Origin of the sequence: Pseudoalteromonas rubra (genome assembly GCF_005886805.2) — a bacterium.
GTDB lineage: Bacteria > Pseudomonadota > Gammaproteobacteria > Enterobacterales > Alteromonadaceae > Pseudoalteromonas > Pseudoalteromonas rubra_D.
This window is the reverse complement of the sequence record NZ_CP045430.1, coordinates 807401-1038086: the sequence shown is the minus strand read 5'-3', so window position 1 is coordinate 1038086 and position 230686 is coordinate 807401. Positions and strand designations below refer to the sequence as shown.

The window sequence follows — 230686 nt, the reverse complement described above, 5'->3', positions numbered from 1 at the left end:
TGTCTTGTGGAAACTGAGTTAAAGCGCGAATATACGTGGAACCATAGTGGGTACCACAAAGGAGTACTTTCATAATATTATCCTTTTTCTAAGCAATTGGATGTGGCTCTTGGTTAACCGGCCGCCCTTGCAACAATTTGCGCAGCCTTGGGTTGTCTACCCGTTTAAATTGCTCACCAAAGTGAATGGGTTGCATGTTGACACCAATAGCACGCGCAACCCTGAACGGGCTGAGTGCCATATCTGGTGAGGTAACATCCACAATGGCGACTTCGACCCCAGCTGTATCCAGGCGTTGCTTAAGCTGGCCGACGTGTGTGATCACCTCATACGGCCAGTCTTCCAGCGTTTTCGCCTCGCTGATGGGTCGGCGCATAAAGTCAAAGGCCGCGAGTTTGCTTTTACTAAAATAATAGGCCGCGTGATCTTCCAGGCTTGTTACGTCACTGACTTGCTGAGGAATTGCCTGTCCAGAGCGCATTAACTGGCACAGATAAGGCATTACATGGCCTTGTTCTAGCAATGCTTTGCGCATGGCTACTTTGATATCTCCATGCGTGGCCAGGGCCACTGAGACTGCAGGGGTGCGATAGCCATCTCCCAGCGCTAAACACACGACCGTTGGTACGTGTAATCCCACATCCAGTAAGTAGCATTCGAGCTCAATGCCCAGCTCAGTTAGTTCTTCAATCATAACGCGCATTTTTCCCTGGTTTAGTGCCTCGTAACTGAGACGTTCGCAGGGCAGCTGTGCATACCAGGTGAGCATCATAGCGTCGCGTTCTATGAGTTCATAACAGGCTCTGAGTGCAGCATCATCGTTGTTTTGGCCAGCCGCGAGCCCATTTGATGACACCTGACTAAACTGCTCTTTATAAGGGCAGGCAAAGTTAAAATAGCTAACCAATGCCGGTACCCAGACAGGCTCTTTGGTTGCCAGCCAGTTGCCGCGGCACCAGTGTATTTTTTGTTTTCTGTGCCATTTGTGAAACGGGAAATTAGGCGTGCTGTATTGTTTATTGGAATACAACACTAAGGTATCCGGATCGACATAGTCACCGTTTAACTGGCTAATTGAGGCATATTTGCAATCACTCAATTTGTATCTGGCCGCCGAGTAGCGCTCCAGAGCCTCACCGACGGCACTAATATGCGCTGAAATAGTATCCAATCCTTTACCTGAGCCAACCTGACCTGAGGCTCTTGGGTCAAATTCGCCCTCCGTAAACGAGGATACCCCGGCAGATGCTGTGATCGGGAAGTCAGGTAAATGTGGCGCATGTCCCGTGAGCTGGCGGACGATCCCTGTGAGGGGATCGACCCAGCCTTCAAATAGCGATTTAAATTGCTCAACATCCTGGAGTTGATTTAGCGGGTTAGTGGCAGAATGGGTATCTCGGTGCATGGATAACGCGTGGGTATTCATATTGCTATGATCAAAACCACAAACATCACACCAGGGAATAGGGATAATGGCATGTTTTTCTGCCTGGTGCGTAACCAGGTTTTGTACCATGACACGCGATACCAGTTCGCTTTCGCTATAGCCCCAGAGGATTTTTAATGCCTCCATGGCAAGCTGTTGGCCTGTGATGGCAGACATAGGTGTAAGCATACTGCGGGCACGGCCGTCACGATTCTTTTTAAGGCTTTTTTCTAATTCATGTGCAAGCTCACCGTGTTGTTCTGTGCCCAGCTTTCTGAGTCTTAAGCAGTTCCAGCATGAGCCTGAGGTGGTGTCATCTAAATTGACCACCGGACCTATCCAGCTCTCCAGGCCGTCGAGGTGGCCATAAAGTGTTTTAATCGTGTGCTGATGCACATATTCAGAGACTTTATGCGACCAAAAGTGGGCATCTTTACTTAACGTGACAATGGCTAAATCCCAGTCATTTGATGGGCTGCCTAACTGGGGGTTATCGCAGGTGAGCTCAGAGTGGCTGATCTGCATCCAGGGGTTGCGCTGTTGCAGTGCCGCTGTAAAGACCTGTGCTCTGGGTTTACCAATGTCTTGTGGCGTGAGAAAGCGGTGGCATGTTAAATCGTCGTTGGTGATATTTTCTTTATCTAATAAATGAACATGGCCGACACCCGCAGTACCCAGCTCTTCCAGTAGCGTGACAGCCCAGGGTTCAAGGCCGATAACGAGTACCCGGCAGGGATCAAGAGAGTATACCTGGTCCTGGCTGTGTGGTTGTTGGCTTGCTTGCTGCCAGGGGCGTAAAAAGCGGGTTTGTACTAAACCGGGCGGTTGAAATTCAAGTTGTTCAGAGACTTCTTCCAACAAACCATACTGGCTGAGCAGTTGCAGCACGGCCTCAATACTTGCATCCCCATATTCAGGTAAACGGGTGCAAATTTCAGCCTGTGTCAGCTCTCCCTTAAGCAATGGCAGGATTTTTTCAACAAAGTCGGAGGTATCGCGACCGTGAATCTGGAAGTCTCCCAAATCTGAACTTAATAACACACCATTGCTGTTGGGATTAATGCTCGCAGCCGGGGTCAATCTTAGCTTTTTCATAAATTAAACATCCAATTTCTTAAGACACTCCTCGCACAAAGCGGGGAGTGTCAATAACTGCGTGCTAGCCGCCGGTGCTGCATGGTGTGCATGTTACGCATTGGTAACCCTGCACACACTGATGGGTGCACTGAACGCATTGATGAGTACACTGCAAACACTGCTGGGTACACTGAACGCATTGATGGGTACACTGCAAACACTGGTGGGTGCATTGAAGACATTGATGAGCACACTGCACACATTGTTGGGTGCACTGAGCACAATGATAAGTGCACTGAAGACACTGCTGAGCGCATTGCACACATTGAGACGCACACTGATAACACTGCGCACAGAAGTTCACCACACAGGGGTAGCAGGTATCACATTTGGTGATGTGTGCACACTGCTGGCAATGTGCCTTTTGTTCCGTTTGACACAAAGCGCAGAAATTCACAGTGCATGGGTAACAGGTGTCACACTTGGTAACCGGCTGGCACTGCTGGCAGAAGTTAACGATGCACGGATAACAGGTTTCGCACTTTCTGGTGGCACATAGCTGGCATTGCCCGTTTTGACCTGGCTGGCACATAACACAGAAAGTCACAATACATGGATAACAAGTATCACACTTAGTGACAGACTCACATTGTTGACAGAGGGTAACGGTACATGGATAGCAGTAGACGCATTGCGTGATTGGAGCGCATTGCTGACAGAAGTTAACAATACAAGGGTAGCAAGTATCACATTGAGTGACAGGTGCACATTGCTGACATTGCAGAGTCTGGCCCGGTTGATATAGTGCACAGAAATTAACAATGCAGGGATAGCAAGTGACACAGTTAGTAACTGGCTCACAGGTTACACACTTATGGGTCGTCTCACATTGTATGCAGGCTACACAGGGGGTAGGTGGGCCCAGCGGCTGATAGCTAGTACCAACAGGTGCACAGGTTGCACATAGTGTGGTAGTGCACGGGACACACAGGATTGTTGGTGCGGCACATGGAGCACAAGGTGTGCAGTAGTAACATACAGCACAGTCGGCAATGCCAGACGGGTTACAGCGTGCTTCTAGTGCTTTGACTTTTGAGGTGAGCTCAGTTACCTGTAACTGAAGTTCTTTGATAGCTTGTTCGCTCATCATACTTTCCTTAAGTTAAGTTTATTGTGTTATTGGTATCGAGTACCAAAAACAACCTAGGTTTGTTGCTTGCCGCACATGTCATAAGTGGCAAACAGCATGTCTTTAAAAGACACATTCATCACATTGCAATAGGGAACTTATTGCACTTTAAACAGGGTGTTGGCCGTTATGTGTGGAAACATGTAACGGCTTCGTTTGCTGGGGTCTTTGCCGTTTATTAAACTAAAGTCCAACGTAATATCCTGACTGTACTGCAGCATATTCTGGCCATTGGATAGTCGCTCTAACCACATAGTGGTTTTAAAACGAGGCACATTGGAGTGCGTTTGCATAAAGGGCGTGTTGGCGATATTGCCGTCGGCTTGCGTATCGACATCCAGCACTGTGGTGTCGATCACGCCTATGCCTTGCTGGTAAAGACTGTCTAAAGCAACTTGCAGCACAATGTTGGGGTTCACATTGGGGTTTTCAGGAATATCAGGACCATAAGGGACTTTAAAGCTCGCACCGCCAGCCGTGGGCAGGGCATTGGCAACAGGAATGTTGGGCGCACCTCTGAAACAATCGTGCCCTCCAATAGCCAGAATTGAATTTCCATGCGGTACAGACACTTGTTTTACAATAGTCAGGTCCGGTGCTTGCACCGGGAGCGGATCGGGGGTATCCGGCACCCAGGGTTTCTTGTTCAGGGTACCTTGCCCCTGAGGTGCAATCACCTGATGTAACCAGCTGCCATTTTCAGCATGGACGAGCTCATCTTTTTGCGGGCCATCGGCAAAAAATACCCGTTGCGAATAAAAAATGGTGTAGGCATCTTGCTCGTAATTACCCGCCCGGTTAGCCACTTTGCCCTGAATCGCGCTAAAGGTCATGACCTCGTAGTAGGGGATATTTTTTAAGATGAAGCCATTCGGGGCATTATCTTGCGGGATCGGCATAACATTAAATCCCCCGTATCGTGTGCTAACCCAGGTCCCAATTAACCCGGCCAATGGCCCGAGCTTTTCAAGGATCTCACAGTTTTGATCGCCACCACCGGCTGCAATGAGCGGCACATTAAAATCTGGCACAAAATTAGGCTGTTGCGGGTTAGTGGGCTTGTCTGTGCAGTTAAGCTGCTGAGGGATGCATGAGGCGCAGCGTAATATGGCGCCGTGGGTATTGGTTTCAGAACAGTGTTTGTTCAGATCTTCAAATGCTGATTGAAGTTGCGCGATTTCAATTTGTAATTGCGCAATGGGGTCTTGCTTACTCATGGTTTACTTTCCTTGCTGTGTAAAATTATCGGTAGATTAATTTTTCAACAGTCTTTGAGTGTATCAGCAAGGTTTCCCAAATTTTATTACATCCTATTACACAAAAATAACGTTCGGCAGGTATGCATGATCTGTGTTGCTCAGATTACATGAGGTGTTGTTTGTGAACTGGGATTTACCAACGTGTGGCACAGTGGTGCTCCGTTGCATCCGAACATACACACCCCACTGTCATCCCGGACGCTTGCGAGCCGGGATCTACTGACCAGCAATACTGTGGTTCCTTTTAGTCGCGAACCCTACCAACCCAGCCGTAACTCAGCTGTTATCCAACCCGTCAAACTGGTTAGGTATTACTGGAGATCAGTATTGTGTTATCTTACACGACAGTTGTTAACACGGAATTTTGCATCATGAACGAATCGGTGATCCACCAGACCTTATCGCAGCGCTTTGGCTTTTCAGCATTCAGACCTGGCCAGGAACAAACTATCACCCAGCTGGTTAACGGTCACTCTAGCCTTGCAATTTTCCCTACCGGTTCAGGTAAATCCTTGTGTTATCAGCTGACGGCCTTACAGCTCCCCAATTTAACCTTAGTTATTTCGCCTTTGCTGGCGCTCATGAAAGATCAGCTGGAGTTTTTACACAGCAAAAACATCAATGCGGCCAGTTTAGATTCAACATTAACTCGAGAGCAAAGTCAGTCTGTGATGCAAAATGTCAGAAATGGCAGCATTAAAGTGCTGATGATCTCGGTTGAGCGATTTAAGAACGAACGTTTCAGAGAATTCATCAAGCAAGTGCCTGTTTCTATGCTGGTAGTTGATGAAGCGCACTGTATCTCTGAATGGGGTCACAATTTCAGGCCTGATTATCTCAAATTACCCGACTATCGTAATGAGTTAAACATTCCACTGGTGCTGCTGCTCACCGCCACGGCGACCAAAAAAGTAAAGCGCGACATGGCGAACCGGTTTGATATAAAACCCGAGCATATCGTGCAAACGGGCTTTTATCGCGCCAATCTGGATCTAAGCGTGTATGCCTACCCGGAAGAGCAAAAAGTGCAGGCACTGATTGGCTATTTAAAGCAGCAAGCTGGCGCAGGCATTGTGTATGTCACGCTGCAACAACAGGCTGAGCAAGTGGCTAAGCAGTTGCAGGCGGCGGGCGTAAATGCCGCTGCCTATCATGCCGGGCTGGATGACAGCCTTCGTCAGAGTATCCAAAACGATTTCATGAACAATCACAAACAAGTGATTGTTGCCACGATTGCCTTTGGTATGGGCATAGACAAATCCGATATTCGGTTTGTGGTGCACTACGACCTGCCAAAATCGATAGAGAATTACAGTCAGGAGATAGGCCGTGCAGGGCGCGACGGGCAATTTTCTGAATGCATTACCCTTGCTAACTTAGATGGCGTTGCGACGCTTGAGAACTTTGTTTACGCCGACACCCCAGAGCAAGCCAGTATTCAGGCATTGATTGACGAAATTCAGTCGCAGCAACAGCAGGGGTTGTGGGAAATGCAGGAGCTCAGCGCCTCTAAAGTCAGCAATATCCGATTGCTGGCATTAAAAACCTTGTTGGTGCAGCTCGAACTTAAAGGCGTCATTGAGGCCAAATACGCCTTTTACGCCGACTTTAGGTTTAAGTGGTTACGCACAGAGCAAGAAGTTATCAGTATGTTTGATGCGAACCGTCAGCAATTTATTCAGCAGATAATTGCCAATACGCAATTTAAGAAAGTGTGGGGCACCGTTGATATTCAGGCCTTAGTGCAACTAGGGCACGACAGAAATCGAATTGTAGCGGCACTGGACTACCTGTATGAGCAAGGGCACATTGAGCTTGAGTCAAAACGCATGATGCAGGTTTATCAGGTTATTGATACTAAGCTGGCAGAGCCAAATCTGGCCAAAGAACTTGCCGACTACTTTTTAGATAAGGAGCAAGCCGAGGTTAAACGCATCGCTGCCATGCTGCGCTTTTTTGAGTTAACCACATGTTTAAGTTACAACTTGGCGCGCTATTTTGACGATGAAAATGCCCCTGAGCAATGCGGGCACTGCTCAGCGTGCCGAGGCCAAATTGCACAATTAGCCCTGTCTAAACAGACAGAATTTCCGTCGGACGACACATTACGAAGCGACCTAAGTGCGCTAAAACAGCACCTGGTGCAAATTGGTGTTACACCAAGCCTCGCAATACTGACTCGATTCCTAACCGGCATGACCTCGCCTTTGGCAACCTCTTCCAAATTCAGACAACGTGCCGGGTTTGGCAGCTGCGCAGACATTCGCTACCAGCAGGTTTTGAGTAAAGTAAAACAATTAGGTTTTGGGGTGTAACGGCGGATTAAAGAATTGGCGCATTTTTATCAGATAGCACCAAATTCAATGCGACACAGTGTCTGAATGAGTACCGACCTGGCAGTCAAACCTGACATGGCCGAACTTCTACTTCAAAACTAGAACTTTTTCTCAAAACGGCATCCACCTCGGTCATCCCGGACGCTTGCGAGCCGGGATCTACCAACGTGCGATGCAGTAACACCCCGTTGCAACCGAACTCACAAGCCCCAGCGTCACCCCAGACACTGCGTAATGACTCAGAATTTAGGGGTTAATGATTATGTATCTGGCGCTCACATAATCAGGAAGTGACGAGCAGCTAATGGAGCCATTTTTATCATCAATGTAAACTTCTACGCTTTTACCTGCCGCGAGTGCTGCCAAAACAATGGCGTTACCTTTGTCCGACGGCGGACAAATCCACTTGCCATTAGAGGCGCTTGTCCTGAATGCAGTGTTGCCACTACATTGATGAGGATAATCCATTACCCAGGTGACTTTGCCTTTACAGTTGATATCCGCCGCATTTGCCAATATAGGGAACAAAACAAGTAGAACTGGTAATAACGCTTTCATAGAGCTTCCTTTAGTGTTTAATATTTTCGCTAACGAAACAAAGTGCTTTGTTTAGCATTGCGACGAGCGGGCACTGGATGTGCCTTTATGTCAGCCTTTAACTGCATGCCTTAGAGCAATCTAACAAACTTCTTATTTATTATGGACAATTTTTGTTAGTTTGTGATTACAGGCGAGTACCGGGTTGGTTTCAACTGTAGGGGATCTACTAAAAGGTGGGGTGGGTGTCCGGGCAAAGTGGTTTCCGGGCAAAGTGGTTGTCGAATTGACAAACCCTACCGTCATCCTGGACGTCTGCGAGCCGGGAGCTACTAATGTGCGGCACAGCGGTTTCCCTTTGCAGTCGAACTCACAAACCCCTCCGTCATCCCAGACGCTTGTGAGCCGGGATCTACTAACGTGCGGCACAGAGGTACTCCGTTACGGCCGAACTTACAAACCACACCGTAATCCCGAACGTCTGCAAGTCGGGAGCTACTAATGTGCGGCACAGAGGTGATTCTTTGCTGTCGAACTCACAAACCCTACCGTCATCCTGGACGCCTGCAAGCCTGAATCTATTGACATACAACACAGCAGTTTCCTGAGGCACACTAATTGAGGGCGGGTGTCCAAGCAAAATACACTGGATGTATAGACAGTTCTTGGGCTATTATTCAATAATATTATTACGCCCCAATGTGTCCAAATTTCACATGGCTGCGACTTTTATAGTCGCAACATGTTGTTTACATCGAGTTTATTCCGTTGGACCATTAGGTTATGTAATACAACCCGTTATGTCAGTTTATGTTCCGACATAATGGGGTAGAATAAATTGTTAGCCCTTCCTAGGAAATTATGAGTAAACGTCCAAAATTAGGCGACATTATTGAGATTTCATTACCAAATAATGGAACAGGTTATGCTCAATATACCCATAAGAATAAACAGTATGGTTCCTTGCTACGTGTTTTCCAGATTAGTCAAAAAGTGGGAGATATCGCTGAACTGTTGTCTACAAAACATCAATTCACAACTTTCTTCCCATTGTCTGCAGCCTTAGCTCGTGGAATTGTTAGAGTCATTGGTAATTTAGCAATTAAAGATGAATATCAAGACTTTCCTACTTTTCGAGCAGGTTTCGCAAACAAGTCGGGTATTGTTGAGGTCTGGTGGCTATGGGATGGCGAAAAGGAAGTTCGAGTTGGAGAGTTATCAGCTAAACAGATGGAGTATCCTATTCGAGGTGTCAGAAATGATACCCTGTTAATTGAGCGCATTGGTAGTGGTTGGCAGGGCTAACAAGGCCGTTAAAAAAAGGACAACAAAACAGTTGGCTTGTGTTCCTTTTTCGCTTATTTTAACCAACTATTTTATTGCCTGTTAACAGGCGTTAGCTACAAATTGTGGCCTACCTAGGTCAATGAGTGAAAATTAATGAATAAATTGATTAAAATTTTAATCGTACTTTTTGTTGTATTCGTTTTAACACAACTGGATTTTGGTTGTTCTGCAAAAGTAAAGGAAGCTCACAAAGTAGTTGTTAACACTGGCTTTGATGAGACTCGTAACAAAGAGCATTTTAATCTGTTATCTTCGTTCGATAATCGTTATATTTTAAAGTCATTGGATATCACGGACGTTGCAAGGTTAGGTGCTATAGATTTTTATCCTGCATCTTTTTCAAATGGAGCGATTACATATATTTTAAAATTTGATAAAGCTACTTTTGATGTTTCAGAAATGGAAGTGTTAAAAGGTAAAATATCTCAAATTTACAACTATATAAGTCAATTTCAAATTGAGCATGTTGATATTTTAGAATCCGAATCAAAAAGTAAAGCAAAGTTTGTAAAAGAGATTTTTTCTGGCAATAGCTTAGAGTTATATGACCACACTGATGCCAGATTGAAGTCGTTGATTACTAGAGATAACTTCGAGGAGCTTTTATCTGAGCTTACCAAAAGTGTTTCTGGAGAGTTTGTTGTTAAACCAGTTTTAAAACTAGCATATTATGAAGTAGATAATCTTCCCTATCACTTTGAACTCGTCTACCAAGTGCATAGTCAAGGTTATGAAGCAAAAGAAATAAGAATATTAGTGAACCCAGAAAACAAAAAAGTAATGGGAATCTTTTTGTAGTTAACAAACGCTTTAATCAAGGGGCGCAAAACAGCAGGCTTGTGCTCCTTCGTTGCTAATTTTAGCCTGTGATTTTGTGCCGTTTACGGCAAGCGTTAGGTAATCAATGGAATTCCGCAATCAACTCATAATTGGTATTTCAATCATAATTGGCTGGGTACCATCGTTGATATTGGTTGCGTTAGCGTGTTTAGGTGTTTTTTCTGGCGCACTCAGTTTATTCGATAAAGCATTCCCTATGGCAATTGCTTTTGTGACGCTTGGCGTTATGGGCATATTAGGCTTTGTTGGCTCTACTTCAGTATGTTGGGGTTTGAAAATATCATATAGTAAAAGGTTTTGGTTTCTTTTGTGTGGCGTCGCTTCTTTATTAGTTGTTTCTTTGTGGTTATTTAATGGCCGCTACAATCAGCTTAACCCTCACGATAATGCAACGGCTTATTTGTTTTTTTATATTTTTATATGCCCTTTATTAATTGGCATTTTTCATGTTGTTTTACACATTAAAAATGTGGGCAAGGTGATCTAACAAGCCAAGTCAACAGCACGCTCTCTATATTCTAAATCTATTGCGTAATGCCAGGCCAATCAGAAAGACCAGTGCTATTGATGCGAGTGATTGGAACCCGGCTACAGCAAACACTGCATGAGGTATGTCGACAACCAGCTTGTCATTAACCAAAGTCCCATACAGTGCAGCTGATGATTCTGAGCGCGCATCTTTTGAACTCGGTATTATGGAGAACATCTGTGAGAAAGAAAATAACAGCGCATCGTATGTAATATCTTTCTTGTCAGATGAATAGGCATATATTGGTGCACATGTCAGCCAAAGTAAGACAAGTGATAGTGTAGGCCTGAATATACTCCGCCCGTAATCGCCAAGTTTTTGAAATAGAAACTCAGTGAGTAATTGGTGCCATGGGGTTTCAATCCATCTACTACATTTCATTTCTTCGACATGCAGATCTAAAGCGAGTTTATGATGCTTATTGGTCTCCGCCAGTTCTTTCAAACGTCGAATACGGTCTATGTCCTGCTTGTCGGCGGCTGCTGTTTTGCTTAGCCAGGGTAGCTTTCTGGAGAGTTTCCTGGAAAGTTTTAAGGCACTCTTGGCTTTAGAGTATTGGATTGGGGAGCCTGACCAAATTGTTTGGATTAGAGCAAAAAATATAGGTATAGCTTTCCCTTTGCTGGTTTTCTTTGCTCTAGTAGTAAAATGGCTCAAACTAAGTTGATGTGTAAGTTTGGTGTTGGTGAAGTCAGGTATGCAATTGAAGCTATTTCCATCTAGACTTACGGGACCGTCAAAAGTGGCAAACTTGAAAGAAAGGGATTTAATCTGTTCCGTTCCTTCGACATCTGAAAAATTGAATTGACCTTCTAATTTCAAGCCGTTGAAGCTAACGTCACCCTCACCAAATTTGGCAAGGGTGAAGCTAACGTCACCCTCACCAAATTTGGTATTCGAGAAGTAAACGTTACCCTCACCAAATTTGGCTCTCATGAAGCTTACGCGACCCTCACCAAATTGTGCACCTCTGAAGCTAATATCACCCTCACCAAATTTGGTACGGATGAAGCTAACGTTACTCTCACCAAATTTGGTTCCAATGAAGCTTACGCGACCCTCACCAAATTGTGTGTTGTAGAAGTTTACGCTACCCTCACCAAATCTGGCTCTCATGAAGCTTACGTCACCCTTATCAAATTTGGCTTCTACAAAGCTTACGTCACCCTTATCAAATTTGGCAAAACTGAAGTCAACGCGACCCTCACCAAATTTGGCACCACTGAAGTCAACGCGACCCTCACCAAATTGTGCACCACTGAAGTCAACCTTACCCTCACCAAATTGCGTGTTGAAGAAGCTTACGTCACCCTTATCAAATTTGGCACCACTGAAGTAAACGTTACCCTCACCAAATTTGGCTCTCATGAAGCTTACGCGACCCTCACCAAATTGTGTGTTGTAGAAGCTTACGCCACCCTTACCAAATTGTGCACCACTGAAGCTTACGCGACCCTCACCAAATTTGGCACGGATGAAGCTAACGTAACCCTTAGGGAATTTGTAACCCTCAAAAGACACTGTATCGTACTTTGCGAAGTCTGCCTTTGCAAAATCCACATCTGCAATAGGGTTCTCTTCTACCCATTTATTCCAGATCTCTTTACCCTGAAGCCAAAGGTCAATTGCGGCCTGGCCTTCTAATACGGTCTTGCTGTCATCGCGTGCCATAGTGTGTCGGTCCTTGGTGATGTTGGTCGCATAATTTACGTCCCTTTTTATCAGAGGTCAATTTGGCTCCCCTATACCTTGCTGCAACCTAATGCCATGAATAATATTGGCTATTTGAATAGCCTAGCCAGTCTGTGCCTAGTATCAGATATCAATTGTATTATGGTAATACCTACGCTGATTGGCGTGGGTTAGCCAGAATTGAATGGTTTTCTTAATGCTGGATAATCGCTCGAGTAATCAAACTAAGTTATGTGGACATCCCCCCAAAAGTTGTGACACACCCAACTTCTTGCTCATCATCATTAGTTAAACTATTTTTTGTACGTTATTTTGTACTTTTTAGGGTTCGTTATGAGTCGTATTCATCTGGACAAAGATATTCAGCCGCTTTCTGAGTTTCGAGCTGGTGTCGCATCCTACATTAAGCAAATCAATGAGACGCGTCGTCCATTGGTAATCACACAGCGCGGTAAAGGTGTTGCCGTTGTACTTGATGTGGCTGAATACGAAGCGATGCAAGAGAAAATTGAATTGCTCGAAGAAATGCTTACAGCGGAGGCCCAGTTAGCTTCAGGTCTGGGCGTTTCAAATGAGGATGCGCTTACTCAAGTGCTACGCCACAAAAAAAGCCCCTAAAAAGGGGCTTTGCTGTCCAGGTTATCTACAAACCCATACGACTCAATAAATAACCGTTATTAAAACAATCACCTAAACAATCACCCCCGGAATTTCCTTACCAAACCCAAGATCTACGCCACAAGCCTTAGCTGCGGTGTGCAGCACATCGTGCTGGTTGTAGCCTGAGCCGATGTCGCTGACTACGCCTCGGTTGATGCGGGCGCCGCCGCCGGCGATTAGATAGGCGCAGGGGTTGGCAGAGTGTTTGTCTGCATGGCCCATGTCGGTGGTTTCTAATACCACTGTGCTGTCTAAGATGCCGGCTGCTTTGAGCTTTTGGATCAAATAGGCGCTCAGGCTGCCCAGGTGGCTGCGCATTTCGGTGTAGTACGGGTAGTTTGGCTGGCCGTTACTGCCACCGTGGATAGCGTTGTGATAATGTCCCTGGAAGTTCAGCTCAGGAATACGGAACTCTGACTGGTGGTTACCAAAGGCCAGTGACACCGAGCTGGTCAGGTTACATTGCAAAGCTGCCACGGCAATGTCTGCTTGTAGCCTGGCCTGCTGGCTGAAGGTATCAAAGGTCAATGGGAACTCTGTGTCATCGGGGGCAATGCCACAGGAGGTGCCGCCAGAGAGCTCATCCAAACGTCGTTGGGTGTCTGCAATGGCATCAAGATGATCGTTCATGCGCTGTATTTCGTAGCCTGCAAGCCTGTTTTTAATCGCGTTGGCTGCCGACATATGCGCATTCATGATAGGCGTTTTACTGTTGCTGCCCTGGGCGCCGCCAAACACCATTTTATACACGGTGAAGGGGTTTTCCTGGAACGGCAAATGGTTACGGTTGTCTTTGGTTAAATGGCCCTGACCATTACTGTGAACGCCTAAGTTCAGATAGCGAAATGGCAGGTTCGGGCCCAGTGCATTACCCATAGTGACGTCGTAACTGTCACCGCCCCAGTTCTGGGCGAGCAGTACTGGCATTCGGCCATGGCCTGCATTGGAGTGGGCCATGTTGACCATAAAGTTACATTCGGTTTTGACCGGCTCATAGCCTGCCGACATCACGCCCAATTGCATGCTTTCACCACTGCCCGTGGGGTTCCAAAGCGAGGAGATAGACCCGCCCGGAATATAAATAGACACGGTTTTATTGGGCAGCCCGGCGTCCATCGCATCGGCATGTCGTGCGAAAAGTAGTCCTGATACCAGCGGTGATGTGCGGATCAGGGCGGTCGAAATACCCGACGCCATAAACATTTTTAATAAGCTGCGGCGCGATATCGCCATGTTATTTAAATGCTCTTTTTTCATGTTACTAACCTCTTAATGTTGTGACCCGCATTACTCGCTTCTGGACCAGGCTTTGCGATAACGCACCGACTTGAGTGAACCAAATTTCTCCAGCATGGCTCTCGGGCTTTCCTGCATCATGGTGTTGGTCAGTGTGTCGATTTCACACATATAACCGACCTGCTCTGTCTGAGACAGACGCTTGTCTTCTTCACTCGTCGGGTCGATTGAGTCATGACCCACACCCATTACGTAGCGGAACATCTGCTGTGGTAAGCAGCTTTGAGCAGAAGAAAGGTCGGCTATCACAGCACCTAATTGTTTAGTGCCGTTGAATGGCACAAAGTCACTGACTTGTGCGTACTTCTCTGGAGCATAGAGGGTGCCCGATGCGTCGATCACATTACCGTTATTGTCTTGATTGCGGATGTTGCCCACGGCATCAAAGTCTTCCATGCCAAAGCCCATCGGGTTGATGTACTTTTCGTGGCAACTTGAACAAGGCTGACCTTCCGTTAAGCTGTGGTACTTGAGTCGGTTGGTGGTCGTCGGGTCTTGTAACAAGTCAGACAGCTCGGCGAGCCTTTGCTCTCTGGCTTCAAAGGTACCGGCAGGCGGATCGGGCTGCTCCTGACACAACATACGACGGCGCACTCTGACCGAGCGTAAGATAGGGTGCGACTCGTCTACTTCAGCCCAGCGCGACATAAACGCACCATTGGCTAAGATGCCACCGCGCTGTGTGGTCTCTACTTTTTGTAGGTCATCACCCGATACGCCAGGAATGTTGTAGTGGCTGGCCAGTAACTGGTTGACGAACGTGAAGTTGGCTGTATATAGCGAGCCAAATTTTTCGTCCGGCTGAGTCATGATGTAGGAGAAGGTTTCGTTGATCTCCGCTTTCATGGCAGGTACCAGATTGGCAAAGCCCGGGTAGTGGTCCTGATCTTTACTGGCGACCTCTAAACTGCCTGTACCTAACCAGCTGCCTACAAAGTCACCCAACACAGGCTTGGCTTGCTCAGCAAGGCGGTTTGCATGGGCAATGATATGGGCTTCATCACGCAGCTCGTCACGTTCAGCGGCCTGCCACAGAAGCTGATCAGGTGTTGATCCGGTAAAGGTATAAGACAGGAAGGTAGCCATTTCCCATGACGTCAGTTCGAAGGCGTCGTAATCCAACTCTGAGTTATCCGGGTTCGCTTCACCCAATTCATGACGATAGATAAACTGTGGCGAAGACAGCAAGCCTTCCAGCGCTAACTGCATGCCCGCTGCAACGTCGTTATTGTTGAAAAAGCCCGTTGCGATCAGTCGATAACTGTCCGCTTCATCCTGGGTCAGCGGTCGACGGAATATCTGCGGCGCTAACTCATCAATCAAACGGTTGGCACAGTCTTCATTAATGGCTGCACAATTTAAAGCAGGCGAATAGCCATTATCAGCCACCCATTGTGCGATTTCTTCGGCAACCAGCAGGTAGTTGCTGTAGTTAGAAGGCTGCACAGCGGCATGGGTATTATTGATGAAAAAGCCGACCTGAGAATCCGGCGATAAGCCGTCTGATACTGCGAAATCAACTCCCAGTAAGTCTTCCACTGTGTTTTGATACTCGGTTTGGGTCAGGATTTTTAACTGTCTTGCACCGTATGCCACAGGCGCGACACCCACATCACAGGTTAAGGGGGCAGGCCACAGGGTTTGCAGATATGCCGCGATATCCGTGGCACATTGCTCATCACAGGCACCTGGCGCGCCATAAGGCATAGTCGCGGTGATCACATCAATCATTGCCTGTACATCACGTTCGGTATTAAGCGCAGGGAAGGAACCCAGACCGCCGCCTTCAGAACCATGACACCCGGCACAGTTGGTTTTGTACAGTTCCATGCCACGGGCAATGGGGTCGGTTTCAGTGACTGTGACTCGGGCAATATTACTCGGCTGGGAGGGCACTGAGTTGCTCAGCGCAATCACCTTGTAATCAAACTCGCCGGACTCCGGTAAACCCGACTCGTAATAACTGGCGTTAGAGGCAAGCGTTGCGGTGGTGTGCCAGCGGCCATCAAGCGATTTTAATCGCACCAGATAATTGGTTTCGTTATTGCTGTTGTCGTACCAGCTTAATTGCGCCTGAGCTTCGGCCGATAGGACACTGGCGCTCAGCTCCGAAGGTGCGGCCGGTTTAGCCGCCATATCAACAGGCTCAAAACTGTCTTGCTCGGCTGATAAAAAGGTCAGGTTAAAGTAAACCGGTACGGTCTCACCAATGCCACTCAGATTAGCAACCACTCGCAGTGCCTCAATACCGTAGTCCATATCAAAGGTTTTACTGTCGATGATCATCGGCGTAAGCGTGCTGACGTTAACATGGCCAGTTGCCAGCTTCACGACTAACACATCCAGGCTCATCTCTTGGTTTACGCCATGCAGGCTCATCTCACCGGTAACGGTTTGAACTGTCGGATTGCCCACTTCCAGCGTGCTCAATAGCGCAGGGTCAATCTGAGTATTGAAGTACGCCGTTGGCAGTAATTCGGTTTCAAACAGTAAGTCCATAACCCGGCTGTTTCTGATATCTACACCGGTAGACACACTATTCAAATCAACCGCCAGCGTGACGCGCCCGTCGGCATCAATACTGCCCGATAACGCAGGGGCTGCATTATCTTGCGACACAAACTGGTTCAGCTCTGCCACATGGTCTTTTTTGACCGACACATAACTCAGAGATGACTCAGTGCTGTCCAGTGCCCATAACCCCGTTTCTGTGACTGCATCCGGGGGCGTAGTCGGACCTGAATTGCTGCACACATCGCCATTGAGAGTGATGGCAACGTCTTCACTTAGGCCATTTTTACTGGCAACAAAACCCAGCCCAAATGACTGATTTGCATGGACCGTATGGCCCTGCGAGGTGATGGTACACCCAGTGTCGTTACAGTCGAAATTGCCGTTCCAGCCATTTTGTAGGGAGATGCCCGGGTTCCAGGTGAGTTCGAGGGACCAGATGTTAAAGCTCTGATCTGAATCATTCTCAATGACTATTTCGGTTTTAAAGCCGTTGTTCCAGTTATCTGGAATGGTAAATGAACACTGTGCCGCCTGAGCAAACTGCGCACTCGCAATTAAACTCATGCAAACGGCAAATTTGGCGATAGCTGGCGCCGTTGAGCTGGCACGAGTAAAGGTAGAGAATCGTGTTAAGTTATTAAATATCATCTTCTTTCCCTCCTATTCCTGCGCTTCAAACACTAAGTTAAAGCTCACGGGAACCGCGTAACTGATCACAGATAAATTCGCCAGTGTTCTCAGTGTTTCTATACCTGGCTCCAGGCCAAAATCTGTTGCATCCAGCACAACCGGCTTAAGGCTTTGCACCATGACTTTAGTGTGCGTAAGTCGGCGAACTGCCACGTCTGTAGTCACTTCGGCTATCACGCCTGTAAGGTTCACTGTGGCGGTGACGGTCTGTTTTTCGGTGCCACCGATAGGCATGGCGGCCAGGGCTGCATAATCAACCGCAAGCAACACTTCGGCTTCAGGGAACAAGCTGGTATCGAATAGGTGCTCCTTCATTCTGCCATCCCGGGTTTCGTTACCCGTATTGACGCTGGTCAGATCCAAAGTGAGCCTTGCTGCCCCTTGCGTAGAAATACTGCCGCTGAGGTTTTCAAAGGTGTGTGCTTCAACTACATGCTGTTTTTTGGTGGAGACAAAGTAAAGGCTGGAGCTTTGTGGGTTTAACTCAAATGGTCCGGTGATGGGTGCCACATCCGGCTCTTCGACCTGAATGCTAATGGGCTGGCTGACTGTGGTATTGACCCCGTCGTTGACCGATAGTTTGATCGTAAATGTACCTGTTTGATCGAAAACATAAGCAGGGTTTTGCTCGTTTGATGTATTACCGTTACCAAAATCCCAGTTGTACGTCAGGGCATCCCCGTCTGGATCGGAAGAGTCACTGCCATCAAAGTTCACCGTTAAAGGACGCTGGCCGCTTGTCACAGAAGCTGATGCAATGGCCGAGGGGGCGCGATTTATATTGCCGTCTACCGAACATAACCCGCCCAGTGAAGGCGTTGTTGGTGAGTCATTTTCTTGTGCCTTTTGGGCATTGAAACCAAAATTTAAACTTTGACCCGGGTTGATGGTGCCGTTGTAGTTCTCGTTCACAATCTCATACGGATTATTGCCACTGTGATTGCCATGCCAGACGCCAGTCAGTTTAGTGTTGTCGGCAAACTCCATCAGTACTTTCCAGCCTGAAATGGCCACGCTCTCTGTATTGGTGATTGTGACCTTGCCGCGAAAGCCCGAGATCCACTCTTGTTCCACTTCAAACAGACAGAGTGCTGATTCTGGCTGAGCTTCTTCAATCGAGAGCGCAATCGGTGCCGCCTGGTAGTCATTGGTGCCGTCGTTGATGGTTAATGACACCTGGTAATTACCCGGCTGCTCAAAAGTATGTTGTGGGCTCATTTCATCTGAGTTTTGGCCGTTACCAAAATCCCACAGGTAGCTCACGTTGTCCGATGCTGAGTTAGCAATTTCGCTGCTGAACTGGATAGTGGCAGGTGCCGTGGCCTGAGTGTCTGACGCGGTAATGGCAACACTGACTTCGTTATCGTCATCCTGCCCGCCGCTCTCACAAATGCCGGATAAGCTCGGTGTAACTGCGGCTTGCCCGGCACTTTTTTGCACGTTGAAGCCAAAAGTCTTGGATGAATTTGGATTAATCTTGCGATTCCAGCTGAGGTTCTCAAATTGGTAGGGGTTGCTACCGCCCAGTTGAGCGCTCCAGGCGTTATTGATGGACTCACCCTGATTAAACTCTAATCCGACTGACCAGCCATCAATAGCAACATCGGTGTTGTTATACACGGTGACTTCTGCGGTATAACCGCTTTGCCATTCGTTCTTCACTTTGAACTCGCACTGCGCAGCCAAGCCGTGTATGGAGTGCCCCAAAGCCAGTAAGCAGAAACTGGTTTTTAAAAACCGGTGCTGCCTGGTGTTGTATTTACGTTGTCTCATGAAAGTTCCCCGAAACATTGCCATTTGACATGTTAATTCCCTGCTGCTCTTCGCGGGTTAAGCGTTGACCAGAGCTAACAGGCTGCAATAGCAAGAGCAAGTTCAGGTATGAGGAGAGACCAAAAGAGGGAGGTATGACAGCTCATGCCATTGGCGTGAATACCAATATGCTACGCAATGCGCATACAAAACAACAGTATGCACATAACACCAACTTCACTTAATACGTGTTCAATTTAAAGGAGCAAATCTGACGCTAACTGTGTTAAAAATTTTTCAATTAGCCCAGCTAAACATCAAAATTCTCGCCTTGTTATCGGCAATATTTTCTCGCTTCAAAGTTGCCCACTTAATTAAGCAAATTGGTTTACGCTTCATTTATACTCATTGGCATTCAGCAACCCCGCTATCTTAGTACGCACCTTAGACCGGAAGCTTTGCGTCCCTTCCTTTCGAAAGGTTTGCTATTTTAAGCCTGTCTGAGGAAGGTAGCCCAAAATTGCAATAATCACAAAGCCCACACTGCAACTTTCACATTATTTGCACATTTCACCTGAATTAAGGCCAAAAGGCTGTTTGAATTTTGTTCTCACTCATTATGAAGTCCTTAAAATTTAATGCTTTATGCTCAATTTTTGAAATGTGCACAATGTGGCTAAATTGTGCAAGGAGATAGCGGGGGGCCCTAAATTTGATTTGATTATGGTATATTTTCTGTTTGTGATTGATGGACATCCTTTCTAAAGATCTAAGGGATGATTCTGGTATGATGCCTTTATTGGGGACGCTTCGCGAGGCGTAGGGGGGTTAGTTTTGCCTAATTACTCAGGTGATATGTGGCGAAGCTGTGCGTAAGGTGGAGCTCAGTCACTGATAAATACGCTTTCTCATTGAGGGCGCTTGTGATGATGATTAATAGGTTTTCCGGAGATATGTTTTGAATCAAAAAAGCAGACAGTTGTTACATGTGTTTGTCGTGGCATTGGGGCTGATTCTTTTAATAATATACAAAGCGACTAATAGTGAGAATGAACATGTCAGGCTTGAAGGGGATGTTTCTCAGTTGCTCCTTAGAGATGGAGATAAAGCTAAGCTACTCTCTTTTTATGACTCAACAGATGTGGGCTCACTAAATATCGGTATTGAAGGCTTTAGCCGAAGCGACGCATTATTTGAAAAAAAGAAAAGCCAATACAAAGCAAAGACGCTGAACTTTGTCTGTACGCACGATGTACTAAAGAAATACTTAGACTCCGGGGCAAAAATTATTGTTGACCTGACGGTTGGTAAAAACCTCGCCGATATAATAGTCAACTTCCATGTCACATCGGCTCGCTGTAGTAGGTTAAGGTTGTAGGTTAAATCAGCATCAGAATGTAAATAACAGACACCAGTGCAAAGATTTTTCAGCTGGTTTTGGCGCTACTACGAGTATCTGTGCAAGGAATGTGCTGGAGTTAGTGTTATTTTTTAAATGCGCGCCTTGCCCTGGCAAGTTTATCTTTATCCATTGTTGATGATACGTGCTCCCATAATTGTTCCTTGAGTGTATCAGGCACCTTTTCCAGGTTATCGGGTCGTTTTTGCGAAAAGTCCCAACCTCCAAAAAACCTAGCTGCTCCTTCTGTCTGTGCTGTACTTAGCTGGGTTGAGTTAATGATTGAGATGATGTTAGCCGTTGTGTAGTTAAACAGCATTTTCCTTGCAACATCCTCATAGGATGGATAACCTGACCAAGGTCCAGCGCCGGAGCCATACCATTCGAGTAAAGCCAGGACCTGTAGGCGTTTATCTGGTATTGCAGCTGTGAATGGAGCCATCAATCGCTGCGCATCTCTTGTGCCATAAGGGGTTAGGATCTTTGTCCAGACTGCACTGATTGATGAGGGCATTGCACCAAGCCAGCGCTGCTCATTTTTCTGGTTTTGTACTTGCTCTTTCCTTTGCGTATCAAACATCTGTCGTGGCCACGGCACGCCGCGATCATCAAACCAGGTCAGCAATTTATCTGTATCGACTACAGACGCATCACTGTTCCAGTGTGAGAAGCGTATATAGTTACCACTAATATATGATAAAGCTCCTAGCTCTTTATCACCTTTGTACAAATAAATTACGGGATTACCCACGCATAAACAGAGTCGCTCTGTTTCGGGGCGTTCAATTACCAGGCTGTTTTTCAAAGCTGATAAGTCTTCTCTTTTTTCGGATTCAAATTGCACCAGTGCGTTTATTGGATCTTTTACTACTAACCTTTCTGCCTGCTCAATGATCTGGTGCAGTTGTTTTAGGTTAACAGGTTTCTGTGTCTCACTCGCATAGGTTGCTGACATACAGCACACCAGAAAAATGGCATATAACAATCTGTATTTCATGGCAATTACTGCTTAAAAGAGATTCGTAGTGTAGAGTTATCATAATTTGTAGCTCTGTCAATCATCAGTATTCATTCGCTGCTAAACTTATCCGAGGGAATCAGAAGTATTTAAACTAATACCTTCAAACAGACTTTGAGCAGGTCTTACCGGCTAGGGTAAAACTTGAACCACAAATCGTCGGTTATTTATGCACTTTGTCATTTACCTACTATCCAGGCTCCGCTTAGGAAGCAGCATATATGTAACTGCTATCTATTCGTTTATTCCATACTTTAACTAATTTGGCTCTATTAAACTTCTCTCAAAACAACTATCTGACTTGCTTATGAAGTGGCAAAACCACTCTTGTGGCTCTACGCTTTATTGTTAGCTCTATTTTTATTCTATTTATTCAAGGTTGGCTGGGTAAGTTATTACAAGGGTTGTTTATGATGATTGAGCAGAAATTGGAAAGTGCACGACTGGAGTTGCTTGATATGGGGCTGCGGGCAAACCCACAGCTAAACTATCGTAGCAGTGGAAAAGCGATAGATATAATAGACGAAAAGTCTGAGCAAGTTTTTGAGTTGCTTGTCGAAAAAGAGAAAACAATGAGCTTTTTGCCATTACCAAAGGCTTATCAAAACAACATCAGCGACGATGATCAAAGCACTTTTTTTCAGTCTGATGAAGACACTGAGTTACCTCCGCTGGATTTGTATTTGGAGCAGCAAAAGGGGGAGGCACGATTTAGCGATAAGTATCTTCAAACCGGGCTTATGCCTGCAAAGCTTGATAAGGCACTTTTAAAATTAGAGGCGGATGCACATACAATGCTGCAAGAGCAGGGTATAGAAGTAATGTACCTGGGGCTTGGGTTTTTGCAATGGCATGAACCGTCCAATACGCGTGTGTCGCGATACGCACCTTTGATCCTGGTCCCCGTAAAGCTTACAAGGTCGTCCGCGAGGGATAGCTTTAAGCTGAAATATACGGGTGAGGAGCTGGGCTCTAACCTGACGCTGGCCGCAAAATTGAGAACCGAAATCAAACTACAATTACCTACTTACACGGTTGAAACTACTTTAGCAGACTATTATCAAGCAGTTGCGAATGCTGTCGGGAAGCAATCAAGCTGGACAGTCCACCCGGATAAAATCGGTCTGGGGCTCTTCTCGTTCGGCAAGTTTCAAATGTATATGGATTTAGATCCAAGTGGCTGGCCAGAAGGAAAAAAACCTGGACAGCTGCCGCTCATGACACGCCTTCTGAGTGAGGGGTTTAGCTCAGCAACCGATTACAACACCAGTGAATTGGCGCACCCAGAAAAGCTTCATTTGGTAATAGATGCAGACTCCAGTCAGATAGCGGCGATTTTGGCAATGAAGTCGGGTGCTGATTTTATCATTCAGGGTCCACCTGGTACTGGCAAGTCTCAAACCATTACCAACATCATTGCTGAGGCAGTTGCTTTGGGTAAAAAAGTGCTGTTTGTGGCACAGAAAATGGCGGCACTGGAGGTGGTGAAGAAGCGGCTTGATGAAACTCACCTCGGGCTTGCCGTACTCGAGCTGCACAGCCACAAAAGTACCAAGAAAGTGGTACTGGCTTCTATCTCAGAGTCACTGGCACAAGGCAAGCCCCAGATAGTAGACAGAGGGCAAGAGTTTGCTGAGCTTACAGCCGCCAAATCACTACTGGATTCTTATGCGAAAGAAGTGCGAGTGCCCATTCTCAATAGCAAAATCAATTATATCAGTGCATTGGGTAAGCTGATGCAGCTTGAGCAAGCGTCAACAGGCAAACCAATACCACTGTTGCCATTTAGCTTGTTTTCACAATGGACAGACGAAACATACCATCAAGTAATAAAAATTGTTGACGAACTGGTCCAGCAGATACAGCAAATGGGGGAGCCAGCCGCACACCCGTTTGCTATGTCTACCAGACAGGACTTTTCTCCCGCGATGCATCAGTCGTTATCCGCTGAGATGCTCGCATTGAGCGATGAAATAACAGCAGTGGTTGCTCATAGTCAAACGGTTGCAGACCACATACAGCTTGAAAGCCCCGACAGCTTGCAGGCAGTATCTCAATTGATTTCCACCGCTCATTGGTTGTCTGAGGTGCCTGAGCTTCATGGCGTACAAGTAGATAACGCTGTGTGGGTTTCGGACGAGCAACAGGTAGTACGTGGCCTGGAGAGTCTTGAGCGCGCCATGTTGCTTAAAAAGGCAGTTCAAGCAGAGTTTATTGCACTTGTGTTTGAGGCCGATTTACTGAGTATCCGTGAAGGGTTAGTTGGAAAAACGGATAAATGGTGGCGCTTTTTGTCGCCTGGTTTCAGAAAAGCGAAAACTAAGCTCTCTGGCCTGTACAAAGGTACTTTGCCGAGCAACCCAGCAAAGTGGTTAGAGTTATTAGATACGGTGTTGGAGTATAAAAGTGCGAAACGCGAGTTTGATACCTACTATACGTTTCTATCGAGTGCTTTTGGCACGCTATGGCAGGGAGAGCACTCTGACTTGGCAGAGCTCAAACGGGTTTTTGAATGGATCTGCGGCTACTATCAAAAAGTGAACAGTGGTCAGCTGCAATTGAAGCTGGCGAAAGTAATTGATGCAGGTGTAGATAAACAACTGCTACTGAATGAGTCAGAAGGGCTGAAACGATTGCATAATGAGTCGTTACACCTGTGTAATCGATTAACAGAAATCGTTGCGATAGACCCGCAAAGGTCAGAGTATGAACTTGCGACAATGAAATTTGGTTCTTTGTCTGATCTTATAGCGAGTTGGAATAAGCCAGAGCAGCTGTATGAGTTTGCACGATATAACCAGATAGTTACTGCGCTTGAGCAATATCAGGTCCAGCCTTTCGTAAAACTGGCCTTCAACTGGAAAGAGCCCCCGGAAGCCTTGTTGCACGTGTTTGAGAAAAGCTATTACCAGGGCTTGGTTGATTATGCGTATGCTAACTCCGCCTCTATCCGACAATTTGACCGGACAAAGCACGAAAAGACCATCAAAGATTTCAAAAAAGTGGACGAAGAAAGTCTGTTTTTCGCTCAGGAAAAGCTTGTCGGTCAGTTGTTTGAACAGTTACCGAATAAAAATGCAAAAGGAGAAATGGAACTGGTACTGCGGGAGCTCAGTAAGAAGACGCGCCATATTCCTTTGCGAAAATTATTAAGTGAAGCGGGCCATGTTATTCAACAGATTAAACCTATCTTTATGATGAGCCCTATGTCTATCGCAACTTACCTTAAGCAAGGTGCGCTGGAATTTGATTTGATTGTTTTTGATGAAGCCAGCCAGATCCCTGCTCCAGATGCATTGGGGGCGATGATGCGGGGGAGTCAGGTGATTGTAGTTGGCGATAGTAAGCAGATGCCACCCAATAGCTTATTTGCGAAGTCGGTGGAGTTGGAAGACGAAGAGCTTGAAAAGAGTGATACCGCTGACATTGAGAGCATACTGGCACTCATGGAATCTAAAGGTGCGCCAAGCCATATGTTGAAGTGGCATTATCGTTCACGCCACGATTCGTTAATAGCCGTTTCAAATGATCAGTTTTACAAAAATGAGTTGATCGCATTTCCGAGCCCCGGGTTTCATCGTGATGCAACCGGGCTGAAGTTCCACTATTTGCCAGAGAGCTGGTACGAAAAAGGGGGGTCAAGAACTAACCCCGGAGAAGTAAAAGCGGTGGTAGCGGCTGTGCTTAAGCACGCTCTGACCAAACCCCATTTATCGCTTGGTATTGTTGCTTTTAGTTTGTCTCAGCGCGATGCAATCATTCTGGAGCTTGAGAAAGTGCGTCGTTTACATCCAGAAACTGATGGGTTCTTTGAACGCCATGCTGGTGGTGATGAGTTTTTTGTAAAGAACCTTGAGAACGTTCAGGGTGATGAACGAGACGTCATCTTTATTAGTATTTGTTATGGAAAAACGAAGTCGGGCCAGATAAGCCAGAACTTTGGTTTGTTAAACAAGCCAGGGGGAGAGCGTAGACTCAATGTATTAATATCCAGGGCTAGGTTGTCTATGGAGGTCTTTGCGAACTTCCATGGGCAAGAGCTCAGAGTGGATAGTGGTAGCCCATTCGGGCTGCGTGCATTGCAGGCGTTTTTAGAGTTTGCTGAATTCAACAAATCAGAAACGGCTGTTGACGGCGAGCAGGAAGCAAATTTTGCTTTTGGTCGTGTACTGCAAGATGCCATTCAAAGCTTGGGTTTTGACGTTGCGGCACAAGTGGGAAATCAGGGGTATTTTATTGACTTGGCAATACGCCACCCAAGTTATCCTGAGCAATATGTTTTGGCATTTGAGTATGATGGCGCGGGTTACTATGAAGCGGTTTCTGCCAGGGACCGGGAGCGGTTGAGACAAAGCGTATTAGAAGGGTTAGGATGGAAATTTGCGCGTATCTGGTCAACCGACTGGTACAGAGATCCAAAATCGGAGCTGCACAGACTGAAAGAGGTGATTGAAGAAGCCATATTGAGTCACGATGCACACATTGCTGCACTGGAAGATGGCACTGAACAGGCAGCGGTATTGGCTGATACTTTATCTATGACTACAGAAACCGAGCCTCAAGATACAGCCCCGGTAATACAAAGAAGTGAAGTAGCAGAAGAGGCGACATTCGATGCGTGCAAAACCCCTTATAAAAAAGTGGATGTTTCTGAACTCAACATGCCCAAGGTTGATGATTTTAGTGCTATTCCATTAAGTGCAATAGAGCATGCGATTGAGCGAGTTGTAGCAAGTGAATATCCAATCTTTGCTTCTATCGTTGCAAGTCGTTTGGCTAATGCTGCTGGTTTGTCTCGTGTGGGAAGTAAAATAAAACGGATAGTGGATCAGGCCATTGATGGTTTAGCAGGCAAGGGAGCGATTCAAAAAGATGATAACACGGTACTATGGCCCAAGGGGGTGTCCACAGTAAAGTTAAGGAATTGGGATGCTACAGACGCCTCTATGAAAAAACTGGAAAACGTCTGTGATGCTGAGCTGACCAATGCACTTTTATTGACGGTACGAGATGCTCACGCTATCAATATGACAGACTCAGCATCTGCTGCGCTTGGGTTACTTGGATTTCAGCGTGCCACCGCTCAAGCCGTAGAGAGAGTGAACCGATTGGCAGCCGAGCAGTGCAGAAAAGGAATACTGACCAGTGAAAACGACAGATTAAAAATCGCGGTGAGGAACTGAGTGCACAAAAAAGGGCAAACTTAGAGTATTGAAGATATCGGAGTTTGCCCTGCACCTGCGAACATATTATAAGGCCTGATATAAAAGCCCTGTTTAAAACAAGCACGCATTTAAATTGGTCGTATCAAAAATGCAGAGCCTGAGTGCTTACAAAAGCTTCATGCAGGTGCTTGTGTGAAAATCGCCCTGAAAACCACGTTTCTTCTTTCTATCTCCATGATATTTATCACTATTCCTGACATCAAGTAACTGATTAGTGTAAAATAACCCTTCTTTTGCATAATGGATGATTTTAGTGGCCGCTGTGCCTGGCATCACAGGTGAGGCAGTATTACTGCCGCATGATAGTTTGGGTGCTCAGTTACAGGTCATCAATTATAGAAAGTCCCTTTACAGGAGTAGGTTAAAAGTAAGTGGTTAAAAATAATATACGCTGTGACAGTTATCAGGCGCAGCTGGCCCGGTGGCCAAAAGAAGGAAAAGTGATACTGGCACAACACGATGAAGAATCTGTCACTGTATATCAGGCATACAATCAATCGATTGGTCAGTATGCTGCTAAACATCAAACATTTGGTGGTGACTTTAGTTTCACCAGGATGACGTGGATAAAGCCCAACTTTCTATGGATGATGTACCGTTCGGGCTGGGGAACTAAAGTAAATCAAGAGCTCACACTGGCCGTTAAAATTCGTCGCGCGGCATTCGACAGCATACTTGCGCACTCCGTACCCTCTTCCTTTGAACAGAGTCAATACCAAACCCGGGATGAGTGGAAGTCGGCGATGACAGGATCAGATGTGCGCCTGCAATGGGACCCTGATCATGGACCATATGGTGACAAGCAAGCACGCAGGGCGATCCAGTTGGGTATCAAAGGCGAAACGGTTCAGAGTTATGCCCGTGACTGGATATTGGATATATCCGATATTTCGGAATTTGTTAATGAGCAAAGAGAAAATATAAAAAATGGCAGACTGGACTTGCTGTGTACGCCGAAAGAGTCGGTGTATATACCTGCGGATGAGTCTCTGCACAAAAAACTGGGATTAGACCTGTAGTAATTACTTGTTTTGAGTACCCAAATATCATTCTGGTTGATGAGATCAGAGATTTAAAAGGAATACCATTGTGGAATTTATTTTTGAACCCCTTGTTGGACTTGGCGCGCTGAAATTCGGGATGTCCAAGTCTGAAGTAAACGCATTGTGTGCAGGGGTGTCAGGTATTAGTGACCTGCAGTATCAAGGCGGAAAACTGGTCGCGTTTTCAATCGACCCTTCTTCTGTTGAACAGAGCCTGGTTTTTGCTGGCAATGATGTCCTTAAGCTGGATAAGTTAGAGGCAGCGCTTTTTTTTGCGGGCCAAAGCAATTGCTACGGGCAATCGCAGGGCGGATCGCTTTACTTCACTGATCTGGGGTGTGCACTTCTTCAGTTTGAATCGCCTTTTCGTACCTTCTTGTTCTTCGCTGCCGGGTATGATGCCGGTGAGCCACTAGCAGACATATCGCCAGATTCAATTAAATCTTACTACCAAGACTGCCATTGGGAAGATTAGGGGGTTTGGGTAATTGTCGCTGCAAAAAGTGATTGTAAGAACAGCTGAGTTGTCACTCACTAAACTGGTCAGAGTCAGGGTATTTAGATAAAGTTAACCCCCTCTGAATAGATACATAACGCATGGAAAGACGATGGATTATTTGAGTATTAATAAGTCAGCCTGGGATAAAAGAACCCAGGTACACGTAGCATCAGAATTTTATGATGTGGACGGATTCAAGGCCGGGCAATGTTCACTGAACCCGGTTGAACTGGCGCAAGTGGGACCTGTGAAGAGCAAGTCTTTATTGCATCTGCAATGTCACTTTGGCCAGGATACACTATCCTGGGCACGTTTGGGTGCCGATGTAACCGGGGTAGACCTATCAGCAAGTGCCATTGCGCAAGCTAACACCCTTAAAGATGCGCTTGGTTTAAAAGCGGAGTTTATCGAAAGTGATGTGATCCACTTTGGCCAAAGCAATATGCGTCAGTTTGATATCGTGTTCACTTCATACGGTGTTTTGTGTTGGTTGCCCGATTTAACTGCATGGGCAAAGACAGTGGCCGGCGCACTAAAAGTGGGTGGAGTGTTTCACCTGGTTGAGTTTCATCCCATTAATGACCTGCTGGCAGGCTATGCATATTTTCCTCATGGTGCGCCTGATATTGAAGAAGAGGGTACCTACACAGAAAACTGTGATGGCACTAAAGCCACTACCGTGACCTGGACCCACTCGGTCAGTGATGTGGTCAACGCGCTGATTGGTGCGGGTCTGAATATTGAGTCTTTTGTTGAGCACCCATATAGCCCGTATGATTGCTTTGAGGGGCTGGAGTTCGTGCCTGAGTTGGGGTATCAAAAGCTGCATCAAGGTCAGCAAGTACCGATGTTGTACTCAATTAAGGCCAGTAAAAGTCGGACGCCTGTTTAATAGTACGCTATCACCGTTACTGACTAGGTTAACTGTGGTGCTGTTTGTGTTCCCTGGCCAGCAACTCAATAAACGCTAATTTGGATGGTCTATTTATTGATATATTAATCACTTTAAAAACTAGGGGGTTGTTTAAAATAAAACTTACCAGAAAATTCATTAACTTTAGTATTGGCTTTGGTGTTGTAAAAGTGTGTTTTTTTGAATAATTGTTATTCGGAACGGTTTTTTTGCGCCCAGCTTAATTTATATATAAAAATAAAATGTGAAAGGAAATAGAGAAAATGAAAAAAATAATAGCAGTAGTGTTAATGGCTTTTTCGTCTTTTGGCTCGGTGGCTGGAGAATGGAATCAGGCAGGAAAAATCACGAAAGTGTACCCAAAGCCAACTAGAAATGGCATTTATTTTACTCATGAAAACATGGTTTCTGGTGGCTGTACGAGAGGAACAAACTTATTTTTAAGTGCAGATGAAAAATTATTTAAAGAAACATATACACTGTTGTTGTCTGCTTATGTTACGGGTAAACCAATAAAAATATATGTTGACGGGTGTCAGGCAACACATGAGTACCCGCTCATTAAAGAAGTGATTGCACAGTAAAGTACTTAGTAGCGGGCGCTAAGCGTAGAGTGTTCTCACCTGTGAGCCATTGTATGCTCAGGGCAGCTTTGAAGCTCGCTTGTCATTTGCTCCTTTTAGCGAAATACATGCCGATTGCGCTCTCTGGCCCAGCAAAGCAGTAAGGCTAAAGCCCCGCTGGCATAGGTGATATACAAAGGTGCCGACGTATTGGCATCTTCGTCATACATAAATATGTTAGACATCACTGCGGCCACCACCGCACCAATCACTAACCAGGCTGCAGCATAATACAGTTTATGCCCGGGCGCACTCATATAACCAGAAAGCACCACACAAGCCGCGGCAACGCCACCTATGACAGGCTTTTTCCACCAACCTGCGTATTCGGCCAGCATGCCAGCAAGGGTCGCTGAAGCGATAAAGGTAATGACCACGATTACAATAGACAGTAAGAGCTTAAGTATTTGTTGCATAGGTCACCTTTTCATCCTTTAAACATTATTCAGGATAGCCTACCCCCTTCTTAGCGCTAGATTTTTATGACTTTTTATCAGGATCTCTGCATCTTTTACAGAGGTTGAATTGTCGAGAAAATAGCGTGTGTCTTCAATTTTTTTAAGACTGTTCCGGTGGATCATCTCGCTTTGTGAGTGGCCCTTTAATTTGATACATATCACTTTGTATTGTTTTTCGTTCTGATTAGTCACGCCTACCTATAAAAACCAGTTTTGCGTTTAATTTATTTGTTGTCATTGCTTAATTATCACCAGATGGGGAGGCGAAAGGTGACACGGACGACCATAAGCTTAACTAAGTGGCTTTGCCATACGATATTGTTTAACTACCAAATAATTGAGGTTTTAAAATGTATAAAAAATCGATATTGCTATCTGCTTTGCTCACCGTTTCAAGTGCATGGAGTGTTATGGCAACGGAAGTATCACAGGTTAGTGGTCTTGAGTTGCATGTTGCTGCTCATTCAGAAGGTACGGAATACGGTGATTTTGATGTGAGTTTCCACAACAAGAACGGCGATATTGTTCATTCTGAAATACTGTCATGTAGCACGGCTGAGCATAATCAGTGTTCGCTAAAGTCAGAGATATAAGGACCTTGGTCAGCTGTGGTTATCGAGTCTATGAGTGGGAACATGAGTGGTTATGGCCTTCAGTCTGACGTAACTAATAATGTCCTGAAAATACAGAATAAAGCTACATCAATTGGCCTGGTTTCAGGTGAAGAAAATGAAGCTTATCGTTTTGGTGCTGATATTTATTCTTCTGAAAACAGAGAGTATTTCACAGGAACTGCTTCTCGCATTATCTGGAAAAACCAACTTGATACTGCGATATCTCAACTCCGCGGCAGCGCGATAAATGAGTGGAATAAAAAGGCTAAAGCCAAGTTTGGTGATTTCGATTGGTGGAATAAAGGATCACACAATAACCGGGTTCAATGTCAACCATATTGGGAAACGGTTGTGTATGGATTTTACTACTGTCAGGCCAATGCCTACGTAAAGTACGTGACTGCAGAGTAGTATGATTGAGCTTTAACTTGGGGTTGTATATTTTGCTTTTTAATGTTGTTTTTAGCGTTTTAAATTAACCATTTCTTAGCTATGTCGCTCACAGAGTGAATTATGCGCCCCAATCTTTACGACTTAAACCTTGAAATCTCAAAGGTTATTTAATCTTTGCAGCGTAAGCAATCACATTCTCTAACAATATCCGGCTTGGACCGTTCCATTAAAGTTTTATGATAGTAGTATGACTGGTATTGACAAGTTGGTACCTTAGTAGCACTATGCGCGCTTTTCGGTAGTACAAAGGTGTTTTCTTTTTTTGTTCTACTCGTTATTTTTTATGTCAGGTTAATAAATATTATGCTTCAGAACACTTATGTTGCTCATCTAACTCGCTTTCTTTTGCCTATTACTGCTCTAGGCGTATCAGCGAACACGGTTGCGCACGATTTACAGTCACAGATACTGAGTTTTGAAGGAAAAGGAATCCCGGAATATGTACAGGCAAGTGCCGCTGAACTCTCACAAACACGGTCTATCCATGGTGAGCAGTCCTTATTGTGGCACTGGGGGGCGTCGCCCACATTGTCGGTCAACCACACTTTTAAGCGGATGACGGATAAAGAAGCCAGTCGGGCCTATGGTCGGGGTGCAACCCAAGTGCTGTCATTCTGGATTTATAACCCCCAAGCCGTTGAAGATAGTATGGCACTGACCTTGTCGGATAAAGATGGCCAGGAGATCAGTGAGCTTAACGTCAATATGAATTTTACTGGCTGGCGCACAATTGGTGTTTCACTTAATAAGGACTTTTCTGAAGTGGTCACGTCCTCATTTGAAAAGTTGGTATTTACAGCGCCTGCTTCTGTCAACCATGATGCTGCGCCGATATATATCGACCGTATTATGGTGTCGGTCGATGACAAACGTTATCAATGGTCAGACGACCAGGTGACAACCCGCTATGTCCTGCCGGAAATAGACTTTGATTTACCTGTTCACCTGGAGATGCCAAGTGATGTTGAAGTGAAAGGTGCTGCTCAGCTGAGACAAAACCTCACCGCGCAGTTTATGGGTCGCCCGGGTAGTTTTGCGTCTTTACAACAGCGGTTTAACGCCTATCAAATCGAGAAAAGTCAGGATAATGTGATCACGGGTCGGCATATTGTTACCGGATACCAGAAAACCATTTATCAACCTAAACATCTCTTGGTGCAAGACAGAGCTGCATTCGATGAGTATCGTCAACTGGCTGATTACACAAAACTGATGTGGGATTTGGCTAAGGCTTATCACCACCCTATTTATGATGCACATAAAACGGAACTTGCAAATATGTACCGTTTGATGACGGCGCATTTAATTGACCAAGGCTATGCTGATGGCAGTAGTCTGGTGACCACCCATCACTGGGGCTATGGTGCGCGTTGGTGGTATATTTCGGCGTTGATGATGGCTGATACGTTACAATCAGACGCTTTGTTGAAGCCTACTTATCGTGCTTTGTTGTGGTTCTCCAGAGAGTTTAAGTCAAGCTTTGACATGGAGCTTAATGATGAAAGCTCCGATCTGGATTACTTTAATACGCTGTCAAATCAGCACCTGGCACTGATATTGTTAAACCCGGACGTGAAAGAACGTATTGCCTTGCTCAAAAAGTTTACTGCTTTTTTTTCAGCAGCGCTGAGTCAGACACCTTCCGGCTACCATGACGGTTTCAGGCCGGATGGCACGGCCTGGCGCCATCGCGGTCACTATCCGGGCTATGCGTTTCATGCCTTCAAACGTGCCGCTCAGGTGGCTAAAGTGCTAAAAGACACCCCATTCTCTCTGAACATAGAGGCATTAGACAGCCTTAAAGCCGTCATGGTGGCTGGCTGGCGTTATACAAACCCCTTTGTGCCGATGGCGTTGAGTGGGCGACATCCGTTTAGCAAATTGGGGATCATGCATTACCAGGGCGGATTACGTGACCTGGCCATGGCATATCCTACGCTCGATGAAGAGCTGGCGGCCATCTACTTGCAAGTGAGTCAAACGCCTGAGGCACAGAGCCAATCTGTATTTGGCCAGACCATCACACCCGCAAAATTACCAGAAGGCAGCTGGAGTTTTAATGGCGGCGCGTTTGTGGTGCATCGTCATGGCGAGCGGATGGCGATGATCAAAGGGTACAACAAAGATGTCTGGTCATCGGAAATTTACTATAAAGACAACCGCTATGGCCGTTATCAAAGCCATGGCAGCGTGCATGTTATGCCCTATGGTGACCCAGAAGCTTTTGGCTACCAGCAAGCCGGTTGGGATTGGAGTCGTAATCCGGGTACGACCACAATCCATCTTGATTATGATGCGCTGGAAAGCCCGAATAAGCACAGTTTAACTTTGCGCTCAGAGCAAGGGATCAGTGGTGCAACTTCGCTGCATGATAAATTCAGCTTGTTTACCTTCAAACATCAGGCACCTGAAAACTTAGCTAAGTTTGATGCCAGCTTTGTAGCTGAAAAACACGTGATGGCCGCTGATGACATGCTGTTTCTGGCTGGCAATGGCATCTCGAATAAAGATGGCCAAAACCGCACCGAAACCACTTTGTTTCAGTTGGCGGTCAAGGACATAAACCGCCCCGTGTGGATCAATGGGAAGCGTTACGTGGGAGAAGCGTTTTCTGTAACATTAAGCAGTGGTGACTGGTTAATTGATGAAAACGGCGTGGGTTATTTTTTACAGCAGGCAGAGTCAGTACATGTGTCTCGTACAATGCAAAGCTCGCGTCACAATAAAACCAAAGCCGCAACACAAGGGTTGTTCACAACTGCCTGGATAGATCATGGCGTTGCGCCACTGGATGCACACTACGAATATGTGATGGTGATGGACACCACGCCTGAGCAAATGCAAGTGTTGGCGAAAAAAATGGCCCGGTATCCGTATTTCAATACCCGTAAAACGGATCAAAATGGCATGTATATTCGCAATCGGGTCAACAACCTGTATGGCTACAGCAGCACTGGCGTGACCCACTTTAAGTATGGGCCGGTACGAACTGTCAGCACCACAGCGCAGCTTTTACTCCAGCTTAATGGAGATTCAGCATCGCTGAGCGTAGCATCACCTGAGCTTAAGCTGGACAAAAATGGTCCGACTCAGAGTGTACCTATTGAAGTGGTTGTGAAAGGCACCTGGACCACTGAAGATACGCATTATACCCATCACAAAGGTGACACTATAATTCATGCAACCAGCTTTTTTGGTCAACCGATGGCAGTCAGTCTGAGCAAGGTTCAGTAGCCCAACCAGAGCCAGCCTGCGATAGGCTGGCTTTTATCTGCGCCATGTGGCCACATTAAAAAGCGGCATCAAAAGCATGTGCAGGGAGTTGCAGCTAAAGATTTACACTGAATGTTCGTGGTGATGTGTAACCTTCAAATTGCAGAGATAGTTGATCAGCTATAGTGCTTCGGTCCCTTGTAAAACAGGCAGAAAACAAGTTTAATGGGTACAAAAGTGCTGTTCAGACAGAGAGTCGTGATGGAGCGGCAAAGCAAATTAGGAAATTGGCGGTTTGCTGTCTTTTGTCAGGGGAAATTTTATGAAACCAGTACTCTATTTTTCTACATTGGTATTGTGTTTGTTTTTATTTTCACTGTTTGTTAAACCAGAAACGCTTCCTGTATCTGAAGTGCATATAAGGCTCGCAGAAAAAGGGCTCATGAGAGCACGAACACCTCAACCTTCCATTGAAGCGTATATTGGTAAAATACGAGAGAAAATAACGAGTAGTAAAGTAATGGTAGTTATTTCTGCTAACTCATGGCAAGAAAAGGATGTTGAGAAATTGAAAATCAGGATATTAAATGAGTTTGATAATAAGCGGATTGAATTTAAGTTAATCTACTCTAGTTAAAAAATAGAGGTTAAGCAGCGCTTAACTATGTGACATATCTGGTGTGTTCGCGATTAATAATGCGGAAGTTAATAGCAGATAACAAGTGTCGTCAAAACGATGTCCTACTCTCTGGCTTATTTTTCGCTAGTTGCTTCGCGGTAAAGAAGTCATTCAGGCATTCGTCGTTGATGAATACGTTAGTTTTAAAGGAAAATATATGAGACATTTAATCTGTGCGGCTTTGTTTTTGGCTCCTTTTTTTAGTGGAGCAGGGGAGTTGGTAAGGAATGCGGTAATTACTGAAGTCGCTAGCTCCAGTGGTAATAAAGATGTGTTTTACGTTAAGTTAAGTGGAGGAACAGGTCCATGTGCAAACGGATCTGTTGAGTTTCCTGCCAATCAGTCACAATCCGAGCAGTCTTACAACCAAGCTTTTTCAATTGCCCTCGCAGCGGCAATGAGTGGGAAGAAGATCAGAATACACAATTATTCAAACAATGAGTGTGGCGGAGCAAACTTTATTGGTATTTTCACAAACTAGTAAATTGTAGATTACGACTTATCAGGGTTGGCGTTCGCGGCAGTTGAGCATATGAATGACTCAGTTTAAACGATATGTTGCTGTTGCGCGCCTGCTAATTCAGAGCTCCTGGTTTTGGCCTCGCAAAAATGACCGAAAAGCTCGGTAAGAAGTTGCATTCTTCTGGCACTGATGCACATAAAAACGCGTTTATTGATGTTACTTTCAAGTTTTGATGAAAACTGGGCCAAAAAAGTACATTAAAGTGGCTGTATTGATTTCAGGTGGCTGTCCTTTTTTCTCATTCATCAGTAAGACAGGAAAACTAAGTCATGGCGTACGATCTGGCTGTTGGAAAAAGTAAATATGTTAAGGACGCTCCTGTCATTGTGGCCTCGATTTGTTTCAGTGAGTATCCGTTAATATATGCTTTGCTTAAGAAGTCAGATAACTTCTTTCTGAGAAGGATGTGTGATCAGTTTAGCGATAGCTAGTTTTCTATTGTTGAGCTGCGTCAGGCCAGAACTGAATTAGGTGTACTGCTTATTAGTGACTTGTCTGATGGGGAAAGACACCTATTGCACAAGCTTTTAGCTGCAATAGGTTATGCCCTGGATAAAGGTGAAATGTTGCATGGCATATCGGACTAGACATGAGTTAATGTGCATTAAAATCGGTGGACAATTCGCCGCTTGGTATTTTCATTTGGCTCATGCGCAACATCTGGTTGATATGGTTAGCTTGTGAAAGTGTGATGAACATCAGAGGTGATATGTTTGTTGTAGATGAAGAAAACTGGTCGTGGTTATTATTCCAGAATCAAAATGACATGTATTTAACTGTTCTTTGCGGTGGTGTCGCGATGTTTAACGTTGATATTCAGCTCACTCAAACAGAAATCGCTTCTTACAAGAGTTTTGGTCGTGGGTTTATCGTAGAGTTGGCTGAAAGTGTCGCTTTCAATCCCGGAGCTTATTCTCGCAGAAAATCCAATTTCAGAAATGAGTTTGACTTGGCTACTGCCATTGAAGCCTGGCGAGAGTCAAAATAATGGAATTGATATCAATGTCATAATTCTTAATAACCGTTGATTTTTAGAATGGTGTTGTCAGTAAGTGCCCAGTTTTTTGATACCTATGGTGGATACTTAATGTGGGCGTTGTGCTTGAAGGTTAAAGGAATAGTTTATGGAAGAGTGTAATATCCCAGAAGACATAACTAACTTGGTTAATGGTCTAATAAAAGCCAATACGGCTGACTATGAAATTGTCAAGTCACGGTATTTAAAGGAAGAAGATGAGCAACATGATGACCAGCTGATAGCTTCGATCATGAGAGAATATTCAGTTTTACTAGGTCAGTTTGAAAACGAGTTAAAAGTTGAATTTGGCACGCCTAAAATAGTCGATGATTTGGCTGTTTTTGATGATGCAGAAGAAAACGAAGAAGAGGGAGGTTATCTCGCTGAGGAAGACGACGAGGGCTTTTATGTCCCCTGCTCTTTTTATTCTGTAATTTGGGAGAAAGAAGAGTACATCCTCTTTTTAGCTGTATGCCAGGAAGACAGAGAGTTTCCTATCGAGCTGATCGTTGGTGTAGAGTTTTAATGGTTCAGTAAATACAAAGGTTTTTTGGGTGAAGTAAGTAAATTCACATAGGAATTGAGGTTGTTGTGGTCAAACTGCAGGTTGTCAGAAAGCCACATTTTGCCAGTGACAACATGGTTATGCCAAGAGGTCATTTATGAGGTTCATTTTATTTTTGATGTCATTCGTGAGTTTATCCACATTAGCATGTATTCCATGCGATAAAGATTTAGCACTGAAGGTTTCCCATCAGGCAATTCCCAAATTCCAAAAAGAATTCTCGAGCAGGCTCATGATGGGTGAAGTCTCATTTGAGCTGGACGTAGACTACAGGGGAAAAATTGAGAAGATCGTCATTACGGACATTCAACCAATGGAAGTACCAAAATCGGTTGTTTTGGATATGATCGCACGCTCAAAATTCACACCTCTATTACCCAGAGATGGCTTTTCTAAGTGTGGTTTAAAAGGTTACGCATTAACAATGGAATTTATGTTGCCTCAAAAAGTAAGCTTTGAGCTGTAGCAATGAAAAATAAGCTCACAGCTGTGCTATGAATATTTTGGTGAAAATAGTAACCGGATTGTTCGTACTGGTGCTGATAGCAGCAACGACAGGATATCTACTTTATTTTCGAGGTCAACAGGTTGAAGTTGGTTTTATTCCTAACGCGTTTCAATACTGCGGAAAAGTCATAACGGGCGCAGACCCTGAGTACAGTGAAATAGTTGACTGGCTCCATTCAAATACCAGAGGTTGGATGAGAGACTGGAATACGCAAATTGCAGGTGCAACTTATCATAGCTCTGCTTTTTCAGTTACTGTATTTCCTGGTTGTGTGTCGGTAAGTTATAAAACAGACACTGGCTTTCTACGATTTATAAAACAGATAAATCATAATCTCAGTACATCATGTGACAAGCTTGAATAAAATCTAAGTTGCTCGGATCAGGTGCCAGGTTACAGAATCGCGGTATTGTTCTAGCACATTCAGAGGCAAGCTACGCGAATCACATTTGTGCTATATCAACGGCAAAGCCAATGCCTGTGATTTTTCACCCGGATACGATTGATTTTTGGAGGACACTCACCCTTGGTATGTTTTGAAAGCACAGCCACTTGTAGCTTGTGCACTTCCAAGTTGAACCTGCCGTGTCCGCGGTAATAATGATATGGTGGGTGTCTGCGATTATGTCCCTCTAGGTTTTTGAAATTCTTTGACGCCATGTCAGTGTCAATTTGCAGTGGTAATAATCACATGCCTTAAATCAGCACTACCTCCAGTTAAGTTACACGTACCTTGCCCAGCAAGACTAATGGTTTTACCTGATAATTGAGCAGCTAGAAGAATAGACAGGAAGTTTTGTCCCTCTGTAGTGGTGGCGTCAAATGTGTAGTGCCAACTTGAAGTTCCACAACCTAAATTTGCCGGAGTACCATTGACTTTAACATGGCAGATTGGCGATATATTATCCGCATGACATACGATAGAGTCGATTGTTCCTTTAAACGTGGAGCTTCCTGCAAACGCGCTTGATGATAAAAAAAATAAAGGTAAAGCTATTCTTGCTATCATTTTTTATCCCAATGAAGGTCTTCACACCAATTATAACCATATGTCAAAATACAGTGAAAAACAAACCTGTTTGGCGCCGACATGAGGGGAATCTTGACAGATTTATAAGGAATATAGATGAAACTGGAAAACGGCTCAGGACAGCCTCCCGTCCACTTGCAAAATAAAGAGCAAAAAACAGTGCAAAGCTGTTGGCAGAACAATGCGGGCGAGTACGCAAACGGCCAAGCGTTAGCGGTAAAAAAGCCGGGTACAGTTAACCAGGCAGCTCTGCCTGAGCAAGGCAGCTTTAAAGTCTTACTGGCTCAAGATACGTTTGATATCCATAATATCTCGCCTAAGGCATTGAGCAGTTTTCTCTCGGATATCACTCGCCTGTTGAGCGTTTAATGATACTTACCTGGCTTAGGGAGAGGGAGGCTTTACCGTTGCTGAGCTTCCTTCACTGAGCGCTTAAAAACCCTGTCTCAATTTCGACACATCTGTCTGTTTCACCTGTGTCACAACTGGCACACCTCTTAAATCTATCTCACAACACAAAAAATAAACAACAGGAAAAACAATGATATAAATTAGTTTTAAATCTGGCACATCCCTTGTAACACCCTCTGCAAACCAGACCCAATAACAGAAGGGAAAAGCAGATGGACATACAAAGAAATCTTACACAGCCAGTGCGCTGGAAAAAACTGGGTTATTTGCTGCCGGTTGTCGCGCTGGCTTTGGGTTACTTGGCAATGCAGGAGTTCACCGGTGATGCATCTTATTTCGTGGATCGGGAAACTGTGGTCACGGCGAAGGTGGAGCAGGGCGACTTTCAAATCAATGTTCGGGCTACCGGTGTGCTAAAGCCCGCAGAGATCCGTTGGGTGGCAGCGCAGGTATCCGGTCGGGTAGAGCAGGTGCTAGTTAAAGCGGGTGCTGAGGTCGAAGTCGGGCAATTGCTACTCAAGTTATCTAATCCGCAGTTGCAACGAGAACTTGAGCAGGCGCGTTGGGAGCAAGAAGCCGCTAAAGCTGAAAATAACGCCACCATTGTGGCGCTGGAATCTCAACTGGTCGAACTCGACAATCAGGTGGTTTCGGCAGATCTGGGTTATCAGGCAGAAAAGCTAAAACTCGACGCCGAAACCCTGTTGATTGAGCAAGGCAATGCCACTGTGTCTCAACTGGATTATCAAAAAAGTCAGCTGGCAGTAAAGCGTGAGCAACAAAAGTGGCAGGCCGCTAAGCAAAAGGCGCTCAAAATGCGCGCTGAAATTGAAGCTACCAAAGCCGCACAAACTGCCCGTTTTGGCCTGCTGGAGAATAATCTCAGGCGCATGCAGGAACAGGTTGATGCTTTGCAGGTACGTGCAGATAAAAGCGGTGTCGTACAGCAAATTTCGCTGGAGCTGGGTGAGCAGGTGAGCCTGGGCGGCAGCATCGCATTGCTGGCATCGCAACAGAATTTATACGCCGAGTTGCAAGTACCGGAAGTCAGGGTTCAGGATATTCAGATTGGCCAAAGCGTGACGCTGGATACCCGAAATAATGAAATAACCGGCATGGTCACACGCATAGACCCCGCAGTGGAAAATGGCATGGTATTGGTGGATGTTGCGTTACCCGACAGTCTGCCTGCGGATGCCCGTCCTGAGCTGACGGTAGACGCACAGGTTCAGGTCAGCCATCTGAGCAATACATTGTATGTCCGCCGTCCAACTTATGCACCCAAATCCAGCCGGATCCAGCTCTATAAACTCGATCAGGCTGGACGTTTTGCTCACAAAACGGCGGTGGCCCTGGGTCAGGTGTCTGTCAATCGGGTGCAGATCGTGTCTGGGCTAAGCGCCGGGGACGAAGTGATTATATCCGACAGCAGTGACTGGCAGGATCATGCCGAAATCAAGCTGAATTAATGCGTTTCTACTAGAAGAAACAAGCAGGCCGTTACGCCTTAACCTTGCCAACAGTGGCTGTTTGCTGCACCCTGTTGGCTCTGAAATGGAGTCATTCATGAGCGCACTCATAAGATTAGAAAATATCAGTAAAAGTTTTTATACCGATGAAATAGAAACTCAGGCATTGCACGGCATTAACCTGAGCATCACAGAGGGTGAGTATGTGGCCCTGACCGGGCAATCCGGGTGCGGTAAGTCAACCCTGTTGTCCTTGCTGGGATTGCTGGATGCACCCACACAGGGGCACTATATACTGAGCAATCAGGATGTATCCCGGTTGTCGCGCGATCAGCGGGCATCCATCCGCAGTAAGCAAATTGGCTTTGTATTTCAGTCGTTCAATCTCATTTCTGACCTCACGGTAGCAGAAAACGTCATGTTGCCTTTGAGCTATCAGTCCGGGATCCGCCGCAAGGAAATGCAGGCCAAGGCGCAGGAAGTGCTTGAGAAAGTCGAAATGAGTCATCGTACTGCGCATTTCCCATCCCAGCTATCCGGTGGTCAGCAGCAACGCGTTGCCGTTGCCAGGGCATTAGTGAATGACCCTGCCATTATTCTGGCCGATGAGCCCACAGGTAACCTGGATTCTAAAAACGCCATGGCGGTGCTGACGTTGTTCGACAAGTTGCATAGCGAAGGCGCAACCATTTGCATGGTAACCCATGACCCTGCGTCGGCATTGCGTGCGCAGCGCAGCCTGGAAATGTTTGATGGCCGCCTGGTAGGAGACACCCGTAATACACAGACTTCGCAGCCAGTGGCACACAACGCGTTGGATCTGGAGGCGTTATGATGGCCATGTTGCTGGACCTAAAATACGCACTGCGTCAGCTTTATAAGTCGCCCAAGTTTACCGTGATGACACTGGGGGTGCTGCTTGGTGGCCTGTCGATAGCCCTGTTCACGTTTTCATTTTTGTATACCACTATCTACAAAGCGCTGCCTTTGCCAGAGGGCGAGTCAGCAAAACGCCTGGTAGTTTATAACGATGGCGAATTCGATATGCCCACTGCCAACGAGTTTCAGGCCCTGAGACAAGGTGCACAGGCCTTCTCTGAATTGGGGATCTTTCGCGATCAGGACGTGCGGATGAGTAAAGGCGAAGCAGGCCGTAACTTTTTTGGTGCTGCGGTTCAGGGAGGCTTTTTTGAATTCAGCCGTATAAAACCCCTGACAGGGCGCACGCTTAATGCTCAGGACAGCCTGCCAGGCGCCCCTGCTGTGGCGGTGATCAGTGAAGAGGTCTGGGAGGATGAGTTTAACCGGGATCCGCAAATGTTGGGTCAGGCCATAGAGCTTAATGGTGTACAGACCGAAGTGGTGGGGATCATGCCCAAGGGGTATCGTTTTCCACATATTGCACGTATCTGGTTACCCCTGCCCGACAAGGTACTTGATGCGCAAGCCCCGATGAGCGAGCAGTTTAATGCGTATATTCGCCTCAAAGAAGGTGTTGAAATAGCCACGGCTGAGCGCGAAATGACGCAAATACTGCGTACCCTGCAACTGCAAAATCAGCAGAGTTATGGCATGGAGCCGGTACAAAAACAGGCGCGCATCCTCACCTTTCAGATGGCGCAAACTGGCGGAGAGGGCGCCACGGTGTTTTTCTTTCTGAGTGCGGTTTCCTGGGTAGTGCTACTGCTGGCCTGTATCAATGTGGGCAACCTGTTGCTGGCCAGAATTCTCGAAAAGCAAAAAGAGACCGCTATTCGTAACGCGCTGGGGGCAAGCTCCGGGCGCCTGATCAGCCAGTTAATGTGGGAAGGCGTGTTAATCACTCTGTTGGGGACATTTTTGAGTGTTTGCCTGGTTGGTGCACTTCTGGATTATGTTAATGTGGCGCTGCGTTCCTGGTTACCTGGGGCTGGTCTGTTTTGGTGGCAATATGGGCTTGATGGGGCAACCTTATTGATGGCGCTGGCCTATATGCTGAGTACCGTAATGCTGGCGGTCTTTTTGCCTGCCTGGCGCAGTACGCGTCAGGATATCAATGCCACGCTCAGAGATGGCACCCGAGGAGCGCAAAGTCGCAAAGCTGGTCGCTTGTCTCGTGTTCTGGTAACCACTCAGGTCTTTTTAGTGGCTTTGTTAATGTTGATAGGCTCGATATCAGCACTGATCGCCAATAAATTTGTTAATCTTGACCTGGGCGATGATTATCAGAATGTGATGAGCACGCGTTACAATACCCCAGAACACGAGTATCCCAGCCCACAACAGCGTCTTAACCTGACCTATGTACTGATGAATGAGGTGCAAAATCACAACGCAGTCACGCACGTATCGGTGGCCCAATGGTTAGGCCCAAGCAACGTCTTTTTTGCCGACAATGCCTATGGGGATGGGCAAACGGGCACTGAAATTGACACGATTTCGATGTTGGGGGATTTCCAGGCCACCGGGGTTAAGCTACTCGAAGGGCGTTTATTTAACCTCGGCGATACCATGGATAAGCGCAAGGTGGTGATCATCAGTGACTCTATGGCACAGCGTTACTGGCCGGGACAATCCGCACTGGAGCAGCACTTTACCATGGAACTGGAGGGCAAAAATCAGCAAGTGTTTGTGGTGGGTGTGGTCTCGAACCTAATGAACCCGAAATCTTTGTTTGGCAAGCTGGACTCAGCCGATGAAATTTACATCAGTGGTAGTCAGTTCGTGCAAACTCTGCAAAAGCTGTCGTATCGCATTTTGCCCGGCACCCGCAATGCTGACGAAATCTTCTATCAGGCGATGTACAAAATTGCGCCTAATCTGGAGGTTACGCAGACGGTAATGCCGGCCATTAAAAATCGCGATAAAATGCGCGAGTCGATGAAGTTTATTTCTCAATTAACCTTTGCAACCGGCGGCTTTGCATTGGTGCTCGCGGTGATTGGTATTTATGGCCTGACAGCCAATGCCGTGGCACAACGCACGCATGAAATTGGCATTCGTCGTGCCGTGGGCGCACGTGACAGTATTATTGTGGGGTTGTTTATGCGTCAGGGGGCGGTTCAGCTGGTGATTGGCCTTGGGCTGGCATTGCTGCTGTTTGCTTTGTTAGCGATGGGTTTTCAGAAGTTTACTGAGGGTTTATTCCCCGTTGGTGCCTATTATGCTTTGGCTGTGGCGGTAAGTGCTGCGCTAAGCGCTGTGGTGTTGCTGGCGGTGTATATGCCTATCAAACGGGCGATTAAGCTTGAACCGAGCGCAGCGCTGCGTTATGAATAATCCCATAAAAGTGAAGGAAGTATAAGAACTGGCATGAGCACAAAACAACATATTCTGGTCGCCGATGATGATATGAACGTCATTGCCGGTTTGTCTTTTTTGTTGCAGGACGAAGGCTATGAGGTGAGTTGTGTTACCACGGCTCAGGCCGCGCTGGAAAAAGTCAAAGTGCGGTCGTTTGACTGCGCTTTGCTGGACATGAACTTTGGCAAAGACACCACCTCAGGACAAGAAGGGCTTGCCCTGATAGCTGAACTCAGACAGCTAGACAGTCGCCTGCCGATAGTGATGATGACCGGCTGGGCGACCATTGAACTGGCGGTAGATGCGATGCGCAGTGGTGCTCAGGATTTTGTGCAAAAACCCTGGGACAACGAGCGTTTGCTGCACACCTTGCAAACCCATATCACACTTGCACAGTCACAGGGGTTAAATGAGCGGCTGAAACAGCAAAACCAGTTGCTACAGCAAGCCGCGTATCCTCAGGAGCGCAGCGAGATTGTGGCCTGTTCACGGCCGATGCAACAGTTGCTGACTCAGCTTGAACAACTGGCTCAAAGTGATATGAGCATCTTACTGACTGGCGACAACGGTACCGGTAAAAGCATGCTGGCGGCTTATGTGCACCGATGTTCGGCGCGCGCTGAACAGGCGTTTGTCACGGCCAACATGGGGGCGATAGTAGAAAGCCTATTCGAGAGTGAGATGTTCGGCCATGTCAAAGGGGCCTTTACCGATGCCAAAGCCACCAGAGCAGGCCGTTTTGAAATGGCGCGCCATGGCACCTTGTTTCTGGATGAGATTGCCAATATTCCGCTGTCTCAGCAGGCCAAGTTACTCAGCGTGCTGGAAGAGCGCAGGTTTGAGGCTGTTGGTAGTAGTCAGTCACAGGTTGCTGATGTCCGGGTTATCTCGGCCACCAATGGTGATTTGCCAGCGCAGATCCAATCGGGTGGTTTTCGTCAGGATCTTTACTATCGGTTGAATACGGTGGAACTCAGAGTACCTTCGCTCAGAGAAAGAGTGGCCGACATTGGTCCGCTGAGCGAACGCTTTTTGACCCAGTTTGCAGCAAAGTACAACAAACCTGTGCCGCAGCTGAGTGAGCAAGCCCTCACTGCGCTTTGTCAGTACGACTGGCCTGGCAATATTCGCGAGTTGCGCCATATCCTGGAGCGGGCGCTGTTTGTGTGTCGTACGGCCGAGATCACCCCGGACGATCTGGCTATCACAACCGGGGAGCCTGCGGAGGCTAATGTGGACGATCCAAGCCTGACGCTGGATGAAATCGAGCAAGCAGTACTGCGCCAGAGGCTACGTCATCACCAGGGTAATGCCAGTGAAACAGCTCGCTCTTTGGGGCTCAGCCGCAGCGGCTATTATCGTAGGTTGGCCAAGTTTGGTATGGCCGAATAGCAATGCGCAAGGTCTCTGGTTTTGCCCTGACGCACTTGCAGTGCTTGATTATCGCGATTTGTCTGCCTTGTTATCTGTTGATGGTGACAGGCTTGTATATGGCCAACTGGAATGGCTATTTGGTGGTATTTATTGCGACTGTGTTTGCTTTATTGCTGATCTGTCTGGTGGTGGCGAGCAAGGCCATGGTGGCGCATCAGCTGCATACCTTAACGAATCTGATTGAAGCCATGACAATGGGGGATTATTCGATGCGAGGACGGGTGAGCGGCGATAAAGCCATGTCTGATTTGCTCAGTCAGGTTAATCTGCTGGCAGACAGCCTCAGCCATCATAAAACCCAGGCGGTGGAATCGCGTCTGATGCTCAATAAGTTCATTAATCAGATGGATGCCATGGTACTGGTGCTGGATGAGCAAGCGCGGGTCGTTATGGCCAATCAGCCCGCCCAGACCGTGTTGCTTACTGGCATACCCAGCCCAGAGCAGCCACTCGAGCTTGCCAGCAGTGCTTTGGGCCGCCAACTGATTGCCTGTGATGGTAAAATAGTGATGCTCGACGACGGCCAGATCAGCGGTGAATACCTGGTATTACGAGAGCGCTTTATCAGCGAAGGCAAAGCACATCAGTTTTTAATTATCAGTAATGCTGAGCGCTTGCTGATGGAAAAAGAGCGCACGGCCTGGCAGGGCCTGCTGCGGGTATTGAGTCATGAAGTGAACAACACCCTGACTCCTATCAGCACCATAGCGCAGCAGCTCAGCAAGCGTTTATCACAGCCAGAAAATCAGCCATCAGCCGACAGTTTGTGTCAGGGCATAGGCATAATCAGTGAACGCGCCAGCTCTTTGAGGGTTTTTTTAGAAGGCTATACTCGTCTGACGCACTTACCTCAACCTAACAAAGTACCGGTAAAACTGGACCGGGTGATTAGTACCCTCACAACCCTTTACCCTGATATACACTGGCAGTTTGAACTGGAGCAGTCTGCTTCAGTGCTGGTTGATCAACAGCAGTTTGAACAGGTATTACTCAACCTCACCAAGAACGCGCAGGAAGCCGTCTCGCCCGGCCAGCAGGTCGAAATCACTTTGTCTTCTGCTACTTCACTGGGTCAGCTGGTTCTGACCATGGTGGATAATGGCGGTGGGATCGCAAACCCGGACAATGTCTTTGTGCCTTTTTACACGACCAAAGCACAGGGCAGCGGGATTGGTCTGGCTCTGTGTCGGCAGATCATGTTTGCACACGGCGGCAGCATTAAGCTCGACAATAACCCGGACGGTCAGGGCGTGCGAGTGCGCTTGCTATTTCCGCATTACGAAGGCTGACAGCAGGTAAATTGGCGATTGCTTTTTAGTTATCACTTCAGCTGAAATAAAAAATTAACTTTTTGGTGTCTTTTTATTCACCCTGTGGGCTTAGTCTGTGTGTTGCCAGTATTGGCACTAATCAACTTAAGGAAGAATAATGAGAACACATTTGTTACGCGCCGCTATTGGCGTATGTATGGCAAGCAGCGCATTTGCTGCACAAGCAACCATCTTTACCTGTTCAGGAGTTGTGACCAGCGTTGCTTCTCACAATGGTAATTTTGAAGTCAGATACAACAGTGAGCGCACTGGTAATCAGATGGAGCCGGTAATCATCTATAGCACGCACACTTATCTGCTTGGCCCGGTGCTGAAAGCCATTGAAGCAGGTCAGGACTCACGTACAGTCTACAACCTGGTTATTGAGAATCGCGATGGCGGCAATACCCGTTGTTATGATGGTGAGTCAGAGAACGCCTTGATCGGCATCAGCGCAAAATACTAAGCCGCTGTGCTGTATGGCTGCTGGCGCACAAGGCCAGGCAGTTTAAGGGGCGTCACCGAGATGCCCCAATATATTGTAAAGCCCACTTCTTTCAAGATCATTTCTGTCTGCTTACTCAACCTTTTTCTGTATGAAATACAGGTGCAATTCAACTGTACCTTGGATGCTTTTTAACCTTTTTGTTTACAAGTGTGAAATTAGTGTTTATATTTTTCGGTTCCCAATAAAGGAAAAACAAAGGTATACACATGTTAAAGGTTAAAAAAACACTTTCAATGACAGCGTTGTCTGTATCGCTGGGACTAGGTCTGAGTGCTGCAGTGGTTGCGCAACCAGCTAATGTGGGTGAGCACTTACTTGGTGGTATAAGTACTGAATATTATGAGCCTGAAATTGTCGGTGGTAATCCAGCTAACACCGCAGACTGGCCATTCTATACACAAATCTTAAGTTCGAATGGCACCACTGCATTTTGTGGTGGTAGTTATGTCGGTGATGGTTACGTACTGACTGCGGCGCACTGTGTGAGTGGCAGATCTGCAAGCGGACTTAATGTTAAAGTGGCGGGTTTTGTGCTTGGCGGCAATGATGGTGACCGCATTGCGGTTGCTGAAAAGTATGTTCACCCACAATATAACAGCAGCACGTTAAACCACGATATTGCACTGCTTAAGCTGGTTCGTACTCCAACTCAGGGGTCGAGCGTTACACTGGCACAGGGCAATGTTGAGCAGTATGTGCGCGTTGGTGATTTAATTTCTGTTGCAGGTCTTGGTCGTTTGAGTGAAGGCGGCAGCCGTCCTACTAACCTGTATGAGGTAGACGTACCACTGGTTTCTGATCAGGTATGTCGTCAGTCTGGCGGCTCGTACCAGAATGTAGGCAGCGTGGCATTCTGTGCCGGCTACCCTGAGGGTCAGAAAGACTCGTGTAGCGGTGACAGCGGTGGCCCAATCGTAGCAAACTCAGGCGGCCAGGTCGTACAGTTGGGGATCGTCAGCTGGGGGATTGGCTGTGCACGTCCAGCAAAATATGGTGTGTACTCAGATGTGGCGGCACTGCGCAGCTGGATCGACAGCGTAAAAGGTGGAGCTGAGCCGGTTTCTGTGTCGTTCAAAGCAAACGATACGCTGACGGGTTTCAAGGTTGGCGAAACCAAAGCACATACTTTCACCATCACCAACTCAGGTAACACGTCATTCAGCTTTAAGACCTTAAATGTAACCGCCAGTGGTGTCACTTCTGGTCTGGTTAAGCCGGTTGATACGTGCAGCGCGAGCACGCTTGCCGCAAATCAGAGCTGTCAGGTGGGGGTTGAATTTGGTGCTAGTCGCAGTGGCTCAGCCGGTGTTGCTGTCAATTTCACCCTGGAAGAAAGCCAGGTGAACTACAGCGCCAAAGCCACGGCGACGGTCACATTGGGTGGTGATACAAACTGTCCTGGCAACTGGGATGCGAACAAAGTTTATGATAAGCCAGATCAGGTGACTTATCAGGGCTTTAAGTATGAAGCGCGCTGGTGGACACGTGGCGATGTGCCAAGTGAGTCGGGCACCTGGGGTGTCTGGAAGCTGCTTGGCCAGGACACAAGTTGTACGCGTTAAGCAATTAAGTAAAAAAGCAGCCTAAGCTGCTTTTTTACTACAAAAATAAGGGAAATCTATTACTCAGCTTATGGCTAACGCTCGCCACCACGCGTCATTTTCAGCAAAGTCCTGTCACGTCTGACTAAGTGATGGTACAAGGCTGCACCGGCATGACCCAGGATCAGCAGCCAGATAAGCCAGGCGCCTAGAATTTCCTTGTGAATAAAGTCGATGGGTTTTTCAAACTCGGCGAATGACAGTCCCATCCCCTGCTCGACGAGCGCCCTAAACAGCACTGTGCTTTCAAATTTAGGAATATCAAACAAAAAGAAAAACTCGGTGTCCACACCTGTGCCAATATAGCCGGTTATTGGTGCGATGATCATCGCGGCATACAAAGCGTAATGGCCGAGATGGGCAGCCAGATGTTCGATGCGAGTGCCTGGTTCGGCTGCGGGCGCAGTATTGAGCCATCGCCAGATGAGTCTGAGTGCGACAATCACCGCAATTGAAACACCGAACGACAAATGGAGCTGCAATGTGGTCCAGTTTTCCGGGGTTTTGGCTTCGGTAAACCACTGACGATAATAGACGCTGACATAGGCCGCCAGAAATAACAGGGCAGTGCCCCAATGTAGCCATTTTGCAATGGTGCCATAATCTCGTGAGGTATTCTTGATGCTCACCGGTTCGCTCCAGATAATGAGTTGTTACTGCCGAGGATGGTAACAGTTTGAGGTATAAATGAATGCCACAAAGATCCGGATAAAGTATTCTGTTTTTGAGAACACTGATTTTAATGCTCTGATTTATATTACCTTTATTTTATTAAGTGTGAGTTGTGCTGATTGTATCGCGTGAGGCTGGTTTTGATTTGCCCTGCTATACTGCAAGCGAATACTTTGGGAATCATCCGGAGGTCCTTTGCACACTTTAACCTTAGTCTCTTTGTCGGGGTGGTCTGATATTGTTGAGCGTATTGGCCAGTCAACAGCACATAAAGTATGGCGTGCGTTAGTGACGTTACTATCGCAAAATGTCCAATCCGGGTTGAAGCAGGACATATTTGAGCTGGGCGAGCTTTGGTTCGAAACTGACCAGTTTGACTCTCCCGCGCAGGCAGAAAGAGCACTGAGCCAACACGTGGCGCAGCACCTGCTAAACGAGTTGGATTGTCAGCTGGTTCATGAAGCCGAGCTCCAGGTGAGCTCAGCGCAGGTGATAGCGCAAACTTCACAGGAACAAACTATCCGGGCTGGTGCAGCTTGTGCTCTGAACGAGCTTTACCCGGATAGTAAAGAAGATTTGTTGCGGGTGTTTGCCAACAAAAATTTGCTCCCTTACTGGCAGTCAATTCAGCAGGTTCAAAGTAGCGGCATATTTGGATACGAAGCCTTGATCCGAGGTCCGAAGGCGTCACCCTTGCACCGTGCGGACAAGCTCTTTGGTGCTGCCATGGCACAGGGGCGACAGTTTGATATGGAAAAGCTGGCACTGACAACCCATTTAGCAACGCATCAGGGTCAATGTGAGCAACAAAGCACGGTAAGATTAACGGTTAATCTCTCACCCGCTTTACTATTTGACGCGGATGTGTCGGGCAAATTGCTAGATTATCCTTATGCACACTTGCTCTGTATTGAGCTGACAGAACATCTGCCTGTAGATGACTGGGCACCCATCAAAGCAAAAATGGCCGAATTACGCCAGCTAGGTTACACCTTCTGGCTAGACGATGTTGGTTGCGGATTCTTTGAGCTGACTTTGATCAATGCGGTGAAACCCGATGTGGTGAAGCTGTGTATCACCATTATCAGCCGACTGGATTATGGCGCTGAGATCATCGATGAGATCAGGCAAGTGGTTGATACGGTCCACCTATATGGCGGTAAGGTGCTGGCTGAAGGCATAGAAACACAGCAGCAGTTAGCTATTGCCCGAGAGTTAGGGGTTGATTATGCACAGGGGTTTTTGTTTGATAAACCCAGGGAAGCCGGGCTGTAAGCACCTAAACCTGTGCTCGTGTAAGGCGGCTTTCAATCTTTAGCGCAATCAGTATACTGCGATTATTAAACCAGTGCAGACGATTGGAGTAGTAATATGCAGTGTCCCAGAACTTCACACCCGCTTAAGCCAGTGAAAGTGGGTGGTATTAAAGTGTATATATCCGAGCACAGTGGTGGTGTCTTTTTTGACAACCAGGTGTTATCTAATTTTACTAATCCATCTGAATTGCGTTCAGAGGTGCTGGCAAAGCACCTGCGCCAGTTCTCTGCTCCGCTTGGTGATGAAAGCGCCCGGGTCAAGTGCCCAAAATGCCCTGATATCGTTATGATGCGCCGTTATTTTAGTCCGTTACGTGTGGTTGAAATTGACGAGTGCCCGGGCTGTGGTGGCATCTGGCTTGATACCGGTGAGCTGGATACATTACATGAGAATCATCTGAGTACGAAAGAGCGTGAGATGCTGAGGATCAAAATGCTCGAAGAGCATCAGGCCTTTCACATTAATAGCCCCAGGCGCTATAAATTATCAGAGCAGGACGGGCGCAGCAACCTTGAAAAAGTGTTTGCAATTGCTGCAGACGTGATCGGTGATTGATGAGCAAGTAGGGCGTCCGCCCTTTAACTTTGTTAAAGAGCAGCTGTGTTATCTCAGTGAGTGAACCAGGATCAGGGATAGCTGAATAACAATACCGAACCAAAAAAACACCGTGTAACCGGCATACCAGGTTTGACGCAATGGCTGAAACTTGGGCTTATTTGGCAGGGTGCGCTCGGGCGGGCCTATATACATAGGAAACCCTAGTTGGTAGTTGTTCATCTGGGTCAGGTTGAACAATCCCAGCATGAGATTAAGCGTTACAAAGCTGAAAAATTGCTCTAAAGGGTGGCTGAAGTAGCTCAGCGCAGACACAATAAAGAGGTATGCCCAGTATCGAGTAAACGAATAATGCGCATATATTACATTTATCACTCGGACTGACGTTGTTTTTGCGATTCGAAGCATGTGAATTAACTTGGGCACTAACCGTTGATATCCAGCAGCATACCGACGGCTACACCAATCGCTATACCAAGCGTTACACCATTGACAATATTCTCAGAAGAGACGCCTATGGCAGTACCAACAGCTAACCCGGTGACCATACTAACGCCAATTTTACTGGCTATCTTTTTACGATTTTGTTTATCTGTCTTCATGATTTCACTCCTTTAAAGTCACGTTAGACGGTGGCTAATTTAGCACCAAATGACACCTTATGCCATTTATTTCAATAAAGGGGGAATGAAAAAAATAGCTGCGCCACGTTATAGAGTTATACCAATTTGCTTAATTAAGTGATCTATTTTGAGGCGAGAAAATAGGGTCGATAACAAGGCAAAAATTTTGCTATTTAGTTGTTCTAAATGAGAAATTTTTAACGCTGTTAGCGTCCTATTTGCTCCTTCAAATAGACCAGGTATTAAGTGAAATTGGTATTAGGCTTGATTGGCATTTTAGCAGCTAAGAGAAAACCACTGTAAACGGGGTTTACAGTGGCTGTATAGGGCACTTAGCCGCGTTGGTGTGGCTGTGAGTAATCGATATCCGGGCCAACTGGCACAACCTGAGTCGGGTTGATCATGGTATGGCTAAAATAGTAGTGGCGCTTGATATGGTAGAAATCCACCGTATCGGCGACATTGGGCCATTGATATAGCTCGCGGATATAACCGGCCAGATTTGGATAGTCTTCAATTTGCTTGAGGTTACATTTAAAGTGACCATGGTAAACATTGTCGAAACGGATCAGGGTGGTGAATAAACGCCAGTCGGCTTCTGTTAGAGTATCCCCAACCAGATAGCGTTGCTTACTCAGTCTTTGTTCCAGTTGCTCAAGCGCCTCAAATAAGGTCTGTACTGCTTCTTCATAGGCAGCCTGCTCGGTGGCGAATCCAGCTTTGTATACCCCATTATTGATTTTGTGATAAACAAAATCGTTAATGTCGTCGATGTCCTGGCGCAGTGCTTCAGGGTAGTAGTCATCAGTGTTGCCTGTCAGCTCGTTAAAGGCTGAGTTGAACATGCGAATAATCTCGCTCGACTCATTACTGACGATGCGCTGAGTGTGTTTGTCCCATAGTACTGGCACTGTCACACGACCTGAATAGTCTGCTTTATTGCGTGTATACAGCTGGTGCATATAGTCCTGATCAAACAGGGTATCACCACTGCTGCCAGTTGCCTTGTCAAAGGTCCAGCCGTGCTCCAGCATATCAGGACTGACCACAGAGACATCAATGTGCGCTTCAAGCTGTTTTAATCGTCTGAAGATCAGCGTTCTGTGGGCCCAAGGACATGCCAGCGACACATATAAATGGTAGCGGCCAGACTCAGCTTTAAAGCCACTGTCGCCCGTAGGTCCGGCGCTGCCATCAGCCGTTACCCAGTTGCGTAATTGCGCGTCTTCGCGTTTAAATTTGCCCTGATTGCTCTTGGTATCGTACCAGACGTCATGCCACTTACCTTCAATTAATCGTCCCATTGTGTTGTCCTCTTAATTTGCTAAATGCTTTACTGTGCTGGGTGTTAAATGCTACCGAATTTTCCGGCCTGATAATCTCGTACTGCCTGATGTAGCTCCGCCTGGGTATTCATGACAAACGGACCCATGTGGGCAATTTTTTCTCCAATAGGCTGACCTGCCAACACCAGCATACCTGCTCCTTCTTGGCCACTGCGCAATTCTACCGGGTGCGCCGGGTCGAGTTCCAGCTGATAAGTGGCACCGAATTGCGACTTTGCCAGGATACCGGTATGAATATAGATCAGGACTTTGCCATAGCCCGACATATCCAGTGTAATCTGCTGGTTGGGTGGTAAAGTCACATCCGCAATGGCGCCATTGCCTGCTAAATCTTTCAGTGGTGATCGAACAGTTTGTTCGCCCAGTTTCCAGCTACCAGCAAGCGCTTTGAGCTCTGCGCCGGAGTCGGTGATAATTACAGGCGCCTTTTGCTCGGTGGTATCCTGATACCGCGGCGCGCGCATTTTGTCTTTGGCTGGCATATTGAGCCAGATCTGAAAACCATGCATACCTTGCTCGGCGTCACTGAGTGGCATTTCAGAGTGGATGACGCCGCGTCCGGTGCTCATCCATTGCACATCTCCGGCACGGATGGCCTTTTTGTTTCCCATCTGATCCTGATGCTCAAAGCCTCCTTTACGAATATAGGTAAAGGTTTCAATACCACGGTGGGGATGAGGCGGAAAGCCTGCCATATAGTCGCTGCTGTTGTCTGATTTTAGTTCGTCGATCATCAAAAAGGGATCTAAACTCTTGCCATCAAAGCCCGCAATACGGCTGATGTTCACGCCCGCGCCATCCTGCGTAGCCTGTGCTTTATTGGTACGAATAATCTGCATAAAAACCTCGTTGCTCGCGCTATCAGTTAAAGTTAGTCCAATGCGCTGTGTCTGCCTGATGTGATCACTTTAGCAATGCCGTTAGAAGAATGATATTTGCAAATATTGAAGGTTTTGTTCTGAAAAAAAGAATGAGTGTGAGATGCGAGAGTTCACAAATGAGACAACGACACCGTTTTAAATGCTTAAGGAACAAGTTAATATCAGGACTGGATAAATAATAATAAAAATTTCAATAAGGATTATGACGGTGCAACCAGAACATAAACTGGTTCAATGGGTTCTAGCGACTCGAGGATGAGTTGTGAAGAGCGCCACAGCTATGCAATACCCTAAAGTGAGGGGACCACAGAATACATTGCTCGCGCCGTACATAGCCCAGATTGAATAACAGAATCAGAGGGACACAAAAGGTTTGTCGCTTAAAAATCAGTCATTGTCTGTAATGCGCCTTGACCTGCGCAAAAAAGTGACTTTAACTTTGTGTGTTATTTGACCCACAAGGGGCAGATTGCAAGGTGGTAGGCACCCGATGAAATTTTCGTTAAACTTGAAGGTAGAGCCGTTGCTCTGGTTTAGGTGTAAGCACCTTTGAGTTTTTTGTGGCAAAGTTCCACAGCGCCCGGCTGAGCGTATATGTCAGCCTGATTAAGAGTACAAACTATGTTAGAGCAAATGCTACTGAGTAACCTGAACAATAAAGCTGAACTCAACGATGAGTCTTTCGAGTATAAAAGCATTTTTTTGAGCTCAGTTGTTCCGGACCCCACCAATGGCCGATTTTTACCGTCAATTTTCGTGAGTGATGAAGACGCTCGTCTGTTTGTAGCGCGTAAGCTGAGTAAAGCACAGCTCACAAAGCTCTATCAGGGAGAAAACCATGTTCTGATTGGTAAATCTATCATCATAAACTGTTTAAAACGCGATACTGAAGACTGGAAACGGGCTTCGCAGACCATAGATTCCATCATTGAGCTAGGCAACAACATTTCTGTGTCAGAAATGATTCAAGTACCCACTTTGTATCCATTGGAAGATGGTCGCTTTCAAATTCTCACAGGACATCGCCGCTTTTTTGCGCTGGTGTATGCCAAAGGGTATGGTGCGGCTGCGCAGTTTAAGGTTTACGATAGCAAGCCCCTGCTAACTAAGGTTAAGCAGTTTCAAGAAAATGCCAGTCGTGAGGATTTGCCTCAGTATGGAAAGTTACAGGCATTTTCTAATGCCATGACAGAGATTGAGCAGCTAAACAAGGCACGCCTGCAGTCTGGTATGTCTCGGCTCACTGTCAGGACAATAGTCCCCAAACTCGGCATTTCGATGGGGGCATATGATAACTACAACGTATTATCGCGTTACCCGGTGGTTATGTCAGCTTATGAAACAGGATGTAGTTACTCTTTTGTCAAAATGAAACGTCTGATTTTGTCTGTGGAATCACAATATAAGGCAGATCATGACAAGTCTACCCTAAATGCCGTGGATAAACGCGTCATCTCAGATCTCATCGTGCAGCAGTTACGAGGGATCAAAAAGCGGCCTGAAAAAAGCAAAACCCCATTTATCACCACCTCGTTTGACTCACCCAGCGCACTACAAAAATTGCTGACACAGGATGTGACGCAACTGGCATGTGGTGTCGACTGGTCTGCTCTCGACTGGCAGGATAAAAAAGCGGTGTCAACGGCGCTGGCAAAGGTGATAGTCCATCTTGAGCAAGAGTAAAGACCTCAGGCGCGGGTTATCCTCTTAGGATTGTATCAGTGAAAATAGTGGCATAATGGAGATATTTTGGGGCCGTAATGACGTGCTCTTTTGTTGCGTTTTATACTATTTATTTAATTCCTGCCTGTAACTTTTGGTCACTAAATAGACACTGAAACGCCGGAAAATGTGCTCCGGTATCAGTGTCTGCTGCGCTTATTTCGTGCACTTTTTGGGTAAGCTTTGCACCGTGTGTCAGGGTATAACCGGGTGTTTATTTGTGATCCGGGCATTGATGTCAGTTTTGCATTTGTGCCAACAAAGCGAACGAATTGGAGATTATGACAACTAAAAGTCATTTTTTTATGGCGCTTTTGTTTCACCGTCCATGAAAATAAAATCTATAAATTAATCAAGCCTATAAACGTCATAATCACTGTTAACCTGAGCGACTGGCTAAAAGGCTTGTAGCGCTTTTGAACCATTTTGAAACAATTAATTCCCTAAACCGTCATGTTATTGTCCCGATGTATGGGGTATAAATGTCCCCAATGAAGCACATTGAACAGGACCGAAACGCGTATATAGTATCGGTCTGGTTTAGGCTATGAGACACGATGTGGCGCCGCTGAAAGGGCTTTGTTGCGAGGGTTGTTAATGTTGTTGTTGAAATGTTGCTTCAGGCTATACCTGTTTTAGGTAAATTTTGCGGATCAAGTGAAAAGAAGTTAAAAACTCAATTAAGTCAATAAAAATAAAGGTTTATTGATTTGGTTTATGAAATTTATAATTTTGAGAAATAAAAGTGTAGAAAAAAGATGCAGATTACATAATAATGCGTTTGCGTGAAAATTTAACACTTTGCAATACTTTTTAACATGGACTGATAAGATGAAAAATGACGCATTGACAGAACTGGGCATGAATCTGAATATTCACAATATGAATTCAGAGGCTGTAGATGTACAGCTGCTCCATCATATCTTCAAATTGGCCTATGACTTTGGTTACAAAGACGGGCGCAGCGGTGTATACGTTTGCCCGGCTTCGTCACTGCGTTCATTAAGCGGCAGCGAGCTTGACGCATAAGTCGGGCTATGAATTTATACATACCTAAATACCGCTGACTGACATTTATGCACGTCAGCGGGTAATAAACAGCAACATTAAACCAAAGAGCCGGTTGCATTTGCATGCAGGGCTTTACGATGCCAATTCACTTAATTGTGTACGCTGTTTTGTAGCGAAAAAGTGTCGCGACAACATGACAGCCCGGGTATGAGCTTGTGTTCATCGAGCCGGGTATTGAACAAGTACAGTGTGCGCTGGACTTTTCATTCAATATGGCAAAAAGATTAAGACTGATTGGACTTATGTATCACTGGTGCTGATATCACAGATTACCTGCTTTAGGGATTCTGATGCCGGTGTTTTTCTTTATCATTAATTTGATTGCAAAAGCGAAAATATGAAACAGTTCTTTTTACAGCTCAGCGAAAAAGGGATCAAACTTACTGTCGATGAACAGGGTAAGTTACTGGTCAGAGGTAAGCTCAAGGCTTTGACAGCAGATGAGAAAGATTTTCTAAAGAACAACAAACAACAGATCATCCAAGCGATTGGTCAACGCCAAAATGGCGTTACTGAGTCGCCCATTGCGGTTGCCAAAGCACAGCCAGGCGAGCCGCCAGTATTGTCCTTTTCTCAGCGCCGTTTGTGGTTTATTGATCAACTGAATCGCGGCTCCAGCGAGTACAATATGCCGATGGCTTTCGAGGTGCATGGACACCTGGATGTAGCCAAGGTGGAGCAAGCGCTGAACGCCATAGTGCAGCGCCATGAGGTGTTGAGAACGGTTTTTTATGAGTGTGGTGGTGCGCCGTGTCTGCGCGTGTTAGACGATGCCAGATTGCATATCACAGTGTTAGATTTGAGTGATCAGGCCGACCCACATCAAGCTGCCAGGGCCCATCTGGAGCGCGAAGCAAGCCGCCCCTTTGATCTCAGCCAGGATATGATGGTCAGAGCCAGCTATCTGCAATTAACGCATGATGATGCAGCATGCTGTCAGGCGCTGTTGAGCTTTAATATGCACCATATCGCGTCGGATGGCTGGTCAATGGATGTGCTGACCAAAGAGTTTTTCGCGATTTACCAATCACTTGAGCAAGGCACACCGAGTCCACTTGCCCCGCTTGCCATTCAGTACAGTGATTTTGCACATTGGCAGCAACACAGTTTTGCACAAGCAGGGCTTAAGAAGCAGTTAGAGTACTGGCAGCAACAGCTGCAACAAGTGCCGGCACTCCATCAGTTGCCTTTGGATGCCAGCCGGCCTGCTGAAAAGCAATACCGGGGTGAGTTGGTCACGGCGCAACTGAGTAGTAAGGTGGCGACCAGGTTGCTGACATTGGCCAGGGAACTGCAACTGACGCCGTTTATGCTGCTACATGCGGCACTGGCGCTGGTACTGAGTCGCCATAGCAATAGCAAAGACATTGTTATTGGTAGCCCGGTGGCTAACCGTCAGGATCCATCTCTGGCACCATTGATCGGCTTTTTCGTCAATACCCTGGTGCTGAGGGTCAGCACAGCCCATGACACCTTACGCGATTACCTGGCACACGTCAGAGCGGTACACCTGGCTGCGCAGAGCAATCAGGATGTGCCATTTGAGCAGCTGGTCGAAGTATTAAACGTACCACGCAATAACGCCTATAGCCCGTTATTTCAGATTTTGCTGACGACAGACAATCAATTTAGTGCAGCTGCTGAGCAAGCGGAACATGTCCAGCTGGGTGAGGCGTCATTGCAGGCGATGCAAGAGGTTAGCCTGACCACCAAATTTGATTTAGACATTCATATGTCGCTGAATGAGGAGGGTGTATCAGTTGGCTGGACCTACGACGTCACTTTGTTTGAACGAGCACACATCAGTCAGTTAGATCGGCACCTGGGTAACGTGTTGGGTGCGATGGCCGAGCTGGCTCACACAGAATGCTGGTCGACCAACCTGAGTGCTCTCTCTATGGTGAGTGAGCAAGAACAGCAGCAAGCGCTGGCGTTAACGAAGGGCGCACAGCTATCTTCTGAATGCCAAGCCGTGCATCAGTTGCTGGAATATCAGGCCCGACATAACCCGAACGCCATTGCGTTGCAGGATCACGCAACTGAGCTGACGTACGCAGAACTGAATGCCCGTGCTGATGCACTGGCGATGCGCTTAGTGACGGAGCATGGTGTCACTGTGGGCCAGCCTGTTGCCATTGTGGCACAGCGCAGCATTGCCACTGTGTGCGCGGTTGCTGCTCTGCTCAAAGCGGGTGCAACCTATGTGCCCCTTGACCCCGAAGCCCCAGAAGAACGACTAAACTACATTGTCAGCGAGCTGTCACTCTCGTTGGTTTTATCGCAGACACAAGACACGTTTGCCGGATTACCTTGTGTACGATTGGACAATCCAGCTTTATGGCAGCCAGCAGCACAAGCGCATAGCCTGCCGGACATTGACGGCGATCACAGTGCCTATATTCTCTATACTTCCGGCTCAACTGGTCGGCCAAAAGGCGTCAACCAACGCCATAGCACTTTGGTGAATCTGAGTGCTCACCAGGCTGAAATTGACGGTATCACGCAGCCCTATCGTACTTTGCAATTTACTCCGCTGACTTTCGATGTGTCGGCTCAGGAGCTGGCCACCAGCTGGAGTACGGGGGCTTGTCTGGTGTTGATGTCACAGCAGCAGAAAGACCAGTTACAGGATCTTGCCAGCCTGGTTGCTGCGCAAGGAATAGAGCGATTGTTTGTGCCACCTGCGGTCTTTGATTTACTGGCTGAGCAGGCAAATCAAACCCCTGTCATTGACCTGACTGGACTCAGACAGGTGTTTGTTGCCGGAGATGTGTTGAAACTTACCCCCAGCATTCGTCAGTTTATGGCACAACATCCGTCTTGTGACCTCTACAACCATTATGGTCCGACTGAAACCCATGTTGCTACAACCTGTCACGTCACACAATTTGATCAGGAAGAAGCCAGCATTGGGCGGGCGATTGCTAATACCCAGTGTTTGATTTTAGACGCGGACTTAGTCCCGGTACCAACAGGCTGTGTGGGCGAGCTATATGTTGCGGGGCCAGGTGTCGCAGTGGGCTACTACAACAATGCTGAGCTGACTGATGAGCGTTTCATTGATGCGACTAATGTTCAGATGTTGCCAGCTAATTTATCGCGCCTTTATAAAACCGGCGATTTGGTCCGCCTGACACCACAAGGTGATTTACAATACCTGGGCCGAAGCGATGAACAAATAAAAATCCGTGGATTCCGTATCGAACCTGGTGAGATAAGCGCCGTTCTGGAATCTTTTGAAGAGGTTGAGTCTGCACTGGTACTGGCAATCGGCGAGGCTGCGAGCAAGCAACTCGTTGCCTATGTACGCCCTTGTATCACGTGTGAGACAAGCGATGCGCAGCAACACTTGATTACGACACTGTTGACTGCGCTCAGGTCTGTTTTGCCTGCTTATATGGTGCCATCTGCTATCGTCTTAGTTGAGCAATGGCCACTCACTGCCAATGGTAAAATCGACCGACGTGCCTTGCCTGCGATTAAAACGGATCAGGCTCTGAGTAAGGGACAAGCGCCCCAAACGAAGACAGAGCAGACTCTGGCCGAGATTTGGGCGCCCCTACTTTCGTGTGAGGCTGAGCAGTTAACTCGTGAAGCGGACTTCTTTGCGCTCGGTGGTCATTCGTTGTTATCGGTACGCTTGGTGTCTTTGATCCGTAGTGAGTTTGAGGTTGAAATTGCCGTCAAACAGGTTTTCTCAGCAAGTACTTTGGCAGATTTGGCTACACTGATCGAGCAAAGCAGTAAAGTATCACGACCTGTGATTGAAGCATTGCCACGCGATACGGACAGCTTTGAGTTATCTTACGCTCAGCAGCGACTGTGGTTTATCGATCAGTTCCAGGGCAGCTCTGCCCAATACAATATGCCGATGGCATTTGAGATTGAAGGTTCGTTTAACCTTGCGCTTGCGCAACAAGCACTAAGCACCATAGTGGCACGGCACGAAGTGCTGCGTACGGTTTATCAGGAAGGGCAGGCTGGACCCGTGCAGGTTATCCTAACGCCTCAGCCTGTGATTATACGCCACATTGAGCTACACCACCTGGCCGGGACTGATGCGCAACAACAGCTCGATCAACTGCTGGCCGAAGATGCCCACGCGCCATTTGATCTGGCCACTGATCTAATGTTGCGTGCCAGCTTCATCAGTTTGAATCCATCTCGTGGCGTATTGCTGCTCAATATGCATCATATCGCTTCAGACGGTTGGTCGCTAAACTTGTTCAGCAGAGAATTTTTCTCTTTATATACAGCATATCAAAATGGGTGTGATAACCCGTTAGCGCCGCTCAGTATCCAGTATGCCGATTTTGCTCAATGGCAACGCAACTGGTTACAAGGAGATGTGCTGCAACAACAACTCGACTACTGGCAAACTCAACTGAGCGATGCACCGGGTGTACATGGTATTCCACTGGATTATCCAAGGCCTGCTGAAAAAAGCTATGAAGGCGCAATGGTGTCGGGTAAAGCTTCTGCACAACTGGCTGCTCAGCTAAGCGATATGGCTGCACATTACCAGATGACACCATTTATGTTGTTGCATGCGGTGCTGGCACTGACCATCAGCCGTTACAGTAACAGCATGGATGTGGTGATAGGCACGCCAGTGGCAAACCGACTTCAGGCCGAAGTGGAGCCGCTGATTGGTTTCTTTGTCAATATTCTTGCACTGCGGGTGAACACAGAGCAGCCATCGCTGGATGCGTATCTGCAACATGTCAGAGATGTGCATCTGGACGCGCAAAGTCATCAGGACCTGCCGTTTGAGCAGCTGGTAGACGCATTACAGATCCCGCGGGGCGATGCCCATGCACCGCTGTGTCAGATCATGACGTCTTTCAATAGCGCGCAAACACAGCCCGGGTCTGAGCAAAGTACGCTCGACGGGTTGACGCTCACGCCACTGATGCAGGCCGGATGTGTGGCAAAATTCGACCTCGAAGTGGAGTTTTCACTGGGTGAAACGGCACTTCAGGTTAACTGGATTTATGACACTTCATTATTTTCACAGACCCATATCACGCACCTGAGTGAGCACCTGATGTTGTTGCTGGAGCGTCTGGTACAAACTGAGATGACCCACAGTCTGAACAACCCGCCCGGGCAGCTGAGTGTGCTGGCGAACGAACAAAGCCAGTATCTGATTAATGCTCTCAATGATAACTATCATGAGTATGACCGGACCTTATGTATTCATCAGGCCTTTGAGCTGCAGGTTGAGCGCAACCCGGATCATATTGCACTTGTCTATGCCGATCAGCAGCTGAGTTATGCGCAGCTCAATAGCAAGGCCAATCAGCTTGCACATTACCTGCGTGAGCAAGGTGCTATCACATCGGATACATTGATTGGGGTTGCCCTGGACCGCTCACTGGAAATGATCATCGCCACTCTGGCCGTGCTTAAAGCGGGTGGCGCTTATGTGCCACTGGACCCGGCTTATCCACCGGCACGATTAAGTTATATGCTCGAAGACGCGGGGATCAGGACCATCATTAGCAGTCAGGCTATCAGTGATGCAGTTGCCCTCTCCGATTACGCGCTAATTCCGTTGGATGGCTTGCTCGATGATACCTGTTTGGGGCCGTTCAGCCATTATAGCGAAGAAAATCTGGATCATAGCGCGCTGGGACTGCTGCCCACCAGCCTGGCCTACGAGATTTATACCTCAGGCTCGACGGGTCAGCCAAAAGGGGTGTTACTTGAGCATCAGGGGATAGTCAATCTGGCGGATAACCAACGCCGTGCTTTTGCCATTACTCCGCGCAGCAGGGTACTGCATTTCGCATCAATGAGCTTTGATGCGGGCACCTGGGAATATGCCATGGCACTGCTCAATGGGGCTACGCTGATCATAGCCAGCAGCGAACAAAGACGCTCGCCTGACGACATTACTGCACTGCTTGCGCAACAGCAGATCAGCCATGTGACTTTACCTCCGGCATTTTTGGCCATGATGCCACTCGACACCTCGCTGTCATTGCAGGCATTAATTGTGGCAGGTGAAGCCTGTGAACCGGAGCTGGTCAATCAATGGTCGGCACATTATCCTTTCTTTAATGCCTATGGCCCAACGGAAGCGTCGGTATGTGCGTCATATCAGCGCCTGTACCCGGGCACACCGATCACCATAGGTAAACCACTGAACAATGTGAGCCTGTATGTTCTGGATAACCATATGGCGCTGGTGCCTCCGGGTGTAATTGGTGAGCTACATATTGGTGGTGACGGGCTGGCACGTGGTTATCATCAGCGCCCTGAGCTGAGTGCCGAGAAGTTTGTTGAAAACCCGTTTTATTATTATCCGGCTCACCGTGACAGTACCCGTTTGTACAAAACGGGCGATTTGGCCAAAATATTGCCCGATGGCAGCATTGAGTTTGTCGGTCGCCTCGATGCGCAGGTCAAAATTCGCGGTTTCCGTATTGAGCTGAGCGAAGTGGAGGCCCAGCTCAATCGCTGTGCCGTGCTGGATTCTGCCGTGGTTTTGGTGAAGCAGGCCAGTAATGGCACGGATATGCTCATCGCGTATATTCAACCGCGCGATGAAGCGCAGGACCAGACTTCCGTGATACAGGAAGTTGAGCAGCATTTACATGCTCAGTTGCCGGAATATATGGTGCCGAGCCGTTTTGTGGTGATTGCTCAGTGGCCACTCACCCCGAATGGAAAAATAGATAAAAAAGCGTTGCCAGACGTGTCTGGCGCAGACAGCGAGCAGCCTTATGTTGCACCTGAAACGGCCACCGAACAGGCGCTGGCAGAAGTCTGGTCAGCCCTGTTAGGCATAGAAGCTAGTGAGATAAGCAGCCATGCACGATTTTTTGAGCAAGGTGGTAACTCCATTTTAGTGACCCGACTGGAAACCCAGATCCGTCACCGCTTCGCTGTTGAGTTTTCTATTAAAGAACTGTTTGCACAGCCGCAGCTTAAAGAGCAGGCATTGCACATAGATTACCTGCTCAGCCGCCAAAGTGACCCGTTGGCAGAGGATGATGCTGAGCTGGAGGAAATGGACTGGTAATAAGGTTAGTCAGGCCACAGGCCTGAGATTCAAGCACACGTTAATACATAAAATAAACAATCTGCCAGTCTGATCAATCAGGCTGGTTTTAAGTCGTAGAGGCTAAGCCGGTGTATGGGCGCGATTCAGGTATCTGAGTGGTTCCTCCGATACGGGCACAGCGCTTTTGCAGTTAAACACAGATATGAGTTAGTCAGCCATTATGGAAAATATCAAACAGCTACTCGTTGAGCTCGAGCAGGCGGGGATCCGGTTATTCTTACAGGATGGGGCATTAAAGTCCAAAGCCAAAAAAGGGGCCATCACGGTCGATATCGCAAAGCAGATCAAACAACATAAAAGTGCCATTATTGAAGCACTCGCTCAGTATACTGAAGCTTCTGTTGTGAGTCCGGTGGCGCGTCGTGAAGATCTCAGCAGTTATCCGCTGTCGTTTGCACAGCAGCGTCTGTATACGCTGGATCAAATCCAGGGCGGCTCCAGCGAATACCACATGCCGATGGTGTTCAGACTCACAGGTCAGATTGACGTTGCGCTGATTGAGCGTGTGTTCCGCGACATAGTGACTCGTCATGACGTACTCAGAGCGGTGTTTCGTCAGTCTGATCTGGGCGTGCAGCAGTCATTGCTCGACCCGCAAGATTTTTGTGTGACGCAAGAGGCCCTGACTGTACAAGATGACGCGGCAGGGATTGAGCAGTTTATTAATGATGCGGCAGGGCAGCCATTTGATCTGGCGCAGGACTTTATGCTGCGGGTGCGCTTTTTAGCTTTGAGTGCGGATGATGCCGGGGTGTTGTTTATCAACATGCACCATATCGCCACCGATGGCTGGTCCATGGACATACTGATCCGGGAATTCTTCGCGCTTTACCATGCTTATGGCTATGGTCAGCCAAATCCACTTCCCGAATTAACGATTCAGTACGCCGATTATGCTCAATGGCAGCGCGACTGGCTCCAGGGGGAGGTGCTGCAAACTCAGCTCAATTATTGGCAACAGCAACTGGCTCAGTTGCCCCGGGTGCATGCTTTGCCACTCGATTTTCCAAGGCCAGACGTCAAAGCTTACCAGGGAGAAGTGGTGTCACAGCCGCTCAGTGCTGAATTGTGTCAAAAGCTGTCAGCGCTTGCCCGGCGTTATGAATTGACTCCGTTTATGCTGATCCATGGTGCGCTGGCGCTGGTGTTGTCCCGTAACAGTAATCACCATGATATTGTGATAGGCACACCGGTGGCCAACCGCCGTCAGGTTGAACTGGAGTCTCTGATCGGCTTTTTTGTCAATACCCTAATCCTGAGAGTGGACACACAGGACCAGCCACTAACGGACTACCTGACGCAATTGAGACAAGTGCATTTAGATGCTCAGTCGCATCAGGATCTGCCGTTCGAAAAACTGGTTGAGGTATTGAAAGTCCCTCGTAGTACCGCGCACAGTCCACTGTTTCAGATAATGCTGACCACCAATTCAGACTATGGTGTGAGTGAACCGCATTCCGACACTACAGAGCTGGCAGGGTTATCCATCACTCCCATGGCTGGCAGTGGTGCGACAACCAAGTTTGATCTGGATATTAATGCCTCAATGAGTGACGAGGGCGGTGTCATTGAGTGGACGTATGACGTGACCCTGTTTACTCGTGAACGTATCGAAACCCTGGCAAAGCACTTGGATAACACGCTGATATTCCTGGCGGAAATGGATACCGACAGGGCAGCCAATATTGCGGCTATTACCATGTTGACTGAGCCGGAGATTGAGCAGCTCAGTCAGTTTAATAATAACGCCATTGATTATCCGCACGAGCTCTGTATTCATGAGCTGTTTGAGGCTCAGGCAGCGCAAAACCCAGAACGCCGCGCCGTACAACATGGCGCGGCGTCGCTGAGCTATGGCGAACTCAATGCCCGGGCAAACCAGTTGGCGCATTACCTGAGATTTGAACATCATATCAGTCCAGATTGCCCGGTGGGCGTGTGTCTGGAGCGTGGCGTAGACATGGTCGTCGCGATGCTTGCGATTCTTAAGGCGGGTGGTGCCTACGTGCCGCTTGACCCGGCGTATCCGTCAGAGCGACTGGCTTATCTGATTGAAGATGCCAGCCTGAGCGTCGTCCTGACCCAGCAAAGTCTGACTAACACGGTGGCGCTGCCGGGTGCACAAGCGGTGATGCTGGACGATTTGGTTGCCCAAGGGAGTGCTTTCACTCATTATTCCACGGCGGACATTGGCCGCAATGAAAGCGGTGTGACAGCGCAACATCTGGCTTACTTGATTTATACCTCTGGCTCTACCGGTAAACCCAAAGGGGTGATGATTGAACACCAAAACACGGTAGCCATGCTGTACTGGGCCCGGGCCGCTTTTGACGATGCGGCGCTGCGCCGGGTACTGGCTTCGACCTCGCTGAACTTTGACTTGTCGGTCTATGAAATCTTCTTACCGCTGAGCTTTGGTTTTGAAGTTGTGGTGGTTAAAAATGCCCTGACGCTGGCGGATGAGCCGCTGGACATCAGTTTAATTAACACAGTGCCATCTGCGATGAAGGCGCTATTGGATGTCGGTGCATTGCCCGATAGCCTGACGACCGTCAACCTGGCCGGAGAGCCGTTAACCGCTCAGCAGGTGAATCAGATCTTCGCGGCTTTGCCAGATGCAGAAGTATGCAACCTGTATGGCCCATCGGAAGACACCACGTATTCAACCTGTGCGCGTTTCACCGGGCAATTAGCGTCCGTGCCCGACATTGGTCACGTGATAGCGAACAGCCAGGCCTATGTGTTAGGCAGCGCGATGGAGCGGCTACCTGTTGGGTGTGTCGGAGAGCTTTATCTGGGTGGTGCAGGTGTCGCGCGGGGTTATCTGAACCGACCCGATCTGACCGAGGAGCGCTTCATCGCCAATCCTTATTACCAGGCAGGTGAGCACGATAACAGCCCACGCTTGTATCGCACAGGTGACTTAGTGCGTTATCGCCAGGACGGGCGACTTGAGTTTATTGGTCGCAGCGATGATCAGGTGAAGATCCGCGGTTTCCGCATTGAGTTGGGTGAGATTGAGCATCGTCTCAATCAGCTTGAAGACATAGCATTGTCACAGGTTCTGGCGCGCACGCTGGTTGATGGTCAGCAGCAACTGGTGGCTTATGTGCAGCCCTGTCTCACATGTGAGACAGCACTGGATGAGGCGCAACAGGCAAGCTGGATAGCCGATATTAAAACGCGCCTGGGGCAACAACTGCCAGCCCATATGGTGCCAGGCTTGTTTGTGGTGATGCCACAGTGGCCACTGACGCCAAACGGCAAAATTGATAAAAAAGCCCTGCCCGCGCCCGGCGCACTGCAACAAAGCAGCGCCCAATACGTTGCGCCAGAAACAGAGCTGGCCTGCTTGCTGGCAGGCTTATGGGCCGAGTTATTGGGGCTGGAGCAAGATCAGATCAGTGCCACCGCCAATTTCTTTGAGCTGGGTGGGCATTCACTGTTGATTATGCAACTGCTGGCCAAACTCCAGCAGCACAATCTTAATAGCAGCGCGCAACAGCTATTCCAGGCTAAAGACCTGGCCGCGATGGCCGCCGTTATTGATGAGGCTGATGACGCGTTTGCCATCCCTGACAATCGCATCCCGGCGCACTGTGAGGCCATCACACCTGAGATGCTGACGCTGGTAACGCTGGAACAACCTGAAATAGAGGTCATTGCAGCGGCTGTGCCTGGCGGGATGCGCAATATTCAGGATATCTATCCATTAGCACCGCTTCAGGAAGGGGTGCTGTTTGTACATACTCTAAATCCGGAGCATGACCCGTATGTCACCACTGCTAGTTTTGAGTTTGCCTCAGCAGACAAGCTGGCCGGGTTTGTGGCGCAGCTAAATTGGTTAGTGCAGCGTCATGATGTGCTGCGTACCGCAGTGTTCTGGCGAGGCCGGGATCAGGCGATGCAGGTGGTGCTACGTGAAGCGACATTACCTGTGACTGAGCTGGCACTGAGTGGGGACGATCTCAAAGTACAGTTTGCCCGCTATGTGGCAAGCGGACCACATGGCTTTGACCTGGAATCAGCACCGCTGATCCAGCTAGTCACCAGCCCGCAAGACGAGCAGGGGCGTACCTTTGCCATGCTCAAGTTCCATCATTTGATTACGGATCATGTTTCTTTAGAGATCCTGATGAATGAACTCGAAGCTGATGATGTGCAGACACTGCCCGCGCCTTTACCGTATCGAGAATTTATCGCCCGCTCTATGGCGCAAAGCGCGCTGCTGGATACGGCCGAGTTTTTTACTGAATTACTGGGCGACATCGACACCCCAACTCTGCCGTTTGAACTGGCTCAGGTGGCAGGCGATGGCAACGCGGTGGTTGAATATACTCAGTCTTTAAGTGCCGCACAATCTGAGCTGATCCGCACCTTAAGTAAGCGTCATCAGTGCAGCCCGGCGGCTGTGTTCCATCTCGCCTGGGCTCAGGTTTTAAGTGCCTGTTGTGGCCGCGACGAAGTGGTGTTTGGCACTGTGATGTCAGGCCGGATGAATGGCATGGCTGGCATCGAGCGGATGATGGGTATGCTGATCAACACCTTACCTATTCGCGTGTCTTTAGGTCATCAGGCTGCCCATGTGGCACTGAAACAAGTCAATGATGCGTTGCGGGCGCTGCTACCCTATGAGCAGGTTTCGCTGGCCGAAGCACAAAGTTACAGCGGGATTGACGGTAATACGCCTTTGTTCAGCGCGATTCTAAATTATCGTCATTCAGCGACTCATGCAGCTCCTGAACAAGCTCAGGAACAAGCCGACCCGGGCATTGCTTTGCTTAGCACCCGTGAGCGCACCAATTATCCGTTTGATTTGTCAGTGAATGACCTGGGTGAGGGAGACAGTTTCAGTCTCGATTATCAGATTGAGCAAAGTGTACCGGCAACGCGGATCGCTGCGCTGATGGAGACGGCGCTGAGTGCACTGCTCATGGCGCTGGATGAACACTCTGAGCAAGCCGTCGCAACCCTGGCTGTATTGAGCAAGCCTGAACTGACTATGCTGGATAGCTGGCAAAGTCATGATGCCGATTATCCGCGTAGTGCTTGTATTCATGACGTGTTTGAGCTGCATGCCAAAGCCACACCGGATAGTATTGCCGTGCAATTGGACAATGAGACGCTCAGTTATGCACAGCTAAACGCCAAAGCCAACCAGCTGGCGCGTTACCTGCGTGAAGCACATCAGGTGAGCGCAGGTACCCTGGTCGGATTGTGCATTGGCCGTTCGGTCGACATGCTAGTTGCCAGTTTAGCCATACTCAAAGCGGGCGGTGCCTATGTCCCACTGGACCCGAACTATCCGCAGTCGCGACTGGCGTATATGTTAGAGGACACGCAGCTGACGGTGATATTGACTGAGCAGGCACAGCAACAGACGCTGGCTTTCAGTCCGCTAAGCAAAATTGTGCTGGATGATGCACATGGCGCCTGGTCAACGCTGAGTGATGAAGATTTGCCACGCGCTGTCGGGTTGACGCCGCAATCGCTGGCATACGTGATTTATACTTCAGGCTCCACAGGCACACCTAAGGGTGTCATGACGCCCCATCGTGCAGTGAATCGTCTGGTCCATGCGCCGAACTTTATGACGCTGAACACAGACACTGTGTTTTTGCAAAGTGCTAATATTGCCTTTGATGCCGCGACGCTGGAGATCTGGGGGCCACTATTAAATGGTGGGCGCTGTGTCTTGTATCCGGATAGCCTGATCACCCTTGAGGGACTAAATTCTGTACTGAGTACGCAGGGGATCACGGCGTTGTGGCTGACCTCAGGTCTGTTTACAGAATGGAGTAAGATCTGTGGTGAGCTAGATACTGACAGGCTTGCGTTGCAAAGTGTGCTGGCCGGGGGCGATGTCCTGAACCCACAAGCGGTTAGTGCAGTGCAGCAGGCCCTGCCAGAGGTGACGGTGATTAACGGCTACGGGCCGACGGAAAACACCACCTTTACGTGTTGTTATCCGGTACCACGAGATAGCGACATCCGCGCTGGTGTGCCAATCGGCCAGGGCGTTCAGGGTGATAAATTACTGATTTTAACACCGCAAGGTCGCCGGGTGCCGCAAGGCGTGGTCGGTGAGCTGTGTGTGGGGGGAGATGGCCTGGCACTGGGTTATCTGAATCAGCCCGCGCTGAGCAAAGAGCGCTTTATTCACAACCCGTACGCTAACGAAACCGGGCAACCAGAACTGCTGTATCGCACGGGTGATTTGGTGCGCTGTAATGATGATGGGCTGATCACCTATGCCGGTCGCCTGGATGATCAAATCAAGATCCGGGGTTTCAGGGTTGAGCTGGGTGAAATCGAACGTCAGCTGGAAGCGCTGGATGATGTGACTCAGTCTCTGGTAACTATCAGAGCGCGCAGTGAAGGTGACAAACAACTGGTTGCGTATATTGAATTGAACGCTGGTTGTGAGCAGGCAGACTCTCGTACACACACGCAGGCGCTGGCAACGGCTTTAGCCGCACAATTGCCCGCGTACATGATCCCTGCGGCGTTTGTGTTGGTGCAAGAGTGGCCATTAACCCGCAATGGCAAAATTGACAGACAGGCACTGCCAGAGCCCGATTTTAGCCTGATGCAGGCCGACTATGTTGCGCCCGCCAATGAGCTGGAAGATCAGCTGGTGGCCATCTGGTCTGAGTTATTGAATCTGCCCCCAGAGCAGATCAGCACGGGCGCTAACTTTTTCGAACTGGGTGGCCATTCCCTATTGGTCATGAAGTTACTGCAGCAGCTGAATCAGCGACTTGAGATTGAGCTGCAAATTGCCGATTTATATCGCTGCGAAAATATTCAGCAAATAGCCGGTTTTATAGGCTCGGTGCAGGCCATCCACAATCAGGCCGAACCGCAGTGCGAAGACAACGATGAATTTGAGGATTTTGAGCTATGAGTGTTGAGTTGCTTTTTCAACAACTACAACAGGCGGGTGTTATTTTTCAATCTCAGGATGAAAAAATCACCCTGAAGCTGCCCAAGGAGATGGACAGCCAGCTGAAGCGTCAGCTGGCAGAGAACAAGGACGCACTCAAAGCGTTTTTGCATCAACTCTACGCCCGTAGCCATAAGCGCCCGGTGTTGACCAAAACGGCCGGTAACAGTGCGCCCTTGTCTTTTGCCCAGCAGCGCTTGTGGATGCTGAACGAACTGCATGGTGGCAGCGCGCATTACAACATGCCACAGATCTATCAGGTTGAAGGCCAGCTTGAGCCGGTGCTGGTCGAACAGGCACTGGCGCGGATCGTTGAGCGTCATGAAGTGCTGCGCACGGTGTATCAGTCGCAACAGGGACAAGCCACTCAGGTTGTTCGCGATGATGTGGCCTTTACATTAACCTGTGTCGACTTGAGTGAGCATGATGAGCAGGCAGCGCAACAGGCGCTGGATTCACTGATCCAGGAGGACGCCCGGACGCCTTTTGATTTGAGTCAGGACCTGATGATCCGGGCAACCTGGGTAGACCTGGGGTTATCCGCAGATCAGACACAGGCACAGGGTTACCTGTTGCTTAACATGCATCACATTGCGTCGGATGGCTGGTCGATGGCGGTGCTCAGCCAGGAGTTTTTTGCACTCTACGCCAGCCTGGCACAAGGCAAAAGCTGTCCTCTGCCAACACTGACATTGCAATACAAAGACTACGCACAATGGCAGCGCGCCTGGCTAAATGACGAAGTGCTCGCCAGTGGGCTGGATTTCTGGCGTCGCACCTTGGCAGATATTCCAGCATTACATGGCTTGCCACTGAGCTACTCAAGGCCTGCTCATAAGGGCTATCTGGGGGGCAAGTATGATGCCTCACTGGATGCGACCGTTGCCAGTGCGCTTGGTCAGCTTAGCGAGCAACATCAGCTCAGTCCCTTTATGCTGATGCACGGAGCGCTGGCACTGACTCTGGCACGTTTTAGTGGCAGCTCGGACATCGTCATAGGCACGCCGGTTGCCAATCGCAGTGATGCACAACTCAGAGAGTTAATTGGCTTTTTCGTAAACTCCCTGGTGCTAAGAGCAAGTACAGATCATGAGACACTGGCAGACTTTTTGGCGCATATTCGTAGCGTCAATCAGCAGGCACAGTCCCATCAGGACGTACCGTTTGATCAGGTAGTTGAGGCACTGAACCTTGAGCGTGACAGTGCTCATACGCCTTTATTTCAGATAGTACTGACTACCAATTCAGACTATGGCGTTGCCGCCGAGCAAGCCTCTGGCGTGGCTTTGCCTAAGCTGAGTATGACGCCGCTGATGAGCGATGAGCCCATTTGTAAGTTTGATATAGAGCTTAACCTGAGCCTGGATGAGTCGGGTGTCACGATTAACTGGTTATACGACAAAGCCCTGTTCAGCCCTGAATTGATTGCACGGTTTAACGCGCAGCTGATGGCGGTCATCGAACGCCTGGCCAATGCCACGAGGCGTGGCGGCAATCCGCTGCTGAATGAAATCAACGCACTGCACTCGGATGAAGTGGCACAGCAAAAAGCGCTGATGGCACCAGGCGAGCTGGTTGAGGCGGCGCAATTAACCGTGACTGAGCTGTTTAGCCGAAGTGTAAACCGCGCAGCACAGAATGTTGCCTTGGTTTGCGGTAAACAGCAGCTGAGTTATGCTGACCTTGATCTGGCTTCTAACCGGCTGGCGCGCTATCTGGTCGCGCAAGGTCGCCAGGCACATATCGGATTATTGTTACCGCGGGGCATTGAAATGGTCGTGGCCATGCTGGCGGTGTTAAAAAGTGGCGCAACCTATGTGCCGCTGAACCCGGATTATCCGCAGTCCCGCATTGATCACATCATGGCTGATGCTAAGCTGCAGCACGTGATCACCTGTGAAGCGCACCGTGATTTAGTCAGTGGCAGTTCGGTGCAGGCGCTGGAATTGACACCTGAGCTGACGATTGCCGGGTGTGATGAATTTGCGCGTTTTGGTTCTGCCCCCGTTACAGCATCTCAGCCCGAACCACAAAGCGCTGCTTATGTGATTTATACTTCAGGCTCGACGGGCCTGCCTAAAGGCGTTGTGGTGCCGCATCGGGCTATCAGCCGTCTGGTGATGTCGCCGAACTTTATGACATTGGATCAGGATACGGTCTTTTTACAAGCCGCAAACGTGGCCTTCGATGCGGCCACATTGGAGATCTGGGGCCCGCTGCTCAATGGCGGGCGTTGCGTGCTTTATCCAGAAGCGCACATCACACTGGAGACGTTGGAGCAGGTTATTGAAACTCAGCAGGTCAATGCCATGTGGCTGACTGCCGGGCTATTTAGTGAGTGGAGCAAAACATGTGGTGACGCGCCTGAGCGCTTGCGTGCTTTGCGCACGGTGCTGGCCGGGGGCGATGTGCTGGAGCCTCAGGCGGTGGCCCGGGTGCAGAAGGCGTTACCTGACGTACAAGTGGTCAATGGCTACGGGCCGACGGAAAACACCACCTTTACCTGTTGCTATCCGGTGCCTGCCGACTTTGACCCGGCAAGTGCCGTACCGATTGGCCGGGCACTGCAGGGTGACAGTGTGATGGTGCTGAACGGCAATGAATGGGTGCCGCAGGGCTGTGTCGGGGAGTTGTGTGTCAGTGGTCCCGGACTGGCGCTGGGCTACTTGAACTTAGCAACGCTGAGCGAAGAGAAGTTTACCGCTAACCCGTTTTACGATGAGGCTCAGCCAGCGGCCTATCAGCGTCTTTATCGCACCGGTGATTTAGTGCGCATGCGTGGCGATGGCGTGGTTGAATACATTGGCCGTACTGACGATCAGGTTAAGATCCGGGGTTTCCGGGTTGAGCTGGGCGAAATTGAGCAGCATATCTCACAGCTTGAAGAGGTCGCCAGCGCGCTGGTGGTTGTTAAAGGAGACACCCACAAGCGGCTGGTGGCTTATGCAGAATTGACGGCCGCGGCGCGCGAGAATGGCAGTACTGACAGCATTCAGTTAAGTCAGACTCTGGCACGCACTTTACCTGGCTATATGGTCCCGGACGCGCTGGTGCTGGTGACACACTGGCCATTGACTGGTAACGGTAAAATAGACCGCCGTGCGCTGCCTGAGCCCGACGTTATTGATGCGCAAGCTGCGTACACCGCGCCTGTCAGTGCCGCTGAGCAGGTTGTAGTGGAAGTATGTGCTGAGTTGCTTGAGCGCGACCCGGCACAGCTCAGTACCTCGGCCAACTTCTTTGCGCTGGGTGGCCATTCGCTGCTGGTGATCCAGCTGATAGCGCAGCTCAAAACGCGCGGCTATCAGGTTGACAGTCAGGCGTTATTCACCAGTAGTAGCCTGGCCGAGATGGCGAGCTTACTCACAGCAGACACCGGGCAGGGGTTTGTGGTACCCGAGAACCCGATCAAACCAGACTGCACGGAATTGACGCCTGAGTTGCTGAATCTGATCACATTAGCGCAAGATGAGATAGATGAGATCACTGCACAAGTGCCGGGCGGGGCCGCAAACATCCAGGATGTATATCCGCTTGCGCCGTTGCAGCAGGGGATCCTGGCAATGCATACCCTGAGCGATGGTCGCGACCCTTATGTGACGACCATGGCTTTTTCTTTCTCACAGCCAGAATTATTATCACTACTGGAAGCACAGCTTAATACCCTGATAGCCCGCCACGATGTATTGCGCACTGCGATTTTATGGCGCGGCCGCACAGAGCCGGTTCAGGTGGTATTGAGAGCTGTGCAAATTGCCGCGCAATGGCTGCCAGTTAAAGCCGGGCAGGACGTGCAAACCGTATTCGAGAACTACGTCGCACAGGGTGCACACCGCCTTGAGCTTGAATCTGCCCCTATGATGCAGTTGCAGGCCATGGAGGATAAGCAAACGCAGCAAATTTATGCGGTGCTTAAGGTGCATCACCTGCTGATTGACCACGTATCGCTGGACATTCTGATGGCAGAGCTGGCCCAGATTGAAAGCGAGGGAGCTGCCAGTTTGCCTGCTGTCACGTCGTATCGCCACTTCATTGCCCGGGTGCTGCATGACCAACAACATCATGACAGTCAGCAGTACTTTAGAGCTCAACTGGGGGATTTTGATCAGCCGGCTTATCCGTTCGGGCTCAGTGAAGTAAACGGGGATGGTGCCCACATTGATGAGTTTAAACAGCGTATTCCGACTGAGCTTGCACGCCGGGCCAGGCATTATGCAAAAAGTCAGGCGATGAGCCCGGCCGCGTTATTTCATCTGGCCTGGGGCCGGGTTGTTGCAGCCTGCGCGGGTCAGCAAGATGTGGTGTTTGGCACTGTGTTATCTGGTCGGATGCAAGGTGGTCCTGAGATGGCACAGATGCTGGGTATGATGATTAATACTTTGCCGATCCGTGTGACACTGGACCAGCGCTCCGCGCGCGATGCCCTGCATAACGTGCATAGTGCCCTTCAGGCGTTGCTGCCGCATGAGCAGGCTCCGCTCTCTGATGCCATTCAGGCTTCGGGCGTCGAAGGCAATATGCCCCTGTTCAGCGCAGTACTCAATTATCGTCATTCTCACGACGTCAGTGCGCCAGACGAGCAGGCGGAGCTGAAACTCTTGGGTGTGAAAGAGCGCACTAACTACCCGTGTGTGATGTCGGTCGATGACCTTGGCAGTGATTTTTCCCTGACGCTGCAAGTGGACAGCAGTGTTCATGGTAAGCGAATTAATGATTATCTGGTCACAGCACTGGCTCAGTTGCTGGAGATGCTTGAAAGTGACTCACCGCAGCCGGTTGCCTCCTTGAGGGTGTTGCCAGATGACGAGCAGCATCGTTATCTGAGTGAGTGGAATGATACAGAGCAAAACTATGCGCGCGACGTGTGTGTACATCAGTTATTTGAGCAGCAGGTCGCAGCGACACCGGGCAACATTGCATTGCGTTTTGAGGCTCAGACCCTCACTTATACCGCGCTCAATAGCAAGGCCAATCAGCTGGCGCATTATTTGCGAGACACCCATTGTGTAGGGCCGGATTCACTGGTTGGGTTGTGTGTGGAGCGCTCCTTTGAAATGGTGATTGGTATTTGGGGTATTCTTAAGGCCGGAGGGGCTTATGTCCCGCTGGATCCTGAGCTACCGGCGGCACGACTCAACTATCTGGTTGAGAATGCCCGTGCCGATGTGGTGCTCAGCACCCGCGCGGTAGCCAATCGTGTCGAACTGGGTGAGGCCGAGGTTGTGGCACTGGACGGGTTTGATTTTGATGCCTATGACGAAAACAATATCCCGGCGAGCGACATCGGACTTACGGCGCAGCATCTGGCCTATATGATCTATACCTCAGGCTCAACAGGCAAACCCAAAGGCGTGCTACTGGAGCATCATGCGCTGCACAACCGCATCGACTGGATGGACACGGAATATGGCTGCGATACTTCAGACAAAATCCTGCAAAAGACGCCCTACAGCTTTGATGTCTCGGTCTGGGAGTTTGTCTGGCCGATGCTCAAAGGTGCTGAGCTGGTGATTGCCAAACCGGGTGGGCACAAAGACCCTACCTATCTGAGCGAGCTGATCACAGCCACAGGTGTGACTAAGCTGCACTTTGTGCCTTCTATGTTAGGTGTGATGTTGGAGCACGGCGATTTGAGCCGCTGCACTTCAATACAGCAGGTGTTCTGTAGTGGCGAGGCATTGCAGATAAGCCATGTTGAGCAATTTAAGGTGTGTTTACCGACGGCACAACTGCACAATCTGTATGGGCCAACGGAGGCAGCCATCGATGTTAGCTATTGGGATTGTGCGCAACCTCATGGCAGCAGTGTGCCCATTGGTAAGCCGATTCAGAATATTCAGTTACTGGTGCTCGATGAAGCGCTTAATCTGCTGCCTCAGGGAGCGTGTGGCGAGTTGCATATTGGCGGTGAGGGCCTGGCACGTGGCTATCTCAATCGCCCCGAGCTGACTGAAGAGCGTTTCATTACCAACCCATTTTTCGATGCCAGTGCTGCGAACAGCAGCCCGCGCCTCTACAAAACCGGTGATTTAGTGCGCTACCGTGAGGACGGCAATATTGAATACATGGGCCGGATGGACCATCAGGTGAAGATCCGTGGCTTGCGTATTGAGCTGGGCGAAATTGAGTTTTATATCGGTGAGCACAGCGACGTAGATTCTGCGCTGGTTATGGCCCTGACGGATGAGCATGGCAATCAACGGCTGGTGGCGTATGTGAAGCCTTTACAGGCGTGTGATGAGCTGGCATTAGTTGCAGCCATCAAAACACAGCTCAGTGAGGCACTGGCCGAGTACATGGTGCCCGACAGCTTTATGTTTGTCAGCCAGTGGCCGCAAACACCAAACGGGAAGATTGACCGCAAGGCATTACCAGTACCAGAATTGACGGGACTGGCTGGTGCCTATGAAGCGCCACAGAGTGACACCGAAGTGATGCTCGCTCAGGTCTGGGCCGATGTACTCAAGCTGCCAGCCGAGCAGATCAGCCGCGATGCTAACTTCTTTGCACTGGGTGGCCATTCACTGCTGGTGATGAAGCTGGTGCAGAACATTGACCAGATTTTCAAAACCCACGGTATCGCCATCAACAAAGTAGTTGAGCGGCCCATACTCAGCGCCATGGCGCAGCTAATCGAAGATCACAATGACCATGAATGGCAGGCTATTCGCCCTGTGTTATCACTGGACTTTGACCCGGCTGCAACGATATATCTGGCCCCAGGTGCGGGCATGACCAGTGGTGGCTATATGGATCTGGCGCGGGCATTACCTCAGGTACAGATCATGAGTCTGGAGCCGGTGGGAATGAGCGAGCAGGACCCGGATATCGACAGTTGGGATGCACTCATCAATTGCTACGCCGACGCCATTATCAGCGAGCGCACAGCGCGTGGTGCTCAGAATGAGCCTGCGGTTCTGATGGGCCATAGTTCAGGCGGGGCAGTGGCATTTGCAACGGCACTCAGGCTGGAGTCATTAGGGTGTCAAACACAGCTGCTACTGTGTGAGTGTTTAGTGGCAACCGATGATCAGGCACAGTTCGAAATCAGCGATGCTGAAAAGCAGGAACTCATGCTGTCGTATGCCAGAGAGTTGAAACCTGAAGACAGCGAGGAGCAATTGCTCTCCTGGCTTAGTCTGGCTATGACACAGCGGTTGTTCAATGTTTATTTCCAGCAGGTTGACTGGTCACGGCGTTATCAGCCTGACGCGAGCCTCAAAGGTGCAGTCAGTATGATCAGTACCCCTGAACTGGGAGACGCATATTGGGCGCAAAAGCAGGCACAGTTGCAGGCACATGTAAGTACACAAATCACGACCATCAACACTCAGGGCAAACACGTCACTATGGTGAAAAGTCCTTATGTTAGTGGTCTGGCAGACAAACTCATGACGCTACTGGCATGAGTTAACAGCACGAAAAACCGGGCTCTTTGACCCAAACAGGCAGGCTGAGGCAACAGCGCCTCAGCCTGAGTAATACCCATTTTAGTTTTAAGTAACCATTACAAGGCTGTTTTATGTTATATCGGCTAGTTTTATCTCATAAGAAACTCCTCATCCTTGCCACTTTGTTGAGCGTGGTCAGTGCACTATCTGGCATTGGCATCATCTCACTGGTCAATGCTGAGATAGAAAATGTGTCTAATCCCGACTCGGATGTGATCCGGGGGCTGACCATCTTTTTCGCTGCGTTGGCGGGATTTTTAACCTTCAGTGTGATTTCTCAGTACATACTGACGAAGTTGTCTGTTCAAATCATGGTGAGTATTCGGGAGAATTTGGTACAGCGGGTCTTATCGACCAGTTATGAGCAGATTGAACGCGTTGGCGGTCACCGTATTTTCGCGACTTTGACCAAAGATATTGAGTCACTCACTGCCACACTGAGTGCTGTGCCACATGTCGCTTATAACCTGGCAACGGTACTGCTGTGCTTTGCTTACATGGCCTATCAGTCGTGGCAGTTGTTTTTATTTGTCGGTGGCGTTTTGTTGCTGGCTATGGTGGTTGCCCAGTTGTTGATGGGGTTAGGCATACAACGTTTCCAGGCGGTGCGTGAGCTGGATGACAGCTTATTTAAGAACTTTCGCGCGCTGATCGACGGTGGTAAAGAGCTGAACATCAACTTCAATCGTAAGCGCTTTTTTTACAAGGATGTGGTGACGCCAAACATTCAGGAGATTAAAAAGTCGACGATATCAGCGCATATTGTTTTCATCATTCTGAGCAACTGGACCAATTTAATCTTATTCCTGGCGCTGGGTTCTGTGGTCTTTATGTCACAGTTATTCTTAAGTGGTATCGCCACGGCCGTGGTAGTGAGCTTTGTTTTGACCCTGGTGTATGTAATAGGGCCGTTGACAGTATTGATTAACACTTACTCTGTGGTTGCCGAAGGCATAGTGTCTAGCCAGAAAATTGAAAAGCTGCAACTGTCCGAGGAGATCCTGACCGACCAGCTGGATAACACATTGCATCCGGAACATAACTGGCAAACCCTTGACATTGAAGCCATTGAGTATGAATACCGTCGGGATGACAGCGACGACTATCATTTTTCCATTGGGCCAATTAGTACACAGATCCAGCGGGGTGAAATTGTCTTTTTGATCGGCGGTAATGGCTGCGGTAAATCAACCTTCGCCAAAGTGTTGTGTGGCTTATATACGCCAACTCAGGGCAGTATCCGCCTCGATGGTCGCGATGCTGCACATGCAATGGATTGGTATCGCTGTCACTTTAGCACCATTTTTTCTGACTTTTACCTGTTTGAACAAGTGATCGATGCCAACGGTATGTTGGCAGATGATGACAAGATTCGTCAGTACCTGAGCAAGCTTAAACTGGATCAGAAAGTCACGGTAGAAAAGGGGGTTTTATCCACCACAGAACTGTCTCAGGGTCAGAAAAAGCGCCTGGGTCTGTTGTTGTCTTATATGGAAGATACGCCACTGTATATCTTTGATGAATGGGCCGCTGATCAAGACCCTTACTTCAGAAACTTCTTTTATCGTGAACTGTTACCCGAGCTGAAATCGTTGGGTAAAACCGTGTTTGTGATTAGCCATGACGAGCATTACTTCTCACTGTCAGATCGGATCCTCAAATTTGAAGCCGGTCAGATGGAAGACGTATCGACGTCATTCTCAGCGACAGCGCCAGTGACCGAGCGCCAGCCAGCAGCTCTGGCTTAATCGTTTGACAGGCGGGCTTTTGGCCCGCCACGTTTCGTTGCCTTCGGGCGAGGCTCAAAGGCATTGTCTTAGGGCCAGAGTATTATCAAGGTTCCCGCACAGAGGGGCCAGTGAGTATGGATAGACCAATCATGAGTAATAGACGTTATCCCCTGACATCATCCCAGCAACCTGTCTGGATGGAACAAGTATTCAAAAGTGAGTCCCCGCTGTATAACGTTGGGGGTCGGTTTGTGTTGACGGGGGCCTTGGACCCGGTACGCTTTAAACATGCACTGGATCACGTTGTGGCACATACCGACGCCTATCGGATCAATCTGGTGCTGGAAGATACACAGCCGTCGCAAATTATCAATGATGATCTGGAACTGGACTGGAAGTGTATTGACTTAAGTGGCTACCCGGATGCGCATCAGCGTGCGGCAGACTACTGTCAAAATCAAATGTCTACGCCCATTGATATTTATGGTCCTTGTTTATGGCGTATTCACTGGTTAAAAATCTCCGAGCAAGAAAGTGCCATGTGCATGGTGTTCCATCATTTGATAGTGGATGGCATCGCGGGCAGTTTATTTATTGAATACCTCAGCGAAACGTATCTGGCAATGGATGGGCAAGGTCGCTTTCTCAGAGAGGTTCCTGAGCGTCCACTCTATAGTGAATTTATTGAAAAAGACCTGGCTTACCGGCAGAGCAGCCGGTTCGAAAAAGACCAGGCTTTTTGGCAGGAAAAGTTTGCTACTTTACCCGAACCATTGTTGCTGAAGAAAACTAATCAGTTTGATGATCAGCCATTCGCGCGCCGCGAATACGAATTTACGCAGCAACAATACAATCAAATAGGGGCTGTTGCCGCACGGTATGGCTGTTCAGCTACGCACTTTTTCACAACTCTGATCGCCGTCTATTTTTCACAGATGAACGATAAACGTGATCTGGTCCATATCGGTATGCCGGTGCACAATCGTAGCTCAGCCAAGCTACGTCAGACTATCGGCATGATGGCGTCAGTGATCCCCGTTGGTGTGGCATTTTCTCGTACTGATAGTTTCGCCGATACCTTCAAATCGGTCGCTGCCGAGCTCAAACGCAGCTACAAATATCAGAAGTACCCGCTGCACGAAATCATTCGTGACCTCAGACCGCTGAATGACGGCGAAGGCCAGCTGTTCGATATTCAGCTGTCTGTAGAAGAGCATCCTTCGGATACCCAGTTTGGCGAAGTGACTAGCCATAAGGCCGTACTGAACAGCGGATTCGGCTCATATCCTTTGTCTATTTATGTGCGCAGTCATGATAATATTAATAACGTTCATGTCGAGTTTAATTTTGATCGTAATTTCTTCAATGACGATGAAATAGATAGCCATGTCAGCCGTCTGACTACCATGATTGCAGATGTTGTGACCAATCCAACCATGCTGATTGGTGATTACACATTGGCAACCGAGCAGGAAATCGAGCAGCAGCTGTTTGATTGGAACGGCAACCAGACCGACTATGCCTCTGGGCTGACTATCCAGCAGGTATTTGAGCAACAAGTCGCTGCCGCCCCTGAACAGTCAGCCCTGGTGTTTGGAGACACATCACTGAGCTATCAGGCGCTGAATGAACGAGCCAATCAACTGGCCCATTACCTGGTGCACCAGGGAGTGATGCCGGGCAGCTATGTGGGTGTCTGCATTAACCGGTCACTTGAGATGATGATCGCGATCCTTGCCACGTTGAAAGCGGGCGGGGTGTATGTACCACTGGACCCCAATTATCCGGCAGACCGTCTTGCTTATATGATGGAAGACTCTGCGGTGAGCGTGATCCTCACTAATTCCCGCTGTCGAGAGTCGGTGGCGTTTGCCGCTGACAAAGTGATTTCGCTGGAAAATGTAGCTACTGAACCAAAGGCTTGCGAATGGGCACAGTTTAGCCAGAGCAACCTCAGTACAGAGATACAGCAACACAGCGATGAACTGGCCTACCTGATTTATACCTCGGGCTCGACGGGTAAACCGAAAGGCGTGATGTGTACTCATCAGGGGATCGTCAATCTGGCGCAAAACCAGCAAGACAGATTCGCTATCACGGCACAAAGCCGGGTCTTACATTATGCCTCGATCAGTTTTGATGCAGGCACCTGGGACTGGGTGATGGCGCTGCTAAACGGGGCGACTTTAGTGATCAGCAGTGATGAAGCGCGCCTTGAGCCAGCAAAGGTGGCTGATTTATTTGTCCAACAGCAGATCACTCATGTGACGTTACCGCCGGCATTTCTGGCGACCATGGAATGCCGTGATGACTATGCGCTTCAGTGCCTTATTGTGGCTGGTGAGGCCTGCGAGCAGGAACTGATGGACTTATGGTCTGCCCGTTATGGATTCTATAATGCGTATGGTCCTTCAGAGGCGTCAGTCTGTGCCACGGTTTGCAAGTTGTCGCCCGGCAACCCTATTCGTATCGGCAAAGCGCTCGACAATGTGTCTTTGTTTGTTCTGGATGAATATCAAAAAATGCTGCCGATTGGCTCTATTGGTGAGTTGTACATCGGCGGTGCCGGGCTGGCTCAGGGCTATCTGAATCGTCCTGAATTGAGCCAGGATAAGTTTGTAGTTAACCCATTTTACCAACAAAATCAGAAGACTGGAGAGCGTTTGTATCGCAGTGGCGATCTGGTTCGTTACTTACCAAACGGTGAGCTGGAGTTCGTTGGCCGCGCCGATGATCAGGTGAAGGTGCGAGGTTTTCGTGTCGAGCTGGGTGAGATTGAGCATGGCCTGAATAAACTGTCGGCGGTGCATTCTTGTGTGGTACTGGCGAAGCGTCAGGGTGGCACGAATCAACTACTGGCTTGTGTTATCCCGGAGCAACCAGTGACAGGATCAGAACAGGCTGAATTTGTTTTTGCTCTGCAACGGGAACTTGAGCAAGAGCTGCCAGCACACATGGTGCCAGGTCATTTTACTTTACTAACTCAGTGGCCACTGACCCCAAACGGGAAAATCGATAAGAAAGCACTGCTGGCCAGCACGACCATCGCTTTGCAGGGAGAATATCTGGCGCCGCAAACCGACACGGAAGTTACGCTGGCTGCTCTGTGGTCTGAGTTACTCAAAGTGGACGAGGTGAGCGCGACTGCGAACTTCTTCCAACTTGGGGGACATTCACTGTTATTGATGCAGTTGGCCAGTCAGCTTCAGGGTCTGGGCTGGCAAGCGCGGGTGCATGATTTGTTTGCCACTGCGTCGCTTCGGGAGATGGCTGAACTGCTTGATAAGCAGGGCAAACAGTCTCAGGCCTTTACTGTGCCTGTTAACGCTATCCCGGCAGACTGTGCGCGGGTGACCCCCGAGATGCTAAATCTGGTCGAGCTGAATCAGCAGGAAATTGACGAAATTGCGGCAAAAATTCCGGGTGAACATAGTAATATTGCTGACATTTATCCTTTAGCGCCCCTTCAGGAAGGGGTGCTATTTGTGCACACCCTGAATACGCATTCAGACCCTTATGTCACGACTGCGGCATTTGAGTTTCAAGGAGCCAAGCAGTTAGCGAATTTCCAGCGGGCATTGCAACATATGGTTGCGACTCACGATGTGCTGCGTACGGCAGTGATGTGGCGCGAGCGCGAAACGGCGTTGCAGGTCGTACTGCGAGAGGCACAGTTAAGTGTGTCACATTTGGTGTTCGATACTGAGCAACCGGTCAAAATGGCTTTTGAAGCCTACGTAGCGGAGCATCCGCATACATTAGATCTGGAAGCGGCTCCATTGATCAAGCTGGCGATCACGGAGGCCGATGAGCAGGGCAAGCACTATGCATTGCTGACTTTCCACCACTTGACGACCGACCATGTATCACTGGACATTTTAGTTTCTCAGTTACAGCAACTATGTGATGAGCCTGATAGCGCACTGCCTGCGCCTTTGCCTTATCGTGCCTTTATTGCTCATACCCTGGAGCACAATCGTAATCTGGATGTTGCCGGGTTCTTTTCGGCGCAGCTGAGCGACATAGAAACCCCCACCTTGCCCTTTGATTTGAGTGAAGTGACTGGCAATGGTGAGACTATCGTTGATCATCATGACACATTACCGGCTGAGCTGAGTGAGGCAATCCGTACCCTGGCACGGCGTGAAAGATTGAGTCCGGCAGCCCTGTTCCATCTGGCCTGGGCACAGGTGATTGCGGCCTGTTGTGGCACGCAGGATGTGGTGTTTGGCAGTGTTATGTCGGGTCGGATGAATGGTCTGGCGGGTATTGAGAGCATGATGGGGATGATGATAAACACTCTGCCATTGCGTGTTTCTCTGGATGATGCCCCGGTGCTGGCGCAACTTAAGCGAGTTGATCAGAGCCTTAAAGCATTGCTGCCCTATGAGCAGGTATCGCTCGCTGAAGCACAAAAATATAGCGGTCTTGCCAGCGGTGCAACGCTGTTTAGCGCCATGCTGAACTACCGTCATTCTGCGACGCAGGATGATATGACCGCGCTGCAGCAGGATAATGCTGCCTGGACTTTGCTGACTGCCAAAGAGCGCACCAACTACCCATTCGGTTTGTCAGTGAACGACCTGGGACAAGGTTTCTCGCTTGAGTATCAAATCGATCAGCAGGTCGAAGTACAGCAGGTTGCAGCTTATCTCACCAACGCGCTGACGCAGCTTGTGACAGCATTAGAAGAAACACCGGATCAGCCCGTCTCATACAGCGTGCTGCCTGAGCTGGCACAGCAACATCAGTTGGTGCAGTGGCAGGCGAGTGCGCCCTGGTATCGCAGTGACATGCAGATCCAACAGTTGTTTGAAGCACAGGCCGCAGCAACGCCGGACGCCATTGCGCTACAACTCAATGAGCAGACACTCAGCTATGGTGAGCTGAATGCTCAGGCAAACCAGCTGGCACATTACTTACGTGAGCAACATAAGGTTGCTGATGGCACTTTAGTAGGCTTGTGTATTGGTCGCTCCATTCAGATGGTGGTTGCCACTTTGGCGATATTGAAAGCCGGTGGTGCCTATTTGCCATTGGAGCCTAATTACCCTCAGTCCCGTCTGGAGTTTATGCTGTCGGACAGCGGTGCACAGGTGATATTGACGGAGCAGGCGCTAAGTGAGCGACTGGCATTTAGCGATGCCGAATTACTGGCTGTGGACACCCATAGTGCACGTTTTGAGCAGTATGGTACTGATAATCCGCTGTATGCCAATACTCAATCGCCAGAGTCTCTGGCGTATATCATTTACACGTCAGGCTCAACGGGTAATCCTAAAGGGGTAATGACACCGCACCGCGCGGTCGTACGCCTGGTGGATAACCCTGACTTTATTCAGCTTGGTGGTGAGACAGCCTTCTTACAATGTGCCAACATTGCCTTTGATGCTGCGACCATAGAAATCTGGGGGCCGCTACTTAACGGCGGTCGCTGTGTGCTGTTCCCGGATGAGTTTTTAACCGTGTCTCGTCTGGACGAGGTGATTTTTGAGCAGCAGATCACTGATATGTTCCTGACAACCGGGTTGTTTGATGAATGGAGCCGTACCGGCGTTACCCAGGATTCATTGCGTTGCGTGTTGTCTGGCGGTGAGGCTGCTCGTCTTAATAGCTGGGAAAAGGCACTGAGCAGCAATCCAGATTGTCGGTTTGTTCATGTCTATGGACCGACAGAAAACACCACCTTTTCGACCTGGTACGCGGTTAACAACGACGATATCGCCCGAGGCGTGTTGCCGATTGGCCGCGGAATTTGTGGAGACCGTTGTTATATCTTGTCTGCACAACAGCAACTTCTGCCTGTTGGATCTGTTGGCGAACTTTACCTCGGTGGTGATGGACTGGCGCTGGGATATCTCAACCTGGCTGAGCTTAGTGCTGAGCGTTTCATTGAAAACCCTTTTGCCGGGCGTGAGGGACAGCCTCAGCGCTTATATCGATCTGGCGACCTGGTGCGTTATGATGAACAGGGCGAGATTGTGTACGTTGGACGAGTAGACGATCAGATTAAGATCCGGGGTTTCCGCGTAGAGTTGGGTGAAATCGAGCACACGCTGAATGCGCTGGAGCAGGTTGAGCAGGCACTAGTCGTTGCCCGCAAAGATCTTAGTAACAATGCCATGATAGTGGCCTATGTCGAGCCTGCGGTTCAGGTGCCTGAAGACCAGACGCTGAGTCACTGGTTAAGTGAGGCGCTGGGTGATAGTTTACCGGCTTACATGGTTCCCGGCGCATTTGTGGCTATGATGCAGTGGCCTTTGAATGCGAATGGTAAAATTGATAAGCGTGCGCTGCCAGAGCCTGATATGGCCGCAGGACAGGGCCAGTACGAGGCACCACAGGGCGATATTGAATGCCTGCTGAGTGAGATTTGGTCACAACTACTTGGTATTGAAACGAGCAAAGTCAGTCGTACCGCGAACTTCTTTGAGTTGGGCGGCCACTCCTTGTTGGTCATGAAGATCCATGCCCGCCTTAAACAGGCCGGGTATACGGCAGAAGCGGCGGCTATCTTTAAAGCCCAGACGCTGGCCGAAATGGCCTTAACTGTCAGTACGCTGGAAGCACAGCATAGCTGGCAAGTGCCCGCAAATGGCATAACGGCTGACACCACAGCCATTACACCTGAGATGTTACCTCTGATCAGCCTGAGTCAAAGCGATATTGATACCTTGTCTGAGCAGGTGCCGGGTGGCATGGCAAACATTCAGGATATTTACCCGCTGGCACCACTGCAGGAAGGCATTTTATTTGCACACTCCTTGCAGCAGGAGTTTGACCCGTATGTGATTTCTGCGGCACTGACCTTTGCAGATGAGGCAAAGTTTGAGTCTTTCGTTGCGGCTCTGGAGCAGGTCGTTGCTCGTCATGATATTTTGCGCAGTGTGATCCTCTGGCGCGGCCGTGAACAGGCGGTGCAGGTGGTGCAGCGCGAGGTGGGCAGTCTGGTTGAGTGGCTGGACTTCGGTGCTGAGCAAGATGTGCTGGCCGCATTTAATGAGTTCGTTGAGCATGGTAATCATAAAATCGATGTAGAGCAGGCACCGCTGGTACGCATGCAGGTTATTCGGGATGAGCACAGTGGTAAAGTGCATGCTTTGTTTAAACATCACCACCTGATCACTGACCATGTGTCGGTTGAATTGATCCTGGAAGAGCTGGCCATGTGTGTGGCGGGCGAGCAGGCCAGTTTACCGCCACAAGTACCGTATCGCGAATTCGTTGCCAAATCACAACACATTGCCAACACCCTCGACAGTGCGGCATTTTTCTCGGCGCGTCTGGGAGATGTTGATACGCCAACTTTACCTTTTGGCCTGGCAGATACGCTGGGTGATGGGTCGAATTCGCAGGAGCTCAGCTATGCGCTGGCAGCAGAGCAGGGTGAACGTATTCGTCAGCTGTCGCGGCAGTTACAAATGGGTCCGGCGGTGTTGTTCCATGCTGCCTGGGCACAGGTGCTGAGCCACTGTTGTAATTTGCAGGATGTGGTATTTGGTACTGTATTGTCCGGGCGTATGAGTGGTGAAGCGGGCGTAGAACGCATGCTGGGTATGCTGATCAATACCTTGCCGGTGCGCGTACAGCTGGCCAATGTAGATGCCAGAGCCTTGCTGACTCAGGTACATGATCAGCTGCAGGGATTGATCCCTTACGAGCAGGTGGCACTGGCCGAAGCGCAGCGCCACTCTCAGGTTGATGCCAGTTCGCCCTTGTTCAGCACCACGCTGAATTTCCGCCACTCTGAAAACCTCGATGAGCAACAAAGCAGCCTTTATGACATTGCTGCAGTACGTGAACGCAGCAACTATCCGCTGGATCTGTCGGTCAATGACTTTGGTGATGAGTTCACCCTCGACTTCCAGGCTGATGCGCGCGTTCCATTGGCGCTGGTGGCTGACTTGATGAATACTGCCATCGATAACTTATTGCACCACGCAATGCGAGATTCCGAAGAATCACCGGCTCAGTGGACAGCGTACTCTGCCGAGCAGCGCCAGGCGTTACTGAGTGCACAGCAAGGGCCGGCTGTGGCCTTACCACAAGCTTCGGTACACCAACTGTTTGAGCAACAGGCCGCGAAAACGATGGGCCGTGTTGCCGTCAGCTATGACGATGATTTCCTGACCTATCACCTGCTCAACGAACGCGCCAATCAGCTGGCGCATTATTTACGGGCCGAGCATCAGGTGGGCCCGGATACGCTGGTGGGTCTGTGTGTGGGCCGCTCGCTGGAAATGATGGTGGCGGTGCTGGCCATCCTTAAAGCAGGCGGGGCCTATGTGCCGCTGGACCCGGATTATCCGCAGGAACGTTTAGCGTACATGGTCGAAGACACCGGCTTGTCTGTGGTATTGACCCAGCAAAAAGTTGCCGGGATCCTGAACGATTTTAACGTCACGGCTGTGCTGCTGGATAACGCCAGTCAGTTTGCAAACTATCCAATCAGCAATCCGGATGTGGCGCTGGCCCCGGATAATCTGGCCTATGTGATGTACACCTCGGGCTCAACCGGTAACCCCAAAGGCGTGATGATAAGTCATCATAACCTGATCAACTTTGCCGCTAACTGCGAGCAGCGCTACGAAATCACCGAAGCTGACAACGTGTTGCAGTTCTCTACTATGAACTTCGATATTTTCGTCGAAGAATGGCTGGCGACATTGACGCAGGGCGCCACCCTGGTGCTGCGGGATGAAGACGTGTCGCTGAGTCGCGAGGCCTTTATCGCCTTCTGCGACAGCCATGCCATCAGTGTAGCCAGCCTGCCAACGGCGTTCTGGCATATGCTGGCGCTGAGCGAAGCGGAGCTTGAATCCCTGGTACTGCGACTGGTGATTGTCGGCGGTGAAGCGCTGGATAAACAATCGGTAGCTTCCCTTAAACCGGGCTTTGTGCTGCTCAATACCTATGGTCCAACTGAGACCACAGTCACCGCATCCGGCTATGCTATCAGCGGTGGTTACGATGACCCGCGTGCGGTGCCCATTGGCCGCGCCAACGTCAATACTGCGACTCTGGTACTCAGCGAGCAGCTGACGTTATGCCCGCCGGGCGTAGTCGGTGAGCTGTATGTCAGTGGTCAGTGTCTGGCCAGTGGTTATTTACATCAAAGCGAGCTCACCGCCGAGCGCTTTATTGATAACCCGTATTGTGATCCGGCTAACCCGGCATTGAGCGCGCGTTTATACAAAACCGGTGACTTAGTGCGTATCGGCGCAGACGGCGAAATTGAGTTTGTCGGACGCAGCGATGATCAGGTCAAGATCCGTGGTTTCCGGGTGGAGCTGGGTGAGATAGAAACCCAGCTGATGAGTCATGAACGGGTTGAATCGGCGGTGGTACTGGCCGAGGCCGGTAAGCAAGGTGGCAAGGTACTGCGCGCTTTCATTCAAAGTGAGCAAGACAGCAGTCTGATTGACGCACTGCAACAGCACCTGAGCGGCAACCTGCCGGATTACATGGTGCCGTCGGCTTATAGTTTTGTTGCTCAGTGGCCGCTGACGGCCAATGGCAAACTGGACAAGCGAGCACTGCTGGCCCTGCCAGCTAAAACGGTGGAGCAGCCTTATCAGGCACCACAAACCGACGCCGAGAAAATGGTGGTCGACATCGTCGCGTCGCTGTTGTCGCTGGACGTCGATAAGGTGGGTGTCCATGCTAATTTCTTCGCGCTGGGGGGCCATTCATTGCTGATTATGCAGCTGGTCAGTCAGCTGCGCGCACGTCAGTATCAGGCGGACGTGCAGGCCTTGTTCAGGGCACACACGCTACAGGACATGGCGCGCCAGGTTCGGGCACTTGGGAGTGAGGAATCAAGTTGTGTGCCCGCCAATTTAATTCCGGCGGATTGCACCCAGATCACCCCGGAGATGGTGACGCTCACTGAGCTGGATGAGCAACAGCTCACGGATATTGCCCAGACCATCCCCGGTGGCATGGCCAATATTCAGGACATCTACCCGCTGGCACCGTTGCAAGAAGGCGTGCTGTTTGTACACACCATGAGTGAAGGGCAGGACCCGTATGTTACCAGCACCACGTTTGAGTTCGACAGCCACGAGTCCCTTGAGCGCTTTAAATGGGCACTGAATACCCTGATTGCCCGCCACGATGTGCTGCGCACCGCCATCTTATGGCGCAACCGCACCACTGCACTTCAGGTGGTACAGCGTGAGGTAGCGCTGCCCGTGACTGAGCTGGACTTCAGCGAGGAAGCGGATGTCTGGGCCGCGTTCAATGCCCATGTGGCTGAGCAGCCGCTGTGGATTGAGCTGGAAAACGCGCCGCTGTTGCAACTGAGCGTGTGTGAAGACGCTGCGCAGGGCAAGCATTATGCGCTGTTGTGTGAGCATCACCTGATCTCAGATCACGTCTCGCTGGAAATTCTGGTCCATGAATTAACAGCGCTGCTGAACGGCAATGAAGCGAGTCTGGCAGAGCCGGTGCCATACCGGGAGTTTGTCGGTCGCACCCTGGCACGCACAGCGAGTCTGGATACCGAAACCTTCTTCGGTGAAATGCTTGGGGATGTCAGCGAACCCACATTGCCTTATGGTCTGACGGATGTGCTGAATGATGGCTCGGGCATTGAGACGGTGCATGTCACCCTTGATGACGTACAGGCGCAGCGCATTCGCCGTCTGACCCGTCAGTATCACAGTAGTCCGGCTGCCCTGTTCCATCTGGTCTGGGCAAAAGTGCTGGGAGTGTGTAGTGGTCAGTCGGAGGTGGTGTTCGGCACCGTCTTATCCGGTCGTATGAGCGATGATGGCCTGAGCAGCCAGCTGATGGGGATGATGATTAACACCCTGCCATTGCGAGTGTCGCTGAGTGAGCAGGATGCGATGAGCCTGCTGGCACACATTAATGATGACCTGCGTGCCTTGATGCCGTACGAGCAGGTGTCGCTGGCCGAGGCGCAGCGTTGCAGCGGTGTGAGCGGTCAGCTGCCCCTGTTCAGCGCGATGCTGAACTATCGTCACTCGGCGGTAGCGGAGTCTCAGCTGGAGCAGGATGCCGGGTTTAAAGTGCTGGCCAGTGAAGAGCGCACCAACTATCCGTTCAACCTCTCGGTGGATGACTTCGGCGATGGCTTTGGGTTTGAACTTCAGGTGGATAAACGTGCCCCGGCGGCGCGCATTGCACAGTACCTGCAAGTGACCCTGACTCAGGTGCTGGATTTACTGGACAGCCAGAGCAGCACAGCGGTGCAGAGTTTATGTGTGCTGGATGATGCCGAGCGTCAACAGCAGCTACACAGCTGGAATGACACAGCGCTGGATTATCCGCGCGAGCTGTGTATTCATGAATTGTTTGAGCAGCAGGCCGCAGCGGCTCCGGAGCAGATTGCACTGCGCTTTGGTGAGCAGACTCTGAGCTATGGTGAGCTTAATAGCAGAGCCAACCAAGTGGCCCATTATCTGCGCGCGGAGCACAATATCGGACCGGATTCGTTAGTGGGCTTGTGTGTAGAGCGCTCGCTGGAAATGGTGATTGGGATTTGGGGTATCCTCAAAGCCGGTGGCGCCTATGTACCGTTGGATCCGAACTACCCGCAATCGCGTCTGGCTTATCTGGTTGAAGATGCGCGTTTAGATGTGGTGTTAAGTCAACAGAATGTTGCAGAAGGGATAACACTGGGGTATGCTAACGTCGTTTTACTGGACACACCAGAGTCACATAACCACGACATATTTTCAGCTTATCCTGCGCACAATTTAACGCGGGCAGAAACCGGCGTGTCGGCCCAGAGTCTGGCTTACCTGATTTACACTTCAGGGTCGACCGGCAAGCCGAAGGGCGTGATGATTGAACATGGCAATACCGTGGCAATGTTGCAGTGGGCGAAACAAGCCTACAGCGATGCTGAACTGGGCAAAGTGCTGGCTTCGACGTCACTGAACTTTGACTTGTCGATTTACGAGTTGTTCTTGCCACTGTGTTTTGGTTATCAGAGCGTGATTGTACAAAATGCCATGACGCTCGCTGAGCAGCAGTTAGACATCAGTATGATCAATACTGTGCCATCGGCGATGAAGGCATTGCTGGAAGTGGGCGCGGTACCTGAAGGGGTGAAAGTCATTAACCTCGCAGGTGAGCCGCTGACTGCGCAGCAGGTAAATCAGATTTTAGAGGCCTGTCCGGGTGTGGCGGTATGCAACTTATATGGTCCGTCGGAAGATACTACCTATTCAACAGCGGCACGTTTTACCACCGCATTGGATCAGGTGCCGGACATTGGCCGGGTAATCGCCAACAGCCAGGCGTATGTGCTGGGGAGTGCTCAGGAGCTGCTACCGACCGGCAGTGTGGGTGAGCTCTATCTGGGTGGTGCTGGTGTTGCACGGGGTTATTTAAATCGCCCTGAACTGACGGCCGAACGTTTTATTGATAACCCTTACTATGAAACGGAGGGAGTCAATAACAGCAAGCGCTTGTACCGCACCGGCGATTTGGTGCGTTATCGCGAAGATGGTCATTTTGAATTTATTGGACGAATAGATGACCAGGTTAAGATCCGGGGCTTCAGGATTGAGTTGGGGGAAATCGAGCATCGCCTTAATACCCACCCGGATGTGGCGACATCCCTGGTGATGGCACGCGAACACAGCGATGGTGGACATTATCTGGTGGCCTATCTACAGCCTTGTCTCACATGTGAGACAAGAGAGGAAGTCGATAATGTGACACGGCAACAAGCCAGGTTAAGCGACGTGAAAAGTGCGCTGGAAGGCGACTTACCGGCGCACATGATCCCAGGCCAGTTCGTGTTGATAGATGAGTGGCCGCTGACGCCAAATGGAAAAATAGATAAAAAAGCCCTGCCAGCACCGCAAGGTATGTTGGCAGGTCAGGAATACATTGCACCGCAAAGTGAGACAGAGCATGCCCTGGTGGCAATTTGGGCGGAGCTGCTCGATCTGAACAAAGAGCAGATCAGTACCAGCGCCAACTTCTTTGAGTTGGGCGGTCATTCGCTCTATCTGATCAAGCTGGCGGGGGCAATTAAAACCCAGTTCGAAATCGAGCTGACATTACGGGAAATTTACGACGCTGCAGAATTAGCGGTCCTTTCGAAGGTAATTGAGAGCAAGCAGGCACAAAAATATCTCGAAGACAAAAAAGCCAATGAATCGGTAATGATGAGTGGAACACTATAATGATTGCACAATTAGTTAAATCGGCAGCAGACCAAGGCGTTTATCTGTATGCCAAAGAGGGCGCGTTACATTTTGACCTGACGGTGAGCGAATTTCCGGCCACACTGAAACAGGACATCATCGCAAACAAGGCAGAGATCATTGCATTTCTGTCTCATGCAGAAGGGACATCTGGCAATGCGCAGGGGCCGCAACCCGGACATTATCCGGATGGCTGTGTGCTCTCTTATACCCAGCAGCGCTTCTGGCTGCTGGAGCAAATGCAATCCGGGCAGAGTCAGTATAACATGCCAGTTGCGCTGAATGTGGAAGGCGCACTGGAGCTGACTTTGGTTGAGAAGGTGCTTAGCACCATAGTGACGCGTCATCAGATTTTGCGCACTGTCTATCGAGAGCAGGATGATGCAGTACGCCAGCATGTGCTTCCAGAGCACGATTTTACGCTGGGCTTTGTCGATCTCAGCGACAGTCAGGGAGAACAGCAGCAGGCACAGTTGTCACAGTGCCTGCTTGAAGAAGCACAGCGCCCATTTGACTTGACTCAGCAGTTGTCTATCCGTGGACAGTACGTGAAACTGCAGGGAACTGGTCATGATCAGCGCGGTGTGTTACTGCTAACGCTGCATCATATTGCTTCCGACGGTTGGTCGATGGATGTGCTGATCAATGAGTTTGTGACCTTATATCGGGCTTTTGCGGCCGATCAGGTCAACCCATTGCCTGAGCTGGAGTTGCAGTACGCTGACTTTGCCGTTTGGCAGAAAGACAGAATGCAGGGCGGCGAGTTTGAGAAGCAGCTGACATTCTGGCAGCAGACACTGGAAGATGCGCCACTGACACATAGCCTGCCAACCCAGCATCATCGTCCTGAAGTAAAGCAGACTCAGGGAGCGCATGTTACCGCTACGTTGCCAGCGTATGTGGCACAGCAGTTAGGCGCGGTTGCCAAACAGGCCCAGCTGAGCCCGTTTATGTTGATGCACGCTGTTTTGGGTGTAGTACTAAGCCGTCATAGCAATCAGTCAGACATTGTTATTGGCACGCCGGTGGCAAACCGTGCCGATGAGGCGCTTAGCCCGCTCATTGGTTGTTTTGTCAACACCCTGGCTTTGCGCCTTGATACCCGCCACAACACATTGGAAGCGTATCTCGCTCATGTACGTCAGGTACATATGAACGCACAGGTGAATCAGGATGTGCCTTTTGAGCAGCTCATTGATGCGCTGAACTTGCCACGCACTTCATCATACACACCTTTGGTGCAGATCATGCTGACCACCAATGATAAGTTTACTGATGGCAACGATGAGTCGGCCCTGATGGCACTGCCAGATGTGAGCCTGTCACCGCTGGAAGGCAGTCATCCGGCGATCAAGTTTGATCTGGAAATTGCGCTGAATATTAGCGACAACCAGGTTGAGACCATCTGGAACTATGATGTGGCTCTGTTTGATGCTGAATTTGTTGAGCAGCTGAGTGAGCACTTTAATAATGCCTTGATCGCGCTTGCGGATATGTCGCCTCAGACGCGTCGTGCCTTGCCACTAAATCGACTGTCTATTTTGGGTGACAAGCTGGAATCCTATTTGATCAACGGCCTGAATAACAATTCGGCAGATTATCCGGTCGATAAGTGTATTCATGAGGTGTTTGAAGAACAGGCGCTGCAAACCCCAGATCAGCTTGCCATTAAATTCGGCAACAAACAGCTGACCTATCGCGAACTGAATGAGCGTGCCAACCAGCTGGCGCACTTCCTGATCCGTGAATATCAGGTTACGCCGGATACCTTTATCGGCTTATGTGTTGAGCGCTCGCTGGAAATGATCATCGGTACACTGGCCATTCTTAAAGCCGGTGCAGCCTATGTACCATTGGATCCGGCTTACCCGCGTCAGCGCGTAACTTACATGATGGAAAACTCCGGCGTTAAAATTATCCTCTCTACGCATTTTATTATTGAGCAGCTGGATTTAACCGATTACCACAGTATCTGCATTGACGGCTTGGGTAATGAGCAAGTGGTGCAAACGTTTGTCGATTATTCGACCCACAATCCAAGAGAGCTGGTAGCTGGCCTGACATCTTCAAACTTGGCCTATGCCATTTACACTTCGGGGTCGACTGGCAAGCCAAAGGGTGTGCTGCTTGAGCACAAAGGGATAGTGAATATCGCGTTTAACCACCGTCACTATCTGAAAGTGGATGGACAAAGCAAAGTATTGCACTTTGCATCTATGAGTTTTGATGCCGGCACCTGGGAGTACGTGATGGCACTGCTGAGTGGTGCCACTTTGGTGATTGCCGACAGTGTTCAGCGTCTGTCTCCGGAGAGCATAGGTCAGCTGCTGCACAGTGAAGCCATTACTCATGTGTTATTGCCACCGGCATTCCTGGCCATGATGGAGTTTCGTGATGATTTGGCGCTTAAAGCGCTGGCAGTAGGGGGTGAAGCTTGTGACCAGGAAGTGGTTGAACAGTGGGGCGGTGCGTACCGGATGGTTAATGCTTATGGCCCGACTGAGATCTCCATTTGTGCCACCTGGGCAGAGTTACGTCCCGGACAGAAAGTTACTATAGGTAAGCCTCTGAAAAACACCAGTGCCTTTGTGCTGGATAGTAACCTTGCCTTGCTATCGCCGGGCGTGGTGGGTGAGCTGTACATCAGTGGTGTGGGACTGGCACGCGGTTACCACCAGTTAGCGGAGCAAACCGCAGAGCGATTTGTCTCTAACCCTTATTTCGATGGGCACAATAAATGTGTAACCGAAACCTTGTATAAAACAGGGGACCTGGTTCGATATCTGCCGGATGGCGAGTTGGAATATCTGGGTCGGATCGACCAACAGGTTAAGATCCGCGGCTTCAGGATTGAGATCAGTGAAATTGAAGGCTTGCTGGCCGACTGTCTTGATGTCGACGCGGCAGTGGTGACTGTTGCGACCAGTGCAACGGGTGCCAAACACTTAGTGGCGTATGTTCAATTGAACAACAAAAATGCCAAAAATAGTGTCTCTGGTCATGAAAATATTAATGATGATAAAGCGGTTATCCAGCGCATTAAGACGGAACTGGCCGACAAACTGCCGGATTATATGGTACCCGGGATGTTTGTTCCGGTCTCTCAATGGCCACTGACCAGTAACGGCAAGATTGATAAGCGTGCGCTGCCAGAGCCTGATTTAGCGGCTGTTGAAGGTGAATACATTGCTCCTGAAACACACAGTGAACAACGCCTGGTTGCCATCTGGGCGCAATTACTGCATTTGCAGGAAAGTGAGATAAGCACCTCAGCCAATTTCTTTGCTTTGGGTGGCCACTCCCTGCTGGTTAGCAAGCTGGTCAGAGCGATTACATCGGACCCGGAATTACAGCTACAACAGATAGACATGCAGGACATTTTTACGGCGCAGTCACTGGCCCAGCTGGCCCAGCATATTGACTTGCTGCGAATGCAACAGCTCAATGCGCAGGCGGCAGACAGTATCTGCGATCAGGATTTAGTTGAGGATGGTGAGATTTAATGAATGTACATCAGGCTTTCGAGTTAGCGATATCACAGGGCGTTCATCTGTATGTCGAGCAGGGCAAACTCAAGTTTAAAGCAGCAAAAGGCAGTATGACTGATGAGTTGAGAAGCGCACTTAAGGAAAACAAAACTCAGCTTATTGAGCTGTTGAGCCAACAGGCAGCAAAACCAAATGCGTTAACCCAACCTACAGGCAGCATTCCTGCTCTGGGGTTAACACAAAGCGTTTTATCTTTCTCACAGACGCGATTGTGGTTTTTAGAGCAACTACGAGGGCCTTCGGCCGAGTACAATATCCCGCTTGCACTGGATGTGCAGGGTCGTGTGGATTTGGCGGCCGTAGAAGATGCATTCAACGATATTTTGGCGCGCCACACTATTTTGCGCTCCGATTACTATGATTCTGAGGATGGGCCAAGGCAGACTATCCGCGATGATGTGGCGCTTAATATTCGCTGCATCGACTTGTGTGGCAGTGACGACCTGGCGTCAGAAGTGGCTGCACACATTGAGCACGATACTCTGGCGCCATTTGATCTGACAACAGATATGTTGTTCAGAGTGACCTATTTGTGTACGCATAAACACAGTGATGGCACACAACAGGGCGTATTACTACTGAATATGCATCACATAGTGTCAGATGGCTGGTCCATGGAAATTCTGACCCGTGAGTTTGTTCAGGCCTATCACGCAAGAGTATCCGGGCAGGTTGCGAACCTGGCGCCATTGCCATTGCAATATAATGATTATGCGCACTGGCAGCGCGAGCACCTGACTAAAGAGGCGCTTGCTGAGCAGCTCACTTACTGGCAAAAAACGCTGGCCGATGCGCCGGCGGTTCACGGTATTACCCCTGACTTTGAGCGTCCGGCGACTAAGCAGCTTTATGGTGCACTGGTACGCAGCGAGTTATCCGCGAGTCAGGCGCAGGCTTTACAACACTTAGCCCGTCAGCAGCAACTGACACCGTTTATGCTGATCCACAGCGCACTGGCTTATGTGCTGTCACGTCATAGCAACAGCAGTGATATTGTGATTGGTACGCCCATCGCCAACCGTGGTCACGCAGAATTAGAGGGGTTGATTGGCTACTTCGCTAATACGCTGGTGCTGCGGTTGAATACTGAGCAGGCCAGCTTCACAGACTACTTTGCGCATGTAAAATCCGTACACCTTGGCGCTCAGGCTAATCAGGATGTGCCTTTTGAGCAGTTGGTCGAAAAGCTCAATGTACCTCGCAGCGGTGCTCATGCACCGCTGTTTCAGATCATGCTAACCACTAACACGGATTATGGTGTCAGGGAGCAACAACTGGCATTGGATGGTCTGCAAATCGCGCAGCGCCCTGCCAGCAGTGTGACTACGAAATTTGATTTAGAAATAGAAGTGGCATTGAACGAGCAGGGCGTGGCGATAGAGATCACTTACGATACTGCTTTGTTTGGTGCGCAGCGTGTCAGCGCTATTGCTAACCACTTAAATACCGTACTTTCGCAACTGGCAGCATTGACCCCGGCTGAGTTGTCAGCCAAGCCCAATACCTTGAACCTGCTGTCCGACACTGAGCGACAACAACAACTGCTGGATTGGAATGACACAGCGTTGGAATACCCTCGTGAGCGTTGCGTGCATGAACTGTTTGAGCAGCAAGCTAAAGCCACGCCAGAAGCCATCGCGTTGCGCTTTGACGGACGCACCATGAGTTATGACACGCTCAACACCAAGGCCAACCAATTGGCTCATTATCTGCGTACTGAGCATGCGATTGGTCCGGACGCATTGGTTGGCTTATGCACTGAGCGCTCATTTGAAATGGTGATTGGTATCTGGGGGATCCTCAAGGCCGGCGGTGCTTATGTGCCACTGGATCCGGAATTGCCATCAGGTCGGCTGAACTATTTGGTGGAGGATGCCAGCGCCAGAGTGGTGCTGAGCACACAAGGGATCATTGAACAGGTATCGCTGGGCGATGCGGCGGTCATTGCGCTGGACAACTTCGACTTCGAAGCCAATCCGGGATCGAATATTCCGGTTAGCGACATTGGCCTGACGGCACAGAACCTGGCGTACACTATTTATACCTCAGGCTCGACGGGTAAACCCAAAGGCGTATTACTCGAACATCAGGCGTTGCATAACCGCATCGACTGGATGGACAATGAGTACGGGTGTCAGCCGCAGGATAAAATCTTACAAAAAACCCCCTACAGCTTTGATGTCTCGGTATGGGAGTTTGTCTGGCCCATGCTTAAAGGGGCCGAGTTGGTGATTGCCAAGCCGGGTGGACACAAAGATCCGGCTTACCTCAATGAGCTGATTGTCGCAACTGGTGTGACCAAACTGCACTTTGTGCCTTCCATGCTGGGCGTGATGCTGGAACATGGCGACCTGGCCACGTGCAGTTCAATTGAACAGGTATTTTGTAGTGGTGAAGCCCTGCAAATCAGTCATGTTGAGCAGTTTAAGGTATTGTTACCTACCGCGCAGTTGCACAATCTCTATGGCCCGACAGAAGCGGCCATCGACGTTAGCTACTGGGATTGCGCGATGCCCCATGGCAGCAGCATCCCCATTGGTAAACCTATCCAAAATATTCAGTTATATATACTGGACGATGCGCTTAACTTGTTGCCACAGGGCGCGTGCGGTGAGTTACACATTGGCGGTGAAGGCCTGGCAAGAGGTTACCACAACCGCCCTGAGCTGACCGAAGAGCGCTTTATCAATAATCCGTTTTATCCGCAAAGCGTCAGCAAACGCCTGTATAAAACCGGCGATCTGGTGCGTTTTCGTGAAGATGGCAACATCGAATACATGGGTCGTCTGGACCATCAGGTCAAGATCCGGGGTCAGCGTATTGAGCTGGGTGAAATCGAATATCACATTGGCGAGCATGAACAGGTCGATTCTGCGCTGGTGATGGCACTGAGTGATGACAAAGGCAATCAACGACTGGTGGCCTATGTTAAGCCGAGCAGTGAATTGACGGATGAAGCACAGCAGGCCCTGATCGCCTCAGTGCAAAGTCAGCTGAGCGAGTCGCTGGCCGATTATATGGTGCCATCGAATTTCGTGGTACTTAACGAATGGCCGCAAACGCCAAACGGTAAAATTGATCGTAAAGCACTGCCAGTACCGCAAAGTTTGGGCTATGAAGTTGAATATCTCGCCCCGGTTACTGAGCAGGAACAAGCTCTGGCAGCGCTATGTGCTGAGCTGTTAAATCTGGAACCTGGTGAAGTCAGCATGGCGGCTAACTTCTTCGAATTGGGCGGTCATTCTCTGATGGTGATGGAGCTGGTCAGCCAGTTGAAAAAGCAAGGCCTGAGTACGTCGGTGCAGGCACTGTTTAACGCTCGAGTGCTGGGTGAGATGGCCAAAACCATCACAGACGCGGTCCATCAGAGCGAGCCTGAATTACCGCAAAATGGCATTCCAGCACAATGTACCCAGATCACGCCGGATATGGTGACGTTAACCGCTTTAACTCAGAGCGAGCTGGATACACTGAGTGAGCGTGTTCCAGGTGGGGCCGCTAATATTGCTGATATCTATCCGCTGGCACCTTTGCAGGAAAGCATATTCCTGGTTCACAGTGCGACGGAAAAATCCGACCCCTATGTCACCACTATCACGCTTGAGTTTGACAGCGAAGCTCAGATTGACAGTTTCGTTGCGCGCTTTAATCAGATCATTGCACGCTACGACGTGCTGCGAACTATGGTAGCCTGGCGCGAGTGTCAAGCCCCTTTACAGGTGGTACTGCGTCATTGTGAACTGTTACCAACCTGGTTGTCGTTCTCTGGTCAGACGGACGCCCGGGCAAAACTCGATGCCTATGTTGCCGAGGGCATACATCGTATGGATCTGGAGCTGGCACCTTTAGTGCAGTTGGAATTGGCTCATGATCCGGCCACGGATACTTACTGCGGGGTGCTCAAAGAGCATCACATTTTGCTCGATCACATCTCCGTTGAAATGATCATGGGTGAGCTGGCCATGGATGAGCAAGCTTTTGCACAGCTGCCTGATGCTTTGCCTTATCGACAGTTTATCGCCCAGACGCTACACAATGCGGAGCAACTGGATAGTCGCAAATATTTTACCGATCAGTTGGGTGATATTGAGACGCCCTGCCATCCATTTGGACTGGATAGTACCCGCGCTGATGATTTGTACTGCAATGAATTACACCGTGAACTGAGCCAGCAACAATCTTCGCAGATCCGCACTCTGATGCAGCAACGCGGTATGAGTCCGGCGGCGTTTTTCCATCTGGCCTGGGCCATGGTGGTGTCGGCCTGCAGTCAGAGCCGGGATGTAGTATTTGGTACTGTGTTGTCGGGCCGAATGAGTGGCCAGCAGGGCATTGAGCAGATGATGGGGATGATGATCAATACCTTGCCTCTGCGTGTGAATCTGGCAGATGAAGCGGCGGATACTCTATTGAAGCAGGTCGATCAGGCCCTGCTCGGGTTGATGCCGTATGAACAGGCGTCGCTAACCCAAGCGCAGGCGTGCAGTGGTGTCAGTGGACAAACGCCTTTATTCAGTGCCATTTTCAATTATCGTCATTCCCGCCTGGCAGAAGCGCCAGCACAAGGGGGCGCACAAGCCATCGCTGCTAAAGAGCGTACTAACTATCCATTTAATTTATGTGTGGATGACTGGGGCAAGGCGTTTTCCTTTAACCTGCAAGTTGACCGCTCAGTCGACGTAAACGCAATAGGCGAGTATGTGACGTGTGCCATCGACCAGTTGCTGCGTGCGTTGCATGACGAGTCTGATACTCCGGTGGCAAAACTCAGTGTCTTGAACGAGGCACAACAAGATGCGCTAATGCGCGCGAATGTATCACACGCCGTCGACACAGACACAACAAGCAGCATTCAGGCTCGATTTGAAAGTCAGGCAGCCAAATTTGGCGAGCGCACTGCACTGGTATATCAGCAAGAGTCGCTGACTTATCACGAATTGAACGCGCGGGCCAATGCGCTGGCACACTATCTTATTGAAGCACACGATATCCGCCCGGATACGCTGGTAGGCCTCTGCGTGGGTCGTGGGGTCAACATGATTGTGGGCATACTGGCGATTCTCAAAGCCGGTGGTGCGTATGTTCCGCTTGATCCTAACTATCCGCAGGAGCGCCTCGACTTTATCTGTCAGGATGCGGGCGTCGCGTTGGTGCTGGGCGAAGATCAGGTGGCCGATGCGTTGGCACTTCAAGACACGCCTATTATCGACCTGAATCAGCTGGCATTGACGGGTTACAGCACGGATAACGTGCAGTTAACGACACATACTTCGGATAATCTGGCCTATGTGATTTACACCTCGGGCTCCACGGGTAAACCAAAAGGGGTGTTGCAAACGCACCGCAATGTCGGTCGCCTGTTTGATGTGACTCAGCCCGATTTTAACTTTAATGAAGACGATTGTTGGTGTGTGTTCCATTCCTTTGCTTTTGACTTCAGTGTCTGGGAGATCTGGGGCGCTCTGCTGTTTGGTGGCAAGCTGCTGATGCCAAGCCTGGATGAAGTCAAGGACAGTCAATTGTTTGTGGCTTTGTGTCAGCGTAACGCCCTGACTATTCTCAACCAGACGCCGAGTGCCTTTAAACAGCTCACCGAATATCTGGTGACGGCACAACAGGCCTTACCTTCGTTGCGCAGCATCGTATTTGGTGGCGAAGGGCTTACGCCAAGTCATGTTAGCCAGTGGTGGACGCACTTTGCACAGCAGCCAACTGAACTCATTAACATGTATGGGATCACAGAAACCACGGTGCATGTGACCTATAAACGTATAGAACCCAATGCGCCGATCAACATTGGCAGACCGCTGCGCGACCAGCACATCGTACTGCTCGATGATGCACTGAAGCTGGTACCTGATGGGTGCGCGGGCGAAATCTATGTCGGTGGTGCAGGTCTTGCCCTCGGCTATCTTAACCGCGAAGCACTCAGTGCCGAGCGGTTTATTGACAATCCATTCGACACCCAGCGTTACCCTTGGCTTGGGGAGCGTTTGTATCGCGCGGGTGATTTGGCCCGTTATGATGAAAACGGCGAGCTACATTATCTGGGTCGTCAGGACGATCAGGTTAAAATTCGCGGTCACCGTATTGAGCTGGGCGAAGTGGAAAATCGCATTGCTGAGCTGGCAATGGTGGACTCTGCTTTGGTGCAGGCTATGCCACTGGCGGATGACACGTTGCAACTGGTCGCCTATGTAAAAGCCGCAGAAGCCGATACAGATGAGACCTGGCTGAGCCTATTAAAAGCAGCGCTCGGTGAGCAATTGCCTGCCTATATGTTACCGGGCGCCATTGTTACCGTGACTCAGTGGCCACTGACAGCCAATGGGAAAGTCGACAGACGTGCGCTCCCAGCGCCGGACGCCGTTCTGGGTGAGCAAGCGTACGTTGCGCCGCGCAATGACACTGAATACACCCTGGTTGGGATCTGGGCGGATTTACTTAAACTGGAGCATGGTCAGGTCAGCGTAGAGGCCAACTTCTTCGAGCTGGGCGGACATTCTCTGTTGCTGATGAAGCTGCTGGCCGGGATCCGAACTCAGCTGCAATGCGAGCTAAGTGTTAAGGATATCTTTGCCGCAACGACCATCGCACAGCAGGCTGAACGTGTTGCACAGCAAACTGATGTCATGGTACAGCCACCTATTGTGGCGCAGCCGCGTGAAGACAATGCGCACCTGCCACTGTCGTTTGCTCAGCAACGCTTGTGGTTTATCGACAAGCTCAATGGCAGCAGTGCTGAGTACAACATGCCGGTGGCCTTTGATGTGGATGGCGTATTAGATCTGGATGCCGCCCAGGCTGCGTTGAATAGCCTGGTTGCGCGTCATGAAGCATTGCGCACGGTCTATCTGGAGCAGGACGCCGAACCGGTTCAGCTGATCCGCAGCCACGGCGCGCTGACCCTGACTTTGCAGGATTTAAGTGAGCTGAGCGAACGCGCCAAAACAGACCGGCTTAACCAGCTGCTAAGCGAAGATGCGCTGACGCCATTTAAACTGGACTGCGATTTGATGCTCCGCGCTCAGTATGTCCTGCTTAATTATGCCGATCATAACCAACCTCAGCGTGGCGTACTGGCATTTAATATGCACCACATTGCCTCGGATGGGTGGTCGGTGGAGTTGTTGTCTAACGAGTTTATGGCACTCTACGAAGCGCTCGTCTCGGGCACTGAGGCTGCGTTACCACCTTTGGCTATCCAATATGCCGACTATGCAATCTGGCAGCGCGACTGGCTGAATAACGCGCAAGGCGGCGCCAAAGCACTGGAAACGCAACTCAATTACTGGCGCGAAACCCTGAACGATGCGCCGGCCGTGCATGGTCTGCAACTGGATAAGCCGCGCCCGGAAGAAAAAGCGTTCAGTGCCAAAGGCTTCACTAGCTTGTTGCCAGGCACGCTGAGCCAGGGACTTAAAAGCTTTGCTGAAGCGGCCCGGATCACGCCATTTATGCTAGTGCACAGTGCATTGGCTTATGTGCTGTCGCGCCACAGTAATCAGCACGATATTGTGATTGGTACACCGGTGGCGAATCGTGCGCAACCCGAAGTGGCTGACCTCATCGGCTATTTTGCCAATACGCTGGTACTGAGAGTCAGCACCCGTCATCATAATTTGGGCGATTACCTTGAGCATGTTAAAGAGGCCCATATTGGTGCCCAGTCACATCAGGATGTGCCGTTTGAACAGTTAGTTGATGCCTTACAAATCCCACGATCCACGGCCTATAGCCCGGTGTTTCAGATCATGCTGACTACCAATTCAGAATTTGCGTTGGCAGACAGTTCTGGGCAACAGTTGGCTGGGCTGGAGTTCACCCCTAGGCTGCCGGAGGCCTGTACCACCAAGTTTGATATCGAAATTAACATTGACCTGGATGATGCCGGACTGACCGTTAACTGGTTGTATGACACTGGACTATTTAGCGAGCAGCACATTGTGGCGTTGGATAAACACTTCCAGGGCGTACTCAGGTATCTGGCGCGTCTCACTCAGGCACAGCTGGCCAATCCGCTGGATACGCTGCCACTGTTGTCAGAGCAGGAGCGTTATGAGCAATTACAGCAGTGGAATGACACGGCCCGGGATTATACCCGAGAGGTGTGTGTTCATGAGCTGTTTGAGCAGCAAGTTGTCCGCGCACCTCAGGCTACGGCGCTGCGCTTTGGCGCACAGACAATGAGTTATGAAACGCTCAACAGTAAAGCCAATCAGCTGGCCCACTATCTGCGCAACGAACATGGCGTGGGTGCGGATGCTCTGGTCGGACTGTGCGTGGAGCGCTCCTTTGAAATGGTCATCGGGATCTGGGGTATTCTCAAAGCCGGCGGTGCGTATGTGCCGCTGGATCCAGAGCTGCCCAGTGCCAGACTGGCATATCTGGTGGAAGATGCTCGAGCCAGCGTCGTGCTGAGTACCCAAGAGGTCGCTGCGCGTGTCGCGCTGGGTGAAGCGCAGGTTGTTGAGCTCGATGGCTTTGACTACGATGCTCATAGTGATACTAACATCACAGTGAGCGATATTGGTCTCAGTGCAACTAATCTGGCTTATACCATTTATACCTCTGGCTCCACTGGCATGCCAAAAGGCGTATTGCTTGAACATCAGGCGCTGCATAACCGCATCGACTGGATGGATGAAGAGTATGGCTGTGGACCTCACGACAAGATATTACAAAAAACGCCTTACAGCTTTGATGTGTCAGTATGGGAATTTGTCTGGCCCATGCTCAAAGGGGCTGAGTTGGTGATTGCCAAGCCAGGTGGCCACAAAGACCCGGATTACCTGAGTGACCTGATCGTCGAAGCAGGTATCACTAAGCTACATTTTGTACCCTCTATGCTGGGTGTGATGCTGGAGCATGGTGACTTGAGTCGTTGTACTTCAATCAAACAAGTATTCTGTAGTGGTGAAGCATTGCAGATCAGCCATGTAGAGCAGTTCCGGGCCGTGTTGCCTTGTGCGCAGTTACACAATCTTTATGGTCCAACTGAAGCGGCCATCGACGTCAGCTACTGGGATTGTTCACAGCCTTATGGCAGCAGTGTGCCCATTGGTAAGCCAATTCAGAATATCCAGCTCTATGTACTGGATGACGCACTCAATCTGTTACCTCAGGGCGCATGCGGTGAATTACACATCGGCGGAGACGGGCTGGCGCGCGGCTATCATAATCGCGCAGATCTGACCGAAGAGCGCTTTATTGCTAACCCATTTTATGATGACAGCGAAGCGGGTAGCAGCCAGCGTCTCTACAAAACGGGCGATTTGGTGCGTTATCGCAATGACGGCGTCATCGAATACATGGGTCGTATTGACCATCAGGTGAAGATCCGCGGGTTGCGTATCGAACTGGGCGAAATTGAGTATCACATCGGTGAGCACAGTGAAGTGGACTCAGCACTGGTGATGGCGCTTGAGGACACGCAGGGTAATCAGCACCTGGTGGCCTATGTGAAGCCGCATACATTGGGCGATGAAGCGTCTCAACAGGTATTGATCGATGCTATCAAGTCACAACTCGGTGACGCCCTGGTTGAATATATGATCCCAGCCAGTTTTGTATTGCTGGATGAGTGGCCACAAACTCCGAACGGCAAAATCGATCGTAAAGCGCTGCCTGCCCCGGAGCATGCCGGATTGGGCGGCGAGTATATTGCGCCACAAACCGATACTGAGTTGGCTTTGGTGGCCATCTGGTCTCAGGTGCTGGGCCTGGATGAAGGGCAAATTAGTACCCAGGCGAGCTTCTTTTCTCTTGGCGGTCAGTCTCTGCTGGTGATTAAGTTGATGAAAGACATCGAAAGCCGGTTTGACTGTACACTGACTATCAAACAGTTATTTAAGTACACCTCGGTGGCTGAGCAAGCCGTGCAGCTCGATGAGTTGCTGGCCGCTAAAGCACTAAAAGCTAAGTTAGAACAATCAGATAATGTAGAAAGGATTGTGTTTTAATGAAACCGCAACAGTTAGTAAGTCTGCTTCAGGACAAGTTGATTTTGGTGAGTGTCTCTGACGGGTCGCTCGTAGTCGAAGCTGAAAAGGGCGCAGTCACCGCAGAGATAGCGCAGCTGATCAGAGATAATAAAACACAATTGCTGGCTTATTTGAGTGACAGCGAAGCACAACCTAAGCGCGAGGCCGTTACGCCGCGCGCTGAGCAATATCAGACCTTAGCACCGCTGTCGTTTTCACAGCGCCGGTTATGGTTTATCGACCAGCTGCAACAGGGTTCGGCACAATATAATATGCCTGCCCTGATGACAGTCACCGGGGAGCTGGATCTGGCGGTGGCTGAGCGTGCCTGTCAGGCCATTATCCGCCGTCATGAAATACTGCGCACAGTGGTGGTTGATGGTGAAAACGGAGCCCGGCAGCATATTCGTGACGAGGTGACCTTTGCTATCGCCCACAGCGATTTGACCACACTGGAAGCAAGTGCTCGTTCGGCGCAGCTCGAAGCCCTGATTGATGAGGAGCTGAATACCCCGTTTGATCTGACACAGGATGTGATGATGCGGGCACGTTATATTTTGCTTGCAAATCCGGGGAGCGCGCAGCAAGACGGGGTGTTGCTGTTCAATATGCATCATATTGCGTCTGATGGCTGGTCAATTGAATTGCTCAGTCAGGAGTTTCTGACTCTTTATCGGGCGTTTGCACAAGGGGCAGAGAATCCTTTGCCTGAACTGGCCATTCAGTACGCCGATTATGCGCTGTGGCAGCAAACCTGGTTGCAGGAAAACGTACTGGAATCACAGTTATCATACTGGCAGGAAACATTAGCCGACGCGCCCTCGGTCCATAGCTTGCCGCTGAAACAACCGCGCCCGGAAGAAAAACAAACGGCTGCAGGGTGTCAGAGTTTTAGTCTTAACAGTACGCTAAGCCAACAGCTCACGACCGTGGCGCAGCGTAACGAGATGTCGCCTTTTATGCTGGTACACAGTGCGTTGAGCTGGGTGCTGGCACAACACAGTAATCAGCAGGATATTCTGATCGGCACACCGGTCGCCAACCGATTGCAAAGCGAACTGGAGCCGCTGATCGGCTTCTTCGTCAATAATCTGGTGCTCAGAACTCAAACGCAACACGCTACGCTCGGTGACTATTTTGCTCACGTGCGTGAAGTGCACCGGGACGCGCAGAACAATCAGGATGTGCCTTTTGAGCAGTTAGTCGAGCGTTTAAATGTCGAGCGCAGCCTGTCGCACGATCCGCTGTTTCAGATCATGTTGTCCATGGACAGTGACTTTGGGGTGAGCGATCAGTCTGATATTGGACTGGACGGACTGCGCTTTGGGCAGTACGAGCGCGAGATTGTGTCGCTGAAGTACGACATAGATATCGACATTACCCCACAGGACGGAGGTTACGTACTGCGCTGGACGTATGATCTGGCGTTGTTTGATGATGACTATATTGCAACTCTGAATCGTCATCTGATCCGGGCAATACACCTGTTCAGTAATAGCCTTGCCAGCACGGCGCTGGCTCAATTGACATTGATGGACACACAAGAGCAACAGGCCTATCTGGCAGATTTATGCGGGCCGAGCGTGACTTTGTCTGCGATGCCGGTGCACCAGCTCATTGAAACACGCGCCGCACAAAGCGACGCGCGCATTGCCGTCAAGAGCCATGAGGGCACACTGACTTATCAGCATTTGAATGAACGCGCTAACCAGTTGGCACACTATTTACGGGCCGAGCATCAGGTGGGCCCGGATACCCTGGTGGGTCTGTGTGTGGGCCGCTCGCTGGAAATGATGGTGGCGGTGCTGGCCATCCTTAAAGCAGGCGGGGCCTATGTGCCGCTGGACCCGGATTATCCGCAGGAACGTTTAGCGTACATGGTCGAAGACACCGGCTTGTCTGTGGTATTGACCCAGCAAAAAGTTGCCGGGATCCTGAACGATTTTAACGTCACGGCTGTGCTGCTGGATAACGCCAGTCAGTTTGCAAACTATCCAATCAGCAATCCGGATGTGGCGCTGGCCCCGGATAATCTGGCCTATGTGATGTACACCTCGGGCTCAACCGGTAACCCCAAAGGCGTGATGATAAGTCATCATAACCTGATCAACTTTGCCGCTAACTGTGAGCAACGCTACGAAATCACCGAAGCTGACAACGTGTTGCAGTTCTCTACTATGAACTTTGATATTTTCGTCGAGGAATGGCTGGCGACATTGACGCAGGGCGCCACTTTGGTACTGCGCGACGAAGACGTGTCGCTGAGCCGCGAGGCCTTTATCGCCTTCTGCGACAGCCATGCCATCAGCGTGGCCAGCCTGCCAACGGCGTTCTGGCATATGCTGGCGCTGAGCGAGGCGGAGCTTGAATCCCTGGTACTGCGACTGGTGATTGTCGGCGGTGAAGCGCTGGATAAACAATCGGTAGCTTCCCTTAAACCGGGCTTTGTGCTGCTCAATACCTATGGTCCGACCGAGACCACAGTCACCGCATCGGGCTATGCCATCAGCGGTGGTTACGATGACCCGCGTGCGGTGCCCATTGGCCGCGCAAACGTCAATACTGCGACTCTGGTGCTCAGCGAGCAGCTGACGTTATGCCCGCCGGGTGTTGTGGGCGAGCTGTATGTCAGTGGTCAGTGTCTGGCCAGTGGTTATTTACATCAAAGCGAACTCACCGCCGAGCGCTTTATTGATAACCCGTATTGTGATCCGGCTAATCCAGCGTTGAGTGCGCGGTTGTATAAAACCGGTGATTTGGTGCGTATCGGCGCTGATGGAGAAATCGAGTTTGTTGGACGCAGCGATGATCAGGTCAAGATCCGTGGTTTCCGGGTGGAGCTGGGTGAGATAGAAACCCAGCTGATGAGTCATGAACGGGTTGAATCGGCGGTGGTACTGGCCGAGGCCGGTAAGCAAGGTGGCAAGGTACTGCGCGCTTTCATTCAAAGTGAGCAAGACAGCAGTCTGATTGACGCACTGCAACAGCACCTGAGCGGCAACCTGCCGGATTACATGGTGCCGTCGGCTTATAGTTTTGTTGCTCAGTGGCCGCTGACGGCCAATGGCAAACTGGACAAGCGAGCACTGCTGGCCCTGCCAGCTAAAACGGTGGAGCAGCCTTATCAGGCACCACAAACCGACGCCGAGAAAATGGTGGTCGACATCGTCGCGTCGCTGTTGTCGCTGGACGTCGATAAGGTGGGTGTCCATGCTAATTTCTTCGCGCTGGGGGGCCATTCATTGCTGATTATGCAGCTGGTCAGTCAGCTGCGCGCACGTCAGTATCAGGCGGACGTGCAGGCCTTGTTCAGGGCACACACGCTACAGGACATGGCGCGCCAGGTTCGGGCACTTGGGAGTGAGGAATCAAGTTGTGTGCCCGCCAATTTAATTCCGGCGGATTGCACCCAGATCACCCCGGAGATGGTGACGCTCACTGAGCTGGATGAGCAACAGCTCACGGATATTGCCCAGACCATCCCCGGTGGCATGGCCAATATTCAGGACATCTACCCGCTGGCACCGTTGCAAGAAGGCGTGCTGTTTGTACACACCATGAGTGAAGGGCAGGACCCGTATGTTACCAGCACCACGTTTGAGTTCGACAGCCACGAGTCCCTTGAGCGCTTTAAATGGGCACTGAATACCCTGATTGCCCGCCACGATGTGCTGCGCACCGCCATCTTATGGCGCAACCGCACCACTGCACTTCAGGTGGTACAGCGTGAGGTAGCGCTGCCCGTGACTGAGCTGGACTTCAGCGAGGAAGCGGATGTCTGGGCCGCGTTCAATGCCCATGTGGCTGAGCAGCCGCTGTGGATTGAGCTGGAAAACGCGCCGCTGTTGCAACTGAGCGTGTGTGAAGACGCTGCGCAGGGCAAGCATTATGCGCTGTTGTGTGAGCATCACCTGATCTCAGATCACGTCTCGCTGGAAATTCTGGTGCACGAGCTGACTGCGCTGCTGAACGGCAATGAAGGCAGCCTGGGTGAGCCAGTGCCGTACCGGGAATTTGTCGGTCGCACCCTGGCACGCACAGCGAGTCTGGATACCGAAACCTTCTTCACTCAGATGCTGGGGGATGTCAGCGAACCCACTTTGCCTTATGGTCTGACGGACGTACTGAATGACGGTTCGGGCATTGAGACGGTGCATGTCACCCTGGATGACGTACAGGCGCAGCGTATTCGCCGCCTGACCCGTCAGTATCACAGCAGCCCGGCGGCGCTGTTCCATCTGGTCTGGGCCAAAGTGCTGGGTGTGTGCAGTGGTCAGGCGGAGGTGGTGTTCGGCACTGTCTTATCAGGCCGCATGAGCGATGATGGCCTGAGCAGCCAGCTGATGGGGATGATGATTAACACCCTGCCATTGCGAGTGTCGCTGAGTGAGCAGGATGCGATGAGCCTGCTGGCACACATTAATGATGACCTGCGTGCCTTGATGCCGTACGAGCAGGTGTCGCTGGCCGAGGCGCAGCGTTGCAGCGGTGTGAGCGGTCAGCTGCCCCTGTTCAGCGCGATGCTGAACTATCGTCACTCGGCGGTAGCGGAGTCTCAGCTGGAGCAGGATGCCGGGTTTAAAGTGCTGGCCAGTGAAGAGCGCACCAACTATCCGTTCAACCTCTCGGTGGATGACTTCGGCGATGGCTTTGGGTTTGAACTTCAGGTGGACAAACGTGCCCCAGCGGCGCGCATTGCACAGTACCTGCAAGTGACACTGACTCAGGTGCTGGACTTACTTGACGTGGATTTAGCAGACACCCAGAGCAGCACTGCGGTGCAGAGTTTGTGTGTGCTGGATGATGCGGAGCGCCAACAGCAGCTGCACGGCTGGAACGACACAGCGCTGGATTATCCGCGAGAGCTGTGTATTCACGAATTATTTGAGCAGCAGGCCGCAGCGGCCCCGGAGCAGATTGCACTGCGCTTTGGTGAGCAGACTCTGAGCTATGGTGAGCTCAATAGCAGAGCCAACCAAGTGGCCCATTATCTGCGCACGGAGCACAATATCGGACCGGATTCGTTAGTGGGCTTGTGTGTTGAGCGCTCGCTGGAAATGGTGATAGGGATTTGGGGTATCCTCAAAGCCGGTGGCGCCTATGTGCCGCTGGACCCCGAGTTGCCTCCGGCACGCCTGGCTTACCTGGTTGAAGATGCCAATGCGGCTGTGGTACTTAGCACAGCTGTGGTTGCCGAGCGAGTAAGTCTTGGCGAAGCAAGCGTTACGCGACTGGATGAGTTCGATTTTAGCGCTTATCCAGATACCAATATTGCAGTGAGTGACATTGGTCTGAATGCTCGCAATCTTGCCTACACCATTTACACGTCAGGTTCTACCGGGCTACCTAAAGGTGTGTTGGTTGAGCATCAGGCGCTGCATAACCGCATTGACTGGATGGACAACGAATACGGCTGTGGCCCGGACGACAGAATTTTGCAAAAGACGCCTTATAGCTTTGATGTATCTGTATGGGAATTCGTCTGGCCTATGCTCAAAGGGGCGGAGCTGGTGATTGCCAAACCGGGTGGTCACAAAGAGCCGGAATACCTTAGCGAGCTGATTGTGGCTGCGGGGATCACGAAACTACACTTTGTCCCCTCTATGCTGGGTGTGATGCTGGAGCATGGCGATCTGGCTCGTTGTACGTCCATTAATCAGGTGTTCTGTAGTGGTGAAGCGCTGCAGATCAGCCACGTTGAACAGTTCAGAGCGAGTTTACCGTCGGCACAACTACACAACTTATATGGTCCGACCGAAGCGGCCATTGATGTGAGCTATTGGGATTGCAGCCAGCCACACGGCAGCAGCGTGCCGATTGGGAAACCAATCCAGAATATCCAGCTGGTGATCTTGGATGAGGCCCTTAACCTGCTACCACAAGGTGCCTGTGGTGAGCTGCATATTGGTGGTGAAGGTCTGGCGCGCGGCTATCATAATCGCCCTGAGCTGACTGCCGAGCGGTTTATTGATAATCCGTTTGAGGATACATTGCCAAGTTCGCGGCTCTATAAAACCGGCGATCTGGTGCGTTTTCGTGATGATGGCACCATAGAATATATGGGTCGAATGGACCATCAGGTAAAAATTCGCGGATTACGTATTGAGCTGGGTGAAATTGAATATCATATCGGTGAGCATCACGAAGTTGATTCGGCACTGGTGATGGCGTTGTCGGATACGCAGGGTAATCAGCGCCTGGTTGCTTACGTTAAACCGCTTGCAGAGCAGGCGCAAGCGGCGCAGCAGACGCTGATAGCGTCGATTGTTGAGACACTGGGTCAATCATTAGCTGAGTACATGATCCCGGCCAGTTTTGTGTTGATTGACGAATGGCCACAAACCCCTAACGGTAAAATTGACCGCAAGGCGCTGCCAGAGCCTGAGCAGGCGGATTTAAGCCGCGATTATGTTGCACCACAGAGCGATACCGAGCGCACGCTGGCTGCAATCTGGGCTGATGTCCTGAACCTGCCGGTAGAGCAAATTAGCCGTGATGCTAACTTTTTTACGCTGGGTGGTCACTCTTTATTGGTCATGCAGCTACTGTCTCGGGTTAAACAACTGGGCTATCAGTGCCAGGCACAGGCTTTGTTTAAGGCGGGTAGTCTGAGTGTGATGGCTGCGCATTTGGACGCACAACCGCAGGTTGAATTTGAATTCAGCGTGCCTCAAAACCTTATTCCCGAGCAGGCGAGCACCATTACCCCGGACATGTTGCCTTTGATTGAACTGACACAGGACAGCATAGACACTCTGATTGCTCAGGTGCCTGGTGGCGCTGCAAACGTGCAGGATATGTATCCACTTGCTCCGCTACAGGAAGGGGTGTTGTTTGTGCACACGCTGAATCAGCAGCACGACCCTTATGTCAGTACCATGGCGTTTGAACTGGCTGATGAGTCGCAACTGGCGCAACTCAAAACCGAGCTGAACTTTGTGATCCAGCGTCATGATGTGCTGCGTACTGCTATTTTCTGGCGTGGCCGTGCGCAGGCGGTGCAGGTTGTATTACGTGAGGCGCAGCTACCGGTGTCTGAGTTGCCGTTCGAGCGCGCACAGATAAAAGCGCAGTTTGAAGACTATGTGGCCAATGCTGCGCATGGCTTTGAGTTGGAATCTGCACCGCTGATCCAACTGATGGTGTCACCACAGGACGAGCAGGGCAGAATTTATGCATTGCTGAAGTTCCATCACTTGATCACCGATCATGTTTCTTTGGAAATTTTGCTGTCTGAGCTGAGTGAACAAAACAAGACTGAATTGCCTGCACCATTGCCTTATCGAGAGTTTATCGCCCGTTCAATGGCGCAAAGCACTAAGCTGGATACGGCGGCGTTTTTCACTGAGCAGCTCGGTGACATTGATACGCCAACCTTGCCATTTGGTTTGTCTCAGGTGACCGGAGATGGCAGTGCGGTAGCGGAATACAGCACGACGCTTGATATGGCATTGTCGCAGCAAATCCGGGCGCTATCCCGACGCCTGCAATGCAGCCCGGCTGCATTATTTCATCTTGCCTGGGCGCAGGTATTGAGTGCCAGCACAGGCCGTGATGAGGTGGTTTTTGGTACTGTGATGTCCGGCCGGATGAATGGTATGCCAGGCATAGAACATATGATGGGCATGTTGATTAATACCTTGCCACTGCGTGTTTCGCTGGGACAGCAAAGTGCTCAGGTTGCCTTGAGTGAGGTGAACAACGCACTGCAGGCACTATTGCCTTACGAGCAGGTGTCGCTGGCTGAAGCGCAAAGCCATAGTGCCATCAGCGGTAATACGCCGCTGTTCAGTGCGATCCTTAATTATCGCCATACCGGACATGATGCCGCCCAGGAACAGGCTGCGTCTCACCGTGATGAGGGCGCGCCGAGTCTGTTGAGTACTCGTGAGCGTACCAATTACCCGTTTGATCTGTCTGTTGACGATCTGGGCGAGCAAGCCAGCTTTACGCTGGACTTCCAGATTGAGCAAACCGTTGAGGCAACACGTATTGCTGACTGGATGGAAACGGCGCTACATGCGCTGGTGAGTGCATTGCAAGATAATAGCAATCAGCCTGTGTCGACGCTGGCGGTGTTACCACCTGCGGAGATAGCGCTGCAAGACACGTGGCAGAGTGGGCGCGCTAACTATCCGCGTCTGTCCTGTATTCATGAGTTGTTTGAGTTACAGGCTGCGGCTACACCCAATGAAGTGGCTGTGCAGCTGAATGACCAGATGCTCAGTTATGGTGAGCTGAATGCGCGTGCAAACCAACTGGCGCAGTATCTTCGAGAAACGCATCAGATTGGCGCAGGTGCCTTAGTGGGCTTGTGCCTGGGCCGCTCTGTGGAGTTACTGGTCGCAACACTGGCGATTTTGAAAGCCGGTGGTGCTTATGTACCGCTGGATCCAACTTACCCTGAATCTCGTCTGGCATATATGCTTGAGGATACTCAGCTAACTGTGATCCTGACTGAGCAAGCGCAGCATGAAGTGCTGGCATTCAGCTCGGTGGCGAAAGTGTCGGTAGATATCCCTGATGCCCCATGGTCTTCACTGAGTGTATTAGATCTGCCCAGGGCTGAAGGGCTAACGGCGCAGTCGATTGCTTATGTGATTTACACGTCAGGTTCTACGGGCACGCCCAAAGGGGTGATGACACCGCATCGGGCAGTCAATCGTCTGGTGTACGACCCTAACTTTATGACTCTGAACAACCAGACTGTGTTCCTGCAAAGCGCCAATATCGCCTTTGATGCAGCCACTCTGGAAATTTGGGGCCCACTGCTGAATGGCGGACGCTGTGTGTTGTACCCCGAGACTTATCTGTCTCTGGACGGGATCAACAAAGTGTTGCGTACGCAAGGGATAACAGCAATGTGGCTGACCTCAGGTCTGTTCACGGAATGGAGCAAGGTGTGTGGCGAATTAGAGTCAGACACTTTGGCATTACACACTGTGCTGGCCGGGGGCGATGTGCTTAATCCACAAGCCGTCACCGCTGTGCAAACAGAGTTGCCTGAGATTACCGTGATTAATGGGTATGGCCCCACTGAGAATACCACCTTTACCTGCTGCTATCCGGTGCCGGCTGATGATGATATCAGTGCCGGTGTACCCATTGGTCGAGGTGTGCAGGGGGATCATATTTTGGTCCTGAGCCCGCAAGGACGTCAATTGCCTCAAGGTGTGGTGGGTGAGCTCTGTGTGGGGGGAGATGGTCTGGCATTGGGATATCTGAATCAACCTCAGCTGAGTAAAGAGCGGTTTATTGCAAACCCCTATTTTTCAGAGCCTGGACAAGCGGCTGAGCTTTATAGAACCGGTGACTTGGTGCGGTTTAAGCAGGATGGCTTAGTGGAATATGTAGGTCGTATTGATGATCAGATTAAGATCCGGGGTTTTCGGGTAGAGCTGGGTGAGATTGAGGCTGCACTGAATGCGGATGAGCGGGTTGCGCAGTCTCTGGTTATGGTGAATAAAGCACGTGGCCTGATCGTTGCGTATGTTGAGCCACACCCTCAGCAACAAACCGATGACTTAACCGATCAGCTTATGGCTACTATGTCTGACAGTTTACCGCCTTATATGGTGCCTTCGGCCTGGCAATTAATTACCTCCTGGCCACTGACCGCCAATGGCAAAATAGACAGAAAGGCATTGCCGGATATTGCGTTAACCGCCGTTGCTGAAGAGTATGTTGCACCGCAAACCGCGCTGGAACAACAATTGGTTGATGTGGTGGCACGCTTGCTGGAGGTAGAGTCCAATACCATCAGTATGTCGGCGAATTTCTTTGACTTGGGCGGGCACTCGCTATTGATGATGCGACTACTCAGTGAGATTAAGGTGCACTGGCAAATTGAGTTGAGTGTGGCTGAGGTCTTTGAATGTCAGTACCTTGGCGAGGTCGCTGAACTGATCCATAGTGAGGTGACTTTACTTTCGGCCTTTGATGATAGCGATATTGATGAGGACGAAGAGGTGCTGGAGATCTGAGCCCTGTAAAGCAACCCGGGGGCTGCCCCTGGGTTGCTTTAGTTTTTACTTTTTTGTGAATTTGTTGTATTTTAAGTTGCGATTAATCTTCTGGCTATATTCAAACATATCAGCTTGTTTGAGTATCTTTGTCACGCACTTTTCATAATTTTAATTTACTTTTACTCTCAATCCCATAATTGTTTAATGGCTGATTAATATTGATTTTTATCTGTATTTTGAGAGGCTAAGCGTGTTTATGACAAGGCTGTCACTCTGCTTACAGAATTAAACAATTGTGCACATTTATAAACCTTGGAGAAGGTAATTAACATGTTAATATCTCTCCCATAAAAATGAGCAGACACAAATAAACAACACTGTTTGGTAGCGCTGTGGATAAACAGCCAGGATGGTGTTTAAGACTTAACTCAGGCAAAGCATTGCCTGGCAGTATTATTCTTTATTGGATGGATTTACGGAGATGATTATGAACAACGTCAACAAAGGATTAGGGCTTGCAGTTTTGCTGGGTTTATCAGCTGCCCTGACTGGATGTGGTGAAGGAAGTGAAGAGCTGAAAGAGCAGCTGAGCCATGATGCGAAAATGTCTTTTGTTAACTCTCTGGACTACATGGCTGATTTTCACGCTAAAAGAAGGTCTATCAGTTCAGGTTACAGCGGTTTATTTGACAGCGGTAGCGTGGTGTCAGCGGATGTACCTGCAAAAGAGGTGGGCAAGACATACAGCTACAGCTACAAAGCCATTAACAATATGATCAACCTGGGTGTTAAAGACAGTAACAGTGGCGAAAAGCAAGAGCGTATGAATACCACCCTGAAAGATGGTGCCAATCTATGGGTGATTGCCTGGGAAGCAGACGGCGAACGCAGTTTGTCTGTGATTAGTAAAAAGCAAGAAAATAAAGCCGACGTATTTAACGTGCGTTTGTTTGCCAATGGTAGCTATGACGTGATGGTTGGGGGCGAAAAAGTCACCACTACCGAAAAAGGTCAGGTGACTTCTTATTATGAAGTTAGCAGCTGTGCCGACGGGCTTGAGGTCGCTGGCAATGCCATTGATTTGTGCAACGGTGATTTTGGCCAGTCTTATCTGTTGGTGGTTGATGCCAATGGTAAGCGTGTCATGGCGTCAGAATAAATAAAAAACGCGCGGTGCGTTGAGCTACCGCGCGTCCATGATTTTCTTTTCAGATATTAAGTGAAACTGGTTTTAAGCCAGCTTGCCTTTAACGATTGGCTGAGAGGTCAGAATTTTTTGGTCGATACTGAATTTACCCGCACCATAGGCCGCCAGCGCCAAGAAACCACCTGCCATCGCAACATTTTTGAAGAACATAATAAACTGTATTTGATCTGCCAGGTCAAAGTGGAACAACAGCGCACTAACCAGACTAAACCCAGCGAATGCAATGGCTGTCAGGCGAGTAAGCAGGCCACCCAGTATCATCAGACCACCGATTAACTCAAAGGCAATGACCAGTGGCAGTAACTCGCCAGGCAGGCCGCTTGATGCCATATACTGTGCGTTGCCTTCAAAGTACTGGATCTTGTTCATCGCTGCGAGAATAAAGATGGCTGACAAGCCAATGCGTGCAAGCAGTGCAGCAATATGAGACAGCGTTGTGTTTTGGTCGAATAGTTGAATTAATTTAGTCATTACCGTTTCCTCAAGTGCGTAATATTTAGGCCAGGGCTTGCGGGGCAGGTGTTCAGTTGTTTTCCCCTCAGCCGATATGAAACAGTATAAATTCGTTTTTAGTTTTTAAAATTTCTAAAAATCGCACTAACCATTCTCTTAAATAGAATTTAAAGGTGAAATAGCGACTCAGAGAGTAAAAAGTCAATGACGGCCCGGGTACGTTGTGGCACCTGACGACGAGACGGGTAAACCAGTGAAAACACCAGCGGTTCGCTGTGCAACGATTCACAGAGTGTGACTAACTTGCCATCGCTGATCTCCTGTTGCACGGTAGAAGGCAGTAAGGTTGCTACGCCAAGCCCACTCACGACCATTTGCTGCAATAGGTAAGGTGAATTACAACTGTGATGTTGGAGGGGTTGGATCACCACCGGCTCCTCATTATCAAACAGCATTTGTGCGCCCTGCTCGGCGGTTTGTTTGAGCATCAGCCAGGGCATGGCCTCCAGCTCAGCCACTGTGTTGGGCATGCCATACTGTGCCAGCAATGTGGGGCTGGCAAACAGGGCCAAGCGCTCCTGATGAAGAATGCGTGCAACCAAAGATTCATCACGAATAAAGCCAATCCGAATAGCCAGGTCAATTTGCTGTTCAATCAGGTCGAGCGGGTTATCATCGACATTCAAATCCAGGCTAATCTTCGGATAGCGCTGTGCCAGTTTGTCGAGCTTGGGCAGAATAAACTTATGCGCAATGTCGTGATTCATGGTCAGCGTGACTCGGCCACTGGGCTCAGTATCCGTCAGATCCGCTTCTATATTTTGTAATATGCCGTCTAACTGACGGGCATGTTGCAGTATTTTTTCTCCTTCCTGGGTCAGTTTTAACTGACGTGTACTGCGTTGCAACAAGCGTACATTCAATTGCGATTCTAACTGAGACACTTGTTCACTTACTCGTGAGCGACTGGAGTGTAAACGCCGTGCGGCGGCTGCAAAACTGCCGCTGTCAATCACCGTTGCAAAGATAGCCAGTAATTTCAGCGAGCCATGATTAATTGTAATCATTTTCAGAACACTTCATTTTGTAATGACCATCTTATGATAACAGCCATTTTGCCAGACAATAAGCCCATCAACATGAAACACAGACAGTGGAGAGATAATATGATTGCAGTAACAGGTGCAAATGGTCAGTTGGGTCGGCTGGTGATCGCGGCTTTACTAAAGCGTGTTCCGGCGTCGCAGATAGTGGCACTGGTACGCGACCCGGGGCAAGCCGAAGCGTTAAGCCGTCTTGGAGTAACACTCAGAACAGCAGATTACGATCAGCCACAAACCTTGACTAATGCTTTGAAGGGTGTAAGTAAGTTATTACTTATTTCGGGTAATATGATTGGCCAACGGGTACGTCAGCACAGCGCGGTTATTCACGCAGCGAAACAAGCAGGTGTGGCGCTGTTGGCTTATACGAGTATTTTGCATGCCGATAAGTCACCCATGCAACTCAGTGATGAGCATCGGGATACTGAGCAGTTGATTAAAGCGTCGGATGTGCCTTATGTGTTGTTGCGCAATGGCTGGTATAACGAAAACTACAGCGCAGGGATTGCTGGCAGTATTGCTGCGGGTGCCATTGTCGGTGCAATGCATGAAGGGCGAATTGCCAGTGCTGCGAGGGGGGATTATGCCGAGGCAGCAGCTGTGGTACTGACCGAGCCGGACCATGCTGGCAAAACCTATGAGCTGGCGGGCGATCAGAGCTTTAATTTACAGGCACTGGCTGACTTGGCCACTGAGCTAAGTGGCAAAACCGTACTGACAAACTATGTGTCTGAACAACATTATGCAGATTTTCTGACTCAGCTGGGATTACCGGCCGGATTTGCGGCGTTGCTGGCTGATGCTGAAGCTCAGGCGAATGCGGGCTGGCTGTATGAGAATAGCGGCACACTGGGTCGCCTGATAGGTCGGCCAACTACGACCATGCTTGAGAGCCTGACCTATCAGCTGAACGCCTAACGGTAAATCAGGGCGTTTCTTCGAGCAGGCTCAGTGCCATGCTGGCTACTTTCACGCAGTTTCGTCCGGCATGTTTGGCATCGTACAGGGCTTTGTCTGCCTGATTTTGGGTGGTTTCGAAGCCCGGCAGGCTGATCTCGCGGCTACAGGCAATACCTATGCTGATGGTCAAAGGAGTATCACCTAACCCCAGTTGCAGACTTTGTTGTGCAAAGGCATTTTGTAGTTTGTTTGCACAGGTTGCCGCCATGTCGGGTTGCATATCAAACAGGACCAGGCAAAATTCTTCGCCGCCCCAGCGTGCCAGCAGATCGGCACTGCGAAAGTGTGTTTTGAGCACATCGGCAATGCAGACAATAGCGCGGTCACCGCTTTGGTGGCCGTACAGATCGTTCACGCGCTTAAAATGGTCGAGATCTATCATCATGACGGTGAGTGAGTCACACTTTCTTTTGCTCAGCGGCAGCAGCTCGTTGAGTTGTCTGGCTAGCCCACGGCGATTGAGCAGTCCGGTCAGCAGGTCGTGATTGGCTGCAAATTCCAGCGCCTTTACAAAGCGCCCTGCACTGAGTAGCAATAAAATCGGCGCACCGGCCAGGATCCCCAGCAAAGCCGCAACCCAGGTATAGCCAGCTACCCAGTTGAAGGCTTCTCCGATTTGTGGCAGGTTGCCCAGCGCACCTTGCAGGGTATACATAATCGAGAAAAAGACCTCCAGACACACGATCCCGATAGCGATCCTGGCGGCCAGAAATTCGTTTCTATCCTGACGTGCGTGCTTGTAAAGCACCCAGGCATAATGGCAACGTACTGCTATCAGCCAAATGCCAATAAGTGTGATGCGGAGTTCTCGCTCAGGAAAGACGGTGGCTGTTAGCCAGGAGATCAGCAATACAGGTAGGATCAGCCAGGCTATTTTTTGTTTTGACGGGGTTCGTTCGACGAATTGCCAGGTGCCGATCAGCCACGCTGAGTGCCCCAGTATAAGGAAGGTATTAAAGGTTAAAACGCGCCATTGAACATCCAGGCTTTGCATGCTCAACTGTGATAAATAGGCAAAGGAAAGTAGCAACATAGCCAGGGACCAAACTCGGGTGCCGGTGATGGTCTGGGTCATTTTCGAGATCACAAACAGCAAAGTCGCACCAGTAAGAGACGCAATCCACAACGACAGCATCAGTGTAAGATCATGAACCTGCATTAAATCGACCTATGTGTACTCCGGTTGCTGCCTGCACTCTGGTACGTGTGTTCAGGCGTATTATGAGACTTTCCTAAGCTTCAAGCATAGCACCAGCAGGCTCAGATGCGCACCATCTGTGTGAAATTTAGCCCTTTCATTAAAGAATCCAGCGCATCGGCAGTTTGGCGAATGTAAACAAAGGTAAATAGTGTTTCCTTTTTAACATATTGATATTAGTTTAATTATGTACACGGGCGGTGCTGGCAGCCTGTACTGTTATTAATCTCACTTGATAAATACTGGCAGAGCAATTAATGTTCCCATTAGTACTTCATTTGTTAATTTATTGATATGTTGAAAGTGTTCACTTACATATTAATGGGCGTCGTTGGGTTGGTGTCATGTGTTATGTTGCTGTTTTATGGCAATGAGCAGACTCTCTCAGACGGTCTGGGCACGTCGGGCAAGCAGGTAAGCGCGCCACTGAACGTGACCGAACTGCAACTGGCCATTACGCATGAGCCAGCAGTGATGACGGCTGCCCAGCATAACAGTGGCGTGAGATTGCCACAGCATGAATTACAAAGTACCTACTACACCATCAACAAAGAGTCACAGCACGCCAGAGCATTCTTCAAGTCGGGTACCACAGTTCCCTATGAATTGTATGACGAAGCGTATGTGGAGCTGGACGTAAAAAGCATCCGCACCCTGGAGATGGGTGATAGCTTTGAGTTTTTAATTCCGCAGACCCAGGAAAAGATCTGCTCTGAAATCATAGACATCACCGAAACAGGGCAGGAGAAACGACTCACAGGTCAGGTGGGCAAACAACTAGATGAGCGCTCCTACGTTTATCTGACCCTGACTGATGATGTGATTTATGGACAAATCCAGCTGCCAAGTGGCAATTATATCTTTGAATCTTATGGACAATATGCCTGGGTAGCCGCTAAGCGCAATATCCACTCGACCCCGTTAAAAAGCTTGTCTGCGCACAGCCAGGCGCCCACAAAACCCCAACCAGACAGCACCGCAGAGCCAGCAAAACCCAAAGTCGTCTTTACCCGGTGACGATAGGACGATACTTTGCTGTTAAAACATTTGCTTTTATGAAAAGTTTGCGTTAATAAAAATGTAATCTAGAGTATATATTCTTGCCTCGAATTAAACGACGGGAGTATGTATGAAGTTATCAAGGTTGACTCATATCACAGCTAAAGCGGTTGCTATTGCAGCCGTTGCATGTACTTTTGGCGCACAAGCACTGCCAAAATGTCCAGAGCCAAGCTGGATTGAGCAAAATTATGCTAAACCTAATGTGCCCAGTGCGGGCTATCGCAACGGTCTTAATCGTTTTATTACCTGGTTGCCGAGTTTTCATATGATCCACGATGAAGTGGTGGCTGAAGGTAACAGTGTTACTGTAACTGCAAAATTTGATTACGGCGCGATTGCACACAAAGATCTCGAGTTTGAAACGGTACGCTTTTACTTGCGTGCTCAGCAGGACAGTGACTGGCGCTATCTGGGTGAGGCCGTGACCAACAGCGACGGCAAAGCCAGTGTCACACTGCCAGCAATGAATGCCGGACAGTACCGCATTTATGCTGCGGTGCCTGCGGATGGAAGCGGTACCGAAGGATTTGTGACAGTCATTCAGCCAAATACGCAGGCGGTCTTGTTCGATATTGATGGTACTCTGACCGAATCCGATGCTGAACAAATTGGCGATTATACCGGTATTGACCGCGCCGATGAAAAAGAAGGCGCTTATAGCCTGGTGCGTCGATACCTGGACCTGGGTTATCAGCCTGTTTACCTGACTGCCCGTGTTTACTGGTACGCCAAAGGTACCCGGGATTGGTTAAACTGGATGGGTCTGCCGCGTGGTTTTTTACGTACTTCTTTAAGCAATGAAACCAGCTTATTCAGAACGGCTGAATATAAGATTGAGCAGATCCAGCAGTTACAATCGCAGGGCCTGAATATAGTGCGTGCGTATGGTAATGCAAAAACAGACGCCGAAGCCTTTATTCGCGCAGGGCTGGGCGCACAAAACAGCTTTACAATAGGTCCGGACGCCGGTCATTACGGCACCACTGCTATTACTAATAATAGCTACAATGTACATATTACCGATGAGGTTGATACCTTTCCAGCAGCGCAGTGTGAGTAATATTTAAACCAGGGCCATCATCTTAGCTGGCCCATATTCTGCTCAATCAGAGTAATTTCATTCCCATTTTGCTTATTTATCAATCTCTTAATGCGTATATCCTGTACATTTTAGAACAAATATTTATAATGCGCGCAGCTATATTCGGACCATAACAGGTCCGGTAGTCAGTATTTTTTGAGATAGAGTAAAAAGGAAAACGATGAAGCAGTTATCTCTTGTGGCTGGATTAGCCACGCTTTTGGCTGGTGCGCCTGCGGTGGCTCACACGATTAACTTTGATAAAGTGGAAGTGGGTTATAAGCGCTTTAGTGTAAACGATAGTGATATGGCCAACGATACGCTTACCGGTGTAAATCTGGCAGCAAGTAAGCGCTTTGAAAACTACTATGTTGAAGGGCGCTACTATAGTGTAAGTGATTCATTTGGCAATAGTTATCGATATGATGAAAGCTACTCTTTTAATGCTAACTATGAGCTGGATCTTGACCAGTTTACACTTGGCGCGGGTTACATTCACGAATTGGATGAAACCTCTTTGTTTGATGTGAGTTTTCATATTGGTAAAGTGGATCTGAAAGCTCAGCTTGACGTCACGGAAACATACCAGGCTGGAGTATACCAACGTAACTCCTCTGCTTCCGATGATGACGACATCTATCGTCTACGTGGTCAATATCAGACGCGAGTGCTGGAAAATATTGAATTAAAAGCAGGACTTGGCTACGAGAAAACCAGCGGTGAAGATGGTGATAGCAACCCGCTTTTCTTTGTGGGTGCGGGCTACCACTTTAACACCATGTTCTCGGTAAATGCAGAATATCGCAACGTTGACGACTACAACACGTTGGACGTCAACTTTAGATACAGCTTCTAATTGCATACTCGAGTATAACTAAAAGGCCAGCCATGTGACTGGCCTTTTTTGATCCTGAACAATGAGGGAGTTGTGCATTGTTTTGTTTGCACCCCTTTCCTTATTCCACTAATATTGGAGGAAATCCGGAAACTTTTTGGAGTAAATATGGCAGACAGTAAAAAAACTGAAGTACGCTTTTCCGTCGATGCAGATTATCTGGCGCAGCTACAACAACGCTTAGGATTAAAAAAATCCAGCGATTTGACCAAAGTTGCACTCACTCTGCTGGACTGGGCTTCTGACGAAGTGGTGCATGACAGGGCCATTTTATCGGCAGACAAACAAGGCAAAGATGTACATCGGCTCGTCATGCCTGAACTCAATAACATCAACAAATCAAAGCCGAGCGCACAACACTAGGTATACAGGATGACAGGTAACGCACAGGACAGCGACCAAAACCACACACAATCACCATGGCAAAACCTGGACTTAAGCTCCGCCCAGGACTCGTCGCCTATGGAAGCCCCGGTCTCCGATCCGGAGCCATTGACAGGTAAAGAAAAAGCCGGTGTGAACCTCACCTGGGGGATCATTGCGGTATTAATTGGCTTCCTGCTCATTATTCTCAGCATTTTTGTGTGGGGCGAAATCCGCTTTTTTAACGCCATCACCACCAACCCAAACAACACACTCAGCGCCGAACAAATGCAGGCCAAACTTGAGCTACTTGCAAACCAGCGCGCCACCTTCCGCGCATTCTGGTTCGACACGCTCCAGCTGATCATACTCAATGTGCTCTTTCCAACCCTCACCGCACTACTGGGCTATGTGTTTGGCACCAGCAGGAATAATGGGGCTTAGATAAGGCCCCTGTTCCTGGATAAATATGTTTATCAAAGTCTATATTTAATCGCTAAAAAATCTGAAAAAATGAAAGGGAGCGCTAACCCTTAGTTCTCATGAAAACCCCGGTAGGTTAGCGCTCTTATATGTTCTTTAAAAATAAGGATATTTTTACAGTTGATCTGCTTAGAACTGGATTGATTTGCAGCTTTTGCCGAGGTTAGCGCAAAACCGACAATTTTGCTAAGCTAGCTGTGCCTTATAGTTAAGGCAGTCGCGTCCTTCACGGGCGCGTGGATTGAAACTATTGCTTGCGGGATAGGCTTAAGCTCACCCTTTGTCGCGTCCTTCACGGGCGCGTGGATTGAAACAGCGATCCCTTCCTGCTTTATGCCCAATTCACCTGTCGCGTCCTTCACGGGCGCGTGGATTGAAACCCAGCCTCGTCAATGTGCTGGGATACGCCCTCACGTCGCGTCCTTCACGGGCGCGTGGATTGAAACAGGCTAATATATCCAATGGTCGAGACTGGTACGAGGTCGCGTCCTTCACGGGCGCGTGGATTGAAACATTTGTGGGGTGCTGATGGTGAGCAATGGGCTGGTCGCGTCCTTCACGGGCGCGTGGATTGAAACTATCTATTGTTTTATCCATAATGCGCCACCTGCGTCGCGTCCTTCACGGGCGCGTGGATTGAAACAATCAGCTCGGCATTTTTAAGCCTCAAGGCTCTAGTCGCGTCCTTCACGGGCGCGTGGATTGAAACACCCACTGGTGTAGCTGTGTCATTATCACGGCCGTCGCGTCCTTCACGGGCGCGTGGATTGAAACAGCTACAGTTTGGAGCAAATGGTGTAACGAACAGTCGCGTCCTTCACGGGCGCGTGGATTGAAACATTAGCCGCAGCCGCTAATGAACTGTTGAATGAGTCGCGTCCTTCACGGGCGCGTGGATTGAAACAAGAAAATGTTTGCTTACTAGCCGATGTAACACGTCGTCGCGTCCTTCACGGGCGCGTGGATTGAAACGTCTGAGCATTAAAAACGCCGCATTACGCGGCGGTCGCGTCCTTCACGGGCGCGTGGATTGAAACCCGCTTATATTCATTAAAGATGATAGGTTTATGCTGTCGCGTCCTTCACGGGCGCGTGGATTGAAACAGAAAATGGCGTAATAGCGGAATCAAATGGGCAGTCGCGTCCTTCACGGGCGCGTGGATTGAAACTCCCTTACAACCCTCTCTTGCATTTTGTTCATAGTCGCGTCCTTCACGGGCGCGTGGATTGAAACTTAAAGAGTGAGAAATCATCAACCGTATCAAGAAAGTCGCGTCCTTCACGGGCGCGTGGATTGAAACGTACTATTTTGCTAACATAGAGACTGGCGTTAAAGTCGCGTCCTTCACGGGCGCGTGGATTGAAACTCAAACACCTCCTCAGATGGCGAGACCGTCAACGGTCGCGTCCTTCACGGGCGCGTGGATTGAAACGTTGACCGTTGACTCAAGCTTTTTGACAGCCTCGTCGCGTCCTTCACGGGCGCGTGGATTGAAACCCTTCATCAACAATGACCACATAAATTGGCACAGGTCGCGTCCTTCACGGGCGCGTGGATTGAAACACGACAAAACAGGATAAACCAGCCTGACTCGGCGGTCGCGTCCTTCACGGGCGCGTGGATTGAAACATGTGGATGTATGAGTTGTTTCTATGGGACATAACGTCGCGTCCTTCACGGGCGCGTGGATTGAAACTGGATATACGGCAGCCAGCCAGATACCAGAAACTGTCGCGTCCTTCACGGGCGCGTGGATTGAAACGGCGAGCGTTACGATTGGAACACCGCCATATACGTCGCGTCCTTCACGGGCGCGTGGATTGAAACAGCGAACCAGGGTGCGCGGGTTATATGACCTATGGTCGCGTCCTTCACGGGCGCGTGGATTGAAACGTCGTCCGCACCATAGTGTAAAGCATCAATCAGGTCGCGTCCTTCACGGGCGCGTGGATTGAAACAGTTGCTGTCACACCTCGCCCTTTTTATACTCAAGTCGCGTCCTTCACGGGCGCGTGGATTGAAACAGAGTACGCGCGGTTAATCATCTGGGTAACAGTGGTCGCGTCCTTCACGGGCGCGTGGATTGAAACACATCAGCTAAAATGATGCAGGGCAATTCATCCGTGAAGCATCGCTCCTTCGGTCATCCGTGACCTCACCTCAGCAAGCTGCGAAACGGTGTTTCGGTCTTGCTTCGCCCTTCACGGGCGCGTGGATTGAAACACATCAGCTAAAATGATGCAGGGCAATTCATCCGTGAAGCATCGCTCCTTCGGTCATCCGTGACCTCACCTCAGCAAGCTGCGAAATGGTGTTTCGGTCTTGCTTCGCCCTTCACGGGTGCGTGGATTGAAACGCATCAACTGACTAGCGCGGAGCAATTCATCCATGAAGCATCGCTCCTTCGGTCATACATGACCTCACCTCAGAAAGCTGCGAAACGGAGTTTCGGTCTTGTCCTGTAAATTAAGGTAATCGGGATTTTGTCTCGGGTGATTCTGGACTGAGTGGCTGTTCAGCTAAGAACCACAAAGTTCCCAGCACCATTAGTAGCAGGCCAATAAGAAGCACGAATAAGCTCAGCAGCAGAGTAAAAATAGCCGCCAGAATCGGAGCACCAAACATAGCACTGAGCCACTCATATTGTGCCGTCAGGTAAACCCAACAGAATAACAGACACCAAGGGAGCAAAGTGCCGGGCTTCAACAAGCTTGTGACCCAGCTATCCAGTTTGTTTAGAAGCTTTTCAGGTGTTGCCGTCATTGTTTTAGATCACATTTTAATTTAAAAATTTACTCATTTAATTTACATTTTTAGCTGTATAGGCAAAATAAACAATAAATTAAGCGCTAAAAAGGAGTTTTATGCCATTTATTGCCCACCCCGCAGCAACAGGAAGCGAACATCAAAGCGTCCTTACTCATTTACGCTCAGTCAAAGTGCTGGCTGAAGCCTCAGCCGAGAAATTTGGTTATGCAAAAGCCGGTGCCTTGATTGGCTTGTTACACGACTTTGGTAAGTATAGCGCTGCTTTTCAGGGTTATATGGACGATATTATTACCTTAAAGCAGGCTCATGCTAACCCCGATTTGGACGAGGATATTGAATCCCTGGCAAGAACGGTGAAGGGACAAAAAGGAACAATCAATCATTCCACCGCGGGTGCGCGGTGGCTGGCTAAGCATCTTATGCAGATTGCCCCTGTGATTTTCAAAGAAGACAGTTCACTGAGCCAATACTGCATGGTCGTTGTGCAGGGGCTGGCTTTATGTATTGTGTCTCACCACAGTGGGTTGATCAATTGCCTGGCCGAACCAAGTGGCGGTTTACTGAAAAGGTTAGATCAAGGAGAAGAAGTTACACACCTTGACGAATGTATTAAAAATGCGGACCCTGAAGTGCTGAATGAGGCTCGCAAGCTGGCCAGTTATGACTTTTTAAAATCGGCCGCACAGGCGCTTAAAACCAGCCTCAGCCCGCACTGCTCAAATAAAATAGAGCATGACTTTTATCTGGGCATGTTCGTTAAACTCTGGTTTAGCTGTTTAATTGATGCCGACAGAACAGACAGCGCCGATTTCGAAACACCCGGCAATCAACCAGCGCGTCATACACAAGCAGACTGGCACATAGCCTGTGCGCTGTTGGAGTCAAAAATTGCCGGGTTTGATACAGAGGGCATTAATCAGATTCGTGCGGCTATCTCAGCGAATTGCCAACAAAAGGCGTTGGGCCAGCAAGGGATATACTGCCTTACCGTGCCGACCGGGGGAGGAAAAAACCTCGCCAGTCTCAGGTTTGCCTTACACCATGCTAAACAACACCAGCTCGACCGTATAATCTATGTGATCCCTTACACCTCAATTATTGAGCAAAATGCCCAGGCAGTCAGGGACGTTTTTGGTGATGAGCTCGGTGAGCAGTGGGTGCTTGAACATCATTCAAATCTGGAGCCCGAAGTGCAAACCTGGCGCACCAAACTGGCCTGCGAGAACTGGGATAAACCCATTGTATTTACCACTATGGTGCAGTTTCTTGAGAGCCTGTTTGGTGGCGGAACTCGCGGCGTAAGACGTTTGCACCAGCTGAGCAAGGTGGTACTGATCTTCGATGAGATCCAGACCTTACCGATTAATTGTGTTCACCTGTTTAATAACGCCGTGAACTTTCTGACCCGGCACTGCGATACAACGGCCGTGATGTGCACCGCGACACAGCCATTACTGAACAAACTGCCTGAGCGGGTAAAGCCGCGTGGTGAACTGGCGCTTAACGTCGACAATGAGCTGACTCCGGATATTTCTATGCTCTATCAGGCACTGGAGCGTGTTACGGTTCGCAACCTTGTGCGGCCTCGGGGCTGGGACGAAAGTGAACTCACAGCACTTATTGCAAAACAGCTTGAATCTAATACCAGTTGCCTGGTGATTGTGAATACCAAACACTGGGCTAAAGCCTTGTATCACGCACTCAATGAACACTTAGCCTGGCCGGATGGTATTTTTCATCTCAGCACAGATATGTGCGCGGCGCACCGTAAAGCTAAGCTTGACGAAATAAGGTCGCGTCTGGACGACGGCTTACCTACCTTATGCCTGTCAACGGCATTGATCGAAGCGGGCGTTGATGTCGACTTTAATACCGTGGTGCGTTTTTTAGCGGGCCTGGACTCTATTGCGCAGGCAGCCGGGCGTTGTAACCGCCATGGCAGACAACAAGGCATGGGTGAAGTATTAGTGGTGAATCCGCACAAAGAAAACCTCAACAGGCTGGTGGACATCAAACAGGGCGTTGCAGCAACTAAGTATATTCTGGATGCGGATGACTTTGATGAGGCTAAGCTGTTGTCGCCCGAATACACCACGCGTTACTTCGATAAATACTTTTATGAGCGCTGCGATGAAATGGGTTACCCAATAGGTACGCATGGATTTACCCAAGGCCAGAGCCAGCTGGTTGACCTGCTCAGCAGGAACGAAAAGAGCATTGACAAGTCGCGACTTGCGATCAGGCAGGCATTTATGGCGGCGGGTAAAGCGTTTAAGGCAATCAACGCGCCCACGCAGGGGGTGATAGTGCCGTATGACGATACAGCTAAAACGCTGATCAGCGCGCTGCTGGCGCTCGATAAACGCTTTGATGCGGCGCAGTATCGTACATTGTTACAACAGGCACAAAAGTACAGCGTGAATGTGTTTACCCACAAGTTAAAGCAGTTGCTTGATAGTGAGGCGGCCTACCCGATAGCAGAGGGAGAGCCTGTGTACTACCTGCGGGATGATCATTACAGCAGTGAGTTTGGATTGAGTTTAGAAATCTGTGGTGAGCAGGAAGGTTTAGTCCTCTAGCGCAACACGGAAAAACGGAACAAGGAGATAGAATGAAAAACAGTATCAGTTTTCGCTTATGGGGGCGGCACGCGTTGTTTTCCGATCCCATTACCCGGGTGGGTGGCGAAAAGTGTTCTTACCATATCCCCACCTACGAGGCCATTAAGGGCGTACTAAAATCCATTTACTGGAAGCCCACGCTGGTCTGGCATGTTGATAAGGTGCGGGTAATTAAGCCCCTGAGAACGCAAACCCGAGGCACTAAGCCATTGAACTGGGGGGGTGGTAACAGTCTGGCCTATTACACCTTTTTGCATGACGTTGAATACCAGGTTCTGGCGCACTTTGAATGGAATGAACACCGTCCTGAGCTGGCTCAGGATCGTGTTGACGGTAAGCACTTTGCCATTGCTAAGCGGATGCTGAACAAAGGCGGTCGCCAGGATATTTTTCTGGGAACTCGTGACTGCCAGGGCTATGTGGAACCTTGCGAGTTTGGCGAAGGTAAAGGCGCATTTGACGACACAGACGAACTGGGCTTTGGTCTGATGTTTCATGGCTTCGATTATCCGGATGAAACCGGTAAGGACGAATTACGAACCCGCTTTTGGCATGCAGTGATGAAGAACGGTGTGATCGATTACCCTACACCCGCGCAGTGCCCGGTAAATCGTTACGTGCGTGATATGGAGGCCAAAGCATTTGAGCTGAATAGCAATATGCAACCGGTGGCGAGTACGGAGGATAGCCTATGAGCTGGCTTGTAAAACTATACGACACCTACGAGCAGGCACAGCAAAGATTTGCTGATGCGCCGCTGGATGAGCAGATCATGCCCATCAGCCACACACCGCAGACGGCACATATTCATGTGCGCCTGAACGGGGATGGCGCGTTTTTGGGGGCCGAAGTCCTGCCGGAAAAAACACAAATTGTGTTGCCTGCAACTGAAAAGTCTGCGGGCAGAAGTAGTGGTTTATGTGCCCACCCTTTGGCAGATAAAATCCAATATACTGCCGGTGACTATGAAGCGTTTGGCGGTATTAAAAAGCCAGGGTTCGATTTATACCTGACCCAGCTTAAAGCCTGGGCAGACTCGGAATTTTGTAAACCCCCCTTACAAGCGATTTTGCGTTATGTAGAAAAAAGAACACTGGTTGCTGATTTAGTTGAGCAGGGTGTATTGCATGCACAAGATGGCACGCTCCTGACTGAGTGGTCAGGGGAGGGCGACACTCCTGCATTACTCAAACTGCTGCCAAAGCAGCAGGGTAAAATTGATCAAGGCGCTGCGCTGGTGTGCTGGAGTGTAGAGCAACCGGGCGAGCTGCAAAGTAAAACCTGGCTGGATCCTGAATTGCAACAAAGCTGGATTGCGTTTGATGCACAAAACGGCGGCAACGCAGCACTGTGTATGGTGACTGGCGAGGAGTTACCTGCGTCTGATAATCATCCTGCTAAGCTCAGGCACAGCGGCGACAAGGCCAAACTGATCTCTTCAAATGATAGCAGTGGCTATACCTACAGAGGGCGCTTTAGCAGCGGACATGAAGCCAGTTCGGTCAGCTTTGAAGCCACCCAGAAAGCGCATAATGCGCTGCGCTGGTTACTGGCAAGGCAGGGCCATAGAACCGGCGATCAGGTTTATCTGGCCTGGGCGATATCAGGTAAAGCCGTACCGGACCCGGCTGAGCAGGACTGGTTAGACTGGATGACAGTCAAGCCTGAAGTAGATCACACAGTGGACCTGGGTGAGCGCTATGCTAATAATCTGAACCATTACTTTAATGGCCTGACAGGGCCTGAGCAGCTCGAAAAAAACGAGCAAATCGCCATGATAGGGATTGATTCAGCAACCCCCGGACGCATGGGGATTTTGTACTATCGAGAAACCGTGGCGGAAGATTTTCTTGCCCGGCTAAAACAATGGCAGCTGGACTTAGGCTGGTGGCAGCGGGTTAAGCTGGATGACAAAAACAGCGGCTGGCGGATCTGTGCCCCGTCGTTATACCGGACACTCGATGCCACTTATGGGGATGTGCTGAAATCCTCTGAAAGCCTGAAGAAAAACCTGGTGGCCCGGCTCTATCCCTGCATCGTCGAAAGCAGCCCAATCCCCAGAGACATTATGAACAATGCATTTCATCGCGCAGTTAATCGGGTGGCTTATAAGAGCGATCAGAACTGGCTGTGGGCGCAAAACCTGGGGGTCGCCTGTGCGCTGATCCGAGGTTACTACAAGCGTACAAAAATCAAATCTGAACAAAAGGATTACGAGATGGCACTTCAAGAAGACTACAAATCACGCGACTACTTATTTGGTCGCTTGCTGGCAGTGGCCAACAAGATTGAACAAATTGCATTGTCGATAGGCGACAGCAAGCGAATGACCACAGCAGAGCGATATATGAACCGCTTTGTGAATAAACCCAGTTCAACCTGGCTGACCATAGTATCGGCTTTGGTGCCCTATCAGCAGCGTATTTTTGCTCATTATGGTGAATCGTTCGAACGGGTATACACACTAAAGCTGGCGCAAATTACAGATTTATTTGCTGAGGTTGAGCAGTACAACTCAGACAAAAAACTATCGCCGGAATTCTTGCTTGGTTTTCATAGTCAGATGATGTGGCTGGAGCTGCACTCGCCTGTGAAAGGCCAGTGGCAGCCCAAAGCAACCAACAAAACCGAACCATCCTCACCACAAACCGAATCAGTTTAATTTTAAAAGGAATGAACCATGAGCTTAACGAACAAAATTGACTTTGCCCTGATCTTTACCGTTAAAAATGCTAATCCCAACGGCGATCCGCTGAATGGCAACCGCCCAAGAACGGACTACGATGGTTTTGGAGAGATCACCGACGTGTGCCTTAAACGCAAAATTCGCGACCGTTTACAAGAAGCGGGTGAGAGTATCTTTGTTCAGTCGGACGAAAAGAAATCCGACGGCATGCCGAGCCTGAGAAGCCGCGCCGAATCAGACGAATTTGGGGTAGGCAAAGACACCTTTAACAGCAAAAAAACGCCGGTTGATACGGCGGCTAAAATTTGCTGCGAAAGGTGGCTGGATGTGCGCGCGTTTGGGCAGGTCTTTGCTTATAAAGGCAGTGGCAGCGATGGCGTATCCATTCCGGTGCGTGGTCCGGTGACGATACAAAGTGCATTCAGCCTGGAGCCGGTGAGTATTTCCAGCACCCAGATCACCAAAAGTGTCAGTGGTGAAGGCGATGGCAAAAAGAAAAGCTCAGATACCATGGGCATGAAGCACCGGGTTGATAACGCAACGTATGTTGCCTTTGGTGCGATGACGCCTCAGTTAGCTGAAAAAACCGGCTTCAGTGATGACGATGCCGACAAGCTAAAGGCTGTGTTACCTCGTCTGTTTGAAGGCGATGCCTCTTCGGCACGCCCGGAAGGGTCTATGGCCGTTTCTCACCTTATCTGGTGGCAACATAACAGTAAGTCGGGCCAATATTCTTCTGCCAAAGTACACCAGACACTGCGCAGCCATATTGAAAATGGTGAGTCGCTTGATACGTCGGCACTGAACGACGCCTTGCTCAGTGCACTGGAAGGGTTAGAGCCGCAAGTGATCGAAGGGTTTTGATCATGCACTCGGACGTAGCTGATCGTCGCTCTGTGGCGATCTCTGCGTTGCAGCACTATCTATTTTGCCCCCGGCAATGTGCGCTGATCCATCTGGAACAGGTATGGCAGGAAAACTTTCTGACGGCCCATGGTCGTCAGTTACATGAGCGAGTAGATAGTGGCGCGCCGGAGTCGCGCAAAGGCGTGCGGTTTGAGCGGGGTATCACCGTGAATGCGCCCAAGCTTGGCTTGCATGGTCAGCTCGATTTGCTGGAGTATCACACCAAAAGTAGTACCTACTTGCCGGTTGAGTATAAGCGGGGCAAACCCAAAGCCACCAATGTGGATAAAGTGCAATTGTGTGCTCAGGCACTTTGCCTTGAAGAAATGATGGCGACTCAGGTAGAAGTGGGCGCGTTGTGGTACTGGCAAACGCGTAAACGTTTAGAAGTTGAAATTGATGCTGCGTTGCGAGCTCAGACCCTGGCATTGCTTGAGCAAATCCAAAACCTGTTCAGGCAAGGCCGAACACCCCAACCCGAGTATGGTAAACACTGTAAATCCTGCTCTTTGTATGAGTTATGCCAGCCCAAGCTGATGCAAGGGGACAGATCAAGTGCCTATGTGTCGGCTATGTTCAATCTGGATGAAAAATGAAGAAACTCCAAAACAGTCTGTATATCACCAAAGACGGTGTTTATTTGCATAAACAGCGAGAAACCCTGCTGATTGAGCAACGCACCGAGGGAGTCAAAGAAAAGTTGATGCAGCTCCCCATTCACTCAATTGGCAGTATTTTTTGCTTTGGTAATATTATGGTTTCTCCCCAGCTGCTGGGGTTTTGCGGTGAGAGCGGCACGCATCTGAGCTTTTTTGATATGCAGGGACGGTTTCTGGCAAATGTGGTGGGTAAACAAACCGGCAATGTGCTGCTGCGCCGCCAGCAATATCGGGTGGTCGATCAGGCATCGACCGAGATTGCCAGGTTGATAGTCAGCGCGAAAGTGCGTTCAAGCAGAACCTTTTTACAGCGCCATCGTCGCAATCACGGCGACAGCGACAAGCTGAATAAGGCAATCAATCGACTCAGACAGATCTTAGAACAGCTGGAAGTACAGCTTGATTATGAGCAAGTGTTGGGTATGGAAGGGGAAGCCGCTGCACATTACTTTGCCGCTTTTGCTGATGTGATTAAAGCGAATCAAAATGGCAAGTTATTCAATGGCCGCAGTCGAAGGCCACCTAAAGATCCCGTTAATGCCGTACTTTCGCTGCTTTACTCTGTGCTCGGGCAGGAAATAAGTGGTGCATTGCAAGGTGTTGGTCTCGATCCTCAAGTGGGGTTCTTACATAAGGAGCGGCCGGGGCGCGATAGTCTGGCACTTGATCTGCTAGAAGAATTTCGGGCACCGCTGATAGATACTCTGGTGGTGACCTTATTCAACCGTGGGCAGCTTTCAGATTCTGACTTCACAACCGATAGCGTAGGTGGTGTAACGCTAAAAGATGAAGCCAGAAAGCGAGTTTTTCAGGCTTATCAGAGTAAAAAGCAAGAAGAGATCCGGCATGAATTTTTACAGGAAAAAATTCAGTTGGGTTTATTACCGCACGTGCAGGCCATGCTACTGGCTCGGCATATTCGAGGCGACCTAGAGTGCTACCCGCCTTTTTACCTGAAAAAGTAAGGATATACACTATGATGGTATTGGTGACTTATGATGTTTCTTTTGAGAGCGAAGATGGACAAAAACGCTTACGTAATCTTGCCAAGGTCTGCCTGGATCATGGAGTGCGTGTACAGTACTCAGTATTTGAGTGTGAAGTAGACCCGGCACAGTGGGTGAGTTTTAAGGCTAAACTATTAAAAATCTATGACCCACAAGTCGACAGCCTGAGATTCTATAAGTTAGGTAAAAACTGGCACAATAAAGTGGAACATCATGGCGCCAAAGCAGCCATTGATATTTTTCGTGATCCACTCATTCTTTAATCCCCAATTTGATTACCTCAGCGCTAACCCCTGGTTCTCATAAAAACCCCGGGAGGTTAGCGCTTATGTATGTTCTTTAAAAATAAGGCTATTTTAAATTAGCGCTGGCTTGGCAGTGTGTTTGACCATGATTTTTATCGAGGTTAGCGCAAATCAAGCATTTTTGCTAAGCTGGCTGGGCCTTGGCAACAAGGCAGTCGCGTCCTACACGGGCGCGTGGATTGAAACGCCGATGATGTCTGTCAGGGATTTGTCTGTGGTAGTCGCGTCCTACACGGGCGCGTGGATTGAAACACGACAAAACAGGATAAACCAGCCTGACTCGGCGGTCGCGTCCTACACGGGCGCGTGGATTGAAACTTCGATTTTCTGTGGCACAGAGCGGTATTCAGCCGTCGCGTCCTACACGGGCGCGTGGATTGAAACTGCCAAAATTCAACGGCCGTGATATCCGCTCTATGTCGCGTCCTACACGGGCGCGTGGATTGAAACAGAAATCTGGGATAGAGCCACAGGGCGCGGGCTGTCGCGTCCTACACGGGCGCGTGGATTGAAACCATTACACTGCGATTCAGCGCATCGGCTATCACGTCGCGTCCTACACGGGCGCGTGGATTGAAACGCGACTGATCGTTGTATAGTCCGGTGCCACCAGTGGTCGCGTCCTACACGGGCGCGTGGATTGAAACGTTGTTGTGTGACCCCGGGTCTTAATGACTTTGCGTCGCGTCCTACACGGGCGCGTGGATTGAAACAGCACAGACTCAGCACTGATCCCAATGCCGTCAGAAAGTCGCGTCCTACACGGGCGCGTGGATTGAAACGGCGCAATCAAAGCAGCCTGCGCCTTCACCACCTGTCGCGTCCTACACGGGCGCGTGGATTGAAACATCAAATGGCTGTAGAGGTGGAGGAAGGCCACAAGTCGCGTCCTACACGGGCGCGTGGATTGAAACGCCTATCCAAAATAACAAATGAAATACACCTGCTGTCGCGTCCTACACGGGCGCGTGGATTGAAACGAGTAGTGAGAAAGAGTCCACCAGCCTATTAAATAGTCGCGTCCTACACGGGCGCGTGGATTGAAACACCTCAACCGGGTTGAATGAACCAATGATCAGGGTCGCGTCCTACACGGGCGCGTGGATTGAAACCAGTTTACCAGTCGCCCGAGCGAGGTGTTGAGCGTCGCGTCCTACACGGGCGCGTGGATTGAAACCCCCCGGATGGCGGCCCATAGTGATAAACCCTGAACGTCGCGTCCTACACGGGCGCGTGGATTGAAACTCAAACCCCGCCAAATCGGTGCAACATTTTATTGTCGCGTCCTACACGGGCGCGTGGATTGAAACCAAAAACTACAACACATTGTTTATTAGTCACTTTGTCGCGTCCTACACGGGCGCGTGGATTGAAACAGCGGTGGGCCACACAGTGATGGCTCTGCCACAGGTCGCGTCCTACGCGGGCGCGTGGATTGAAACCTGCTCTACCGCCTCAATTTTGCCACTGAATCGGTCGCGTCCTACACGGGCGCGTGGATTGAAACAGGGTGTTTCCGGCAATGCCGTTGGCCGTTACCGTCGCGTCCTACACGGGCGCGTGGATTGAAACAGCAATTGGCAACAGTGATGAGCAAACAAACAGGTCGCGTCCTACACGGGCGCGTGGATTGAAACCTGCTGTTGAGTAAAATTTCAATTTGTTTAAAAGTCGCGTCCTACACGAGCGCGTGGATTGAAACTGGCAATGGTTTGAAACGCCTCAGTCAGCACTTCGTCGCGTCCTACACGGGCGCGTGGATTGAAACCATATGGACAGATTTCTTTACTAGCCCATCATGGTCGCGTCCTACACGGGCGCGTGGATTGAAACAATGGGCCGCTGGTCGCTGTTGGCCTGCGGCATATGTCGCGTCCTACACGGGCGCGTGGATTGAAACTAATCCTCCGAATAAAATTATACAAATATTACCTGTCGCGTCCTACACGGGCGCGTGGATTGAAACCTCATCGGTCTCGCCGGGGTTGGGTTTGTTTTCGTCGCGTCCTACACGGGCGCGTGGATTGAAACCGTTACGACCCAGCGAATTTTAAAACCGCGCATGTCGCGTCCTACACGGGCGCGTGGATTGAAACACCAGTAGGAACCAGTTCGATATTCCCACGGGAGTCGCGTCCTACACGGGCGCGTGGATTGAAACCACCCCTGAGCACCGATTGCCGTAGTTCAGGGGGGGTCGCGTCCTGCACGGGCGCGTGGATTGAAACCGTTGTCTTGCTGGGGCCAAGTGGTGTGGGCAAAACCCATTTAGCAATCGGCTTGGGGTTAAAAGCGGTTCAAGCAAGGAAAAAAACGCGTTTTGTCACGGCCGCTGATCTAATGCTGCAACTATCAACAGCAAACAGGCAAAATAAGCTCAAACAATACTTATCTCGTTCAGTGATGGCACCAAGGTTGTTGATCATTGATGAGATAGGTTACTTACCATTCGGACGAGAAGAGGCGAACTTGTTCTTTAATGTGATCGTCAAGCGATATGAACATGGTAGCGTCATCTTAACGAGCAACTTATCGTTTGGGCAATGGCCCAGCGCGTTTGCTGGTGACGCCACATTAACAGCTGCAATGTTAGACCGCTTACTACACCATTCGCATGTATTGCAGTTGAGTGGAGAAAGCTACAGATTGAAAGACAAAAGCCGAGCAGGCGCAATACCTGAGTAAGCAAGTGGATCAATTTTAAAAGATCGAATTCAGGCTGAAAGTGGATCAGTTTTCGGTGATCGTTGACATTATCTGGGTAGTGTTCCCCATACGCACGGGGCTACACCGCGGGCTTTGTTGGCATTGGAGTAGTCAAAATGGTCTTCCCCATATGCACGGGGCCAGCCGGGTTTTGCTCTCCTCTAGCTTATTTTTAGAGCTTTTGCTTTATAGCTGGCTATTTGCTGAAAAACCAATACAATGTCGCGCTCATTTTTAGGTACATATTTAGGATAGATATGAAGCAGTTACCTTCTTTGGCCGGTTTGACTTTGTTGTTGTGCGGTACGAGTGCTATGGCGGAGCAAGTTCAGGCGGTAAATTATGATTATGTTGAAGCGGGTTATAAGCGTCACGGTGATCAATCCGACTTTTCCACTGGCGGTATGCAATTAACGGTCAGTAAATGTGTCGACGAGTTTTACTTTGAATTGAATGCTGAGCAGTTCGAGAGAACTGTCAACCAAGTTAATACTGCTGAAGGCTTTGAAACTTTCCATACAAATCATGGTGTTGAACTGACCAGGTATCGTGTGGGTGGCGGTTTTATCTTTGATTTGGACAGCACTTCATCGGTAGATGTTGGCTTACTGCACGGTAAAATGGAGATCGATTACCAAATTGAATATTTGGCTGTTCGCGATGATGGCTTGGGCTCGATAAAGCACCACTCCAGTGGCAGTTTAGATACAGATTTATGGGACCTGCGTGTTCAATATCAGAATGTCTTTTCAAATAATCTGGCCCTTAAAGCAGCAATTGGTTATGAGTATCTGTCAGGTTACGCGCCTAATAACCTTTACGGCTTAGTGGCAGTGGGTTATCACTTCAATAAAGCCTGGTCAGTGAATACGGAATATCGTTATGCAGATGAGTTTCGTAACTGGGGTGTAAACCTGCAGTACGCGTTTTAATCGCTTATCAAATGAGGTCAGCCAGACCAGGCTGGCCTGCTAGTCGCATTCGTTTACCTTATGATTCCGTGATTATCTGGCCGTTTTCATTCAGCTTTTCTTCTTTTAGCCCTGTTAACTTTTCCATATATTTTTGTCGCGTTTAAGAAAATGGGTCTGATGAATTTAAGCTCATGGTGATGACTTAGTTTGTGTTGAACGGCATATAGGCTCAGGTCTGATGTGAAGTACGAGGGTGTAAATTAAAATAAGATAGCAGGGTGATACCCTGCTATCTTAGTATGACAATACTTGTGTTAAGCCATTGCGTTACTTCAGTTCTACCTGCACTTCAATCCATGCGTCGGGCGTGCCCACAGTCCCGCCTTTTCTGGTTGGTGTGATAGTAAATCCGCCCCAGTGATCGGTATAGCTTTGACCTATGATCAGCTCTGAGTCGGTTTGGTCATCGCCCCACCAACCGGGTGTCTTGGAGCCCGGAGTCATATCCAGCAGATAGGAAGTGGTTTTCCAGAATCGCTCATCGGTTTCATTTTCAAAATAGCCTTGTAAGTTGATCAACACACCGTTTTGCGTATCGGTATATCGGTCATGCGACGTGCGGTATTCCAGCCAGTACGTGTATTTGTCATTGCCAGACTTTAAACGCAGGCCTATATATCCTTGGTTGTTAGCGCCCTGGTCAAAAGCATAGATACGGTAGGTACCCGAGGCATTAATCACCGGTACTTCGCTGTCGGTTAGCCAGCCAAAAAAGTGTTTGTACAGCAAGTTGTAGGCTTGTAAGGAGTGTGCGCCCATGCCCATCATGCTGTAAACATTGCCATAGTTCAGGCTTTCTGTGTCGTAATCACCCACGCCTATGATTTTACCCGGGCCTGCCTCCAGTGCTTTGGCGTGGCGCAGCCCGAGTGCGTGTCCCAGTTCGTGCGCAACCACGCCTGTAGTGTGGTGGTAAAGCGAAATACTCGGCGGCGCAGCGCTGGAGTTAAAGTTACCTACCTGGGGTGCCACCATCATCACCACCTGAGCATTGCCCGGGGCATCCGGGTCAACACCCAGCGCACGGATCTTGCTTTTCCACAGTGCGGTCCAGCCATGGAAGTCGTTGTCATAGGTGCTCTTAGGCTGATTGATGTGAATGACGGGCGTACTGGTGTCGTAAGTGACATTAAAGCGGCCATAAGACTGCTGATCGTAGTAAGTGGTAACACCTTGTAAGTCACTTTCCATGGTCGGCCATGTCAGTGGGGTGTCGCTAAACTGAAAGCGATACACCTGAATATTGACATGATCGTATGGGTACCCGTCGTTGCCACCCGGGGGCTCTGTTGGTGGCTCCGTAGTATCTGTGGTTCGACAGGTCGTAGCACCCAGATCGACCACAATAGAGCTGCCGCTGTGGCTGCCATCCAGTGTGATATAGCCCCAATACGAAGCGGGGCGTTTCAGAACAATACATTCTTTATTGCCAGGTGTGGAAGAGCTGGGGTCGCTGCCGTCCAGCCTGGGCCAGCCACCACTGCGGGCATACAGGCTGAGGTCGCCAGTGCCGTATGCGGTACTGATGGCAACGTTGTCATAGTTATCCAAATTCGCCACGCTCAGATAGGTACGCGAGCTGGCTGGCAGGCAGACGGTTTCTCCATCTTGCAACGTCCTGCCGGTGAAGGGAGCAGAAGTGGCGCATTTATCTTCCAGCTGGGCTGCGATAGCCGGACCATTGAGCAAAACAAGCAGTGGTATACACCACGTGTGTTTAACCAGATTCATCGTTCTTTCCTTTACAGTTGTTGTATTAACCGCATGTATGCGGTTTAGAGTGGCCCGGATATGCTGTGCTTGAATTTTCTTTTAATCCTTAATTAACAAGTGGATAAATAAATACTTTGGCACGTTTGCAAATCCAAACCTGTGTCTTCTGTATGTAAAATAAACAGAAGTGAAATAAATATATTATATTTTATACAATATTCAAGTGTTCATTGACATTTGTCGGCACTGCCATGGCCTGAGAAAAATAAAATCAAAAAAATGCTTTACCACAACTTAACTTGAGGTTTTATCTTGGCTGCACATTAATAAAGGAGTCAGGACATGAAACAGTTCACGGTTAATCATTTATCGTTTAGCGCGCAGGTACTGCGTTTGTTCAATGGCACAATGCAAAATAAATAGGGAGACACGTTATGTATCTGGAACATGTAAATCTGGTTGTTGACGATATCGAGCAGATGTTAAATTTTTATCAGGCTGCTTTTCCACATTGGCGAGTACGCAGTGAAGGAAGCGGCAGCTGGCATGGTAAGCCCAGAAACTGGTTACATTTTGGCGATGATTATCACTATCTTGCCTTGAGTGATCACGGTGAGGGCCGTAATCGAGAGCTGAGTGGTCATTCGGTGGGGCTGGCGCATTTTGCCTATGTGGTACAGTCGGTTGACAGGGTTGTTGCGCGCCTGGTGCAGGCCGGATATGCCGTAGATAAGCAGGGGACACAGCATCCGCATCGTAAGAATGTGTACTTTATTGACCCGGCAGGATTTGAAGTGGAATTTGTTGAATATCTGAGTGATATACCCGCTGAGCGTAACAGTGATTAATATTTCGATAAATCGGTACGAGACTTTACAAAAAATTTACTTTATTATCGGTGGTCAGAAAGGGTTCTATCAGAGGCTGCCGGGATGGCGACGGTCAACATCATTCCAAAACCAGATTGGGTGCTTAATCATCAGCATCAGCAGTTGCATAGTGGTCAGCGGGTAATTTCGCTGGATGACAAGCAGTATGCGCTGTTGAATTTGCTCATGACGCATGCCAGTCAGGATGTGACGAAAGAGCAGATCTTTAACACTTTATGGCCGGGCCGGGTGGTGAGTGAAGATGCCATTTATGTCACTGTGAATGGCCTGCGTAAGTTACTGGGCGACAGCGTTAAACAGCCTATTTATATTAAAACGGTGTCAGGGGTTGGTTACCGCTGGGTGGGCCCAAAAATAGGCGAAGACAAGCCTTTTTTCTCGGGCGTTGTGATGATCCTGGTTGCCATTTGCTTGCTGGGCGTGGTGCTGTTGGGCAGCCAGTTTCATGGGTTGTCGGCACCTGAGCCGATGTCACCCGAACAGGCTGAGCAATTTAAAAAAGCACGCTATTTACTTAATCACGCTCCCGATGCCATTGATCAGAGCATTGCTTTGTTGCAACAACTGACACTTAAGCGCGCCGATCTGACAGAGCCACAAGTCTTGCTGGCAGATGCGTATTTACGTCAGCTACTGGACGACCCACAGCGTCACGCTCGCAACCGTAATCGTGCCAATGCTTTGCTCCAGTCGGTGTTGGCCAAATCACCCAAACATCTGAAAGCTAATTTATTAATGGCTCAGCTGATCATGCTAATTGACTTTGATCCGCACGCTGCAAGTCGTTACTTCAGGGCTGCATTGCCTCATGCCGAAGGGCATCACTGGTATGGACAATACCTGCTGGCGAGGGGCAATTTTCAGGGGGCGCTGGAACACATTGAGCAGTATAGATTGTTAGAGCCCAAGGGGTATTCCAGTGAGAGCGTGGCCTGGGTCTACACCATGAGTCAGCGTCACGAAGCCGCGCTGGATGCGCTGCTAAAATTGCAGCCTTACAGCGACAGCAATCGCTTTTATCATACTTGTTTACGCACAGTGTATGAGCAACTGGGTGAGTACGAGAATGCGTTTGCACAGATGAAGTGGGTCATGCAGGATGCGGGGTACAGCCCGCAACTCATGGCGCAGGTCGAATCGGTATTCGCACGTGAGGGCTTGCCCGGCGTTTATCGTTGGCTGTTAACCGAAGATCCTGTGCGTGCAGAGATTGGTCATTACACGCCGCCCATTTCATTGGCGCGTTATGCGGTTATGGCAGGTGAGCCCGAAATCGCAGTGACTTACCTGAATCGGGCTTTTGAGGCGCGTCAGTACGCCGTGCTATGGGCGGCAGTGGATCCGGTATTTACGCCGTTACACGATTACCCGCCATATCAGCAGTTTGTCCAGCGACTGGGGATCATTGCCCATTAAGCATACAAAAAAGGCGCCCATTGGCGCCTTTTCACTTAATCAGAGTGGTTTAACGCACCTGTCTGGCACGGTTGCGAACTGGCAACAGCAGGACCATGGCCATCAGTAGCCAGGCCATACTACCACCTGATCCACCCTCGCTTTTTGCAGCGTTGGTTGTACTGCTGGTATTGCCAGTACTTGACGTGGTGTTTTCGTCGGTTTTAGTCTCTGAGTCTCCAGTGTGATTGTCCTCGTTGCCATTATCCTGTTCACCATTGTCTGGGTTTTTTTCAGCGTCTGAATCGTCACCTTGATCAATGATTTGCTCTGACACGTCAAAGTGCAGGACATGGGTTGCGATGGCACCGTGCACATTAACTGCACTGAAAGGCAATTGATATGCACCAGGCTCTGCGAAGGTTATAGTGAGGGTGGATTCAGACAAAGTCATCTCTCCTGCTACGCCATTGACTGCGACTGCCAGAGCGTCGGTAACCAGGGTTTTCAGATCCACTGTGTGTGATTCATTTTGCGTGACCTCAATCAGCAGGCTGTCTATGGCCTGGGGACCCGAGACATAGCTATTGAGCACTGAAAAAGTACTGGTTCTCTGATGGCTATCCATGACATCAATCGCTATCGTCGTGTCGTACAGCTCGGTGCGGTCAAAGTGCATAATGCCTTGTTCGGATAAGGTCAGACCCGGTGGTAAATTCTCCGCTGAAAATGTCAGTTTGCCCTGTAGTGAGGCGTTACAAATCTCATTGAGGTCAAATTCTGCTTCAACACCCTGTAACGTGGTGATGTCCAGCGTATCGGAAAGTGGGTTCAGGGCTTCACCGACAAAGACTCTGCCCTGACCATAAAAATGTAATAGCTGATCTTTTGCTAGGTAACTCCCCTGTAGCCGTTGTAGTCCCCTATCTCAATGAGGGGCTCATCAACCGATGCGTCAAATACAAAAACCTTGTTGTCACCTTGATCGGCTAAAAGCACCATTTGCGTGTCACTGAGTGCATAGGGTTGCGCAATCAATGTACCCGGTAAGCTGGCTTCTTCAATGAGGGTGTTGTTTTCGATCTTGAATATCTTGACTGCGTTGATGTACTGATAACCGCGTTGGGTTTCAACAATCAGACGATCATTGAGCATATAAGTCGCTAAGTTTCTGTCGAAAATATCGCCTGAGTCGAGTGGACCAAAAGGAATGGCAATGTCATAAGCGAGCTCATCGCCCGTGTAGTTATAACGCACCAGTTGTTTGTTGTCTCTGTCGAACAAATACAACTGGTTATTATGATATAAAAAGTCGACGTCGGTATAGCCATAATAATCGAACTCAATATTGATGTTTTGAGTGAATTTATGGACAAACCCTGTCTGGGTTTTAGTAAAGACTGACAGGGAAATGCCGTCAGTCAGCATGAATTCTGTCTCATTCAATGCAATGGCTTTGAACCAAATACCGAGTGACCCACTGTTGCTCAAAGTGAGGGTACCACTGAGTGTGCTTAGCGTTTCCTCTTCACTGCTCACACTGTAACGGGTAAATTGGTCGTTATGCAATGCCACCACTTCTTTACCCAGGGTCAGCCATGCCTTGCATCGGTATCTACATTCGGGGGTGAGTGGACTTTCAAGCGGGCTGTCAGATACAAAGGTCTTGCCATGCTCAGGTGTTAAATGGCTGTGCGTTAGTAAAGTACCATTGTAGTTCAGGCTGCTGTGCTCCCCTAAAGGCAGATTCACATGGTGGTAGCCTGGTGATTTGATGCGCCCTTGCTCTTGTGGGCGGGTTACCTTTTTAAGGTCATTAATATTGGAGATATAGGCGACACTAAGGCCCTGGCCTGGCATAAGTAGTTTGTCTCCGTCCGCGCTGATATCACTGATATCGGTGACTTCCGGGCTACAATCTAACTCTGTTGCCGTATAAGTATTGGCATCGTTTAAGCTTAGCGTGTATAAGCAGTTTATATCCTGAGCGATTAAACGTTCCGCAGCCGGGTGAATATCATTTACTCTGATGTTAAGCCCAAACAAATTCTGGTGAGGGTGCGATGAGCCGGCCGTCACGCTGTTGTTTTCGTCCAGCTCTAACATTATGGTTTCTGACCAGTAATGTACCAATAAGCGGTTATTAATGGTGTCCAGCTGGGTTGCAATACGGTTATGGCTTGTAAATTCAAAAGCCAGTTCCTGCTTTAGTTCAAATTCTCGTGTACCTTCCTGATAGAGGTATAGTGTTTCTGGAGAGATTGCGACCATTGGCCCCTGCTCTGGGTAGTTATGAAACGCAAGGTTATGAGAAGAGTTTTGGTTATTGAACGTTAAACGGCTGTGTTGTGAAAAGCTGTTGTTGGCTTGATCCCAGGCAAATACAGTGCGCACAAAGGTGCCATCTTCTTTCTGGCCGTACAAAATATAGTGACCATCCCGAAAATCGAAATCGACAAATGTCAGTTCTTCGGGCGGCATGTTAAAGCTAATCTCCGATAATAACTCTAACGAAAAGTCGGTATTGATCTGCCAGATTTTTGCAACTTCGTTGGTTTTTTCAATCGAGAGCAGTTTTTTACCGTCGTCAGATAGCTCGTACTCAACAGCAATGTTTGTCGGTTCAACGAAGTATGACTTGGGGTACTGGCGTTTAAAAGTGATACCCTGGCTATCGACATGATAAAAGGTGTTACCTTACTCTGCCTTCTTTAAACAGGGTGTTCCCGCTAATTTTTGACACCCCACTAGAGGCTTCATAATTTGTATATTCATGTTCAGCTGCTTTGTAAACACTGAGCTTGCTGACATCGACTTGTGCCTGAGCCTGCTCTATTGCCCCCAATATAAAAAGCATGCCAAAAATCAAATACTGCATTCAAATTCTCCAAGAAAAATCCGGCGGCATTCTCCAGCATGCAGAAAAAACATCCAATAACATGGTTACGGTGATACTGTCCGCGGACTGTCCGTTGTCCGTCCGGGACTGCAATGTTACTATTTAAGGTGTTGATTTTATTGCATTTAATTGTGGTATGTAAACTGCAGTCAGTATCCATGACGACAAAACAACAAATACAATACAAAGGATACCGATATGTACACTAATACTGCACCCGTTTCTGCCCAGGCTTCTGAACAGCACAGTAAGGGCGTAGTCGCCTGGTTCAGACGTCAGTTTAGTTCTTCACTGGTTAAAGCCGTTTTGCTTATGCTGGGTACCCAGGTTGTTCAGGCACAAGAGTCGCTGGGACATTTCTCTAAGCGATACAGTGCTGAGCAAATTCAGGCGGATATAGAACAATGGACGCACTGGGTGCATGCCACACACCCGGACCTGACGCACAGCATTGATGATATTGATGCATTTTACGCTCGGATAGACGCACTGCGCGACACGCTGGATAAGCCGATGACAGGTGAGCAGGTATGGCGTGAGTTTGCCAGCCTCAATGGCATGATGGCGGATGGTCACCTGAGCATTGGAGATGGGACCAATGCGCAGTGGCGAAACTGGGTCGCGCAGGGGATAACTTTGTTTCCACTTGAGGTATCGGTGAGTGAGCAAGGGCTGAATGTTGTCAGTGAGCTGGGCGGTGCACCATCGGTTCATGAGGGACAATACATCACTGAAATTAATGGCATACCGACGACTGAAGTGGTCGCTGCTTTGCTGCAGCGGATTGAGGGCGACAATCTAGCGTTTCGCAGTGCTTTACTGGCTCGCCGGTTTGCCATGACTTATCGGCTGACGTATGGCGCTACGGACGCATTTACGCTGACGTTCGGCACGGGCAAGACAGTGCAGATTGCTGCACTGAATAAGGCACCCAAAAGTATCAAACAACGCACTTTCGACGAAAACTTCAACCTCAAACTGCTCGACAACCAGCGGGCTGTTTTAACCATCAAGCAGTTTGGCTGGGACGATCCGGATGCCTATTTTCGTTTTATGGCGGATACGTTTGCTCAGCTGAACAAAGCCCAGATCCAGCATCTGATGATAGATATTTCTGACAATACCGGGGGAGATGACGTTTTCTGGAAACGGGGCATTCTGAAGTATATTGCCACTCAGCCTTACCGCCATGGCTCGACCTATCAGGTGCGAATTTTACAGAAATACCGTGATCCAGGTGAGGTTGTCGGCTCCGTCTTGTCAGGGGAATTGACTAAGATGACACAGCCAGAAGCGGATAAAAGTGTGCGCTTTAAAGGTAAGGTGAGTGTGTTGACGGGGCCGCTGACCTACTCATCATCCGTACTGTTTGTGAATACCATTCAGGACTACGGCCTGGCGACTTTGGTTGGCACGCCAACCGGTGGACGCAGCTCGCAAAGTGGTGGGATCCAGTTTCTGACGCTTAAGCATACCGGGATACGTGCCGTTGCACCGCGCTTTATCCTGGACCGTCCGTCAGGCAAACAACAAATGACGCCAGTACAGCCGGATACTGAGATCGCGCAGCAGGGCCTGAGTAAAGCCCAGTGGTTGGCCAGAGCGCTGAGTGCATCCCGCTCTCTTTAAGAGTGGTTATTTCGTCATTGAGGTGTCCTGTTTAAGCGGCCAAAACGGCCGCATTTTTGATCTCAGAGTCTGATGACGCGTGTTGTTATTATTGTTTGCACAATCTTGCGTGATGATATGATGAAAATAGTAAAAAAGACCAAATTGAGTTTGACCTAAACTTAACTTGAGGAATTAGTCTGGCCGCAATAAAAATAACGATACTAGGGAAAAATATGGATATAAGTAGTTTACCAATGCAGTTGTCGCGATTTACGCCTTTGGTCTGGGTGATGTTGATTGGCAATTTCTTTGTTCGCGCAAGTTACTATATGGTGTGGCCGTTTCTCGCAGTAATGCTGTATGAAAGTTATGGTCTGAGTGCCACTGAGGTCGGGCTGTTATTAACGGGTTCAGCCACATTGGCTGTGTTTTTAGGATTTTACACCGGCAATCTGGCAGACCGGTTCGGCCGTACCAAAATGCTCTATGTGGCGGTGTTGGTCGGGGTCGTGTCATTTACTCTGCTGGCTCTGGCCAATGCGTTGTGGCTGTTTGCCGTCGCAGTGTTTCTGGCTTGTATGCCACGTACACTATGGGAAGCACCAAGCAAAGCCTTGCTGACTGAAGAGCTGGCTAACCCCAAAGACCGGGAGCTGGCGCTTCACTTACTGTACTTCTTGGTCAATGTGGGTGCAGCACTGGGTCCGCTTTATGGTCTGTGGGCGGGCCTCAATGGTGAGCAATTCAGTTTTATTTATACAGCGGTGTCTTATTTGGGGTTGCTGGTGGCTTTGGTGTACTTCCGGCCTAAGGGCGGAAGTTCCGCACAGACTACTCAGTCTGCGCCTAAGTTCTCCCAGTGGCTGAAAATACTCAATAAAGACAGTACCTTTTTGGTGGTATTAGTGGCAACGACGCTGGTGTATTTCGTTTATGCGCAGTGTGATACCAGCCTGGTGCAATACCTTACCCGCGCTGAAGTCCCCGAGCTTGCCTGGTTGATTTCGGCGGTGATCATTACCAACTCTACCGTGATCATTGTCTGTCAGTTTCCGCTGTTGCATCTGATGCGCAACTGGCGAATAGAGCATCGGCTGTATCTGGGCGGCGCTATCTTAGTAGTCTCGCAAGTGATGATGGCCCTGAATGATGTGCACAATACCTGGGGCTGGATAACGGCGATGATTGTGCTGAGCCTGAGCGAAGCGATTATGTTCAGCAATATCAATGTGTATGTAGACAGGCTGGCGCCTGATAACCTTAAGGCCAGCTATTTTGGCGCAGCAGGGTTGTGTTCGTTAGGGTATGCCTTTGCGCCCATTTTAGGTGGCCTGGTGCTGGATTTATCGAGCGGGGTAATGTTATTTGTGCTGACAACGATTACCTCCTTCGCGGCCCTGGCGTTTTACAAAGTGGCCGAGCTTAAGCTAAAAGCCACCCCTCGCACAGTGTCTGAAGTGTAAATAGCCAGAGCGGCTGCAACGTGCAGTCGCTCTGTTAAATCTAATGGGATTGAGGAAATGAGTTAATGTTCCTTGCGATTACTCTGCGCAGCGTTGTAGTGGGGGACACTCCTCAGGTTCACGTAATATCCTGGAAAACCCGTCGAGCATATTGGTTATCATACTGTCCGACAAAGCGCCTTCGACATAATGCCAGTGCATCACCAGGTTCTCACCGGATTGCACCGCCACGATATTGAGCGGTACCCGGCGTGAGACTCCCATGTTTTTGATCACATCTTCCTGATCGCCATGGTCTTCGGGTTGCAGCGTAAAGCCATCAAAGTCGAGTGCCAGCAGTTGATTGCTGTTGGTGATGTAATTGAGTTTAAAGTAGGGCAGATACTCGTTCAGCGAGGGCTGGGCAATAACCTGGGTGAACTCGGGCACACATTCATTGTAGATTTTGGTCACGCCTGAGGCGACTGAGGCACTGAAATCAAGCGTTTCATCGGGCTTAACCAGCAAAGGGGCAACTTTATATAGCGGCCCTATCATGTCACGGGTTTCCCGGGAAGTACGACCGGTGAAGGTCACCGCCATCAGGATCTCGGGTGTTATCAGGTGTGTTGAAAATACCTGACACAAGGCGCCGATCAGAGATTGGATCTGGCTGACCCCGCTTTGTGCAGCGGATTGCGCGAAGAATCCTGTCAGCGTGCAAGACTGGGTATGGTAAAGCGAGGGTGTCCACAGGGCACCGTTCAGGTGTTTGAACCTGGGATAAGGTGAATGGCGTTTAAACTCGGCCTGATAGTCACTGACAATTTGCTTACCCTCAGTTGATGCGAAGAAACGCTGTTCCTCCCAGGCATAGTCAAAAAAGTCCACCGATTGCGCGTCGGGTGTGTTGTCTGCATGCTGATCATAATACCGCTTTAGCTCACTTATGATATTAATGTTGGAGACAGCATCGGTGATGATGTGATGAATGTTTAACAGCAGATACTGCTGCTGGTGTCCTAAGGTGAGTAGTTGTACATGGATAAGCTCACCCTGTTCGAGCGCAAAACGATGACTTTTTTGTGCACTACAGCGTAATTCAAGCTCATCAAGTGCTGCTTGTTGGTCCAGATGGCTCAGATCGATGTGCTCAAATGGATTGCTCACGTCGGCGTCATTGCTGCAACACCACAGCGTATCATCGCGCATCTCAAAGCGGCTGTTAAATAGCTCAGTGCCTGACACCAATTGCGCAAAGGCCTGACGCATGCGGCTCGGGCAAACGGCGCCCTGTACTGCAAAGCACTGAAACATATTGTACAGATTGCCCTGTTGCCACTGTCGAAAAATATTACTTTGTGTGAAGGTTGCTGGTGCACTGGTTTTGCCCAGTTTTCTGACTTTCTGACCCGTGGCGGCAGACATTGAAGACGATGCCTGTCCGGCCTGAATAAAGGCAGCGATAGTCGTTACGCTGGGGTTTGCAATAAAATCATCGGTATTCAGCTGCAGACCAAAGGTTTCAGACAGATGGGTCAGATAAATAATGATACTCAGCGAATCCATGCCACAAGTACGCAGATCCTCGTCTAGAGTGCGGGGGTGAACACCGCATTTTTGCGCCAGCACCTCTAAAACCTGTTGCTCAACCTGATCCCTCTGATGGGAATGCTGAGCCTGAACAGGGGGACTGGTCTGCTGCATTTGCTCAAATTCGGCCAGCAGCGCTCTGGTATCGACCTTACCATTGGCGGTTCTTGGAAAGCTGTCGAGTGGCACCAGGGTGTCCGGGACCAGCCAGTTGGGGGCGTCATCGAGTAATGTTTGCCTGACATTTAATGCACTCAGGTCGGCACGGTGGCCAGATAAGGTGACAAAAGCCAGCAAGCGCATAACACCATGGCTGCGGTACGTAGTTGCACAGGCATCTGCCACACCATCAATGCTCATGAGCAGTTTTTCTACTGTTTTAAGGTTAACAAAGCGGCCGCGAACTTTGACCGAGTCATCTTCCCGACCGCTGAACAGCAGCCGGCCATCGGCTAGCGTGGCGATACGGTCCCGGCTGTTGAAAAACAGGCCTGGATCGGCGGGCGCTGGTAAGTGTACAAAACGCTCAGCACTGAGTTGTGGTGCCTGAATATATTCGAGTGCCACGCTGGGCCCGCCAATATAAAGGGTTCCCAGGTTACCTCCGCTCAGCGTTCTATTTTGGCGTATCGCCAGTTTGACATTGCATATGGGCCGACCGATGGGCACTGCATCGCCATTGGCCAGAGAGGCCAAATCATAGACGCTGTGTTGCGTAACCACATGCGTCTCGGCAGGACCGTATTGGTTGATCAAAGTAGCGCCTGAGCGGTTTAAAAAAGTACGCACCTGCTCGCTCATCACCATTTGTTCTCCGGAAACAATCACTTGTTGCAAAGTGCTAAAAGCGTGCTCGCTGAAGCTGGCTTGCGCTGCCAGAATGTGTAGCAGGCTGGGTGTCACTATCAGTCTTGAAATCCGGTTGGTGACGATATTATCGAGAATATTGGCTGCTTCTTTTCGCACGTTGGATGTGGTGAGATGCAAGGTGCCGCCACAACACAAGGTGGTGAGTATGGTCTGGATAGCCACATCAAATCCGAGTGCTGTGGTGTTCAGCACCTGTGCCGGGGCTGATAAACTGGGGTCCAGACGGTGGTGCAAACACAAGTTTGCCAGGGTGCGTTGTGCCAGCATAATGCCTTTGGGGACACCCGTAGTCCCTGAGCTAAACACCAGATAAGCCAGTGAATCCAGGCACACAGTATGGCCATGTGCGTCGTCAGACGAGCGATGTGACACATCGGCAAAAGACTCTATGGTGACAACCTCAAACTGGCTGAGTGCACTGGCCCAGAGAGGGTCGTCGACAATGACACAGTCCGCTTTGGCTCGGGTGAGTATGTCCTGGGCATAGCCGACTTCGGCGTCGGCATTCAAGGGGACTATCACCCGGCCTGTGTGTAAGCACGCCAGCATGGTTGCGACCATTTCAGCGGTGTGTTCCATCAGGACCGCCACATTGTGCTGTGGTAAGGTGTTTGCGCGTAGCCAGCGAGCAATACTTTGCTGGCGTTCCTGCAACCACTGATAACTGAACGCCCGACCTTGGTGATCACGGACGGCGATGGTTTCAGGTGTTTGCCTGATCACCGCATCAATCATCTGGGCGGGCAGTTCTGAGGGGGTCAATGGCTGTGCTTTACCCCGCATGATGTGCCATTCCGGCTGAGAGGGGGTCTTTGTAGCTCTGTTAAATTGCAAGGTTTGTTGTGCCCCCTGATGCAGCGCATGCGCCAGTAATTCGCTAAGCTGTTGTAAATGTGCGGACGTAATGTACGCCGGGTTGGCACTCAGCATGACTTCCATGGTGCTGTGCTCGTTGTACACCAGATTGACTGATATGGGGTGAGCATGGTCGGATTGCACCAACATTTCACTGGCCAGGTGCACGTCTTCTATATTGAGTAATGCACCGGGGTTGAGGTAATTGATCATCACGTCATATACCAGAGTGCGGGCACTGGCTGACACCGCTGCGCATTGATTAATTTCGCCAATGGGCACCTGACTTTTTCTGAATAACTGGTTGAAGTCGGCTTGCAGCGTTTGAACAGATTCAACAAAGGTGTCTGCGGCTGGCGGCACGATTTGTGGCAACACTTTAGATGACATGCCATAACTGTATTGGTCTCGGCGCTGATGATTCAGAGCGTACCCAACGACCACGGATTGTTTAAAGTGATGCTGATAAAACTCCCCCAGCAGATGAGCAATGTAAACATGGAAACCCACTTTGTGCTGCTGGCAGAGATCTATCAGGGCATCTATCTGTGTGTTGGGTACCGAAAAGTGTGTACTCAGGGTATGCTGGCCCGTCTGTGCTGGTGGGATATAGTCAAACATAAAGTCAGGTAAATTTTGTAGATATGCCTGCCAGTGTGCCAGGTGGCGGGTATTGTGTTTGTGGGCATTATCGTAGCGCATTTGCGCCAGCTCTTTGGTGATTTCCTCGACTGACATGGACAACATGGTCAGCGCCTTACAAAAGAGTCGGTACAGGCTCAGTCCATCGAGCAGGATATGGTGTGCAATCAGCACCAGATAGTATCCGCCCTGTGCAGCACGCCTCATGGCAATGCGGATCAGGGCACCATGCCTTAAATCAAAAGGGCGTTGTTTACACTGCTCGGCGAATACTCTGGCCTGTGCCTGATCTGCAAGTTCCGGTGTCATATCTATGTCCAGCTCGCTTTCACCGCACAGGTGGTTAAATACTAAGGTCACTTGCCTGATCATGTCCCGGGCACAGATATCACCTTGCAGATGAAACAAGCCTCCGATGTGGTACTTCAGCGTGTCGGAATTCAGTACGCTGTCGGTGGCGATTTGTAATTGCTCATGCACCAGTTTATGGCAGCCCAACTGTGAGATAACGCGAGATTTAAAGGCGTTCAGTGACTGTTGTTTGGTTGTTAACTCATTCATTTCAATATTCCTTCTGTGGCCTTGCCCGTTTAGTAACTGCCTCCAGAACTGCCTTATCTGGTCTAATGTGTCGTGAAACGGTGCCAAAATGTTGCTAAAGCGCTCGTTCGCTTTGCCTCTTTTAAAGCTAGAAAGGAAATGCGCAAAGAATGTGGAGCTGAATAAATTATTTCATATTTTTGTCACTAAAAGTGTGGGTTTAATACCTAAATAATAATTAAAAGCATTTAAATCAGTTGCTTATTGGTTTTTTCGTGGAGTGATGTGAAGGCATGAGACGAGGCGTTAAGGATCTTTAAGAAGGTTTCAGAGCGTTTTCAGGATCTTTGAGCGCGGATTGTGCCACTGTGATGACAAATCACACAAGGAGAACACCATGAACTCAATTAAAACACTAAAACAGCTTGGATTGGTCAGTTTGTTGGCGACCGGACTCAGCCATGATATCGCGCAGACAGCCTTTGCCGCTAGCGGCGATTATCTGTTTAGTTATCAGGTTAAAGGAGAGAACTGGGGAGGCATAACACTGCGCGATCATACGGCTTACTTTGGCAGTGATGATGGCCACCTTTATGCGTTGAATGTGGATCAGCCTAAGCTGGCCTGGTCGTATAAAACCGACGGTTTGGTGAGATCTAAGCCCACGATAAAACATCATCAGATCTTCTTTAGTAGCGATGATGGCTATTTATATGCACTCAATCGTTGGCAGGGTAAGTTGTTATGGCGCACCAGTCTGAATGATGCGGACGTACAGCGCATTTTGCCTGCTAACCATGCACCGTGGGAATTTGACTACAGTAAATCCAGTGCTTTGGTTCAGGGTAACAAAGTCTTTATTGGCAGTGGTGATGGTCACCTTTATGCCATCGCCAGATCGTCCGGTAAGGTGCTGTGGCGCTTTAAAACGGAAGGTAAAATTCGCGCTACACCTGTGCATCACCAGGGACTTGTATTTATCAGCAGCTGGGATGGATCTGTCTATGCGCTGGATGCGAATACAGGTGAACGGGTTTGGCAATATGATACGCAGGGGGCCTTGACGTCCAGCCCGGCTATTGTCGATGACGTACTGGTGATTGGCTCCCGTGACACCCATTTATATGGGCTTGACCCACTCAATGGTGAATTACTGTGGAAGCAGGCTTATCCGGGTGGCTCCTGGGTGGAGTCGTCGGCAACAGCGGCTGCGGATGGTGAACATTTTTACATCGGCAGTTCAGATTCCAATTTACTCAATAAATATCACGCCCAGAGCGGTGACCTGATCTGGCAATTCGAAACTGGAGGATGGAGCTGGGGCCAACCAGTTGCCCAAAATGGCACTGTGTACATCGGCGCAACAGGTCATGATGAACCAGGCTGGTTTGCAACCCAAAGAGGCTTTTTTGCGGTCGATGGCCACACAGGTGAGCAGCAATGGCAGTACCAGCCTGAGAAGATTAATGGTTTTGTTCATGGTGGTGTTTACGGTGCGCCAGCGGTCGGATATGGCAAAGTGATCGTGCCGGATTTGGATGGCTATATTCATGTTTTTGAAGAGTAACTAAACATAACTGCAATCAACTTAGAGCCCTGAGCATATATCTCAGGGCCGATTTTAATCCACGCAATATAAGGGACGGGTTTAGTCATGTTGGGCGTTACTTTGCACTGAGGTCCATAGCAGACTACGCTTTGTGGGTTATCGACTGAAGAGTTCTGCTAATGAAAAGGCTTTTTTTCATTGGTGTGGTGGTGTTATTTCTGACAGGGGGCGTCGGGTTTGCAGGTGCCTCGCCAGAACATGAATACACCGCTTTATTTGAAAAAGGCCTACGTCACTTTAAAAAGTTAGACACCAAAAAGTGGCCCCTGTGGGGGGTCTACCAGATAGCGCAGGATGAACGCGGCCTGATCTGGTTCGCCACAGATATGGGCATATACCGGTACGACGGACACACCTTTAAACCTTTCAATCTGGATGTTGATGATCAGACCAGTATTGCCAGCAATCTGGTTAACGGTTTCTGGATGGACAGCCAGTCCCGATTGTGGTTATCACACACCTCAGAAGGGATCAGCATCTTCAATACGTTAACCGAGTCTGCTGTTCGTATTAATGCTGCGAGTACGCCGCCAAACGGCCTTACTGGCAATGGTGTGGTTGCCATTGAGGGTAACAATCAAGGCACCGTTGCAGTGTCCAGTACATCCGGGCTGGACTTGATCTTCGAAGACGGCCGGGGGTTTAGTGTGCAAGCCGTCTCCATACAAGGTGAGTGCGGTGTTGAGTTTAGTACTCAATACATACATACGTTGCACTGGAAAAATGCACAAACGCTCTGGGTTGGGGGCGATTTTGGTTTGTGTGAACTCGCCATCCCAGGCAGAGCAAAGGTATATCAGGCACGGCAAATTGCAGCCCTGGCTGATCTGCCCGTCAGATCTCTCACTTCAGGTAACGGGATGGTCTGGGTTGGCACGGCATCAGCGGGGATGTACCGCCTCAATACAGCGGAGGATACACTAACTCAAATTTCAGACAGTGTGTCTGAAACCCCTGTGGATGTTGAAGATTGGTTGCAGGTGTCTGATCAGGAAATATGGGCTGTTGCACTGCGTGTGGGAATTTTGGTGATAGACGCACAATCATTGCAGGTCAAAAGCATTATTCATACAGAAGCTGGGTTTACGCATGCTCTGGCTTCTACTAACCCAAAGTCATTGTTTCGTGATGCCGCTGGTGTGATCTGGATTTCGACATGGGGAGATGGTGTGTTTACGCTTGACCCTGTACATACTGCGACCAGGCGGTTGGTTGCGGGGTCTTCTCTCAGTAAAACGTTTAATACCAACAACATCCGTGCCATTGCCGCACTCAATAAGGCCTATCTGGCGTTTGGGACCGTGGGCGCGGGTATCACCTTGTATTCCTGGCTGGATAAAGACTTTACTCCGCTAAAAACTGGCACTGAGTTGGATGCGGCCACTGTATTTACAATTCGCACAGGGCCTGACGGGCAGTTGTGGGCTGCCACAAATGTCGGGGTGTTTGTGATTGAACCGGCCACACAAAAAGCAACTAAAATGCCGTGGCAGTTTGCTGGCAGCGCCGTCAGACGCATGGCGTTTTCGAAAGATGAGGCATTTTTGAGTACCTCAGACCATCTGTTTCGCGTCAGCCTGGACGATTTTTCAATAGAAAAAATTGAGACAATTGGCAATGAGACCACCTCATACAAAACATTTTCAAATGTGTTACTTACAGACTCCGAGGGTAATTTGTGGATTGCGTCGCGAGCGGGTTTGTATGTGCTGCGTAAAGGAGCGCAGGCCTTGCTGGCGGTTAATGAGGAAGCACAGACGGCCAGCGGTATTAGTAAAGCCGCGACTTTCGGGGTGGCATTTCATCCAAATGGTCAGTTAATCGTGACCAATGAGCTACTACAGGGGTTTTACTATTTGGATACTCAAACCTGGCCTGTTCAGGCCGAGCAGCTGCCGTCTGAGCGTGTGGATGTGCGAGCGGGTGCCAATATTTGGGTTGACCAGCGTCAGCGCATCTGGAACGACAGCAGTATTTATTACCCTGAGTTATCGCGCTGGGACAATATCAATTCAGCTTTGGGTATTTATGCGCTGTGCTATGGCGAAGGCGGGCATCTGGTCGCTCAAACCCTGTTGTTGATTGGCTGCCCGGACGGGGTGCTCATGTTTGATACACAGCAGTGGCAACCCTGGATGTTTCGCCCCAACATTGCGATTACGAGTGCCGAGGTGAATGGTGAGGCACGCATTATCAGTGACACACAGTTGGATCTGCCACCCGCCTCTAAAAATTTTACGATTCAGTTCAGTGCATTAGATTATAAAAATACCGAGGAGTTGAAGTATATGCATCAACTCCGTGGTTTTGATGAGCAGTGGCAGGATACCAAAGAGCGCCGCGTTACCTATACCAATTTACCACCGGGGGAGTATCAGTTATTGGTTAAGAGTACCAATGCGGTTGGAAATTGGGGTGAGGAAAAAACACTTCTTCAAGTCAGGCAGTTGCCTGCATGGTATCAGACTCACGCATTCTACTTAGGAGGCGTTTTACTGTTGCTGTTAGGTATCTGGGGTATCGTCAGATCCAGAGTGCGTCGTTTGCAACAGCAGACACACCTGCTGAACAGATTGGTGAAAGACAAAACCCGGCGATTAGAGCAATTGGCGGAGATAGGTAAAGAGCTCACCACATCGCTGGACTTAGATGAAGTGATGGACATGATGCATGAGAAAGTGACCAGTTTACTGCATTGTGATGTCTTTTTAATTGCCGTGGTTGATCATGAGCAGGATGAACTGCATGTTGCAGGTTGTTTTGAAGATGGTGTGCGTCAGGCAAGCTTTTCCTATCCTTTAGACGACTTGTCGCGGCCGGCCTGTTGGTGTGTGACACACAAAAAAGAGATATGTGTGTCCAGTCAGGACGCGCTGCAAGCGTTGCTGGGTCAGTCTCTCAAGCCCCCGGTGTTTGGCAGCCCGACTGAATCCATTATCTATATTCCACTTTGGCTGCAAGATGACGTGATTGGCTGTATCAGCGTGCAAAGCCATCGTAAAAAAGCGTTTCGTAGTGTTGATCTGCAAACGCTTGCGACCATTGCGAGCTATGCTGCTGTGGCAATCGAAAATGCGCAGGCACATGCCGATTTGATTAATGCGCAGGAACGCTTGATAGAGTCTGAAAAGCTCGCTTCATTAACCCATGTGGTTACTGGTGTGGCGCACGAGATTAACACGCCACTGGGGATTGCATTAACTGCGATAACCGGGTTGGGCGCAGGCGCTAATAGTATTTTGCAGAAACTGGCAGAAAATAAGATTAGAAAGTGTGATATCAGCGACTTTGCCCAGTTAAGTCTTGAGACGGAATCTCTGACACAAAGCTCACTGGAGCGCTGCTCGCGGCTGGTTCAGGACTTTAAAAAACTGTCGGCAGAGCAAAGCGTATCGGAACCCAGAGAGATCCAGCTTAAAACCTACCTGCAAGAGTTGATGCAGGCATTTGAGTTCACTCTGGCGCAAAACAGCATTGCGATCGAGGTCTTTGGAGATGACCCAAAACTGATGACCGACCCTGGGGTTATCAGTCAGATAATCGGTTGTTTGATTAACAATGTGGTTGCCCATGCCTTTGAGTATCAGCCGGACATGCCCGCAGCACAAGACAAGCGTGTTGATATCCTGGTAAGTGCACAAAAAAACCAGGCAACCATTATGTTTAAAGATAATGGCGTGGGCATAGACGAAAACATACAGAAACAGATTTTCATACCCTTTTACACCACTAAACGTGGCAGCGGCAACACCGGCCTGGGACTCAATGTTGTATACAATCTGACTAAATCCGCATTAGGGGGGGAGCTTACGGTGGAATCAGAAGACAACATGGGCACGGCTTTTTTGATCACCATTCCGATGCGCCAGGCATCGGGTTAACACATTGTCCGGTTTCCTTGCCTGCTCAATTTTATGCCAGTCAGACGTTTGTGTATGGCTGGCTTGATAAGCCATTGCCTCGTGTAACAAACTTGATTTTCCCCTTTATCTGGCTGGAAGAATGCAGACCATTTGTCCTGGCCGAAGAGGTTTGGTGACACTTCGGTCACTGAAATGGATAAAAATGACATTTTTCATAATTGGATATTAAATATTGTATGCAATTTATCGTTGAGCTATAGTCGTACCGATCTTCAATAAAAAGCAATAAATAACAACAGGAAATTCGGTATGTTAAATTTTCGTAAGTCAGCGGTGGCGCTGTGCGTTTCTATGAGTTGTGCTGTTCCGGTTTATGCCGAGCAGCAAGCATCTGAAAATCAGGACATGGATGTGGTTGAAGTAACAGGCTCACGGATAAAGCGTGCAGATCTCGAAGGGGCCTCTCCTTTGGTAACCATTACGGCCGAAGACATTCAGATGCAGGGTCATGCCAATGTCTTTGATGCGCTGAGCGCAATTTCGTCAAACAGTGGTATTTTTATAGGTGAAGCAAACTCTAATAACTTCAATGCCAATGCCCAGGCGCTCAATTTACGGGGATTTGGCTCCTCATATTCCCTGGTGTTAATCAATGGTCGCCGTATTCCGGTATTACCTAAACCCTCAGGCACCGTGAGTGGCAACGTCACAAATTTGGCTACGATCCCCAGCGATGCGGTCAAGCGGATTGAAATTCTCAGCGGTGGCGCCTCTGCTATTTATGGTTCGGATGCGGTGACCGGGGTGGTCAATGTGATTTTAAAAGATGATGTTGATGAATCCACCTTAACGTATCGTCGAGGTGATACCAAAGATGGAGGCGGTGCTTCAAATAAGTTGAGCTTTACGACTGGCGGGTCTTTTGGTGATACCAACTTTACCCTGGGACTGGAACTTGACCAACGCAAACCCATTCATGGTGATGACCGAGACTGGTTTGATGAGCCGACTGATGGCCCGGATGAAACTCGCCATGGCCTAACTCAGGTTATGTCTTACTGGGCGCGATATCAGCCGGATCCTTACATGCTAATCGACATTGAAGATAAGTGTGCTGCAGTCGGATATGAAGCAGTGTACAACGCCAATCGCACGCCGTTCAAACAAAATGACTCCGACACGGATACACCCCATTATTGTGGTGATAATACCTATAACACTTACACCGTCAGGAATGACAGGGACCGCAGCTCTATGTTTTTGCACCTGGACCATGATTTGAATGCCGACACAGCCTTGTATGCGGATATCATTGCCATGAAATCCGAGGGGGAGGCAGGGATCTATCGATATAGCTTCAAAGCTGACTATGACGTGCGAGGTGAGTTAGCCGATGGGGATTCCTGGCTGGGCAGCCGTCATTTTTATCGCACTTTCAGAAGTCATGAAGTACCCACGTCTAATCAGGTCTTTGATGAAACATCACTGACTTTCATCACCGGGATCCGCGGTGTGATTGCGGGTGAATATGATTACAGCGTGAGCTTTTCTGGCGGTCAGTATGACTATGAAGACAGTGTCGTACGTTTTGATGATCAAAAGATGCTGGCGAAAATTTTCGGCGAAAAAGGCAAAGACTGGGATCAACCCTGGGAAGGCAGCCGCTGGGTAACGGTTAACGCAAGCCAGCTTAACAGCGACTACACCCCGAAAAATTTCGATATTCTCGGTGAGCTGACGCCAGACATGTTCAATGATGTTACGCACACCTCAGTTGGTAAGGGGGATTCTTCCATGTATAACCTGGCGTTCGAGTTGTCGGGTACCCTGATGGAGCTGGATAGCGGGCCTTTGCAGTTCGCAACTGTGGCCGAAATTATTCAGGAAAGCTATGAATTTATCACCGATCAGCCAACAGTAGATGGGGATATTTACGGTTGGAGTGGGATCCGGGGTAAAGGGGATCGTGACCATTACGCAATTGGGTTTGAGCTGGCTATCCCGTTGCTGGATGAAAGCAGCGGTGCTGGCAAACTGGATGCAACACTGGCTGCACGTTATGACCATTATGACGATAAATCCGATGTAAATGGTGCTGCCACTTATCAGTTTGGACTGACCTGGCGGCCTATGGAAGAGTTGATGTTACGCACAAACTATGCAACAAGTTTCCGTGCGCCGGATATGCACGTGATGAATGCTGAGCGCAGTTCGTCTTTCGCATCGGGCACTGATTTTTATGAGTGTGCAACTAAAGAAGGGCTGACGGCTGGACAGGGGTGGAAGTTCTGCTCTGAAGATTACGGTTCAGGTAGCGTTCGCAGATACACAGAAGGTGACTTATCGCTTAAAGAAGAAACGGGTTACAGTGCCAGCATTGGCATGGTGGCAGATATCACCGATAACTGGTCAATGACCCTGGATTTTTACAAGCTTCACCTGGAAAACCAGATTGGCGTGATGACTATGGATGGTTTGTTCCGTTATGAGGCGGAATGTTTGCTGGGTTTTGGTCAGTTTGATAGCAACATAGATAAAAACTCCCCGAAGTGCCAGGATGCCCTGTCGCGCGTTCAGCGAGGCGGTCCAAAGAACGGGGTCACCAGCGTGTCGACCATACCCTATAACATAGGTTTCCGGCAGCAAACCGGTGTTGATTTCAGCACCAGCTATAAAATCGACACTCATGAATTTGGTACTTTCAAAGCTAAGCTCGACTACAGCCATATCTTTGAATCACCGTTCCGATTCCTGCCTGAAGATGAGGTGGAGGACATCCGAGATTTGCCATGGAATAACACCTTCCGGACCAAAACCAATCTGACACTGGGCTGGCATAAAGAAGCGGTCTCAGCCTCTTTGTTCATTAATCGTTTAGGTACGTCGCCTGTTGAGGACGCAGAGCAGCCAGAGCGCTATCCTGCCTGGACTACAATGAACCTGAAAGCGGGCTACGATGTCACTGAAGACATTAGTTTGTCTCTGAGTGTGGTCAATTTGTTCGACAAAAAGCCGCATCAGCATGAATCTGAAAAGTGGTGGCCATTCGCCGATATCAATAAGTACAACCCGGTTGGTATGGAGTATTTCTTACAGGCTAAAGTTCGTTTCTGAGCCCTTATTTCCCCCAGCCCACTTGCGCATTGCGCGCAGTGGGCTTTTTTAGTTTAGGAGACCGTTTTATGTTGCAGCGCACACTAGCACTATTATTCAGCTCTAGCCTGATACTGACAGCCTGTCAGAGCCTTCCCGTCAGGGAATCGCAGGCAGAGCAACAAAGCGATAGTCAGAAGCTCTATCTTCGGGCTGAACAATTCTTGCCGCAAAATCTCGCCCCTTTAGTCAAAAACGATAAATTGACCGCAAACTGGCTGGATGGGGGGAGTCGGTTTTGGTTTGTTCAGCAGCATGGCCATGGTCACCGCTTTTTGCTGGTTGACCCGAACAAGAACACACAGTCTGCGGCGTTTGATCATCAGAAAATTGCGGATGTGTTGCGCGCAGAGGGTCTGACAGAGGTGTCAGCAGCGCGATTGCCATTTGAGCAAATTACACTGAGCGGGTCCCGGTTAGGGTTCAATATTGAACAGACTCAATGGTCCTGCACTATGCCTGCATATACCTGTGATCATCGAACGCGCGTACAGACCGAAGAATCAGAGCAAGGTGCCTCACCTGATGGGCGGTGGCAAGTGGTGGTTGAAAATCACAATCTGATTTTGGCCAATAAGCATTCGGGGGAACGCACTGTACTCACTCAGGATGGCACTGAGAAGCGCCCTTATGCTGCAACGCACCCGAATCCGGCGCGCAGCTTTAAGGCAGGCACAGACTATCAGCGTGAAGGCGCCTCACTGACGTGGTCCAAAGATAGCCGCTATCTGATCACCTATCAGCTGGATCGCAGTGGCACTGACTTATACACCCTGGTTCAGTCTGATCATGAAGCGAGCCTGAGACCGAAAACGGTACGTTATTACTATCCTTCAGCCGGGCAGGAGACTTTACCACAAGCCAGCCTGGTGCTGGTGGACACCGATAAGAAAAATGCCATCAAGCTGGATGCTCCGCCTGTGATGCAGACTTACTATGGCAGCGCATTGTGGGGCTGGTGGCAAGACAATGGTCGCTATGTCTATCATGATCGTCGACGGGGTAATCGGCAGTACTTTATGCGTGAAGTGGATCCGCACACGGCTCAGGTGCGGGCTTTGGTTGAAGAGCGTGATGACAAATATATTGATCCCTGGGTGCAAACGTATTGGGCATTGCCGGAGCTGGATGCTTTTATCTGGAGCTCGCAACGCAGTGGTTATCAGCATCTGTATTTGTACCAGGCCAGCAGCGGCGAATTATTGAATCCGATCACGCAAGGTGAGATGACAATACGGGTGATCCGAGGCATGGATACTGAGCGTAAGCAGCTTTACTTTGAAGCATCCGGACGAGAGTCTGGCAGAGATCCGTATTTTCGGCATTTATATCGGGTTAACCTGGATGGCAGCGACCTGACTCTGCTCACGCCTGAGCCTGCTGAACATGATACGCGATTATCTCCCGATTTTAACTATGTGATTGACACCTATTCAACGGCGTCACAAGCACCTGTGACTGTGCTGCGAGATAGCCGCACGGGAAAAGTAGTAAGAGAAATTCAACGGGCGGATATCAGTGCTTTGCAGGCGACAGGCTGGCGTCCGCCACAATCATTTGAGGTGTTGGCTGCGGACGGTAAAACGTCGCTTTATGGCCTGATGTACTTACCATCTAACTTTGACCCTAACAAGCGTTATCCAGTTATTGACGACATTTATACCGGACCGCACAACTTCTTTACGCCTAAATCTTTTAATACCTATTCACGCCAGGCTAATGCACTGGCTGAGCTGGGGTTTGTGGTGATCAAAATGGATGGACGGGGCACTAATAAACGCGGTCGGGTATTCCATGAATATTCGTTTAAGAACCTCGGAGGGGGCGCGGACGATCATGTCGCGGCCATTCGTCAGTTGGCACAACGGCATGCTTTTATAGACAGTGACCGGGTTGGGATTTTTGGTTTCAGTGCAGGTGGTTATGATACTGCGCATGCCTTGTTTAAATATCCGGATTTCTTCAAGGTCGGTGTCGCGGCGTCGGGGAATCATGATTTCCGGGTTGATAAAGCGGGCTGGAACGAAATCTGGATGGGTTATCCAGTGACACCGGAGTGGGATGAGCAGTCTAACCTGACCTGGGCAAAGCATCTGCAAGGGAAGCTGTTATTGGCTCACGGCGAGTTGGACACCAATGTACATCCTGCTGCGACCATGCAGCTGGTCTCTGCACTGATCAAAGCGGATAAGCAGTTTGACCTGATGATTTACCCCAATATGGGTCATGTACTCGATGAGCATCCGCATTTTGTGCGTCTGCGTTGGGATTATTTCTTACGCCACCTCAAAGGGGGCGAGCCTATCAAACACCGATGAGAGCCCGAGCGCTGTGCAACTTGGGTTTTGACTTAATAACACTTACAGCGTTACTTTAGTGGGACCAGGTTGCTGTATGGTCAGCACATTACTCATGAGCGCAAAAATGGATATTTTGATAGCACAAGAAACTGAGCTACATCAGTATGAGATTCGGCAAAACCGAGAGGCTGTTGAGCGTCTGTTACATGCCGATTCAGCTGCGTGTGCATGCGCAGAATTACTGCTGTGACAAGCTGGCAATGGGTGTATACCTGTTGCGTTATCAATCCGCACTGGTTGGTCAGCATGGAGAAGCCAGTGAATTTGCACAACGGTGCTCCATTTGGGTATTGGTGCAGGGGCGCTGGCAGCTTAAATATCATCAGGGCACGGCCTGCGCGCCCTTTGCGTTGGTCTAATGATTATCTGCCTTCGCTGATCCAGCCTTTGACCCAGGTGCCGGCCTCTTTGAGCTGGCTGTCGACAAAGTTCTGAGTGTTACAGGTACTGCGTTTCCAAACTGCTCCGCTGCGGAAATCGTCGGAATAGTTCCAGTTGGTCCAGCTGATCTTTTTGCGTTTCATCAGGTCGATATATTTCTGTGAGCTGATTGGATCATTCGGGCCATCGCCATCATAGTTTTGAGTGCCCCATTCACTGACAAAAACGGGCAGTACATCAGAGGCCTGATCGAGTACAGAGCGGTGATAGTCTTTGTGTGATGCCGCGTAGAAGTGGAAAGTGTACATGATGTTGTCGAACGGTACCGGATCGTTCAGTACCTCCTGCACACTGCCACCAGTAGATGCGCCAAACGTAGACCAGCCATGGGTGCCGATCAGGATCAATGCATCGGGCTGGATAGCCCGGATAACCGGGATGATTTGCTCGCTGTAATGACGCACTTCTGGCCAGCTGACGTTATTGGGCTCATTGGCGATGTCGTAAATCACGTTGTTGCGGTTTTTATTGGCAGTGACTATGTCGGTAAAGAACTGTTTAGCCAGGTCCAGGTTATAGTTCGGGTCGCCCGGGTTAAGTTGGTGCCAGTCTACCAGGACATATAATCCACGTTGGCTTGCCATGTCGATGAGCGTGTTCATCTGTTGGGTAAATCCGGCTGGATCAGTTTCATAACCGCCTTCTTGCACGTACAGGCTGAGGCGGACAATATCGGCTTGCCAGTCCTGTGCCAGCACATCCAGTGATGCACCCGTTAAACATTTGTTCAGCCCGTACCATTGCAGGCCATGACTGCTCATGCCCCGTAGCTGGATTTGTTGTTGTTGCTCACTGCACAGCCCGGTGCCGCATACGCTGAGTTTACCATAACGTTCAACCGGTGTGATTGGACTTCTGGTATCGCAGCGGCCAAGATATTGCCAGGCTGAGCTGCTACCAGGCTCTGAGCGGGTCCACCAGTTTGCGCGATAAAGTTTGCCCTGATGCTGCATTTTGTCATTGGTGTTGGCGTGGCTGGGATTGCCCTGCCAGTCTGTTTGTGTCCAGTCGGGGTAAGTATTGACCCCCTGACAGCTTGCTGCATGAGCCTGACTGACTGCCAGTCCGGTTGTGAGTGAAATGGCGACTAAGTGCTTAAGATTCATAATATTGCTCCTTTACATGTGTTGGTTCTGTTGACGTTCTTTTTGAGAAATAACCAGTAAAATTGCCAACAGGCCCTATCCAACATAATGGAAAAACGGGAGGAGCGGCTTAGACTTTAGTCTAATTTTGATCGTTAAGTATTGTAATTGGATGGAATTGTGTCATCAGCTATTTCGCAGGCCTGTACGGGCGGTAATTTTGGGGCTTTGTCAGTTCAATCGTTTTCTGATATTACTACATGGTTCTATGGTGGGAACTAATGCGTTTCTTATCCATCATTCTTAATAATAAAAACAAGGAATTGCCATGGCACTGGATGGCCGAATGACGTCATTTAACGTCCAGAAACTGCTCGGGTTACTCGAAGAACTAGCGATAAGTTATACCCATATTGAACTCGGTGGTCGTTTTGGACTATGAGCGACTTTAGCGAGTTAACAGCGCATGAAGCGCACTAGCGTATATTGTTGGAAGAGGTATGGCATCTATGGTTGTTATCAGACGTAGTCTTATTTTGTATCCAGGCTTAGCCTTAGTCACGATATTGCTCGGCCTGCTCAGCAGGTCCTCGCTCATTGAGTTGCCCAGGCTGCTCTCTCTGTATGCCGGTGATACCTTGTGGGCAATGATGGTTTTCTGGCTATGTTGCTGCGTGAGGCCAGCTGTACGCACCACTGTGGTTGCTTTGCTGGCTGTTGGGTTTGCCTTTTCGATTGAATTTTCTCAGCTATATCAGGCGCAGTGGCTTAACGATATCCGTCATACACGCCTCGGCGCACTGGTGCTGGGCTTTGGCTTTAAAGTCAGTGATCTGGCGTGTTATGCGCTGGGGATCCTGATGGCAGCTGGTATGGATAAATGCATCCTTGATCGTCAAAGGTCAGGCATACAAAGTATGCGTTAAGCAGGTCTATTTTTTTCCTTAATCAAAATGAACGTGTGGAACGTTTGTTTAACAAGCCGATTTATGGGGAAATACTGTTTATCTACTCTGCTACTGGATAACAAAAAATTACTTGTCTTTTTCGCTTGCATCCGGGATGTGTCAAAAAGGTTAAGTTGCATATGTATTGGGCACTAATTTGTTACTTTACACCATGATGAATAATCATTTCTTCACTTTTTCTGATATAGTTTTGCGCTTACGATAGAGCCATGAACGATTCACAAAGGCAAATTTTAATGAATGAAGCTCAATACGATTACTTGATTGTCGGTGCAGGCCTGTTTGGTGCTGTATTCGCTAGAGAAGCAACTGATCAGGGCAAAAAAGTCCTGGTGATAGATAAGCGCGACCATACCGGTGGTAATATCTACTGTGAACAGGTTGAAGGGATTAACGTGCACAAGTACGGTGCGCATATTTTTCATACCAGCAATCAGCAGGTGTGGGATTACGTAAATCGTTATGTGACATTCAATCACTATGTCAACTCGCCGGTTGCCAGACACGAAGACAAGCTTTATAACCTGCCTTTTAATATGAATACCTTTTATCAGCTGTGGGGCGTGACTACACCCCAGCAGGCAAAAGAGAAAATCGCTGAAGCGCGTGCGCCTTATGCTGATCTGACTCCACAAAATCTGGAAGAGCAGGCATTATATCTGGGTGGACGCGATCTGTACGAAAAGCTCATTAAAGGGTATACCGAAAAGCAATGGGGTCGACCGGCCACTGAGATCCCGGCATTTATCATCAAACGTCTGCCGTTCAGGTTCACTTTCGACAACAACTACTTTAATGACCGTTATCAGGGGATCCCTATCGGCGGTTACAATGCCCTGACTGATGCTTTGTTTGAAGGTGTGGAAGTCAGAACTGGCGTGAACTACTTTGAAGATGCTGAAAACCTCAACAAGCTGGCAGATAAAGTGCTGTATACAGGTAAAATTGATGAGTTCTTTGGTTGTCAGTTTGGCAAGTTAGAATATCGCAGCCTGCATTTTGAAACGCAAGTGCTGGATGAGGAAAACTATCAGGGCAATGCTGTGGTGAACTACACAGAGCGCGATGTGCCTTATACGCGTATTCTGGAGCATAAGCATTTTGAATTTGGAACACAGGAAAAAACCGTTGTTACTAAAGAATACCCGCATGAGTTTAGTAAAGACAACGAACCTTATTACCCCATTAACGACGAAACCAATAATGCGCTGTTAGCACGCTATCAGGAGTTGGCAAAAACAGCCCCTTACGCTGATAAGTTTATTTTTGGTGGTCGTCTTGCCGACTACAAATACTATGATATGGACGACACCATAGAAGCAGCACTGGCATTAACCGGCAAGGAATTGGCATAACATCATGAGTCGTAAAGTTTATATCGCAAGAAACTACCGTTCTAAGTTCGATGCGGCCGGTAAGGCAAAGATGGACTGTGAGACCATTCTACAGAACAACGGTTGGCAAAATATCGGCTTTAAACAGACCTGGATTGCAAATTCAATACTGGGTACGCTGATCAGTGCACTGGGCGTGAGTTGGGCGCTGTTGAGACTGAAGTCCGGCAGCACGGTGTGCCTGCAGTATCCGTTTAACAAATTTTATGGTTACTGCTTGTGGGGCGCAAAACTGAAAAACAGTAAAGTGCTGACCCTGGTGCACGACGTGCGTAGCCTCAAAGGTAAGTACGGCCACTCAGAAAAAGAAATTAAGATGCTGAATAAATCAGACCAGCTGATCGTGCATAACGACAAAATGCGGGCCTGGTTTGAAGAGCAGAACATACAGGCTGAGATTGCCAACATCGAAGCGTTTGACTATCTGCATACCGATAACCCGAATGCTCACCGTACGCCAACGGACTATGAGCAAATTCGGGTCGTGTTTGCTGGTAACATGGGTCCATTTGTGTATGAGCTGGATGCGCTTGAGCGCGGCAACTTCAAGTTTGATCTGTATGGTGTTGGTTATGATGAGAAGAAAGTCAAAAACATCAACAATACGATACTGGACTACAAAGGCTGTTTTCCATCAGACAAAGTGATTGATCATATTGATGGGGACTTTGGCCTGGTTTGGTATGGCAATACACTGGATACCTGTGATGGTGTGACGGGTCAGTACCTTAAGTACAACAATCCGCATAAATTGTCTCTGTATTTGTTGTGTGATATGCCGATCATCATCTGGGACAAAGCAGCAATGGCTGATTTTGTTGAGGAGCAGGGGATAGGTTTTAAAGTCAGTTCGTTGCGTGACATTAAAACCCGCCTTGCGGAGCTGACACCAGAGCAAATCGATCAGATGAAGGAGAATGTTCAAAGAGTAAAAGCGGATGTGCAGTCGGGTCAGTATCTGACTCGTGCTTTGGACAGGCTGGTTTAACGGACGTTCCGGCTCATAACCATAACCATGGCCAGGTGGCAGGCTTACTGTGCCAGCCCCTGGCCTGATTGCTTAGCGGCGTCGTCTGCGCAGCAGCAACAATCCACTCAGTAGTGCCCAAGGGCTGAATGAGCCTGAGTTGCCATCGTCTTTATCATCGTCTCCATTATCCGGATTGGGATCCGCTTTAACGGTCACTGTTACGCTTGCATAGTCGCTGCCCCCTTGTCCATCTGCGATATCATAGCGAAAGACTTCAGTGCCGGAAAAATCGTCTTGTGGTGTATACACTAACTGATTATTGCTTATGGTCACCTGGCCTGCACCACGATAATCCACGCTGTTTATCTTCAGCGTATCACCATCCACATCCTGATCGTTGTCGAGTACAGTGAACGCATTATTTTTCGATGCAAAGTCAACGCTGTATGTATCGTTTTTAGCCTCAGGTGCATCATTGACAGGTATTACTGTGACGGTGAGTGTGTAAGGCGCACTGGTGAGTGTGCCGCTGGTAACCGTTACCGGCACACTGAGTTCGCCATGAAAGTGCGTAGCAGGTGTGAGTGTTGTACCCGTGACCTGGTAGTTTTCACCATCAGCCAGAGTGATTGCGTCTATGGTCATTGTTTGCGCCAGGATCAGATCACCCGGTTTTATCTGCAAGCTGCCATCTTCGTCAAGGCTAAGCGGCTTTTGCCCTGTGATCTCAGGCGTTGTGTCACCGGCGGACTCAGTATTGATACTGAAGTCACCCTGGTTGATTGCGAAGAAGATGTTGTCATGACATTTGACCTGAATGCGGGCTTGCTCGGTGCGAATATTGCCGAGCTTTACCTCATACTGACCAGAGTTAGGTACTTGCTTAGCCAGCTCGGTGGCAAATGTCTGGCCGCCATCTGCGGAAAGTAAAATATCCACGTTTTTGCAGGCAACCGGGGCATTTTCTGTGTCGGCAGTGTGCCATTTCACCAACTGTGTGTTGCCTCGCCATTGGCTTGACCCGTCTGGTAAGGTCACGGCAAAGCCTTTTTCATTGCCAATTACGGCGATTTTGACGGCATCATCACTTACGCCGCCATGGCCATCTCTGACAACCAGGCGAAAGTTAAGCGCTCTGGTCGTGGTGGCATAGGCTTCGCCAAAACTTGGTTGACCTGACAATATATCTGCCATTTTTGGCAATGTGCGTTGTGGCGTGCTGTTTGGGTTAAAGGTCCTGAACAGCGGCCTATTACCATCATCAATGCTGTCCTGAGCTTTGTCAGCAGAAGCCTCACCTAGGTCAAATTGTTGCCAACTGTAGCTGAGAGTGTCCTGCTCTTTGTCTGTTGCTGTGCCGCTTAAAGTAAAGGGAGTACGTGCTGGAATAGTGCGATCTGCGCCGGCGTTCACTTGTGGTTTGGCATTGTCGCGCTCGCTATGAACCCCACAGTTTTTACCCGATGATAGCCGGGCATAGCGATTCATTTGGTCCAGAGAATGGATATGGAAATAAGGGTCGGAATTGGCTTGCAGATCCTGCTCATCGCAAATGCCAGTGTAACCCATGATGGTTGACCCACTGGCCGGTTCATAGGCACTACCTGGAGCGCGGTTGCCACCACAAGCACCCGCCTCGCCATTAAAGGTGTGATCGGCGCCCAGTTGGTGGCCTATTTCGTGCGCAACATAGTCGATATGAAAGGCGTCATTGGTGGGCTCCTCGCTGCCGGTGATCCCTTCCGCTTTGAGTTCGGTGCAAACAACTTCGAATCCGGCAAGACCGCCACCCCCTGTACCAACCAGGTGACCAATGTCATAGCTATCGGCACCAATCAGGGTATTGATTTGCTCACTTATTTTATCTATGTCTTCGTCTGTATTGTTGAAAGGATCTGTATTCGGGTCGATAAAAAGCAATTTGTCATTGTCGCCAACCAGTTCAAATTTAATCGCCAGATCGCGCTCGTAAACGTCGTTAATCCGATTGACCATAGTGACGATGGCCGCCAGTGTTGTTTCTTTGCTACCGCCATGAAAACGGGCGTATTCACCTGTGGTAGCGATAGCAATGCGATAGGTGATCTGAGAGTTTGGCAGCGTGTCGGCATCATTGTTCTGTGCGAGCTGTGCCAGACGGTCATGCATCTGAGTATGTCGATGTTGTTTACGTGGAGCGTGTTGTTTCAGTGTCTTTTTGCCTGTGGGCTGACTGCTGCCAGTGTAGCTGCGGTAGTGGTGCTGTCCTGCACGTGGTTGAGGGTCCAGGTAGACACGTTGCCCCTGATAGTTGAAGACACCAAAGAAGCCGTTTGGCCCCAGATCAAATCGTCCGTAGTGCATCGGGTTGTTTTTTTGATGACCGCTGAATGTTTTGATCTGTGGGAACCTGCTTGCCAGTTCTGGCGCCATGACTTGGTTTGGTTTGAGCACAAATTCAACCAGCTTGCCATCTGGCAGAGGGAGCATCAGAGAGGTTGTTTGTGTGCCACTCAATGAACTGAGCTGCGCGTGCAGCGCACTTTGATCCAACAGGTATTGGCTTTGATGATTGTGTGGTTTGGCATGGTGTTGGTCAACGCTTTGCCAAAGCGGAGAATCCGCGATTGCATACGTACAGGCGACGTGTGACAGGGCCAGTGCAATTAGGTGTTTTTTCATAATCGTATCCCATTGATGAATTCCAATAGGACTGTAGCGTTTTGTTGCTGGTGGCTGGGTATCTGATTGTCTGCCTTTTGTATCCGGGCTGATACATAGTGCTTGGTACGTAAACGAAAAAGGCCGCACGTCTGCGGCCTGAAGTCTGAATCAGAATCCCGCTTTCCTTGCTGGATTACTGAGTGAAAGCGTAACGCTGTTTGGCCTTTATGCCTTAGTACACAGTGACATAATTGACGTTGACTGTTCCTTCGTGAAAGAGCTGGTTGAACTGATGATATTCTACGTCGATTTTAACCATGGCATAGTTGGTTTCCAGTGAGTAATCACCGCCTACTGAACGAGAGAAGGTGCATTCAGCTTGTGCGTACAGATACACAGCGGACGCAGGCTGTACAAAGTAGTTCAGTACATGCTGGTTGCATGACTGAAGTTCGTATCCTGCATCCAGAAGTTGACCTTTGATCTCCTGATACTGACGGCCATATTCAATAACTTCATCAACGCTGCTGTATCCAGCCCGGGTCGGTGCCTGTTCAGTTTGGACAACAGAGGAGGTGGCATTTGCAAGTGCAGTTGTGCTGGCCAGAGAGAGTAAAGAAACAAGTAACGCATTTTTCATAAATAAACTTCCTTTTTGCTATAAAGCGCTGAGATCAGACGTAATAAATTTAGGGTAACCTTTTGCCTTAGATCACAGCAGATGACAATGACGCGGTGCTTATCACCGCGCCTTTGAACTCATGGTGGTACATTATCATGAAACTTATGTTTCGATAAATAGACGAAATAAAGAAAGTTTTATTTATATATTTTTATTTTTGTGCAAATTCCATTCAAATTAACCTTGATTATTGATTTTTTCTGAAAGTAAGTGTGTGCTCACTATTGTTTTGTTTTATATGTATGAATATTTTCATATTGCTAGTTCTTTTTTCTTATTCAGATAACTTAAATATCCGATGTTTGGATAACAATTTGTTTATATTCCTTTGCCTAAGCGTGTTGCTTAACTAAGCTTAAGATCTGTTTTGAGCGAAAGCGTAAATGATGAATAAAGATGTCAATCAAAATAATCAGGTACTGAATCCGGCTGGTTGTGATGCCTAGAGTCAACCGCTGTGTTGTGCTGATTTTATGTATTGTACTGAGCGCAGGTGCACAGGCTGCGCGGTACTCTGTTCTGGTGTACCACGGCGCGAATCCTCCTTATAACTATCTGGATGGCAGAGAGCAGGCCGGTATATTTAAGGACATGTTTACCCGCCTTGGTGAACTGACTGGGCACGAGTTTGAGTTTGTGCCACTGTCTGTTGCGCGCGGGCATAAATCGTTTGAGTCGGGTGAAATTGATATTGAGCCGGGGGTAAACCCCAGTTGGCGAAAAAGCTCCCGAGTACCGGGTATTTATAGTATTGACTATGCGTTTTCTCGAGAGGTGGTGCTGGGTCGTGCAGAAGCACGCGCTTATAAGCAACCCGAGTCTTTTTACGGCAAAGTGATGGGACGCGTACGCGGTTATCGGTATGGGCCGTTTGAGCGTCATTTTGGGGCTGGGAAAATCGCGGTATATGACAATATTTCTGAGCGAGAGCTATTGGTGCAGCTGGCTCATACCCGGCTGGATTATATCATGATTGGCGATGTAACAGCGGCCTACTATATTGCATCAATCCCGGCTTACCGAGGCTTTAAGGAAGTCTACGAGATAAGCAAGTTGCCGGTTGCTATGCGCATTCAGCCAAAACATGCTGAGCTAAAGCAAGAGCTTGATCAGGCATTGAAGTTCATGATGGATCAAGGCGAAATCAGCCAAATTTACCGTAAATACGGCATCAACATGCTGCCTTTCTGACTCATATTTATTGGCCTCTATCTTTGGGTACATATGTAAATGACGCTCTTGGGACTGTTTCGTCTTGCTCATGGTGAATTTATGTCAAAATTAAGTCAATCAGTCCGTGTTTTTCTAGTTTAAGTCTTTGTTATTTAAAACGTTCCAAACTTGCTGAAGTGCTTTTTCCTAAATAATTATGAAATAAATTTCGCGTTTAACTGTAAAACATCTGTTACATTTAAGTGTTTAAAATACAAACTAATGATGAGGAAGTGACTAAATTTTTAACTGGTCCATCCAGTTGTTTTTTTCATCATGGGCATTGATCTTTGTGTGTATCTCAGATTATTTCTAGATTGCTTTTTGAGCAATAACCATACAAGGATACAACATGAAAATTACACTTTTGGCTGCTGCTGTATTGTCACTTTCAGCAACTGCCGTCTCTGCGAATACACAACAATCGGGCCTGCCTGATATCACTCCTAGTGTCGTGGGTGGTATTGAAACTCCAGCTTATTCAAGACCATATCAAGTTGCATTATTGATGAATGGCCGTCAGGGCTGTGGTGGTACACTGTTGAGTGAAAATTGGGTACTGACCGCGGCACACTGTCTGGACAATGCTTCAACAGCTAGCCTGACTGTCCGTGTTGGTGCGCATTCAATCAGTCGCGGCGATGGCGATACTTTGCGTGTATCTCAGATTATCATGCATGAGAGCTGGCGTGGTGCGAACGGCATTCGCTCCGGTTATGATATTGCGGTACTGCGCCTGGCAACGCCAGCCGCAAGCAAATACACCCCGGCTAAGTTACCAACACAGTCCATTGCGGATCAGTATGCCGGCGTTGGCGCTTACCCGACGGTATCAGGTTGGGGATTAACCTCTAATCGTGGTCGTCCGAGCGATGTGCTGCGCGAAGCTCAGCTACCTGTGATTTCTAACGCAAGTTGTAGCAGCCAGCTGAACTTTAACATCCCTGGCTCCGTCATTTGTGGTGGCGGCGAAGGCGGTCGTTCAGCCTGTAATGGTGACAGTGGTGGCCCTTATGCGGTCCGTGTTGGCAACGATTTCTACAGCATAGGTACTGTGAGCTGGGGTATTGCCTGCTCTGGTGCGACGGCATTTACTCGTACAACCAGCTACCTGGACTGGATTGAGCGTAAAACGGGTTTGAGCCCGGATAATCCGACGGATGAAAAACCAGTTGCTGATTTCAGTGCGTCGGTTTCTGGCATGACAGTGAGCTTTGCGAATCGCGCGACAGATGACAATGGCATCACAGCTTATGACTGGAACTTTGGTGATGGCAATCGCTCAAGCGCAGCAAACCCACGTCATACCTATGCCGCTGATGGTAGTTACAATGTGACGCTTACCGTGACAGATACTGCGCAGCAAACAGCTACTGTGTCTCAGGTCGTGTCTGTTGGCGAGCCGCCTATTTGTGACGTATCCCCCTGGGATCGCGCTACTTCTTATGCTTTAGGTGAGAAAGTGTCTTATCAGGGCAATATCTATGAGGCTATCTGGTGGTCTTCTGGTGCCCAACCAGACCTATACCCGAATGTCTGGAAGAAATTGGATAGTTGTGGTGGTAATGGCGATCCGGCACCGGTTGCAGGCTTTACTGTGGCTAAGTCAGGCCTGAGTGTTACTTTGACTAATACCAGTACAGATAACGGTCAAATTGTGTCAAATCAGTGGCAGTTTGGCGATGGTCAGAGCGCATCACAACCTTCGGTAACGCACACCTATGCGGCAGCGGGCACCTACACAATCCGCCTGACTGTGACAGATGATCAGGGTCAAAGCAGCACCCTTTCAAAAGAGGTGACGGTTGGCGGTGACAACAACTGTCAGGGTATTCCTAGCTGGAGTCCTAGCACTGTGTACAACACAGGTGATCTGGTTGCTAAAGGTGGTCAGGTATATGAAGCCCAGTGGTGGGTGCAGGGTGAAGATCCAGCCCAGTCAGGTCCCTGGGGTCCATGGAAATCTGTAGGCACCTGTAACTAGTCGCTTTTTTGCTCAGTCCCGGGTAATCTATCAGAAATTAAACGGTATACAGAAGATCATGGGACTGAGTCATCAGGCGCATAGCGAACTACGCAGGCTGGGCGAGCGTGTAAAAAAAGTGCTCACGGCGATAATGCGGGCGATGCCCGCACAAGCACAAACCATCGGCGGATTTGCTCGTCATATTGGGTGTCATCGCTCAACCAGCCAGCGTTTATTTAATGCATACAAGGCCAAGTCTGGCGAACAGGTGCTCTACCATTTACCCGGGCAACAGGCGCTGAGCCTGCTGGGAGAGCAGCTATCAGGGCACATTCCCTGTGATTTGATAGTGCAGTGGCGTCAGGTGAGTGAGCGCTTTTCTGCCACCATTCCTCAGTATGCAAGAAGTCATGCAGAACTAAAACGACTACTGGATAACCGGCAAGAGGACAAAGTGAAAGCACGGGATGTCAATCTCTCTGGTCAGGATAAGCGGGCTCAGCTGTATTATGCGGCCAAGTCGCTGCTTGGCATGAGTATGGAGGAGATTTTCTGTGCCTATGTACTAACCCGAGGCAAGGGCCGCGAGGGGTTTTTGCAGGAAGTAGCCATGATCAGCAAATCGCAGATCAAGCGTGAGACCGGTGCCGCACCTTTCGTGCAGTTTTACACGCATCCTCACAATGATGATTTCATCGCTCCTTTGAACATAGACGCCAATTGTCGTGTTGAATCAAAGCGCTTTAGTATCGGCATTGCGCAAGAGCTATCAACACCTGGGTTGCACCAGGCATTTGCCAGCTATTCACCCGGTAACAGTGGGTTGGTATTTGACCCTGTTGCGGGCCATGACCGCTTTGATGCAACCTTTATTTTTAATAACCCTGATGAGCTGGTTGACCCGTTAAGTCATGACAGTCAATGTAGCTCCACCAGTATTTCGATTAAAAATCCGGCCAAAAAGTTGCGCTTACTTGTGTTGATAGAAAAGCAGCTGGATCGCCACAGTTGCGTGAATGTCGGTTGTTATCATGGCAACCAAAAAGTGGAAGAAGGGAAGCTCAGTGTGGAAGATATGTGGACCGAACGTCTGCCAGAATTTCCAGAACTACGCTTGATTGACTTAAATGCCGGTGCGCAGGCATTACACTGGGATACTGTACAACAGCAAAAGCTCGACTATCTATTTCGCTACGCCAGCTTGGATCCTAGCAACTACCGATGTTATCTGATGGAAGTGGATTATCCAATCTGGTCCAGCACTTATCGTATTTACTTCGAACATCAGTGAGTGACTTTGAACAATTGCTGGGTGCATTCTATAGTTTCAGGAGATAGGCAAAAGCGGAACGGGTGATGTTACGAGCGATGATTGGCCTGTGGATGATGCTGTTCCCGGTGGCATTATGGGCTGCTACACCCAGTGAGGTGATTGATAAACTTCAAGAAGCCGAAGACTACTTGACGGTAGACCCGGCAACTACCTTAGTGCTACTGGAGCAGGTTGATAATGCTCAGCAACTTCCTACCTCTTTGTTTTTACGTTGGCACTTTATTCGCGTGCGTGCCGCCGTGCCGACCCATCAATTGGCACAGATGGAATATTCCCTGGAGGCTGTTTTTTCCCACCATAGTCACCCCTATTTTATCCAAAAACTACCCACCGCATTGAGTGCATTGGGGATTTGGTTGCGTCGCCATAATTACCTTAATGATGCGAGACAAAGCCTGGAATGCGCCTATAAATATGCTCAGTCAGAACAGCAGAAGCTGGTACTTACTAATAGTTTGGCATTGGTTTCTCGTCAGCTTGGCGATTATGCCAAAGCCAGACGGTTGTATGGCAGAGCCATGAACATTGCTGATAAGGCCGGCATTACATCAAAAAATGGCATTATCAATAATAACCTAGGGATCATAGCGTTAGAGCTGGGTGAGGTTACTGAGGCAGAGGTGCAGTTTCGAAAAGCGCTTGCCAGTTATCAGGAAATAGATAAACGATCCGGGCAGATCTCCGCGGGTGTAAATTTGTTATTTGCTTTTATTATCCAGGAGCAATTGTTGAATTATCAGCGTTTATACGGACCTACCTCCAGGCTGACCGCATCCTTCCCCAACGAAACTAAGCAGGCCATGTTACTCTGGGTTAATGCCCGGTTTATGCAACTAGAAGGTCACCCGGTTAGTCAGCAGAGTAAAAACAGTCTTAAATTGGCATATACCCAGCTTCAGGATGATAATGTTCGCCGCCTGGTATTCCAGCACCTGGCAAAGCCACTGGGTGTTGATGTTAATCTGCCCAAGCCGGTGGTCGTCAGACAGTTCGAGCGTAGCTGGTATGAGGTGGTTAAAGCTTGTGACTGGTAAGCATGCCACTGGCATTACCCCGCAAATTTATACCCTACACCATAGACAGATGTGATGGGGGTCTGGTCGGGTGCAATGGTGCTGAGTTTTTTTCGAATATTTTTGACATGGGTATCTATGTTGCGGTCGACAATATCGTCACTATTGGGGTAAAGCTGTTCAATAAGCTGGGCACGAGAAAAGACCTGTTGTGGATGACTAAGCAGCAAAGTCAATAACTTAAACTCGCTGGGAGTCAACTCCAGCGGCTGAGCCCGATAACTGGCAGTGAACTGAGCTGGGCTGATAATGAAGTCTCCCACTTTGAGCTCGTCTTGTTGTTTAGGTGCAAAGCGACGCAGTACCGCCTTAACTCTTGCCATAACCTCCCGGGGGCTGAAAGGTTTGCAGATATAGTCATCTGCCCCCAACTCCAGGCCGAGCAATCGATCAATTTCATCTTTTTTGGCGGTGATCATGATCATAGGTATGTCGCTGAATTGACGGACCTGACGACAAATACTCAGCCCGTCTTCACCCGGTAACATCAGATCCAGCAGCACAAGATCGACCTGATTGTGTTGCAGGAATGCGACCACACCATCACCACGTTCCAGGTGCGTGACGTTATATCCTGCGGCTCTGGCATAGGCGATAAGTACCTCGGCAATATTGGCTTCGTCTTCTACAATCAGCAAATGCAACTTGTTCATTATGGGTTCTCTTGTGGTTGACAGGGCAAGCTGAGGGTGACACAGAGCCCGCCCAGCGATGAATCACTCAGTGCAATGTTACCCTGGTGCGCTTCTATTATGGTTTTGCATAAAGCTAGTCCGAGTCCGCTACCACCATACAGGCGGCTTCGTGATGGTTCGACCCGATAGAAGCGCTCAAATAACCTGACTTTTTGCTCGTCAGAAACACCCGGAGCTGAATCTTCGATACGGATGATCACCCGGCTGGCCTCATGGGCGATGACTATCCTTATCTGGCCGCCGCTATCCGTGTAGCGGCGGGCATTTTCTATCAGGTTAGAGAATAGCTGGCACAGGCGCTCTTTATCTGCAATGACTTCTCGAGGTGAGAGCGTCATGGCGTGTGTCAGTGCGGTCATATCCAAAGTGATAGCGCGTTCTGCAATTTTACTCTCAAGCCCCTGAATAGTTTGCATAAGAAGCGGCAGAGGATCAATCGCGGCCATGGTGTAGCGATAACCGCCAACATCTGCACTGGTCAGCTGATAGAGATCGTCAACCAGACGACTAAGGTTGTCGACCTCGCTTAGTAACAGTGCTGTTTTATCGGCATCCATGGTAAAGACGCCATCTTCGATGGCTGTCAGTTGAGTTTTCAGTACGGTTAGTGGTGTGCGTAACTCATGGGAAGTATCGGACATCCATTGACGTCGACTTTTCTCATTATCTTCGAGGATCTGTGCCAGCTTATCAATGCGCCTTGCCAGTATCGCCAGTTCATCACTACCCGTTTGATTCGCCCTGCTGCTGAAGTCTCCCTGCATCAGTTTATCTGTGCACTTCATCAGTCGTTGAATGGGTTTGCTGAGTTGTTTTGAGACAAACCACGCCATCAGGAGTGCCAGTAGCAGTGCCGATAAGGCAATCCACAGATAATTGCTGAGTTGCTGGAAAATAAACTCGTCGTTGCTTATCTGTTTACTGGCCGTTGTCTCACTGACGTGGGCAGGGTCCCAGCCAAGCCAGCCAATGAGCTGGCTATCGAGCTTCAGAGCTTGCTGGTAGCGATTGCTCTGTAATGTGGGCTTACCTTCAATGCGTTGTTTGTTGTGGTCATACAAGCTGATCCGTCGGCCCGTGTCGAAGTAGCGGCGGTCACCATGTTGGGCTGGATTAAATATCTTATCACGGCGACCATCACGGTTTTGTTGTACCTGTTCCGGTTGCATCAGCTGCTGCCACAAACGACGATTGTGGCGTAAATTTTGCCAGCTGCCTTCACGCTGATAAAAAGCCAGCAAGCGCGTACGGGTTTGCTCAACATGACTTTGTTCACTGCGCTCAACCAGGGTCGCAAAGTCGCTGGTCAGGCTGCCTGCCGTTAATCCCAGCTGGATTGCAATGATTGCCAGGTTGGTGAGCACGATGGCCAGAAACAGTTTGGCAAAAAGGTTCAAATGTGGCTCCTGTAATCCTATGTGCGTCGTCAATTAAAGGTAATGAGTGCCGTTTTTCCGGCTGCCAGCATGCGATATTGTGGTCTTGTTACGTTGAGATGAACCGTACCCAGTGAGGGGGGGAGTGTCAGGCTTACCTGTTCAATTTCCAGACCTTTGCTGCGGTGCAGACCTTCCAGAACCAACTCTGTCTGCCCTGTATGGTGAGCCAGAGTGTGCAGGCTTTTAAGCTGCAAGGCAACTATGGTGTTGTTGAGGTGCAACACTGTGTTTTTTTCAATCAGGCTTTTAATAAAGGCCTGTTGCTGTGGAGGGGTCAGGTTGGTTGCCATCACCGCATTGGTGTCACCCAGCATCCAGGCTGCCGGGTCCTGAAGGGCTTGAAACCAGTTCTGCATATCAATGTGTAAACGCAGCTCTGCCTGACCATCTCTCAGGGTGAGCCTGGCTTTATTGCTGTCTATATTGTGTGCCATAGCAGCGTCGATCTGACTCAGCACACCCATTAATAGCAGGCAGAATAGGTATTTCATATGGGGTTACCTCTTTTTATCGGCACAAGGTGCCAGTTTCAACGATCCCGCCATTGCTGACCGTTTTTTGTTCAAACAGATAACAGTTTTCCTGTCCACTAATTGGGGTGTAGTTGACGTAGTACTGTGTGCCCTGATGCGTATAGGTCATGCTTCGAGTACCATCCGCCAGAATGGTATGTTGCAGGTTACTGACACCGCCTTGTGGTGGCGTCAGATTTGCACGCATCTGGGGGTTATCGCTACTTAAAGGAGCAACACGCGGAAGGATCTGGGTATTTACTTCACCCATTAAACACTGAAATACATAGGGAGCCTGATCTGACGTATGATATCGGTAACCATATTCACTATCTGTCTGGCCATGGCATAAATCCAGCGTGCCTTCGGCAATTTCACTGCCGTCCGGGTTGTTATGCCCAAACAAAGGGTAGCCATCATAACCCCAGCCCAGAATGGCATCATCGCCCTGGTTTTGCATAGCGGCAATCATACAGGTCGGCGCGGCATGGTAGTGGTAGTCATCCCCACGCCCGGCGTGGCCACCACAGTTGTCGAGCTGCCCAAGTGCCTTGGTATCTACTTTAGGGTCGTACTGATACAGGTCTAGCTCGCCTTGAGCTGAATAATCATAAATAGGCACTCCGTTTACCGCGACTCCGAGTGCCGCGTCGATGGTGGTGGGAGTGCCACTTAATTGCCGGTCAAGCGGAATGGGTGCTGCATACCCGGGCGCTGGCACAGGGATCTGTTCATTGCTGCCAGTGATGCCATTCATAAGATCATGAGCCGGGTAAGTATCGGATGTGATATAGGCATACTCATTGTCACAGGTGACAGCAACATCGTTGAATCCTGCGTTGCTGACAGACTGTTGTACCTGCTCACAGGCGCTGAGTGCGACATCAGGAAAGCGGTTTACGCTTACCGTTAAAGTAGCCGTATCTAGAGTCAGAGAATCGATGGCGTTTAGAAAAGTGTCCCTGTCTACCGTTATATTCTGAGCCAGAGGTGGGCTGTCAGACAGTGCGTACAGAGTAAAAGTGAAGAAGTGTTGGCCCGGAGCTTGCGGACAGGGCGGAGCGTAAGCTTGCTCGTTATTTACACTGTTATTGCCAAGGGTACCGATTGAGGCACCGGCTGCCATCGTTTGTATATCGCCATTGATATTGTAAACCAACCAATGCTGCTCGTTTGCTGCAGTGGCCATGCTGATAGCGTACTCTTGTGTATTGGCTGGTGCGCCTGCCCAGTTCAGTGGTGGTGACAGGTTATCACCATCACACGTGTAACTGGTTGGCAAGGCGCCCTGATTGTTGAACGCCGGGCTGGTCAGACTGAATGTGGAGGGTTGTGTTGTGTCACCAGCTGAGTCGTCACTTGTGTCGCCCTGGCTGTCACTTGTGTCGCCCTGACCATCATTTGTGTCGTTTTGCGCATTATTAGTGGTATCCGATGATGTATCGGTTTGCGTTGTGGCAGCTGAGGTACCTGAGTCCGATGAACCTGAACCACAGGCTGCCAGCAGGCTACATAATATGATTAAGAATAGTTGTTTCATGCAAACCTCAAAGTGGCTGTTGTTCTATTACCTAGTCTAGATGGCAAATGTGGGGATAAAATAGTGTAATTAGAATTTTTTAGTGTTTATAAATTAATTGGTTACGTTCATAGCAACATGCTTAGTGCGTAAATGTGTGGAAACTGTGTGGTTTGTTTACCAGGATAAAAATAATCCTGGTTACAAAGTATGTATGATTCAAAATACCGGTTGCGATTTTACAATGTGCTCAAAATGCTCCGATAACAGGTCGATAAAATGCCGCACTTTGGGTGAAAGGTGACGGCGGCTTGGATAAACCACATAGACGTTTACATCTGGCTGTGGGTACTCAGGAAACAGGGTAACAAGTTGCTGTTGCGCGATGGAATTGTCGACATAAAACGCAGGCAGGCGCGCGATGCCTATCCCGTCACGAGCCATGGCAGTTTGCATATGACCGTTGTTGCACAAGATCCGCTGTCGCACATCTACATGAAAGGGGTTGCCTTGTTTGTCTTTGAACTCCCAGCGATCCGGGGTTTTATGATTGCTGTAACAAATACTGTGATGCTTTTCCAACTCTTTTGGGTGATGTGGTTGCCCAAACCGACTGATATAGTCCGGGCTGGCAACAACGTAGGTTTTGCATTGATAAACACGTTTGCAGATTAGGCTGGATTCTTCCAGCTGTGGTGTCGCTCGCACGGCCAGATCATAGCCATCACTAATCACATCAACCGCTTTGTCTTCAAGGTCCCATTCCAGCGAAACATTTGGATAGCGGTTCAGGTATTCAGCTAACACTGGTTGCAGGTAGTCGGTACTAAACGCCACCGGGCAGGTGATTTTAAGTGTGCCTCTGGGGATGTCATCAGTCACATTTAGCTGTTGTGCTGCGGCCTGAGCATCCTGGATCAGCTGAGTGCAATTTTGGTAGTAAGAGTCACCTTCCGGCGTCAGTGCCAAGGTGCGCGTGGTGCGGTTTAACAGTCGTACACCCAGCCTTTCTTCAAGTCTGGCGACCACTTTGCTGACATGCGAAGGAGAGTGACCCAGTTTTTGTGCTGCGGCAATAAAACTCTTACTCGCGACGACTTCAGTGAAGATCTCTATACCTTCAAAAAGATTGTTATTCATATGGAAATAGTAACTTTACTTTTACCCTATTAATCATTATTAAAACCTAATATACACTGGTTGTCATCAGCTTGAGGTGAACGCTTATCGAAGTGAGCACCTATACAAACCTAAGTTAGTCTTATTTTGAGAGGGTAATCCCATGAAAGTATTAGTATTTGCAGCCAGCAACAGCCGTCAATCTATTAACCAGCAACTTGCAAGCTATGCTGCCTCGTTGATCCCCAATGCAGAGGTCGAAGTGTTAGACCTGAATGATTATGAAATGCCAATTTACAGCATTGAACGTGAAACAGACAGTGGCATACCAGACGAGGCACAGCGCTTCTTCGCCAAAATTGGTGCTGCGGATGCGATTATTGTTTCTTTTGCTGAGCACAATGGCAGTTATACAGCGGCCTACAAAAACTTGTTTGACTGGACATCACGCATCGATATGAAGGTATACCAGAATACACCTATGCTGATGATGGCCACGTCTCCGGGTCCAGGTGGAGCAAAAAGTGTATTGGCATCGGCTGTGGGTTCTGCCCCTTATTTTGCTGCTGATGTTAAAGCCAATCTGTCTGTACCTAGCTTCTTTGATAATTTTGATTTAGAAGCAGGTGAACTTAAAAATACTGAGATTAAACAGGAGCTTGAAGCTGCCCTAAAGTTGTTGCACTAAGCTAATTTGAGCGCTTAAGCACCTTATTAATTCAGGCCGGATGATACAAAATATTTTCCGGCCTGTTTGATTTTTATTCTAACAGCCTAATTACTTTAAAAAAGTTACCTTTGGGGGTTTTCAAAGACAAAAAAATCTTCTAGTATCTTTGTCGTCGATTTGGGGCTATAGCTCAGCTGGGAGAGCGCTTGCATGGCATGCAAGAGGTCGGCGGTTCGATCCCGCCTAGCTCCACCAAATCTCTTATCCTTCCCATGTTGTTGTTTTTATTCCGCCTTAGTTACGATACAGTTGTCGTAATCAATGTTAATTTTTCGGGGCATGAATGAACAATTTATTTGCTAACTTGCCAGCTGATCTCAGCGATGAAGTCTTTCAAACACTCTTGTCTCATGAGCAGCTAAAAATTGAGCGGATCGTCTCTAAAGGGCACACTTCTCCGTCTCAGGGGTGGTACGACCAAAATGAACATGAGTGGGTGTTGGTGCTGCAGGGCGAAGGTGAGCTGACATTTGAAGACGGTCGGGTTGAGCGCCTGGCTGCGGGCGATTACATCAATATCCCGGCCCATTGTAAGCATAAAGTCAGCTGGACCGACCCTGAGCAGGAGACAGTCTGGTTAGCCATTTTTTATCGATAACCATTTATCCAGCACGGTCTGGAGCTTGTCCAGAGCAATGGGTTTGCTGATGTAATCATCCATACCAGCGGCAAAACAGGCCTCTATATCTTTGATCAGTACATTGGCAGTCAACGCGATGATAGTGAGCTGCATGTGCTGAGGCATGCTACGGATTGCTTTTGTCGCTTCAATGCCGTCCATATTGGGCATGTGCATATCCATCAGCACCAGATCATAATGTTCTTTTTCCAGCTGCTGCAAGGCTTGCTGGCCATCGGTGACAATGGTGACGCTGAGGCCCAGCTTTTCTAAAATGGCCTTAGTGACAATCTGATTGACCGCATTATCTTCCGCTAACAAAATATGGCCATGTAATTCTCCCAGCGTCACTTGATCGCTGTCTTCTGAATAAATCAGGCAGCACGTGGTTACTGGCCAGTTAAAGTCAAACTGAGAGCCTTCCCCTTGCACCGATTGACAATTGAGATGGCCACCGCACAAGTCAATAATATGCTGACAGATACACAGGCCCAGCCCGGATCCCCCATAGCGCCGGGTAGTACTTTCATCTTCCTGATAAAACGGATTAAAAATTTGCGGGAGCTTGTCTTCTGCGATACCTATGCCGCTGTCAGATACGGTAAACCTGAGCATTACCTGCTCCATGTTGCCAATGTTTTCTACTTCCAGACGGATAAACCCTTCGTGGGTAAACTTGATGGCATTATTGAGCAGGTTGAGTAAAACCTGTTGTAAACGGTGTTTATCACTGACCACCTCTTTGGGCACCGTATCGCCAATTACCAGCTGAAATCTCAGCCGTTTTTCAATGACTTTTTCACTGAATATCTGCTCCAAATGGTGTAATACCGCATATAAGTCAAAGGGCTCAAAATACAGAGATACTTCGCCCTGATCTAGCTTAGAAATATCCAGAATGTCATTAATCAGAGTCAGCAGGCTCTGCCCCGACTCATTGGCAACCCGGATCAGGGTGGTTTGCTCTGCGTTAAAGCTGTTTTGCTGGTTGAGTAACTGGAGGGTACCCAGAATGCCATTCATGGGTGTGCGTATCTCATGGCTCATGTTAGCCAGAAAGCGGCTTTTGGCATTGGCGGCTTCTTCTGCGGCGAGTTTCGCTATTTCCAGTGCCTGAGTTCGCTCTTCCACTCTGTGTTCCAGTTCAGATTCGCGCTGGAATACCTTGTCGCGCATCTGTGCAAACGCCCGGCTGAGCTTGGCCAATTCATCTTTGCCCCGGGTAGACAAAGACACATTAAAGTTGCCCTGAGTCAGTGCCTGTGCGGCTTTAGTGAGTTTGGCAATGGGCTGATATATGCTGTTCGAGAAGCGCCAGGCAACCAGCAAAGAAATGGCAATGGCAAATGCCAGAATAATCAACAACTGTTGACGCAGTTCATACACCGGGGCGAACACCACATGTTCGGGTAAAGTTAACGCGATGCTGTACCCTGAAGACTTGACAGGCGCATAGAAAATATAAGATTTAGGCCGGGTGGGGGTTTGAGCCAGCTGCGCATAGCCATTAAAGCCTGCAATCATCTTCAGGCCAATTTCTTTAAGTTGTGGGTCTGCTTCTTCAGTGACCTTTAAGCGTACTGCGATTTTTTCGCCAATGTCATTAACAACAAATTTCCCCTGTTCGCGTTTGAGTTGGATGATTTTGTCTGGCTGCCAGTGATACATGTAAATGCCTTCCTGAGAAACCAGCATAAACCGGGCGTTATCGTAAAACTGATGAACAACTTGTTTGGAAACAGCCTGTACCAGTCTATCTATCTCGCGCCAGGGAATGCTGCCACCCAGTAGACCAGCTACTTTACCATCATTGGCCAGTATGGTCGCTGCGACTACGATTTGTTTAACGCCTGTTGTGTAGGAGATCATCGGCTCGGACACGTAAACTTCAGCGTTTTGTTCAACATTTCGGCCTATGGTTTGTTGCCAATAATCGCGACGCGAAATGGTTCTTTTACGTGCCGTTGGTGACTTATCATCGAAGGTACGGAGCATATTTTGAAAGGGGTTTCCGCCTTCGGTATTGTGAAAGCTGCCGTCGGGCCGACCGATAATGAACTTTTCGTAAGTCTGGTCATGGGCGGCTTTTTCTGTTTGCAAAATGGGGGAGATGTGCGCAAAGTCCATGGCTTTTAAGGTTGGTTGGCGCGCCAGAGTCGCCACTTCGCTTTTGCGTTTAGCGAAATAGCGGTCGAAGATGGCGGCTGCATTATAAACTTTGGCCTGAGCAGCTGAGATGCTCAGACGTTTTGCCTGCTCGGTACTGTGCAACATGGCTAGTAAGAATATCACCAGCATTGGAGCTAGTGCTGTTAATCCCAGGATCACCGTCAGGCGCGTTTTTAATTGCATATATCAGATTAAAAAGCTTCTTATCTCACAAGTTTAGACAATATTTTGGCTTACACCTCTCGTTATTGAATTTTTCTCCTTAGTCTGAAGATATAAAGTGGCGGGTTACCGGGAGGTTGACCTCAGCCGATTAGTGCTTTGCTGAGATCGTCCATTCTTTATTCCATATCAAGTCAGCCAAGATTAAGGACTGCTACATTAGTAAGGTGTTTAGCCCCTATGAGTGGTACTAAAGCGTGATACTGAAATTTCTGATTTGGGCGTTGTTGTTTGGCTCGGTATGGGTCTCAGCTGAACCCATTTTACCACTGCACAGTGTCGCAACGGATGCTCGCAAGGTTGCATTAGGTCGGCAGCTATTTTTTGATACCCGGCTGTCTCGCAGTAACGAAGTAAGCTGTGCTTCTTGCCATCAATTGACAACGCATGGCGCTGACAACACTGCCCGCTCTAAGGGAGTCGCAGGGCGGCTTGGTGACGTGAAGGCGCCTACCGTCTACAACTCTGTATTTAATATTCGTCAGGCCTGGGATGGCAAAGCTGTTGATTTAAAAGCTCAGGTCACGCTACCTGTAGAAAACCCCAAAGAATTCGCCACCAACTGGCCTGTGTTGATCGCCACGCTCAATAAGGATAAAGCCTTCCTGGACGCCTTCACACAGGTTTATAAAGACGGACTGTCGAGTGATGCCATCAGTGATGCTATTGCTCACTATGAGCGCAGCTTAATTACCCTCAATGCGCCTTTTGATCTGTGGCTGCAAGGCAAGGGGAGTTTGTCTGGGCAAGCGCAGGAGGGATATCGTTTATTTAAATACTATGGCTGTATCAATTGTCATCAGGGTAAAAATGTGGGTGGTAATATGTTCGCCAAAATGGGCACTTTTGGTGACTACTTTGGCGATCGTGGTACTCCCATAGAACCTGCAGACTATGGCCGATACAATGTGACGGGTCGTGAGGCCGATAAGTTTACTTTTAAAGTGCCGGGTCTGCGTTTGGCCGCGAGACAAACCTTCTTTTTTCATGATGGCAGTGAAAACAGTCTAACTGGCGCTATCAATACCATGGCCCGATATCAGCTTGGCCGTTCACTCAGCCAGGCGGAGTTAGAGGCAATTGCCGCTTTTCTTGAAAGCCTGGTTGGCCAGCATCAGGAAATGACACAATGAAGCGTTCAATGAAACTTAACTTCCCTGTCATTGGTCAGTGCCTGTTGGTAATGCTGCTGACGGCTTTGATGGTGTACTTCTTTCGCGCTCATATTGCGACCGGAGAGCGCCAACATGAGCAGGTATCTCATTTGTTTGATGCCAAATCCATCGATGCCAAACTGGATAAATTTGCACTTGAACTCAGTGTGGGTAGTTTGCGCCATTTTGATGAGTTACAGCAACTGGATAGGGCATTGCAGCAGCTGACAAATAAGCAGCAAAATCGGCATGTTAGCATGGAGTTTCTTGCTTACCTCAGGTTGCTCAGACACAAGATGGCACTGATGGAGCAATTGAAAACCCAGGCAGTGGGGATGCGCAATGGCCTGACTTATTTGCCTGTGGTACTGGATGAAATGATTGCCATGCGGCATCCTCAGGCATTACTTGGCAGTACCATACTCGCCAGTCTGGTAACTTCTGGCCAGCCACTGGATGAACTGTTGCTGGATACCCGCATTCGGACTTTAGCTGAGGCGACTGTCGTATCGCAAAGCCATGCTTTACTCAGTCGTCGATTTGTCAATCATATCCAGGTTGCCGTTGAATACTATCGTCAGGTCCATGCGACGCGCCAGGATTATCTGGCCATCAATAGTAAGCAGGCCTTTGCTCTCCTTTATGGGGCACAAATGGACTTGCATGGTTCGCAGTTGAGGCAAACCCGGACTTTGAGCGAACAGTTGTTTGGGCTGACGGTGGTGCTGTTACTGACTTTGTTGTTTATCTTACAGCGGTTAAACAAAGCCAAAAACCATGCCTTGCAAGCCAGCCAGTTATTGCATGATGCCATTGAACGTCTGCAAGAGGGGTTTGCACTCTATGACAGCGAGGGAACACTGATGCTGACAAATCAGTGCTGGTTGCGACACTACGGGGTGACATCCAGGTCAGAGTTTCCGCAAACGCTGAGTGAGTGGCAACAACGCCAGTCGGAGTTTGTTCATGAACAAAGTGACACACCGCAACGACTGCAAAGGACAACACACGGACGCTGGTTGCAAATTCGCCATGCTCGCACGGCTGAAGGGGGATATGTTTACATCAGTGTGGATGTAACTGAGTTTAAAGAAGTTGAAGCGGAGCTTAAGACCGCGGCGGCGGTTTACCAGGCGACTCAGGAAGGGATCATGACCACCAATGCTGAGCTGGAGATCATGGCGGTGAATCCGGCTTTCACACGCATTACCGGATATCAGGAGCAGGAAGTTTTGGGCAAAAAACCTAACTTGCTCAGCTCAGGCCGTCACGATAAGCGTTTTTATGAGCATATGTGGCAAACCCTGCAAACCAAAGGTGAGTGGGCGGCTGAGATCTGGAATCGCCGTAAAGATGGCACGGTTTACCCTGAATGGCTCGCCATCAGTGCCGTTCAGGATGAGCAGGGTCAGGTTCAGCAATACATTGCGGTGCTATCCGATATGACAGAGCGCAAGGAACAGGAAGCCAAAATTGCCTATCAGGCGATGTATGATGCGCTTACCGGATTGCCAAACCGACGTTTGTTGCTGGACAGGATCTGTCAGGACCTGAAACAAATTGAGCGTCAGCCTCATCTGAGTGCTTTATTATTTATCGACCTGGATCGCTTTAAGCGCATTAACGATGCAATGGGGCATGACGCGGGTGATAACTTGCTGCTGGAAGTGGCCAACCGGCTGAATCACCTGGTGCGACGTACTGACACTCTGGCCCGTTTTGGTGGCGATGAGTTTGTGTTGTTACTTAGTCAGATCAGCGAGGTTGAGGATGCTGCAAAAGTCGCGGAAAAGATCCTCACTTCTTTGGCTCAGCCCTTCACTATCAACGGGTTTGAAGTGATCAGTGGCGCCAGTATTGGCATTGCCATCATGCCTGATGATGCCCGTGAGCAACAGGAGATCCTACGCCGGGCTGACCTGGCTATGTATAAAGCAAAAGAAAGCGGTCGTAATCAGTATCATTATTTTGCCCCTTCAATGCAGCAACAGGTTAACCGGCGCGTAGAGCTGGAACAATTGCTGCGCAGAGCCATAACAAGCAACGAACTGGAGGTATTTTATCAACCCATCATTGAGCTTAAAACGGGTCAGTTACATGGCTTTGAAGCCCTGACTCGCTGGTCACATCAGGGGCAATACATTGCACCGGACGAGTTTATTCCGGTTGCAGAAGAAAGTGGCCTGATCTCTGAGCTGGGGGAGTGGATGCTGATGCGCGCCACATCAGACATTGCGGCTTTAAATCGTACGCTCGATCTGGATTGCTGTTTGTCGGCGAATATTTCCAGTCAGCAATACCGGCTGGGCTTCAATGCCACAACCTTACGGCATATTCTGGTTCAGACCGGATTCAAGCCAGCCAATCTGGCGCTTGAGATCACGGAGAGTATTTTACTCGATGATGATGAGGCCATCCTCGCCTGGCTTGAAGGGCTCAGAGCGACGGGGGCACATTTATCGATAGATGATTTTGGTACTGGTTACTCTTCGTTGAGTTATTTGCGTCGTTTTCCCATTAACACCATTAAGATTGATAAGAGCTTCATTCATGAGTTCGCACATGCTCCGGACTCACAAAACCTGGTGCGTGCCATATTATCGATGGCAGCCAGCCTGGGTTTGTCTGTCATTGCTGAAGGCGTGGAGCATGTCGCACAGCTCGAAGGCCTCAAGGAAATGGATTGTGATCTGGTGCAGGGCTATGTGTATGCTAAACCTATGTCACTCAGTGAACTTGAGATCTGGTGTAAGACCTTTTCTCAAAATCACCTTCAGGATCTGGCCTAGACGTGCAAAGGTAAATGGTTCAGGTCCTGAATGGCAGCATTATGTGCGGGGAGTGCACGATAAGTTATGCGTGCCTGAAATGACGCGTTAAGCTGCACTCGTTGCTGAGAGTGATGGGTGTTGTGCAACCAAACCTGGTCTTGTTGGACGAAATAATACGCTTTTTGATAACACAATGCCGCCAGCCGGGTGGCTGCTCGCTCTGAGCATACAATCAATAAACTGAATTCCCGATAGTCAAGACTGGCACTGGTTCCCCAAAGCGGGTGCATTTTGTAGCCCTTGCGCTTTAATGCCGGATAGAGCAGGCGTTGAAACCGGCGGTTTTCAGCAAGTGTTCGTTTTATGCCCCATGGATTCCACAAACTGACGATTGCGCCATTCGGAGCTGCAGGGAGCGCGGCACAAGGTCTAAACCAAACATTCTGATAGAGCTGCCACAATTCATTTTCAATTTGACGGTGCATGTATTTTCACGAGTTACTTCACAGTGGCTTCACAGTATCAGCGTTACGGTGAGTCTGTCCAAACAAAGGAGACTCGATAATGAAAAGACAATTGATGGTTGCATCTTTATGGTCGTTGGTGAGCATTAATGCGATCAACACAGCCAACGCCGCGGACGAGCCGCATGTGCTGATGGTGTTAAGTAGTTATGGTAAACAGGTTGACGGAGAAACAACCCAGCCGGGTTTCGAATTTGACGAACTCAGCAAGGCCTACCAGGTATTCAGCGACAATGGCATTCAGATCACGCTGGCCTCACCGAAGGGCGGGCAGCCCCTGGCAGATGAATATAACCGGGATAAATCCTACAACAAGGCGTTTTTGAGTGATCCACAGGCGATGAGTGCCTTGTCTGATACCGTTAAGCTTGCCAGTCTCGATGGGCAATCGTTTGACGGCGTGTTTATCGTTGGTGGCAAAGGACCCATGTTTGATTTGCACCAGGATAGTGAGTTACAACGCCTGATCCGGGAAATTTACGAGCAGCAGGGCATAGTGGGGGCTGTGTGTCACGGTCCGGCAGCCCTGGTTGATGTGAAGCTGAGCAGTGGTGCATATCTGGTTGATGGTAAAAGAGTAAATGGCTTTACCAACCTGGAAGAGACGGCCTTTGGTAAAAAGTGGCGCCCCCAGTTTGAGTTTTTACTGGAAGACAAGCTTAAAGAGCGCGGTGGTTTGTTTGAACAAGATGGACTGATGTTGAATCAGGTTACGATAGACGGTCGTTTGATCACAGGTCAGAACCCTTTTTCTACCGCAGATACGGCAGTGGCCATGGTGCGAGCCATGGGGATTGAAGAGGTCAATGAGCCTGTATATAAGGACGATCGGAGTGTTAAGCTGGCTGAACTGCTTTTCAGAGACAAAGCTGCTGCTATGGCAAAATTTCAGCAATCGCCAGAGCAATATGATGTGCAGATGTTAGCTATGATAGGTGTCTATCAGGCCCGGTTTGCCAAAACTCAATTACAACTACACAATGCAATTGAGTTGATGACCTTTGCGCAATCTAAGTTTAACCACCCTATGATTGAGCTGACCATTGCTAAGGCATACATCAGACAAAATAACCAGGCAGGGGCAAAATCCAGCCTGCTACGAGCGCAAAAAACGTACCCTGATGATGCAAAAATTAAGGCTATGCTGGCCAGGCTGTAATGCGCTTTCGGACGAAAAAAGTGCGGCAGCGGCGTGATCTGAGCCCTTGCCGCATTAACTATGAAATTTACTAATAGCTGAATGGCTGGTTGTTTTATGTCCATTGTAACTAATAACGGTATAAAGGGTGGGGAAAAATTTGCCCAGAGCAATCTGAAACCACCATATGTATCATTTTTGTTTTATATTTGTTTTCTACTTGTACAATGTGAATAAATCCTTGCACCCGGGCTGGGTCAACTTATTATTTTTTCTATTAACAAAAGTCATGTACTTTCATCGCAATTCGGATTTTAAAATGTCCTGTCAGACGCTACACTAAGCTTGCTTGATAACTCAAAACGTCAAAGGAAGTGTGTCTATCATCATGAAGTTAAATGATAAATATGATGCTGACTTTAGCCGTGCAGTATTTGGGCCCTATGAGCTACACAAAAGGAAAAGGTTGTTAACATATTGTGGTGAAAGCGTGCGCCTTGAACCTCTTATCTATGACTTATTAGAATATTTTATCTGTCATAGAGATAGAGTGATTGGCCGGGATGAATTGTGCCGGGAGATCTGGCAACAGGAGTATGTCGACAACAATGCTATAAATCGGGCTGTTTCCGAATTACGGCGCTGTGTTTCCAAACATAAACTTGGGGTTGACGTGATCAGAACGCATTACCGCAAGGGCTACAGTTTCAATCTGATGGTTGAACTGGACCCCAGACCAAACCCGTTCCGTTGGATAGCTAAGTGGTTTCATCAGGCTGTACCATGCAAAGAACAGTGATCAGTAAAACATCTGGCTTTTCTGTTAAAGCCCGCTGGGCAGGCGTCGCTCGGCCGATCGTGCTTAATCTCTTTGTATTGGTTTAGTGAAGAAAGTGTACTAAACCTGTATCTAATCTAACCTCCGTGCTCGTGGCGGGCTAATTTCTATGATTTGCCTGCCTGCACCAGAACACCGCTGATCTTTTTGCCAAAAAAATATCAATTTCACTCAATACCAGCTCAATTTTAAGAAGCATATATGACGCTAATGATATTAAATACTTTTCAATTAAAACAAATGAATAGAAAAATCGCCCGTGTTTTTGCCTTTGTTTTGTCGTCCCTAAATAGAACACTTAAGTTAAGCAAATTGGTATAATCTAGGCTGTGCCTGTGTGCGTTGCTTTCGCTTTCTAACAGGTGAGAACGGGTTTGTTCCGTGTTTGCTAAGCCTTCTCAGAACATTTAAAAGTAAGAGCGCGTTTTTACGATAAATGCGTGGTGTGATAAACTTTCCCCAAATCAAAGGACTAACCGGGTATTATTATGGCACCGCCACTCCAACAATTCACTCGCTGGTTTTGTACTTTGCCTCAGAGCCAAAAACAGGTGCTGACTGAATCTCTCAGCCCCGTTTTTGTTGAACTCAATGAGGTGCCGACTGCCAGCAAAGAGCAAACCTTGCTGAGGCTGCTTGCCAGCCAGGCTACTAATGTCAGTCTGATTACCTTTGTGCTCAATCTACGCACACAGGTTGAGCATACGATGGCGTTACAGACCGATGCACTGCCAAGGCTGGCCAACGCCGGAGATCTGCTTTTTTATAGCCGTGCACAGGATGGTGACTCGCTCAGGAAAATTGCAGACGAACAGTGGCACTGGCAGCAATCACGTGAATCCTGGCTAGAGTTGAAGCGAGCTTACCTATCGTTAGAATATTTACGCCGCTGGTTGCAGGCCAGCTGAGTTAAATTTCACACTGCTTTCACGAATGTCGCGCTAGTGTGATTACATGATTGTTAGTTTGGTGACCAGGATGGCGCAAGTAAAAGTACTTTTAATTGAAGATAATCAGGATCTGAGCCGCAATATCGGCGAGTATATTGAATCACAGGGGGCGGTGGTGGACTTTGCACACACCGGAGAGCTGGGTGTGCAACTCGCACTGGAACAATTTTATGATTGTGTGGTCTTAGATGTGATGCTACCCAAAATGGATGGATTGGCTGTCTGTCAGCAACTGCGCACAGAGGCCAATCGCCATATTCCCATCATTATGCTGACTGCCCGAGATACGCTGGATGACAAGCTCAGCGGCTTTTCTCTTGGGGTAGATGACTATCTGACTAAACCGTTTGCGCTTGAAGAGTTGTGGGTCCGCTGTAATGCGCTGGCAAGAAGGCATTTACTTAATAGTGAGCACACACTGCGTCTGGGAGAAGGTGATAAGGCGTTGTCGCTGAATAATCAAACCCAGCACATTGAGCGTGCCGGGTCACCATTAACGCTACAACCAATCCCGTTTAAAATTCTGCGTTTGCTCATGGAGCACCATCCCAGGGCACTGAGCCGCAGCGAGTTGTGCGACAGAATTTGGGGTGATGAGCCGACGGATTCAGATGCACTGCGCTCTCATATCTACCAGTTGCGCAAGGCTATCGATAAGCCATTTTCCAGCCCGATCATCAAAACCATTCATGGTATTGGCTTTGCACTTGACATAGAAGGATAAATTGCCTGTGAGAGCGACTCAGCTACGCAATCGTATTGTCGTTTTTTTTGTTGGCATTGCCCTGTTTATCAGTGCACTGTTTGGTGCTGCAAGCTTCTTGTTTGCTTACAACATTGAAGACCGGTTCTTTGTCTCTTTGCTGGATGATGAAGCTCAGACCATCGCTATTCAACTTGAAACGGGTCAGCAGCTAAGGCCACGATTGGATTTTATTCGCTATTACCCGGCGCACGCGGATTTACCCGGGGTTGTGCGCGAAGCGCTTAAAGCAGAGCCGCACCGTATCGAATTTAGCGGTGAGGGTGTTGCTCATTACCACCTCAAAAAATTGCCTACCGGGTACTTACTGGCGGAGGTCAGTGAGCAGCTGGTGGTGCGTAAAATCAAAGGCGGGATGCTGAAGTTTATTCTGGTGTTGTCAGGGGGCGTATTGGTGCTTGCTTTGGTGCTGGCCTTTGTTTCATTGATTATGGCTAAGCGCCTGGTTAAACCTTTGGATACCTTAGTTAAAATAGTCGAAGATGCACCTGTTGAGCGTTTACCTCAGAACTTCTCTGGACAGTTTGTGAATGATGAAATTGGCGCATTTGCCAGGACACTGGAACAGGCTTTGGCAAGAATACGGCGCTTTATCCACCGTGAGCAGGCGTTCACTAGAGATGTTTCCCATGAACTAAGAACGCCGGTGGCCATTACGCAAAGCTCTCTGACCTTGCTCAAACAGACGCCTCTGAGCGATAAACAGGCTGAGCTGGTTGGCCGAATTGCAGATGCACAGCATCAAATCACGCAAAGTCTTGAGGTATTACTGGCACTGGCCCGGGAAGAAACTCTGGCGCATGACAGTGTACGTGTTTTACCTGTGGTAGAGCAGGTTATTTTAACTCAGGCTGAGAAAATAGCGGGTAAAGAGATTGAAGTCGAGGTAGAAGTTCCAGCAAAACTTGCGTTACCTATTGCCCCAAGTGCGTTACAACTGTTGCTGAATAATCTGGTCGGCAATGCGTTTACCCATATTCACAGTGGTGTAGTCTCGATCAGTGCCAACTCGCACTCTATCACTGTTGCAGATACCGGCGGCGGAATAGCCCCAGAGCAGTTAAAGACACTGTTTGAACCGGGCGTGAAAGGCCCGGATAGCAATGGCATGGGCATGGGCCTGTCGATGGTCAAGCGCCTGTGCGAAAAACTCGATATTGAGTTGAGTGTTTCCAGCTCAGAAGCGGGTAGTGTGTTTTGTTTGCAATTTCAGTCAGCTTAGTTGCTGGAATGAGCCTTCCTGAAAACAGTTTAGCGTAGTTGTGGACCAGGCTGCCTTCGGCCGTATCTCTCTTGGCTAAAGTGAATAATCTCTGTGCCATTTGTGTGTTTTGCATAGATACAGATAATGGACAGTTCTCTATTCATTTAGGTGAATGATATAATCAGTACATGATATGGTAAAATTGTCTGATTTTTAAGCTTTACTTTTGATTTTATGAGAGCTTGTCACTGGAAGTGGGTTATAAGTGATGTAAATTATATTTTTCTTGTTTCTCATATTTAATGCTTAATATTTTTAAATTAAAATACTAATTCTTTTTTAACGGTTTATTTTAGATTGATTTATGCGCAGTTTTTTTGTTCTATATAGCATTATTCTTTTTAACATAATGTTATTTCCCACTGCAGAAGCGGGAAGCTCATTTTATCGAATCAATGAAGATCAGAACCTTACTATAATTAGTAGAGATTTGGATGGCATATCTACTAATACCCATGGCGAAATGAGCGTCCGAGGTGCCGTTAATGGATATCCATATGTTGTGGGAGCTGGAGCGCCCCACTCTTCAAAAATAATATATAAGCCGAAGGATAATTATTGCGGTAAGGATTCCTTTATCGCAGAAACAGATGTCTCCGAAATTCCGGATGGTTGTCAACCTGGGCAGGCCTGTTTCCCAAAATACACCGCTTGGTCGCATACTATAAATGTGACGGTAAGTTGTGTAAATGATAAACCTATTTATGGCTATAATAGCTTCAAGGACAAGGAAATAAATCAGGCTACATCTACGCGTTATGCCTTTACAGTAAGTGATGTTGAAACTGATGCCGAACAATTACAAGTTGCTATTCAATCAGTAACAAACGCGAGCCTTCTTCCTCCATCAGCTTTTACCTTTTCAGGTACTGGTAGATACCGTGTACTTGATATCACACCTTCTCCAGCACACTTTGGGGAAGCCACAGTAATAGTTCGTTTGAGTGATAAGCAGGGAGGGGTTACCGACTCGTCTTTTAAGCTGACAGTGAATAGAGTCGGTCCAACGGGAATTACCTTAAATGAAGATACTCAGTATGAGTTAAAGGTGAAGGATCTTCCCAGCGTCGATATAAGCTTGGATGGTGAAATTTCAACATCCAAGCCAACTCATGGTATCGTGAGATTGGCGAGCGAACAAGCTCCACACTCCGCCGTTGTTACTTATGTGCCAGGTTCGAACTACTGTGGCTCGGATTCTTTTACTTTGGAAACTAATCCGACAAATTCATGTGATGGTTGTGGTCCTCCTGATTATGACCCGTGGTCTCACAAAGTAGAGGTGACTGTAAACTGTGTTAATGATGCGCCTAAATTTGGCTCATCAGGTCTGGAAGATCTCAACATTGACCAGGGTACTACCCGTTCTATGAGTTTTACGGTCAGTGATATTGATAACTCAGCATCTCAGCTATCGGTATCTGTTGTGTCCAGCTCCAATCCCCAGTTGTTACCCACAAGTAGTGTACTTTTGAGCGGCAGTGGCTCAAACAGGGTGATTCAGCTGGTACCTAATCCAAAAGCGAATGGCAGCAGTAAAGTTAAACTTAAAATCACTGACCCAGAGGGACTAAGTTCCGAAAAAGAGTTCACTTTAACGGTCAATGCGGTTGTAGGTGTTGAATATAAAAAAGCATTCGTGCCTGTTAGGCGTGGTTCGATTACTATTTTTAAATCTGTTGATCGCTCACCTTCTGCACCTGAAAAATTCTCGAATGTTGAACGCGATGGCAAGTATCATATCTCTTGGAATGAAAGTACAGATGCCAGTTACTATGTAATTGACCAGTTTATCAACGGAGTATGGGTGACCGTTGGCAGTAAAATAACGGGTAACTCTTTTAGTATTAGTAGCGGGAATGGTGCCAGGTTCCGATTTACGGCCTGCAATGATTATGGTTGTTCTAAGTCTGTTGATATTTACCATTATGTCAGTGGGGATGATGTCACGCTATCTGCTACCGAGGATCAGGCTAAAATTATTTTATCCAGTCAGCTTGGGATCCGTTATCACAGAGATTGGACAACTGTTATCTCTGAATATAATGGTACTGTAAGTCACGATACTATCAATCAAAGGGTTGTATTTACACCCAAGCCAAACTTCTGTGGCGCAGCGGCATTTAGAGCACAAGCTACTATTGAAGGCAATTCGGGTAGTGCCCAACACATCCCTGAAATTGAATCTGTTCGGGTTGTAATCAATGTTGCATGTCAAAATGATGCACCCACGTTAAAAGTAGGCAGTGGCGTTACAATGGCGCCAAGCTCTCAGGTGGTATATTCGGTTTACGCCTATGATATCGACAACAAAGACAGTGACCTTCAGTTAGAAGTTATTGATCTCCCGAATGTACTAAAAGTACTTGATATTAAGCGCAACGGGTCGCGATTTGATTTGACTATTCAGTCTGATTTCCTTGCTCTGGGTAATGAAGCATTGACCATTGCAGTGTCCGATGGCCATGCGAGGAGCGAAACCCATACGATACCTGTCACTTTTGATGCGACTGCCATAGAAACGGATAGTAGTATGCCAATGCACTTTTTGCCCGAAAGCATCTATAAAGGTGAGTTAAAGGGTGAGTCAGGTATTGATGGGGGCGCTTTTACTTATCGTTTGCCACTTTATGTGCCGCCAGGCAGAAATGGTGTTCAACCTAAATTAGCGCTTAACTACAACAGTCAGTCGGGTAAATCATCAGCCGGATATGGCTGGTCATTCAGTGGCATTGAGGCGATTGCTCGCTGTAGCACTAACTTCAGTACTGATGGCTACCAAAAAAATGTTACATATAACAATGACAAGCTTTGCTTAAATGGAAGCCGGTTGATTCTGGCGTCGGGCAAGTATGGTCTGAGTGGAGCGACATATCATCCGGAGCGTAACCCGGGTGTGCATGTTTCTCAATATGGCAACATGAACTCTAGCTCTGCTAAATTTACGGTGACAGATGCAAAAGGAGAAAGAAAGTATTTTGGTCTGTCGGCAAACAGTCAGTTTAAGCATGCTGGCGCACCATATCCACATCAATGGCTGTTGGAAAAAGTCCAGGATCCCTTCAACAATACCATCCACTATGGTTACACGCTTAAAGGCAGTGAAAGCCTGGGCTATCAAAAACTACTAGCAAGCATTAATTACACAGGTTCGGGTGATGCTAAAGGTGATCGTAAGGTTGAGCTGAACTGGCATAACCCCACACACACGCGGTATTTATGGGGTGGCAAGTTTGCAACGGGTGCAAGGCTGGATTATGTAAAGGCGTCGGCTAAAGATATTCAACGCGTATACAAGCTGGCATATAGCGATAACAAGTTAAGTTCAGTGCGTCTTTGTGCCAACACACAGTGTACTACAGAGCTGGCAAAAAAATCGTTTAGCTGGTACAGCTCTGGTTATCTCGATTATATAAAAACGGCGAACCACCCACTGGCAGAATTGACCGATACCCGTAACATGAAAATGGTAGGGATACCGTATTCTTCTGGAGCAGATTATAACGGCGATGGTATTGAGGATCTAAAAGCCAAAGGAGACATTTATCTGATAGGTGACGAACATCGCCTTAACAGAATGAATATGTCTCATTTCCCTGGCTATAAAACTGCGGTTGCTACTATCCCTGACGGCGAAGGTTATACGGGCTATCGATACTATAGTAATGCAATGTCGGGACGTATAGATTATAACCGAAACGGCATACCTGATGTTATGTATCTCGATGAGCAGAAGCAATGGCGCATTGGTGAATATAATCATGTTAATGACACATATTCCTTATTGCTAAAAACTAATATCGATGGTCAGTGTTTAGCTGCTGTTCCGGGCCACTCATTTGTCGCTAGCTGTAAATCTTTTCTGACTGATCTAAATGGCGATGGTTTTCAGGATATAGTGTCCAAAACTGATGCTGGTTATAGTTTCCATCTCAGAAATACAAGCCGTGGATTACCCACAGGCGGATTTAAAACTGTCGGCCAGGCCAGTGGACTGAGTAAGATAGTGTCAACGGATATAGAGTTTGCTGATATTAATGGCGATGGCATACAAGACATCTATATTCCCAATAGTGCTGTCTGGTTTGATCTTACTTTCTCAGAAAATAGGGTTACTGTTAAATCACTGGATATGGATGTGCTGGAAGGAATTGACTTAGTTCATCGAGAGAAACGCGCAATCTGGCTCGATAAAAATGGTGATGGTCTGCTGGATGTGATGATTCTGAATAAAGATGAAAAGAATCGTGATTACTACTGGACACTGCGCATTAATCAAGGTGGTGGTGCTTTTTCTGCAGCTATTAAAACAGGCTTGAGAGAATTTGGCTTTCCGGCTCTAAGTTTTCAGGACCAGAGAAATACTTACAATGCCAATGTGCAAACCTTCGACTTCAATCATGATGGCCTGGTAGATTTGCTTGTACCAGCTCAAGTGCTACAAAGGTACTCATGCTGGGACTTAAATTCAAGACAACCCTGCGAAGTGGCCGCTGAAGATTCAGGCGAGCCACTGCCATTGCTATACAACCTGGATGTTTGGCGCTGGAAAGTACTGATTAGCCAACCCAATAACGCAGGATTTATTGAGCACAAACTTCCAAGCTCTATCCGTGGCTCTTTGAATGGCACGGGCTTAGCTGACGTTAACGGCGACGGCTATCAGGATATTGTAGCAACCGAAGGGTTCGACCCCAAAAGTTTTGAGTCGAGCTGTGATATCAACACCAAAGGCAGCTATGGACAGATCTATTGCTATTCAGGCGACAATGAAGGTGTACATGTTTACCTGTCACAGGCGAACAATGTTCACCTGATGAGAGGAGTCCATAATCAATATGCAACAGAGCTGGAGGTGCAATATAGCCGCCTTGGTCTGAATGCCAATACAGATGCCGGAATTTACACCTCAGAGACTCATGATCTGGAAAATGCCCGCCATGTACGAGCCGGTGGTGGGTTGACCGTTGTTAAGCAATTGGATAAAGATGCGGGCAACGGGAAAGTACAAACCAAGCAATATCACTACGCGAATGGGTTGTTCCACACACAAGGTCGTGGGTTCCAGGGTTTTGAGCGCATTACAGAAGTAAATATAACTACAGGCATTAAGTCAGATACTCAGTTTTTTACCGAGTTTCCATTCGCGGGCATGGTAAAATCGAAAGTGCTGACCCGTCACAGTGATGAGGCACTCATCTCTCGCTATGATACAACGCAGACTGCATCAAAATGGTGTGACTCTGCGCCTGCTGATGTTTACTCCCCGCATGTGGTTAGCTCACGTGAGCGCACCTATGATCTGGCCACTCAACAAGAGATCACTGATAAGTCAGTGAAAAATAACTATGCATGTTTTGGCGCCTTGAAGTCAAAAACGGTGACGGTGAGTGATGAAACAAGCACTAAAACAAACTTTGTAGAAAACACTTATAAGCCGAGCAGTATTGACCATAGCTATGTAATGACAAGCTCTAAGAAAGGTAATGCCAGAGCGTATAAAGGGCAATATGCGCACACTAAGAGTAGTAACAGCGCGGTTTTATATACTGAGTTTTCTAATTTCCAGGGGAATAAAGCCAGAAATATCAAAGTATGTGGGTCGGTAGCTGACGATAAAGTGAGTTCGCTCAGTGGACTTTCGTGCAGCCTGGGTAGTGATGCAACCAAAGTTACGGAGCTTGAGTTTGATAGTTATGGTAATACGGTTAAAACGACTCACTCGCAAAGTGGCCAGGACAGCACCGTTGCTTCGCTCGAAGGCGTGCGTTGGCAAAGCACGACTTATGATTGGCAGGGCTATTTCCCGGAAGCGAGCTATAACAGCCAATGGGGCAAATCTGTTGCTTCACAGACATACAAGTATGATACTTTCTGGGGTAAACAAACTGCCGCTACCAATGTGCAGGGGATCACAACGACTAATCATTTAGATCTGTTGGGGCGTGTAACACTAACCGTCCAACACAAGGGGAAGCAGTTACTTAGTCAACCGACTAACTTCGCCTATACAAGCTGCTCGAATGACAGAGATTGTCCGGCTGCAGCGACGACGCAAATCTGGCAGGTACAAGATGGTAGCGTGGTGTCGGTTGTGTACCGTGATTCGCTTGGTCGTGAGGTCGGCACTAAGGTAATGCACTCGGCAGATAATATTGCATTTACCGAGCAACGTTATGATGCAGCAGGTAATTTAATTTACAAAAGCCATCCGCATAATAAACAGGATGGGGTGATTGGCAGTGAAACCTATCTGGACTTTGACGTTCTGGGCAGACCCGCGAGTAAGCAAACAGATGCAGCGCCACTGCAATACTCGGCTGCTTATCAATATGATGGTTTAACGACTCATATTGATGTCACTCCGGCCACTGTGGTAGCGGGTGGGGTGAGTAACTTCAGTGTATCCAGAACTTACAGTGGGAAAGAGTTGGTACATACCGCCGATGCTAATGGCGGCAGTACACGTTTTACTTACCATGCAAATGGTCAGCCAAACTACATAGAAGATGCGAGCGGTTCCATACTGCGTGCCAGCTACAATGGAATGGGCCATAAAGTGGCTATCAGTGATCCCAATATGGGCAGCTGGTCATATCAATTCAATGTACTGAACGAGTTGAGAAGGCAAACAGATGGCAGGGCGTATGTCACTACTTTTAATTATGACAAACTGGGCAGGACCATTCGGCGAGTCGCGGGCAGTAATACTGCAAGCTGGTTGTATGACAGTCAACGTGTGGGCCTGGGTTTACTGGATAATGATTCAACCAATGAATATACCCGCAGTTACGATTACAACGAGCTAGCCCGTGTAGAGTCTGAGCTGTTAACCGTAGGAAATCAGAGCATCAGCCAGAGCTATACCTACAACGCATATGGCATGGTTGAGTCAACGAGTTATGGCAATGGTTACACCAGTATTGAACATGTTTACACCAACTATGGTCAGCCTTATACAGACCTGGAAATATCCGGTAATGCAACCAAAGCGCTGGTGACTTATGATGAATTCAACGCTCAGGGTAAGCTTGTTCAGCAAACCTTCGGTAATGGACTAATCCAGCGGTTTAACTATTATCCGGGTTCATCACTGATGGAGAGCGTTTGTACCAGCTCAACGGGCGTATGTAGCGGAGAGAACGTACAGTATCAAAGTTACGCCCATGACGCCTTTGGCAACCTGGTGGGTCGAAATGATATCGCCGGTGGCAGGGATGAGCAATATAGCTATGATTTGCTGCACAGACTGGAGCAGACAACTATTTCTGTCGGCAATATCAGTGTTGATAAAACCTATAGTTATGATGCGGTGGGTAATCTGCTCAGTAAATCCGACTATGCCAGTGAATATAAGTACGGTAATTCAGACCGCTCGCTTGGCGGCAATGCCGGACCTAACGCAATTCGCAGTGTGTTGCTTAACAATGGTGATAATGCAACCTTTAAATATGACAGCAACGGTAATTTGTTGTCTTCGACGGATGGTGATTTAAATATTACCTATACTCATGCGATGAAACCTGAACGGATATCCCGCAACGGTAAACAGCTGAACTTTGTGTATGACGCAGCAAACAGCCGAATTAAACAAACGCGCTCCAATGATGGCACAACTGTTTACTATATGAATGGCTATGAGCTGGAAGTGGGCACATCGTCATCGGTGCATAAAGTGTATGTGGGTAATCATAGTATCATCAGTAATGACGCTGAGGGCGCCAGAATTACACATACGCATGTGGATCGTCTGGGCTCGATCACCAGTTTGTCTTCGGGTGATTTGCACATAAACCATAAAACTGAAAAGCAACTGACATTACAGCGTCGCAGTTACGACAGTTTTGGACGGGTGTTTGAAGCATACAACGAAGATGCCCTGGGTAGCTTCTTAGCGACACGCCGAGGCTTTACAGGCCATGAACATTTGCCGGATGTTGGGCTTATCCATATGAATGGTCGTGGATACGATCCTTTATTGGGACGCTTCTTATCTGTCGATCCCTTCATTCAGAGTCCGACAAATACACAGAGTGTTAACCCATACAGCTATATTTTGAATAACCCGCTCAGTGGCACTGATCCGACTGGGTATAAGTTTGAAACTGACTGTGATTCAGGAACAGCATGCGCAGCTGCGGAAAAAGCGGATAGTGGCGCGTCCGCAATGTCGAACTGCTCCAGCTCAGCCCAGAAAACACAGTGTATGCTTAACAGCAACAGACTTTCCAATGGTCAGCAAAATGAACAGTCTGGTAGTGTGCAGGGGGGCTACGAATTTTATAAAAGTCACGAGTCTATTAGTACCAGAGCTCGAAACTATGTTTTTGATAATTTTATCAACCCTTTGCCTGATCTTGAAGCTGCGGGTGATGCGTTAGCCGAGGGAGATCTCCCTGAATTTGCGGAGGCGATGGTAGGTATCGTTGGTAAAAAGGTCAAAGCTGCTGGAAAGGTAGTCGATGATGTAACCGATTTGGTTTCTGATCTAAAGGAAAAGCCAATTAGTGTAGATGAGGCATTAAACAGAGCAAGTAACTTCCTCAAACCAGATCATCCTGTGCGTAGTATTGAGGGGAAAACAGGGGTTCAGTTTATTCAAGAGTTTTCAGAAGATGGAAAAAAAATAACGCTTCGGGTAGGCTTTGATCTCAATCCTAATAGCAGTCATGTGAAGCAACTCGGTCCACATTTAAATCTACAGACTCAAATAAATGGCAAAATACAAAAGAAGGGCCCTCTTAAAGATCCCCATACTCCAATTGACCCTAAGACGATAAGAAAAGGAGACTATTAATGAATGTAGAAATTTTCATCAATTGCGATGGTGATATTATAGAGCCAGAAATTCAAATTTCAGGCTCTTGGTCTTCACTGTCGAAGTTTGGAGCTTTTTTAGAGCAGCTGAATAGTACTTCAAGCGTTAATTTACCTGTATTTAAAAATGAATTTTATCCTCAGGCGATAAAAAGGCTGGCTGTAAATTTCGAAACAAGTGGTAATGGGTTGCTTACTGTGGGGATAGACGGTCAGGTTTTAAATGTGGCAGGGAATGCTGTTGCGATAAAAAAACTAGCATGTTCTCTGATCAATTTTTTCGACGAAGACACTGAGGTTGAAGAACATTTTCAATTGGACTATTACGAAGGAAATGATCTTCTCAACGAGACATCATGTACTTTAATTTTTTTATGTGATCGGTTGTAACACATTAAGGTTCAGTCTACTTGGTTGAGCAGCAAAAGCCCGAAACCTATCCAGGTTCCGGGCTTTTGCTATTCACTAGTACTGAAGCTGTCCGCCGTTTTGAATAAACTGCACGTAATCCTGCCAGGCTTGCTCCACGCCAATACCCAGTATATCGGTGAAGACACGGTCGAATGACCAGGTGTAGTTGGTGTAATCCACTGCTGACTGGTTAAACTTACGGATAAACAGCGGGTCTTTTTCCTGTTTAATATAATGCAGGAAAAAGCCGGTGGTGGTGTATCCGCCCAGCCACTTTTTGGGGTTGGTGATGTCCGGTTGTCTGGTTTTATGAAAACCTGCGCCAATTCGCACGGCATCTGCCAGGCCTTCGGTATAGGCCCAGTAAGGACCGCCGTCTCCATAGCCATCGTGCGTTATCGGAGAGTTGTTGTAGCCATGTGTCACTTCATGGAACAAGATGCCGTCAATTTCGTCGCGGATCGCGTTGTCGTCATTGTTTCCTTCCCGGTAGACTTTTTCCAGATGCTTGGTGCTGACAGCAATGGTCATTTCGCCGGACCCATCCTGGCCGAGTTTATAGGCCACAAAGTCGTTGCCCCAGGCGTCTTTTTCTCTGAGTTCAAAGCGCAGGTGTCTGAAGCGTTGCGATTCTTTTGGATCGGTATAGAGCACCTGAGCCACGTCCACGCAGCGGTTTGCCATATGGGCAGCCGGGTCGCTTATGATGCGTTTAACTAACTGCGAACCCGCTGTTTCCGGGTTCATATCTACAAAATCAACAACCGGCTTGTCCCAGTTACCGCCGCCATTGTCACTTTCTTCTTTGATGTTAATAGTGTAACTGGTGGCAGACCAGCCATAAACAGAGACATATAGATTATTGCCTTGTGCCTGACATGATTCCGTTGCAGTGGGCGAGGTGCTGGCACACTGATAATTGCTGGTAGTCGGCTGACTGCCCAGGCCGATATACAGGTCGGCATCGCCGCTACCTGAGGTGGTTGCCGAGACTTTTCCCGCCACATTGAACGGCCCATAATGCTGCCAGCTCCCTCTACTGAGTGACTTGCTGTCTGTCAGCGGTAAAGTATCATCCGGTGGCGGCGTCACGCCACCCAGCAACTCAATTTCTGCTAACTGTAAAATCCCGGCTCCCTGGTTGGCTGTGACATTTAGCTTGTAATGGCGATAGGCCTGACTGTTAGTGACATTATACTGGCGAGTCTGATAGCGCGCAGAAAAGGTCTGATTGGTTTGTGTATCAAGTTCGTACCAGGTATTGCCATCGTTTGAGCCCAGTAATTGCCAGTCTTGTGGATCGCGGCTGGTCGCATCGTTGGCCGAAGTCAATGTGTAACCCGACACCATCTGAGGGGTGTTGAATTGGTAGGCTATCCAACCTGTAGGCGAGAAGGTCAGCCATTTACTGTACTGAGAATCGTCAAACGCTTTAGTCCGTCCTTCGGCTGTGCCGTTTTCTCCACTTGCAGTAATGACACCTCTATCAGGCTGAGTCAGATCCGTGCTGGCAAAGCTGGTCGGTGCGAGCAGGGCGCTGCTCAGACACAATGCAAGCGTACTTTTACTGTGGTTTTGGTGTTTTTTCATCCTGTTGCTCTCTTTTACATGTTGTATCTTAGTTGTGTTTTATTTTTGTATCGTTCCAATTTATTTGGTTTTTATAAGCTAAGCCCCTAAATTAATAGCTATGTTTATTGGCTTTGAAATTTATTGGAACGGTCTAAATATTGATCTTGTAAGATTGATTGTCAAATTTATGTAAATACTAAATTGTTTTAAAGTTGTACAATTTGGTTATAAGACGGACAGGCATTGGCGTGCAGCGGCTGCAGACGAATGAGGTGCCACTTTCTGAAAATTGCTAACTGGGAAAATAATCTATTGTTATTTATATGTCATGTACCCAAGTTGGCATCAAAGAGTAAGTTTATGTTATTATTCGCTTTTAAATGGAACACTGCGGAATCTATATCTCTGTAGAGCGCTATTTTTCGTAGTGAATGATAAATAAAACGAATGATTAAAGGAGTTACAATGAAATACTTACTTGGCTCGGCGTTGATTCTGACATCAACTTTGGCAAATGCGGCAGCAGATCAGTGGACAGCTAAGGTTAAAGTTGTTGAGATTTATACCGGCTACAAAGGTGGCCACTTTTTATTTAAAACTTCGGGTACGCATATTAACCCGGCAAACTGCGGTGAAACGGGTTTGTACTCGGTAGAAGCTGCAAATGCTGATGTTAAATCAATATATTCTGCTTTGTTGGCTGCTAAAGTGTCTAACCAAGATGTTAAAATTGCCATTGCGGGTAGTCGTTGTGGTACCTCCTCACTAGACCATGTGAGAAATAAGCCGTCTGTTTCTCGTATTGGCCTTTTCTAAAGATGAAATAGAGCCGAACTGAGGTGCGCATTGCCTGAGCAAGTTGTTCTAACTGGGCAGAATGTTTTCTTTGCACACTAACCGAGCAGAAGCGTGGAAGTGACTATAGCCCAAATGCCAGTATCCGCGGCAGAGCTATTTGTTTGGCGGTGTGGCGTACTGCTGTAGATTAAAGGCCTACAAAGTGTGTAGGCCTTTTTGATTGCCAGCCTTTTTTAAGCAATGCTAATGGGTGTTTGCCAGTGCTTTGCTGTAAATATAGTTTACATAGTTATGGCCATTGCTGCGCAGCCCTTCAGAAAGGTAGATAGCCCAGGATTGGTTAAATAAGCTAATGACACGCTCCACTTCATCAGCACTGTTATATGGTGTAATGAGTTTAGGGGAGGTGAAGCCATCATAGATGGTTCCTTGTGTGCTGTTTAGGACACCATTTATCTCTTGACCATAATAGATCTTGTTTGTGACTTGACTAAAGTGACTGATCATTTCTTGTTTGCCGTCATCGTTTAAATCCGCTGCAACTAACATGTCACTTGTTGCGGAACCACTATAAAAATAACTACCTGATCCAAACGCCGGGAGTGATCCTGAACTGGCTGGCCTGCTTTCATAAATGGTATTGCTGGAATAACGCTGATACATGCGCTGCTTAGGCTCTGTGCTTCTGAGGCGCCCAGGCTCCATGAGTGATAGTGTTTGCGTACCTGAATAGACCGTTTGATTTTTCCAGCTGGACGTGTGTGCATCCCAATAAATACCAATAACCTTCTTATCATCAAGCGCCACATATAGTTCCTGATTGGCACTATATATTTCTCCAACACCAGACAGGTCAGCTGCCTGTAGTTTATTTACGGAGGTATTGTGTGCGCCATGATAGATTGCGTTACCGGAAACTGGGTTGCCGAGCCCATCAAAAGCGGAGCCAAGTAGTTCGCTACTTCCCGCCCAATTTGTAATGAGTTGATCTGGCTCTGCACCTTTTAGTGATGCGATTTGACTGGCAACTAAGTCGTCCTGATTCGCATTATGAAAGGTCCAGCGTGTGCTTGCTATGTCGTTCAGTTTTCTGTTTTCTACTTCAGAACCAGTGAGAAACAGCCTTGCACCAGATAAACCCGTGCTGTTGTCTTGAAAATAAATTTCATCTATTCCGTCGCCGTCCAAATCAGCGACTGCTTTGATATCCAACGCTTGATTTTCTGCGTTGATCCTTTCGTGGATCCCTGACTCGCCAACCAGAAATACATCCTCTTCTGTGTTATCTAGTTTAACTAGCAGGTGAGGGATACCACTACCATTTGAATCTTCCATGGTCATTGCTTTAGCCCATAACGGCTCCAAATTGCTGCGATATCCTTGTGCAACGGGGTTGCCAATACAGTCTATGCAATCAGGTTTTCCACCTGTATACAGGGTTGTACCTGCAGAGACCGAAATCAAAGGTGCATAACGTGAATCCTTGCGTGCGTGAAAATACACTTTTTGACCAGGACCTTTGATGACATTCATACCTATACTGCGATCTCGGTGTCCCATACGCTGACTTATAAAGACAGAGAGCTCTTCGCTGCCTTTGGTATTGTAAGCAACAGTGTTGTACGCAAAGTGATTGGTCCAGTAGTTGTGCCCCTGACTGTCTTTTTGAGTTTGGCCCCCTGAGGTCGAAAAGAAAAAGTCTGGATAGACATTCGTTGGGTCTTTAGCTGGGTTGTAAAAATTACCGGTACTGGTGTCATCTGCTGGGTTGTATGGAACAATCGTATTGTTCGCTATTGTATTAAATGTTCCTGATAACAATACTGATGTTCTGGGTATCAATTTAAAGGTATTAAATTGGACTCGTGTTTTGTATGCTCCGGCCCGGGTTTGTTCTGCGAGTGGATCGGTTGCAAGCATACACTGAGTAGCGGAATCGAGACATGTTCTTCCACCAAGCTTAATGGCTGCACTTAAAATCATTTCAATTTTATTGTGCTCAATGATCGAAGGTTTCATGTTGCTTAGAATATAGATTGCATGATCTGCAATTTCTTTTATGGTGTTACCGGTGATCACCCATTCTTGTCCATTGCCGTTAACCCCTTCTACAAAGTTTTGTATGGTGTTGTTTTTGACATGTATTGGTCCATAACTAAACTGTTGAGCAATGCCTGAATGAAAACCCATACCTGCAGAGTTGATATTGAGATGTGCGGACAGCGCGCCAGAAGCGTTGAGCAGTTCAGACAGCATATTCTCTGTATGGGCTAGTGGAATACTACCTTTGATTACTGAATTTTGGATTGTGGCATTACCCACAATAGCAATACCAGAGCGTGCTGGACCCTGAATTGACACATTATCGACTGTGACATCATTACTTCCGCCAGCCAGGCCAATCATGATCATACCTGACCACAGGCGGCGATCTCTGCCATTAAAGTAAAGATTGTCATTATTTTCATGCAATGTATAAGCGGGATTTTGAATATGGTTCCAGTGGTGATCCCCTTCAAATGACAAATTTTTGATTGTAATTCCTTGCGTTTTACTTGGCACCATCAACACAACTCTTCCGTGATGTTGACCATCAAAGCCTTTACCTGAATAGTAGAGTCTTGGAGTCGGCTGGTCTGACACCCCTTCAATGGTGATATTGTCCGCTTTAATAAACAGTTTAGGTAGAAATGCGTTGTGGATACCATCAACCGGTGTGTCAGGATGCGCGTTGTGTTGTTCACTGAAATTATAATCACATGAGGCAACCATAACCTTAGTATGTGCAGGCCTTGGCGTTATGTTATTGGCGACTCTTATGGCCCAGCGCAGTTGCTCGGCTCGATTATAGTCACTCATATTTACGTTGTTTTTTAGTGCTTCTGGCATATCAGTAATAATGGCATCAACATTATCACCATAGTCTCCCAGGTTTTGCGTTTCCCAAAAAGAATTACTGTGTAAGGTCAGTGTATTATTGCTATCAATGCTGCTAGGCAGTGGCGACTCGCAATGATTACTCGCTTGAGCTTGTTTAATGCTTGATAAAAACACTAAACAAGAAGAGAAAAACAGGAGCTTTACTATTTTTTGTATCATGGTTTTAGGTCCTTCAATTCAAGTTTGATGTGTCCGCAAGAACTGGAAAAGCCTCTATAATCAAAAGCTTTAATTAAGAAGGTTTTCATCAGCCCCTGAAAAATCAGCCCTGAGCTGGCAATTGGGCCGTGTATTTTATACCTGAGTAACAGTAGAGAATAAATATTTTATATTGTTTATTGGGATAATTAACGAGCAGCGCCAGAGGAGTATGTTTTAATTTTATGTAGGGGTTGCCTGTTATTTACATGAGACTATGAAATATAAAGGCGAACAGTAAGGTGCTCTGACGAATGAAGTAAATATAAGGCTTCCTCAGGGGGCCATAGCCCTGAGGAAGGGGGTATGGGTAGCGAGTCTGTGTTTCGGCATTACTCTGAACAGACTCACTAACAGGTCTTTGATTATTCTTTGCTTTTCTGTTCTTGTTGCCATGCCCAGATAGGCGGCTTTATCAGTAATTTAAACCTGTATGACCAGCTTGGTGCGTGGATGAGTTGCCTGAGTAACTTTGTATATCCGCTGAAAAAGACGGTAAGCGGGTTTACGCTGTTAATTCGTGGAAAAACGCCATATTTTACTTCTGCCTCTTCTCTGGCGAAGGTGCCAAAGAGCCTGTCCCAGATTATGAAAATGCCTGCATAGTTTTTGTCCAGATACTGTTTGTTTGTAGCATGATGTACTCTGTGATGAGAAGGCGTATTGAAAATGGCTTCTATTGGTCTTGGTAGCTTCTTAACGGTTTCTGTGTGTAACAAAGTCTGAAAAACCTGCACGATCACTTCGGCCAGAAAGATGATAAACGGATGAAAGCCCATGAGTGCAAGTGGCAGGTAGAAAAACAAAGGAAAAAACCAGTCCATAGGGCCATGCCGATAGGCAACCGAAATATTGAAATGTGGTGAGCTGTGATGGACGGTATGTGTTGCCCAGGCAAAACCATTTTTATGTAAAAAGCGGTGTTCCCAGTAGTAAGCCAGATCGGCCAGTACAATACAGCACAATATGGTCCAGGGAGTAAGGGGTAAGTCTGTAATTCTAAAATTATCGTATACGTAGAAAAACACACCAACATAAGTCAGGGCCACAAGGGCGACCAGTAACATGAATAGCCCCAAAGTCACAAAGTTTGCAACACTGTCACCAAGCAAGTTTTTAGTGAATTGCTTTTTAAAAGCATAGCGAAACATTTCGACGACAAATAAGCTCAGTGCAATCACTAAAAACCACTCATCTATAAAGACTTCCAGCCACCAGACGTCGTCAGCCGACAGGGGCAAGGTTAAATACTCCATGGCTAATCTCCATATTCTATCAGAAGCTCTGAACTTACTATCGCACTGTGTTCAGACAGGTGATGGATCTCAATTACTCTGTTGATTGGTCGGCGGTAATCTATATTTTGCCAGGCATGTGCAATATCCTGATTGCTATATTTTTTTCTGGGTAACAGGCGTTCATATCTTGCCGCGCTCAATGTTACTGACTGTTTTACGGAGGACAGCGTATCTACAGAGTAACCTATGGTTATGGTGGACTGCTCAAAGTTTGCCGAAAAGTCACGATAAAACACGTAAACAGCTTTGGGCTGCTTTGTCAGTTTTCGATTCAATGACGTATCTGCCTTAAAGTCCTGCCAAAGTTGCTGTACCTGACTGGTTGGCATAACGGCTGTAGTACCGGAAATTACCAGTGTATTCAGGGCAACCAGCGGCTTCTCGCGTTGTGTTGATTCTGTTATGGCCCCTGGTACAGCACTTGTTTCCGAAGGCGTTCTATCTGTGAGCGTATGTTGCGCGGAAGAAATGGCCCGGGCGGGCATAGGTTGCAATAAGGCAACGCCCCAGAGTGAACAGGCGATGATACCAGTGACGATAAGTGAGCTTGCTAGCTTCATATCTAAATCCAAATACTCGGTGATGAATGAAGCATAGCCTAAGTTTTGAACTTTAAATTGTCAATGTGAAAATTTACTCTTGTTTGTGATGTGCCGGCCGAAACATATTAACCTCCAATGCTGCACCCTGGAAATTTCAATGATCACCTGATAAGAGTATGCAAATCACTGCTCGGTAAATTAGTTAGGTTTGATTTGTTTCAGAGACAAGTTTGTTGCAGGTATAACCCTTGAAATGGATTGTGTGTCACTGCAATTTGGCACAGTTATGTGAGTGTTGTGCAAAGTAGTTTAGAAGTCGCTTTCAGTTTGTAGACCTGATCGACCAGAGTAAGAGGCAAAAAAGACTCGGATAGCAGATAGTTGGCATAGATTCCATGCGCAACCAACTCAATTTTATCGTCACTTGCGTGTTTGTATTCATCGCGCAAAACCTCGCAGATAATCGTGATGAATTCATCCATGATGGCTTCCTGGTCTCGCTTAACGGGCGGCAGGCGTTTTGCTTCTGAGAATATCGCCTCTCCTATAATTGTTGCATTGACCCGCTCGCTAGAGCCTACAGTAAACAGAGCGTCTATAATGGATTCCGTTTTGTTTTTTGAAGGTAGCCAGCATAACAGTTGCTGCCATTGCTGCGAGTACCGGGAGCGTAATCGGGTACTCAGTGCGCATATAATATCATCACGGTTGCCAATGTAGTGGCGTAAAATGGTGCGTTTCACTCCTGCCGCCTCGGCGATATTTTCGAGTGATGTCGCCTGGATCCCATATTGTAAAATACAGGTTTCGAGCGCATCCAGTATTTCTTCTTTACGCTGCGCAGCCATGCTTGGTCTGGCCATGCTTTCTCCTCATTCGTTATTTCGGCCACTATACCAACCCCTCCGTTAATTGTCATGTTGACAATTAACAGCGGGGTAAGTTATGTTGTAAATTGTCATATTGAAAATTAACTGTTTAGGAAACATGTGATGTTGATGAGTTTGCCCTGGAGCTATTGGCTCGGTTTTGGATTATTGTTGTGGCTGCTTTATGACCTGATAAGGGGGGTGGCTTATCTCTGGCATCCCTATGCACGAGAAGAGCAACCTTATATGTACTGGTTAACTATGTTGATTTGGGCGCTGGTAGCGGCATCATGTTTTGTTTACCCTTATTGGCCCTATGTCTGAGAATAATGAGGATAATATGTCCATTAAATTTCGGTTTTATAGGACTGTGATTTTTGGTGTTTTTGTATTTTAATGATTTTGGTTTTTATGTTTTAATGGGTTTGGTTTTGTGTGTTTTTTATTTTAGGTTTTCTATTTAATATATCTTGATTTTTTAAAATTATAATAAAAAGCAGGCTACTACTTAATGCCTGCGAAAGTGACGGATATTACCAGTCAGATACTGAAGTACAGAAAGACACTGATGTTTCACGATCTTCGTGAGAGTTACTGTGGCGGCTTGACATACCAACTAACGCGCCGTTTGAACCAAGGTGCCATGGTTGGTCGAAGTTAGTTGGACCAACTGTTGAGCAAGTCTCTGCACTCAGAGCGAAACCGCTTGCTGAAGATTCAGCCATAGCAGCACAGGCAAATTTGAATACACGGTCTTCGTGTCTGTTGCTGTGCACGCTGTACATACCTACCAGGAACTTACCAGCAGGACAGGTGTAGTTGAAAGCCTGGTCATATGAATTTACATAGCCAGTCCAGCTTAGAGATTTGCGATACAGGCGAGCACCGGCAGAAGTCGTGTACTTACCACATTCAATGTTGAAGCGACGGTCTTCGCGGCGGTTATCGTGGTAGCTTGAAACTGACTTGATGAACATATTGTTTGGGCAAGTATAAGAAAGTACAGCGTCGAAATCGTTCAGGTAACCAGCGTTGAACGTGCTGTACAGGCGTAACGTACCGCCAGCTTGCATTGTGAAGTCAGATGTTGACAGCGCAGCATTGGGAACATCAGCTTTTAATGAAACAACGCCATATTCAGATACGTCGTTTTGGCTATCGATTAACTCGATAATCTCATCTACATTTTTAGCCTGTGACGCAGGAATTCTGTAGATGCTGTCTCCCAGGTTATATTCCATATAATTTGCAGCGTCTTGTGCAGCAAACGCGCTTAAAGTAGTGAAAGATAAAAACAGGGTTGCAATTTTTCCAATAGAACTAACTTTCATCTTTATAATCCTTTCAAGGTTTAATTTAAGGTGATTCATTAGAATCGAGATACATTTGATATTTAGGCTGGTAAATTGTCAATTTTATTTTTATTAACGTTGAATTTCTTTTTTATTTCAATGGTTGTTTTTATTTTGCAAAGTGGAATTGTTTTTTGTTGAGGATAGTTGGTTTTATATTTTTGTGACGACTGTTTTATAAGCAAATAAGTGCCGATGAGAGGCAGTTTATTTTGCTATCTTGATTAATTACTTGATAGCTTGTACGCAAATAGTGAACAACTGAATAAGCTTATTCTATTTTGTTATATGCATATCCTGTTCAAAGGCTACTGTGACATCAGGCACAAGTAAGAAAGTGCGGCTTTGTAAGATCCGACGATGTGAAGAAAGTAAAAGGAGTGGGGCATGCTCAATGCGTGGTTTGATACGAGTGAGTTCGGAGTGTTCATTCTGGCTCAGATGGAGTTGCGCCAACGTAAGCCATGCAGTCCGCCAGCGTGGCTTTATTTGGTAATATGTGGACTTAAACTAGCCTTCTCAGAGTCGGCCTTTACTGCCACCTGCTTTATTCGCAAAGAGGTCGATGTCTTCGTTGAGTATCTAAATGAACCAGTTGATGCTCGACGGTCTTTCACTATATTTGCTCTGTCATATTAAACGGTTTCATCACGTATAGATACGAGCCCTGTTGATCTCTGGCAATAGCTTGTTAGCCTGTACCCGCATTTCAACCAAAAAACAAAAAGAGCGCTCGCCGAGCACTCTCGTTTCATTTGCCTGATAATAGTGCAGGCTGTTTGCTATTTCATGTTGGCAATGTCGTCTTTTGTTGCATTCACTGTTTTCCAGGCGTACGACTCGCCTACAACACCGAAAGGATAGCCGTTCGCTGTCCAGTTAGGGTTTGAGAAGTAGTCATACTGAGTTGCGCTACCAAAGACATGTGGATACGCCATGATGCTGGTAAATACATTATATACACCATGTCCCATGCCATCGTTGTATACACCACCAGATGTGTCACCCTGCCTGCGAGCATGCGTTAAACCCTGATTGTGTCCTAACTCATGCACAAAGGTAGTTGCACCGCAGTCTACAGCAGTAATGGAGTACATCTTATTGACCTGAGACGAGTACAAATTACCATTGCTGCCCTGACCAACCCAGGCGATACCACAGCTAATTAGGTTGCTGCCTGCAGATGAACCAACACCCAGTAATGCAACCATGTCAGCATTATTTGCATCACGATATTGTGCAATGGATGCGCTGTCCGTCAGTGCATTTAACCAGTTTTCGTCAGCGGTTACCTGCGCACTGCCGATAGAAGCTGAAGCAACCAGGTTAAGTCTTAAGTCAATTTCGTTTTGGCTATAAACCTGATTTGAAAAAGAGATCAGCTGGTTAATTTTCGTTTGGATGTTCGATGTATTGGCAGCTGCTTCATCACTATACAGAATAGCAATATCGATTGTGTTGGCCTGAGTTAAACCTGAGGCCAAGGTGAGCGCCGTCGCTAAGATTGCTTTTTTCATATTGATTTTCCTTACTTCTTACTTGTTGTTTGAGTGTTGATAGGCGGGGAAAAGAGATCTTTAGCCCCTTCTGCAGGCGCACGCTCTTGAGGCGTGTGCTCCACATGATTCTTATATAGATCGCGTTTTGCGGCTATCCAGCCATGTTTGCCATGTGATTCAAATACATAATTGCCAGAAGGGACTGTGAATTGTCCGTAAATGGCATCATTGCCCACTGTCATCACTGAGTTATGGAAGCGATTACCTGAGCCAGTTACTTTTGCAAAAACACTTTTGTCACCGTTTGGAAATACATCTACCTGAGTGACTTCTGCGCGATGCATTTCGGTGGTCTGTGGAATGGTTAAATCAAAGGTATCTCCAACTTCCAATTGCTGCATGGCTGCCAGGTTGAATTCGACATAGGCTTCTTCACTAATATCTTTTACCAGCACGCCTGCTTCTATTAATACTGCTTTGGCTTCATCAGAGATTGATGCTATTTCTCCAATATCCAGCGGTGTTCGCTCCACGTCCTGGGTGATTTCTTTTGTTGTGCTTGAAGCAATTTCTATTTGGGGTTTGGGTGAACTTGAAACAACAAGAGGATCTGCCTTAACTTCGTTTTTATTCACTATTAACGCATCTTTTTGCACAGTGGGGGCTTGTGCAATTTCCGGGTTAGATCCAGAAAAAAGCCAATATGATATAAATATCCCTATTAAAATAAGTGAAAAAGTCAGTTTATTCATTTTTTATTCTTCGGTTGGCTGGAAGGAAAATGAATATAATTAAAGTTAACAAATGTGTCAATTAGGTTGCAAAAATCTTTTGTTGTGATCTTTTTGTTATGATATAACAAATTATAATTGTCGATAATGAATAAGTATTAGTCAAAAATTAGCGTAAAAAACAAGCAGTAAAAGTACTTTATTGCGTCAAACTGAATTGACTAATAGCATGTATTTATTGCTTTTTTATTTTTTATAAAGACGCCCATGGAGCTCGGTCTATTTATCTGTACCGATTATTGTGGCTGTTTTTAACGAGCGGAAGTTAAGCATTATTTACCCGGGTCAAGGAATTTACTCTCATGTGAGATATTAATGGGCTTAAAAACTAGCTTGGTGGAATATGTTATTCATTTTTATTATATCTGTGATTAATGCAATTTGTCTCAATCACTGACTGATTACCACTGATCATAACCCCCGAAATAGTAGCGGCACGAGATATTTTATTCTCAGTATGGCCTCTTATCTTGATGTAAGTATTAATTTTGGGAACTGCTTCTTACTCTTGATTGAAATCAAGGTTGTAAAAGTCTCAACTTGTTAAAAATGTTGTTAAAATAATACTGGCTAGATGGTAGGTGCAAATATATTGCTACTTTTTGGTTTCATTTGTACCTGAGTCTGCTTGAACCTATAGGAGTAAGGAAATGAAAAGAAAACACATAGCACAGGCTTTAATCATTGCGACCACTACTTTGTCGTCGGCAGGGGTGTTGGCATAAGGACATACCAATTCACCCGTGCGTGTTGCCATTGACCATCAGGGCATACCTTATGTGCAAAAAGACGACTCATTTGGTGCCTGGCAGCGACAAGCGCTGCCTTATGGACAAAAAGCGCTGGCGGCTTCTGGTGGATACTTCCATTATCACTTTGGTACGTCGCCAGAAGATCCTGGCTATGCATACTATGAAGGAGCGACATTCAGTATTTCAGAAAGTGGTAATGCATTCAGATATCAAGATAACAACTGGCAGCCTGTGACGGGGTGCTGGGGCGCAACAGATGTGAGCTCATTCACAGTGGATCATGTTTACTGTGTCAACGGGGATGGTACTTTAAAGAAATTTAATGATGCAACGGAAAATTTCGAAGGCCACTACCGAATCAATAACGAAGTCATTACCAAAATTGATGTTGCTTTGGGTGGGGTAATTTGGGCGATTACTGAAAGTGACAGGCTGTATAAGTTTAACGGGATAAGTTGGGAGCAGCAGTCAGTTGCGTGCGGAAATCTGTGTACACTTAAAGACATTGCAGTAGGAAGCGGTCAGGTTTATCTCGTTGTCAGTGTGTATGGCAGCAATGACGGCCCGCAGAGTGTGTATACATTGAAAGAGGGTGAACTAGTTAAGTTTGGTGCCTTTTATAATATTGATGTAGACAGAGAAGGGGTGATCTGGGCTATTTCAAATTACACCCGCACAGTGTTTTACAAGCGCCCGGGTATGAGTGAATTTGCGGAAGATATGCAAATGAGCCAGAGGGTCTCATCCAATATTGGTGGATGATAAGCCCATCTCAGTGATGGTAAGCATGGGTAAATACAGAATTATTTAGCCTGCATAAGCGATGTCTGCAAAGCGCGCCCCTGCATATCAGTGCTGAACGACTAAGGGGTGGTGATGACCACCCCTTTTCATGTTTAAAAGCTAAAGCTCACTTTGGCGTAATACGTCATGCCATCGAAGCCATAGGGCAAGGCACGCAGTGGGTAGCGCATCGCACCATTGGTGATGAAGTTCAGTACTTCGTCTTCGCCCAGCTCATCTGGTGTTTCATCGAACAGGTTATCAATACCGGCAGAGAGATTGATCTGCTCGGTTAGCTGATAGCCCATGTTAACGTCAACCAGAACAGCCGATTCAACCACGCTGGTTTCCTGCCAGCTGTTGGTTGGAGACAGAAAATCAGGCAGTTCGATGTGTCCGCCTGCAAAGTAAGTGACCTCGGTTTTGCCAAAGTAGTTAAAGCGCAACAGAGCATTCCAGTCGTCCTGTTGATAATCAAAGGTTAGCGTTGCGCGTTCTCTTGGCTGACCATGGGTCAGGAATGAGCGTCTTTGTTGATCAAGGACGATGCCTTCAGGGATCCCCTGTGGTGCGTTCACTTTATCGATTTCTGTTTTATTCTTGTTAGCAGCAAAGGTGATATCCAGCTCGCCACTGGCGATTGCCGTCGAATAAGAAGCGATGAAGTCAACACCTCTGGTGGTTGAATCCAATGAGTTAGAGAAAAAGTTGCCCTGCACTGCGCCCGTTGCGGTCAATGCCGTGTTGGCAGCAGGGAAGGCGTCTAGCTCATCACTGTTGACGCCAATGAAGCTGCCCAGGTTTATCCGATCGTAAATCTTGATCTGATAAAAATCTAAAGTAACGGACAGATCGCTGCTGACGTCCCAGGCCAGGCCCAGGTTGTAGTTGTCTGAAGATTCCAGGTTCAGGCCATCTACGCCCAGTGCGGCAGGGAAAGGTGAGCCTGCGGTTGCTGTATAAGAGGTTGCCAGCGTGCCGTCTCCACCTAAGGTTGTTGTAAACGCTGTATAACCGGACTGTTGTAATGAAGGGGCTCTGAAACCGGTCGATGCGGCAGCGCGCACTGCCAGGTCTTCAGTGAGTTCATAGCGGGTTGCCAGTTTCCAGATGGTATCATCGTTGGAATCTGATACATCTTCATAGCGCAGTGCTGCACTGATCAGCCAGTCTTCATTGAGCAGTGTTTCAGCTTCAATATACAGGGCATGACTTGAGCGCTCTGCTTTATTGGCTGCATCCGGTCTGAGTCCCTGGTAGGCCTGAAAGCCACAATCGGCAAATACTTCTGTATCAATTACTGAAGGAAACGAGCGGTCAGCGTTAGATGAGCCGCACGCATAAGACGCCACCTCACCAGGTACTATTTCATAATTTTCTTTGCGGTACTCTGCACCTACAGACAGGTAAACCGGCTCACCGCCTTCGATATCAATAATGCCGCTAATATCCAGGTTAGTGGTCCATTGGTCGAATCTGAAGCCACCAGAGTAGCCGCCTCTGGGTCCGGCATTGTCGGCTATGTCTTGCGCTGAAGCTGTTGGGTTATTCGCCAGGTACTCAGCCGCATAAGATGAATTAATGGTGTTTGATGACGAATAGTCGTACTGGTTTTCGCCGTATACGCTGGATACATCAAATGCCCAGTCTGGATTGATATCGCCTTTTAAGCCAAGTGCAAACGACAGGTCTTGCGCTTCATTGTCGATCCTCGGCAGGAAACCGTCCGGATACACTTGCGGTACGTTGCGCTCTGCACGGTTAAAATCCCGATAAAAGCCGTTTCCTAAAGCGGTCCGATTTGAGAAGCCAGCAAATGAATACAGTTCTTTATCGCCCACAGGCAACGCAGCGTTATAGAACACAGAGATAAACTCACTATCAGAATTACCCTGCTTCCAGCGCACATCATCGGATAAAGTGCCCGGTGCAATGGTGGAGGATCCCCCGGTATCGCGTTCGGCCCGGTTGGTTCCATCCGCATCACGATATTCCAGCGATACATTGATAAAACCTCCCTGGCTGCCCAGCTCAAAGCCTCGGTTCAGACCCAGTGAATAGGTATCACCATCGCCTTCGCCAGTAGAGCCTGCCTGAACAAATCCCGTGGTCACGCCGGTACTGTCGTTGAGCGACAAGTTGATCACGCCGGCAATGGCATCAGAACCATAACGTGCCGCGGCACCGTCTCTTAGGATCTCGACATTTTTTAATGCCATCATCGGGATAGAGTTCATATCTGTACCCGCAGCGCCAGCACCGACTGTGCCCGATAGGCCAAATATCGCCTGGGTATGACGACGTTTACCATTGATCAGTACCAGGGTTTGGTCTGGCTGCAGTCCTCTCAATGTTGCTGGACGGAACAGGTCTGAGCCATCAGAAACCTGAGTTCTGCTGAAATTAAACGACGGTGCGATGGCTTGCAGGCTTTGCCCGAGCTCAGTAAAGCCCCCTTTATTGAGTTGGTCGGTATCCAGAATATCAATGGGTGAAGTGGACTCGGTTGCTGTCCGGTTTGAAACTTTAGAGCCCAGTACAGAAATGGTCTCGATGTTTTGTTCGTTTGATTGTTCTGCCATTGCGGCGGAGCACGCAAAAAGTGCCAGTGCAACTGGCGAAAGTTTTATGGTTGTTGTCATCACTTACTACTCTGTTGATGTTGTTTATTTATTTTTTGTTTATTGAGCACGACGTTGACATAAATCAATTTTGAGTGCAATCGGATTGGACTAAAGTCGAATAGGATTTTTTCAGTATGAGGGGAACTTTTGACAAAGTGGCCAAACGAGTTAGCCACTTAAGCAGAGTGAAAGGAGTCTGATTTACTGACCACACTGGCTTAACCAGGGTGAAGTCAGACAGGTTTGACGAAGTATTTCGGCATCGTTGAGGGCTAATTGAGCGGCCTCAAATTGCGCTTCCAGTTCCGGCTTTTCGGCATCAGTCGCGACGCTTAAAAAGGCCTTGGTACGCTCTAGATGCCTGACTGCTTCACCATACTGATGTTCAGCCCATCGCCAGTTCGCTTCATATAGGGTATTGCTCATCACTGATTGCCAGTCAGCTGCGCCGTAATGGCCGGAATCCTGATAGCTCTTTACCACGAAACTACGCGGAACTTTATCCAAATCAGCTAAATCAACCATCAGGCCATTCGGGTCGAAACTATAGGCCACCAGACTCTCCAGGGTTTGCAGACAAGGAGTGATGTTGCCGCCCCGGCAGTAGGTAGGTTGCTCATTAAGTTGCTGCTGCAGTTTGGCGGGTAGCGGGCCGTTGGAATTGACATCGACACTGAATACCGCATTTTCGGCATATTTTTCGATTTCTTTGACCTTGGTAATGGTTTTTTTAAAGAACAACAAACGGATCTTTATTTTGATGACAAATCGCTTGTAGTCTTCCTCTGTTCTGAAGTGTAATCGGGTGTTGACGAACAGATCGCGCCCATAGTTAACCTGATAAACAAAGTGGCTGCCACAGTTTTTAAGGTTTACGCCCGGCCTTACTTGGCGGTTTTCTAACGTACTGTAGCCCTCTTCAAATTTGAGATGTAATTGCGACGTCAATGTGCGTTGATCCGTCGCGTTTCGGTGTGTCATTGAGGTAGATACACTGCCCGCGATAATAAATAAATTGACACCACCATGTACCTCCCCAAACGTACGACGTTTGATAAAGGTTTCATCGACGTGTTGAAAGTAATCGAGGCTGCCACTTTGCTCTGAGTGTTGTACTTGTGTGCCTTGTAGACAGGCATCGCTAACTTTGTGCATGACGGGATCAAATGCTCTGCCAAGATCATTTGCCCCGACTTGCTCACTGTAATAAATCTGGCTATGCGCTGCGAAAGTACAGCTCAGCGCCAGTATGGTAAAAAAGCTCTTCATATCCGCTCCCTGAATAGAAATCGCAATGTGCATAAGCACATTGCGATTAAGTATGGCAGGTTATTGCGCAAATGCCGTACCGTAAGTGGTCAATGCGCCCTCACATAAACGCCAGTTCAGGATCCCACGGGCGGGCGCTGTGACGTCGATGAAAGTGGGTGCCCAACGTAAGTTTCTGAAGCGTGCACTGTCTTCTTCACTGACCATTCCGGCCCTAACCGCTTCCTGGCGTGCAAGCTCACATTGCTTCCAGTCGAACTCATCACTACTGGGTAGTTGAAGCTGAGTGACATCGTAAGCCGCAGGGCAGGCATTACCGCGTTGTTCGCACGCAGTTTTCATTTCCTGTACCTTGTTCTCACAGGCATAACCAAAAGGGTTATCACGGCAGAATTGAGCGGCGTTAAAGAAGAACCAGGCATTGTTGTAGGCCAGATCTTTGATCCGCTCGACGGCTGTGCGCTGTGCTTCAGGTAAATACGCGTAGTAGCTGTTAAGCAGGTTCTGGGCGCGTTGCTCATCCAGAATGGCCTGTTTGAAGTCATCTTCCAGCTCACTGATCAGCCATTTCGTGGCATTGCGTACAATCTGATACTCAGGTACCAGTGCGCGTAAAGGCAACGATGAGTTTTCATAACGAGTAGTGTAGTAGCGCACCACATTGTAATCACTCAATGAATTAAGCTGCTGATTAAATCCACTTTTAGCGTACTTCACAGCCTCATAGAACATGTCAAAACAAGGTGTTGGATTATCAAGTGAACAGGTAATAATGTTGTTGGGGATAATCGTCAAGAGCTGTTTAGGGTCTCCGCCATGCTGGATAGCACGTACAGTGATCTTAACCGATGATTTGACTTCATCCTTAAGGTACCTGAGCTGACCACCGACGTTGAACACCCCGCCATACAAGTCAACATCCAGATAACCGCCAATGTCCGACTTATCCTGGTTACTACCGTAATCTATTTTCAGGTTAACGAGCACGTTGGCACCGTATTCAATACCTGTGACAAATTCATCTCCGATCAGTGTTTGCAGCTTGGTTTGATGATTGTTCGCGATATCCTGACCGGCTGCACTTAACGCGTAACCCGTGTTTTGATCTTTAGGCAGAAACAAGCGCTTTTTCGGCGTGCTGGAGGCACTAAAAGTATACGAGCTTGAGTAAGAGCTGGAAGCCATTTCTTTTGCCAAAGAAGCACCTGCCGAGACCCTTACTACCGGGAAGTTCACATCCACATCGACACTACCATTGAGTGTATTGAGCACATCGTCATAGCTCATATCAATGCCGGTTTTAAATTTAAGCTCGGTATTGCCATAGCTTTCGTCAATAACGCCTGCAACGGGTTGGACATTTAAAAAGCGTTTTTTCTGGCTATCATAGGCGGTGCCTATTGCCACGTGATCATTGATCAGGCCTGAGATCACAGAGCCTGACACTGATGAGCTAGAGATTTCAGCACGAGCTTGCTCATCAGCCATGCTGTGTCCTGCAAATGCTATTGCAAGTACAGGTAAATAGAGTGATTTCATATCATCTTTCCTTAACGAACTGTGAGCATATAGTCTTCAACTTCACCATACTGAATGTTGGTGCAGGCATTGTCTGAGCCGCCTCCCGCATCCAGCGCAACGCGCATCAGAGTGACACCATCGGGCGTGTTATCAGGGACTGATAGGGTGAATTTCACGGTATTGCCAGTAGTGCTGCTGTGTACCAGTTCATTGCTATCAAACTGACCGTTGTGGTTCCAGTCAATCCAAACGCGAGCTGCCAGTAGCGTTGGGTAGTTGGGGTCCAAAAGACCCGGTTTGATCTCGACACTGGCATCGCGATTTGCTCGCAAATTAAAGACCTTGCCAGAGACCAGAGTATGCGCAGTACTTCCTGAGGCATGAACAAAGTCATCTATTTTAATCTGCTCTATCCATTCCCATTCGTTGTCGTAACTATGGTTGGCGCAATATTTATTTGCTAACACGGTCGTTTTAAGTGCAACCGCTTTGTATTCCGGAGGCATAGTGGTGCAAGCCTGCTCCTGGCTTGTGCCGGCATACCAGCCGTAAGGGTTCGTAAAGTCTTCGTTGGCGAAAGTTGGGTATTGCGCATTACCAGCTGCTAGCGCAGCATCCGACAGCCAGAGTTGTTTGAGCTGATTGAGCTTTTCTTCTTTACTGATGATTTCGCGGGAGTCATACATTTGCTCCCACATTTCGACGAGTAGCCCGTCGTAACATTTTTTCAGCCAGTCATAACGACCCTTAGCTTCTGCCACAGTTAGCATATCGCCCAGTTCGTTAAAATTGGCTTCTTCAATCGTATTGGCTGATACAGTGCTCGCGGCGAGTGTGAGGCCACAAAGCACAGCAGCCTGAGATAATCTAAATAACGTATTCATCATTGCGTATCCTTACTTCAAAACATCACTGTAGGCACTGTAATCGCGATAGTAAGCCAGGTTGGCGGCTTCGTAATCGATGCAATAATTGCCCTCTGGGTTGCGCTCACAATAGTCGACCAGGTCAGCAAACAGGTTTGCGTTAGCCCGACTCGCTGTTTCTATTTCCGACAGTTGATTCAATTGCTCAGCATTAAACTGAGATGCATAATAGCGTTGCAGGTTTTTAGCTCGACGATAGGTGAGACGTTCCTCAATCCAGCGTGATGTCAGCTCTTTAACCACTAATTTAGTGAGATAGTTTATGGCTTCGTATCCCTGCGTCGGGATCAATTGTTGTAGGTTGGAACCTGAATCCAGGTATCTTGCAACATAAGTGTCTGTCACATTGTAGTCATCAAGTGACTGGAACTGATTGATATAATCGGTCTTTAGATAATTGACTGCGGATTCAAACAGGTTGAAGCAAGGTTCAGGGTTAAGCAAAGTACAGCTCATAATCCCATTTGGGATGATTTGCAGCAGACGGTTTGGATCGCCGCCACTTTGATAGCCACTGATGGTAATTTTGACTGACTGACGCTTCTCATCGTCCAGTTTCTGAAGTTGACCGTCGACTTTGACCTTACCTATCCAGTCTACGCTCAGATAACCGCCAATGGTGCGCTTATCGCTCTCGTTGCGATAATCAATTTTCATATTGATCACCACATTAGAGCCATAGGCAAAGCCCTGAATAAACCCATCACCGAGGTTTGCTGCTTTATTACCCGGATAGGCTTGGGCCAGGTCTAAAGCGGCTTGTGTAGGCTGGTAGCCTGCATCGGTTACCGGCATAAGGATCCGGGATTTTGGTTTCACTGATGAATATACGGTGTAGGTACCAGTGTATCTGTCGGCGCTAATGTCTTTAGCATAGTTGGCACCAGCATCAACACGTACTGCTGGGAATTTGAAGCCCGCGTCAACTTTTCCATCGATCAGTTTTAATGCCTGCTCGTAGCCCAGGTCCACACCCACACGAAAATCAATGTTGGTATTACCAAGGTGCTCAACGGTTTGGCCATCCACTGACTTTAACCCCAGCAAGATGTCGCCTTTACTTTGATAGGCTGTACCTAGTGGTGCCAGGTCAACGACATTCGATGTGGCTGACTGTCCATGTATTTCACTCAGCTTGGTCGGCAGAGGGAGTGACGTGGCAAACGCAGGCAAAGTCGCACAGGCCAGTGTGACTTGAATGAATTTTGCATAGTTCATGTTTGATCTCTCCATGAGAGGCCCACAGGGCCTCTATTCGCTTGAACCTTAGTCTTTAAGGCTATTTAAGTAATCCTGGTGCCAGGCTTCAGGAAGGTTGTTAAGTACATCCTGAGTGGTAATCTCACTGTCAGAGAACTCATTATCTCCTTGCATTGCCAGGTCACCGACCTGTAGGCCGTTTGCAAACATGGTAAAGGTTTCGCCAGTGACGTGTGTGCCATCTGAATCGGTGCGTTTTAGCTTGAGGTTGTAGACATTGTCGTTGTATTTCACTTCCTCAATGGCGGTGATCATCTCAATACCACTTTGGGTGCGGATTTGGTCACCCGCTTTTACTTTGTTAGCCCAGGCTGACAAACCTGATACGGTGACAACGGGATGTGATTCGGTCAGTAGCAGTGTTTTACCAGACGCGGTGGTCAGCTTAACCATTGGTATCAGCTCAACCCCAACTGAAATGTCTTCGATCTCAAGTGGAATGTGCTGATCTGGTGCAAACTGGCTGGCACCCAGCACGGTATCACCCACACTGAGTTGCTCAATGGGTAAATGCTTACCATTGGCCAGCGTGATCAATGAACCTTTGGCCAGACAGCTATAGACTACTTGCATTGGTGGATGTTTGATGTCTTTCCAGTTACTTTCTGGCATATCTGAGCTGCCGATCACATAGGTGAAGTGACGTGTCATAACGCGCGGACCACGCTGTTGCTCTACTTCAACAGCCAGGTTCATGATCCAGTGCGCGTCTTTGTAGCGGCCGTACAACATAGCATCACCGAATACGCCCATATTTCTTGGAATATTCCAGGACATGCGTGTATAAGGATAGTCAATACCACCTACATTCTTGACGCCTTTTTGCAGCGTGATGTAGTCAGAGAACAGATTGATTGCGTCAGACGCTTTGTAGTCATCTCCGATGCGTGACGCACCGCCACCTTCACGTGTTTGAATATAAATCTCAGAACCATAATGCAGTCCATCCGGCTTGTCGGTGATGGGCTGGCCCTGTGCATCTTTGATTAATGACTTGGTACCGGCACCTGTATTTGGATCATAGGTGACAGCCACCTGATTCCACTCAGGGGTGTAGATTTTTGTGACTTCACCCATCACTTCACGGAAACCACTGAATGGGATAAGGAGCTTTAACTGGTCATTCGGTGTGCCATGGGCGTACATTGCCTCGTAGTCGCAGTCGTCGTATTTACGATTCAGGCACACTTTGATGCGGTTCAGGCTTGGATCAGCCTCGTTACGCTCTTTGACGTCAACCGGGTGTGTGATTTCATTTTCCAGAATGCTGGTGGTGGTGCGGGCATAGCCGTCAGGCAGAGTGGCTGCTAAGCCAGCTTCTGCGTTGTTCAAAGTGGACATTTGCGCCATGGCGCCATTGGTTTTGTATACACCCAGGTCAGCCAGCAAAGTTTCCGGTGAATATTCAATGACGGAAGTCCGAATTTCAGTAACGGTCTGGCCATCTGCTCCTTCGTATGACACGGTTACATAGGCATCAGCGAAAATACGCTCTGAGTTAATCAACTTGGGCAGTACATCTTCCATACGACCAACGGAAGCAACACTTACGCGTTTTTGTGGTTCGTCGGGTGTGCCCTGGCCAAAAAACTCGTTGAAGCTTGGCATGACCAGCTCTTCACCTTTTTCATTCATCAGGGTCAGGTCGATATAGGTGTAGTAAGTAGTGCTGAATTCACTGTTGACCGCGGTTAACACCAGGTATTCCTGACCATCTTTGCGGGTCATTGAGCGAAGGCCCATATGCTTGAAGAATGAGCACAGCTTGCCTGTCTGACAGTCGGTGGACTGCGACGTTGACATGATACCGGCCATTGCTGGTTGGTTGGCTTTACGATTTAGTGTTTCTTCCAAAGATCGAAATAAAAACGGGCGATTTTTTTCTGTTATGCCGTGTCTCGCAAGGCGTTGCTTGGCTTGCTCCAATTCACCGAGTTGCTGAAATTTGACGATTCGCTCAGGGAAACGCTCGGTTTCTGGTGTGATGGGCGCTGAAATAGAAGCAAAAGAAGCTCCTCCCAATGCAGCGGCAACTGCTAGGCTAACCAGTTTCATACAATTTTCCTTTTAGTTTATTTTAAAAAGGCTCGTAGATAGGGCGAACCCTACCTACATAACTGCGAGCACAAGGTGTTAATTACCATCTAGTAATTTTGAATTGAATGTCTTCAACTTCTCCATAAGTGAAGGATTTACAAGCATCCTGCTTTAGTGGGTGTTGAGGGTTTTCCTCAAATTTGGCTCTCAAGGTAAACAGTTTATCTCTGCTCACCCAGGGCAGGCGGATGATTTTGCTTGAGGTGACACGGCAATACTCAATCCCATCTGCCCGGGAATGACAATCAGTGGTGTAGTAGTCATAGTTGTAATCATTACTGCCATTGTGAC

The 230686-nt window shown here is 48.5% G+C and carries 136 protein-coding genes, 1 tRNA gene, 2 CRISPR repeat arrays and 1 riboswitch (2 of these 140 cut by a window edge); of the genes, 87 read left to right on the top strand and 50 right to left on the bottom strand.

The annotated features are described in order from the left end of the window. Both CWC22_RS23085 and CWC22_RS23080 read right to left on the bottom strand, forming a co-directional pair. A protein-coding gene (locus CWC22_RS23085; RefSeq protein WP_138537144.1) for a Gfo/Idh/MocA family oxidoreductase crosses the window boundary here: on the bottom strand, positions 1 to 73 show its start. 899 nt of this gene lie to the left of the window's left edge; the window shows 73 of its 972 coding nt (coding positions 1-73); its start codon is at positions 71 to 73; its stop codon lies off the left edge, out of view. A 15-nt stretch (positions 74 to 88) separates the two neighbouring features. Continuing rightward, positions 89 to 2521 carry a TOMM precursor leader peptide-binding protein gene (locus tag CWC22_RS23080; protein ID WP_138537146.1) on the bottom strand — a complete coding sequence of 811 codons (2433 nt, stop codon included), beginning with the start codon at positions 2519 to 2521 and terminating at the stop codon, positions 89 to 91. A gap of 142 nt (positions 2522 to 2663) precedes the next feature. On the opposite strand from CWC22_RS23080, the gene CWC22_RS23075 reads away from it, so the two are divergent. After that, positions 2664 to 3062, top strand: a complete 399-nt coding sequence (locus CWC22_RS23075; RefSeq protein ID WP_138537148.1) for a hypothetical protein — start codon at positions 2664 to 2666, stop codon at positions 3060 to 3062. Between the two features lie 728 nt (positions 3063 to 3790). On the opposite strand, the gene CWC22_RS23070 is transcribed toward CWC22_RS23075, so the two are convergent. After that, complete coding sequence (locus tag CWC22_RS23070; RefSeq protein ID WP_138537150.1) at positions 3791 to 4909, bottom strand: heme-binding protein; 1119 nt, start codon at positions 4907 to 4909, stop codon at positions 3791 to 3793. A 413-nt stretch (positions 4910 to 5322) separates the two neighbouring features. On the opposite strand from CWC22_RS23070, the gene CWC22_RS23065 reads away from it, so the two are divergent. After that, positions 5323 to 7266 (top strand): RecQ family ATP-dependent DNA helicase, encoded by a 1944-nt coding sequence (locus tag CWC22_RS23065; RefSeq protein WP_138537152.1) that lies wholly within the window; start codon positions 5323 to 5325, stop codon positions 7264 to 7266. A gap of 267 nt (positions 7267 to 7533) precedes the next feature. Here the strand turns inward: CWC22_RS23065 and CWC22_RS23060 are convergent, their stop codons facing one another. Then, positions 7534 to 7845: a hypothetical protein gene (locus CWC22_RS23060; RefSeq protein ID WP_138537154.1), complete on the bottom strand. Its 312-nt coding sequence runs from the start codon at positions 7843 to 7845 to the stop codon at positions 7534 to 7536. Positions 7846 to 8685: 840 nt separating this feature from the next. Between CWC22_RS23060 and CWC22_RS23055 the strand changes: the two genes are divergently transcribed. The 3 genes from CWC22_RS23055 (at position 8686) to CWC22_RS23045 (ending at position 10498) form a co-directional block, all read left to right on the top strand. Further along, a complete protein-coding gene (locus CWC22_RS23055) occupies positions 8686 to 9129 on the top strand; it encodes a hypothetical protein (RefSeq protein ID WP_138537156.1) in 444 nt (147 codons plus the stop codon). Positions 9130 to 9264: 135 nt separating this feature from the next. Then, positions 9265 to 9969, top strand: coding sequence for a hypothetical protein (locus CWC22_RS23050; protein ID WP_138537158.1), 705 nt, complete (start codon positions 9265 to 9267; stop codon positions 9967 to 9969). Between the two features lie 106 nt (positions 9970 to 10075). Further along, positions 10076 to 10498: a hypothetical protein gene (locus CWC22_RS23045; RefSeq protein ID WP_138537160.1), complete on the top strand. Its 423-nt coding sequence runs from the start codon at positions 10076 to 10078 to the stop codon at positions 10496 to 10498. Between the two features lie 24 nt (positions 10499 to 10522). Here CWC22_RS23045 and CWC22_RS23040 read toward each other — a convergent pair whose 3' ends face one another. Then, the gene (locus CWC22_RS23040) at positions 10523 to 12211 is read right to left on the bottom strand and encodes a hypothetical protein (protein ID WP_138537162.1); all 1689 of its coding nucleotides are present in this window, start codon (positions 12209 to 12211) and stop codon (positions 10523 to 10525) included. 354 nt (positions 12212 to 12565) lie between these two features. On the opposite strand from CWC22_RS23040, the gene CWC22_RS23035 reads away from it, so the two are divergent. Beyond that, complete coding sequence (locus CWC22_RS23035; RefSeq protein WP_138537164.1) at positions 12566 to 12850, top strand: type II toxin-antitoxin system Phd/YefM family antitoxin; 285 nt, start codon at positions 12566 to 12568, stop codon at positions 12848 to 12850. Between the two features lie 72 nt (positions 12851 to 12922). On the opposite strand, the gene CWC22_RS23030 is transcribed toward CWC22_RS23035, so the two are convergent. Genes CWC22_RS23030 through CWC22_RS23020 form a run of 3 tightly spaced genes read right to left on the bottom strand, consistent with a single transcriptional unit; the run spans position 12923 to position 19165 of the window. Continuing rightward, positions 12923 to 14149 (bottom strand): DUF1552 domain-containing protein, encoded by a 1227-nt coding sequence (locus CWC22_RS23030; RefSeq protein WP_138537166.1) that lies wholly within the window; start codon positions 14147 to 14149, stop codon positions 12923 to 12925. A 30-nt stretch (positions 14150 to 14179) separates the two neighbouring features. Then, positions 14180 to 17350 (bottom strand): DUF1592 domain-containing protein, encoded by a 3171-nt coding sequence (locus CWC22_RS23025; protein WP_138537168.1) that lies wholly within the window; start codon positions 17348 to 17350, stop codon positions 14180 to 14182. A 12-nt stretch (positions 17351 to 17362) separates the two neighbouring features. After that, positions 17363 to 19165 (bottom strand): cellulose binding domain-containing protein, encoded by a 1803-nt coding sequence (locus CWC22_RS23020; RefSeq protein WP_138537170.1) that lies wholly within the window; start codon positions 19163 to 19165, stop codon positions 17363 to 17365. A gap of 393 nt (positions 19166 to 19558) precedes the next feature. Continuing rightward, a riboswitch (cyclic di-GMP riboswitch) is annotated at positions 19559 to 19641 on the bottom strand. A gap of 461 nt (positions 19642 to 20102) precedes the next feature. Between CWC22_RS23020 and CWC22_RS23015 the strand changes: the two genes are divergently transcribed. Next, a complete protein-coding gene (locus CWC22_RS23015; protein ID WP_125560565.1) occupies positions 20103 to 20522 on the top strand; it encodes a hypothetical protein in 420 nt (139 codons plus the stop codon). Between the two features lie 106 nt (positions 20523 to 20628). Here CWC22_RS23015 and CWC22_RS23010 read toward each other — a convergent pair whose 3' ends face one another. Next, positions 20629 to 21540: a hypothetical protein gene (locus tag CWC22_RS23010; protein ID WP_138537172.1), complete on the bottom strand. Its 912-nt coding sequence runs from the start codon at positions 21538 to 21540 to the stop codon at positions 20629 to 20631. A gap of 431 nt (positions 21541 to 21971) precedes the next feature. Here CWC22_RS23010 and CWC22_RS23005 point away from each other — a divergent pair, with 431 nt between their 5' ends. The 5 genes from CWC22_RS23005 to CWC22_RS22985 all read left to right on the top strand — a co-directional run bounded on the left by CWC22_RS23005 (position 21972) and on the right by CWC22_RS22985 (position 29825). Next, entirely contained in the window at positions 21972 to 26744 is a 4773-nt protein-coding gene (locus tag CWC22_RS23005) for a DUF3320 domain-containing protein (RefSeq protein WP_138537174.1), read from the top strand. A 413-nt stretch (positions 26745 to 27157) separates the two neighbouring features. After that, positions 27158 to 27805 carry a DUF4291 domain-containing protein gene (locus CWC22_RS23000; protein WP_138537176.1) on the top strand — a complete coding sequence of 216 codons (648 nt, stop codon included), beginning with the start codon at positions 27158 to 27160 and terminating at the stop codon, positions 27803 to 27805. Between the two features lie 70 nt (positions 27806 to 27875). Then, the gene (locus CWC22_RS22995; RefSeq protein WP_138537178.1) at positions 27876 to 28304 is read left to right on the top strand and encodes a hypothetical protein; all 429 of its coding nucleotides are present in this window, start codon (positions 27876 to 27878) and stop codon (positions 28302 to 28304) included. Between the two features lie 133 nt (positions 28305 to 28437). Then, on the top strand, positions 28438 to 29220 hold the full coding sequence (locus CWC22_RS22990) for a class I SAM-dependent methyltransferase (RefSeq protein ID WP_138537181.1): 783 nt from the start codon (positions 28438 to 28440) through the stop codon (positions 29218 to 29220). Positions 29221 to 29504: 284 nt separating this feature from the next. Next, on the top strand, positions 29505 to 29825 hold the full coding sequence (locus tag CWC22_RS22985) for a hypothetical protein (protein WP_138537183.1): 321 nt from the start codon (positions 29505 to 29507) through the stop codon (positions 29823 to 29825). 95 nt (positions 29826 to 29920) lie between these two features. Here CWC22_RS22985 and CWC22_RS22980 read toward each other — a convergent pair whose 3' ends face one another. Then, entirely contained in the window at positions 29921 to 30280 is a 360-nt protein-coding gene (locus tag CWC22_RS22980; RefSeq protein ID WP_138537185.1) for a hypothetical protein, read from the bottom strand. Between the two features lie 452 nt (positions 30281 to 30732). On the opposite strand from CWC22_RS22980, the gene CWC22_RS22975 reads away from it, so the two are divergent. The 9 genes from CWC22_RS22975 to CWC22_RS22935 all read left to right on the top strand — a co-directional run bounded on the left by CWC22_RS22975 (position 30733) and on the right by CWC22_RS22935 (position 38259). Further along, positions 30733 to 30915 (top strand): hypothetical protein, encoded by a 183-nt coding sequence (locus CWC22_RS22975; RefSeq protein WP_138537187.1) that lies wholly within the window; start codon positions 30733 to 30735, stop codon positions 30913 to 30915. A 42-nt stretch (positions 30916 to 30957) separates the two neighbouring features. Next, positions 30958 to 31347, top strand: a complete 390-nt coding sequence (locus CWC22_RS22970) for a hypothetical protein (protein WP_138537189.1) — start codon at positions 30958 to 30960, stop codon at positions 31345 to 31347. A gap of 345 nt (positions 31348 to 31692) precedes the next feature. After that, positions 31693 to 34623, top strand: a complete 2931-nt coding sequence (locus CWC22_RS22965) for a chondroitinase family polysaccharide lyase (protein ID WP_138537192.1) — start codon at positions 31693 to 31695, stop codon at positions 34621 to 34623. 301 nt (positions 34624 to 34924) lie between these two features. Beyond that, positions 34925 to 35239, top strand: coding sequence for a hypothetical protein (locus CWC22_RS22960; RefSeq protein ID WP_138537194.1), 315 nt, complete (start codon positions 34925 to 34927; stop codon positions 35237 to 35239). 199 nt (positions 35240 to 35438) lie between these two features. After that, positions 35439 to 35762, top strand: a complete 324-nt coding sequence (locus tag CWC22_RS22955) for a DUF5992 family protein (RefSeq protein ID WP_138537196.1) — start codon at positions 35439 to 35441, stop codon at positions 35760 to 35762. A gap of 751 nt (positions 35763 to 36513) precedes the next feature. Next, on the top strand, positions 36514 to 36792 hold the full coding sequence (locus CWC22_RS22950; protein WP_138537198.1) for a hypothetical protein: 279 nt from the start codon (positions 36514 to 36516) through the stop codon (positions 36790 to 36792). A 136-nt stretch (positions 36793 to 36928) separates the two neighbouring features. Beyond that, a complete protein-coding gene (locus CWC22_RS22945) occupies positions 36929 to 37348 on the top strand; it encodes a hypothetical protein (RefSeq protein WP_138537200.1) in 420 nt (139 codons plus the stop codon). A gap of 136 nt (positions 37349 to 37484) precedes the next feature. Continuing rightward, positions 37485 to 37853 carry a hypothetical protein gene (locus tag CWC22_RS22940; RefSeq protein WP_138537202.1) on the top strand — a complete coding sequence of 123 codons (369 nt, stop codon included), beginning with the start codon at positions 37485 to 37487 and terminating at the stop codon, positions 37851 to 37853. 40 nt (positions 37854 to 37893) lie between these two features. Further along, positions 37894 to 38259 (top strand): hypothetical protein, encoded by a 366-nt coding sequence (locus CWC22_RS22935; RefSeq protein ID WP_138537204.1) that lies wholly within the window; start codon positions 37894 to 37896, stop codon positions 38257 to 38259. Between the two features lie 303 nt (positions 38260 to 38562). Here the strand turns inward: CWC22_RS22935 and CWC22_RS22930 are convergent, their stop codons facing one another. Continuing rightward, a complete protein-coding gene (locus CWC22_RS22930) occupies positions 38563 to 38904 on the bottom strand; it encodes a hypothetical protein (RefSeq protein ID WP_138537206.1) in 342 nt (113 codons plus the stop codon). Positions 38905 to 39021: 117 nt separating this feature from the next. Between CWC22_RS22930 and CWC22_RS22925 the strand changes: the two genes are divergently transcribed. From CWC22_RS22925 to CWC22_RS22890, 8 genes are all read left to right on the top strand, one after another. After that, positions 39022 to 39294 (top strand): hypothetical protein, encoded by a 273-nt coding sequence (locus CWC22_RS22925; protein WP_138537208.1) that lies wholly within the window; start codon positions 39022 to 39024, stop codon positions 39292 to 39294. A 254-nt stretch (positions 39295 to 39548) separates the two neighbouring features. Continuing rightward, the gene (locus CWC22_RS22920; protein ID WP_138537210.1) at positions 39549 to 40805 is read left to right on the top strand and encodes an efflux RND transporter periplasmic adaptor subunit; all 1257 of its coding nucleotides are present in this window, start codon (positions 39549 to 39551) and stop codon (positions 40803 to 40805) included. Positions 40806 to 40902: 97 nt separating this feature from the next. Then, positions 40903 to 41640: an ABC transporter ATP-binding protein gene (locus CWC22_RS22915; RefSeq protein ID WP_138537212.1), complete on the top strand. Its 738-nt coding sequence runs from the start codon at positions 40903 to 40905 to the stop codon at positions 41638 to 41640. Next, positions 41637 to 44063 carry an ABC transporter permease gene (locus CWC22_RS22910; protein WP_230090671.1) on the top strand — a complete coding sequence of 809 codons (2427 nt, stop codon included), beginning with the start codon at positions 41637 to 41639 and terminating at the stop codon, positions 44061 to 44063. Before CWC22_RS22915 ends, CWC22_RS22910 begins: the two co-directional genes overlap by 4 nt. A 33-nt stretch (positions 44064 to 44096) precedes the next feature. Further along, complete coding sequence (locus CWC22_RS22905; RefSeq protein WP_138537214.1) at positions 44097 to 45479, top strand: sigma-54-dependent transcriptional regulator; 1383 nt, start codon at positions 44097 to 44099, stop codon at positions 45477 to 45479. Between the two features lie 2 nt (positions 45480 to 45481). Further along, a complete protein-coding gene (locus CWC22_RS22900; RefSeq protein ID WP_138537216.1) occupies positions 45482 to 46810 on the top strand; it encodes a sensor histidine kinase in 1329 nt (442 codons plus the stop codon). Positions 46811 to 46949: 139 nt separating this feature from the next. Next, entirely contained in the window at positions 46950 to 47297 is a 348-nt protein-coding gene (locus CWC22_RS22895; RefSeq protein WP_138537218.1) for a hypothetical protein, read from the top strand. A 248-nt stretch (positions 47298 to 47545) separates the two neighbouring features. Further along, on the top strand, positions 47546 to 48901 hold the full coding sequence (locus CWC22_RS22890) for a trypsin-like serine protease (RefSeq protein WP_138537220.1): 1356 nt from the start codon (positions 47546 to 47548) through the stop codon (positions 48899 to 48901). 74 nt (positions 48902 to 48975) lie between these two features. Here CWC22_RS22890 and CWC22_RS22885 read toward each other — a convergent pair whose 3' ends face one another. Further along, positions 48976 to 49569 carry a cytochrome b gene (locus tag CWC22_RS22885; RefSeq protein ID WP_138537222.1) on the bottom strand — a complete coding sequence of 198 codons (594 nt, stop codon included), beginning with the start codon at positions 49567 to 49569 and terminating at the stop codon, positions 48976 to 48978. A gap of 238 nt (positions 49570 to 49807) precedes the next feature. Between CWC22_RS22885 and CWC22_RS22880 the strand changes: the two genes are divergently transcribed. Together CWC22_RS22880 and CWC22_RS22875 are read left to right on the top strand one after the other, a co-directional pair. Beyond that, positions 49808 to 50887 (top strand): EAL domain-containing protein, encoded by a 1080-nt coding sequence (locus CWC22_RS22880; RefSeq protein WP_230090670.1) that lies wholly within the window; start codon positions 49808 to 49810, stop codon positions 50885 to 50887. A gap of 96 nt (positions 50888 to 50983) precedes the next feature. Next, complete coding sequence (locus tag CWC22_RS22875) at positions 50984 to 51484, top strand: zf-TFIIB domain-containing protein (protein WP_138537224.1); 501 nt, start codon at positions 50984 to 50986, stop codon at positions 51482 to 51484. Positions 51485 to 51532: 48 nt separating this feature from the next. Here CWC22_RS22875 and CWC22_RS22870 read toward each other — a convergent pair whose 3' ends face one another. The 4 genes from CWC22_RS22870 to CWC22_RS22855 all read right to left on the bottom strand — a co-directional run bounded on the left by CWC22_RS22870 (position 51533) and on the right by CWC22_RS22855 (position 54292). Continuing rightward, complete coding sequence (locus CWC22_RS22870; RefSeq protein ID WP_138537226.1) at positions 51533 to 51859, bottom strand: hypothetical protein; 327 nt, start codon at positions 51857 to 51859, stop codon at positions 51533 to 51535. A gap of 50 nt (positions 51860 to 51909) precedes the next feature. Further along, on the bottom strand, positions 51910 to 52086 hold the full coding sequence (locus tag CWC22_RS22865) for a hypothetical protein (protein ID WP_164517542.1): 177 nt from the start codon (positions 52084 to 52086) through the stop codon (positions 51910 to 51912). A gap of 353 nt (positions 52087 to 52439) precedes the next feature. Then, positions 52440 to 53411, bottom strand: coding sequence for a glutathione S-transferase family protein (locus CWC22_RS22860; protein ID WP_125560610.1), 972 nt, complete (start codon positions 53409 to 53411; stop codon positions 52440 to 52442). 44 nt (positions 53412 to 53455) lie between these two features. Beyond that, positions 53456 to 54292 carry a pirin family protein gene (locus CWC22_RS22855; protein WP_138537228.1) on the bottom strand — a complete coding sequence of 279 codons (837 nt, stop codon included), beginning with the start codon at positions 54290 to 54292 and terminating at the stop codon, positions 53456 to 53458. Positions 54293 to 54955: 663 nt separating this feature from the next. Here CWC22_RS22855 and CWC22_RS22850 point away from each other — a divergent pair. The 11 genes from CWC22_RS22850 to CWC22_RS22800 all read left to right on the top strand — a co-directional run bounded on the left by CWC22_RS22850 (position 54956) and on the right by CWC22_RS22800 (position 118168). Beyond that, positions 54956 to 56017: a hypothetical protein gene (locus tag CWC22_RS22850; protein WP_138537230.1), complete on the top strand. Its 1062-nt coding sequence runs from the start codon at positions 54956 to 54958 to the stop codon at positions 56015 to 56017. Positions 56018 to 56887: 870 nt separating this feature from the next. After that, the gene (locus CWC22_RS22845) at positions 56888 to 57085 is read left to right on the top strand and encodes a hypothetical protein (RefSeq protein WP_125560616.1); all 198 of its coding nucleotides are present in this window, start codon (positions 56888 to 56890) and stop codon (positions 57083 to 57085) included. A gap of 379 nt (positions 57086 to 57464) precedes the next feature. Further along, the gene (locus tag CWC22_RS22840; RefSeq protein ID WP_138537232.1) at positions 57465 to 64157 is read left to right on the top strand and encodes a non-ribosomal peptide synthetase; all 6693 of its coding nucleotides are present in this window, start codon (positions 57465 to 57467) and stop codon (positions 64155 to 64157) included. A 202-nt stretch (positions 64158 to 64359) separates the two neighbouring features. Further along, positions 64360 to 71106 carry a non-ribosomal peptide synthetase gene (locus tag CWC22_RS22835; RefSeq protein ID WP_138537234.1) on the top strand — a complete coding sequence of 2249 codons (6747 nt, stop codon included), beginning with the start codon at positions 64360 to 64362 and terminating at the stop codon, positions 71104 to 71106. Continuing rightward, positions 71103 to 78554 carry a non-ribosomal peptide synthetase gene (locus tag CWC22_RS22830; RefSeq protein ID WP_138537236.1) on the top strand — a complete coding sequence of 2484 codons (7452 nt, stop codon included), beginning with the start codon at positions 71103 to 71105 and terminating at the stop codon, positions 78552 to 78554. The genes CWC22_RS22835 and CWC22_RS22830 overlap by 4 nt, the downstream gene beginning before the upstream one ends. 113 nt (positions 78555 to 78667) lie before the next feature. Continuing rightward, a complete protein-coding gene (locus tag CWC22_RS22825; protein WP_138537238.1) occupies positions 78668 to 80344 on the top strand; it encodes a cyclic peptide export ABC transporter in 1677 nt (558 codons plus the stop codon). Between the two features lie 131 nt (positions 80345 to 80475). Next, complete coding sequence (locus CWC22_RS22820; RefSeq protein ID WP_195879877.1) at positions 80476 to 93492, top strand: non-ribosomal peptide synthetase; 13017 nt, start codon at positions 80476 to 80478, stop codon at positions 93490 to 93492. Beyond that, entirely contained in the window at positions 93492 to 97016 is a 3525-nt protein-coding gene (locus CWC22_RS22815; protein WP_138539787.1) for a non-ribosomal peptide synthetase, read from the top strand. The genes CWC22_RS22820 and CWC22_RS22815 overlap by 1 nt, the downstream gene beginning before the upstream one ends. Then, a complete protein-coding gene (locus CWC22_RS22810) occupies positions 97016 to 107023 on the top strand; it encodes a non-ribosomal peptide synthetase (RefSeq protein ID WP_138539786.1) in 10008 nt (3335 codons plus the stop codon). The genes CWC22_RS22815 and CWC22_RS22810 overlap by 1 nt, the downstream gene beginning before the upstream one ends. Beyond that, complete coding sequence (locus CWC22_RS22805; protein ID WP_195879875.1) at positions 107023 to 117027, top strand: non-ribosomal peptide synthetase; 10005 nt, start codon at positions 107023 to 107025, stop codon at positions 117025 to 117027. The genes CWC22_RS22810 and CWC22_RS22805 overlap by 1 nt, the downstream gene beginning before the upstream one ends. A 469-nt stretch (positions 117028 to 117496) precedes the next feature. After that, a complete protein-coding gene (locus CWC22_RS22800) occupies positions 117497 to 118168 on the top strand; it encodes a hypothetical protein (RefSeq protein WP_138538485.1) in 672 nt (223 codons plus the stop codon). Positions 118169 to 118240: 72 nt separating this feature from the next. On the opposite strand, the gene CWC22_RS22795 is transcribed toward CWC22_RS22800, so the two are convergent. Both CWC22_RS22795 and CWC22_RS22790 read right to left on the bottom strand, forming a co-directional pair. Then, entirely contained in the window at positions 118241 to 118687 is a 447-nt protein-coding gene (locus CWC22_RS22795) for a DoxX family protein (protein WP_125564674.1), read from the bottom strand. A gap of 149 nt (positions 118688 to 118836) precedes the next feature. Further along, a complete protein-coding gene (locus tag CWC22_RS22790) occupies positions 118837 to 119736 on the bottom strand; it encodes a LysR family transcriptional regulator (protein WP_138538484.1) in 900 nt (299 codons plus the stop codon). A gap of 33 nt (positions 119737 to 119769) precedes the next feature. Between CWC22_RS22790 and CWC22_RS22785 the strand changes: the two genes are divergently transcribed. Next, positions 119770 to 120690 carry an SDR family oxidoreductase gene (locus CWC22_RS22785; RefSeq protein ID WP_230090669.1) on the top strand — a complete coding sequence of 307 codons (921 nt, stop codon included), beginning with the start codon at positions 119770 to 119772 and terminating at the stop codon, positions 120688 to 120690. 7 nt (positions 120691 to 120697) lie between these two features. Here CWC22_RS22785 and CWC22_RS22780 read toward each other — a convergent pair whose 3' ends face one another. After that, positions 120698 to 121891 (bottom strand): GGDEF domain-containing protein, encoded by a 1194-nt coding sequence (locus CWC22_RS22780; RefSeq protein ID WP_125564678.1) that lies wholly within the window; start codon positions 121889 to 121891, stop codon positions 120698 to 120700. 390 nt (positions 121892 to 122281) lie between these two features. On the opposite strand from CWC22_RS22780, the gene CWC22_RS22775 reads away from it, so the two are divergent. The 5 genes from CWC22_RS22775 (at position 122282) to CWC22_RS22755 (ending at position 125775) form a co-directional block, all read left to right on the top strand. Then, complete coding sequence (locus CWC22_RS22775) at positions 122282 to 122947, top strand: hypothetical protein (protein ID WP_138538483.1); 666 nt, start codon at positions 122282 to 122284, stop codon at positions 122945 to 122947. 112 nt (positions 122948 to 123059) lie between these two features. Beyond that, positions 123060 to 124052 carry a phosphatidylinositol transfer protein gene (locus tag CWC22_RS22770; protein WP_138538482.1) on the top strand — a complete coding sequence of 331 codons (993 nt, stop codon included), beginning with the start codon at positions 123060 to 123062 and terminating at the stop codon, positions 124050 to 124052. A gap of 202 nt (positions 124053 to 124254) precedes the next feature. Then, positions 124255 to 124929, top strand: a complete 675-nt coding sequence (locus CWC22_RS22765; protein ID WP_138538481.1) for a porin — start codon at positions 124255 to 124257, stop codon at positions 124927 to 124929. Between the two features lie 147 nt (positions 124930 to 125076). Next, positions 125077 to 125331, top strand: a complete 255-nt coding sequence (locus CWC22_RS22760) for a hypothetical protein (RefSeq protein WP_010379919.1) — start codon at positions 125077 to 125079, stop codon at positions 125329 to 125331. A 9-nt stretch (positions 125332 to 125340) separates the two neighbouring features. Beyond that, positions 125341 to 125775, top strand: a complete 435-nt coding sequence (locus CWC22_RS22755; protein ID WP_125564685.1) for a hypothetical protein — start codon at positions 125341 to 125343, stop codon at positions 125773 to 125775. Positions 125776 to 126030: 255 nt separating this feature from the next. Beyond that, a CRISPR array of direct repeats spans positions 126031 to 127905; the repeat unit is 32 nt; unit sequence GTCGCGTCCTTCACGGGCGCGTGGATTGAAAC. A 376-nt stretch (positions 127906 to 128281) separates the two neighbouring features. Here the strand turns inward: CWC22_RS22755 and CWC22_RS22750 are convergent. After that, the gene (locus CWC22_RS22750) at positions 128282 to 128578 is read right to left on the bottom strand and encodes a hypothetical protein (protein WP_138538480.1); all 297 of its coding nucleotides are present in this window, start codon (positions 128576 to 128578) and stop codon (positions 128282 to 128284) included. Between the two features lie 101 nt (positions 128579 to 128679). Between CWC22_RS22750 and cas3 the strand changes: the two genes are divergently transcribed. The 9 genes from cas3 to CWC22_RS22705 all read left to right on the top strand — a co-directional run bounded on the left by cas3 (position 128680) and on the right by CWC22_RS22705 (position 140406). Further along, positions 128680 to 131163 (top strand): CRISPR-associated helicase Cas3', encoded by a 2484-nt coding sequence (cas3, locus tag CWC22_RS22745; protein ID WP_138538479.1) that lies wholly within the window; start codon positions 128680 to 128682, stop codon positions 131161 to 131163. Between the two features lie 32 nt (positions 131164 to 131195). Continuing rightward, positions 131196 to 131900, top strand: a complete 705-nt coding sequence (cas5c, locus tag CWC22_RS22740; protein WP_138538478.1) for a type I-C CRISPR-associated protein Cas5c — start codon at positions 131196 to 131198, stop codon at positions 131898 to 131900. Continuing rightward, on the top strand, positions 131897 to 133867 hold the full coding sequence (gene cas8c, locus CWC22_RS22735) for a type I-C CRISPR-associated protein Cas8c/Csd1 (protein ID WP_138538477.1): 1971 nt from the start codon (positions 131897 to 131899) through the stop codon (positions 133865 to 133867). The genes cas5c and cas8c overlap by 4 nt, the downstream gene beginning before the upstream one ends. A gap of 18 nt (positions 133868 to 133885) precedes the next feature. Next, positions 133886 to 134755 (top strand): type I-C CRISPR-associated protein Cas7/Csd2, encoded by an 870-nt coding sequence (cas7c, locus tag CWC22_RS22730; protein ID WP_138538476.1) that lies wholly within the window; start codon positions 133886 to 133888, stop codon positions 134753 to 134755. A gap of 2 nt (positions 134756 to 134757) precedes the next feature. Beyond that, complete coding sequence (gene cas4, locus CWC22_RS22725; protein ID WP_138538475.1) at positions 134758 to 135393, top strand: CRISPR-associated protein Cas4; 636 nt, start codon at positions 134758 to 134760, stop codon at positions 135391 to 135393. Then, positions 135390 to 136421, top strand: a complete 1032-nt coding sequence (gene cas1c, locus CWC22_RS22720) for a type I-C CRISPR-associated endonuclease Cas1c (RefSeq protein ID WP_138538474.1) — start codon at positions 135390 to 135392, stop codon at positions 136419 to 136421. The genes cas4 and cas1c overlap by 4 nt, the downstream gene beginning before the upstream one ends. Before the next feature lie 11 nt (positions 136422 to 136432). Further along, a complete protein-coding gene (gene cas2 / locus CWC22_RS22715) occupies positions 136433 to 136726 on the top strand; it encodes a CRISPR-associated endonuclease Cas2 (protein WP_046007370.1) in 294 nt (97 codons plus the stop codon). 196 nt (positions 136727 to 136922) lie between these two features. Further along, positions 136923 to 138996: direct repeats of the CRISPR family, unit length 32 nt; unit sequence GTCGCGTCCTACACGGGCGCGTGGATTGAAAC. 7 nt (positions 138997 to 139003) lie between these two features. Continuing rightward, positions 139004 to 139453, top strand: a complete 450-nt coding sequence (locus tag CWC22_RS22710; protein WP_419144622.1) for an ATP-binding protein — start codon at positions 139004 to 139006, stop codon at positions 139451 to 139453. A gap of 278 nt (positions 139454 to 139731) precedes the next feature. After that, positions 139732 to 140406: a hypothetical protein gene (locus CWC22_RS22705; protein ID WP_138538473.1), complete on the top strand. Its 675-nt coding sequence runs from the start codon at positions 139732 to 139734 to the stop codon at positions 140404 to 140406. Between the two features lie 309 nt (positions 140407 to 140715). Here CWC22_RS22705 and CWC22_RS22700 read toward each other — a convergent pair whose 3' ends face one another. Beyond that, positions 140716 to 142179 carry a collagenase gene (locus tag CWC22_RS22700; protein WP_138538472.1) on the bottom strand — a complete coding sequence of 488 codons (1464 nt, stop codon included), beginning with the start codon at positions 142177 to 142179 and terminating at the stop codon, positions 140716 to 140718. A 416-nt stretch (positions 142180 to 142595) separates the two neighbouring features. Between CWC22_RS22700 and CWC22_RS22695 the strand changes: the two genes are divergently transcribed. Both CWC22_RS22695 and CWC22_RS22690 read left to right on the top strand, forming a co-directional pair. Further along, entirely contained in the window at positions 142596 to 143009 is a 414-nt protein-coding gene (locus tag CWC22_RS22695; protein WP_138538471.1) for a VOC family protein, read from the top strand. Between the two features lie 84 nt (positions 143010 to 143093). Continuing rightward, on the top strand, positions 143094 to 144467 hold the full coding sequence (locus CWC22_RS22690; RefSeq protein WP_138538470.1) for a winged helix-turn-helix domain-containing protein: 1374 nt from the start codon (positions 143094 to 143096) through the stop codon (positions 144465 to 144467). A gap of 49 nt (positions 144468 to 144516) precedes the next feature. Here CWC22_RS22690 and CWC22_RS22685 read toward each other — a convergent pair whose 3' ends face one another. The 3 genes from CWC22_RS22685 to CWC22_RS22675 form a co-directional block, all read right to left on the bottom strand. Beyond that, a complete protein-coding gene (locus CWC22_RS22685; RefSeq protein ID WP_138538469.1) occupies positions 144517 to 145125 on the bottom strand; it encodes a hypothetical protein in 609 nt (202 codons plus the stop codon). 212 nt (positions 145126 to 145337) lie between these two features. Beyond that, positions 145338 to 146927 (bottom strand): hypothetical protein, encoded by a 1590-nt coding sequence (locus CWC22_RS22680; RefSeq protein ID WP_138538468.1) that lies wholly within the window; start codon positions 146925 to 146927, stop codon positions 145338 to 145340. A 211-nt stretch (positions 146928 to 147138) separates the two neighbouring features. Then, positions 147139 to 147324 carry a hypothetical protein gene (locus tag CWC22_RS22675; protein WP_138538467.1) on the bottom strand — a complete coding sequence of 62 codons (186 nt, stop codon included), beginning with the start codon at positions 147322 to 147324 and terminating at the stop codon, positions 147139 to 147141. A gap of 219 nt (positions 147325 to 147543) precedes the next feature. On the opposite strand from CWC22_RS22675, the gene CWC22_RS22670 reads away from it, so the two are divergent. Both CWC22_RS22670 and CWC22_RS22665 read left to right on the top strand, forming a co-directional pair. Then, entirely contained in the window at positions 147544 to 148974 is a 1431-nt protein-coding gene (locus CWC22_RS22670; RefSeq protein WP_138538466.1) for a S41 family peptidase, read from the top strand. 215 nt (positions 148975 to 149189) lie between these two features. Continuing rightward, a complete protein-coding gene (locus CWC22_RS22665; protein WP_138538465.1) occupies positions 149190 to 150419 on the top strand; it encodes an MFS transporter in 1230 nt (409 codons plus the stop codon). Positions 150420 to 150497: 78 nt separating this feature from the next. Here the strand turns inward: CWC22_RS22665 and CWC22_RS22660 are convergent, their stop codons facing one another. After that, complete coding sequence (locus CWC22_RS22660) at positions 150498 to 154919, bottom strand: AMP-binding protein (protein ID WP_138538464.1); 4422 nt, start codon at positions 154917 to 154919, stop codon at positions 150498 to 150500. 376 nt (positions 154920 to 155295) lie between these two features. Between CWC22_RS22660 and CWC22_RS22655 the strand changes: the two genes are divergently transcribed. From CWC22_RS22655 to CWC22_RS22635, 5 genes are all read left to right on the top strand, one after another. Beyond that, on the top strand, positions 155296 to 156465 hold the full coding sequence (locus tag CWC22_RS22655) for a PQQ-binding-like beta-propeller repeat protein (RefSeq protein WP_138538463.1): 1170 nt from the start codon (positions 155296 to 155298) through the stop codon (positions 156463 to 156465). A gap of 161 nt (positions 156466 to 156626) precedes the next feature. After that, entirely contained in the window at positions 156627 to 160388 is a 3762-nt protein-coding gene (locus CWC22_RS22650) for an ATP-binding protein (RefSeq protein WP_138538462.1), read from the top strand. Positions 160389 to 160679: 291 nt separating this feature from the next. Then, the gene (locus CWC22_RS22645; protein WP_138538461.1) at positions 160680 to 163484 is read left to right on the top strand and encodes a TonB-dependent receptor plug domain-containing protein; all 2805 of its coding nucleotides are present in this window, start codon (positions 160680 to 160682) and stop codon (positions 163482 to 163484) included. A gap of 68 nt (positions 163485 to 163552) precedes the next feature. Continuing rightward, entirely contained in the window at positions 163553 to 165841 is a 2289-nt protein-coding gene (locus tag CWC22_RS22640; protein ID WP_138538460.1) for a S9 family peptidase, read from the top strand. A gap of 188 nt (positions 165842 to 166029) precedes the next feature. After that, entirely contained in the window at positions 166030 to 166242 is a 213-nt protein-coding gene (locus tag CWC22_RS22635; RefSeq protein ID WP_230090667.1) for a hypothetical protein, read from the top strand. Positions 166243 to 166245: 3 nt separating this feature from the next. Here the strand turns inward: CWC22_RS22635 and CWC22_RS22630 are convergent, their stop codons facing one another. Continuing rightward, a complete protein-coding gene (locus CWC22_RS22630) occupies positions 166246 to 167430 on the bottom strand; it encodes a cellulase family glycosylhydrolase (RefSeq protein ID WP_138538459.1) in 1185 nt (394 codons plus the stop codon). Positions 167431 to 167909: 479 nt separating this feature from the next. On the opposite strand from CWC22_RS22630, the gene CWC22_RS22625 reads away from it, so the two are divergent. From CWC22_RS22625 to CWC22_RS22615, 3 genes are all read left to right on the top strand, one after another. Then, positions 167910 to 168335 (top strand): DUF2809 domain-containing protein, encoded by a 426-nt coding sequence (locus CWC22_RS22625; RefSeq protein ID WP_138538458.1) that lies wholly within the window; start codon positions 167910 to 167912, stop codon positions 168333 to 168335. 278 nt (positions 168336 to 168613) lie between these two features. Further along, the gene (gene glf, locus CWC22_RS22620; protein WP_138538457.1) at positions 168614 to 169732 is read left to right on the top strand and encodes a UDP-galactopyranose mutase; all 1119 of its coding nucleotides are present in this window, start codon (positions 168614 to 168616) and stop codon (positions 169730 to 169732) included. A gap of 4 nt (positions 169733 to 169736) precedes the next feature. After that, positions 169737 to 170759: a beta-1,6-galactofuranosyltransferase gene (locus CWC22_RS22615; RefSeq protein ID WP_138538456.1), complete on the top strand. Its 1023-nt coding sequence runs from the start codon at positions 169737 to 169739 to the stop codon at positions 170757 to 170759. A gap of 72 nt (positions 170760 to 170831) precedes the next feature. Here the strand turns inward: CWC22_RS22615 and CWC22_RS22610 are convergent, their stop codons facing one another. Both CWC22_RS22610 and CWC22_RS22605 read right to left on the bottom strand, forming a co-directional pair. Beyond that, positions 170832 to 173402: a reprolysin-like metallopeptidase gene (locus CWC22_RS22610; RefSeq protein WP_138538455.1), complete on the bottom strand. Its 2571-nt coding sequence runs from the start codon at positions 173400 to 173402 to the stop codon at positions 170832 to 170834. Positions 173403 to 173616: 214 nt separating this feature from the next. Continuing rightward, entirely contained in the window at positions 173617 to 174024 is a 408-nt protein-coding gene (locus CWC22_RS22605; protein ID WP_138538454.1) for a hypothetical protein, read from the bottom strand. Positions 174025 to 174504: 480 nt separating this feature from the next. Here CWC22_RS22605 and CWC22_RS22600 point away from each other — a divergent pair, with 480 nt between their 5' ends. The 4 genes from CWC22_RS22600 to CWC22_RS22585 all read left to right on the top strand — a co-directional run bounded on the left by CWC22_RS22600 (position 174505) and on the right by CWC22_RS22585 (position 179611). Then, complete coding sequence (locus CWC22_RS22600; RefSeq protein ID WP_138538453.1) at positions 174505 to 175257, top strand: substrate-binding periplasmic protein; 753 nt, start codon at positions 174505 to 174507, stop codon at positions 175255 to 175257. Positions 175258 to 175630: 373 nt separating this feature from the next. Then, positions 175631 to 177262, top strand: a complete 1632-nt coding sequence (locus CWC22_RS22595) for a trypsin-like serine protease (protein ID WP_138538452.1) — start codon at positions 175631 to 175633, stop codon at positions 177260 to 177262. A gap of 58 nt (positions 177263 to 177320) precedes the next feature. Next, entirely contained in the window at positions 177321 to 178535 is a 1215-nt protein-coding gene (locus CWC22_RS22590; RefSeq protein ID WP_138538451.1) for a hypothetical protein, read from the top strand. 65 nt (positions 178536 to 178600) lie between these two features. Then, positions 178601 to 179611, top strand: coding sequence for a tetratricopeptide repeat protein (locus tag CWC22_RS22585; protein WP_138538450.1), 1011 nt, complete (start codon positions 178601 to 178603; stop codon positions 179609 to 179611). A 14-nt stretch (positions 179612 to 179625) separates the two neighbouring features. On the opposite strand, the gene CWC22_RS22580 is transcribed toward CWC22_RS22585, so the two are convergent. The 5 genes from CWC22_RS22580 to CWC22_RS22560 form a co-directional block, all read right to left on the bottom strand. Further along, positions 179626 to 180303: a response regulator gene (locus tag CWC22_RS22580; protein WP_138538449.1), complete on the bottom strand. Its 678-nt coding sequence runs from the start codon at positions 180301 to 180303 to the stop codon at positions 179626 to 179628. Then, complete coding sequence (locus tag CWC22_RS22575; protein ID WP_138538448.1) at positions 180303 to 181742, bottom strand: ATP-binding protein; 1440 nt, start codon at positions 181740 to 181742, stop codon at positions 180303 to 180305. Before CWC22_RS22575 ends, CWC22_RS22580 begins: the two co-directional genes overlap by 1 nt. Before the next feature lie 29 nt (positions 181743 to 181771). Then, positions 181772 to 182275 (bottom strand): hypothetical protein, encoded by a 504-nt coding sequence (locus CWC22_RS22570; RefSeq protein WP_138538447.1) that lies wholly within the window; start codon positions 182273 to 182275, stop codon positions 181772 to 181774. Positions 182276 to 182291: 16 nt separating this feature from the next. After that, the gene (locus tag CWC22_RS22565) at positions 182292 to 183836 is read right to left on the bottom strand and encodes a YHYH protein (RefSeq protein WP_138538446.1); all 1545 of its coding nucleotides are present in this window, start codon (positions 183834 to 183836) and stop codon (positions 182292 to 182294) included. A gap of 198 nt (positions 183837 to 184034) precedes the next feature. Then, positions 184035 to 184955, bottom strand: a complete 921-nt coding sequence (locus CWC22_RS22560; RefSeq protein WP_138538445.1) for a LysR family transcriptional regulator — start codon at positions 184953 to 184955, stop codon at positions 184035 to 184037. A 142-nt stretch (positions 184956 to 185097) separates the two neighbouring features. Between CWC22_RS22560 and CWC22_RS22555 the strand changes: the two genes are divergently transcribed. From CWC22_RS22555 to CWC22_RS22545, 3 genes are all read left to right on the top strand, one after another. Beyond that, entirely contained in the window at positions 185098 to 185622 is a 525-nt protein-coding gene (locus CWC22_RS22555) for an NADPH-dependent FMN reductase (protein WP_138538444.1), read from the top strand. Between the two features lie 161 nt (positions 185623 to 185783). Next, positions 185784 to 185859, top strand: a tRNA-Ala gene (locus CWC22_RS22550). Positions 185860 to 185947: 88 nt separating this feature from the next. Then, the gene (locus tag CWC22_RS22545; RefSeq protein WP_125562528.1) at positions 185948 to 186262 is read left to right on the top strand and encodes a cupin domain-containing protein; all 315 of its coding nucleotides are present in this window, start codon (positions 185948 to 185950) and stop codon (positions 186260 to 186262) included. Here CWC22_RS22545 and CWC22_RS22540 read toward each other — a convergent pair. Continuing rightward, a complete protein-coding gene (locus CWC22_RS22540; RefSeq protein ID WP_138538443.1) occupies positions 186242 to 188635 on the bottom strand; it encodes an ATP-binding protein in 2394 nt (797 codons plus the stop codon). The genes CWC22_RS22545 and CWC22_RS22540 overlap by 21 nt on opposite strands. 236 nt (positions 188636 to 188871) lie before the next feature. On the opposite strand from CWC22_RS22540, the gene CWC22_RS22535 reads away from it, so the two are divergent. Together CWC22_RS22535 and CWC22_RS22530 are read left to right on the top strand one after the other, a co-directional pair. Next, entirely contained in the window at positions 188872 to 189807 is a 936-nt protein-coding gene (locus tag CWC22_RS22535; RefSeq protein ID WP_138538442.1) for a cytochrome-c peroxidase, read from the top strand. Continuing rightward, positions 189804 to 192617 (top strand): EAL domain-containing protein, encoded by a 2814-nt coding sequence (locus tag CWC22_RS22530; RefSeq protein ID WP_138538441.1) that lies wholly within the window; start codon positions 189804 to 189806, stop codon positions 192615 to 192617. Before CWC22_RS22535 ends, CWC22_RS22530 begins: the two co-directional genes overlap by 4 nt. Here the strand turns inward: CWC22_RS22530 and CWC22_RS22525 are convergent. Beyond that, positions 192614 to 193084 carry a DUF3293 domain-containing protein gene (locus CWC22_RS22525; RefSeq protein WP_138538440.1) on the bottom strand — a complete coding sequence of 157 codons (471 nt, stop codon included), beginning with the start codon at positions 193082 to 193084 and terminating at the stop codon, positions 192614 to 192616. The genes CWC22_RS22530 and CWC22_RS22525 overlap by 4 nt on opposite strands. Positions 193085 to 193163: 79 nt before the next feature. Here CWC22_RS22525 and CWC22_RS22520 point away from each other — a divergent pair, with 79 nt between their 5' ends. The 7 genes from CWC22_RS22520 to CWC22_RS22490 all read left to right on the top strand — a co-directional run bounded on the left by CWC22_RS22520 (position 193164) and on the right by CWC22_RS22490 (position 207283). After that, a complete protein-coding gene (locus CWC22_RS22520; RefSeq protein WP_138538439.1) occupies positions 193164 to 194282 on the top strand; it encodes a type 1 glutamine amidotransferase domain-containing protein in 1119 nt (372 codons plus the stop codon). A gap of 367 nt (positions 194283 to 194649) precedes the next feature. Further along, a complete protein-coding gene (locus CWC22_RS22515) occupies positions 194650 to 195060 on the top strand; it encodes a winged helix-turn-helix domain-containing protein (RefSeq protein ID WP_058798786.1) in 411 nt (136 codons plus the stop codon). A 527-nt stretch (positions 195061 to 195587) separates the two neighbouring features. Further along, positions 195588 to 196007 (top strand): hypothetical protein, encoded by a 420-nt coding sequence (locus tag CWC22_RS22510; RefSeq protein WP_138538438.1) that lies wholly within the window; start codon positions 195588 to 195590, stop codon positions 196005 to 196007. 70 nt (positions 196008 to 196077) lie between these two features. Next, entirely contained in the window at positions 196078 to 196773 is a 696-nt protein-coding gene (locus CWC22_RS22505) for a response regulator transcription factor (protein WP_010379993.1), read from the top strand. Between the two features lie 7 nt (positions 196774 to 196780). Further along, entirely contained in the window at positions 196781 to 198034 is a 1254-nt protein-coding gene (locus CWC22_RS22500) for a sensor histidine kinase (protein ID WP_138538437.1), read from the top strand. 982 nt (positions 198035 to 199016) lie between these two features. Continuing rightward, positions 199017 to 206873, top strand: a complete 7857-nt coding sequence (locus CWC22_RS22495) for an RHS repeat-associated core domain-containing protein (RefSeq protein ID WP_171045073.1) — start codon at positions 199017 to 199019, stop codon at positions 206871 to 206873. Next, entirely contained in the window at positions 206873 to 207283 is a 411-nt protein-coding gene (locus CWC22_RS22490; RefSeq protein ID WP_138538435.1) for a hypothetical protein, read from the top strand. Before CWC22_RS22495 ends, CWC22_RS22490 begins: the two co-directional genes overlap by 1 nt. 75 nt (positions 207284 to 207358) lie before the next feature. Here the strand turns inward: CWC22_RS22490 and CWC22_RS22485 are convergent, their stop codons facing one another. Beyond that, complete coding sequence (locus CWC22_RS22485) at positions 207359 to 208894, bottom strand: basic secretory protein-like protein (RefSeq protein WP_138538434.1); 1536 nt, start codon at positions 208892 to 208894, stop codon at positions 207359 to 207361. 447 nt (positions 208895 to 209341) lie between these two features. Between CWC22_RS22485 and CWC22_RS22480 the strand changes: the two genes are divergently transcribed. Next, on the top strand, positions 209342 to 209692 hold the full coding sequence (locus CWC22_RS22480; RefSeq protein WP_138538433.1) for a hypothetical protein: 351 nt from the start codon (positions 209342 to 209344) through the stop codon (positions 209690 to 209692). 225 nt (positions 209693 to 209917) lie between these two features. On the opposite strand, the gene CWC22_RS22475 is transcribed toward CWC22_RS22480, so the two are convergent. The 7 genes from CWC22_RS22475 to CWC22_RS22445 form a co-directional block, all read right to left on the bottom strand. Next, positions 209918 to 212773 carry a right-handed parallel beta-helix repeat-containing protein gene (locus CWC22_RS22475; protein WP_138538432.1) on the bottom strand — a complete coding sequence of 952 codons (2856 nt, stop codon included), beginning with the start codon at positions 212771 to 212773 and terminating at the stop codon, positions 209918 to 209920. Between the two features lie 404 nt (positions 212774 to 213177). Next, entirely contained in the window at positions 213178 to 214068 is an 891-nt protein-coding gene (locus CWC22_RS22470; protein WP_138538431.1) for a sterol desaturase family protein, read from the bottom strand. Positions 214069 to 214070: 2 nt separating this feature from the next. Then, the gene (locus tag CWC22_RS22465; RefSeq protein ID WP_138538430.1) at positions 214071 to 214670 is read right to left on the bottom strand and encodes a hypothetical protein; all 600 of its coding nucleotides are present in this window, start codon (positions 214668 to 214670) and stop codon (positions 214071 to 214073) included. 266 nt (positions 214671 to 214936) lie between these two features. Beyond that, on the bottom strand, positions 214937 to 215515 hold the full coding sequence (locus CWC22_RS22460; RefSeq protein ID WP_138538429.1) for a TetR/AcrR family transcriptional regulator: 579 nt from the start codon (positions 215513 to 215515) through the stop codon (positions 214937 to 214939). Between the two features lie 539 nt (positions 215516 to 216054). After that, entirely contained in the window at positions 216055 to 216852 is a 798-nt protein-coding gene (locus CWC22_RS22455) for a dermatopontin-like protein (RefSeq protein ID WP_125562561.1), read from the bottom strand. 803 nt (positions 216853 to 217655) lie between these two features. Beyond that, the gene (locus CWC22_RS22450) at positions 217656 to 218390 is read right to left on the bottom strand and encodes a zinc-dependent metalloprotease family protein (protein WP_125562563.1); all 735 of its coding nucleotides are present in this window, start codon (positions 218388 to 218390) and stop codon (positions 217656 to 217658) included. Between the two features lie 11 nt (positions 218391 to 218401). Further along, positions 218402 to 219124 (bottom strand): hypothetical protein, encoded by a 723-nt coding sequence (locus tag CWC22_RS22445; RefSeq protein WP_138538427.1) that lies wholly within the window; start codon positions 219122 to 219124, stop codon positions 218402 to 218404. Between the two features lie 782 nt (positions 219125 to 219906). On the opposite strand from CWC22_RS22445, the gene CWC22_RS22440 reads away from it, so the two are divergent. Further along, positions 219907 to 220677: a hypothetical protein gene (locus CWC22_RS22440; RefSeq protein ID WP_138538426.1), complete on the top strand. Its 771-nt coding sequence runs from the start codon at positions 219907 to 219909 to the stop codon at positions 220675 to 220677. A 134-nt stretch (positions 220678 to 220811) separates the two neighbouring features. Here the strand turns inward: CWC22_RS22440 and CWC22_RS22435 are convergent, their stop codons facing one another. The 7 genes from CWC22_RS22435 to CWC22_RS22405 form a co-directional block, all read right to left on the bottom strand. Then, positions 220812 to 223340, bottom strand: coding sequence for a TonB-dependent receptor plug domain-containing protein (locus CWC22_RS22435; RefSeq protein WP_138538425.1), 2529 nt, complete (start codon positions 223338 to 223340; stop codon positions 220812 to 220814). A 183-nt stretch (positions 223341 to 223523) separates the two neighbouring features. Further along, a complete protein-coding gene (locus CWC22_RS22430) occupies positions 223524 to 224591 on the bottom strand; it encodes a hypothetical protein (RefSeq protein WP_138538424.1) in 1068 nt (355 codons plus the stop codon). A gap of 60 nt (positions 224592 to 224651) precedes the next feature. Further along, entirely contained in the window at positions 224652 to 226130 is a 1479-nt protein-coding gene (locus tag CWC22_RS22425) for an internalin (protein WP_138538423.1), read from the bottom strand. Between the two features lie 11 nt (positions 226131 to 226141). Then, positions 226142 to 226999: a GEVED domain-containing protein gene (locus CWC22_RS22420; RefSeq protein WP_230090666.1), complete on the bottom strand. Its 858-nt coding sequence runs from the start codon at positions 226997 to 226999 to the stop codon at positions 226142 to 226144. Positions 227000 to 227008: 9 nt separating this feature from the next. After that, on the bottom strand, positions 227009 to 228256 hold the full coding sequence (locus tag CWC22_RS22415) for a hypothetical protein (RefSeq protein WP_138538422.1): 1248 nt from the start codon (positions 228254 to 228256) through the stop codon (positions 227009 to 227011). Positions 228257 to 228304: 48 nt separating this feature from the next. Further along, complete coding sequence (locus CWC22_RS22410; RefSeq protein ID WP_138538421.1) at positions 228305 to 230353, bottom strand: Hint domain-containing protein; 2049 nt, start codon at positions 230351 to 230353, stop codon at positions 228305 to 228307. Between the two features lie 82 nt (positions 230354 to 230435). Then, on the bottom strand, positions 230436 to 230686 hold the final stretch of the coding sequence (locus CWC22_RS22405) for a M4 family metallopeptidase (protein WP_138538420.1). 3061 nt of this gene lie beyond the right edge of the window; the window shows 251 of its 3312 coding nt (coding positions 3062-3312); the start codon falls outside the window, past its right edge — the gene reads right to left on this strand; it ends in the stop codon at positions 230436 to 230438.

Bases quoted from the DNA above. Each gene is read 5' to 3' on its own strand.
- CWC22_RS22545 (WP_125562528.1), top strand. From the start codon at position 185,948: ATGAACAATTTATTTGCTAACTTGCCAGCTGATCTCAGCGATGAAGTC.
- cas5c (WP_138538478.1), top strand. From the start codon at position 131,196: ATGAAAAACAGTATCAGTTTTCGCTTATGGGGGCGGCACGCGTTGTTT.
- CWC22_RS22765 (WP_138538481.1), top strand. From the start codon at position 124,255: ATGAAGCAGTTATCTCTTGTGGCTGGATTAGCCACGCTTTTGGCTGGT.
- CWC22_RS22840 (WP_138537232.1), top strand. From the start codon at position 57,465: ATGAAACAGTTCTTTTTACAGCTCAGCGAAAAAGGGATCAAACTTACT.
- CWC22_RS22980 (WP_138537185.1), bottom strand. From the start codon at position 30,280: ATGCAACAAATACTTAAGCTCTTACTGTCTATTGTAATCGTGGTCATT.
- CWC22_RS22805 (WP_195879875.1), top strand. From the start codon at position 107,023: ATGAAACCGCAACAGTTAGTAAGTCTGCTTCAGGACAAGTTGATTTTG.
- cas2 (WP_046007370.1), top strand. From the start codon at position 136,433: ATGATGGTATTGGTGACTTATGATGTTTCTTTTGAGAGCGAAGATGGA.
- CWC22_RS22940 (WP_138537202.1), top strand. From the start codon at position 37,485: ATGAGGTTCATTTTATTTTTGATGTCATTCGTGAGTTTATCCACATTA.
- CWC22_RS22700 (WP_138538472.1), bottom strand. From the start codon at position 142,179: ATGAATCTGGTTAAACACACGTGGTGTATACCACTGCTTGTTTTGCTC.
- CWC22_RS22530 (WP_138538441.1), top strand. From the start codon at position 189,804: ATGAAGCGTTCAATGAAACTTAACTTCCCTGTCATTGGTCAGTGCCTG.
- CWC22_RS22875 (WP_138537224.1), top strand. From the start codon at position 50,984: ATGCAGTGTCCCAGAACTTCACACCCGCTTAAGCCAGTGAAAGTGGGT.
- CWC22_RS22465 (WP_138538430.1), bottom strand. From the start codon at position 214,670: ATGAAGCTAGCAAGCTCACTTATCGTCACTGGTATCATCGCCTGTTCA.
- CWC22_RS23080 (WP_138537146.1), bottom strand. From the start codon at position 2,521: ATGAAAAAGCTAAGATTGACCCCGGCTGCGAGCATTAATCCCAACAGC.
- CWC22_RS22515 (WP_058798786.1), top strand. From the start codon at position 194,650: ATGAAGTTAAATGATAAATATGATGCTGACTTTAGCCGTGCAGTATTT.
- CWC22_RS23030 (WP_138537166.1), bottom strand. From the start codon at position 14,149: ATGAAAAAAGAGCATTTAAATAACATGGCGATATCGCGCCGCAGCTTA.
- CWC22_RS22645 (WP_138538461.1), top strand. From the start codon at position 160,680: ATGTTAAATTTTCGTAAGTCAGCGGTGGCGCTGTGCGTTTCTATGAGT.
- cas8c (WP_138538477.1), top strand. From the start codon at position 131,897: ATGAGCTGGCTTGTAAAACTATACGACACCTACGAGCAGGCACAGCAA.
- glf (WP_138538457.1), top strand. From the start codon at position 168,614: ATGAATGAAGCTCAATACGATTACTTGATTGTCGGTGCAGGCCTGTTT.
- CWC22_RS22605 (WP_138538454.1), bottom strand. From the start codon at position 174,024: ATGAAAAATGCGTTACTTGTTTCTTTACTCTCTCTGGCCAGCACAACT.
- CWC22_RS22790 (WP_138538484.1), bottom strand. From the start codon at position 119,736: ATGATTACAATTAATCATGGCTCGCTGAAATTACTGGCTATCTTTGCA.
- CWC22_RS22920 (WP_138537210.1), top strand. From the start codon at position 39,549: ATGGACATACAAAGAAATCTTACACAGCCAGTGCGCTGGAAAAAACTG.
- CWC22_RS22660 (WP_138538464.1), bottom strand. From the start codon at position 154,919: ATGAATGAGTTAACAACCAAACAACAGTCACTGAACGCCTTTAAATCT.
- CWC22_RS22680 (WP_138538468.1), bottom strand. From the start codon at position 146,927: ATGCCGCCCGAAGAACTGACATTTGTCGATTTCGATTTTCGGGATGGT.
- CWC22_RS22820 (WP_195879877.1), top strand. From the start codon at position 80,476: ATGAGTAATAGACGTTATCCCCTGACATCATCCCAGCAACCTGTCTGG.
- CWC22_RS22655 (WP_138538463.1), top strand. From the start codon at position 155,296: ATGAACTCAATTAAAACACTAAAACAGCTTGGATTGGTCAGTTTGTTG.
- CWC22_RS22780 (WP_125564678.1), bottom strand. From the start codon at position 121,891: ATGCAGGTTCATGATCTTACACTGATGCTGTCGTTGTGGATTGCGTCT.
- CWC22_RS23010 (WP_138537172.1), bottom strand. From the start codon at position 21,540: ATGAAATACAGATTGTTATATGCCATTTTTCTGGTGTGCTGTATGTCA.
- CWC22_RS22830 (WP_138537236.1), top strand. From the start codon at position 71,103: ATGAGTGTTGAGTTGCTTTTTCAACAACTACAACAGGCGGGTGTTATT.
- CWC22_RS22825 (WP_138537238.1), top strand. From the start codon at position 78,668: ATGTTATATCGGCTAGTTTTATCTCATAAGAAACTCCTCATCCTTGCC.
- cas1c (WP_138538474.1), top strand. From the start codon at position 135,390: ATGAAGAAACTCCAAAACAGTCTGTATATCACCAAAGACGGTGTTTAT.
- CWC22_RS22540 (WP_138538443.1), bottom strand. From the start codon at position 188,635: ATGCAATTAAAAACGCGCCTGACGGTGATCCTGGGATTAACAGCACTA.
- CWC22_RS22420 (WP_230090666.1), bottom strand. From the start codon at position 226,999: ATGATGAATACGTTATTTAGATTATCTCAGGCTGCTGTGCTTTGTGGC.
- CWC22_RS22960 (WP_138537194.1), top strand. From the start codon at position 34,925: ATGAAACCAGTACTCTATTTTTCTACATTGGTATTGTGTTTGTTTTTA.
- CWC22_RS22905 (WP_138537214.1), top strand. From the start codon at position 44,097: ATGAGCACAAAACAACATATTCTGGTCGCCGATGATGATATGAACGTC.
- CWC22_RS22665 (WP_138538465.1), top strand. From the start codon at position 149,190: ATGGATATAAGTAGTTTACCAATGCAGTTGTCGCGATTTACGCCTTTG.
- CWC22_RS22475 (WP_138538432.1), bottom strand. From the start codon at position 212,773: ATGATACAAAAAATAGTAAAGCTCCTGTTTTTCTCTTCTTGTTTAGTG.
- CWC22_RS22630 (WP_138538459.1), bottom strand. From the start codon at position 167,430: ATGAATCTTAAGCACTTAGTCGCCATTTCACTCACAACCGGACTGGCA.
- CWC22_RS22525 (WP_138538440.1), bottom strand. From the start codon at position 193,084: ATGCACCGTCAAATTGAAAATGAATTGTGGCAGCTCTATCAGAATGTT.
- CWC22_RS22415 (WP_138538422.1), bottom strand. From the start codon at position 228,256: ATGAACTATGCAAAATTCATTCAAGTCACACTGGCCTGTGCGACTTTG.
- cas3 (WP_138538479.1), top strand. From the start codon at position 128,680: ATGCCATTTATTGCCCACCCCGCAGCAACAGGAAGCGAACATCAAAGC.
- CWC22_RS22705 (WP_138538473.1), top strand. From the start codon at position 139,732: ATGAAGCAGTTACCTTCTTTGGCCGGTTTGACTTTGTTGTTGTGCGGT.
- CWC22_RS22865 (WP_164517542.1), bottom strand. From the start codon at position 52,086: ATGAAGACAGATAAACAAAATCGTAAAAAGATAGCCAGTAAAATTGGC.
- cas4 (WP_138538475.1), top strand. From the start codon at position 134,758: ATGCACTCGGACGTAGCTGATCGTCGCTCTGTGGCGATCTCTGCGTTG.
- CWC22_RS22555 (WP_138538444.1), top strand. From the start codon at position 185,098: ATGAAAGTATTAGTATTTGCAGCCAGCAACAGCCGTCAATCTATTAAC.
- CWC22_RS22635 (WP_230090667.1), top strand. From the start codon at position 166,030: ATGCCGATTCAGCTGCGTGTGCATGCGCAGAATTACTGCTGTGACAAG.
- CWC22_RS22625 (WP_138538458.1), top strand. From the start codon at position 167,910: ATGGCATCTATGGTTGTTATCAGACGTAGTCTTATTTTGTATCCAGGC.
- CWC22_RS22490 (WP_138538435.1), top strand. From the start codon at position 206,873: ATGAATGTAGAAATTTTCATCAATTGCGATGGTGATATTATAGAGCCA.
- CWC22_RS23075 (WP_138537148.1), top strand. From the start codon at position 2,664: ATGAGTACACTGCAAACACTGCTGGGTACACTGAACGCATTGATGGGT.
- CWC22_RS22890 (WP_138537220.1), top strand. From the start codon at position 47,546: ATGTTAAAGGTTAAAAAAACACTTTCAATGACAGCGTTGTCTGTATCG.
- CWC22_RS23005 (WP_138537174.1), top strand. From the start codon at position 21,972: ATGATGATTGAGCAGAAATTGGAAAGTGCACGACTGGAGTTGCTTGAT.
- CWC22_RS22485 (WP_138538434.1), bottom strand. From the start codon at position 208,894: ATGAAAAAACACCAAAACCACAGTAAAAGTACGCTTGCATTGTGTCTG.
- CWC22_RS23070 (WP_138537150.1), bottom strand. From the start codon at position 4,909: ATGAGTAAGCAAGACCCCATTGCGCAATTACAAATTGAAATCGCGCAA.
- CWC22_RS22775 (WP_138538483.1), top strand. From the start codon at position 122,282: ATGTTGCTGTTTTATGGCAATGAGCAGACTCTCTCAGACGGTCTGGGC.
- CWC22_RS22455 (WP_125562561.1), bottom strand. From the start codon at position 216,852: ATGAAAGTTAGTTCTATTGGAAAAATTGCAACCCTGTTTTTATCTTTC.
- CWC22_RS22595 (WP_138538452.1), top strand. From the start codon at position 175,631: ATGAAAATTACACTTTTGGCTGCTGCTGTATTGTCACTTTCAGCAACT.
- cas7c (WP_138538476.1), top strand. From the start codon at position 133,886: ATGAGCTTAACGAACAAAATTGACTTTGCCCTGATCTTTACCGTTAAA.
- CWC22_RS22610 (WP_138538455.1), bottom strand. From the start codon at position 173,402: ATGAAAAAACACCTAATTGCACTGGCCCTGTCACACGTCGCCTGTACG.
- CWC22_RS23065 (WP_138537152.1), top strand. From the start codon at position 5,323: ATGAACGAATCGGTGATCCACCAGACCTTATCGCAGCGCTTTGGCTTT.
- CWC22_RS22810 (WP_138539786.1), top strand. From the start codon at position 97,016: ATGAATGTACATCAGGCTTTCGAGTTAGCGATATCACAGGGCGTTCAT.
- CWC22_RS22975 (WP_138537187.1), top strand. From the start codon at position 30,733: ATGGCAACGGAAGTATCACAGGTTAGTGGTCTTGAGTTGCATGTTGCT.
- CWC22_RS22985 (WP_138537183.1), top strand. From the start codon at position 29,505: ATGAAAAAAATAATAGCAGTAGTGTTAATGGCTTTTTCGTCTTTTGGC.
- CWC22_RS22835 (WP_138537234.1), top strand. From the start codon at position 64,360: ATGGAAAATATCAAACAGCTACTCGTTGAGCTCGAGCAGGCGGGGATC.
- CWC22_RS23050 (WP_138537158.1), top strand. From the start codon at position 9,265: ATGAATAAATTGATTAAAATTTTAATCGTACTTTTTGTTGTATTCGTT.
- CWC22_RS22505 (WP_010379993.1), top strand. From the start codon at position 196,078: ATGGCGCAAGTAAAAGTACTTTTAATTGAAGATAATCAGGATCTGAGC.
- CWC22_RS22850 (WP_138537230.1), top strand. From the start codon at position 54,956: ATGTTAGAGCAAATGCTACTGAGTAACCTGAACAATAAAGCTGAACTC.
- CWC22_RS22750 (WP_138538480.1), bottom strand. From the start codon at position 128,578: ATGACGGCAACACCTGAAAAGCTTCTAAACAAACTGGATAGCTGGGTC.
- CWC22_RS23035 (WP_138537164.1), top strand. From the start codon at position 12,566: ATGAGTCGTATTCATCTGGACAAAGATATTCAGCCGCTTTCTGAGTTT.
- CWC22_RS22580 (WP_138538449.1), bottom strand. From the start codon at position 180,303: ATGAACAAGTTGCATTTGCTGATTGTAGAAGACGAAGCCAATATTGCC.
- CWC22_RS22855 (WP_138537228.1), bottom strand. From the start codon at position 54,292: ATGCAGATTATTCGTACCAATAAAGCACAGGCTACGCAGGATGGCGCG.
- CWC22_RS22520 (WP_138538439.1), top strand. From the start codon at position 193,164: ATGAAAAGACAATTGATGGTTGCATCTTTATGGTCGTTGGTGAGCATT.
- CWC22_RS22585 (WP_138538450.1), top strand. From the start codon at position 178,601: ATGTTACGAGCGATGATTGGCCTGTGGATGATGCTGTTCCCGGTGGCA.
- CWC22_RS22690 (WP_138538470.1), top strand. From the start codon at position 143,094: ATGGCGACGGTCAACATCATTCCAAAACCAGATTGGGTGCTTAATCAT.
- CWC22_RS22955 (WP_138537196.1), top strand. From the start codon at position 35,439: ATGAGACATTTAATCTGTGCGGCTTTGTTTTTGGCTCCTTTTTTTAGT.
- CWC22_RS23020 (WP_138537170.1), bottom strand. From the start codon at position 19,165: ATGAGACAACGTAAATACAACACCAGGCAGCACCGGTTTTTAAAAACC.
- CWC22_RS22670 (WP_138538466.1), top strand. From the start codon at position 147,544: ATGTACACTAATACTGCACCCGTTTCTGCCCAGGCTTCTGAACAGCAC.
- CWC22_RS22450 (WP_125562563.1), bottom strand. From the start codon at position 218,390: ATGAAAAAAGCAATCTTAGCGACGGCGCTCACCTTGGCCTCAGGTTTA.
- CWC22_RS22425 (WP_138538423.1), bottom strand. From the start codon at position 226,130: ATGAAATCACTCTATTTACCTGTACTTGCAATAGCATTTGCAGGACAC.
- CWC22_RS22685 (WP_138538469.1), bottom strand. From the start codon at position 145,125: ATGCACTTTGACCGCACCGAGCTGTACGACACGACGATAGCGATTGAT.
- CWC22_RS23040 (WP_138537162.1), bottom strand. From the start codon at position 12,211: ATGGCACGCGATGACAGCAAGACCGTATTAGAAGGCCAGGCCGCAATT.
- CWC22_RS22600 (WP_138538453.1), top strand. From the start codon at position 174,505: ATGCCTAGAGTCAACCGCTGTGTTGTGCTGATTTTATGTATTGTACTG.
- CWC22_RS22410 (WP_138538421.1), bottom strand. From the start codon at position 230,353: ATGAAACTGGTTAGCCTAGCAGTTGCCGCTGCATTGGGAGGAGCTTCT.
- CWC22_RS22755 (WP_125564685.1), top strand. From the start codon at position 125,341: ATGACAGGTAACGCACAGGACAGCGACCAAAACCACACACAATCACCA.
- CWC22_RS23060 (WP_138537154.1), bottom strand. From the start codon at position 7,845: ATGAAAGCGTTATTACCAGTTCTACTTGTTTTGTTCCCTATATTGGCA.
- CWC22_RS22445 (WP_138538427.1), bottom strand. From the start codon at position 219,124: ATGAATAAACTGACTTTTTCACTTATTTTAATAGGGATATTTATATCA.
- CWC22_RS22430 (WP_138538424.1), bottom strand. From the start codon at position 224,591: ATGAAGAGCTTTTTTACCATACTGGCGCTGAGCTGTACTTTCGCAGCG.
- CWC22_RS22570 (WP_138538447.1), bottom strand. From the start codon at position 182,275: ATGAAATACCTATTCTGCCTGCTATTAATGGGTGTGCTGAGTCAGATC.
- CWC22_RS23045 (WP_138537160.1), top strand. From the start codon at position 10,076: ATGGAATTCCGCAATCAACTCATAATTGGTATTTCAATCATAATTGGC.
- CWC22_RS22480 (WP_138538433.1), top strand. From the start codon at position 209,342: ATGAAATACTTACTTGGCTCGGCGTTGATTCTGACATCAACTTTGGCA.
- CWC22_RS22510 (WP_138538438.1), top strand. From the start codon at position 195,588: ATGGCACCGCCACTCCAACAATTCACTCGCTGGTTTTGTACTTTGCCT.
- CWC22_RS22925 (WP_138537208.1), top strand. From the start codon at position 39,022: ATGAAACTGGAAAACGGCTCAGGACAGCCTCCCGTCCACTTGCAAAAT.
- CWC22_RS22990 (WP_138537181.1), top strand. From the start codon at position 28,438: ATGGATTATTTGAGTATTAATAAGTCAGCCTGGGATAAAAGAACCCAG.
- CWC22_RS22560 (WP_138538445.1), bottom strand. From the start codon at position 184,955: ATGAATAACAATCTTTTTGAAGGTATAGAGATCTTCACTGAAGTCGTC.
- CWC22_RS22615 (WP_138538456.1), top strand. From the start codon at position 169,737: ATGAGTCGTAAAGTTTATATCGCAAGAAACTACCGTTCTAAGTTCGAT.
- CWC22_RS22915 (WP_138537212.1), top strand. From the start codon at position 40,903: ATGAGCGCACTCATAAGATTAGAAAATATCAGTAAAAGTTTTTATACC.
- CWC22_RS22910 (WP_230090671.1), top strand. From the start codon at position 41,637: ATGATGGCCATGTTGCTGGACCTAAAATACGCACTGCGTCAGCTTTAT.
- CWC22_RS22930 (WP_138537206.1), bottom strand. From the start codon at position 38,904: ATGATAGCAAGAATAGCTTTACCTTTATTTTTTTTATCATCAAGCGCG.
- CWC22_RS22795 (WP_125564674.1), bottom strand. From the start codon at position 118,687: ATGACTAAATTAATTCAACTATTCGACCAAAACACAACGCTGTCTCAT.
- CWC22_RS23055 (WP_138537156.1), top strand. From the start codon at position 8,686: ATGAGTAAACGTCCAAAATTAGGCGACATTATTGAGATTTCATTACCA.
- CWC22_RS22900 (WP_138537216.1), top strand. From the start codon at position 45,482: ATGCGCAAGGTCTCTGGTTTTGCCCTGACGCACTTGCAGTGCTTGATT.
- CWC22_RS23025 (WP_138537168.1), bottom strand. From the start codon at position 17,350: ATGATATTTAATAACTTAACACGATTCTCTACCTTTACTCGTGCCAGC.
- CWC22_RS22800 (WP_138538485.1), top strand. From the start codon at position 117,497: ATGAACAACGTCAACAAAGGATTAGGGCTTGCAGTTTTGCTGGGTTTA.
- CWC22_RS22760 (WP_010379919.1), top strand. From the start codon at position 125,077: ATGGCAGACAGTAAAAAAACTGAAGTACGCTTTTCCGTCGATGCAGAT.
- CWC22_RS22965 (WP_138537192.1), top strand. From the start codon at position 31,693: ATGCTTCAGAACACTTATGTTGCTCATCTAACTCGCTTTCTTTTGCCT.
- CWC22_RS22650 (WP_138538462.1), top strand. From the start codon at position 156,627: ATGAAAAGGCTTTTTTTCATTGGTGTGGTGGTGTTATTTCTGACAGGG.
- CWC22_RS22815 (WP_138539787.1), top strand. From the start codon at position 93,492: ATGATTGCACAATTAGTTAAATCGGCAGCAGACCAAGGCGTTTATCTG.
- CWC22_RS22895 (WP_138537218.1), top strand. From the start codon at position 46,950: ATGAGAACACATTTGTTACGCGCCGCTATTGGCGTATGTATGGCAAGC.
- CWC22_RS22460 (WP_138538429.1), bottom strand. From the start codon at position 215,515: ATGGCCAGACCAAGCATGGCTGCGCAGCGTAAAGAAGAAATACTGGAT.
- CWC22_RS22640 (WP_138538460.1), top strand. From the start codon at position 163,553: ATGTTGCAGCGCACACTAGCACTATTATTCAGCTCTAGCCTGATACTG.
- CWC22_RS22845 (WP_125560616.1), top strand. From the start codon at position 56,888: ATGAAAAATGACGCATTGACAGAACTGGGCATGAATCTGAATATTCAC.
- CWC22_RS22590 (WP_138538451.1), top strand. From the start codon at position 177,321: ATGGGACTGAGTCATCAGGCGCATAGCGAACTACGCAGGCTGGGCGAG.
- CWC22_RS22470 (WP_138538431.1), bottom strand. From the start codon at position 214,068: ATGGAGTATTTAACCTTGCCCCTGTCGGCTGACGACGTCTGGTGGCTG.
- CWC22_RS22675 (WP_138538467.1), bottom strand. From the start codon at position 147,324: ATGCAGTATTTGATTTTTGGCATGCTTTTTATATTGGGGGCAATAGAG.
- CWC22_RS22435 (WP_138538425.1), bottom strand. From the start codon at position 223,340: ATGACAACAACCATAAAACTTTCGCCAGTTGCACTGGCACTTTTTGCG.
- CWC22_RS22945 (WP_138537200.1), top strand. From the start codon at position 36,929: ATGGAAGAGTGTAATATCCCAGAAGACATAACTAACTTGGTTAATGGT.
- CWC22_RS22785 (WP_230090669.1), top strand. From the start codon at position 119,770: ATGATAACAGCCATTTTGCCAGACAATAAGCCCATCAACATGAAACAC.
- CWC22_RS22695 (WP_138538471.1), top strand. From the start codon at position 142,596: ATGTATCTGGAACATGTAAATCTGGTTGTTGACGATATCGAGCAGATG.
- CWC22_RS22950 (WP_138537198.1), top strand. From the start codon at position 36,514: ATGTTTGTTGTAGATGAAGAAAACTGGTCGTGGTTATTATTCCAGAAT.
- CWC22_RS22770 (WP_138538482.1), top strand. From the start codon at position 123,060: ATGAAGTTATCAAGGTTGACTCATATCACAGCTAAAGCGGTTGCTATT.
- CWC22_RS22970 (WP_138537189.1), top strand. From the start codon at position 30,958: ATGAGTGGTTATGGCCTTCAGTCTGACGTAACTAATAATGTCCTGAAA.
- CWC22_RS22860 (WP_125560610.1), bottom strand. From the start codon at position 53,411: ATGGGACGATTAATTGAAGGTAAGTGGCATGACGTCTGGTACGATACC.
- CWC22_RS22565 (WP_138538446.1), bottom strand. From the start codon at position 183,836: ATGAAACAACTATTCTTAATCATATTATGTAGCCTGCTGGCAGCCTGT.